The sequence below is a fragment of the Ancylothrix sp. D3o genome (assembly GCF_025370775.1).
Taxonomy (GTDB): domain Bacteria; phylum Cyanobacteriota; class Cyanobacteriia; order Cyanobacteriales; family Oscillatoriaceae; genus Ancylothrix.
Genome location: NZ_JAMXEX010000008.1, coordinates 57,672 through 235,196, shown reverse-complemented (window position 1 = coordinate 235,196; position 177,525 = coordinate 57,672). Strand labels below are relative to the sequence as shown.

136 protein-coding genes and 4 pseudogenes are annotated in these 177,525 nt (G+C 44.0%); 54 read left to right on the top strand and 86 right to left on the bottom strand.

The window, feature by feature from the left end; all coding sequences use genetic code 11:
* Positions 1-220: 220 nt before the first annotated feature.
* A complete protein-coding gene (locus NG798_RS15860) occupies positions 221-568 on the bottom strand; it encodes a PPC domain-containing protein (protein WP_261224644.1) in 348 nt (115 codons plus the stop codon).
* 403 nt (positions 569-971) lie between these two features.
* Here NG798_RS15860 and NG798_RS15855 point away from each other — a divergent pair, with 403 nt between their 5' ends.
* Positions 972-1,472 (top strand): hypothetical protein, encoded by a 501-nt coding sequence (locus NG798_RS15855; protein WP_261224643.1) that lies wholly within the window; start codon positions 972-974, stop codon positions 1,470-1,472.
* 251 nt (positions 1,473-1,723) lie between these two features.
* Here the strand turns inward: NG798_RS15855 and NG798_RS15850 are convergent, their stop codons facing one another.
* Positions 1,724-2,188: a hypothetical protein gene (locus tag NG798_RS15850; RefSeq protein ID WP_261224642.1), complete on the bottom strand. Its 465-nt coding sequence runs from the start codon at positions 2,186-2,188 to the stop codon at positions 1,724-1,726.
* 409 nt (positions 2,189-2,597) lie between these two features.
* Between NG798_RS15850 and arfB the strand changes: the two genes are divergently transcribed.
* Both arfB and NG798_RS15840 read left to right on the top strand, forming a co-directional pair.
* Positions 2,598-3,011 carry an alternative ribosome rescue aminoacyl-tRNA hydrolase ArfB gene (arfB, locus tag NG798_RS15845; protein WP_261224641.1) on the top strand — a complete coding sequence of 138 codons (414 nt, stop codon included), beginning with the start codon at positions 2,598-2,600 and terminating at the stop codon, positions 3,009-3,011.
* Positions 3,012-3,479: 468 nt separating this feature from the next.
* Positions 3,480-3,659, top strand: a complete 180-nt coding sequence (locus NG798_RS15840; protein ID WP_261224640.1) for a hypothetical protein — start codon at positions 3,480-3,482, stop codon at positions 3,657-3,659.
* Positions 3,660-4,715: 1,056 nt separating this feature from the next.
* Here NG798_RS15840 and NG798_RS15835 read toward each other — a convergent pair.
* Positions 4,716-4,931 carry a hypothetical protein gene (locus NG798_RS15835; protein WP_261224639.1) on the bottom strand — a complete coding sequence of 72 codons (216 nt, stop codon included), beginning with the start codon at positions 4,929-4,931 and terminating at the stop codon, positions 4,716-4,718.
* A gap of 330 nt (positions 4,932-5,261) precedes the next feature.
* Here NG798_RS15835 and NG798_RS15830 point away from each other — a divergent pair, with 330 nt between their 5' ends.
* The gene (locus tag NG798_RS15830) at positions 5,262-5,426 is read left to right on the top strand and encodes a hypothetical protein (protein ID WP_261224638.1); all 165 of its coding nucleotides are present in this window, start codon (positions 5,262-5,264) and stop codon (positions 5,424-5,426) included.
* Positions 5,427-5,550: 124 nt separating this feature from the next.
* Positions 5,551-6,837, top strand: coding sequence for a helicase C-terminal domain-containing protein (locus NG798_RS15825; protein ID WP_261224637.1), 1,287 nt, complete (start codon positions 5,551-5,553; stop codon positions 6,835-6,837).
* 69 nt (positions 6,838-6,906) lie between these two features.
* Here NG798_RS15825 and NG798_RS15820 read toward each other — a convergent pair whose 3' ends face one another.
* Positions 6,907-7,125: a hypothetical protein gene (locus NG798_RS15820; RefSeq protein ID WP_261224636.1), complete on the bottom strand. Its 219-nt coding sequence runs from the start codon at positions 7,123-7,125 to the stop codon at positions 6,907-6,909.
* Positions 7,126-7,788: 663 nt separating this feature from the next.
* A complete protein-coding gene (locus tag NG798_RS15815; RefSeq protein WP_261224635.1) occupies positions 7,789-9,129 on the bottom strand; it encodes an NB-ARC domain-containing protein in 1,341 nt (446 codons plus the stop codon).
* A 237-nt stretch (positions 9,130-9,366) separates the two neighbouring features.
* Between NG798_RS15815 and NG798_RS15810 the strand changes: the two genes are divergently transcribed.
* The 3 genes from NG798_RS15810 (at position 9,367) to NG798_RS15800 (ending at position 10,722) form a co-directional block, all read left to right on the top strand.
* Entirely contained in the window at positions 9,367-9,681 is a 315-nt protein-coding gene (locus NG798_RS15810; RefSeq protein WP_261224634.1) for a hypothetical protein, read from the top strand.
* A 207-nt stretch (positions 9,682-9,888) separates the two neighbouring features.
* A complete protein-coding gene (locus tag NG798_RS28025) occupies positions 9,889-10,131 on the top strand; it encodes an HNH endonuclease signature motif containing protein (RefSeq protein WP_317619603.1) in 243 nt (80 codons plus the stop codon).
* Between the two features lie 297 nt (positions 10,132-10,428).
* Positions 10,429-10,722 (top strand): hypothetical protein, encoded by a 294-nt coding sequence (locus NG798_RS15800; protein WP_261224632.1) that lies wholly within the window; start codon positions 10,429-10,431, stop codon positions 10,720-10,722.
* 188 nt (positions 10,723-10,910) lie between these two features.
* Here the strand turns inward: NG798_RS15800 and NG798_RS15795 are convergent, their stop codons facing one another.
* From NG798_RS15795 to NG798_RS15785, 3 genes are all read right to left on the bottom strand, one after another.
* A complete protein-coding gene (locus NG798_RS15795; RefSeq protein ID WP_261224631.1) occupies positions 10,911-11,900 on the bottom strand; it encodes a DNA polymerase III subunit delta' in 990 nt (329 codons plus the stop codon).
* A 43-nt stretch (positions 11,901-11,943) separates the two neighbouring features.
* Entirely contained in the window at positions 11,944-12,594 is a 651-nt protein-coding gene (gene tmk / locus NG798_RS15790) for a dTMP kinase (protein ID WP_261224630.1), read from the bottom strand.
* Positions 12,595-12,699: 105 nt separating this feature from the next.
* A complete protein-coding gene (locus tag NG798_RS15785) occupies positions 12,700-13,698 on the bottom strand; it encodes a calcium-binding protein (RefSeq protein WP_261224629.1) in 999 nt (332 codons plus the stop codon).
* A 331-nt stretch (positions 13,699-14,029) separates the two neighbouring features.
* On the opposite strand from NG798_RS15785, the gene NG798_RS15780 reads away from it, so the two are divergent.
* Together NG798_RS15780 and rdgB are read left to right on the top strand one after the other, a co-directional pair.
* Positions 14,030-15,493, top strand: coding sequence for a phosphoglucomutase/phosphomannomutase family protein (locus NG798_RS15780; RefSeq protein WP_261224628.1), 1,464 nt, complete (start codon positions 14,030-14,032; stop codon positions 15,491-15,493).
* A 132-nt stretch (positions 15,494-15,625) separates the two neighbouring features.
* Positions 15,626-16,210, top strand: coding sequence for an RdgB/HAM1 family non-canonical purine NTP pyrophosphatase (gene rdgB, locus NG798_RS15775; RefSeq protein WP_261224627.1), 585 nt, complete (start codon positions 15,626-15,628; stop codon positions 16,208-16,210).
* Between the two features lie 119 nt (positions 16,211-16,329).
* Here rdgB and NG798_RS15770 read toward each other — a convergent pair whose 3' ends face one another.
* A complete protein-coding gene (locus NG798_RS15770) occupies positions 16,330-16,668 on the bottom strand; it encodes a P-II family nitrogen regulator (RefSeq protein WP_261224626.1) in 339 nt (112 codons plus the stop codon).
* Between the two features lie 523 nt (positions 16,669-17,191).
* Here NG798_RS15770 and NG798_RS15765 point away from each other — a divergent pair.
* A complete protein-coding gene (locus NG798_RS15765) occupies positions 17,192-17,512 on the top strand; it encodes a hypothetical protein (RefSeq protein ID WP_261224625.1) in 321 nt (106 codons plus the stop codon).
* 59 nt (positions 17,513-17,571) lie between these two features.
* On the opposite strand, the gene NG798_RS15760 is transcribed toward NG798_RS15765, so the two are convergent.
* The 4 genes from NG798_RS15760 to urtE form a co-directional block, all read right to left on the bottom strand.
* Complete coding sequence (locus tag NG798_RS15760; RefSeq protein ID WP_261224624.1) at positions 17,572-19,194, bottom strand: protein kinase; 1,623 nt, start codon at positions 19,192-19,194, stop codon at positions 17,572-17,574.
* The gene (locus NG798_RS15755) at positions 19,191-20,822 is read right to left on the bottom strand and encodes an NB-ARC domain-containing protein (RefSeq protein ID WP_261224623.1); all 1,632 of its coding nucleotides are present in this window, start codon (positions 20,820-20,822) and stop codon (positions 19,191-19,193) included. The genes NG798_RS15760 and NG798_RS15755 overlap by 4 nt, the downstream gene beginning before the upstream one ends.
* 396 nt (positions 20,823-21,218) lie before the next feature.
* Positions 21,219-22,073 carry an urease accessory protein UreD gene (locus NG798_RS15750; protein ID WP_261224622.1) on the bottom strand — a complete coding sequence of 285 codons (855 nt, stop codon included), beginning with the start codon at positions 22,071-22,073 and terminating at the stop codon, positions 21,219-21,221.
* 32 nt (positions 22,074-22,105) lie between these two features.
* Positions 22,106-22,804, bottom strand: coding sequence for an urea ABC transporter ATP-binding subunit UrtE (gene urtE, locus NG798_RS15745; RefSeq protein WP_261224657.1), 699 nt, complete (start codon positions 22,802-22,804; stop codon positions 22,106-22,108).
* 345 nt (positions 22,805-23,149) lie between these two features.
* Between urtE and NG798_RS15740 the strand changes: the two genes are divergently transcribed.
* Both NG798_RS15740 and NG798_RS15735 read left to right on the top strand, forming a co-directional pair.
* The gene (locus NG798_RS15740) at positions 23,150-23,962 is read left to right on the top strand and encodes a hypothetical protein (RefSeq protein WP_261224621.1); all 813 of its coding nucleotides are present in this window, start codon (positions 23,150-23,152) and stop codon (positions 23,960-23,962) included.
* A gap of 29 nt (positions 23,963-23,991) precedes the next feature.
* Positions 23,992-24,984, top strand: coding sequence for a pentapeptide repeat-containing protein (locus tag NG798_RS15735; RefSeq protein WP_261224620.1), 993 nt, complete (start codon positions 23,992-23,994; stop codon positions 24,982-24,984).
* Between the two features lie 173 nt (positions 24,985-25,157).
* Here NG798_RS15735 and urtD read toward each other — a convergent pair whose 3' ends face one another.
* The 6 genes from urtD to ureE form a co-directional block, all read right to left on the bottom strand.
* The gene (gene urtD / locus NG798_RS15730; RefSeq protein WP_261224619.1) at positions 25,158-25,907 is read right to left on the bottom strand and encodes an urea ABC transporter ATP-binding protein UrtD; all 750 of its coding nucleotides are present in this window, start codon (positions 25,905-25,907) and stop codon (positions 25,158-25,160) included.
* A 133-nt stretch (positions 25,908-26,040) separates the two neighbouring features.
* A complete protein-coding gene (urtC, locus tag NG798_RS15725; RefSeq protein WP_261224618.1) occupies positions 26,041-27,186 on the bottom strand; it encodes an urea ABC transporter permease subunit UrtC in 1,146 nt (381 codons plus the stop codon).
* A gap of 38 nt (positions 27,187-27,224) precedes the next feature.
* Positions 27,225-28,382, bottom strand: a complete 1,158-nt coding sequence (locus NG798_RS15720; protein WP_263012995.1) for an urea ABC transporter permease subunit UrtB — start codon at positions 28,380-28,382, stop codon at positions 27,225-27,227.
* Between the two features lie 70 nt (positions 28,383-28,452).
* Positions 28,453-29,781, bottom strand: coding sequence for an urea ABC transporter substrate-binding protein (urtA, locus tag NG798_RS15715; protein ID WP_261224617.1), 1,329 nt, complete (start codon positions 29,779-29,781; stop codon positions 28,453-28,455).
* Positions 29,782-29,891: 110 nt separating this feature from the next.
* On the bottom strand, positions 29,892-30,521 hold the full coding sequence (gene ureG, locus NG798_RS15710; protein WP_261224616.1) for an urease accessory protein UreG: 630 nt from the start codon (positions 30,519-30,521) through the stop codon (positions 29,892-29,894).
* 276 nt (positions 30,522-30,797) lie between these two features.
* Positions 30,798-31,229 (bottom strand): urease accessory protein UreE, encoded by a 432-nt coding sequence (gene ureE, locus NG798_RS15705; protein ID WP_261224615.1) that lies wholly within the window; start codon positions 31,227-31,229, stop codon positions 30,798-30,800.
* A gap of 292 nt (positions 31,230-31,521) precedes the next feature.
* Between ureE and NG798_RS15700 the strand changes: the two genes are divergently transcribed.
* The 5 genes from NG798_RS15700 to ureC all read left to right on the top strand — a co-directional run bounded on the left by NG798_RS15700 (position 31,522) and on the right by ureC (position 35,440).
* Positions 31,522-31,737: a hypothetical protein gene (locus tag NG798_RS15700; RefSeq protein WP_261224614.1), complete on the top strand. Its 216-nt coding sequence runs from the start codon at positions 31,522-31,524 to the stop codon at positions 31,735-31,737.
* Positions 31,738-31,861: 124 nt separating this feature from the next.
* Positions 31,862-32,728: an Npun_R2479 family HD domain-containing metalloprotein gene (locus NG798_RS15695; RefSeq protein ID WP_261224613.1), complete on the top strand. Its 867-nt coding sequence runs from the start codon at positions 31,862-31,864 to the stop codon at positions 32,726-32,728.
* Between the two features lie 302 nt (positions 32,729-33,030).
* Complete coding sequence (gene ureA, locus NG798_RS15690) at positions 33,031-33,333, top strand: urease subunit gamma (protein WP_261224612.1); 303 nt, start codon at positions 33,031-33,033, stop codon at positions 33,331-33,333.
* Between the two features lie 29 nt (positions 33,334-33,362).
* Positions 33,363-33,671 (top strand): urease subunit beta, encoded by a 309-nt coding sequence (locus NG798_RS15685; RefSeq protein WP_261224611.1) that lies wholly within the window; start codon positions 33,363-33,365, stop codon positions 33,669-33,671.
* A gap of 56 nt (positions 33,672-33,727) precedes the next feature.
* Positions 33,728-35,440: an urease subunit alpha gene (gene ureC / locus NG798_RS15680; RefSeq protein ID WP_261224610.1), complete on the top strand. Its 1,713-nt coding sequence runs from the start codon at positions 33,728-33,730 to the stop codon at positions 35,438-35,440.
* A 47-nt stretch (positions 35,441-35,487) separates the two neighbouring features.
* Here ureC and NG798_RS15675 read toward each other — a convergent pair whose 3' ends face one another.
* The 3 genes from NG798_RS15675 to NG798_RS15665 all read right to left on the bottom strand — a co-directional run bounded on the left by NG798_RS15675 (position 35,488) and on the right by NG798_RS15665 (position 37,057).
* Positions 35,488-35,688 carry a hypothetical protein gene (locus NG798_RS15675; protein ID WP_261224609.1) on the bottom strand — a complete coding sequence of 67 codons (201 nt, stop codon included), beginning with the start codon at positions 35,686-35,688 and terminating at the stop codon, positions 35,488-35,490.
* A 369-nt stretch (positions 35,689-36,057) separates the two neighbouring features.
* Entirely contained in the window at positions 36,058-36,264 is a 207-nt protein-coding gene (locus NG798_RS15670) for a hypothetical protein (RefSeq protein ID WP_261224608.1), read from the bottom strand.
* A gap of 322 nt (positions 36,265-36,586) precedes the next feature.
* On the bottom strand, positions 36,587-37,057 hold the full coding sequence (locus NG798_RS15665) for a hypothetical protein (protein ID WP_261224607.1): 471 nt from the start codon (positions 37,055-37,057) through the stop codon (positions 36,587-36,589).
* Between the two features lie 314 nt (positions 37,058-37,371).
* Between NG798_RS15665 and NG798_RS15660 the strand changes: the two genes are divergently transcribed.
* Positions 37,372-37,869 carry a DinB family protein gene (locus NG798_RS15660; RefSeq protein WP_261224606.1) on the top strand — a complete coding sequence of 166 codons (498 nt, stop codon included), beginning with the start codon at positions 37,372-37,374 and terminating at the stop codon, positions 37,867-37,869.
* Positions 37,870-37,973: 104 nt separating this feature from the next.
* Here the strand turns inward: NG798_RS15660 and NG798_RS15655 are convergent, their stop codons facing one another.
* Together NG798_RS15655 and pyk are read right to left on the bottom strand one after the other, a co-directional pair.
* Positions 37,974-42,797 (bottom strand): PAS domain S-box protein, encoded by a 4,824-nt coding sequence (locus NG798_RS15655; RefSeq protein ID WP_261224605.1) that lies wholly within the window; start codon positions 42,795-42,797, stop codon positions 37,974-37,976.
* Between the two features lie 844 nt (positions 42,798-43,641).
* Positions 43,642-45,063, bottom strand: coding sequence for a pyruvate kinase (pyk, locus tag NG798_RS15650; RefSeq protein WP_261224604.1), 1,422 nt, complete (start codon positions 45,061-45,063; stop codon positions 43,642-43,644).
* Between the two features lie 828 nt (positions 45,064-45,891).
* Here pyk and NG798_RS15645 point away from each other — a divergent pair.
* The 3 genes from NG798_RS15645 (at position 45,892) to NG798_RS15635 (ending at position 53,877) form a co-directional block, all read left to right on the top strand.
* Positions 45,892-47,280 carry an N-acetylmuramoyl-L-alanine amidase gene (locus NG798_RS15645; protein WP_261224603.1) on the top strand — a complete coding sequence of 463 codons (1,389 nt, stop codon included), beginning with the start codon at positions 45,892-45,894 and terminating at the stop codon, positions 47,278-47,280.
* A gap of 639 nt (positions 47,281-47,919) precedes the next feature.
* Positions 47,920-53,034 carry a hypothetical protein gene (locus tag NG798_RS15640; RefSeq protein WP_261224602.1) on the top strand — a complete coding sequence of 1,705 codons (5,115 nt, stop codon included), beginning with the start codon at positions 47,920-47,922 and terminating at the stop codon, positions 53,032-53,034.
* Between the two features lie 540 nt (positions 53,035-53,574).
* Positions 53,575-53,877, top strand: coding sequence for a hypothetical protein (locus NG798_RS15635; RefSeq protein WP_261224601.1), 303 nt, complete (start codon positions 53,575-53,577; stop codon positions 53,875-53,877).
* 11 nt (positions 53,878-53,888) lie between these two features.
* Here NG798_RS15635 and NG798_RS15630 read toward each other — a convergent pair whose 3' ends face one another.
* On the bottom strand, positions 53,889-54,014 hold the full coding sequence (locus NG798_RS15630; RefSeq protein ID WP_261224600.1) for a hypothetical protein: 126 nt from the start codon (positions 54,012-54,014) through the stop codon (positions 53,889-53,891).
* A gap of 555 nt (positions 54,015-54,569) precedes the next feature.
* On the opposite strand from NG798_RS15630, the gene NG798_RS15625 reads away from it, so the two are divergent.
* From NG798_RS15625 to dnaG, 3 genes are all read left to right on the top strand, one after another.
* Positions 54,570-57,050, top strand: a complete 2,481-nt coding sequence (locus NG798_RS15625; protein WP_261224599.1) for a hypothetical protein — start codon at positions 54,570-54,572, stop codon at positions 57,048-57,050.
* A 406-nt stretch (positions 57,051-57,456) separates the two neighbouring features.
* Complete coding sequence (gene rodA, locus NG798_RS15620; protein ID WP_261224598.1) at positions 57,457-58,710, top strand: rod shape-determining protein RodA; 1,254 nt, start codon at positions 57,457-57,459, stop codon at positions 58,708-58,710.
* Positions 58,711-58,959: 249 nt separating this feature from the next.
* On the top strand, positions 58,960-60,966 hold the full coding sequence (gene dnaG / locus NG798_RS15615; protein WP_261224597.1) for a DNA primase: 2,007 nt from the start codon (positions 58,960-58,962) through the stop codon (positions 60,964-60,966).
* An 87-nt stretch (positions 60,967-61,053) separates the two neighbouring features.
* Here dnaG and NG798_RS15610 read toward each other — a convergent pair whose 3' ends face one another.
* Complete coding sequence (locus tag NG798_RS15610) at positions 61,054-61,590, bottom strand: pentapeptide repeat-containing protein (RefSeq protein ID WP_375338970.1); 537 nt, start codon at positions 61,588-61,590, stop codon at positions 61,054-61,056.
* A 141-nt stretch (positions 61,591-61,731) separates the two neighbouring features.
* On the opposite strand from NG798_RS15610, the gene NG798_RS15605 reads away from it, so the two are divergent.
* Positions 61,732-62,199, top strand: coding sequence for a YraN family protein (locus tag NG798_RS15605; protein WP_261224596.1), 468 nt, complete (start codon positions 61,732-61,734; stop codon positions 62,197-62,199).
* On the opposite strand, the gene NG798_RS15600 is transcribed toward NG798_RS15605, so the two are convergent.
* A complete protein-coding gene (locus NG798_RS15600) occupies positions 62,200-62,589 on the bottom strand; it encodes a hypothetical protein (RefSeq protein WP_261224595.1) in 390 nt (129 codons plus the stop codon).
* A 701-nt stretch (positions 62,590-63,290) separates the two neighbouring features.
* Here NG798_RS15600 and queA point away from each other — a divergent pair.
* Entirely contained in the window at positions 63,291-64,421 is a 1,131-nt protein-coding gene (gene queA, locus NG798_RS15595) for a tRNA preQ1(34) S-adenosylmethionine ribosyltransferase-isomerase QueA (protein ID WP_263012994.1), read from the top strand.
* Between the two features lie 166 nt (positions 64,422-64,587).
* Here queA and rpmF read toward each other — a convergent pair whose 3' ends face one another.
* The 5 genes from rpmF to NG798_RS15570 all read right to left on the bottom strand — a co-directional run bounded on the left by rpmF (position 64,588) and on the right by NG798_RS15570 (position 73,740).
* Positions 64,588-64,758 (bottom strand): 50S ribosomal protein L32, encoded by a 171-nt coding sequence (gene rpmF, locus NG798_RS15590; protein WP_261224594.1) that lies wholly within the window; start codon positions 64,756-64,758, stop codon positions 64,588-64,590.
* A 119-nt stretch (positions 64,759-64,877) separates the two neighbouring features.
* Positions 64,878-65,672, bottom strand: a complete 795-nt coding sequence (locus NG798_RS15585) for a hypothetical protein (protein WP_261224593.1) — start codon at positions 65,670-65,672, stop codon at positions 64,878-64,880.
* 76 nt (positions 65,673-65,748) lie between these two features.
* Entirely contained in the window at positions 65,749-67,893 is a 2,145-nt protein-coding gene (locus NG798_RS15580) for a GAF domain-containing sensor histidine kinase (RefSeq protein WP_261224592.1), read from the bottom strand.
* 638 nt (positions 67,894-68,531) lie between these two features.
* Positions 68,532-68,912: a response regulator gene (locus tag NG798_RS15575; protein ID WP_375338973.1), complete on the bottom strand. Its 381-nt coding sequence runs from the start codon at positions 68,910-68,912 to the stop codon at positions 68,532-68,534.
* A gap of 88 nt (positions 68,913-69,000) precedes the next feature.
* Positions 69,001-73,740 carry a PAS domain S-box protein gene (locus NG798_RS15570; protein WP_261224591.1) on the bottom strand — a complete coding sequence of 1,580 codons (4,740 nt, stop codon included), beginning with the start codon at positions 73,738-73,740 and terminating at the stop codon, positions 69,001-69,003.
* Between the two features lie 663 nt (positions 73,741-74,403).
* On the opposite strand from NG798_RS15570, the gene NG798_RS15565 reads away from it, so the two are divergent.
* Positions 74,404-75,606, top strand: coding sequence for an argininosuccinate synthase (locus NG798_RS15565; protein ID WP_261224590.1), 1,203 nt, complete (start codon positions 74,404-74,406; stop codon positions 75,604-75,606).
* Positions 75,607-75,708: 102 nt separating this feature from the next.
* On the opposite strand, the gene NG798_RS15560 is transcribed toward NG798_RS15565, so the two are convergent.
* A complete protein-coding gene (locus NG798_RS15560; RefSeq protein WP_261224589.1) occupies positions 75,709-76,335 on the bottom strand; it encodes a DedA family protein in 627 nt (208 codons plus the stop codon).
* A gap of 231 nt (positions 76,336-76,566) precedes the next feature.
* On the opposite strand from NG798_RS15560, the gene NG798_RS15555 reads away from it, so the two are divergent.
* The gene (locus NG798_RS15555) at positions 76,567-76,908 is read left to right on the top strand and encodes an STAS domain-containing protein (RefSeq protein WP_261224588.1); all 342 of its coding nucleotides are present in this window, start codon (positions 76,567-76,569) and stop codon (positions 76,906-76,908) included.
* Between the two features lie 101 nt (positions 76,909-77,009).
* Here NG798_RS15555 and NG798_RS15550 read toward each other — a convergent pair whose 3' ends face one another.
* The 6 genes from NG798_RS15550 to NG798_RS15525 all read right to left on the bottom strand — a co-directional run bounded on the left by NG798_RS15550 (position 77,010) and on the right by NG798_RS15525 (position 82,683).
* Positions 77,010-77,552 (bottom strand): Npun_F5560 family protein, encoded by a 543-nt coding sequence (locus NG798_RS15550; RefSeq protein WP_261224587.1) that lies wholly within the window; start codon positions 77,550-77,552, stop codon positions 77,010-77,012.
* 87 nt (positions 77,553-77,639) lie between these two features.
* Complete coding sequence (locus tag NG798_RS15545) at positions 77,640-77,885, bottom strand: UPF0175 family protein (protein ID WP_261224586.1); 246 nt, start codon at positions 77,883-77,885, stop codon at positions 77,640-77,642.
* A 166-nt stretch (positions 77,886-78,051) separates the two neighbouring features.
* Positions 78,052-79,722, bottom strand: coding sequence for an NAD+ synthase (locus NG798_RS15540; protein ID WP_261224585.1), 1,671 nt, complete (start codon positions 79,720-79,722; stop codon positions 78,052-78,054).
* A gap of 144 nt (positions 79,723-79,866) precedes the next feature.
* On the bottom strand, positions 79,867-80,613 hold the full coding sequence (locus NG798_RS15535) for an NUDIX hydrolase (RefSeq protein ID WP_261224584.1): 747 nt from the start codon (positions 80,611-80,613) through the stop codon (positions 79,867-79,869).
* Positions 80,610-81,176, bottom strand: a complete 567-nt coding sequence (locus NG798_RS15530) for a nicotinate-nucleotide adenylyltransferase (RefSeq protein ID WP_261224583.1) — start codon at positions 81,174-81,176, stop codon at positions 80,610-80,612. Before NG798_RS15530 ends, NG798_RS15535 begins: the two co-directional genes overlap by 4 nt.
* 103 nt (positions 81,177-81,279) lie before the next feature.
* On the bottom strand, positions 81,280-82,683 hold the full coding sequence (locus NG798_RS15525; RefSeq protein WP_261224582.1) for a nicotinate phosphoribosyltransferase: 1,404 nt from the start codon (positions 82,681-82,683) through the stop codon (positions 81,280-81,282).
* A 428-nt stretch (positions 82,684-83,111) separates the two neighbouring features.
* Here NG798_RS15525 and arsH point away from each other — a divergent pair, with 428 nt between their 5' ends.
* On the top strand, positions 83,112-83,780 hold the full coding sequence (gene arsH / locus NG798_RS15520) for an arsenical resistance protein ArsH (RefSeq protein WP_261224581.1): 669 nt from the start codon (positions 83,112-83,114) through the stop codon (positions 83,778-83,780).
* Between the two features lie 37 nt (positions 83,781-83,817).
* On the opposite strand, the gene NG798_RS15515 is transcribed toward arsH, so the two are convergent.
* On the bottom strand, positions 83,818-84,147 hold the full coding sequence (locus NG798_RS15515) for a hypothetical protein (RefSeq protein WP_261224580.1): 330 nt from the start codon (positions 84,145-84,147) through the stop codon (positions 83,818-83,820).
* Positions 84,148-84,346: 199 nt separating this feature from the next.
* On the opposite strand from NG798_RS15515, the gene egtC reads away from it, so the two are divergent.
* The 5 genes from egtC (at position 84,347) to NG798_RS15490 (ending at position 89,090) form a co-directional block, all read left to right on the top strand.
* A complete protein-coding gene (gene egtC / locus NG798_RS15510) occupies positions 84,347-85,129 on the top strand; it encodes an ergothioneine biosynthesis protein EgtC (RefSeq protein ID WP_261224579.1) in 783 nt (260 codons plus the stop codon).
* Positions 85,119-86,393, top strand: coding sequence for an ergothioneine biosynthesis protein EgtB (locus tag NG798_RS15505; RefSeq protein ID WP_261224578.1), 1,275 nt, complete (start codon positions 85,119-85,121; stop codon positions 86,391-86,393). Before egtC ends, NG798_RS15505 begins: the two co-directional genes overlap by 11 nt.
* 105 nt (positions 86,394-86,498) lie before the next feature.
* Positions 86,499-86,828, top strand: a complete 330-nt coding sequence (locus NG798_RS15500) for a hypothetical protein (protein ID WP_261224577.1) — start codon at positions 86,499-86,501, stop codon at positions 86,826-86,828.
* 118 nt (positions 86,829-86,946) lie between these two features.
* Positions 86,947-87,978: an L-histidine N(alpha)-methyltransferase gene (gene egtD, locus NG798_RS15495; protein ID WP_261224576.1), complete on the top strand. Its 1,032-nt coding sequence runs from the start codon at positions 86,947-86,949 to the stop codon at positions 87,976-87,978.
* Between the two features lie 371 nt (positions 87,979-88,349).
* The gene (locus NG798_RS15490; protein WP_261224575.1) at positions 88,350-89,090 is read left to right on the top strand and encodes a hypothetical protein; all 741 of its coding nucleotides are present in this window, start codon (positions 88,350-88,352) and stop codon (positions 89,088-89,090) included.
* A 73-nt stretch (positions 89,091-89,163) separates the two neighbouring features.
* On the opposite strand, the gene NG798_RS15485 is transcribed toward NG798_RS15490, so the two are convergent.
* The gene (locus NG798_RS15485; RefSeq protein ID WP_261224574.1) at positions 89,164-89,775 is read right to left on the bottom strand and encodes a hypothetical protein; all 612 of its coding nucleotides are present in this window, start codon (positions 89,773-89,775) and stop codon (positions 89,164-89,166) included.
* A gap of 134 nt (positions 89,776-89,909) precedes the next feature.
* Complete coding sequence (locus NG798_RS15480; protein WP_375338972.1) at positions 89,910-90,467, bottom strand: thylakoid membrane photosystem I accumulation factor; 558 nt, start codon at positions 90,465-90,467, stop codon at positions 89,910-89,912.
* A gap of 104 nt (positions 90,468-90,571) precedes the next feature.
* Here NG798_RS15480 and NG798_RS15475 point away from each other — a divergent pair, with 104 nt between their 5' ends.
* Both NG798_RS15475 and NG798_RS15470 read left to right on the top strand, forming a co-directional pair.
* Positions 90,572-91,447, top strand: coding sequence for a hypothetical protein (locus NG798_RS15475; RefSeq protein WP_261224572.1), 876 nt, complete (start codon positions 90,572-90,574; stop codon positions 91,445-91,447).
* Positions 91,448-91,962: 515 nt separating this feature from the next.
* The gene (locus NG798_RS15470; protein ID WP_261224571.1) at positions 91,963-93,897 is read left to right on the top strand and encodes a CHASE2 domain-containing protein; all 1,935 of its coding nucleotides are present in this window, start codon (positions 91,963-91,965) and stop codon (positions 93,895-93,897) included.
* A gap of 47 nt (positions 93,898-93,944) precedes the next feature.
* Here the strand turns inward: NG798_RS15470 and NG798_RS15465 are convergent, their stop codons facing one another.
* The 4 genes from NG798_RS15465 to gyrB all read right to left on the bottom strand — a co-directional run bounded on the left by NG798_RS15465 (position 93,945) and on the right by gyrB (position 99,670).
* Complete coding sequence (locus tag NG798_RS15465; protein WP_261224570.1) at positions 93,945-94,907, bottom strand: protochlorophyllide reductase; 963 nt, start codon at positions 94,905-94,907, stop codon at positions 93,945-93,947.
* Positions 94,908-95,160: 253 nt separating this feature from the next.
* The gene (locus tag NG798_RS15460) at positions 95,161-95,904 is read right to left on the bottom strand and encodes an HAD family hydrolase (protein ID WP_261224569.1); all 744 of its coding nucleotides are present in this window, start codon (positions 95,902-95,904) and stop codon (positions 95,161-95,163) included.
* Between the two features lie 236 nt (positions 95,905-96,140).
* On the bottom strand, positions 96,141-97,553 hold the full coding sequence (locus NG798_RS15455; protein ID WP_261224568.1) for a Rieske 2Fe-2S domain-containing protein: 1,413 nt from the start codon (positions 97,551-97,553) through the stop codon (positions 96,141-96,143).
* Positions 97,554-97,732: 179 nt separating this feature from the next.
* A complete protein-coding gene (gyrB, locus tag NG798_RS15450) occupies positions 97,733-99,670 on the bottom strand; it encodes a DNA topoisomerase (ATP-hydrolyzing) subunit B (RefSeq protein WP_261224567.1) in 1,938 nt (645 codons plus the stop codon).
* Between the two features lie 302 nt (positions 99,671-99,972).
* Between gyrB and miaA the strand changes: the two genes are divergently transcribed.
* Entirely contained in the window at positions 99,973-100,872 is a 900-nt protein-coding gene (gene miaA, locus NG798_RS15445; protein ID WP_261224566.1) for a tRNA (adenosine(37)-N6)-dimethylallyltransferase MiaA, read from the top strand.
* An 821-nt stretch (positions 100,873-101,693) separates the two neighbouring features.
* A complete protein-coding gene (locus NG798_RS15440; RefSeq protein ID WP_261224565.1) occupies positions 101,694-105,827 on the top strand; it encodes a response regulator in 4,134 nt (1,377 codons plus the stop codon).
* 76 nt (positions 105,828-105,903) lie between these two features.
* Here NG798_RS15440 and rpmB read toward each other — a convergent pair whose 3' ends face one another.
* From rpmB to NG798_RS15410, 6 genes and pseudogenes are all read right to left on the bottom strand, one after another.
* A complete protein-coding gene (rpmB, locus tag NG798_RS15435; RefSeq protein ID WP_261224564.1) occupies positions 105,904-106,140 on the bottom strand; it encodes a 50S ribosomal protein L28 in 237 nt (78 codons plus the stop codon).
* Positions 106,141-106,413: 273 nt separating this feature from the next.
* Positions 106,414-109,221, bottom strand: coding sequence for a helicase-related protein (locus NG798_RS15430; RefSeq protein ID WP_261224563.1), 2,808 nt, complete (start codon positions 109,219-109,221; stop codon positions 106,414-106,416).
* Positions 109,222-109,362: 141 nt separating this feature from the next.
* Positions 109,363-109,635: pseudogene (locus NG798_RS28175) on the bottom strand (pentapeptide repeat-containing protein); the annotation flags it as partial.
* 483 nt (positions 109,636-110,118) lie between these two features.
* Positions 110,119-111,195: pseudogene (locus tag NG798_RS15420) on the bottom strand (sigma-70 family RNA polymerase sigma factor); the annotation flags it as partial.
* A 902-nt stretch (positions 111,196-112,097) separates the two neighbouring features.
* On the bottom strand, positions 112,098-114,083 hold the full coding sequence (gene htpG, locus NG798_RS15415) for a molecular chaperone HtpG (RefSeq protein WP_261224562.1): 1,986 nt from the start codon (positions 114,081-114,083) through the stop codon (positions 112,098-112,100).
* A gap of 189 nt (positions 114,084-114,272) precedes the next feature.
* Positions 114,273-115,418, bottom strand: a complete 1,146-nt coding sequence (locus NG798_RS15410) for a DUF1972 domain-containing protein (RefSeq protein ID WP_261224561.1) — start codon at positions 115,416-115,418, stop codon at positions 114,273-114,275.
* A gap of 108 nt (positions 115,419-115,526) precedes the next feature.
* On the opposite strand from NG798_RS15410, the gene NG798_RS15405 reads away from it, so the two are divergent.
* Both NG798_RS15405 and NG798_RS15400 read left to right on the top strand, forming a co-directional pair.
* Entirely contained in the window at positions 115,527-115,853 is a 327-nt protein-coding gene (locus NG798_RS15405) for a hypothetical protein (RefSeq protein WP_261224560.1), read from the top strand.
* Positions 115,854-116,261: 408 nt separating this feature from the next.
* Positions 116,262-116,924: a TMEM165/GDT1 family protein gene (locus NG798_RS15400; RefSeq protein ID WP_261224559.1), complete on the top strand. Its 663-nt coding sequence runs from the start codon at positions 116,262-116,264 to the stop codon at positions 116,922-116,924.
* A 99-nt stretch (positions 116,925-117,023) separates the two neighbouring features.
* On the opposite strand, the gene NG798_RS15395 is transcribed toward NG798_RS15400, so the two are convergent.
* From NG798_RS15395 to NG798_RS15385, 3 genes are all read right to left on the bottom strand, one after another.
* A complete protein-coding gene (locus NG798_RS15395; protein ID WP_261224558.1) occupies positions 117,024-117,941 on the bottom strand; it encodes a tetratricopeptide repeat protein in 918 nt (305 codons plus the stop codon).
* Positions 117,942-118,048: 107 nt separating this feature from the next.
* Positions 118,049-119,359: a DUF2330 domain-containing protein gene (locus tag NG798_RS15390; protein WP_261224557.1), complete on the bottom strand. Its 1,311-nt coding sequence runs from the start codon at positions 119,357-119,359 to the stop codon at positions 118,049-118,051.
* A 9-nt stretch (positions 119,360-119,368) separates the two neighbouring features.
* Complete coding sequence (locus NG798_RS15385) at positions 119,369-120,298, bottom strand: RnfABCDGE type electron transport complex subunit D (RefSeq protein WP_317619602.1); 930 nt, start codon at positions 120,296-120,298, stop codon at positions 119,369-119,371.
* An 85-nt stretch (positions 120,299-120,383) separates the two neighbouring features.
* Between NG798_RS15385 and NG798_RS15380 the strand changes: the two genes are divergently transcribed.
* Positions 120,384-120,842: a VOC family protein gene (locus NG798_RS15380; protein ID WP_261224556.1), complete on the top strand. Its 459-nt coding sequence runs from the start codon at positions 120,384-120,386 to the stop codon at positions 120,840-120,842.
* Positions 120,843-121,083: 241 nt separating this feature from the next.
* Here the strand turns inward: NG798_RS15380 and NG798_RS15375 are convergent, their stop codons facing one another.
* Both NG798_RS15375 and NG798_RS15370 read right to left on the bottom strand, forming a co-directional pair.
* The gene (locus NG798_RS15375) at positions 121,084-122,427 is read right to left on the bottom strand and encodes a TldD/PmbA family protein (RefSeq protein WP_261224555.1); all 1,344 of its coding nucleotides are present in this window, start codon (positions 122,425-122,427) and stop codon (positions 121,084-121,086) included.
* Positions 122,428-122,531: 104 nt separating this feature from the next.
* A complete protein-coding gene (locus NG798_RS15370) occupies positions 122,532-124,004 on the bottom strand; it encodes a TldD/PmbA family protein (RefSeq protein ID WP_261224554.1) in 1,473 nt (490 codons plus the stop codon).
* Positions 124,005-124,586: 582 nt separating this feature from the next.
* Between NG798_RS15370 and NG798_RS15365 the strand changes: the two genes are divergently transcribed.
* The 3 genes from NG798_RS15365 to pgsA all read left to right on the top strand — a co-directional run bounded on the left by NG798_RS15365 (position 124,587) and on the right by pgsA (position 129,807).
* The gene (locus NG798_RS15365) at positions 124,587-127,181 is read left to right on the top strand and encodes a hypothetical protein (RefSeq protein ID WP_261224553.1); all 2,595 of its coding nucleotides are present in this window, start codon (positions 124,587-124,589) and stop codon (positions 127,179-127,181) included.
* Between the two features lie 83 nt (positions 127,182-127,264).
* The gene (locus NG798_RS15360; protein WP_261224552.1) at positions 127,265-129,091 is read left to right on the top strand and encodes a hypothetical protein; all 1,827 of its coding nucleotides are present in this window, start codon (positions 127,265-127,267) and stop codon (positions 129,089-129,091) included.
* 200 nt (positions 129,092-129,291) lie between these two features.
* Entirely contained in the window at positions 129,292-129,807 is a 516-nt protein-coding gene (gene pgsA / locus NG798_RS15355; protein WP_261224551.1) for a CDP-diacylglycerol--glycerol-3-phosphate 3-phosphatidyltransferase, read from the top strand.
* A 44-nt stretch (positions 129,808-129,851) separates the two neighbouring features.
* Here pgsA and NG798_RS15350 read toward each other — a convergent pair whose 3' ends face one another.
* Both NG798_RS15350 and surE read right to left on the bottom strand, forming a co-directional pair.
* Positions 129,852-130,787: an NAD-dependent epimerase/dehydratase family protein gene (locus NG798_RS15350; protein WP_261224550.1), complete on the bottom strand. Its 936-nt coding sequence runs from the start codon at positions 130,785-130,787 to the stop codon at positions 129,852-129,854.
* 84 nt (positions 130,788-130,871) lie between these two features.
* Positions 130,872-131,549, bottom strand: a complete 678-nt coding sequence (gene surE, locus NG798_RS15345; protein ID WP_261224549.1) for a 5'/3'-nucleotidase SurE — start codon at positions 131,547-131,549, stop codon at positions 130,872-130,874.
* Between the two features lie 225 nt (positions 131,550-131,774).
* Here surE and NG798_RS15340 point away from each other — a divergent pair, with 225 nt between their 5' ends.
* Together NG798_RS15340 and NG798_RS15335 are read left to right on the top strand one after the other, a co-directional pair.
* Positions 131,775-132,536, top strand: coding sequence for a Uma2 family endonuclease (locus tag NG798_RS15340; RefSeq protein WP_261224548.1), 762 nt, complete (start codon positions 131,775-131,777; stop codon positions 132,534-132,536).
* 508 nt (positions 132,537-133,044) lie between these two features.
* Positions 133,045-133,773, top strand: coding sequence for a DUF3386 domain-containing protein (locus NG798_RS15335; protein WP_261224547.1), 729 nt, complete (start codon positions 133,045-133,047; stop codon positions 133,771-133,773).
* 56 nt (positions 133,774-133,829) lie between these two features.
* On the opposite strand, the gene NG798_RS15330 is transcribed toward NG798_RS15335, so the two are convergent.
* From NG798_RS15330 to NG798_RS15315, 4 genes are all read right to left on the bottom strand, one after another.
* Positions 133,830-137,561: a sugar-binding domain-containing protein gene (locus NG798_RS15330; protein WP_261224546.1), complete on the bottom strand. Its 3,732-nt coding sequence runs from the start codon at positions 137,559-137,561 to the stop codon at positions 133,830-133,832.
* A gap of 124 nt (positions 137,562-137,685) precedes the next feature.
* Entirely contained in the window at positions 137,686-138,726 is a 1,041-nt protein-coding gene (locus tag NG798_RS15325; RefSeq protein WP_261224545.1) for an acyl-CoA dehydrogenase family protein, read from the bottom strand.
* Positions 138,727-138,750: 24 nt separating this feature from the next.
* Complete coding sequence (locus tag NG798_RS15320) at positions 138,751-139,074, bottom strand: nucleoside triphosphate pyrophosphohydrolase (RefSeq protein WP_261224544.1); 324 nt, start codon at positions 139,072-139,074, stop codon at positions 138,751-138,753.
* Between the two features lie 7 nt (positions 139,075-139,081).
* Complete coding sequence (locus NG798_RS15315; RefSeq protein WP_261224543.1) at positions 139,082-140,074, bottom strand: putative 2-dehydropantoate 2-reductase; 993 nt, start codon at positions 140,072-140,074, stop codon at positions 139,082-139,084.
* A gap of 364 nt (positions 140,075-140,438) precedes the next feature.
* Here NG798_RS15315 and NG798_RS15310 point away from each other — a divergent pair, with 364 nt between their 5' ends.
* Together NG798_RS15310 and NG798_RS15305 are read left to right on the top strand one after the other, a co-directional pair.
* The gene (locus NG798_RS15310; protein ID WP_317619601.1) at positions 140,439-140,645 is read left to right on the top strand and encodes a hypothetical protein; all 207 of its coding nucleotides are present in this window, start codon (positions 140,439-140,441) and stop codon (positions 140,643-140,645) included.
* Between the two features lie 226 nt (positions 140,646-140,871).
* Positions 140,872-141,639, top strand: a complete 768-nt coding sequence (locus tag NG798_RS15305) for a hypothetical protein (protein ID WP_261224542.1) — start codon at positions 140,872-140,874, stop codon at positions 141,637-141,639.
* Positions 141,640-142,064: 425 nt separating this feature from the next.
* Here NG798_RS15305 and NG798_RS15300 read toward each other — a convergent pair whose 3' ends face one another.
* Positions 142,065-147,749: a PAS domain S-box protein gene (locus NG798_RS15300; protein ID WP_261224541.1), complete on the bottom strand. Its 5,685-nt coding sequence runs from the start codon at positions 147,747-147,749 to the stop codon at positions 142,065-142,067.
* Positions 147,750-148,211: 462 nt separating this feature from the next.
* Between NG798_RS15300 and NG798_RS15295 the strand changes: the two genes are divergently transcribed.
* Positions 148,212-148,868, top strand: coding sequence for a COP23 domain-containing protein (locus tag NG798_RS15295; RefSeq protein ID WP_261224540.1), 657 nt, complete (start codon positions 148,212-148,214; stop codon positions 148,866-148,868).
* On the opposite strand, the gene ggt is transcribed toward NG798_RS15295, so the two are convergent.
* Both ggt and NG798_RS15285 read right to left on the bottom strand, forming a co-directional pair.
* Positions 148,813-150,375: a gamma-glutamyltransferase gene (gene ggt / locus NG798_RS15290; RefSeq protein WP_261224539.1), complete on the bottom strand. Its 1,563-nt coding sequence runs from the start codon at positions 150,373-150,375 to the stop codon at positions 148,813-148,815. The genes NG798_RS15295 and ggt overlap by 56 nt on opposite strands.
* 61 nt (positions 150,376-150,436) lie before the next feature.
* Positions 150,437-151,636 (bottom strand): NAD(P)/FAD-dependent oxidoreductase, encoded by a 1,200-nt coding sequence (locus tag NG798_RS15285; protein ID WP_261224538.1) that lies wholly within the window; start codon positions 151,634-151,636, stop codon positions 150,437-150,439.
* A 291-nt stretch (positions 151,637-151,927) separates the two neighbouring features.
* Here NG798_RS15285 and NG798_RS15280 point away from each other — a divergent pair, with 291 nt between their 5' ends.
* From NG798_RS15280 to NG798_RS15270, 3 genes are all read left to right on the top strand, one after another.
* A complete protein-coding gene (locus NG798_RS15280) occupies positions 151,928-152,143 on the top strand; it encodes a hypothetical protein (RefSeq protein WP_261224537.1) in 216 nt (71 codons plus the stop codon).
* 196 nt (positions 152,144-152,339) lie between these two features.
* The gene (locus NG798_RS15275) at positions 152,340-153,011 is read left to right on the top strand and encodes an HAD family hydrolase (protein ID WP_375338969.1); all 672 of its coding nucleotides are present in this window, start codon (positions 152,340-152,342) and stop codon (positions 153,009-153,011) included.
* 249 nt (positions 153,012-153,260) lie between these two features.
* Positions 153,261-153,482 (top strand): hypothetical protein, encoded by a 222-nt coding sequence (locus NG798_RS15270; protein WP_261224536.1) that lies wholly within the window; start codon positions 153,261-153,263, stop codon positions 153,480-153,482.
* Positions 153,483-153,815: 333 nt separating this feature from the next.
* Here the strand turns inward: NG798_RS15270 and NG798_RS15265 are convergent, their stop codons facing one another.
* Complete coding sequence (locus NG798_RS15265) at positions 153,816-154,775, bottom strand: ROK family protein (RefSeq protein WP_261224535.1); 960 nt, start codon at positions 154,773-154,775, stop codon at positions 153,816-153,818.
* A gap of 71 nt (positions 154,776-154,846) precedes the next feature.
* Between NG798_RS15265 and NG798_RS15260 the strand changes: the two genes are divergently transcribed.
* On the top strand, positions 154,847-155,632 hold the full coding sequence (locus NG798_RS15260; RefSeq protein WP_261224534.1) for a 5-formyltetrahydrofolate cyclo-ligase: 786 nt from the start codon (positions 154,847-154,849) through the stop codon (positions 155,630-155,632).
* Here NG798_RS15260 and NG798_RS15255 read toward each other — a convergent pair.
* The 19 genes and pseudogenes from NG798_RS15255 to NG798_RS15170 all read right to left on the bottom strand — a co-directional run bounded on the left by NG798_RS15255 (position 155,629) and on the right by NG798_RS15170 (position 177,330).
* Entirely contained in the window at positions 155,629-156,393 is a 765-nt protein-coding gene (locus NG798_RS15255) for a proteasome-type protease (protein ID WP_261224533.1), read from the bottom strand. The genes NG798_RS15260 and NG798_RS15255 overlap by 4 nt on opposite strands.
* Positions 156,394-156,544: 151 nt before the next feature.
* Positions 156,545-157,438: a C39 family peptidase gene (locus NG798_RS15250; protein WP_261224532.1), complete on the bottom strand. Its 894-nt coding sequence runs from the start codon at positions 157,436-157,438 to the stop codon at positions 156,545-156,547.
* Positions 157,439-157,619: 181 nt separating this feature from the next.
* A complete protein-coding gene (locus tag NG798_RS15245) occupies positions 157,620-158,741 on the bottom strand; it encodes a histidinol-phosphate transaminase (RefSeq protein WP_261224531.1) in 1,122 nt (373 codons plus the stop codon).
* A 21-nt stretch (positions 158,742-158,762) separates the two neighbouring features.
* Complete coding sequence (gene hisB, locus NG798_RS15240) at positions 158,763-159,404, bottom strand: imidazoleglycerol-phosphate dehydratase HisB (RefSeq protein ID WP_261224530.1); 642 nt, start codon at positions 159,402-159,404, stop codon at positions 158,763-158,765.
* 469 nt (positions 159,405-159,873) lie between these two features.
* The gene (locus tag NG798_RS15235; RefSeq protein WP_261224529.1) at positions 159,874-161,046 is read right to left on the bottom strand and encodes a patatin-like phospholipase family protein; all 1,173 of its coding nucleotides are present in this window, start codon (positions 161,044-161,046) and stop codon (positions 159,874-159,876) included.
* A gap of 489 nt (positions 161,047-161,535) precedes the next feature.
* The gene (locus NG798_RS15230; protein ID WP_261224528.1) at positions 161,536-161,685 is read right to left on the bottom strand and encodes a hypothetical protein; all 150 of its coding nucleotides are present in this window, start codon (positions 161,683-161,685) and stop codon (positions 161,536-161,538) included.
* Between the two features lie 379 nt (positions 161,686-162,064).
* On the bottom strand, positions 162,065-163,018 hold the full coding sequence (locus NG798_RS15225) for an N-acetylglucosamine kinase (RefSeq protein ID WP_261224527.1): 954 nt from the start codon (positions 163,016-163,018) through the stop codon (positions 162,065-162,067).
* Between the two features lie 10 nt (positions 163,019-163,028).
* Positions 163,029-163,328 carry a PEP-CTERM sorting domain-containing protein gene (locus NG798_RS15220; RefSeq protein WP_261224526.1) on the bottom strand — a complete coding sequence of 100 codons (300 nt, stop codon included), beginning with the start codon at positions 163,326-163,328 and terminating at the stop codon, positions 163,029-163,031.
* Between the two features lie 192 nt (positions 163,329-163,520).
* Positions 163,521-164,168 (bottom strand): YqiA/YcfP family alpha/beta fold hydrolase, encoded by a 648-nt coding sequence (locus NG798_RS15215; RefSeq protein WP_261224525.1) that lies wholly within the window; start codon positions 164,166-164,168, stop codon positions 163,521-163,523.
* 40 nt (positions 164,169-164,208) lie between these two features.
* Positions 164,209-164,664, bottom strand: coding sequence for a nitrate reductase associated protein (locus tag NG798_RS15210; RefSeq protein ID WP_261224524.1), 456 nt, complete (start codon positions 164,662-164,664; stop codon positions 164,209-164,211).
* A gap of 98 nt (positions 164,665-164,762) precedes the next feature.
* Entirely contained in the window at positions 164,763-166,949 is a 2,187-nt protein-coding gene (locus tag NG798_RS15205; protein WP_261224523.1) for a molybdopterin oxidoreductase family protein, read from the bottom strand.
* Between the two features lie 95 nt (positions 166,950-167,044).
* The gene (locus tag NG798_RS15200) at positions 167,045-168,568 is read right to left on the bottom strand and encodes a NarK family nitrate/nitrite MFS transporter (protein ID WP_261224522.1); all 1,524 of its coding nucleotides are present in this window, start codon (positions 168,566-168,568) and stop codon (positions 167,045-167,047) included.
* 1,296 nt (positions 168,569-169,864) lie between these two features.
* Positions 169,865-170,710 (bottom strand): annotated as a pseudogene (locus NG798_RS28020) (nitrate ABC transporter ATP-binding protein); the annotation flags it as partial.
* Between the two features lie 94 nt (positions 170,711-170,804).
* Positions 170,805-172,841: a nitrate ABC transporter ATP-binding protein gene (locus tag NG798_RS15190; protein ID WP_261224520.1), complete on the bottom strand. Its 2,037-nt coding sequence runs from the start codon at positions 172,839-172,841 to the stop codon at positions 170,805-170,807.
* 99 nt (positions 172,842-172,940) lie between these two features.
* On the bottom strand, positions 172,941-173,780 hold the full coding sequence (gene ntrB / locus NG798_RS15185; RefSeq protein WP_261224519.1) for a nitrate ABC transporter permease: 840 nt from the start codon (positions 173,778-173,780) through the stop codon (positions 172,941-172,943).
* Between the two features lie 93 nt (positions 173,781-173,873).
* Complete coding sequence (locus NG798_RS15180) at positions 173,874-175,205, bottom strand: CmpA/NrtA family ABC transporter substrate-binding protein (RefSeq protein WP_261224518.1); 1,332 nt, start codon at positions 175,203-175,205, stop codon at positions 173,874-173,876.
* A 57-nt stretch (positions 175,206-175,262) separates the two neighbouring features.
* Positions 175,263-175,517 carry a 2Fe-2S iron-sulfur cluster-binding protein gene (locus NG798_RS28015; RefSeq protein WP_375338971.1) on the bottom strand — a complete coding sequence of 85 codons (255 nt, stop codon included), beginning with the start codon at positions 175,515-175,517 and terminating at the stop codon, positions 175,263-175,265.
* A gap of 78 nt (positions 175,518-175,595) precedes the next feature.
* Positions 175,596-177,128: pseudogene (locus NG798_RS15175) on the bottom strand (ferredoxin--nitrite reductase); the annotation flags it as partial.
* Positions 177,129-177,192: 64 nt separating this feature from the next.
* Positions 177,193-177,330: a hypothetical protein gene (locus NG798_RS15170; RefSeq protein WP_261224516.1), complete on the bottom strand. Its 138-nt coding sequence runs from the start codon at positions 177,328-177,330 to the stop codon at positions 177,193-177,195.
* Between the last annotated feature and the right edge of the window lie 195 nt (positions 177,331-177,525).

Sequence of the window (177,525 nt, the reverse complement as noted above, 5' to 3'; positions counted from 1 at the left end):
ATATAATTAGTTGAACCCGGTGTGAATGCTTCCATGCCGGCCAAGTTAAATAAACCAAAATCGCCTGCAAATCTTCCACCATCATACAGATAATCTATACTCACAATGCCGGTTTCTCCTACTCGAAATATCCCTGTTTCAAAGTTGTAGAGACGTTCCGCCGGAACGTCTGTACTTGGCAGTTGGTTGTCGGTTAAAGGTAGGCCAGTTAATGGGTCTATTACAGGATTAATGTTTCTTGAATTTGAATGCCTAAAAGGTAGTCTGTAGCACCGGCACTCGATGTAATTTGTAGTGAATAGATGCCGGTGCTTAAATTTTGAAAACTTAGTGTTTCGGATGAATTTCCCGATGTAGAACTTTGGATGATTTGGTTATTGCTGTTTAATAAGAAAAGGTCTGCATTATCAGTTAAACCTGAAAGGGATACATTAAATGCACCACCAGTAGTCAAATTAAATTTATAAATGTCTGTCAGGTCTGTACTATGTCGGAGCTTTTTGCCTAAAAAAATGGCCGCAATAATTTTTATTTTTCCGCCCGAAAAATTATTAAGGGCGAAGGCCAAGAAAAAGCGAAGGATGTCAACCGTGTTTTTACTGAAAAGACAATTTAATAACCATATCTACAGGTTGTACTGAGTTGAAAGCCCCTAGCATTTTTCGGAGGATGGGAGGTGGTATCGTGTACTAAAGACGTAAGGCAGCAGTTCGTCTGTACCCGACAGCGTTCTTTTTAAAACCCACATTCCGCACTCTAAAGTTGCACACTCTTTTTTGGAAAACAATCGGGATTGTATTTATCAGCCCCCAATTTATTCTCGATACTTATTAACTATTGAGAATAAGGAGCGGGTAAAGGTATTTGCCCATAACAGTTTGAAACCTTTGCTTACTAGGCATTACAATTTCTTTATAATTGATGTGACAGTTGAGAGCGCGGAAAATGTTGAAACCAAAGACTTGAGAGCTATGACACTTAATAACGGACTGGTTATTATGCTTTTTATTTTAGTCGCCACTAATTTAGCTATTGGCTATGGCTTTTGTGTTAAAACTCAACGTCTCCCCTTTTCGGCAGAAATTGGATTTAGCGAACAGCAATGGTCATTTCTGATGTGGTGGGTCAAATTAGCCTTAGTTGCTGGGATTCTCTTACCAATTGTGTTGTGCGTTCAGGCATGGCAGAAACCTTCCTCGTTGGCATTCTGGGGGAGTTACCTACTGGTTGTTGCCGTGCAGCTAATCTCTGAACGCGCCTTCAGTCAGTGGTTAGTTTCTAGTGTCGTGGTGCCCATTGGCTTTTGCTACACCGCTTTTCGGTTGTGGCAATTACTAGATGGAATCCCACAACTATCATTTACCCGTTTGGGATGGGTGGGCTTTGGTTGCGTTGTGCTGTTTTGGTTTGCCAACCTATTGATGTTGATGACGGTAGCAATTCCAACAATTTATAAAAGGGCTGATAGTTAAAAGTTTTAATTTAACCCCTCTATAAATTGCAGGTACGACTAATCTTTGGGAAGCAAAGCGTAATTACTATATTCCCAGTTGGAAATCTAATTTGGTTCGGGCATTTTATTTTCCAATTTACTCTTGTAAAAAAAAGAAAGTTTTAGAACCGGCCACTAAAACGGCTCCAAATTGGCAGACAATTTACGCTTACTATTTTTTGGCGTTGCCGATGCGGAATACTGGGTAATTTAAATCACAAATGAGCACAATTAATTTGCTTCGTGTTCACTTTGGTTTAATTCCCTACATTTAGCTAAAGCCAAATCATAAGCATTTTGGTAATTGTTTCCCCCTAACATTAAATTTCCATAATATTCGTAAGGTTCTTTCCCATAAATCGGTAAGGGGTCATCTTCTGGGTAATCTTCTTTGGATTCTTCTATGATGGCGTTGAGTTCCTTCACGTTCAAATAATGAGCGGGGAAATAATGAAGCTCTTGAATACTTTTACCTAGATGATAAAAAGTAGGATCTATAATTTTATCGTCGAGTTCAATCCAACTATACTCAATAGGCTTGTACGGCGCTCCTGGTACCGCTAAAAAGCCTTGCACATAAATTGCTCCCTCAGTAGCTAAGGCTGCTTTATAAGCGTTGTCAAAGCAGCTTTTAGAATTACTTTTGATGCGTTTCCCTATCTCTCTTGAAAGCGCCTCATCTAATTGTTTGCTCATAATGGCATCTCCTCAATTACGTTACAACTATGTCCAAAATAAATCATAACAATATTGAGCCGTCATTGAGCTATTAAGTATTTAATTTATTTACAAATAAAGCCAACGGCTCCAACCAAAGCTCAACTTGATACATCGCTCTTAGGGGGGGAGAGAAGGTTCTGTAAGCACTCTAGCTGCATTTTGAACCGAAGCTACCCAGCCGCCACTAAAATCTCGGCCTTGAGCATCAAAATATCTTAACAGGGAAAAGCTTATAATATGGATAGCGCCTTATTTGATTCTGTAGGGGCCATTGAATAGCCGAATGAAGGTCTTGCTCTAGGATGTAATTGCTACTCGCTTTTATCATCTCATGTAAGAGCTTGTCCAAAATAACGATATACTGTTTTTATCTCAATTATAAATTATGCTACAAATTTCCGATACAGTCAGCATTTCAGAAAGCGAAATTGATATTAGTGCAATGCGTTCTCAAGGGGCCGGTGGCCAAAATGTAAATAAGGTAGCAACTGCCATCCATTTACGGTTTGATATCAAAGCATCTTCTTTACCTGACCGTTATAAAGAACGACTGTTAAATCTAAACGATAACCGCATTACCCAAGCTGGTGTTATTGTCATTAAGTCCCAAGAATACCGGAGTCAAGAACAAAATCGGGAAGTGGCTTTAACCCGCCTTCAAGAGCTAATCAAAAGTGCTGTTGTAGTTCCCAAAAAACGCTTCAAAAGCAAACCAACTCGCAGTTCTCAACGCAAGCGCCTGGATAGTAAGACCAAACGGGGCCAGGTTAAAGCTATGAGGCAGAAGATTACCGACTAATCGTACTTTGGAAAGTAAATTAAGGCAGCCTTGTTCGGCCATATTTTGACTATAAAAATTGCTGTTTTACACCAAGCCTAACTGATGCCGGCCAACATTGTCGCAAATATGAACGATATTTGTATTTAACAAAAGTAAAATTGGCGTTGCTTAATCAGGGTATGAAAAAAATAAGCCCGATAGCAAAGCGTGGAACGCCATAACTTGGTGGATATTGGTTTCTATGACTTGGATATTCAGCCTTTCCTACCGAAAATCACTAACGCCATCCTAAATACTATCGGCTGCGGGACGCCATCCGAGACTCTAAGCAAATGGCTTGGCTGATGACACGCTATGCTAACCAAATAATAGCAAAGGAATGGAGTATTGATTTGGCAGGCCGGCGGCATTTGATGAGGGGATGATGCCGGTGTTGTGAGAAGCGAGTATTCAGCCTAAGCCTGTGAGTTCTAAGACAAGTTTGGGATGTCATGGTGCCGGTGGATTTTTGAGGCCGGTGATTTTGTGAGCGCCGATGGAACTCGCTCGTGCCCTTGGATGGGGGTGGGACAGACGGATGTTTGGGGGCCGGTGAAGGTGTGGGGGCCGGTGAACCTAGAGAAGCTCTTGAAGGTAAACAGGCCGGTGTCACACTCGGAAATTTAAACTCTTATGGCCATTTTAGGCCGGTCATGAAAAAATACACATTATCGCTGCTCCTGGCGGACACAACAAAATCTCGTATCGCACCGGCATCCTAAGCAGACACTGGCCAATATCGTATCGCACCGACACTCATGGCCACTTCGGTAAACACCCATCACATCACTGGCGCCGTTCAGTTGATGAAATCAGGCCACTTAAGAATCAATTTAAAACCGATTTGATTCATGGGTATGTGGACGTCATAGAGTCCTTGGATGTTGAGAGACTACTAGATATTGAGGCACTGATTTCTGCGGTGATGCCCGTGAATTTTTTGTGGGCCGGTGGAGCGGGTTAAGTCAGAAAAGTCGGATTGTCAAGTCGGTAAAGTCGGATAGTTATTGCATCAGCACCTACTCTTATAGTCTTTAGCTTGTCTTTATAATTTTTTTTATAAACTTCATCTCAACTTCACCTACGGTTTCTAAAACCCTGTTATAAATAAAAAAGAGTCAAGGATTTTAACAATGAAAAAAACACTCTTAATCTTCACTGGATTGATGGCGCTTAGTCTTCCTGTTCATGCTGCTCAGGTCACCGAAGTTAACCAAGCTGGCCAAGTTGAAATGAATCAACAAGTTAAACCGATTCAAACTGAAACCGCGATGTGCATTAGAACACCTCGTGGCGTCTTATGCAGACCACGCTAGAATAGCTTATAGGGTCTATTGCCGTTAATTTCTAACAGCTATCCTTATCTGGATAATGTCATAATTTGAACTCCCCCACCTCAATCAAAAATTGTAGGTGGGAGTTGCGATTTTTTGTACGTTTGTCAAAAAAAGATGGCCCGGTTGAGTTAGGGCAATGCTCTCTCCATAACTTCTACGTTGTATTAATTCCACTTTTCTTAATATTTATTAATCACAACAGCCAAAATCTGCTATTTCAAACTCTGCCTCTAATAGTTTTATTAAAATCACCTTATCCCAGATACTACCAATTTTAGCAAAAAGTTTTTAGGTGAATTATAACTACTCTACCATTTTCCCCCATCTGAGGGAAATTAGTTCAACTTTATCCCACCCCCAATACCTTCTGAACCTCACCCATTAAACCCTCAAAAAGCGGATTACCCCAACTCATATACTGCAAACCCGGCCTCTCATCAAAGCACTCAGGATAAAACGTCACCTCATAGATTTGACCTTGATAACTCAACTGCCAACTAGGCGGTTTTACATTTTCAAAAACTATCTGTATCTGCTTAATAGCTAAAAAATAGGTGAGCAATTATTCTATTTTTTTTTTAATCAGCGCCGCTGTAATTGCTGAATTAATTCCTAATAACTCCGCTTCTGCATCCCTAGTTACCACCTCATTTAATGCCTGTCGTAACAATGACCTTATTACAGGGTTTTGCTGTATTATTTCAAGTAATTGCTAAACCGGCCAGATACTTTGCCTTGACAAAAAGTTTTAAGGATTGTCCAAGAAGCGAAGATTCCCTTACCCAATGTATCAAAACTCAAAATCCAAAGCGGCCCCCTTTCAAACTAGGAGGGGCAACTCAGTTATAATTAGCCCAAACAGCACAAAAGGTTATTATGCCGGTGAAAACGAGTGGCATATTGGTTATTTCAAGGGAATCCTAAATACTACCGGCTGTGGGACGCCATCCGAGACTCTAAGCAAATGGCTTGGCTGATGACACGCTATGCTAACCAAATAATAGCAAAGGAATGGAGTATTGATTTGGCAGGCCGGTGGCATTCGATGAGGGGATGATGCCGGCGTTGTGAGAAGCGAGTATTCAGCCTGAGCCTATGATTTTTTTACAGAAGTTTGGGATGTCATGGTGCCGGTGGATTTTTGAGGCCGGTGATTTTGTGAGCGCCGATGGAACTCGCTCGTGCCCTTGGATGGGGGTGGGACAGACGGATGTTTGGGGGCCGGTGAAGGTGTGGGGGCCGGTGAACCTAGAGAAGCTCTTGAAGGTAAACAGGCCGGTGTCTCGTTCGGAGATGTTTTATCTCCTAGGCATCAAGGTCTGCATAAAGAAATTAATGATATTTTTCAACTTGGTTCTAGCAAATCAGACATCATTGCTTTATGTTCTGATGCCATGTCCGAAGGTGTCAACCTTCAGCAAGCCTCCGCAGTTATTCAACTCGATATGCCTAGTGTAATCCGTCTAGCGGAGCAACGAATTGGCAGAATTGACCGCATGGACAGTCCCTTTTCGGAAATTGAAGCGTGGTGGCCACAAGATAGTGATGAGTTTGCTCTGAGGTCTTCCGAACAAAAATTTTTGCAACGCCATCAATTAGTTACAGATTTATTAGGCTCAAACTTACCATTACCCGAAGATTTTTCCCCCAGTATAGATATCGATTCATCTAAAGAGCCAGTAAAATTAGAAGAGATAATCAACCAAGTAGACAATGAAGATAAACAAGGCAATATCTGGCAATTAGGCGATGTTTTTGATCCAGTTCGCGCTCTTGTAGAAGGTAAAAGAAATCTGATTGCTCCAGAAGTTTATAAACAGGTAATTAGAAGCAAAAATCGTTCAGTATTAAGTGTGGTAAAAGCAGATTATCCTTGGGCGTTTTTTGCCATTGCAGGAACGGAATGGGGTGCGCCCCGTTGGGTGTATCTTGACGATGTAAACTATGTACACCCGATAACAGACTTGCAGAAAATTTGTGAAAATCTCCGAAAGCATCTCTATCCCCTTATAGAAGAAGAACCCTTAGAAACAGCACATCATTCTCTCCAAAATTTTATTAAAAACCTTATTCGCTCTGAAGAACAACTTTTGCCCAAAAAAAAGCAACGGGCTTTGCAAGAAATGAGAGAGGTACTTCAACAATATGAAAGTAAAGCCAAGAAAAATAACGATGGAATCCGCGAGGGTGTAGTTAAGACTATCCTTTCTCGGTTTGAGGAAAAAGAACCAAGGAAACAGAGTGTAGACTTGAGCCTTCTTGCTGAGTCTTGGCTAGATTTAATTCGTCCTTGGTGGTTGGCGCGTTTAAATGAACCCAAGCGCTCTGAGCCTTTACGCCTCAAAGATATTCGTCAGGATTTAATTGAAAACCCTCTTTCTACAGAACAACTTAATGAAATTCTTAAAGTTCCTGATGTGAAACCCCTTGATGAACGAATTGTTGCTGCCATTATCGGTATATCATAGCGCAACAGATTAGTAAAAAGTTGGGTTTAAGACATCATCCCTCAACCCAACTTTTTCTTCTCCCCTCAATCACTCATTTTCCTCATCCAGCAGCCCCGACATAGACCACATAATACCCACAGCCAAACCTTTCGCTATCGTCGTAATATCATCACTCTTGGATGCTTGATCCTTCCTCCGTCCCAAAGATTTATTTTTCGGCGGCTCCTCTTCATCCCAGGGAGACTTAATAATATTACTTTCCCTCTCCAACTCTCCCCCAGAATTTCGATTAACTTCTTGAGACATTGCCTTACAATTCCTTTAACTTTTAATGGACAATCAACCCCAATGTCACCCCGATTTTTCATCAATAAAAACCGTCAAACACCTCTCCCAAAAGTATTAACGGTTTTGCTTATAATCCTGAAAGCGGACGCGACCGGCTCTGATAAGACGACTTAACCAAAAAAACCGCCGCTTCTCAGTAGCGCAGTGCATCTTGCCTGCTGTATTTATAATGCCACACCCTTTCAACTACAGCCTCTTTTTATAATATTCCCGAAATGTAGCTAGTTTTTTTATATCTCGTCAAGGTTTTTGTAAAATTATTCTCTATTTCTCCCCTCACCGGCCCCAAAAAAAAGCAGGTGGGGGCTTGACTTTCTGGGAAATTCACTCTATATCATTAAATGATAGTAATCTTTGTTTAAATATAAGAGTTACTTATAACCCAATTATTTCAAATAACACCATAAATTTCCCAGCTAAGATAATAAGAATTGTCACAAAAAAATCGGCCTATCAGCAGTAGACTGCCTATAGCCGCCCGCCTAATTAACTAGCCGCTACACTATCTGCCAGCAAATTAACAAAAGGGCCATCCTCACGAATAACAGAAAAAACTTGTTTTGTGCTTCACCAAAGAAACCGGGTTTATCTGATAACTTTGATTTGAGCACAGAAATTTTGTTAAGAAAGCCGGTTTCTGAGTCCGATATACTGTCTCAATAGAGGTGAAATCATGTAAATATGGCCAGTTTTTTCTACCCAACAACGACGGTAAAGAGATTGTAGGCTATCGAGTAAATCTGAAGATGGCATCCGGGCAATTTCTAATAATTTAGCGAGTGCGAGCGGCTCATCTTCTTTAGCTAACAGAGATAAAAGTTGCTTTTCGCGTTCCGATAGCCAAGCCAACGGTTGCTCTAAAATATCTTGCAAATATTGAGGCAATAAAAAAGGCTGGCTTTGTAACATCTCAGTCACAGTTAAGCCTAATTCAGCCAGAAAATTCGCCACAGTTTTTAACCATAAAGGATTGCCTTGATAATAGTCAATGAATCCTAAGCAATTCTCGTCGCTTTCTAATCCTTGTTCTGCGATAATTTGGTGCGCTGATGCAGTGTCTAAGCCGATCAAAATTAAGTTAGGCGTATTTGGGTTTTTAATTTGAGAAATTTCTCGCGGTGCTTCCCAACCAATCAGCAGAAAACAACTTTGATGAGATCGCTCTTTAATTTGTTTAAAAAAACTGCGATAATCCTCATATCCCGGTTGATACTGGCCGGCCAATTCTCCCCGCCTAAACAGGTAATGGATATCATCTAAAATAATTAAACAGCGATGATTTTGTAAAGATTTCATCAGGGGTAGCGGTGAAGTTTGATTACCCGCCTCGGTAAAAAAATCGGTTAAATTGGTTTGCAATTGGGAGACGGTAGGGCAAGTTTCCAGGCTACGCCAAATCACATATTCAAATTCATGTTTAACGTCTTCTACAAGTTTTATCGCCACAGCGGTTTTGCCCATCCCTATCATGCCAGTAATGGTTAAAAGTTGTGCCTTTTCTGTGAGGATTGATGTTTTCAGGCTTTCCAGTTCACCAGTACGATTATAGAAGTTGCCTAACTTGGGCATTTCAGTTAAATCGTGATATAAATTTGGGGTTTGTTGGGGGTTAGATGTTTCTTTATTTTTCGGGTTTGGGTTGGGTGTATCTGGGGGTTGTCTGGCTTCTCCACAGATATTAACGTTGCTAATTTGGTTGTGATGCGGTTCTAAATGTGAAACTATCGAGATTTGCAGCCTCTCCATTGTCGAGCGAAAATTGGATTTAGTGAGTTTTTCTCCTAATTCTTTTGAAAGTGTCTCCCATAATTTTGCTCCAACATCCCGAACATAACTCTCATTACAGTGCTTTTCTTGTGCAATTTTGCTGTATTTTTCGCCTTGTAAAGTTCCGCGCAGAATTGCCTTTTGCAAATCATCAAGGTATTGGCCGGTTTTAGCAAAAACAAGAGCATCAGCCATTTTTAGCACTTCATCAAGATTCATGGAGTCGGGTAGAATTCGTGATTTTCCGTATTATACCCAACATTTCCTAACATTTTCCAACAAATTATGGCATTGTCCAACATTTTTGACTATCGGGAGTTGGAATGAACGACAAAATTGCCAACAAAATTATGTTTTTTACAAACTACTTCATAAAAATTAACTGGTAGTATCAATATAAATCAACTTTTCTTTATTTAGAAGGTTAACTACATGGAGCAAGCGATAGAGAAGCATATAGATCAACCTAAACTTTTTAATCTCGACAATAGCAAGCAGCAGCTAACCATAAAAATCCTTAAAGAAGGCGACCAAGTTTTGAATGTCTCATACATTGGCACCGAAATCCATATAGTGGTGAGGCAAAAAAACGAGGAAGTTTTAACTTACGCCGTCTATCTTGATGAGAATGGACAGCCTAAATTGTCTAAAAAACCAGTGATGATAATCACTCATGGAGATGGTGTAGTTGAAGCCTTGGCCATCGATCCAAAGAGTGGAGAGAAAATATTTTCTTTAAATGCTTAATGAGGTAAATAGTGAGTAAAAAGTCTCTTAAAATTACTGTCAACAATTTGGATGAGAATAACTACATAGATATCGCTAATAAGATAGCTAAGACAGTCAAGTCCGAAGCTCCCAATAGTGATATTTCTATTCTAGGGGCAAATCCAGAAGTCTTTGAAGGTTCCTCTAACAAGCAAAACAAAGGTTCCTCTAAGAAGCAAATAAAAGGTGAGTAATGTGGCCAGTCAAAAACGACCGAAAGAACACCAAAAAGCACAAAAATTAGTTAAACAGAGGGATGGGAACGAATGTGAAATTTGCGGTAAAATCGGAGAAGTCGCACATGGACATCATGTTATTGCTTACAGTGAGGGTGGACCAGCGGATTTAAAGAATATGATGACGCTTTGCCCAGACTGTCACAGAGCGTATCACAATGGTGAAATCAAAGTAGATATTTGGCGATTTTGACTAAAACTTGAAATTTTTCTGTAGTAATTTCATAGGACGTGATACTGTGGGGTAGACGGAAAAATTTTTAGGCATACAATTAATAATATTTCTATCCGCATAAGGTACCTTTATATTTGTAAATGGTGCATTATGCGGATTTTTAAATATCGGTAAAAATATTAAGTTTATTGCCGACTAACGCACCCTACCAAAAAGTTAAGTAACCAAACAAAAAAACCGGATTTCTATGCAGCTTTCTCCTGACACCAACTATTCCCAATCCAGCGAAACAATCATCCTAATTAAAGTAACTTTATGAGCGCTCATAAAATTTTTGCCGACTTTCATAATGCCGATGAACAAGGTCGGATTCGGCTTAATTCTGTTGGTACGATTTCTGATTTGAGTCGTCACAATATTAAGCTGCAAGAGGGTCAATTGCTGACCCTGTATAGTGAAGATTTAGAAGCAGATGGAGAAGTGCAATATTCTGAGGAGGAAAGTCTTTGGGTGGCCGTAATTGATTGGAATCAAATTAGAGAGGTTGAGGATCTTGTTCTCAGCAATTCTAGCTTGCCTGAAAGTGGTCTAACTTTACCAATCTCTTGAACCCGCATATTAGCAAGCATATTAGCAAAATAATATGCGCGTTCGCGAAGCGTCCCGGAGGGAATCGCCCCCCACATCAACCAAGCAAAGAAACCGGTTTACTGCGATAGCTTTTGTTGGCTGACAGAGATGATATTAAGAAACCGGTTTCTAAAATTATTTGTAAAATTATTCTCTATTTCTCCCCCTCACCGGCCCGCCACCGCACCTTGACAAATTGCCAACAACGTACACTCCCAAACCAAACGCGGCTGCGCGTAACACAAAAGATTTTTCCGCGCCTCCTCCAACTGTTTGATCACCAACTCACCAGAACCCCGCAACGATAACTTTTGCCAGTACCAATGCTGCAAATAATCCACCAACCATAACTGAGCCTCCGTATCCAAAACCTTATCAACCTCCTTCGCCATCTCAAGCGCATCGCGGGGACTTTTTGGCAATTCTGTAAGCTTTTGCAATAACTCTGCCGGAATTGTCTGCAATTGTTCCCAACAACGTATCGCCTCCCCCGGACTTCCCTGCGCCAATTCCAAAATCACCTTCTCACCCAAAATTTCCTCAAAACCGGCCTTCTTCAAAACCTCTTTCATCCCCCCCTTATTTAACCGTTGCAAAGGTATCCGCTGACAACGAGAAACCAAAGTTGGTAAAAGCGACTCCGCCGCCGGCGCAATTAAAATCAGCGTTGCATTTCCTGGTTCTTCCAAAGTCTTTAATAACCCATTTGCCGCACCCTCCGCCATCGTTTGAGCACCCTCAAGCACCACCACAGATCGAGACGCTTCTAAAGACGGCCGGCTCAAAAACTGCCCAATTTCTCGAATTTGTTCCAAACGAATTTGTGGCGGTGCCTTTCGCTTCACCCCCGCCTCCTCCGCCTCCGCAGCCGAAAGCCGTTTTCCTTGATGTAAATAAGTCGGTTCCACCCACAACAAATCCGGGTGATTACCCTGAAAAACCCGATTTTTAATATTACTTTGATCCTTACTTTCTGCCGCATCAAAACAAAAAAGCAACTGCACAAAACACCGCGCCGCCAAACTTCTCCCCACCCCCTCCGGGCCCACAAAAAGATAAGCCGGTGCAATTCGATTTTGGCGCACCACCTGCACCAACAACTCCACCGCTTGAGTTTGACCCACTAACAACTCAAAAAAACCCTCTTCCTTACTCATCCCCAAACAATAATCCTATTCAAATCTGGTTAAAACTCATTCCTTAATCCCCCAAAAAACCCCACTTCAAAAAATACCCACTCAAAATTTTTTTAACTTCCCCAAAAACCTCATCCACAGATCCACCGGCATCCACCCGCACAATCCGCTTTTGATGAATTTTTGCCAACTCAGTATAACCGTTTTGGACACTGCGGTGAAACTCCAAATCAGCCTGCTCAATCCGGTCAGCCACACCCCGCTTTTTCGCCCTCCCTAAACCCACCGCCACATCCACATCTAACCACACCGTTAAATCACTTTCTAACCCATTTGTTGCCAGCCGGTTTAACACCTCAATAGTCTCCAAATTCAACTGCCGGCCATACCCTTGATAAGCCACCGTTGAATCCGTATATCTATCACACAAAACAATCGCCCCCGCCGCTAAATTCGGCTCAATAAACCCCTCAACGTGCTGAGCCCTATCAGCCGCATATAACAACAACTCAGCCCGATTTTGAATCACCACACCAGGCCCAGGATTCAACAAAAGCCGGCGTAACTGCACCCCCAACTCAGTCCCCCCCGGTTGTCTCGTCACCACAACCGGCCTACCATTCAAAAGTTCTGCCAACCACCCCTGCACCTTCTGCAATTGAGTTGTTTTGCCACAACCTTCCACCCCTTCAAAAACAATAAACTTGCCGCGCATAAAAATAAATAATCAGCCCAAATCAATCATCACTAAAAGGGCTGGGATGGTGCAAAAATCCTTTGCAAAAATCATTGCCAATCCCAAGCGCAAACCTTGCCAAAATTAAGAACTCGTTCCACCAGGTAAAGTAGAAGCACCCCCAGACGTACCGGTTGAACCTAGTCCCGTATCCGCAACCAAAATAAAATCATCCTCAGTCAGCAAACTAGGAGACGGAAGACTTGCCACAATTGCCAATAATTTCCCACCAGGGCCATTAATCACAGTAAACCTACTCAAAACATTTTCAGCCACCAAATTAATCCCCTCTCTAATTTCCAAATCCGCAAAAGTCACACCATCACCCAAACCAATAAAATCATCCGAATCCAAATAATCAGCAATAAACTCAGGCCCAGCACCGGCAGAAATCACAAACACATCAGTGCCCGTTCCGCCGGTGAGAGTATCAGCCCCAAAATCACCAAAAATCGAATCATTACCCTCATCGCCAAACAAAGAATCATCCCCGCGACCTCCCCGGATAGTATCATCACCTTCGCCACCAAAAGCCACATCATTAGCACTATTGCCACTGATAATATCGTTACCAAATTCACCATAAAGCACATCATTATCATTACCACCGCTAAGCGAGTCATCATCCCGACCCCCACGCAGAGTATCCTTACCATCCTCGCCGACCATTAAATCAGCACCGGCATTGCCAAAAAATAAATCATCGCCTAAATCACCATAGGCATAATCAGCACCGATATCTCCCACAAACGTATCATTGCCCTGACCGCCCCACAGCGTATCATCATCAGCGCCACCATACAAAAAATCATCCCCGCTATTGGCAAACAGCAAATCATTTCCTAAATCGCCAAATCCAATATCATTGCCATCGCCGCCAAACAGCGTATCATCATCGGCACCACCGCGCACCGTATCATTACCGGCCTCTCCGTAGACAACATCTTTACCGGCATTCCCATTTAACAAATCTTCCAACTCTCGACCAAACAGCGTATCATCTCCTGCTAAACCGCTGATTTGATCTGCCTGTGCGGTTCCGATAATTTGGTTATTTAGTTCATCTCCTATTAAAATGGCCATATTTTACTTTTTGCTCCTCTTGCAACAACACCTTCGGGACGCGCCCAACCAATATATCAAGATTTAGGGAATCATTGCCAAAACTCGATTTTTATTAATAATGAGGGAGGTATGACTGGTCTGTTGTACGAGTGTCATTTGTCAGTAGAGACGAACTGCTGCGAACGTCTGTACTTTGTAGGAGTGTCATTAGTATTTTGTTGTACTGTACTGCTTGACCACCCCCCTTAACCCCCCCTTTGAAAGGGGGGAGGACAATTGACTCTTGACTCTTGACCAATGACTAATTACCAATGACCCGCCTATTTTCAACAGCAAGGCAGATTTAATTATGGTTGAACTTTTAACTGTACCGGCCGGTAATACTCCGATTAAGTTTGGTACCGATGGCTGGCGTGGTGTAATTGGCGCCGATTTTACCTTTGAAAGGGTCGCTCTTGTTGCACCAATTGCCGCCCAAGTTTTGGCAGAACTTTATGGCACGATCACCCACAGCAACACCATCATTGTTGGTTATGACCGGCGTTTCTTGGCAGAAGATTTTGCCGCCACCGCAGCAAATTCTATTCAAAAAGCCGGTTTTGATGTTTTGCTTTCTGAATGTTATGCTCCCACACCGGCTTTTAGTTGGGCCGCTAAACAAAAAAACGCCCTCGGTGCCATTGTTCTCACCGCTAGTCACAACCCCGCCGCATATTTAGGTTTAAAAGTCAAGGGTTATTTTGGCGGTTCTGTCTCCCCAGAAGTCACAAAAAAAATTGAGGAAAAATTAAATGCGCCACCGGCACCGCCTTCTCCCACCCCAGGCAAATTAGACAAATTCAATCCCTGGCCTTCTTATTGTGAAGGATTGCAGGCTAAAGTAAATTTGCCGCAAATTCACGCCGCAATGGAAAGCAAAAAATTAACAGTTTTTGCAGATGTGATGCACGGAGCAGCAGCGGGGGGATTGGCTCAAATTTTGGGAATGCCGATACAAGAAGTTAATAGCGACCGCGATCCGCTGTTTGGTGGCGGTGCCCCGGAACCTTTACCCCGCTATTTGTCGCAACTTTTTCGGAAAATGCGAACCCACCAGCGCACTCATCCCGATACTTTGGCCGTTGGATTTGTCTTTGATGGCGACTCAGACCGCATTGCCGCCGTTGATGGACACGGTAATTTTTTGAGTTCGCAGGTGTTAATTCCGATTTTGATTGAACATTTGGCAAAGCGCAAAGGTTGGAAAGGGGAAGTCGTTAAAACGGTGAGTGGGTCAGATTTGATGCCAAAAACCGCTGAGTTATATGGGTTGCCGGTGTTTGAAACGCCAATTGGTTATAAGTATATTGGCGACCGAATGTTAGAGGTAGCGGTGTTGGTGGGGGGTGAAGAGTCGGGAGGAATTGGTTACGGAACTCATATTCCCGAACGCGATGCCCTACTGTCGGCGCTTTATTTGCTAGAGGCGGTGGTTGAGTCTAATAAAGATTTGGGTGAATTGTATAGTGGTTTGCAACAGCAGACCGGCTTTTTTGCGGCTTATGATCGCATTGATTTGCCGCTGGCGAGTATGGAAGTGCGGGCTAAGTTGTTAGAACAATTGCAAAATCAACCTTTAAAAGAAATTGCCGGTCAGCCGGTGATTGATTGTAATCCGGTGGATGGTTACAAGTTTCGTTTGGGCGATAACCGGTGGTTGTTGATTCGTTTTAGTGGCACTGAGCCGGTGTTGCGTTTATATTGTGAAGCCGCCACCCTTAAAGACGTTCATCAAACCTTAAACTGGGCCAAAGATTGGGCAAATCAGTTTTAGTTATTAGTCATTGGTCATTGGTCATTAGTCATTGGTCATTAGTAGAGCACAACAAAAGACAAAGCACAAAGGACTCTTGACAAACGACAAAGGACAAATGACAAATGACTAATGACTATGGACAAAGGACAAATGACTAAATTATTAGTTGTTGCCACCGGCAACCCAGGCAAGTTAAAGGAAATGCAGGCTTATTTAGCCGATTTGGGTTTTGAGTTGCGCTTGAAGCCGGATGAGTTAGACGTGGAGGAAACCGGCACGACGTTTATTGAAAATGCTTGTTTGAAGGCTGCCGAGGTTGCTAAAGCCACAAATCAGTGGGCTATTGCCGATGATTCGGGTTTAGCGGTGGATGCCCTTGGTGGGGCACCGGGGGTGTATTCGGCACGCTATGGCCAAAGCGATGCCGAAAGAATTTCTCGGCTGCTGCGGGAGTTGGGTGAGGAGACGAACCGGCAGGCTGAGTTTGTCTGTGCTGTGGCTGTGGCGCGTCCCGATGGTTCGATAGCGCTGTGTTTGGAAGGAGTTTGTCGGGGTGAGATTTTGCACAACTCCAGGGGGAGTGGTGGTTTTGGTTATGACCCGATTTTTTATGTTCCTCAACAGCAATTAACCTTTGCGGAAATGACACCGCAGTTAAAGCGCCAGTTTAGCCATCGCGGTAAGGCGTTTGAGGCTTTAATCCCGCAGCTATCGATTTTAGATTTAGGATTTTAGATTTGGGATTTTAGATTTTCGATAGGCTTACTCGTTGGGGCAATTCCGCAAGAAAATCTAAAATCTTGTTAGGTGGGCTTTGCCCACCCTCCAAAAATCTAATCTAAAATCTAAAATCCCTAGATGGCTTCGAGGTTCTTTTCGCCGGTGCGGATGCGGATGATTTGCTCGACGGGGGAGATGAAGATTTTACCGTCGCCAATTTCGCCGGTGCGGGAGGCGGCGATGATTTTGTCTACAACCATGTCCACTTGATCGTCGTTGATAACGATTTCGACTTTTAGTTTTTGCAGAAATTCGACGGTGTACTCTGAACCACGATAGCGTTCAGTTTGGCCTTTTTGCCGGCCAAAACCTCTGACTTCCGAAACCGTCATGCCAACGATGCCGGCGTTGACGAGAGCGATTTTCACTTCGTCTAATTTAAAGGGGCGGATAATCGCTTCTACCTTTTTCAAGGGGATGACTCCTTATGTTTATGGGTTTAGCAGATAACTAGCACGCTCATTGTACTACCACCGCTTACCCTGAGTCTTATGTAGCGTTTGATACCTTATTCCATAAGATTTGCTGTTGGGGTTCTGCCGCCGGTTCGCAGTCGTTTCTGTATTTGTCTGGAGGTAGGGGTCTGAGGGTTATATGAATATACTAAAAAACTCAGTATAAATTTTTATATATTTTAACTAAAGATTGATTTTTTGCTTTATTATATAAGTCAAGCTTTAGTGAGAATAAATTGAGGTAGCAAAGTAAATACAGATGTCTACTACATTCAGTGGGGCAACAAGGGTGCAAAGTTCGACAAAGCGCTCCAGTGGCATCTTTAAAATCTTCTGGGCAGAGAAAAATCGATATTCGCTGTTTCTCTGCTGCTATAGGAAAGTGTGGGAGAATCTCACAAAATTCTCGCTTGCGTTTAGCTTCTTGAATCTAGTCTGGGCCAACTTTAGTGTGTGAGTTAAACAAAATGGAGGGTGTGATATGAGAACTCAAGTATCAGGTTTGTTGCGTTTAGGGAAAGGGCCGGTGAGAAGAGTTGCGCTGAAAAAGCCAAAATCTCAACTGAGTTGGTGGAAAAGGTACGACCGGCTAGATTTTTGGGTTAACGGTTCAGGGTCAGAAAATAACAGAAAGCCAAACCAGGCGGGGTTTAGCGGGGAGCAAATTTTAACGCCAACTGGTTTGGAGGCTGGTATAGTTGAGCCGATAGAGGAGGAGGAAAAATTAGAGGTTTTTGAAATACCAGAAGAAGATGAGCCAGAAAATGAGAATGAGATGAGGTTTGTGGCCGGTTGGGTTTAAAGAAACTTATACCCTTGGGAAAAAAGTATTCCACAAGGGTGTTTTTCCCACTTCTGGGTCTATTTTTGTTTTGCTGATTTATTTAAGCGTTGGTAGGCTTCTACTCGCCAGGTTTGTTCTTCGATTCTGTTTGGGAGATGGGCGTATTTTAAACAGTAATCCCATTGTAAGAGAGCGGCTGGTTTTTTGCCTTGTTCTTCTAAAACTTTTGCCAGTAAACAATGGGGGGCTGACCAGTTTTTATATTCGGGGTTTTCGTCTTTTAATTTTATGGCTTTTTGCAGGTGGGTTTCTGCTTGGCTAGAGTTGCCTTTGGCATATTCTGCCCAACCCAGATTTTTGTATAAGGCGGCTTTAATTCTGGGGTGGTTGGAACGCTCTAAATTAGGTGTGAGTAAGTTAATTGCTGTGTCAATGTTTCTGTTTAAAATTTCAATGCGGCTGAGGTTACTGATGGCTGATGCTGCTGAATGTTGCTCGTCAGATTTACTTGCAGCCAGGTATTTATTGCGAGCGCATTCTAGGTTTTTTTGATCTTCGCAAATAAGCCCAATGCTATATAAATTTGGGCCAAAATTGGGGTTTATTTTTTCTGCTAAACTGTAGTAAATTTTAGCGCCTTGAAGATCGCCTTCAAGATATTTGTCGGTGCCGATGCGGCGAAATAAGTCATTTAATGTAGGAAAGACAAACGGTATAGAGATGATGCCGGCGACAATTAACCCGGCAGTTATGGCTAGTTTTTGATAACGAAATTTAACAGGATTTTCGAGGGCTTTTTCGATGACTTGGATGCGTTTGAGGATGGCGCGAGTATTGCGGGGGCGTTTTTCGTAGGCCGGCTGCATTAAGTCATCAAGTAAACCGGCAAATAATAAATCTGCTGGTTGTTTGAAATTTAAAGTTTTAGCTTTTTCTCGCCAAAAAATTTTGCCGGTTTTTTCATCGCTGGGAAAATCCATCGGAGAAAGGCCGGTGATTAATTCAACAAAAGTACGTCCCAAGGCAAAAAAATCTGATCGTAAAACGGCTTTACCAATGATTTGTTCGCTGGGTGCATAGCCGGTGGTGCCGACGCAAGTTTCGCCCCAATTATCGACACCGGCGATGCCAAAATCGATGATGCTTAAATTGCCATTGGGACGGACAACAATGTTAGAGGGTTTGATGTCTCGGTGGGCGAGGTTTTGTTCGTGGAGTTTGTCAATAAGTTGGGTGAGTTCTTTGAGCCATTCGAGGGCGTTTTCTAAGTTTATGGGGCCGTTTTCTTGCAGCCAGGTGGTTAGGTTTTCTCCTTCGATTTTCTCCATTACTAAACAATGGAGTTTTTGAGTAGTTTTTTTGGGAGAAAAGGTAAAGTAGCCCTCTGGTTGAACGCTGGGGAAGCCCGAATCGCGGAGGAACATGAGGACGCGGGCTTCTTGTTGAAAGTGACGAACTAAGTCTGAGTTGTTGTTGTATTTTAAAACTTTCAGGACTTTGATCGCTCCCCAGTCTTCATCAACCCCGCCCCAATCTTTGACCTCGTAAATATCGGTTGGATACGTTGGGTTAAGGGGTCGCAACGGTTTAACAACGCGGTAGCGGTCGTTAATGAGTAGGCTGGAACCGCAGTGGTGACAGGCATCCAAGTCGTTTGGGTTTTCTCGATTAGAGCATTTGGGGTTGATGCAGTAAATCACGAGTTTAGGTCTTCCTTGAGTACGGTGATTAAAGTGTTGAGGTTGTCCTCGGCATATTGGATTTCGAGACGGGATTTGCCGTCAAGTTTGCCGACTATTTGAGTGAGGATGTTTAGGGGTTCTTCTACGGAGGTTGGGTTGCTAAACATTTTGGATTGGAGGAGTTTGTCTTTGATGGCTTTGAGGATGGGGGGGATGTTTTTTGGTTTGACTTCGACTCCTTGGGTGATGTCGTGGGTACGCAGTAGTTGGAGGTTGTCGAGTTTTTGGGTTTTGACGAGTTCGCGGATTTCTTCGCAAACTTGTTCGATGAATCGCCCGCGAATGTATTTCATAATCAGGGGCTGGAGGCTAAAGAGGGTTTCGCCGCTAAGAGAAGTTTTTTCGATGAGGCTGCGCCGGTCGAGGGATGCGAGGGTTTTGAGGAGTTCGGATTGGGAGATTGGGAGTACGAGTTCGTCGCGGAAGGTGGCGAGGGACATGGGTTCGCCTTCGAGGGCAAGCCAGTACATGATTTCGGTTTCTGACTCACTGAGGCGTCCAAATTGGGCACCGAGTAGGTCGTTGAGGCTGTCTGCAAAGTAGGAGGTTGTGTCTTTGGTAAATTCGGTAACGTGGCCTTGAAAGACTTCGGTGATGGTGGCGGAGATGATTTTGATGGCGAGGGGGTTTGCGCCGTAGCGATCAATAAGGGTGGGCCATGCTTTTTCGCCGGTGAAGTTTTTTTCTTTGAGGATTTCTCGGCAAACTTCTTCGGAACCGCTGAGGGTGAGGGTGCGTACTTTGTCGCTTTGGAGTAGGGCGAGGTCTGCGGGTTTTTCGCTGGAGATGAGCATTAGGCAACTGTTGTGGTTGGCTTCGGCGATGCGTTTGAGTAGTTCGCGGTAGCCTTCGTATTCTTTGCGGTATTGACCGGCCAGTTCTTCGCTTTTGAGGATGCTTTCAAAGTCATCAAAGACGATGAGGCTGTCGTTTTTGCGGAGGTATTCGATGAGTCGAGAAATGCGGCTGTTGAGGTCGGGTGGGATGTCGAGTTTTTTCTGGTTGGAGAAGGTTTGGAGGAGTTGGGTAAGGAGGTCTTGGATGGGGGGGGCGTTTCGCAAACTGCGCCAGATGACGTAATCAAATTCGTCTTCGCTGCGTTTGGCGAGTTGTACGGAGAGGGTGGTTTTGCCGGTGCCTCCAAGTCCAAGGACTCCGACTAACCGGCAGCTATCTTGCAAAACCCATTGATCGAGTTCTTTGAGTTCTTGGCTGCGTCCGTAGAAGTTGGAGACGTCGGGGGCTTCGGTTAGGTCTTTGCGGCGGGGGGGGCTGCTGAGGGGGGCTGCTGTGGTGGTTCTTTCGGGGGGGTTAAAGACGGCTTGGGTGGGCCCGCCTTGATACATGGATAGGACGATGTGCCGCAGTTCGGCGAGTTTGCCTGGGCCTCTGCCGATGATGTTAAATTTTCTGTACACTTCGCCGAGGCGTTTGCGAACTGCGATGTTGCTGATGCCAAGTTGGCCGGCTATTTCGGCGGTGGATTGTCCGTCTAGGGCCATGAGTAGGGCTTCTAGTTCGGCGTCGGATACGCCGCGTTCGCTGGTTACGCTTTGTAGGTAGTCTACGGGAATTTGAAGAATCAAGGCTGTGGTCTCTCTTTTACGAAATATTCATTTTCTATTATATTGTGTGACTTGGTTTTTCCAATAGGTGTGAGTTCCCCTCTCTGGGAGATGTTGCAGGGGGGTAGGCGATGGAACGCTTGGGAGATATTATTGACCGGCACCGGTAGTGCTGGTTTGTGATGTGTGACGAGGGGGTGTCACTGTTTGGGTTGGATCAATTAGGCAGGAGTGCCGCCGGCTTTTGTGGCCTCTCTCTTTATATTTTTAAGTGAGAAGTGAGGCGGTTTACCGGCTGCTTTTTGGTGTTTTGGCGGGCCGGTTGGTTGCCAGCCTGTTTTGCCTTTTTCTTTTCATACTAAGTGAGAGCAAAAAAGTTGTCAAGTATAGGGGAGCAGGTTTTTTCCAAGATGGCAATTACACCGGCCAAACTCGCGGCGGACAACTGGGCCGGTTTTGGTAGGTTTGTCGCAGGATGTCCCAGATGTTGATCAACCAGGTTCTTGCTTCTGGGGTGGAGTGGCCGCGATACCGGCAGATTAAGCCGTTGCTGAGGCGGGTGGTGCCGGTTTGGGTTTGATCGGGGTTGTGTTGGCTGAGTTGGCGAATTTTTTGGAGGGTTTCTGTTGAGATTGGGTTGCCTATATAGGTGAGGGTGGCGGTGAGGGGAAAACCGGCTAGGGTGTGTTGGCTGTTGATGGTTTGGGGGCTGCCGATGAGTTGTTGCCGGTCGATCCAAATTGGGTGATTTTGTTGCCAAATTTCGATGTTTGAACGCCAGTGGCCGGTGGTGAAGGTTTCGCCGCTGGCTGTGCGTCCAAAGCGGTTAATTTCCCATAGGAGGAGGGTTGATTTTGGCTGGAGTTCTATTTTGATGTCTTGGCGAAATTTGGCGTTTTTAAAGATGATTGTTTCTTGGGGTAGCCATTCTAAATGTGCGTCGCTATCGAGTTTTATGTTGATGGTTTGCTGGGCGGTTTTTTCGGGGCTACGATAGATTTTGCTGGCGCTGGTAGTGGTGATGAGGGCGCGGGAGTTTGGTTGCAGATGGATGTTATAGGAAAGTTGATCGCCGCCAACGATACCGCCGGCTGTGTGGAGGATAACGCTGTGACAAATTTCTGTGCCTTCGGGATAAAAGGGCTGTTGAATTTTTAGGGGGGCTTGGGTGTGGTTGTGGGTGATTTTTGTGGTGTTGTTTTGGTTGGCATAGATGAGGTTAATTTTGCCATGCCATGAGTTTGATTGGGTTTGATAAGAGGTGGAGGACACTGATAAGGTATGGAGGTTTGAAGGTGATTTTTTTATACTGCCAAAAATCTTTGGATGACTTCTTGGGAGAGTTCGCTGGTGTTTCCAGAGGCAACAATTCCGCCTTTTTGCATGGCATAATACCAGTCGGCTTGGCGGACAAAATGCAGGTGTTGTTCAACTAATAAGACTGAGATGCCGGTGGTTTCAATGATGCGGCGGACTGCATTTTCTATTTCTAAAATAATTGAGGGTTGGATGCCTTCGGTGGGTTCGTCTAATAGCAAAAGTTGGGGTTTTCCCATCAGGGCGCGGGCGATGGCTAGTTGTTGTTGTTGACCGCCGCTGAGGTCGCCTCCCATGCGGGAAAGCATGGTTTTTAAGACGGGGAATAACTCGAATATTTCATCAGGAATCGTGGGATTTTTGACAGTTTGGGGACGGGCTTCTAAACCGAGTAATAAGTTTTCTTTGACGGTTAATCGGGGTATTACTTCTCTTCCTTGGGGGACGTATCCTAATCCTAATCTTGCTCTTTTGTCGGTGGGTAATGTGTTGAGGTTTTGATCGGCAAAGGTGAGGGTGCCGCTGCGGGGTTTGAGTAAGCCCATGATGGTTTTTAAAAGGGTGGTTTTGCCGACTCCGTTGCGTCCGATCAAACACACCATTTTTCCTCTGGGTACGCTTAAATCGACATCTCGCAGAATGTGACTTTCGCCGTAGTAAACGTTTAACCCCGATACTTTCAGCATGGTTTGGGTTGGCAAGGAGGGTTCTGTGGGACTAAAGACTGGGTTGGCTGGTATCATTTTGGCTTTTTGAAAGGAGATTTTTTGTTGACTTTAGTAGATTATGGCGCTAAATGGGTATAATATCAACATCCTTCTATGGCGGTTTTCATAGAACTGGGTACGGCCAAAACCCGGTTTTTATAGAGAAGGGTTTAAAGAACTCCCAAACTGTACCAAGATCACTGAAAAACGTTATAAATAAACCGGCTATTTTGTTTGGGGAGAAAATTACTTGAGTTTGGGCAAACTGCCTGCTACTATATTTTGGCCTCCTAAATAGCCGATGCTTTGAACCAAAATACACCAATGGAAAGCCCCTCTATTATCAACCAAGTTGTTAATAATTTACAGCAGCATCCTGAGTCGGTTCGCATTAAAAAAATAATTTTTTTGGCGGCAAAAAAAGTTTGGATACAGGATATAAATAAGCTGGAAGAATTAAATTTTTCAGGAGTTTTTCAGGAATTAATTTCGGCTAATAGAACGCGAGAAAGTTTGAGGGAAGTTTTGTATCGCGCCGCCGGCACGTTGAATAAAAAAGCCGAATATGTTGGTATTTCTAATACGATTTTGAGTTTGGTAGGGCCGGTTTTTACGGAGGCTGTGACTGCTAATCAATCGCCTACAGTGTCTCAAGATGGTGTGCCAAAGCCGGCCTCTATTCCTCCCAAAATTTCTAGTTTCCCCAAAGATAAAAATGATTTGTTTGACATCAAACTAGATATTTTGCGTTATACAAATCCTTTAAGAGCTAAAATTCTTATTTTTTCAACATTATATCATCAATTCCGCTATACGGAGGATGAATTATCTTTACTAAAACGGCACGAAATCGATGATTTAATTATTAGGTTATACCGCGCTTGTCCGACGTTGCCTCAGCTTAAAAATAAGCTGGATAAGACTGCCAAAAGCCTGCCAAGTTCTTCGGAAAATATCCAAGCGGCTGAGACGATTTTTATGGCGCTGCGAGGTTACTATACGGAGGTGAAAGAGGAGGACTTGAAAGAAACGGAATCCTCGGCATCTCAACCAAATAGTAGCAACAACCAGGCGACTAATTGGGTGGGAGAGGATGATGACGATGAGGATGAAACTTGTCAGTTGACCACTTCGTGAAAACAATTTATTTTTAACTTGAGGGATTGATGAACGTTACGGAACTTTTGCTGAAATATGCAGATGGAATAAAAAATTTTAAAGGTGCTTCTTTAGTGGGCGTAAATTTAGTAAGTGCTGACTTAATTGGAATTATTTTAGCAGAAGCAGACCTTCAAGGAGCAAATTTGATGTTTGCATACCTTAATCGCGCCAATTTAATGAAAGCAAATCTGATAGCTACAAAATTGAGCGGCGCTAATTTAAATCAGGCAAATTTGAGTCGGGCTAATTTACACGATGCAGACTTACACGGTGCAAGTTTACAAGGGGCAAATTTAAGTTTGGTAAATTTTACGTTGGCAAATTTAATGGATGCTAATTTAATTGAAGTAGATTTGCGGGGGGCAGATTTACGGGGGGCAAATTTAACCGGTGCTTGTTTGGTGGGGGCAAATTTACGCGAGGAAAAACGACTTTATACTGCAAATTTACGCGGCGCTTGTTTGCGGAAAGCTGACTTACGGGGAACGAATTTAACGGGGGCGAATTTGACAAAAGTTAACCTAAGTGGCGCGAATTTAGCGGATGTAACGCTGCGGAATGCAGAGATGAGTAATGTTAATTTAAGCGAGGCAAATATAGTTCGCGGTTTTTTGGCAGAAGCTAATTTAGCGGGGGCAAATATGCGGTTTGCTAATTTAATGGGGGCAAATTTAACGCGGGCAAAGTTGCCGGCGGCGGATTTAAGCAATGCAGTTTTGCAGGGGGCGCTTATTTCTGATGCAAATTTGAGTGAAGTTAATTTAAACCGGGCAAATTTGCAGAGTGCTAAGTTAACGAATTCTGATTTAAGCAGAGTGAATTTGCGCCATGCAAATTTATCCAATGCTGAGTTAACGGATGCTTATTTAGCAAGGGCTGATTTAACGGGTGCTAATTTAACAAAGGCGAATCTTGCTCGCGCTGAATTAAGCAGTGCTATTTTGGCTGGGGCTAATTTGCAAGGGGCTATTTTACCGGATGGAAAGGTTTATAAGTAGTTATTTGTCATACCAAATTTTATACTCAAGAAATAACCTATTTGCGTTTATATGCGTTCATCGGCGGTTATAAAAATACCCCCACTATAGAGCTTTTTAACCGCAGATAAACGCAGATGAACGCAGATGAACGCAGATGAATGCGGATGAATGTTGTGGGATGTATTTGTGTATTAATGTTCTGTTTCTTGCCCTAAATAGACTTCGATAACGCGGGGGTCGTTTTGTACTTCTTGAATTGTACCTTCGCATAAAACAGTTCCTTCGTGTAAAACTGTGACTTGGCGGGCAATTTGACGCACAAATTCCATGTCATGCTCAATGACTATAATTGAATGGCTTTCTGCGAGGGAAATTAATAAGTTGCCGGTTAATTCGGTTTCTTCATCGGTTAAGCCAGCCACCGGCTCATCTACTAACAATAAATCGGGGGATTGCGCTACTAACATTCCAATTTCTAACCATTGTTTTTCGCCATGAGAAAGCAAGCCGGCGGAAATATCGGCTTTGGCAACTAAGCCAATGGTTTCTAATAGTCCAGCTATGGTTTTTTTCTCATAAATGGAAGGGCGACCAAATAAGGTAGCTAGGACATTTTTATTGGGATTGCAAGAAATTTCTAAATTTTCTCTAACGGTTAAATTTAGATAAACTCGCGGTGTTTGAAATTTGCGCCCTACGCCCAATCGGGCAATTTCATGTTCGGAATAGGAGCGGATATTTCGCCCTTTAAAACGCACTTCTCCCTGGGTGGGTTTAACTTTGCCGGTGATGGAATCTAAAAAAGTTGTTTTACCGGCACCATTGGGGCCAATAATAACTCGTAATTCGCCGGTATCCATGCTGAAAGTTAAATTTTTCAGGGCTTTAAATCCGTCAAAACTAACAGTTAAATCGTCAATTTCTAATATTTTGCTGCTCATAGTTTGGGGTGGAGTTGAAGTTTTTGTGGGGAGGATCGGAGGATGCCGGCCAGAGAGGCTATGGGCCGGTAGCTGCCTATATACACTTTATTCCGCAACTAGCACGATATCACTTAGTTGCTCACTTTATAACTTATCCTCCTAAGTCGTCGCGCTCTCTTTGAACTTCTGTATCTAACTCCAAACTGGGGTAAGTGGCGACGGAGGGGCGCTTTCCAAACACCGCGCGAAAGGTATCCATGCCTTGTTGACGGAACCAGCCGACTAAACCATTCGGCAATACCATCACCACAATTAAAAACAAGGCGCCTTGAAAAAATAACCAAACTTCGGGGAATTGTTCGCTGAGAAGACTTTTTGCAAAATTAACGACGAGGGCTCCCAAAACTGCACCGACTAAACTTGCTCGTCCGCCAACGGCAACCCAAATTACCATTTCTATCGAAAAAGCTATATCCATTGCTTTCGGTGAAATGATGCCACTTTGGAGGGTAAATAATGCACCGGCAACACCGGCAAGGGCAGCAGAAATTGCAAAAACTACGACCTTATAACCTGTAGGATCATAACCCGAAAAACGCACCCTACTTTCATCATCTCGAATGGCAATTAATAAGCGTCCAAACCTGCCACTTGTCAGCCACCGGCAAAGGGCATAAGCAGCAGCTAAACACAAAATTGTCACGCAATAAATCCCAAATTGAGTTGGGGCTGAATTGACCGGCATTCCCAAAATTGTTTGAAAATCAGTTAACCCATTAGTGCCATTAATTAACTGTTGCTGACCGTTAAAAAAGTTAAAGAAAACAATTGTGGCTGCCTGAGTCAAAATCGAAAAATAAACGCCGCGAATTCGGTTACGAAATACTAAATAACCCAACAGCGCCCCCAAAATTGCCGGTATCAAAATCAACGCCACTAAGGAAAATCCAAAGGAGCGAAACGGTTGCCAAATAGCCGGCAATTCTGTTACGCCATAAAGCGTCATAAATTCTGGCAGTTGAATACTTGCATCGGGGGGAATTTGTAATTTTAAGTGCATGGCTAAGGCATATCCACCCAAGGCAAATAAAACGCCATGCCCCAAACTCAACATCCCCGTATAACCCCAAATTAAATCAATTCCTAGAGCCACAATTGCCAAAGATAAAAATCGGCCTAATAAACTGAGGCGGAATTCTGGCAAGAAGGCCGGCATTACAAAGATTAAAATTAAGGCAATAGCAGCAACAATTCCTGCCTCAGTGATTAGTTTTTGCTTGTTTTCAGATTTGTGCATTTTTTATTTCTCCTGTATGCTTTTGCCACCCTGGTACGCTACGCATCAACGGTGCGGCCTTTTTGCGGAAACATTCCTGCCGGTCGTACTTGCAAAAAGGCAATAATGAGGGCAAAAACCATAACTTTTGCCATACTAATTGTTGCAAAATAGCTAAACAAATCTCCCAGCAAAGGTACGGGTTTTAATAAACTTGCTACCACCCCTGCACCGATTAAATAATTGGCTGTACCAATTGCCAAGGCTGCTACAACTGTTCCTATCAATTTACCGACACCTCCAACCACCACAACCATGAAGGCATCAACGATATAATTTTGGCCGGTGTTTGGCCCCACAGAACCCAATAAACTAATTGCACAACCGGCCACTCCAGCTAACCCAGAACCCAGGGCAAATGTCAGGGCATCAACTTTTTCGGTCGGGATTCCTAAACAGGCACTCATCTGGCGATTTTGGGTGACAGAGCGAATTTTTAACCCCCATGTTGAACGATTTAAAAACAAGTAAATTGCTGCCATACATAGAATAGTCAAGGCAATAATAAAAAGTCGGGCATAAGGCAGTTGGAAATTGCCAATTGGGAAGCCGCCGCGTAACCAACTCGGTGCCGTGACATCGACGTTTTGAGCGCCAAACCAAGGTTTAGTGGCTGCTAAACCATAAGTTTGTCCTAAAAATGCGCCGGTTGCTAAAGCAATTCCTAAAGAAAGAGGTAACATTAAACCGATTGCCCAGTTACGAATTTTCTCCCAATCATTGCGGCGCGAAATGACTGCCATTGCCCCAAAAAATAGCAGGCAAAATATAGAAATTCCTATCACCAACATCCAACTCACACTGCGGGCAAATTGCTGCAAAATTAAACTTACCCCCCAAGTTGCCAGGAGAGTTTCCAGAGGCCGGCCATAGAGATAACGTATCACTCCTTTTTCTAGGATAAAGCCGGCGATTCCTGCCACAATAAACGCGGCTATTAAGGCAAAAAAGATATAGATTTCAAACCACTGGCCGCCCAGCATTTTGAAACCATTTTGCACCACAAAAGTTGTGTAGGCTCCTAGCATCATTAATTCACCATGAGCCATATTAATAACGCCCATTAAGCCAAAAATAATCGCCAACCCAAGGGCTGCAATAAGCAGAACTGCGCCGATACTAATTCCGTTAAATAACCCGTCTACAATTTGAATCAATTTAGCCTCCCTCGCCGTAATTTTAAATTAATTTCTGTAGGGGCCGGCCCCCGTGCCGGCCCTTCCGCTTTTAAGCGCTCTTAAACTTGCCACCTTTGGCCGGATCAGACCAATCACAAGAAAAGCCTTTTGTATCCTTAACAAATTGATTCCAGGGAAGCGGAGAAACAGCTTTTGGAGTCGAATAAACAATCTCAAATAAGCCATCATCTCGAACTTGTCCCAGACGAACAATTTTTGCTAAATGATGGTTATTTTCGAGAGTAACATTACCGCCTGGGGCATCAAATGTTTGACCTAAAGCAGCGGCCCGGACTTTTTCTAAATCGTCCGCTGTTTTGGCTTTTTCTACCGCTTGTTTCCACAAATACACCATGATATAAGCGGCTTCCATAGGGTCATTAGTTACCCGATCTTTGCCGTATTTTTCTTTAAACCCATCAACGAATTTTTTATTAGCTGGAGAGTCTACGGTCATAAAATAATTCCAGGCTGCATAATGACCTTTGAGGTATTCTACGCCAATAGCTTTAACTTCTTCTTCGGCAATACTCACAGACATTGTGGGATATTTATCTGGGCCCAAACCGGCACCTTGCATTTGTTTAAAAAATGCCACATTACTATCACCATTCAGGGTATTAAAAATAACTCCGCCATTGGGCAAAGCTTCTTTAATTTTGCTGATCAGTGCTGTAACTTCTGTACTACCCAAAGCTAAATAATCTTCGCCGACAGTTTTGCCGCCTTTGGCTTCAAGTTGGGCTTTAATAATGGTATTAGCTGTACGGGGAAAAACGTAATCGGAACCAACTAAGAAAAATTCTTTGCCCTTATTTTCTAATAGCCAATCTACCGCCGGCTCGATTTGTTGGTTTGGTGCGGCGCCGGTGTAGAAAACATTTTTAGAGCATTCTTGACCCTCGTATTGTACCGGATACCAAAGCTGATGATTTTTTTGCTCAAAAACCGGCAAAACTGCTTTACGAGAAGCAGAAGTCCAGCAGCCAAAAACGGTAACAACTTTATCTTGATCGATTAATTTTCTGGCTTTTTCTGCAAAAGTCGGCCACTCAGAAGCACCATCTTCGACAATGGCTTGAATTTGCTTTCCTAAAACCCCACCGGCTTTATTAATTTCATCAATTGCCAGCATTTCGGCATCGACAACGCTTTTTTCACTAATCGACATCGTGCCAGACAGAGAGTGTAAAATTCCTACTTTTATAGTATCTCCACTGGCGGCAGAGGGGCTGCTTGTGCCTGCCGCTGAAGATCCTGGCGTAGTTGTGTTATTGGCTTGCTGTGCCGTTTGGTTACAAGCTTTTAAAAAAATGCTACTCCCCAACGCCGCAGATCCATAGAAAAGAAACTTGCGCCGACCAAATCTTCCTGCCATACTTTTTTTCCCTACTTCATATTTCATGCGATTGTGATATTAATCTTATCATTGAACCCAATATTGTAATCTATGATACAATCCCACATATTTAATTAATGGTTAATACTTTATTCTTCATCATTTGCCGTCTCCAATTCCACATCTCCTAAATGCCAGCGAATAAAATCTATCACCACCGGCAACCCTTCACGAGTTTTTAAATTTGTAAACACAAAAGGTTTTTCACCACGCATTTTTTTTGCATCTCGTTCCATAACTTCCAAAGAAGCCCCAACATAGGGCGCTAAATCAATTTTATTAATCACCAACAAATCAGATTTCGTAATACCAGGCCCACCTTTGCGGGGAATTTTATCACCGGCAGCTACATCAATCACATAAATAGTCAAATCCACCAATTCCGGGCTAAAAGTAGATGCCAAATTATCGCCACCGCTTTCTACAAATAACAAATTTAGCTCCGTAAATTGCCTTTCTAACTGCTCAATTGCCACCAAATTAATTGAGGCATCTTCCCGAATTGCCGTATGAGGACAACCCCCCGTTTCTACCCCAACAATTCGCTCACGTTCCAGCGCTTGAGAACGCACTAAAAACTGTGCATCTTCTTGAGTATAAATATCATTTGTGACCACAGCAATGTTATACTGATCGCGCAGCGCTTTACACAAGGCATCCACCAAAGCTGTTTTTCCTGAGCCAACAGGGCCGGCAATTCCTACCCGAAAACCACTCATAAGGATTTTAGATTTGAGATTTAAGACTTTCGATTGTAAACTGTTTTACCCTGCCGGTGCAAGTAAGTAGTAGCGCTGTCCAACGCCAGGATTTAGCGCATAGGTATCCTTTCCTAGTAACCCTCAATCGCCCTCTTAGAAAAAGCGAGCAGCCCAACTACATCTAACAAGAAATAATTGGGGGTTTTGCAGATTGAAAACTGGTCGGGTGTTGTTGTCATAACTTATTAACAAAACCGTATCAAAATTTATGCAGCCCACCAAACCAATTTATTTTTAATGATGATCGTAAGCACCCCCTTCTGGCTCAAACGGTGCGATTTCTGGGCATACTTCCAGCCCCAAATGTTCCAGCATTGATTGCAAAACCGGATCAGGAGATAAACGCAGATAACTGGCAGTAATTTCTAAAGGTATATGCCTGTTTCCCAGGTGATAAGCTGCTCTCAACAAATCTAAAAAACTTTTTGCAGTTACAGTTAAAACCGGCTCTGGTTCCGCTACAATTTGAACAGTATAATCCCCCGCCTCCGTTTGCAATAAATCGCCATTTTGTAACACAGTCCCGCGTGGAAGTTGAATCATAATCGAGCCAAAAGGAGTTTGGTGCCGGTGGCGGGTTTTTGTTCGTTCCACCGCCGTTAGAGAAATTATTAAATTGGCACTCAGCGAAGAATTTGGCGGCATTTTTCGAGTTAAAATCAGCATATAAATTATTCTATTTTTGAATCTTAATCAGCCTTATAAGGCCACTACCACAAGCTCTTATCGGCTCAATCATTTTCTCACCGGCCAAACAAGGAGTCTGTGACACACATCACCCGCCCGGATTGTCTCTATCACAGACATAGCCCTACTTAAATCACTAAAAAATTCCGAAAAATTCACCAACCTTTAGAGACAAGGATCACAAAAACCCCAAGATTAAATCACAACCCTTGGCAGATTATTGAGACATAATAAAAAATATAAACAACTGAAAGCGTTTTTAGAAAAACCTATGCTAAACCTACAATCTACAAACATCCTGCCCAAATTTTTACTATCACAAATTTGTTTGGAAGTGTGGCAAACCGGCCAAATTAACAAACTCCACAGACAGCAAATAAAAACAGCCCTACTGGCAGATTCACTCAACCACCAAGATTACCGATTAATAGACCGGCTGCTATATGCAGTGCGGCGCGGATGGTTAGAGTTAGGAGATGAAATGTAAAAAATAAACTTTTTTTTTATTCTGGCAAAGGTGTCAGACCCCGTACTTATAGCCGCACCAATTTATTAAAATAAATATATACTGTCTTACATACAGTGGTAAAACTCCGATTGGGGATCTAGCGATGTTTAATGCCACCGAACTCCTGATTGACGTCTTCGTTCAACAGCTAAAAGATGCCTACCACCGCACCTACGGCGGATATAACCCTCATTATGCCGATATTATCGCCTGGGCCGGCAACATGGCCCTAGAGAATATCGCCAACAGCGACGCCCTCTATCACAACGTCGAGCATACAATCTTAGTGACCCTCGTAGGTCAGGAGATATTGCGGGGCAAGCACATCCGAGAAGGGGGTGTATCTTGCGAAGACTGGCTGCATTTTACGATTTCATTGTTATGCCATGACATAGGATATGTCAAAGGCGTATGCCGGCAAGATAGAGACGATCAAGGATTATATGCCACCGGCATCGAAGGAAAACTTTATCGTCTAGCACCAGGCTCAAGTGATGCCGGTTTAACCCCCTATCATGTTGACAGAGGCAAACTATTTATTAACGAACGATTTGGCGGACACCGGCTTATAGATGCAGAAGTGATCAAACGTAATATTGAACTAACTCGTTTCCCCGTACCAAAAGACGACGATCACCAAGATACAATCAACTATCCGGGGTTAGTTCGTGCCGCCGATCTCATTGGACAACTTAGCGATCCACGTTACCTGCAAAAAATCAGTGCGCTATTTTACGAATTTGAAGAAACCGGCGCCAACAAAGCCTTAAATTATAAAAATCCGGGCGACCTACGCAAAAACTACGCCAAGTTTTATTGGTTTGGAGTATTCCCCTATATCCCCGATGCACTGCGTTATTTGGGATTAACACAAGAAGGCAAACAAATCATTGCCAACCTCTACGCAAATGTGTTCCGCGTCGAACACGAATCTGCCGCCAAAGAAGAAAAACAAGCTCTTGCTGCTTAATAAAAAGGCCCATCACCTGCTTTAAAATCAGCAAATATTAACATCAACCCGCTTTCTAAAAAACAAGCGGGTTTTTAACTTAAAAAACTATTTATGTCAATAAAAGCACAAAAAAATTAATAAAAATTTGTAAAAGTTTTATCCCAAACAAAATAAACAAACCCATTGACGAAAACCCCACACTACCGCAATATCATAACAGCCGGCATATTGGTCTTGCATCAAATCCCAATTTAATTTGTATTTAAAAGAAACCGGCACCCAGCCAAACCCAACCCAAACCCCCACTCTAAAAAGCCTATATGCAACTCACCCCCCAAGAAAAAGATAAACTGCTTATTTTCACCGCCGGCCTAGTAGCAGAACGCCGCAAACAAAAAGGCATAAAACTAAACTATCCCGAAGCAGTCGCCTACATATCCGCCGGCCTCCTCGAAGCAGCCAGAGAAGGCCAAAGCGTAGCCGACCTAATGACCTACGGCACCACCCTTTTAACCCGAAATGATGTCATGGAAGGCATACCCGAAATGATCAAAGAAGTCCAAATCGAAGCCACCTTTCCCGACGGCACAAAACTCGTCACCGTCCATAACCCAATCCGCTAACTCTTAACAAAAAACCCTTAACAAATATTATGATCCCAGGCGAAATTATCACCCCAGCCGGAGAAATTGAACTCAACAGCGCACTACCTACCCTGCGGTTGCGCGTCGCCAACACCGGCGACCGGCCCATACAAATAGGTTCCCACTATCACTTTTATGAAGCCAACGAAGCCCTAGAATTTGACCGCCAACAAACCATCGGAATGCGATTAGACATCCCCGCCGGCACCTCCGTTAGATTTGAACCCGGAGACGAAAAAGAAGTACAACTCATCCCCTACACCGGCAGCCGAGAAATCTACGGATTCAACGCCAAAATTAACGGCAAATTAACCTAAACTAAAGCCTCTAAACCCTAAAAAAAACTACATTAATTCAACCAACAACCAAAAACATGAGCTACAGAATGGATCGCCGCGCCTACGCAGAAACCTACGGCCCAACCGTAGGAGATCGCGTCAGATTAGCAGATACAGAACTTTTTATCGAAGTTGAACAAGACCTAACAACCTACGGCTCAGAAGTGAAATTTGGTGGCGGAAAAGTCATCCGCGATGGCATGGGACAATCCCCCATTTCTAACGCCGATGGAGCCGTAGATGCCGTAATTACCAACGCCTTAATAATAGATTGGTGGGGAATTATAAAAGCAGATATTGGCATTAAAGACGGCAAAATATTTAAAATAGGCAAAGCCGGCAATCCCTACATCCAAGACAACGTTGATATTATCATCGGCCCCGGCACCGAAGCCATCGCCGGCGAAGGCATGATCTTAACCGCCGGCGGAATAGACAGCCACATTCACTTTATTTGTCCCCAACAAATTGAAACCGCCATTGCATCAGGAATAACCACCATGATCGGCGGTGGAACCGGCCCAGCCACCGGCACCAACGCCACCACCTGCACCCCCGGCCCTTGGAATATGTATCGAATGCTACAAGCAGCCGATGCTTTCCCTGTCAATCTGGGATTTTTAGGCAAAGGCAATAGCAGTCAACCACAGGGTTTAACCGAGCAAATATTGGCCGGTGCCATTGGTTTAAAACTACACGAAGACTGGGGAACCACCCCCGCCACCATCGACACCTGCTTAACTGTGGCCGATGAGTATGACGTCCAAGTTGCTATTCACACAGACACCTTAAATGAAGCCGGTTTTGTAGAAACCACCATCGCCGCCTTCAAAAACCGCACTATCCACACCTACCACACCGAGGGGGCCGGTGGCGGACACGCGCCCGATATTATCAAAGTTTGCTCTTTGGCAAATGTTTTACCCTCTTCCACAAACCCCACCAGACCTTACACCGTCAACACCTTAGAAGAGCATCTGGATATGCTAATGGTGTGCCACCACCTCGACCGCAGCATCCCCGAAGATGTGGCCTTTGCCGAGTCACGCATCCGCCGCGAAACCATTGCCGCTGAAGATATTTTGCACGACTTAGGCGCATTTAGCATTATTTCTTCCGATTCTCAGGCAATGGGAAGAGTCGGAGAAGTCATTATTCGGACTTGGCAAACGGCCCACAAAATGAAAATCCAACGCGGTGTTTTGTCTGGCGAAGAAACAACAGCGGCAGATAATTTTCGCGTTAAACGTTATGTAGCAAAATACACGATTAACCCGGCAATTACACACGGAATTTCTGAGTATGTGGGGTCAGTAGAAGCCGGAAAATTAGCAGATTTGTGTTTGTGGCGACCGGAGTTTTTTGGAGTCAAACCAGAGATAGTTATTAAAGGCGGAATGATTGCTTGGTCACAGATGGGCGATGCTAATGCAAGTATTCCAACGCCGCAGCCGGTTTATATGCGTCCGATGTTTGGTAGTTTTGCCGGTGCTTTGCACGCCACATCTTTAACGTTTGTTTCTAAAGCCGGTTTAGATTTAGGAATTCCTGAGCAATTAAATTTACAAAAAAAAGCTGTAGCGGTTTCGGGATGCCGGCACATTAACAAGCGCGATCTGAAGTTAAACGACGCTTTGCCACAAATTGAAGTTGATCCAGAAACCTATCAAGTGCGAGCGGACGGGGAATTACTGACTTGCGAACCGGCAACTATTTTGCCTTTAGCGCAGCGATACTTTTTATTTTAAATTTAGCCAACGGAAGGAAAAAAAGTTACAAAGAAATAGACCAATGCCTAATCCATAATTTTTACCCAACCGCGATGGACAGCGTGCAAGAGGCGTTTAACGGATTGTTTTTCGTCGCCGCTCATTTCGCTGTCTATTAAAGCGGCTACTAACTGCTGGCGGTCAGAACGGGAAAGGTAGCCGGTGTTCCAAACTGAGCCAAAAAGTTCTGCTATCGCGGTTTGATTTATAAAGCTATTGGATGTCATGGGGGGGTATTGAACTCTACCATTAGAGTATCGAGCATTAAGAGTCATGTGCAAGTGATGAACATCTGTGTCGGTTTGTGATCATTTGTTTCTTTTGTGGTGATGGCAAACACAATAAGAATGTGATTTTTATCCGCATTCTCTAAGATCACTCAAGCCCTGATCTAGCCACACCGGCCACAACAACAAAGAAGCGAACGCGACAGCCTATTTACCCCTCTATTGCTATTCGAGGTTTTATCCTTAATGGATATGAAAATTAGATGATACAGGCCGGTTGCACAGAGCAAGCATTTGCGTGGTTTGTTTACAACATCCGGCCTTTGTTCACCCAGAATTGTTTTAGAGTTGCGCTTTCTAACTCCAGCTTTAACCGAGTCGCATCATAAAAGCAATTTGGAAAACATCGGCATTGGCATCCTCGCAGCCAATTTCCTGGTTAAACCAAGACAAATTTTTTGCCAATTTCGGGAAAAATACTTCTTCCACCGGCTCAGATTCAATATTCGGGAAAAACACTTGTTCCACCGGCTCAGACTCGATCTCAAAGCTCATTTCCATACAGGTAAAAAACATTTGGCTTAACCTCAATTCAGTAGTTGCACTGTAAACACAATAAAAACAATGCTTGTGACGGTAGACAGTTTTTGTGCCACTATCTCAATCGCCAGCACAACCAAACTCTGCAAACTTCCTTACCTCAAAAACCTCAAAACGGCTGCTTCAAGCAACCCACACCGCTTTTGTGGCGGCTGCGGGCAAAACGCGCCAACTCTCAACGCCTTGTCAAATACAGCCAATGCAGCAACTGGCTCCTCAAAAACCAAGGCAAAAACCGACCCGATAGGCCGGCTCGATTGTATAAAAATCGTAAATTTCGTTGTTTTCTCTCAACTGTTTATGCCTCTAAGCGTCCACTGCCCCGGTGTGCCTCTTTATTGTTATCTTGTGATGGCGATTCGGCGATGATTTGTGAATTGCTACTATTTTGATTGTTATCTTTTTCGTCCTCAAGCCGGCCACTACCACGATGCGCTCTGCGAGCATCACCGCCTGGTTGGTCTTTATCAGCGTCGCTTTTTTCTGCTAAGAATAAATCAATTTGATTGCTGTAAAATTGCGAATCTATACTAGTGGTTGAGGGGCTTTTTGGTGGTTCCGGTTCAACTCTTCCACTGCCACGATGTACTATTTGCTTGGGTTTGGCCTTGTTTGGGCATGGTTTTTGTTTATTTGTCTTCCCAGCAACTAAAACTTGTTTATTTTCTTTTTGAGAAAATTCGGATTCTGTAATATTAGCGAGTTGGGTGCTAACAGAACTGCCAATAACTAAAAGAGTAGAAAAAGCGAAACTGTAGATGCTCATCATGGTTTTTCGTTCCTTAACTTTCTACTCCCTGATTCCGAAAAACCTCAATTAAATCAGGAGAAATCAGTTTAAAAGCAGCCAGTTTACGATCTGTCTACTTGTTGTTATGAGAATTTGGGCTTTGCAAATCTGCTGGCCGGTGGCGATTAAACAACTGTCTTTTTTTGCTTCCAGAAATGGTATTTGTGGCCGGTATTTGCTGCTTGCTTTGGGGAGGAATGCTTTTTTGTTAGGTTTGCTTTGATTGATTTGACAAAAATCAAAAAATATGCTATTTATGTCTGATCATTAACTTTTTCAGGTTTGACGGCTCAATGATTATGTTGCGGGAGCATTTTCAATTACTGGCCCGATACAACAGCCTAGCGAATGAGAAACTTTATGAAGTTTGCTCGCTTTTAAGCGATGAAGAGCGCAAACAGCCACGACCGGCTTTTTTTAAAAGCATTCACGGGACGTTGAATCATATTATGGTCGGCGATAGAATTTGGATGGGGCGATTTGAAGGTCAAGAAGTAGCATCCACCGGCCTGGATGCCATTCTTTACGAAAACTTTGAGGAACTGTGGGCCGTGCGCCGGCTTGAAGATAAACGCATAGAAAGCTTTGTAGCCGGTTTAACCGAAGAGTTTTTCACAAAAACGATTCGCTATATCAATAATGCCGGCAAAGTTTATACAGACCCTGTAACGTTATTAATAGCGCATTTTTTTAACCATCAAACACACCACCGGGGACAAGTCCACGATTTATTAATGCAGACAAAAATTCGTCCGCCGGCGTTGGATATGCACCGGCTCATCCGAGCTTAGAATATAAATTTTTCGACCCCAACGGCGCTTTTTTTGTAATGTAGATACCGGTTTGAAACTTAACCGGCAGCTTGTTTTTGACAACGAAAAAAGCGAGAGGTTGATCAACGGGACAAAATATGACGGCAAACAAGAGTAACCGCCTTAGCTAACTCGTCTGGTTCCACCGGCTTACTGACGTGCATTTGAAAACCGGCAATATGAGCTTTTTTGCGATCTTCTTCCCGCGCAAAAGCCGTCAAAGCAATAGCCGGTATGGAACCCCCAGAACTTTCCTTGCGGTGTCGAATTTCGCGGATTAAATCATAACCGCTTTTTTCTGGCATTCCGATATCACTGACAAGCACATCCGGCACCCGACGATCAAGCATGGAAAGTGCCTCATCGGCAGAAGAAACCGCACTAACTTCTGCACCATATTGCTCTAAAACCGTTGCAATTAATTCACAAGTATCGGCATCATCATCAACAACCAAAACATTTAAACCAGAGAGTTGTTCGCCCTCTTTAACTTCTGGGGAAGAAAACGAAAAACTGTTAGCCACAGACTCAGCAGAGACATTGTTTTTTTGCAAAGAAGGCAGTTTAACAATAAACATAGCGCCTTGATTTTTCCCATCGCTGAAAGCCTCCACCGTACCGCCGTGCAATTCAACCAAATAATACACAATAGTTAAGCCCAAACCCAAACCGCCGTGAGAGCGAGTAGTAGAACTATCGGCTTGACGGAAGCCCTCAAAAACATGAGGTAAAAACTCAGGATGAATGCCAATGCCGGTATCCGAAACAGAAACTTGAACTTGTTTACCATTTTGGCTAACATTTACTTCAATTCGTCCGTTTTCCGGAGTAAACTTAATAGCATTAGATAGCAAATTGCTAATAATTTGCCGCAGGCGGTCTGGATCGCCGTTAATTTGGGCAATATTGCTATTGATATCCAAGGCCAAATCGATATTTTTAGTAGTAGCAGAAACAGAAAAATTTTCCACACAATCTCTAACAAGTTCTGCCAAATTCACCGGCACAAGAGTCAGGCGAAATTTGCCGCGAATAATCCGAGAAACATCCAAAATATCATCAATAACTTTAACTTGTTGTTTGGCATTGCGTTCAATGGTTTCGAGGGCTCTGAGCGTAGTATTAGCATCTAACTTGCGAATACGCAGCATTTGTGCCCAGCCCAAAATCGAGTTTAAGGGAGTTCGCAACTCATGGGAAACAATCGCTAAAAACTCATCCTTGAGCCGGTTAGCGTTTTCGGCGGCGGTGCGGGCTTTTTGCTCGGCTTCGTAGAGGTTGGCGCGGTCGATAGCCCAAGCCAGACGAGCAGCAACCAATTCCAGCAGATACATATCATCTCTACTAAAGTCGCGCACCTGGAGGCTACCGACGTGAACCACTCCCAAGAGTTTATTTTCTAACAGCAAAGGCACACCCATAAGGGTTTGAATTTGTTTGTCTTTAAAAAACTGGCCGTGAGCAATTTGGTAAGCGTTCTCAGAGATCAGCAGCGCCTTTTGCTGCTTGGCTATGCTACCGGCAATACCTTCACCGATAGGAATGCGAAAAGAGTCAATAATTTGGGTGTCTAATCCCAAAGCTGCTTTGACAACCAGAGTGTTGCTGTTACCCTCTCTAAGGAAAATGACAGCCGTATCGGTGTTCAGCACTTGGGAAATGCGAGTTAGCGATTCGTTGAGAAGATCATCAAGGTTCAAGGCTGTAATCGTGGCATCCGTGACAGCTTGGAGGCGCTGTACTCGGTCGGTGGCCGTTTCAGCGAGGGCACGGGCGGTTTGTTCGCGTTCTAGGAGTTTAGCGCGTTCTTCTTCGGCGCGTTTGCGGTCGTCGATATCGGTGTTGGTACCAAACCATTTAATGATCTTGCCTTCGCTGTCTCGCATAGCTAGGGCTTGCCCCAAATACCAGCGATATTGTCCGTCGGTGTTTTTGATGCGAACTTCAATTTGATAATTTTGGCCGGTTTGCAGACACTGAGTCCAGGTTTGAGCACACCGGCCCAAGTCATCGGGATGCACCATTGATGCCCATCCGTCTTCGAGCAGTTGAGAGGGGGGAACTCCAAGATAATCAAACCACCGCTGACTGTAATAATCCACTTCTCCATCTGGGTTAGCTGTCCATACCATTTGGGGCAGCGATTCGGCCAAAAAGCGGTAGTATTCTTGGCTGGCTTCTGCTTGTTTTCGGGCGGTTTGTTCGCGTTCTAAAAGCTTTGCCCGTTCCTCTTCTGAGTGCTTGCGGTTGTGGGCTTCGGCGAGGATATTGGCGGCTGATTGGCAAAAATGCAGGTCTTCTCTGGAGAGGGTTTGGTCGCTGTGGGTTTCGATGCGGATAAAACCGAAAAGCCCCTTCACGCCGCTGATGTGCAGGGTATATTGCGAGCCTGGTTGGGAATTTTCTGCACTGGGGGTTGGGGTAAAGCCGGAGGCAATTTCACCGGCCCGCTCGATCAGTTGACCGTCTTGTGGCGAAAATTCTAGGATTTGGCAGCGTTTGAGGTTGAGGGTGCCTCTGAGGACACTGGCGGTTTCTTGCATAAGCGTAGAAAGCTGGACGCTTTCGAGGGCTCGTTGTCCGAGTTGGGCAATGGCAGCGCTTGTACGGGTGCGGGTTTTCAGTTCGTCTTCGGCAATTTTTCGGTCGGTGATGTCGGTAGCAGAGCCAATGTGGCCGGCAAAGTTGCCGTCGCTGGTGTAGCGGGGTGTTGCGTTGTCAAAGACCCAGCGATATTGACCATCGGCGTGTAGCAGTCGGTATTCTAGCTGGAAGCTTTGGCGGTTTTTGAGGGCCACAGAGTAGGTATCGAGGCAGAGTTCTCGGTCGTCTGGGTGCAGGCTTTCTGCCCATCTGTCGCCGAGTTCTTGTTCGAGGCGGCGACCGGTAAAGTTCTGCCAAGATTTGTTGACAAAGGTGCAGTTTCCTTGACTGTCTGTGATCCACAATAACACCGGCGAGTTGTCTGCCATGTTGCGGAATCTTTCTTCGCTTTCGCGGCGGGCTTCTTCTGCAATTTTTCTGGCTGTGATGTCTTGAAAATAAATTGATAAGCCTTGTTCGTCTGGGTAGGCATGGATGTCTAGCCAGAGGTTGAGCGGTTCATAACAGGCTTCAAAATGTACGGCATTTTGTTGTTCTTTGCAGAGCCGATATTGAGTTTCAAAAATAGTATTGATAGTACCCGGAAATGCTTCCCACATTGTTTTTCCCAGCAGGTTTTCTCTGCTGTTTGTGTAGCCGTATTTTTCCAACATAGGAATCACTTGTTGGTTAACATAAATGAGTGTCCATTCGTTGTCTACGGCAAAAAAACCATCGGTAATTCGGTTGAAGATGTTGGCGATTTGTTTTTGGGTACTTTCGGCATCTCTGCGGGCGTTTCGTTCGCTTTCTAGCAAGATTTCTCGCTCTTTTTGCGCTTTAATTACGGGGGTGATGTCTTGATTCACTGCTATGGCTGCTACAATTTCTTGCTGCTTGTTGCGTATGGGCACGGCTGCGTTGCGAATGATTTTACGGATGCCATCAAAGGCTTCGATTTCGATGATTTCATCCAGACAGGTTTCTCCGTTGCGTAGGGCGCGCGCCAGTCCCCATTCTTCTGCTTGAATTTTCAGGCCGGTTTGATACCACCACCCTTTATATTCTCCATAGCCAGAAATATCTAAATATTGGGAGCCTCCCCAGATTTTTTGTGCTTCTGGGTTGAATATTATTATTTTTCCGTCTTGATCAGCTACAGATACTCCGACGGGTAAGGTTTCTAATACTTTTTTTAATAGTTCTTCGCTGGCTTGGAGGGCGACTTGGGCTTTTTTTCGTTCGGTGATGTCGCTGCGAATGGCTAAATATTCTTTGGGTTTTCCTTGTTCGTCTTTGAGGGGGACTATGGTTGTGTCTACCCAGTAATAGGTTCCGTCTTTGGCTTGGTTTTGGATTTCTCCTCGCCAAATTTCTCCGCTGCTTATGGTTTGCCAAAGTTCGGCAAAAAATTCTGGGGGGTGATAGCCGGAGTTGATGATTTTATGGGTTTTTCCTAGCAGTTCTTCTGAGGAATATTGAGAAATTTCACAAAATTTATTATTAACGTATTTAATGATGCCCTTGGCGTCGGTTTTAGCGACAATGGCCGATTCATCTAAGGCTATTTTTAGGTCGGTTAGTTCTTTGAGGGTGGCGTAGAGTTCTTGTTCTGATTGTTTGGCGGCGGTGATGTTGCGGGTGATTTTTGAATATCCTCGCAGTTTGCCGGTGTTGTCTCTCAAGGCGGTGATAACAATATCTGCCCAAAATTTTCTGCCGTCTTTGCAGACTCGCCAGCCTTGTTCTTCAAGACGGCCTTCTTTTGTTGCTTTTCCTAACAGTTGATTCGGTTTATCTATGGCGATGTCTTCTGGGGTGTAAAATCGGGAAAAATGCTGCCCTATCATTTCGTAAGGTTTATAGCCTTTGATAAGTTCTGCTCCTTGATTCCAACTGGTTATATAGCCGTTTATATCAAGGCCCAAAATTGCGTAGTCTTTGATTGCTTCGACTAATAAACGATAGTTTTCTTCGCTTTGTTGAAGATTTTTTTCCGCTTTCTGGCGGCTCTCGTTTATGGCGCTAATGAAAACGGAGATTCCCACAAATATTCCTAACAGCAGAAGGTCGTTTAGGGCGATTAATCTGGGTGCAAAGCCCATGTCTTGGAATAAATACCCCAAGCATACGCCTGACAAACCTGTGGCCAACAAACCCGGACCCAAACCGCCATAGGACGAGCTGATCATTACGGCTGTAAAGAAGAAGGGTGTGGGGGTGTATTGCAGGATGGGTTTCAATGCTATGGTTAGCACTAGGGCTAGAGTCACTGTTAAGAGAGCCATTCCATAGCGATGCCAGTGAGAACGCGGGTTTTTCATTTACTCACTCTAGTCGGTTCTTAAGAAAATTTATCGTTTTTTGGGCGAGCAAAGCCACAGTCGTGTGGTTTTGGAGTGTTTATTTGATGGTAGCGAATTCTATGATGTGTTGTCTCTCCTCTACAGAAGTATTTTCAACGTGCTTGATGGATGCGTTGGTTTTGCCTTCTCTAGCAATTGAGGGATTTTTTAAGGAAAATTTTAATTTTTTAGCGTTAAATTTTGGCCCTTAGTTGAAGAATTTTTCCCCCAAAGGGTCGCCTTTGCGCGGCGGCGATGGTTAAAGATGGGTGGGCGGTTTCTCGCGGTAGTGCTAGTCTTTCTTTTGCTAGGTCATATAATTAGGCATCTTGTAGTTTTTTCAAGGGTTAATGGGCTTTTTAAGGCAGTTTTAATGCGGTTTTGTTTGGGCTGATTTAGTGAGGTTTTTTATTGAGGTTTTTACTTTATTTCTAGCGGTTTTTAGTTACCTGGGGGACGGAAAAAACCGGCTTTCTCAAAGCAAACCTGTTGTTAGAAGCCCCTGGGGTATCTTATCGCCCAAAAACTATATAGCATTTCTGATTTCCCTAAAATTAATTGCTATCTCGCTATCGTAATTAAAGGCCAGATGGTTAGGTTTTAATTTGGCCGGCACAAACTATATAAACCGCCCTGGCTCTGACAATTTTCTCGTTTGATAATGAAACAACCCTGCCTTAATAAGGGGGGATACAAACGTACCCCAGGCAGGGAAAAACTGCTATATTCCAACAGTTCAGGAAAAGAAAAGCCTTACCATTTTGGATTTTAAAAGTTTCAGTTTCAAACCAAAAATCCAAAATGGTAATCAGTGTTTGTGGTTTTAAACAGCACCCATTTCGCCAATGCGGTGAACTTTAATTAAATTAGTGATGCCGGTGAAAGGCAAAGGCAAACCGGCAGTAATAACCACCACATCATTTTTAGCCACTAAGCCGTATTGTAAGGCTGCTTTTTCCACCAAAGCAATCATTTCATCCGTGCTAGAAGCCTTGGGAATTAAAAGAGACTGAACCCCCCAATAAAGAGCCAACCGGCGCTGAACCGCTGCGGATGGAGTCACAGCAATAACAGGAATAGGCTGGCGGTATTTTGATAAAATGCGAGCCGTAAAACCATGCTCAGTAAAACAAATAATTGCCTTAGCTTTTAAATCTTGTCCAAGTTGGCAAGCCGCATGACCCACAGAATTTGAAATGGCGTGTTCACCGGCTCCCTCCAGATATGTTGAAGACGAAATTAATTGCGCTTCTACAGTTTCCGCAATGCGAGCCATCGTCCTCACGGCGTCAACAGCAAACTCACCAACGGCGGTTTCTCCTGATAGCATGATCGCATCAGTTCCATCAATAATTGCATTAGCAATATCAGAAACTTCTGCACGAGTAGGCCGGGGATTTTTAATCATCGATTCCAACATTTGAGTAGCAGTAATTACCGGCTTGATATGAGTCCGGCAATCTTTGATAATCGATTTCTGAATAATCGGCACCTGATCTAAAGGCATTTCTACACCCAAATCTCCCCGCGCTACCATAATCACATCGGCGACTTTGACAATATGCTCAAAATCTTCTACGGCTTCGTGGCGTTCAATTTTGGCAACAACATGAGTATCTTTTTCTTTGCGTCGGATTGAGCCTTTCACTTCTTTAATATCCGAAGGTTCTCTCACAAACGAAAGGGCAACGTAGTCAATTTCTTGAGTTAGACCAAATTCTAAATCATTAATGTCTTTTTGAGTTAAAGCCGGCGTAGAAATTGAAGAATTAGCCAGATTAATTCCTTTGTGACTTTTTAGTTGCCCCCCATGAATCACTGTCCCTAAAATTTCCGAACCGGCCACCTTATCGACGTGAATATGAATTAATCCATCATCGATTAAAATGCTATCGCCGTCGCGGACATCCTCCGCCAATCCCTTGTAGGAAGAACTAAATCTTGTCGGGGTTCCCAAAACTTCACTCATAGTGATAATCGTTTTTTGACCATCTTCTAAGATCGAACCCTCTTTCATTTCTCCGACGCGAATTTTCGGCCCTTGCAAATCTTGTAAAATTGCGATGGGCCGGTTTAATTCTGCCGAAACTTCTTGCAAGATTTTAATATTTTTTTCGTGGGTGGAGTATTCACCGTGCGAAAAATTAAGCCTAGCAACATCCATGCCGGCCTCGACCATTGCCTTTATGGTTTCGTAATCGGAACTAGCCGGGCCAAGAGTGCAAATTATTTTTGTTTTACGCATGATGTTTTGTGGGGAATTGTAACGAGTGAAACTTTTAAACATACAGCCAACTAAATCGATAAGCTTATCACAATAATTTCAGTTCGCCCAGTCTCCTGTCTGCAATGTAATCTGCTTTACATTATTTACTTATCTCCCTTAAGGAGGTTGTCGGGACAAAAAATCATCACTAGCCATAAAAATTAATCTAAGCCCTGATCTAGCCCTAATAGGTAAAGCCGAGAAATTCTCAACAAAAATCACAACCCCCTGCTGATAATAAAAATTTATTATCGCCAGGGTTAGCCAGAGGTAGAGACTCTGCTGCGGGGAGAAGTGAGAGAAGAAGGAGAGCAACTGAGAAAGGTTGAAATTTACTGTAGAGCCTAGCCTTGGTTTTCTGCATCTACCACTTTGCTAACCAAGAACTTACCCTTCCAGTTGCTCTTTGTGTTTTTATTTAACACTAAAACTCGCGGGCGCGGAAAATTTTTACACAAAAGTTTTGAATTTAATAAAAACCGTTGTGTTTTGCAACAAAACTTCGTAAAAGCAGGCCGGCCACCGGCAATACTCACCCCAGAACCGCAAAAAAATCCTACTACAGACCGAAGCCGCTGCAAACAAGCCTGTTAAAGGGTTTCACCGCTAAAATCGTCAGCGTTAATCCCCGAAATCTAAAATAGCCTTTTCAAAAATTAAAAATAGCCTTTTCAAAAATCCCTTTAGCAAAAATCCCCTATCTAAAATCGCTTCATGCCTTTTTGCTAACCGGCTAAGGCAGCCAAGACCAGAATCGATTATCGTAAATGCTTGAGATAAAATGCTTGACAAAGGAACCACTTAAAAATGGGACGAATTTTTCTTTCCGCCGGTCATGGCGGGTTTGAAGCAGGAGTCATAGACACCGGCACCGTAGCCGGCGGTACAACAGAAGCCAGAGAAATGATCTTACTGCGCGATCTTGTCGCCGTAGAATTGCGAGGCAGAAACCTAGAAGTTTTAGCCGTCCCCGACGAACTCAGCCTCAGACAAAGCCTCAACTGGATCAACGACCGACAAAGACCGGGTGATGTGGCCCTCGAAATTCACGCCGATGCCTTTTCCAACCCCCTAGCGCGGGGTGCAAGCGTCTATTACATCGCCAATAACGATGAACGCAAAGCCAACGCCGAACTCGTTTTACTGGGATTATTGCGAAGAGTCCCACAACTGCCAAGCCGAGGCGTCCAACCAGATACCGCCACCGCCACCGGCAGCCTACTGTTTTGCCGGGGACTGGTGGTGCCCTCAATGGTAATGCAAGTTGGCTTTCTTACCAACCCAGACGACCGTTATCTATTGCAAAACCGGCGCAAAGACTTTGCTTTGGGAATAGCAGACTCTCTTGCAGCTTGGGTACGAGGAAGTGCCCTTCCCTCCCCCACCCCCACGCCAACACCGCAACCACAACCAACCCCCACTCCAACCCCGACAACTTATCCAAATTGCAATATCAATATCAATAACCAAATTCACGGCGAACAAGGTATCATCGTCAACGGCAATGCCTTTATCCCTATCGATCTCGTAGACAGCCTTGGTTTAAACGTGACCAAGTTGGTACAAATTCGCCGGCTGACGTTCAGAAATATTGTCTTTATCCGAGCCATTGAACTGAGAGATTTCAATATTTCTATAGGCTGGGATAACCCCTCGCGCACCGTAAAATTGCGCTCAATTTTAAATGTTTGTGCCGGTCAACTTGACCGAATTATGAGTCATGGCAACACCACAGAAGTGCAGTTAATGATGTTTCTTAAGGCCAACAACGAAGCAGCGCTGACCCAATTTCCTGACTTGCCGAAACTTTTCCGCGAAGAAGCCAGCATTGAGGGAGTAAATTACGATATGGCTTTTTGTCAAATGTGTTTAGAAACCGGCTTTTTGCGTTTTCCGGGCGATGTCAAAGCCACCCAAAACAATTTTGCCAGTTTAGGCGGCGTCGGCGCTGCCAGCAATGGGGCCTCTTTTCCCAGCGCCCGCATTGGTGTCAGAGCCCAAATTCAGCACTTAAAAGCTTATGCCACTACCGAGCCCATTGTCCAAGAAATTGTTGATCCTCGCTTTCGGTTTGTAACGCGGGGAATTGCGCCTTTGGTGGAGCAGTTAAGCGGACGCTGGTCGGCAGATTTGGAATATGGCCAAAAAATTATGGCTTTGCTTCGCCGGCTTTATGAGTCAGCTAATTTATTGTAAATTGCCTACAAAGCTGCTGTGTTCAGAGTTCATAGCTGTTTGGTTTTCGGATTTTAATGAACTCTGAACTCTATTTTTTTGAGAAAGAAGATTTTATTAAAATTTAACCCGTGCTGGGTTTAAAGGGATAAAAGCCACTACTTTGTTAGTCACATCTAACAAAAAGTCTTATTTTCTACCTGCCAGTGTACTTTGGTTTGCTAATAAGTTTTTGGATAAATTATTCTAGCTTAATTTTCGTAATAAATCTCAAAAACTTCTGGCTAATTATTAATTTTTGTAAAAAAATACACAATAAAAAGTTTTTTCCTTGAGGAAATAAAAAAAATTATTAGAATTTAACAAAAAAAAATATAAACGTCAAGGCTGAAATAACTAAAAATTTGACATTTTGGCCAGATAGCGATTATGGGTAGAGAGGCTATTCTTTGACAAGGGGAAGTTTTGCTCTCTATTCTCTAGGGCCCGCGAAGCGTTTTCCAGATAGATACTGTAAGTGGCAAAATGGCAACCCCCACCAGACAGAAGCATTTTCATGCCTAGGAAGGATAAAATGCAAGCCTAAGACAAAATGGGCTGCAAAGACCAAAAACATATTTTTTTCAAAAAAAAGAAGACTAAGGAGCGTTTTAATCCCCGATGCTTCGTACCTATGCAGGGATTTTGAAGCTGGAGTTAAAATGCACTCCCAAAGCGATTGGGGATGTTGTTAAAGATTATAAAGACGCAACTGTAGAAGCAGTTATTAATGGAAATATGTTTTCTTACTTGGAATTGCAAAATCCTTCCCCCATGACTGACCGGCTGCCACTGGACTATGTAAGCGCATACAATAAGCGTTCTTTAAAAATTTTGGCACGGGCACTTACCCTAGCGATGGGTCAATTTTCTTTGATTTTAGTCCGCTGTAATTATGGATCACTTCAGCCAAAAATTTTACAGCAATTAAGTGATTTAATCGGTGCCGAAGCGCAAAGTAACGGAAAAAATTCTTTCCAGCCAGTAAATTTACATAAAATCGTTGTATCCAGCCCCATCACTTCACTTTATGACTGCATGAAACAGGGTCTAGCAAACCGGCCCTCCGCCTTGATAATTTCTGGGTTTGAATCAGTCAATGACCTAGACCGGTTGCTTAAATCGACCAACCAACTGCGGGAAGAAATAAAACAAAACTTCTCCTTGCCGGTGGTGTTGTGGTTGAGCGATGAAGTAATGCAAAAGTTCGTTCGCTTTGCGCCCGATTTCAAAAGTTGGGCGGCTTGCTCAATCAAATTTGAAATTAATACACCAGATTTAATCAAAATTTTGCGGGCACCGGCCTCGGAACTGTTGGCGAGATGTTTAAACCCCAACGACAATACAGCAGACCCGCTGACCAATAATTCTCAGGAACTCTTAGCCGCGCTGCGAGACTGCCAAAAACGAGAAATCCGCCTCGAACCGGCAACCCTTGCGGGAGTAGAATTTGCCCTGGGAGTAGAAGCCAGCAGCAGCGATAAACTCGAAATCGCGCTCAAGCATTACCAAAACAGCGCCGCTGTGTGGAAACAAGCGATCAGCGAGGGGCAAACTTCAGAAAACCAGAACCTCGACCAACATCTGCTTTGGTTTGCGGTGATCCTTTATCATTTGGGATTGGCTTATGCCCAAAAAGCCGACCGGCACCCCTTGCAAAGCAGTGATTATTTAATCATGGCCCGATCTAGCTTGCAGGAGTGCTTGCAAAAGTTTGAGACTGCCGACCGGCCAGACTTGCTGGCAAAATTTAGCGATGCTTTAGGAGAAGTGCTGCGGCGCTTGCAGGCATGGGATGAACTGCTGGCGGTCGCCCAAAAGGCCGTACTTTTGGCCCATACCCACGCCATGATGCCCCAACTGGCCAGGTATTACGGGTTTTTGGCAGAAGTCTGCCTGGTAAGAAGTCAGTGGGAGGAGGCCGAGTGGGCCGCACAGCAAGCCCTGGAAATTTCCAACGCTCTGCCGGCAAACGATCAGACCCATCATGCCCTCTATTTATTTTTACTCGCCAAAGCCCTACGCGGCAGCTTGGATAGTGTTGGCAACACAAAAAGGAGAAAACAGGGTTTTTCTTTGTCGGTGCCGCAATTATTCTTGCCGTCTTCCTATAAAAAAAGCACCGGCATCAGCCAAGCCATTGCTTATCTCGAAGAAGCCAAGGCAGCCACCACCCCCGGCCACGACCCCGAACTTTATATCAACATTTTGCAAGAATTGTGGTTTCATTATTTTGAAATCGGGAAATTCGCGGAGGCTTTTCGTTGCAAACAACAACTGCGAACTGTCGAACATCAGTATGGCAGAAGAGCTTTTATTGGGGCCGGTCAATTACAACCTGTTAGCGCCGCCTCGCCCTTGGCCATACAACAGCGGCTACACCCTACCTTAAAAAACGGCCTCAATTCACCGGCTTGCCGCTGTGAAATTGAAGTTTCTTGTCGCAGCCAAGATGTCAAACGTTTGCTGCAACGCCTTGCTAGAAATGATTGCAAACTAACAATTATTTACGGAAAATCTGGGGTCGGTAAGTCTTCGCTGGTCAATGCTGGTTTGGTGCCGGCGTTGCAAGGGCGAGTAATTGGCGACCGGGTAGCGGTGCCGGTGGTGTTAAGAGTTTATACCGATTGGAGCCGCGCTCTTGGTCAACAGTTGGGAGTTGCGCTGTCAGAAATTAGGCACTTTTCCGGCGAACGGTTGCCGTTAGATACCCTCGATTCCGTGATTGAACAATTGCGAAAAAATGCTGCTCAAAATTTGTTAACGGTGCTGGTTTTTGATCAATTTGAAGAATTTTTCTTTGTTTGCAATCAAGCCAGCCAAGAGCCGGTTGATGAAGAATTACGGCCTTTTTTTGATTTCCTGCGCGAGTGTTTAAATATTCCTTTTGTCAAGGTAATTTTGTCGATGCGGGAAGATTATTTGCATTATTTGCTGGACTGGGAGCGTTTAGGCTCTTTAGATGCAGTGAATAATAATATTTTGGATAAAGATATTCGCTATCATGTCGGATATTTTTCGGCCCAAGATACCAAAGATGTGATCCTCGCTTTAACCCAGCGTTCTCGCGTTTTTTTAGAAGAAGCTTTGATTGATGCTTTGGTGGAAGATTTGGCCGGTTCTTCTGGAAAAGTTAGACCGATTGAATTGCAAGTTGTTGGCGCTCAACTGCAAGAAGAAAAAATTACTACCGAAGAACAATATAGAAAAAAAGGGCCGAAAATAAAACTTGTCGAGCGCTGGTTACAGCAAGTAATTGCTGATTGCGGAAAAGAAAATGAAAATGCGGCTTGGGAAGTGCTGGCTTTGCTGACGGGCTCTAAAGATAGCGCTTTGGTGGAGGAGCGAAATATTCGTCCCCTGAAAACGAAAAGCGAGTTAGCGGCAAATTTGACATTTGGGGCAAAGAAATTAAACTTGATTTTAGAGATATTGGTTGGATCTGGGTTGTTATTTTTACACCGGGAAAAACCGGCTGATCGCTACCAATTAGTTCACGATTATCTGGTTCACTTTATTCGAGCTTCACAGGAGAGCCGCGTTAAGTTGCAGCAAAGAGAGCAGCTAAAACGAAGTGAAAAGCAAAAACTACTCTTGGCGGGAGTTGGTGGTTTTTTTTTGTTGCTGACTTTTTTAACCGGCGGTTTTTGGCTTCGGGCGGAGGCGCTTAAGCAAAAGGCAGAAGATATTAGAAAACAAGCAGAGATTGCGGAAATTGATGCGAATATCCGGGCGAAAGTGGCTTATTCAGAGTTGCTTTATGTTTCGCATCAAGAGTTAGAGGCGCTGCTGGAAAGTTTGCGAGCTCAGAAAGCTCTGATGCCGGTGAAAGATTCTCAGCCAGATAATCGAATTCGGGTGCTTACTGCGCTGCAACAAGCGGTTTATGGGGTGCGCGAACGCAACCGGCTTGAAGGTCATCAAGATAGTATTTGGGCGGTATCTTTTTCGGGCGATGGAGAGTTGATTGCGTCTGGAGGAAATGATAAAACTGTGAAAGTTTGGCGTCGGGATGGCTCGGTGCTGGCGACGTTGGAGGGTCATACCGAAAGTGTGACTCGTGTTGTTTGGGGTCATAATACTAAGATTTTGGCATCTGCAAGTCGGGATACAACGGTGAAGTTGTGGGATTTAAAATCTGGGTTTCCAGTATTGCAAAAAACTCTGAAGGGTCACAAGGATTTTGTGTTTGGGGTGGCGTTTAGTCCTGATGAGAAGTTGATAGCAACGGCGAGTAAAGATAAGACGGTGAAGTTATGGGATAAGCAGGGTTTGCCGGTGTTGACTTTGCAAGGTCATAAAGATGCGGTAAATTTTGTCCAGTTTTCGCCGGATGGAAAATTAATTGCTTCTGCAAGTAATGATGGGACGGTGAAGTTGTGGCAGCGAGATGGTAAGTTGGTAAGGACTTGGCGGGGTCATAATAATTGGATTTTGGGGGTGTCTTTTAGTCCTAATGGTAATGTAATTGCAACGGCGGGGCGGGATAATTTGGTGAAGTTGTGGACGAAAGAAGGCCGTTTGATTAAAAGTTTGTCTGCCCATGAAAGTGCTGTTTATGCAGTATCTTGGCGGGCTGATGGGAAAATGTTTGCGACGGCAAGTGATGATCAAACGGTGAAAATTTGGTCGGTTTCTGGGGAGTTATTAAAAACTTTGAATGGCCATAGTGGTCGGGTGACGGGGGTATCTTGGAGCCCTGATGGGACGTTAATTGCTTCGGGGAGTTTGGATAAAACGGTGAAGTTGTGGGGGAGTGAGCAATTGCAAGTGCCGGTGATTGCTGCTCATGGAGATCGGCTGACGAGTCTGAAGTTTTCACCGGATGGCCGGTTTTTTGTGACGGCGAGTAGAGATAAAAGTTTGAAACTTTGGAGTCGGGAGGGGGTGTTGTTAAAAACTATGGCCGGTCATACGGATCGGGTGACGTCGGTTGTTTGGAGTCCCGATGGCAACTTAATTGCTTCTGGGAGTATGGATAAAACGGTGAAGTTTTGGTCAAAAGACGGCGAATTATTGAGGACTTTTGCGGGTCATAGTAATTCTATTTATGCGGTAAAATTTAGTCCTGATGGTCGTTTTTTGGCAACGGGAAGTAAGGATAAAACGGTGAAACTTTGGACGCTGGGGGGAGAGTTAATCAGGACTTTCTCAGGCCATGCAAATCGTATTTATGGGGTGACTTTTAGCCCGGATGGTAGTAAGATTGCTTCCGCTTCTGATGATACGACTGTGAAAATTTGGAGTCTGGATGGGACGTTATTACGGACGTTGGCGGGGGAGGATGGACACCGTTCTTATGTGACGAGTGTTTCTTGGAGCCCTGATGGGAATTTGTTGGCGACGGGGAGTTGGGATAATACTGTGAAGTTGTGGCCGGTGGCGGGGGGAAAACCGAAAACTTTGTTGAAGGGATATAGCGATAGTGTTACGAGTGTGGAGTTTTCGCCAGATGGGAAAACTTTGGCGAGTGGGAGTTGGGATGGTCGGGTGAAGTTGTGGAGTTTGGAGGGGTTTTTGTTGAAGGAGTTAAAGTGGTCGGATGGGGGAGTTTTGGATATTGATTTTAGTTTTGATGGCAAGTTTTTGGCGGCGGCGACTGCGGAGGGTAAGGTGATTTTATGGAGTTTGGATTGGGATAATTTGGTGGATCGTGCTTGTGTGTGGTTGGGGGATTATTTGCAGACAAATCCTAATGTTAATCCGGCGGATCGCTTGTTGTGTTCTGAGGAATGATTTGGTGGAATGGTGATAAAAATTTGCCCCTTTTTGACAGCGGTGGTGATGATAAGTTGAGGTTCGTTGACCTACTATAATAAATTGAATTTTTCCGCTAGTGTCTGCCATCCAAATCCAGATAGGGGCGTTATCAGTAATTGTCCGCAAAGTTTGTTTTTGTTATCTCTAGTATTTTAAGATTCCAGGTTAACCCAGAAACCAAAAAAGCCGACGCTTTACGGGTGCCGGTTTTGTAGGTTTTTGTTTGGGTGTCAGGGTAGGGTGAAAAATTAGTTTTTATTACTCCTTATACATAAGGGTTATTTTTTGCTTCGCAAATGTCAAGTTTTGATTTTTTTGGGACGGGCTAAACTAAAGATACAAAGGGGGTATGAGTGGCTGGCTGTTAATAGCTGAGAGTCGAAAGCTTTAAAATAGCGAGTTGAGCAAATATCAAGGCTTGGCACATCAAACAGACAGCTTTAGGGATTCCCTTGTTTGCCGGTGGAGGTAAAATACAAACAATGCAATTACCCGCGCCAAAGGAACCGGCAACCCTTGAAAACCCTAAAAGTTGTAATTTTTCTGCTCATCCTCTGCCTAACACTGACTGTGACACTGCCGGCACAAGCGAATTTTTGCCGGCAAATCAAAGACCAAAAAATCTGTATTCTCACCATTAAACGCAGTGCAAAAAACCATTGGGAATACAGAGCCAGCGTCAGCATCAACGGCAAAGAAACACCCGTAGAAGTTTATAATTGCCGAAAAGAAATCAAAATAAAACAAGATAATACCATCGAATTTTTTGAGCCTAACGGAGCCGGTGAATTAATTTGTACGATTTTAGAAAAAAGATAAAATTTATCCTTTTATTTAATTTTAGTTGGGATGTCTTGATTAGTTTTTACTGCTGCTACGAGGGCTAAAATTTCTTGGGGCAGTTTTGTTATACCAATTCTTAAAAGTCTGGCTACCATATTTATGTTCGGTTTCATTGTCGTACCACGCCGTGATACCAAATCAGAACCCCAAAAAATACCCTATCTTTGGGGCTGGCATAGAGGAGAAATCCAGAAAAAGACCCTGCGTAAATCGAATCTGCTAGGAACTACTTATAACTTAATCTACTTAATAAAAGTGGGGGCTAATTTTTTGGATAATTGGGGGAATTTGTAACCTTTGGAATTTAGAATTTTAGATTTTAGATGTTTTTAAAGACATCGTGATCTTATCATTTAAGCATTTATTACGTTATTTTAAATCTACCTTAAGAAAGATTACATTTCCAGCCCTAGCCCGCTTAAAACAGTATATAAATCTACCATTTAGCGAAAAATTCCCTTTCTTTACCGGCTCATACCGAATCGCAATTTATTGGAAAAATAGTGTCGCGTGCGGTGGAAAAAGGCCAAATTGTAAAGATTGACTTTGTAATTTTGAGCAGTGGAACTTTTTCTTAAAAAGATCGTCATCTCTGCGAATTTGCACAGGGCTGGCTAGGTTTTGTTTGGAAAAAAAAATAAAAACTTTGTTGAAAGGTACCCCCCAAAATGTTAGGCATTGCTTCGTTGTTTAATGAAACTTATTACTTGGCTGCTAACCCCGATGTAGCGGCTGCCGTGAGAAGCGGAAATTTTCTTAGCGGCTTTGATCACTATATACTTAACGGACAGTTAGAAGCGCGAAAACCGAGCGGATTTTTTGACGAAAGCTTTTATCTAGCAACTAACGCAGATGTGGCAATTGCCGTAAGAAACGGTGTATTTGTAAACGGCCTAGCTCACTTCATAGAAAGAGGTCAATTCGAGGGGCGAAATCCCATTAGTTTCTTTGATACCAATTACTATTTAACTCAAAATACAGACGTTAAAAATGCAGTTGGCATAGATTCTCTCACCGGCATTCAGCACTTTATTGAAAATGGGCAATTTGAAGGCCGTAACCCCAGCGCAGATTTCGATAACAGCTATTATCTGAGCGCCAACCCCGATGTAGCAGCAGCAGTTCGAGGCGGAATTTTCAAGAGCGGTTTTGAACACTATGTTAATTTCGGCATGGCAGAAAACCGCATGGGTAAACCAAGCAGTGTAAATATTTATGTCTCAAATAACGGCCCCACAAACGTCGGAGAAATTGATAAACTCACCGGAACTTTCGGAGGCCAAAAACGCTTTTTTGCCGGCAACAATGAAGGCGTAGAATTTGATAATGTTGGCAATCTTTATCAAGCCGGTGATGTAATCGTAGGTGCCGGCAGCATTCGGATTATTTCAAAAATTGGCAACCGACTTGATGGAGAAGCCTTTGCGCCGAACAGAGACCGAGAAATTGCCGGCCCGCTAACAGGATTAAATGCCCCCAAAGGCTTCGCCATTGCCCAAACAAGAGGCTTTATTATTGTTGCCGATAATGGTGCCGGCGACTTAAAAGTTTTTGGGACATCTGCGGGTGGCAATATTCCGCCGGTGGCTGTTACAAACTTGCCGGCAAAACCTTGGGATGTTGCCTATGATGAAGCCAACGACCGCTTGTATGCAGCATTAGTAGATGGCACTGTTTCTGTGTTTGATAACTACTTTGGAAATATCAATAATTTTGGCACCGCCACTATTTCCCGTAGTCTAACTATTGTTAACAGTCTCGGCGCAAAAATTTCTACTAATTTGCATGGCATTGTTTATGAACCAACGCGGAATCAATTAGTTGTAACAGATGTGGGAGCCGCTACTGCTGCACAAAGCGCCACTTTCAACACAGACGGACGTATTTACGTTCTCGATAATGTTAGCAGTGCTAATGGGGCGGTGGTACCATCCCGCACTATTGAAGGGCCGGCTACTCAAATGGGAAATCCGGTGGATTTAATTTTAAATGGCACCGATGCTTTAGTTGCAGAAAAAGCTAAAGACCAGTTATTAATTTTCCGCAACATTTTTAATGGGCCCAGCGGAAATATAGCCCCGGATTTAAGCGTGGCCGAAACTAAACCAGAAGCTTTGGCTGCTGAACGGATGCAAGCGTTAATGTATCCTGATGTTACTGATGTTGAATCGGCAACAATTCCTATTAGTTCCATTGCCACCACCAGTAACCCGCCCGCAACAGGAGCAACAGATTTTGTGGCGCGTCTGTCTACAAATTTGCAACAGCAAACAGCATTTAATACTTCTAATGCAGTTGCCAGTTTGGAAAATATTACCTACGATCTCACAGGTGATGCTTTTATTACTTTTGATAATGGCAACGATACCAATGGTGGGATTTTAATTGTTAACCGTTTGGCAGAAAGCCGTAATAACGGTGGATTTAATGCCTCACGCGACCGAATTATTGCCGGTGCAAACACCGGCCTGGTTAGCCCCAAAGGTTTAGAAGTTGCTGATGGTGCCGGTGTTGTTTTTGTCGCAGAAAATAATGCTACAACCCCAGCCATTATTGTGTTTAATACTCAAGCTCAAGGCGATGTTGCGCCATTGTTTAAAACAACAAATCTGGCCGGTCGCCGACCTTGGGATGTAGATTATTCGCCATCAAAAGATCAGCTATTTGTAGCCGCAACTGATGGAACAGTTCTGGTTTATGATAGTTATCTTGCCACTTTGGGCGCAAACGGCCCGACGCGGATTATTACTCCATTTGACCCCAGTGGAGTAAATAAAATTTCTGTGAATTTGCACGGAATTATTTATGTCGAATCTTCTGATACATTGCTGATTTCTGATGTGGGCAGTGCTCAAAGTGCAACCGATGGTCAATTGTTTGTAATTAACAATGCCGGTGCTGCCAATGGAAACACAGCGGTGCGGGCTCAAATTGTCGGCTCTAATACATTTTTAGGCAATCCGGTTGATATTACTTTTGACGGTAATAACCTTTACGTTGCCGAGAAATCTAATAATGCCATCTTCCGTTTTGATAACATTCAAAACCAGTCTGGTGTTCTCAATATTAACCCCAATTTAGGAGTAACAAGAAATCGCCCTGAATCCGTCGCTTTGGCTCCCGCTTACCTCTCAGATACTTTAGCTTAAGTAAGAAATTGAGAGGTTGGTGATATTTTTAATTAAGGGTAAATAAGCTTAAAAAAAAGACTATTTACTCTTGATTTATCAAAGCAACCTAACTTTGTTCTAGCTCCAAGCAATCTGACTTTGCTTTAAAAAAGCCCAGCAAATAAGAAAACTAAACCCCCATCAAGACGAGGTTTTGGTTTCAAAACATACCAAAGGCCGGTTTGGGGACGTTTTTGGCGAATCCGGAGTTAACGTTTTGAAGCGCAATCTCCCCCTCAATACCGCCTCCGCCGCTCCCTCAAGAAAACCAGAGAAAAATTTTCACCCCCCACCGGCATTATCATCAACCTCTGCCCGATACTTGGGATATTAGAGAGGAGATAGTAAGATACCTGTATCGACTAATCTCTATTTACCCTCAAATATGTGGCAAAACGTACTGCTGAGAATAGGTCGCCAACCGGCGCTCGCTCCTTGGCAACACATCGACTGGATCTTATTAAGCCTCGTAGTCGGGCTAACGGCGCTCGGTGGCGTGATGATTCGCAGTGTAGAATTACACTTAGGTCACACCGACTGGTGGCAACACTGGATTACAGGCGGCATCGGTTTAACCATTGCGATGTTAATTGCTCGCAACCATTATGAGGCTTTAATTCAGTGGAAATGGTTTATCTATGGCTTTATTAATATCGCCCTAATTTCGGTGCGATTTATTGGTACCCAAGCCCTCGGAGCACAGCGGTGGATTAACGTTTTTGGCTTCCACGTTCAGCCCTCGGAATTTGCAAAAGTTGGCGTCATTATTACCCTAGCTGCACTTCTCCACAATCGCGGTGCAACAACGATTCCAAATATGCTCAAAATTTTAGCCGTTACTGCTGTACCTTGGGCGCTGGTTTTTTCCGAGCCAAATTTAGGAACTTCCCTTGTTTTTGGAGCGATTACAATGGGGATGCTTTATTGGGGGGGAGCTAACCCTGGTTGGCTCATTCTCATGCTTTCTCCGGTTATTTCTGCCATTGTTTTCAACATTTATTTTCCGGGGTGGGTTGTTTGGTCAATTGCAATGGGAATTATTGGCTGGCGTACCCTCCCTTGGCAGGCGTTTGGCTCGATAGCATCTCTGGTAATTAATGTAGCTTCTGGATGGTTAGGACATATTTTTTGGGGCTTACTCAAAGATTATCAAAAAGAGCGAATTATTTTGTTTTTAGACCCTAATAAAGACCCCCTTGGTGGCGGTTATCACCTCATCCAATCTCGGATCGCCATCGGGGCCGGTCAAATTTGGGGCAAAGGTCTAACTCAAGGCACTCAAACACAACTCAATTTTATTCCAGAACAGCATACAGATTTTATCTTTTCTGCGATAGGCGAAGAGTTAGGTTTTATTGGTTGTCTAGTAGTGTTTATCGCCTTTTGGTTACTTTGTTTACGCCTGGTTCTAATTGCCCAAAATGCCAAAGATAATTTTGGATCTTTAATCGCCATTGGCGTACTTTCCATGATTATCTTTCAGGTAGTTATTAATATTGGGATGAACATTGGTTTAGCCCCAGTAACCGGCGTTCCCTTGCCTTTGCTGAGTTATGGGCGTTCTGCTTTGCTGAGTAATTTTATCGCCATAGGTTTAGTAGAATCTGTCGCCAATTTCCGACCTCGAAAGAAATATTAACCTCTTGGTTTTTTCCTTGTCTTTTTCTCGTTCCCTAGTTGCACTAGGGAACGCAATTTTTTAAGATTAGGCTTCAGGTTTTTTGATTATTTTCCTTAGTTCCCTGCTTCTACCTAAAAATGCAATTTAAGAGGCTGATTTTTCACCCCACCGGCGAAACCAAAAGATATAATTTCCTAAAATCCTAACCGATAATATAACTTTAGCTATCATTATGTATGTGGGCAGAGTCCCACCCTCTAAAAAACTATGGAAATTCCCCGTCTACATCCCGACACCATCGAAGAAGTTAAACAAAGACTCGATATTTACGATATCGTTTCTGAACAAGTTTCCCTCAGAAAAAGTGGCAAAGATTACACCGGCTTATGCCCTTTTCACGACGAAAAAACCCCCAGCTTTACCGTCAGCCCCAGCAAACAAATGTATTATTGTTTTGGCTGCGGTGCCGGTGGTGGGGCTATCAATTTTCTCATGGAAGTTGGCAAACGTCCCTTTAACGAAGTCGTCTTTGATTTAGCCAAACGATATCAAATTCCTATCCGTACCCTCGAACCCGAAAAACGCCAAGAACTTCAACGCCAAATCACCCTCCGAGAGCAACTTTATGAAATTCTCGCCATCACCACCAATTTCTATCAACACGCCCTTTATCAACCCGGTGGAAATATTGCCTTAGAATATCTCCAAACAGAACGCAAACTTAGCCCAGAAATTATCCAACAATTCCAACTTGGCTACGCCCCCGCCGGTTGGGAAACGCTTTATCATTATCTTTTAGAAACCAAAAATTTCCCCGTTCAACTCATCGAAGCTGCCGGTTTAATTGTTAACAGAAAATCCGGAACCGGCTATTATGATCGCTTCCGAGATCGTTTAATGATTCCTATCTGCGATTCTCAAGGCAGAGTCATCGGTTTTGGTGGCAGAACTCTCACCGATGAAATGCCAAAATACCTCAACTCTCCCGAAACAGAATTGTTTGAAAAAGGCAAAACTCTCTTCGCCCTCGACAAAGCCAAAACCGCCATCAGCAAACAAGATAAAGCCATCGTTGTTGAGGGATATTTTGATGCAATTGCCCTTCATGCTGCCGGTATTACCAACGCCGTCGCCTCCCTGGGAACTGCCCTGAGTTTAACCCAAGTGCGGCAACTTTTACGCTATACAGAATCAAAGCAAATTATCCTCAATTTTGATGCCGACAAAGCCGGTACAAATGCCGCCGAAAGAGCAATTGGTGAAATTGCATCCCTTGCCTATCGCGGTGATGTCAATTTGAGGATTCTTACCCTCCCTAACGGCAAAGATGCTGATGAATATCTCAAAACTTATTCAGCCGAAGATTATCAAATTTTGCTAGAAAGTGCCTCTTTATGGTTAACCTGGCAAATTGACCAACTTTTACAAACCAAGGACCTAAAACAACCGGATCAATATCAGCAAATAGCAACAGAAATGGTGAAGTTATTATCCAACATCACCAATGACAATCAGCTTACTTATTATGTCGATTATTGTGCAGAAATTCTTTCTTTGCGGGACTCGCGGCGCACTCCCATAATTAGGGAAAATTTGCTAAATCAAATAACAAGCCGGTGTGCAGAACTTTTGAGAATTGATGAGTCTTGCATTGTTGCACCTTTGATTGAAAACAAGCTCAAAATCAGCAGCCGGCCTCCTCTAAGACACAACGTTTCTACCCCAGAAAAATCTAAACCTGAAATGCCGGTTTCTGGAGAAACCAACCTCTTAAAAAAAGCCGAAGCTTTTCTATTACAATCTTACATTCATTATCCTGAATATCGCAGTGCCGTCATAGAAGTTTTAGCAGAAAGAAAATTAGAATTTACTCTTGAACCCCACAAGAAATTATGGCAATTTATCACAGAATTAAATGATTTGCAGGCTGAACCCCTTAAACTTATTTCCGCTTTACAAGATTGTTATTTAGCAGAAAATAGCGGCGAAGTTTCCCAAATATCTTACCTGTTTCATCTCGATGAAAAAACCCAACTTGATACAGTTCGCACTCCTTTAGTCATTCGCGCCGCCGCCGCATCAATTGACCGCGTAATTTGCGAAAATAAAATCCGCGAAGCCTTACAAGAGTTGCACAAAATCGACTTATTAACGAATCTCGAATTAGGGCAATTTTATCAACAACAACTGCTTACCCAAAAAGCTCGAATCAAGGAATTAGAAAAAGAACGTTATACAACTTTTAAAGATTTAGTCAGCGTTCCTTGGTTGTAAAAATAATTTTTGTTCGCTTATATCCCCCCTTTTTAAGGCACTAGGGGGGATATTGGAGTGTGGGTTTCTGAAAATTGTTAGATTTCTTCAATCACAATACAAAGTTTCTTTTGTCTCGCGTCCCGTCACAGGATTAGTACCTGTGGCAATTTTACAAAGTGCTTTTTGCATATCTTGACGCAACAAAACATCTGTAAAATCAGCCCCATCAATAGTAGAACCATCAAACTTAGCATTAAAAGCAAACGCCCCTTCTAACACAGCATTGGTAAGATTTGCCTTGAAAAAACGAGCAGTATCTAAAGTGGCACCTCGTAGATCAGCCCCTTCTAAATTTACCCGTTCCAAAGTCGCCCCAAACAAACTTACACCGGCCAACTTAGTATTACTCAAATTACTGTTGCGGAGGACAGCTTTTGTAAAGCTAGAATCCGTCAAATCTCGCCCCGAAAAATCCACACCCACCAAAGTTTCTTTGTTATAATCATTGGCAAAAGCCGGCATGACAATTACCAAACTTGCTGTTAGGAACAGCACCACCGAAAACACAACCGATAATACAATTGCAGGAATACGTTTAGAAACTCTATCGCCCATTTTGTTGAAGTTTAAAGAAAATCGCATTAAGGGTTTAACTGTTGGAGAAAAGGTTAATAGTAGCAATCGCTACAGGAGTATCCTATCTCGGAAGTGTCCCCACAAGCAATTGCACTCATCGCAATGTTAAAATCCTTTGCCAAACCTCAAAAATAATCAAACCAGCCGATGCCAAAAACTCCAACCCACACCGGCACTTTAGGAGAAAACTTAGTCGCACAGTGGTTACAGCAGCAAGGATGGGAAATCTTAGCACAGCGCTGGAAGTGCCGGTGGGGAGAACTGGACATTATCGCTTACTCTCAACCCACAGGGCAATTAATCTTTGTAGAGGTCAAAACTCGCAGTCGCCATTCTTGGGACACCGGGGGGATTTTTGCCATCACCCCCCAAAAACAAGCTAAACTGGGCCAAGCCGCCGCGCTTTTTTTGGCCGATCACCCAGTTCTCGCTAACGTAGCCTGTCGATTTGATGTAGCCCTCGTCAGTTGCCAACAAATGCCCTATAAACAGCACCGGCATCGAGAGGCGACATCGCTTAATGTGTCGGTCAATCCGGGTGAACCCGTTTTGAATGAAAATTTTCACCTAACCCTTGTTGAGTATATCGAGTCTGCCTTCTGTCCACCCAACTAACTAAGCAAGGGTTTCTGGGCAATATCCTAAGCCTTTAACAAACTGCTTGCGAAACTCTTCAATTTCGCCGCGATCTGGATGACCGTGAGAAACCACAGCCACCTGATAACGCCGCATCACATCCACCGGCGATTGTCCATTCTCTAAACTCCATAAAGCCATTTGTAACCGAATTCCTGGCGAGTAGGGAATCCCTAACTCATTCATAAACGCTCGGAAATCCCCGCTTTTTTGCAAATTCAGGGGGTTTCTCATTTTCACACGAACGACCCATCCATCTATTTGATGAATAACGCTCATAAAACTAACCGGAAGATGAGGGCTGGTGTGCAGGTACTCTGCAATTCTCAGCGTGAGACTGGCATTAGCAACGAAATAAAGGTATTCCATCGGGAAAGAGTTCTGCAAAGGCTACATTTTTATTGTCTAAGATTATGGCGCAAATGAATACGGGAAAAACCCCTTTCTTTATTGGGTAATATTCCCCAATTTCCCTTTTTTTTTTCTTTACTCTCTTTAATAGAGAGCCAAAAAATATTGACATCTATCTTAAGATAGAAACTATCTCTGTTTAAATTTAACCAGCCGGCCTAGAAAGCGCAGCCCTTGAGGAGAGAGAGATTTCCGCTTGATTCCAGCATAGCTTAACCCCAATAACTCCATAGCCGTCTCCTATTCCATCAGACAGACTCACCTGATAGTAGCAGGTATTCGCCTATTAACCAAACCCTGAACCTCAAAAGAAATTACCCGATAAAGTTGCAGCCCATACCAAAGCACTCAAGTTATTTTTTCACTTGCCAACAACAGGATAAAATACTTAGTCTCAGTCTATATTTTTAGATAATCTTTAAGCCACTCATTCCCCATGCCTTCCCTCTAAAAATTGACCAAAAAGCCCAAAAAAAAATCAAGCCCTTTAAAAACCGGCCTCTTTTTGATGTAGAAGGCAAAAACCATGCAGCCGGTATGACATTACAAATTAATATTCCTCACAACCTCAACATCTGCTAAATTTAACAACCATAGGAAATAAACATTACCAACTTCCTTAACGACCACACCCTAAGAACGAAATTACCCCAGAAACCTTGGACGAGCCTCAAACCAAACCAAACCCAGCCATAACCGACAGCGATCAGTCCCTAGACAACTACAACTACGAACTGCCGAGCGGTAGCATTGCCCAAAACCCAGCAGTTCCCAGAGACAGTTCTCGCCTGCTCGTTGTTAATTCCCCTCACCAACACAGCCACCATATTTTTCGGGAATTACCCCAACTGCTGCAAAAAGGCGACTTGCTGGTAATGAACAACACCCGCGTTATTCCCGCCCGACTGTATGGCTACAAAACCACCGGCGCGCCGGTAGAAATTTTATTACTCGAAGAAATCGAACATAACCACTGGTTAGCCTTAGTCAAACCAGGAAAACGCCTTAAAATCGGTGTCAAAATCCTCTTTAACTCCAAAGAAAACCCCACCCACTCGAATTTAAGCGCCACAGTTGTCGCCACCGACGAAGCCACAGGCGGGCGGATTTTGCAATTTGACTTACCAAAAGAACAGTCTCTTATCCAATATTTAGAAGACTATGGGCACATTCCCCTCCCCCCCTACATCACAGAAAGCAGCGCCGCACCGGCACAATATCAAACCGTCTACGCCGAACAAGACGGCTCAGTAGCAGCCCCCACCGCCGGCCTCCACTTCACTGAAGAATTGCTACAAAAACTTGCTTTTGCCGGCATCGAAACCGCTTTTGTGACATTAAACGTAGGCGTTGGAACCTTTCGCCCTGTGGAAACCCAAAACGTGACCGAACACAAAATGCACTCAGAATGGGTACAAGTGCCGGCCACCACCGTCGAAAAAATCCAGCAAACCAAGGAACGCGGCGGTAGAATTATTGCCGTTGGTACCACCGTTGTACGTTCCCTAGAAGGGGCTGCGGCGGCGTTTGAAGGCCGGTTACAGCCTTTTTGTGGCAAAACAAACCTATTTATTTACCCTGGCTATCAATGGCGAGTGGTTGAAGGATTAATCACCAATTTTCACTTACCGAAATCCAGTTTACTGATGTTGGTGAGTGCCTTGATAGGCCGGGAACGCTTGCTTAATTTATATCAAGAAGCAATTGCCAAAGATTACCGTTTTTACTCGTTTGGCGATGCCATGTTGATTTTACCCGCAGCAAATATATCGCTTTTCTCCAATCTGTGAGATATCAAAAAACCGGTTTCTCAGCCTCATCCTGTAAAAACCGCTATAAACAAACCGGAGACAAAGGGATCATAAAACCCCATCTTTCTCCGGCTTGCTTTAACGTTGTTGTGTTTGGGCTTGTAAAAATAACGCCACCGGCAGCTTTTAGAATGCCGGCAAACTTTTATTCTTCATCTTCTTCTTCATTGCCGGGATATACAAACGTCGAGCGCTTGGTTAAAATCGACTTACCCAAGCTCAGCGCTCTCTGCGCTTGCAGAGCGGCCTTATTTTTCCAAGTAGCCTTGCGCTTATCCCGCTTAGATTTCGAGGTTTTCTTCTTAGGAACCGCCATGGTCGTAAAGGGTGCTAATTAGTCACAATCTTACAAGTATAAACCATAACCACCGACTTTCAACGCTGTTTTTTGCGCCCTTAGTTTGTAAGCGTTTATTTTGGATGGGTGAAACACCTTTAAGGACTCGGCAAAATTAAACCAGGCTGCACAGAACTCGGCTGCACAGAACTCGGTTGCACCATTGCCGGTTGAACAATAGTCGGCTCAACGGTTGTGGGTTGAGTCGAGACAGGCTCGGTTGCCGTCCCCTCGGCCGGCAGTTGCGGACTCATCCCCGGTAGCAAATTATCAGGAAGCTGATCTAAGCGAACCGGCTCCCCACCTGCGGGCACCCCCGGAATCACTTGCGGAGTAACCGGCCGGCCTGGAATTAAATCCACCGGCACCGGCTGCACAGGCACCGGCCCAGAAACCGTAGGCTGTTTTGGTAAGACCGGCTGCACCGGCCCAGAAACCGGGGGTTGCATAGGCTGTTGTGCCGGTGGCGTTGTCGGCGGTAGCCCAGAACCAAAACCCAAAAGCATTTTAGAACTGGGGTAAAAAGTAGCCCACTGTCTGGTTTCTGACTGAGTTTGCCACTGAGTGCGACTGACTTGGAGCCTTAAAAGCGGAGCAATGGTGCCTTGATGTTGACCGCTGATCGAAATCAAAACCATCTCTCGTTGCAGGTCAGCCGCAAAAGCTTTTTCAACGGCAGTTTTTGCCACCTGCACAGCCCGCTCAACCAAATTCTCATAGGTTTCGCCGTTTTGAGCCTGCACAGAAAGCTGCAACAGCGCCTCCGAAGCGCTCAACAATTGGGGATTAAGCATTTGCCAACCAAAAACAGCCAGCAGCAGCACCAAAGCGCTGCTATCCCTAAAAATTTTCCCCAAGAAACGGCCATTGGTTCGAGAAAGCAATTTTGCCATTTTTCTTTGCACACACTCACTCACGGATTGATTTTAGCAAGGCTTTAAAACGCTGCAAAATTGATCTTAAAAACTGTTACTCAACCTTCCCCAATTTGACCGGCAACTCTAGCCTAAAACAAGTCACATCGGCCTCGCTGCTAACTTCCAACTTTCCTCCCATACGTTCTGTGAGTTTTTGCACCACCGCCAAACCCAAACCAGTCCCCCCTTGTTGCCAGCGGTCAGCCTTGGGAATGCGGTAAAACTTATGAAAAATTTGGTTTAACTCGTTTTGGGGAATTTCAATGCCGGTATTTGCCACCTTTAATAACAGCCGGTCGTGGCACACTTCAACGGTGAGACTAATTTCTTCACCAGAGGGAGTGTATTTACAAGCATTAGTCAGCAACTCGGTAAGAACTCGCTCCACTACTACCGGATCTCCGACTAACTGCGGTAACTGTGCCGGCCTTTCAACGCGAAATTTTTGCTGATGTTGTAAAGCTTTTTGTTGGAAAGTTTTAGTGAGTTGATCGAGGATGCGCTCGATTTGAATAATTGCCGGTGCCCAGGCTGTGGAATTGGTATCTAGTTGCTGCAATTCCAGCAAATCTTCTATCAAAGAAATTTCTCGCTCACACTCATTGCGAACAATTTGATAATAGCGAGCGACTTTGCTTTTTTCTTGCTCTGGCTTAGCCAAATCTGCAAAAAATGACCGCTCTTGATTTAAAGCAATGGCTAACATTTGGATTGCCATTTTCATGTTAGATAAAGGAGTTCGCAATTCGTGGGAAACTGTACTCAAAAAATCATCTTTGAGGGCGTTTAGTTTTTCTAATTCAGCAACTTGTTTTTGCGCCGCTTGATAAAGGCGTACTTGGCTGATGGCAATGGCGCAGTGATTGGCTACTAACTGCGCTAAACGAATTTCGACTTCGCTAAAGGAGTGTTGGAGGTCTTTAAATAACCACAAATCACCGAGGATTGCGCCGCCGTGAACAATCGGACAAGCTAAAATTGCTTTGGGTGTTGTGGGTGCTACCGGCTTGAGGTTGTCGGAAGTCAAGGAACGGTTAAGAGAGGAGCGTGTGGAGTCTAACTTGCAAAATTGCAATGGTTCGCCTGTTAGCAATTGCGAATAAATTTCTTTAAATTCTGCTATTTCCACCGGCAGCCCCACGCAAGAGTCTGAGTCGTTGTTGTATTGATAGAGAATGGTGGCTGTTGTGTGGTCATCATTGTAGAGCGCACTGTGGCTGTCTTCTACGTCAAGTAATAAACTTAGTTCGCGCACGGCAGTTTGCAGGATTTGAGTTTCACCCTGACTGTCTTTTACTTGATCGGTGATGCGTTTGAGGACGCTTTCTGTTTGGAGGGTTTTTTCTAGTTGAGCGTTGCGTTTTTGGGTGTGGGTGATTAATTGGTTGTTGACTAGACGTACTTGTTCTTGCAGCCGCGATTGCCGCACTGCTATTTCTAACTGGGCTGTGAGGGAGGAAATAAATTCAATTTCAAAAGAATTCCATTGTCTGGTTTGATCGCACTGGTGGGCAATTAATAATCCCCAGATGTTATTTTTTGTTTCTCCTGAGAGGTGGGGCTGATTTTCATCTACATTATTTTCTAAAATAGGTGCAATCAGCATAGATTTGATGTTAAAGAATTCCAGCAGTTTGATGTAGGATGGGTCGAAACCGGCGTTTTGAATATCTTCTATGGCCTCAATTTGCGATAAGTTAACAGGATGCTCTTGAGGTTTTGTGCTGTTGGTGGTGAGGCTAAAATTGGGTTCTTGGATGCTAAATCCCAGCATTGGGGAGCAATTTTGCCGGTGGGATTCGGTGATAACTTTGGCTGTCCCGTTGTGTGAAAATCGGTAAATAACTGTTCGGTCTGCTTGTAAGAATTGCCGCGAGAGTTCGACGCTGGTGTTTAAAATTTCCCGCAAACTTACACCCTCTCGGATCTGTTGGGAAATCATTCGGATGCTGCGCCCTTCTTCGATGCACTGGCGCAGTAATGTGTCTAAGGTTGGTTGTTGGTTGCTGCTGGGGTTGTTTGGCCGGTGGGCTACTTGAACGAATTCCATATAGTCGCCGCCTGCACTTTCTGGCCGGTTGCCTGGATGCTTTCCGTCGCCATAGGTTTGCCCATCGAAGAGGTGGTCTTCTTCTACTGTAAGGATTTTCTGTTGGGTGAACTGCTGATGAATTTCTCTACCATTTTGCTTAGACATTGCGGAATATTTCCCTTTAATAATTTGACGCGGGCGGGGGTATTTGGTGAAATTTTATGCTTAGGACAAATTAATTTGTTTTTGATGTGGCTCAACTTTGGGTAGATGGGCAAAACTAAATATTGAGAACGTTTTATTAAGGAAAATTGCCGCTTTAGTACAAAGCGCCACTCTCTTGCTTAATATTGTTATTTTTTTGGAGATTTTGCACTCCCCCTTGGGGAAGATTAACCCTGTTAATTATTGGTGTTTGGAGAAAAGGAGGTTATTTTTATATGTTTTTCCCCTTAATTTTTGTTAAAAAAAGTTGATAAAAACGGGGAAAGTTTTTGAAAAACAAGAGATTTTTATCGTGCCATGAAATGACCCTACCGTTAATAGTTATAGGATCAAGCGGCATTTGCCCCAATTCTCAGGAATGGGGGGGTTTTTCCAGGGGTGGGGTAGGTTGAGTGGTTGAATAGGTGAAAACAAGCTGGCGTGTTTAAGCTTGGTCTACCTATATCTTAAAGCGTACTCGTATTATGTGAAGAAGTTGTGAAGGAAGCCTAAAAGTTTTATAAAGTTATGCGCTTAGGCAGATGGGAGGGGCGCTTGGTTAAGGGTTGCCAGCCATCGCCGCCAAGCGATAATTTGGCTTAAAATTTCCAGCCAAGCAACTGCGAGACTTGACTGGCAAGCATGAGCGGTTCAAAGGGTTTAGCGATCACTCCTTTTACTCCCAACTCGGCAAACCGGCGGCGGTCATTGGGCTGTACTTTGGCGGTTAATAAAATTACGGGAATATGTTGGGTAGCGCTTCCTAACTGCATTTGCTTGTAGGTTGCGGGGCCATCCATATCGGGCATCATTACATCTAGCAAGATTGCATCAGGTTGGTGGCTTTCTGCTTTGGCGATGCCTTCACTACCGGAAGCGGCTGTGAAAACTTCCCAACCGGCAACCATTTCTAGGCTCAGTTGAGCCACTTCTCGAATATCGTCTTCATCGTCAATCACTAAGATGCGCTTTAATGCCACCATCATCCTCTGAGTTATTGTTGTTTGCTGGCCTTCACTATTTTGTTTGCAATGAACAGTTTTCAGCAACACCGGCTTGATTTTATTTTTAACAATTTGCCGAAGTGTTTGGGTTGTTGGCTTGATCCACCGGCAAGCTAAAACAAAAGCAACTTCCTTCACCCAGGGTGCTTTCTGCCCAAATGCGTCCCTCGTGTTGCTGGACAATGCTGCGGCAAATGGCCAATCCCAAGCCGGTGCCGCCTTTTTGGCGAGAGTCTGAGGCGTCTACTTGTTGAAAGCGCTCAAAAATCATTTCTAACTTTTCTCTGGGAATTCCCCGCCCTTGATCTCGCACACAGATCGTTACTTGTCCTTGACTGGGTGGAGTGCCGGTTAGCCACACGGTAGAACCGGCTGGCGAAAATTTTATAGCATTACTCAGTAAATTTGTCAAGGTCTGAACTATGCGATCTGAATCGGCCCACAATTGCACCGGCAGCGGGTCAACCTCAAGGGTGACACCGGCCTTTTGAGCCATCAGTTGCAAATCTTCTGCCGCTTCTCGCATAAGATCGCCAGCGTTGCAGATTTGTTTTTGAATATTAATTTTACCGGATTCAATGCGCTCAAGATCCAAAATATCATTAATTAAGCGCACGAGTCGGTCAGTATTAGAAACAGCAATTTGCAGCATTCGTTGAGCTTTTTCGGGTTGAGCAATTAAAATTCCTGATGCCAATAAACCCATCGAGCCGCGAATAGAAGTTAAAGGAGTGCGTAACTCGTGACTAACCATTGAAATAAACTCATCTTTCATGCGTTCCATTGCCAGCCGCTCAGTGATATCTTTAAAAGTGATAACAGCGCCGGTAATTTGATTTCGTTCGCGGATAGGAGTGCTGACATATTCCACCGGAAAATAGCGGCCACTTTTATGACAAAACATTTCATCGGTAACATGATGTACAGAACCATCTTCGAGTGAAGCAAAAATGCGGCAACGTCGTTCATAAGTTTGAGTAAATTGTAATAAAATATGGACGGATTGGCCGAGAAGTTCTTTACTTTCATAACCCAGCATTCGGGAAGCGGCGGGGTTAACAAAAGCAATATTTCCCAAAGCATCTAAACCACAAATGCCTTCACCGGCAGAAGCTAAAATCAACTCATTTTGATGGCGCAAGCGTTCTAATGCAGTTTCAATCCGCTTTTGTTGAGTAATATCACGGGCAATGCGAGATATGCCGGTAATTTTACCTTGCTCGTCAAAAATGGGAGAAATTGTTAAAGACACATTAATCGGTTGACCGTCTTTTTTGATGCGGGTAGTTTCATAGTGTTGAAGTCTATCACCGGCGTTGATTCGTTCAAGAATCTGCTGCATTTCTTGGGGGTAGTCTGGTTGAGCCAAAATCGAGCAATTGCGTCCTTTCACTTCCGCCGCTGAATAGCCATAAATTTCCTCTGCGCCGGCATTCCAACTAAGAATAATGCCCTCTGGAGAAGTGCCAATAATGGCATCATCAGAAGACTCAACAATCGATGCGAGGCGGCCTAATTCTTCTTGAGCGCGTTGCAATTGTGTAATATCGCGTCCTAAGACGACTAAGCCTTTACGAGTGCCGTCAGATTCAAACAAAGGTACTTTAATCACATCATAAATTTGTGTTTCACCCTTGGAAGTGGGGATGGCTTCAAAAGCGCGAGATAACTTTTTGTAATTCCAGGCTGCCTCATCGGTTTGATCGCAGAGTAGAAAACAATCGTGGTAAAAGTTTGATAATTTGGCGAGTTCGGTATCTTTTTTGCCGATAAGCTCAGAAATTCCTAACTCAAATAATTGGGAAATTGCCTCGTTAGCTAATAACCAGCGACCGTTAGCGTCTTTAAAACAAATTATATCGGGAGTTGAATTAATCAGTGTCCGTAACTGTTCTTCGGAGGCTCGCAAAGCAGTTTCAACGCGAGAGCGTTCTGCTATTTCGGCGTTGAGTTGTTCCATTGCGGCGGTTAATTCTTGGGTGCGTTCTGCCACAAGTTCTTCAAGTTGTTCTCGATATTGTTTTAATTCTCGTTCGGTGCATTTACGTTCGGTAATATCGCGGATAACGAAAAGATGCCGGCCTGGTAAAAAGTTAGCAACTGCTGAATAATCGACATCTTTAAGAGTGCCATTCTGACAGCAAATCCGCATTTCGCCGGTGATGCGTCCTTGGGCTTTAAAATTTTCCCAAATCTGATCAAAATTAAACTCTTGTTCCCCAAGAAAATCAGCGATATGGTGGCCGATAATTTGTGGTGTTGGGGCATTGAAGAGGGCACCGGCGGCGGGGTTTACGGTGACATAATGGCCGGTGTCATTGACAATTAACATGGCATCAAGGGCGGCTTCAAATATTGCCTGTAACTGGTGAGCGCTTTCGACGAGAGCTTCTCGTGCTTGTTTACGCTCGGTGATGTCCTGAAAATAAACTGCGAGTCCTTCTTCCCCCGGATAAGCGTGGACTTCAAACCAGCGATTTAACGGTTTATAAAACCCTTCAAAATTCTCAGCTTTAGAGGTGTTGATAGTTTGGAGACATTTTTTTAAGAAAATGGAATCTACGGCATCTGGAAAAACATCACAAAGCGTTTTTCCTAAAAGTTCTGCGCGGGTTTTTTGCAATAAGTATTCGCCATGACTGTTGACAAAAGAAACGCGCTTTTGATGGTCGAGGGCAAAAAATCCATCGGTGATGCTTTCTAAAATTTTAGCAATGCGCCGGTTTGATTCAAAGAGGGCTTCTTGAATTTGTCTGAGTTCGGTAATATCTTGATTAACGCTTAGGGCTCCTAAAATTTCGCCGTTGGGTTTGCGTAAAGGCAAAGCGGAATTTAATACTGTTTTGTGCTTGCCGTCAAAGGTTTCGATATTGATGACTTCATTAAGTGAGGTTTCTCCTAATAAAACGGCTCTGCTAAGCGGCCATTCGTCCTGGGTAATTGGCTGGCCGGTGGAAGCCCACCAAGCTTTATATTCTCCGTATTCTTCGGGCGCAACATATCTGACTCCTCCCCAAATTTCTCTGCCGGCGCGGTTGACTTGGCATATTTTGCCTTGTGGATCGCTAAACCAAACTCCCACCGGCAGGCTTTCTAACATTTGAGTGAGTAATTCTTCATTTTCTTTAAGGGCTACTCTGGCTTGTTTATAATCGCTGATATCCCGACAGGTATAAAGCACTGTGCCGGTACCGATGGCAACTTGTTTGACGCTGACTAAAAGGGTGCGATTTTTTCCGCTGGGAGTTGTAATTTCTCGTTCGATGTTATGATTATCTGAAGTTTCTAAGGCGTTTTCTGTTAAGAAATTTTCTCCTAACAAATGGCGAATGTTTCCCTGTTTTAGCAGTTGCTCATGGGCGGTTTCAAAAATATGATCGATGTTGGGGGAAATATAGGTGAGATTTCCCGCTTTGTCGGCAATTAATACGGCTTCGGAAATATTGCTTAAGGTGAGCCGGTACAGTTCTTCAGACTGCCTGAGTGCGGCTTCCATTTGTTTGCGTTCGCTTAAGTCGCGGCTGACTACAAGTAAGCCTTGTCCAGAACCACCTAAAGAAATACCGGCAGATTCAACAAAGACTTCACTGCCATCAAGCCGCACTAATTTTTCTTCAATAAATGGTGATTCTTTGCAGGTTTCCTGACAAGTTTGGATGCGCTGCTTGGCGGTTTCTTGAGAGTCTAAAGCAACGAAATTAAGGACAGGTTGACCTAGTAGTTGGGCGGGGGTTTTGGCTCCAAAAAGTTTGAGGCCGGCGGGATTAATAAAAGAAATTCGTCCTGCTTCTTGAACCATCACTGATTCTGGCAATAATTCGACCAAATATCGGTAGCGTTCTTCGCTTTGCCGCAAGGCGGTTTCTGTGGCTTTGAGAAACTCACGGGAACGCAAAGCCATGATGCCGTAGGCTAAATCGTCTGCGAGTTCTTTGAGAAGCTGGATTTCTTGGGGGTCAAATGCGGTTAGGAGGGTGCTATAAATGGTGATGACACCAAAAACGGTGTTAGTTTCGTTTTTATGGGTTTCTAAGCTGTCTGAAGGCTTTTTTGTTAAGGGTAAAACGATGGCTGACCCTAATTTAAATGTTATCGGTGTGCCTGGGTTTTGAGGGATGCTGTTTCGGACAATGCCAGGGGCGCCGGTGCCCAGAGCAACGCTGATTAATTGGGGTAATTCTTGTAAGTTTTCGGCTTGTTTTAAAATTACTTGGTTGCCGGCTTTGGCTGCGGTTTGTAAATATTTTTCGTGGTCTAATGAGAGCAGTTCTACGCTACAAGCGCTATATTTACCAGTTTCGACGATTAGGCGACAAATGTCTGTTAAAAGTTCGGATTCTTTTTTGGCTCGCACTAAGGCTTGATTACAATCGCAAAGTAATCGCAAAAAGCGGTTAGCGTGACAGAGTTCTTCTTCTATTAGTTTGCGTTCGGTTAAGTCGTGGACGATGACAGAAAATCCGATTACTGAATCCTCTTCTTTTAAACTGGTGATGAGTACAGATGCCCAAAACGGAGAGCCGTCTTGACGAATGCGGACGCCTTCATCTTCACAGGAACCGACTAAACTGGCGAGTTGTAGTTCTTGGTGGGGTTTGCCGCTGTCGGTATCTTGTTGTAAATAAAATTGCGATAAGTTTTTTCCTAAGATTGTGTTCGCTTGATATCCCATGATGCGCTCTGCACCGGCATTCCAGCTTACAATGTTGCCGGTGGTATCGAGCATGAAGATAGCATAGTCTCTCACGCCTTCTACTAATAGGCGAAAGCTTTCTTCGCTTTGCCAGGTGGTGTTGTTGAGCATGGAAAATGGGGGTTGGGTAGAGTTTGTTTACTGGGGGATACCAAGTTTGGATTTTAGATTTTAACAAGCCAGCCGGTAAAGGTATTTTAGGGGGTGATCTCTATTATCCTTTGTACAAAATGGCATCAGTAACGGTCAATATCAAAATTCATATCTTGCAGAAATAATCGCCTGCCCTATAGTATTTCGATTTTGACCTTGTTGGCAGCAATGATGAAGAATCGGGCGAATGCCCCGCACGCTTCTTTTTTTTTGCTCTTGATATTACCGTAGCGCGTTTGGCTGATTTTGAAGTTATATTTTTTTGAAGTTCAGTAATTACCGATAGGGGAGGGTGGCGTTAGCCATTGGGTTTTTTTTTCTTAAAGAAATATTAAGTTTCTAGGAGTCTGTGGGCGGGCAATATTGCGTTTAAGAGTTTTTTTGGGGGTTTTTTAAGAATTTTCAAAGATTTTCCGCCGATTTCTTGTGAAGAGTTTAGGCAATTAAGAAGTGGATTCCCTGGGATTACCTAGAGGCTTGTTAGGGGGAAGAGCAGATGGAGAAACATTGTGAGAGGCGCTTGTTAAAAGTACATAACTTTAGGGTGTCAATACGTCTAGGAATTTCGCACCATTGCTTGCATAATGGAGTTTCAGTAAATTTTATGAGACCGAGTTATCAATGGGACGCGCTACCAAAGTTGTGCTGGCATATTCGGGCGGGGTCGATACCTCTGTCTGTATCCCTTATCTGAAAGAGGAGTGGGGAGTTGAGGAAGTTATTACGCTGGCTGCGGATTTAGGCCAGGGAGAGGAACTAGGGCCCATTAAGGAAAAGGCTTTGAAATCAGGCGCAAGTGTGTCTCTGGTGGAAAATGCCCAAGAAAGTTTTGTCAAAGATTACGCTTTTGCGGCAATTCGTGCCAATGCGCTTTATGAAAATCGCTATCCGCTTTCTACGGCGTTGGCTCGTCCGTTGATTGCGAAGTTGTTGGTGGAGGCGGCTGAAAAATATGGTGCGGATGCGGTGGCGCATGGTTGCACCGGCAAGGGTAATGATCAGGTGCGTTTTGATGTGTCTATTGCGGCGTTGAATCCTAATATAAAGGTTCTTGCACCGGCCCGCGAATGGGGGATGAGTCGTGAGGAAACGATTGCTTATGGTGAGCGTTTTGGCATCCCGACGCCGGTGAAAAAGTCTTCGCCGTTTAGTATTGACCGCAATTTGCTCGGACGCAGTATTGAGGCCGGCCCGTTGGAAGACCCCTGGACTGAACCCCCAGAAGAAATTTATGCGATGACTAAGGCTATTGCGGATACTCCGAATGAGCCGGATTATGTAGAGATTGGTTTTGAAAAGGGTAATCCGGTAAGTTTGAATGGTCAAACTTTATCGGGGATTGAGTTAATTACCCAGTTGAATGAAGTGGTGGGTAAGCACGGTGTCGGTCGCATTGACATGGTGGAAAACCGGCTGGTGGGTATTAAATCCCGCGAAATTTATGAGGTGCCGGCGTTGTTGGTGCTAATTCAAGCACACCGGGATATTGAAAGTTTGTGTTTGACTGCGGATGTGAGCCACTATAAGCGGGGTATTGAGGAAACTTACGCAAAGTTGATTTATAACGGCTTGTGGTACAGTCCGCTAAAAGCTGCTTTGGATGGGTTTATTGATCAGACTCAGGAACGGGTGAGCGGTACGGTTCGCTTGAAGTTGTTTAAGGGCAATGCGACGATTGTAGGCCGCCAGTCGGATAATTCGCTTTATACGCCTGATTTGGCAACCTATGGGGCTGAGGATAAGTTTGATCACAAGGCTGCGGAAGGCTTTATTTATGTTTGGGGTCTTCCTACTCGTGTTTGGTCTGAAAAAACTCGCGGCTAGGTGAGAAAAAGCTGGGGACTGTTCCCCTGTAGCGCAGGCTTCCCGCCTGCGCCAATCGCCAATCGCAGGCGGGACAAATGTGCCGGCCCTTGTTTGGGATATTTATTCTTCTTCACCGGCAGCAGCGCGAGATTCTAACCAGAGAGGAACTACGATCCAGGCGACGACGAGGAGGAGGGCAGCAACGCCAAATTTTGCGGCCCAGGAGACAAGTTGCTCAAGGGGGACGACACGACCGGCAAAAAATGAAATAGAGACCATTACACTTGCCCAAGCGGCGGCACCGGCCAAGTTATAAGCCATAAATTTGAGAAAAGGCATTCCGGCGATGCCGGCAAGAGGACTGGCAACGATGCGTAAGAGGGCGAGAAAGCGTCCGACGAATACGGTTTTGCCGGCGTTTTCGCTGAATTTTTCTTTGAGTTCTAGCAGTTTCTTTTCTTTGATGCGGAAGAGTTTGCCAAAGGCGAGGAGTAAGGGCCAACCACCGTATCTACCAAGCCCATATCCAATGCTACCGCCGATGGAGGCACCGAGGATCGCTGAGCCGAGTACAAACCAGTAGTTGAGTTCGCCGCTGCCGGCCAGGAAGCCACCGGCTAGGGTGATAGTTTCGCCGGGGAGGGGTAAGCCCAGGTTTTCGAGGAGAATTCCCAGAAATACTGCGAAATATCCGTAATGATGGGCGATTTCTTGGATTTTTTCGAGGGAGATAAATTCAAAGGACATTGACTGGAGCCTTCATATTTAGTTAGATTTTTTATTATTTTGTAACATATTGCCACCGCTGTAAGCTGCTTTGATAGGTGAAGGGCTGGCTTGTGATGGAAATCACGGGTTTGCTGTGATGAGGGGCAATAGTTTCGGGCGCAATTTATTAGATGTTAGTAATATCAGGGTTGATATTCTATTTTGAATTTTTGGCTGTTTAAAAGTAACCTATCTTTAGGGGTAAAAAGTATGCTATCCACCCATGTAAATAATGCTGTTATTTTGGAACCTCCGCCCCGTCTTGATGCTATAACTGGCCTGCTTTTTTATGAAACAATAGCGGCGCTTGTGTCGCGGTCTGAGGGTGTTTGGTTGGTGGATATGACGGATGTGGTTTTTGTTGATAGTCGAGGGTTGTTGTCTTTGGTGAGGGGGTTGCGTTTAGCGCGGCAGGGAAGTTGCCGGTTGGTTTTGTGTAATGTGAAGCCCACAGTACGCTTGATTTTTGAAATTACTCAGCTTGACCGGGTTTTTGAGATTTTTGAGGGCCGGGAATGGGTGGAAAATCCGCCGATTTTGGTGGGAGCGTAGAAAGGATATTTTTATAGCAGATGTGGGTAAATTTGTCAAGTATATTTTGGGAGAATGCCGGGGGTTATACCGGCATTTCGCATTTTCGGGAGATAGAAAAATTAGGCGTTGCCAAAGGAGGGAAGATCGAGGTTGCCGTTGCCGGTGAGTTTGGGGAGGTCTAGTTTGCCTCCTACTTTGCGGTTACGGACAGCAAGCCGGTAGCTGACGCTTTGCAGTTCGGCGTGGAGTTGGCGGTTTTCTTTTTGGAGGGCTTCGACTTTTTCTTTAACCGGCGCCATGCGTTCGGCAAATTTGTCGCGGTAGACGTTGGGGAGTTCTTGGACGACTTGCTCTAACATTCTGGCACGGTCTGTTAGTTCGGTGACAGAATGACGCAGGCTATAAATTTCTGAGTCGCGTTGAGAAATTTGTTCTTGATAGAAGGTAACTTGTTGTTCTAAGCCTTCGATTTGTTCACGCAGACTATTGAGTTGGGCTTTGTGTTGTTCGGTAAATTCGGGTTGGGGGATGAATTGCGGTTTGCCTTTGACGAGGCGAAACAGTTCTTGAGAAAGTTGTTGCACGAGTTGCTCGCGCATTTGCAGTTCTTCTTTGAGTTGGGCGTTTTCTGCTTGTAGGGCTTGGATGTCGGTTTGGCTCACGGTCTGTTAGCTCCTTTGATTCTTGTTTTTTATGATAGTGGTGCGTGGGGCCGGTTGCCGAGGGTTAGTTATAAATTTACAATTGGTTTACCATTGGCCGAGTCTCCGCAGAGTTTCAATATCGGCTTGCCGGTCTTCTGGTTCATAGTCTAGGTTAATTCCCCGGTTGGCAAGTTCTTTTTGAAATTGTAAAACGTTGATTCCTGCAAAAAGGCGAGCTTTGGCGATGCTGATTTTTTTTTGTTGATAAAGCAGAATAGCTATTTCGAGTTTTAATTCTTCTTCGGTGATTTTGGCTGCTTGCAAGAAGTCATCGGGGATGGTGAGAGACATAGCTAATTTTCGTGGGGTTGATTTGGATTTTAGCTGGCCGGTGGAGTCCTCGCCTTTTTTGACAAAAGTTTAAGAAACCGGGTTTCTAATTTGTAGAGACGTTCCGGCGGAACGTCTGTACTGTACGTCTATTTTTTCGGGTTTAAGAAACTCGGTTTCTTGGCTACTAACACCCCCGCCGACTCGCCACCGGCATCCGCCAACCGGTACCAAAAGCGCGATCTGTAACCTTTAATCCTGGTGGTGCTTGCCGGCGTTTAAACTCCGCAATTTTCACCAACCTTGCCACCCTTTCCACCGTCGCAGCATCATGTCCCGCTGCTACAATTTGAGTGGGTGATTCATGGTTGTGAATCAAGCGATTTAAAATGTCATCTAAAACCTCATATTCGGGCAAAGAGTCTTGATCTTTCTGCCCTGGTTTTAACTCAGCACTAGGCGCTTTTGTAATCACATTTTCGGGAATAATTTCCCGTCCCTGAAAGTCATTTAACCACCGGCAAATTTTATAAACTCGTGTTTTTGGCACATCTGCTATCGCTGCCAAACCGCCATTCATATCACCGTAAAGCGTGCAATATCCCACTGCCATTTCTGATTTGTTGCCGGTGGATAACAGCAAATGCCCAAACTTATTAGACACCGCCATTAACAAATTTCCGCGAATTCGAGATTGGATATTTTCTTCAGCAAGTCCGAAAGCAGTGCCGGTAAACATTTCTGCCAAAGTTTTATCATAATCTTGCATTAAATCGCCAATCGGCAAAGTTTGGGTTTTCATTCCTAAACTTTCCGCAAGTTTAAGGGCATCTGTAATAGAATGATCTGAACTATAAGGAGAAGGCATTAACACGCCTAAGACATTTTCTGCACCTAAAGCTTCCGCCGCAATGGCTGCAACTAAAGATGAATCAATCCCACCACTTAACCCCAAAACAACTTTTTTGAAACCGCATTTTTTGGCATAATCTCGCACACCCAAAACCAGCGCCGAAAACATTTCCTCGTTTTCATTATTAGCGATGCTGGCGATGTTGGCTTTTAATAAATCTTTTTGTTGTTCTTCAAATTCTATTTCCGCTAAATCTTCTTCAAATGCTGCACCACGAAACACCATTTCCCCAGCACGATTATAGGCTACACTACAGCCATCAAAAATTAAGTCATCATTACCGCCGATTTGATTGGCATAAATAATCGGAATTTGAAATCTTGTGGCGCAGTGGTGCAGCATTTCTTGGCGCACTTTATGCTTATTTACGCTGTAGGGTGAGGCGGATAAATTTACGATTAAATCAACAGCAATTTCGGCTAAGTCGGCGATGGGGTTTGCTGTGTAACTGCGCTTACCCCAAAATTGCTCATCGTTCCATAAATCCTCACAAATTGTTACGCCTATTTTGAGGTTATCGAGGTTAAAAAAGTTGCTTTCTCCGCCTGGTTCAAAATAGCGGTGTTCGTCGAAAACATCGTAAGTCGGGAGTAGTCTTTTGTGGAATATTTGCTTGATTTGATTGTTGTCAAGTAAGGCGATGCTGTTAAAGAGGGTTTTGCCGCCGGTGATGCTGGCTTTGCTGTTGAGGTCAACGGTTCCTACGAGTACGGCTATATTTGGGGGAAGTTCGGCGGCAAGTTGTTGTAGATGGCTTTGCATTGTTTCTACAAAGCAGGGGTCTAATAATAAATCTCTGGGGGGATATCCGCTGAGGGATAGTTCGGGGGTGAGAAGGAGACGGCTGCCGGTTTTGGCGGCGTTTTTTGCGGCGGTTAATATTTTTTCGGTGTTGCCGGTAATGTCGCCTATGATGGGGTTGAGTTGGGCTATTGTTATTTTCATGGTTTGTTTTTCAAGGGTTTTTTAGCTGGTTTTTTGAACTTACAAAAAGAAACCGGGTTTCTCATAAAAATCAAAGATTATCAAAGAGAAATCCACGAAAAAACCGGGTTTCTGACTTCAACGTGGGTATGTGCTGTGGGGGTTTTATATGAATACTAGGGGTTTGTCTTTTAAAGGTGCAAAGGCTTGGGCATCAAAGCGGTAGAGACTGGCCGGCCTGCCTGCGCCTCTGCTGACTTTTACGCCGGTGTCTGATAAAAAGCCTAGCTTTAAAAGTCGGCTTCTAAAATTAGAGTAGTCTGAGAAGTTTTCTCCTAAAATGATTGTGTACAGTTGATAGATATCTCCCAAAGTGAATACTTCGGGTAATACTTCAAAGGCTATTGGGCTATATTCTAGTTTATTTCGCAAACGGCGGTAGCCATATTGTAGGATTTGGTTGTGATCAAAGGCTAAAGTTGGTATGTGTTCAAGGGGATACCATGCTATGCCGGTTAGTCCGTTTGCGATCAGTTCGGCTTCTTCAAATCTTACTAGGGCAAAATAACTCACGGCTAAGTATCTTTGCCCAAATGATTCGGGTGATTCTCTGGGATCTCTTCCTGGCCCTCCAAAGGTGTAAAGTTGTTCTAAATAGAGATTTTTAACGCGAATTTTTTCGGCTAAAATTCGGTAGGCTGCGTCTTCTAATGATTCTCCTTGTCGTACTAATGTACCTGGTAAGCACCATTGTCCTAAATAGGGTTCATCGGGGCGCATTACTAATAGCACTAGCAGCCGGTTTTGGGCGGTATCGACGGAGAATATAACGTTATCTACGCCTACTTTAAAGTCGGCGAGGAGTTGTCTTTTTACCGGCACCGGCATTTTTTTAAGTTCGCGTCCCGTCATACATACAATTTTTGTTTATGGATATAGTCTTCCACCGGCGCCGTTAAGACTTCCGATGCACCTTTTTCTCGATACTCTGTTGATGATACTGCCAAACCTTTTATGCTGGCTATCTCAAATTTTGCTTTCTTTTCTCTAAGTTCCTGCAATCGGGAAAAGTCGTCAATTGCATATCCTGGGCGTGGGATTATTAATAGCTTAACTTGCTGCAATAAATCTTCGGCACGATACCAGCGTGGCAATTGATTTAATAAGTCTGATCCGATGACTAAAGTAAATTCGGCTTGGGGCCATTTTTGTTTGGCTTGTTCAACGGTTATTATGGTTCGAGAATGGCTTAGGTCTGGATATAAGGTGATATTTTCTGGTTTTGGGGTGATATGTTCTATTAGTAACCACAGCATTGTTTGCCGGTGTTCTAGGGGGGTTTGATGGGCTTTAAATGGGTTGTCGGATGCCCATACTGCTACACTGTCAAAGTGTTGCGAAAGCCAAGTTAGGATTTTTTGGTGGCCGGTTGTTGGCGGATCGGCGCTGGTTCCAAATAAGGCGATTTTAGTCATAAGTAATTGGTTATTTGTCGTTTTTCAAGGTCTACATATATCTGCGCCAAAGAGTGGCACCGGCCCTAAATTGGTTATCATGTCATTTGTTCTTGGTTAAGGACTAAGGACTTATTTGAGCGATTAAATCTTGCAAACCGGCTGATAATTTTACTTCTATACTTGCCGGTTTTTTTAATCGGCGAATTAGGGGGGGTAGGCTGGCGACAGAGTTAGCTGTACGTTGGGCTATTAGTTCTAGGGGTTCTGTTGGTTCTAGGCGTTTTCCTTCTTTGAAAACTAATTGTAATAAGCCGCTTTCTTCTGTTGGCGATTTTTCGCTTATTAAACCTAATTCTTCAGCAACAATTTGGCCGTTTTCATAATGGCGGTAAATTTGTTTGCGGCCAGGATAACTGCCTTTGCCTTGGGATTTTTTCATAACAGGTATTCCTTCGATTTCGACTAATTTGTACACGCCATTAACGGGGGGGCCGGTGACTAATTTTGTGCCTAGTCCATAGCCGTTTATTTTGGCACCGGCACTTTGCAATCTAGCAATTTCCCATTCATCAAGATCGCCGCTGGCAAATATAGGAATTCCAGGTAATAAGGTTCTGACTTTTTGGGAAATTGTGACTAAATCTCCTGAGTCTATTCTGACTCCCCGGAGTTCAATTTCTCCGGCTTGCAGTTTTTGGGCTAGGATGCGGGCGGCTTCGATGGTGTCGTAGGTGTCGATCAGTAGGGGGGCGCCGGGGAAGTAGTGATGAAAGGCGCTAAAGGCTTGCCCTTCGGTGCCTTGGGTGGCGGTGAGGGCCATAATTAGGGAGTGGGCCATTGTGCCGGCGGGCTTGCGGCCTAGTTTGAGGGCGGCGAGGACGTTTGAGGTGTTGTCTATTCCTGCGGCTAAGGCGGCTCTGGCGGCCCACAGGGAGCCTTGGGGGCTGAAGGCTCGCCGGGTACCAAATTCATATAAAGTGGCTCCAGGGCCGGCTACGTCGCGCAATCGTGCGGCTTTTGTGGCGATCAGGGTTTGGTAGTTGAGGGTGTTGAGCAGGTAGGTTTCGACGAGTTGGGCTTGCCAGAGGGGGGCTTCGACTCGCAAAATGGGTTCGTAGGGAAAAATTGCTGTGCCTTCGGGTACTGCCCATATATCGCCTGTGAACCGGCCTTCGGCTAAGATTGTCCAAAAGCGATCTGGGGCGTCGCTGAAGATGCCGGTGGCTTGCAGGGCTGCGATTTGTTCGCCGGTAAAGTGCAGTTGTTCGAGGTAGTCTAGGGCTTGGGCCAGTCCCATTGCAATTAGGTAGCCGAAGTTTTCGGGTAGCCGGCGCGCAAAAAGTTCAAAGCTGGCTCTTCTTTGGTCTATGCCTTCTCCGATGTAGCAGGCTGTCATTGTCAACTGGTACAGGTCGGTGAGCAGGCTGTAGTCTTCGGGGTAAAGGTTGAGGTCTGGGTTGTCTTTTTTACCGGCTTGCGGTCTTGGTTCGGCCAGGGGGCCGGTGGGATCGGTCGCTATGCTCATGGCGGGGTTCCGTCAGGCGGTCTGTTTTTTTTAATTATAGTACATATTACCATAAATGTTATCTTTAATTTTTGATTAAGTTCGGCTTTTCGAGCTTTTGGGTTGGTATTTTGCCTTAATTAATCGTGATATGAGTAATTCTGCTTAAGCTGATATAGTTTTTTTTACCATAATAAGGAGGTGCGGATCAATCGCCTGGCAATCACCGGCCTAACGAGGTGATTAAAACCTAAGCTGGCTTTTCAGCTATCAATTTTTCTTGATTTTTAGCTTTGTTTCTTTAGGTGATTGTACTTGACAAATCAATGTTTTTTGAAATGATATAATTAGGGCCGCCCTGCGAAAGCAAGAGTTATGCTTGTCAGAAACAATGTCAGGTTAGGCCAGCTTGAGGGTAAAAATTTTTGGTGATTGCGATTAAGAAAATTATGGCAGACTTTACTCACAAACCCAGAATTCTTTTTTTGTATGGTTCTTTGCGCGAGCGTTCTTATAGTCGTTTATTGGCTGAAGAAGCATCTCGAATTATTGAGGATTTTGGTGCGGAAGTTAGATTTTTTGACCCGCGAGATTTGCCGATTTTTGGTAGCGTACCTGATAGCCATCCCAAGGTTCAAGAATTGCGGGAGTTGAGTATTTGGTCAGAGGGTCAAGTGTGGTCTAGTCCAGAAATTCACGGCAATATTACGGGGATTTTAAAGAATCAAATTGATTGGATTCCTCTTAGTGTGGGGGCTGTTAGACCAACTCAAGGTAGAACTTTGGCGGTGATGCAAGTTAGCGGGGGTTCGCAGTCTTTTAATGCTGTTAATTCGCTGCGGATTTTGGGCCGGTGGATGCGGATGTTTACGATTCCAAATCAGTCTTCGGTGGCTAAGGCTTATCAGGAATTTAACGAAGATGGAACAATGAAAGATTCACCTTATCGAGATAGGGTTGTGGATGTTATGGAGGAACTTTATAAGTTTACTGTTTTGTTGCGAGATAAGGTTGATTATCTTACGGATCGCTATAGTGAACGTAAGGAAAAGACGGCTAAGGAGACAATTGTTGTGGCAAATCGTGCCCTTGAAAAAAATGCGGCTAAGCCTGTCTAAAGTTTAAAGGTTTTCCACCCACAAAAAGCGAGATTTTTTAATTTTGTGGGTTGGAATTACACTCTCTAGGACAGGGGTTTTTTGGAAATAATTTAACGGGTTGGTGGGTTGGGGTTTCGTCAGTAATTTTTAAGAGGTTTTCGGGAATGTCTAGGCGTTTTTTTTGCCAGGTTTGAAGTTCTTTTTCAAATTGCTGTCTTCCTTGGCTGAAAAATTGCTGTGAGCCGGTGGGATAATATAATCCGTTGAGTACGCTGTGGGGAATTTCTATTGCTGATGCTGGTTTTGTTAGGCCGGCAATGGTTGCTAGAGCTAGGGTGGTCGGTGTGATTTTATTGAGGATTTGGTGTTGGCTGAGGTTTAGCATTTTTGTTTGTTTGGTTAATTTTAAAGGGGTCTGCTTATATTATAAAATACCAGGCTAAATTGGGATGACAAATTGCTTGGCAAGACACGGATAATATTTATGCCCGGATGCTGAAAAGTCGAAATTGTGATAAATACAAACTCTGGGTTTAAAAAAGTATGTGTTAAGATAAAAGTGAAAATTGCCAAGCAAAAATCAAATGTGCCGACTTCTTGGGTATCTTGGTTCACCAATTCTGCTAGACTATATTCTCAACAAACCTGAACATTCGTTAATTGTTCAAAGTTACCAACCCCGTGAAATGACAGCCGGCCTCTTAAATGCGGATGGTTTTGGCATTGGTTGGTATCACCCAACGCGAGAAACAGAAGCGTTTGTTTATAAGCAAACGATGCCAATTTGGAATGATATTAATCTACAACAATTAAGCCGGTATATTGAATCTGGCTGTGTGGTGGCAAATGTCCGCAGTGCAACAAACGGTCAGTCGGTGGATTTAAATAATTGCCATCCTTTTAAGTACGAAAATCTGCTTTTTACCCACAACGGATTTATCGAAAATTTCCGCAAAAGCCTTTATAAACCAATTCGTTCTCGTTTAAATGATGAGGCGTATTTGCATATTCAAGGCAATACGGATTCTGAGCATATTTTTGCTTTGTTTCTCACGGAATGGCAAAATGGTAATGTGCCGATTGATGTGGCTTTTTATAAGACTATCCAAATTATAAAAGAGTTGGCGGATGAGTATCAAATTTCGGTTTCTGCAAATATGATCCTCAGCGATGGAAAACAACTTGTTGCAAGTCGGTTTGCTCATCGAACTTCTGTTCCTTCTTTATACTGGGTAAGGGATGATCTGCAATTTCCCCAAGCGGTTATGATTGCATCAGAACCGATGTTTGCGGGAAACTGGCATACTTGTGCAGAAAATAGCATACTGATTGCAAATAATGACGATATTCAGGTCTATGAGTTGTAGAAATCATATTCGCAAAGCTTTGGAAGAATGCCGCACCGGCACATTGAAAATGTTTGAAAATATGGATGCGCTGATGTTTTGTAAACAAGTGCATCCAGAATTTAGTCCGCCTGGTTGGCATTTGGGGCATATTGCTTATACGGAGGCACTTTGGGTTTTGCAGCGGATGGGGGGATATGAGCCGGTTTTTCCGCAATATCATCAACTTTTTGCTGCGGATGGTTTGCCAAAACATAAGCGTCAGGAATTACCGGGTTTTGCGGAGATTTGTGATTATTTAACAACGGTGCGCGAGAAGGTTTTGTTTTATTTGGAAACGGCGCCGGTGGAGGCACAAGAAAGGCTATGGTGGTTTCTGATTCAGCATGAATGTCAGCATTGTGAAACAATTGCTTTTGTGACTTTTTTAGCTAATTGGCAAGCGGAATCTCTCGCTTCTTTCCCCCTAACTCAATCCCCCTTAGCGGGTGAAACCCAGGGAAATTTCCCCTCCAAAGAAGCGAGTTTATCAGAGATGATAAAAATTAGCGCCGGCAGTTTTGAAATGGGGAGTAATGCAATTGATGCGCTTGATAATGAACGCCCTCAGCATTCTGTTTTTTTAGATACTTATTGGATAGATCGCTATCCCGTGACTTGTGGCGAATATGCAAAGTTTATTGAAGCTGGGGGTTATCAAAAAGCGGAATTTTGGTCAGAAAAAGGCTGGAAGTGGCTGCAAGAAAATCCTGTTTCTCAACCGCTTTACTGGAACCCCATTTCAGGTAATGAAAATCACCCTGTTTGTGGGGTAAGTTGGTATGAGGCGGATGCTTATGCAAGATTTGCAAACAAGCGTTTGCCGACAGAGGCGGAATGGGAAAAGGCTGCTTGTTGGGATTCAAAAATGGCAAAGTCTCGCATCTATCCTTGGGGCGATATTTTTGATGATCAACAGCGATGTAATCTTTCTTTCTGCGACAATTCTGGTCAAGAAAATCTTACCCCCATAGGTAATTTTAGGGCGGGGACTAGCTTCTGGGGCTGTGAGGATATGCTGGGAAATGTTTGGGAGTGGACGAGTAGCTGGTTTGATGGCTATGAGGGCTTTGAGTGGTACCCTTATCCTGGTTATTCCCAAGTTTATTTTGATGGTTTGCATAGAGTCCTTAAAGGGGGAAGTTGGGCCACTCGTCCTCTGGCAATTCGATGCAGTTTTCGCAATTGGTATCATCCCGGAATGCGCTGCATTTTGGCCGGGTTTCGCTGTGCGAAAAGTGAATAATTTTTAGGGAATTTAGTTTTGTTTCTTTTTCTCCCTCTTTGAGGATATTTAATGCTATAATGACGCACAAAACTGTGTATTTATTGAAAACAGGGAGTCAAAAAAATGACTTTTAGACTTTTGATAACCGCAGTCTTGTGTGTCATTTCTTTGTTTCTAATGTTGGTGGCGGTTGCTTTTGCTTCAATGCTTGGATTGTCGGATCGTGAAAATGGGAAAAGCCAAGAAGCAAACAGGCTTTTTTTATTTCTGCTGGGATGGGGAATTTTGCAGGCCGGCAGTTCTATTTTACCTTTATTTCTGATTGGCGATATTTTGGAAACTTCCCAGATTTTCTATTCTTTGAAAATTTACCTTACTGTTACCGTGATTGGGGCTGGGGGTTATGGATTTTTGGCCCGCAAGGAAATTCAACAGTTTTTTAGAAATGACTGAGAGGGCAAAAATATTTCGCGGGAGGGTATTAAATTTTCCGGGGTTGCGCTATAGTTTGCAACATCGGTTTTTTGCCGATGTTTTTTTTACATTTTAGTGTTGTTAACCAAAAAAAAGCATGAAATTTTCCAACCCCACTCAACTCACTTCCGCAGAAGATCGCTTGCAATTAGAATGGTTGATTGATGCTGAGAACTCGCCTGAAGACAACACCGGCAGTGATGTGATTGCCGGTTTATCTCAAAATCCCAAATCTTTGCCCCCTCGTTATTTTTATGATGATTTGGGTTCCCAATTTTTTGAACAAATTTGTCAGCTACCTGAATATTATCTGACGCGAACAGAAACACAAATTCTCGAAAAATATAGCCTCGATATTGCCAAAATTACCGGCCCCTGTGAACTGGTAGAACTTGGTAGCGGCAGTTCAACAAAAACCCGCCTTTTGTTAGAGTCTTATGCGGAAATTGCCGCCGGTTTACGCTATTTACCCATTGATGTAAGTGCCGGCATTTTGGAAACCAGTGCACGGGAACTTTTGACTGATTATGCTTGGCTTAACGTTCGGGCTTTGGTTAGTACCTATGAGGTGGCTTTAGGGCAACTTGCTAGTTATCCTCGGTTGGTAAATTATAAGCGCATGATTTGTTTTTTGGGCAGCACTTTGGGTAATCTTTCTCCGGCAGAGTGTGATTTGTTTTTTTCCCAAGTTTCAGGGGCTTTGCAAGGGGGCGATTATTTCCTTTTGGGGGTTGATTTACATAAATCTAAAGAGATTTTAGAACCGGCTTACGATGATTCCCAAGGTGTGACAGCAAAGTTTAATCTCAATATGTTGCAACATCTCAATTGGCGGTTTGAAGGAAATTTTGATTTGAGCAATTTTGCCCATTATTCGCTTTACAATGAAGATTTGCACCAAATTGAAATGTATCTCAAAAGTTTGAAAACCCAAAAAGTTAAGTTGAAAAAACTTGATTTAAATGTTGAGTTTGAGGCGGGGGAGATGATGTTAACTGAGATTTCTCGCAAGTTTGATTTATCAGAAATTAAGCAAGAGTTGCAAAAGCGGGGGTTGATGCCGGTGCAGTCTTGGAGTGATTCTAAAAACTGGTTTGGTTTGTTGTTGTGCCGGTTGCAGCAAGTTTAACTGCTGGCAATACAAATAACTCCTATAGACAGAGTTGAGATCATGTCTGCATCGTAGGTGTTACTCAAAACAACCCGGTTTCTACAAAATCTTGACTTTGGCGACAAAGCAGCTATTCAGAAACCGGGGTTTTTGTTTGTTCTTCCTTTGGGATGAGGAAAACTCTTGCCAATTTAGCCATACTTTGAGTAAAATCCTAACATGATCAAGCGATTTCTCTAGCCTTGGATAGCCGGCATAATTGCCCTAGGCCAAGGAAAATTTTATAAAACGCAAAGTTAAATGGGTTTTTTGGTAAATTTTTCATAAAATTCTCTTCCCCAAACAAGTTTTTCTGTTTTCCTAAAGTAATGGAGGTGCAATATCTCACCATGTTGAAACATTTACGTTGGTTTTGTGCAATTCCTAGTCTGTTTTTGCTTTGGCCGGTAGTGGGTACGAATGCTCAAGAATACCCTGGTTGCTTTTTGGTGAATTCTAACGGGCGTGTGATCCGTTTAAATGATATGTGTCCGCAGCCAACAAATGACCTGACACCGGCAACTCAAGCTGCCGGTACTCCCCCACCGCCACCAAGTCCAAACAATGCCACACCGGCCAATCCCAACACAACAACAATCCCCGGAAATAGGACTAATCAAACGCCAACCGGCAATAACCAACCGGCCCCAAATAATCAAAATGGCGGTACGAGAAATAATCAACCGGCCCCAAATAATCAAAATGGCGGTACTCAGAATAATCAACCGGCCCCAAATAATCAAAATGGCGGTACTCAAAATAACCAACCGGCCCCAAATAATCAAAATGGCGGTACTCAGAATAATCAACCGGCCCAAAATAATCAAAATGGCGGTACTCAGAATAACCAACCGGCCCAAAACAATCAAAATGGCGGTACTCAGAATAATTCAACAGGAGATAGAACAAATCAAACGCCATCTGGAGTCAATCAACCAGGGCCAAGTAGCACACCCGATGTAACACAGCCAGCAGTTCCAGGTAACAGAAATACGCCGACGACACCCAACCCAACCAACAATCAGAGTGGGCCATCAACCACAACCATACCAAACACATTCAACGATCCCAATTCAACAATAATTAGGTAAAAAATTGGCAGTTGAATGATAGGAAAAAACCCGATTTCCAAAAGAAACCGGGTTTTTAGAAACGAAAAAACAATTAACAAATAGGCTGGCAGCCCTGAATAACAGCATGAATATAATCACTGCCGGCATCCGGCCAACCGCGTCGATAGGAAGCCTCCTCTGGTTTTCCCCAGCTTAATTGCAAAACCATTTCTAAAAAATTCGGATTTTCCCACTTACATAAACCGGCCCATTCGGTGCGATTAGCAATCTTCGCTACATCGTCCTTAGTAATTTTTTGGTAATCCTTGCTACTGCGAAAACTGAGATATAAATCCATTCCCACAGTCACCTCATCCCAAAAGTTTAAGATCGAACTTTTAGCACTTTTAAGAATGTCCAAATCGCCGGGAATAGCAATAAGCTGGTCATTAACCTCTGGAAAAGATAACGTTTTGCCTCGGACTGTAACCTGATTCCAAACAATACCAGAAACTTGATGTTCGCGTTGGTAGCGGTGGACAGCGGCCTTAAAATCTTGATAAGCAGTAAATTTTTGCACCGCTTCCGATTTAAGGTATTTATCAATTAAGGGGTTAACCCCAGAAGTTTTGACAGTCAGACTTAAACGCTGGCCATTCAGGCAAGCGCGGCGCTCTGATGCCAAAATTGAAATTAACTCCTCTGTGCTGTAGAGGTGGGACATAAAGTTACATCTAAAAGCATTTTCACCTAGTTTAACGTGAGCCGGCCTTTTGAGTGGGGGAAAACCGGAAAGAGAAAAGAAAAAAGTATATTTTGTAACATTTTTCCATAAGGTGGGCGTAGCCCACCCTACATTTACTGACTTAATTCGCTGTTAAACTCATTAAATGAACGGCGCTTAAGTTCCTTTGATTCTGTGCGAGGAACCAAATCAAAAACCTTGCGGAAAGCATCATCAATTCTCTCAAAAGGTACTTGACCTTTGGCATCCAAAACAACATTACCAGAACCATCAATAATCACCGATTCTGGGACAACGCCGCCGTAATAATAACCTGGTTCTGTGGGTTCATAACTAGATTTTACGGGAATCGTATCAACATTAATCGGCATAATATCAGCAGCCCGTCCATAAAACGCTTGAACACCAGAGACAACCGTAGCAAATTGCTTGCAATCACTGCTGTCATCCACAAAAAACACCAAGATAGCCGGTTTTTTACGGTTGAAAGAATCCTTTAGCGTGACGCGGGGAGGAACTAAGGCACCATTACCAGCATAAAGCGCATAAATGTTGCCATCAAAACCATCATCATTGATGCCGGCCAACGCGGGAGAAGGTGCAAGCAACAAGCAAAACAAAGCGACCAGAAGCAAACGATAGCAGCGGCGAAAAATTGCCCAATTGCCCATTTTAAACTCAAAGAAATTCAAAATCATACCTTAGCAGTAGTGAAAACCGGATAATGGTTTTATAGTGTGTAAAGTGGCGTTAGCCCTTCTTCATTTTTGCTTATATGAACGCCTTTCTCACCCGACTTTTGCGATTAGGCTTGTTGTTAATTTTCGGTATTGCGATTTTTGCTCTTGCCCCTGCTGTGGCCCAAAACGCTGAAACGCTAACCGGCACAACTGATCGCAGCATCCAAATTCGCCAAATAACCGGTAATGTCAGCGTTGGCGGAAAACCGGCCAAAGTTGGCGAGCAATTGCGCGAAGGTGAAAAAATCATCACAGACAGCAATTCCAGCGCCACTTTAGTTGTAGAAGATGGTATCGCAACCTTGCAGCTATCGGAGTCTACGCAAATGCAGGTGCAAAATTTAGACACCACCACCAACAATGGCAAAGTTACGCGGGTTTTTGCCAGCAGAGGTCAAGTTACCGCCTTTACGCGCAAATTAATTAACCCAGAATCACGTTTTGAAATTGCCTTTCGCGGCGACGATGAGGAAACAGAAGGGGGTATTGCCGGTTCACGGGGTACAGTGTACGGCGTGGCTGTTGGGCCCAATGGCAAAACGGGTATTTCTACCAAAGAAGGCGAAGTGGCTGTCACCGCAGAAGAAAAAACTGTCCTCCTGGGTGCGGGTACTTCTTCTTTGGTGTTTCCGGGAAAACCGCCTACCCTCCCTCGCACCACCAGCGAAAATATATTGTTGAAAGTTAAACTTTTATCTCCTAGCGCTAATCAAAAAGTGCGGGTACAAGCTGAGGTTGATCCGCTTAATTTGGTGTTTCTAAACGGCCAAGCTGTTGAAATTGGCTCGGATGGTAAATTTGATACAGTGATTGCTTTGAGTAATAATCGCAGCCTCTCGATTGTAGTGCGGACTCCCCTCGGACAGCAGCAAGTTTATGAATTAGAAGCGGCTGGGGTAAATCAACCTTGATGTTGATTAGTAATTAAAGATACCAGCCTTGTTGTCAACCTTTCTTTAGATAGAGTTCACTGCAAACTAAACTAGCATTGTGCCGCCTTTTCCCTGTTGAAAAGCTATGCTTAAAGCTCATCCATTAGAGAGATGTACAACGGGTTTTTTTGTGCGTAAATATATATTACAAGTGGGGAGAAAATAGAGGGTCAAACCACTTGAACCTGGGTGCAAACATTAGATACCCTGCTCTTAGCGAGCGTGGGTGCTGGGGTTTTATCCATCAGGGTCATCTTCATTTTTTTTAGAAAATAAAATTTTTTAAATTTGCTTTTTTTCCCGGTTCCCCAGTCACCGGCAACTAATTGGGGCGCGGCCTAAAAAGGTGCTTTCTCAAAAATTTAAGCACGGATGGTGTATTTGAAATGGCTTTAAGTTCAATCGCTGATTCCCAAAGCCCTTGTAAAAAAAGCCCGGATGGTTGCTTAAAAGAAGGTGGAAAATGCGATTGCGGGCTTAAAGGTTTCAGGGGTTTGTCTTCTAGTTTAATTGCTAAACTTTCAAAAATCCAGAGTTCTTTAACCGGCCTCCAAAGTTTAATTCCGGGTGTGGTGGCGGCTTCTGTTTCGGTTGGAATGTGGGGAGTTGGGGCGTGGCAACCTTTGGAACAAGTTGGCTATAATACGTTGTTTGAAATGCGAAATGCTGGGGTTTTGCCCCATAGCGGCTGGAATGAAAACATCGTTGTTATTGCAATTGATAATTCTAGTTTAGAAAAATATGGGCAGTTTCCCTGGAAACGCAGCCGTTATGCTGAACTTTTAAAAGCTTTGAAATCGTCCCAGCCGCAGGCGATTGGATTTGATATTTTATTTGCGGAAAAAAGCGACCAAGATGGGGAATTTGTCGAGGAAATAAGAAAGAGTGGCAAGGTGGTTTTAGCGACGGCTTGGGACGGAAAAGGTAAAGCAATTAAAGTGATACCTGAATTTGAAAAAGCTGCTGCTGGGATTGGTCAAATTTGGCATAATCCTGATGAGGATGGCATCAGCCGAAGAGCGGCAATTTTTGTTAAGGAGGTTCCCAGTTTGGCGGTGGCTATGTTGCAAGTTGAAAATCAAAAAGTTAGGCTTGCCGGTGCGCTGGATTGGGAAAGTAGGACGACAAGTTTTCAGTTACAGTGTAGCTTAAATGAGAAAGAGCTTGCAGCCAAAATTCCTCAAGCAATTAAGGGGAAAAAAAGAGAAATTATTTGGTTAAATTGGCCGGAAAAAGCGGAAAAATTACCGACATATTCCTTTAAAGATGTGGTGGAAGGAAAGGTATCGCCGGCAGTTTTTCAGGATAAGTTTGTTTTGGTGGGAATGACGGCTACTGGTTTTGATCCGGTGCGTTCTCCTTTGAATCGTAAACCGCCTATAAATGGGGTTTATCTTCATGCGGTGGTGATTGATAATTTGCTGGGTTCTAAAGAGCTTAAGCCGCTGGATGAAGTGAAGATAATTATATTATTGGTGGCCATTGCTTTGCTGACAAGTTGGGTTTGGTACCGGCGCGGTTTGAAAGCTCGTTTGGCGATGGCGGTGGGGGTGCCGGTGTTGTGGTTGGCAATGGCTTTATCTGCTTTTTGTTGTTCTAATATTTGGGTGCCGGTGGCTGCGCCGATGGGCAGTTTGTTAATGGCAGGTTTTGGCGTGCAAGTACGAGATTATTATGAAAGATTGCGAGAACGCCATGAAAAAGAATTGTTAATGACTTTGTTTGAAAAGTATCTTGCTCCTGAGACGGCTAATATGATTTGGGAGCGAAAAAGTGAGTTATTTGAAGAGGGAATGCTGAAGGCTCAGGAACAAATAGCAACAGTTTTGTTTATGGATATTCGAGGTTTTACTTCGATTTCGGAAAAAATGAAACCAAAGGAGTTATTTATTTGGTTGAATCGTTATTTGGAGGCGATGAGTGGTTGTATTATGGATCATGGGGGTGTGGTAGATAAGTATATTGGGGATGCAATTATGGCGGTGTTTGGGGTTCCTTTTGCGCGGACGACACAGGAGGAAATTCGCCAAGATGCTTTGAATGCAATGGCGGCTTGTTTTGCGATGAATAAAAAGCTTAAAGAGTTAAATAAAAGTTTGCGAAAACAGCAAAAACCGGAGATAAAAATTGGCATTGGTATTCATACGGGTGCGGTGATGGCGGGGAGTTTAGGGGGTGAGAGGCGGTTAAATTATTCGGTGGTTGGGGATACGGTGAATGTGGCGGCGCGTTTGGAGGCTTTTAATAAGGAGGTGACAGCGGATAATCCTTATCAATTGTTGGTGAGTGGGAAAACTTTTCGTTATGTTCGTAATTTTTATGTGGGCAAGCCGGTGGGGGTTACGCAGTTGCGGGGAAGGAAACAAGAGACGGTGATTTATTCGATTTTGGGAAGGAATAAAAAAAGTATTTCCCCCCAGCCTTCTTAATAGCAAGAGGAGGGGGGAAAGGTTAATGGGAGTATGGGGAAATAAGGTTAGGCAAGCCCAACTAATTTGAGGCTTAAGTCCCACATTTTTTCGCCTTTTTCGTCATCGCGGGCTTGGGGTGAGACTTTTTGAACGAAGGATTGCCGGTTTTTCTTTTGCCGGTTTCCCCAACTCCAATAGGCGCCGGATTGTTTATATTCGGGATCGGCTACGACGTCAGCAACTCTTTCGCCTGCTAATTCTTGGGAGACATAACCGCCGGTGATGTTTTTTTGGAAGAGGGGAAAGAGTTTTTGGAAGAGGGGGTAATGGTTGCGGAATAGGGGGGTGTCTGCGACGCAACCAGGATATAAAGAGGTGAAGGTGATGCCGGTGCTTTCGTGATAGCGCCGGTGGAGTTCTCGCATTGTTAAGACGTTGCAAACTTTGCTGTCTTTGTAGGCTTTTACCGGCTCAAATTTTTTGCCATCAATCATTGAAATGGGGGCTTGAAATCCTTCGGCAAATCCGTCAAGTTGGCCTAAGTCTGGGCGGGGTGGAATTTTGCCGCCGAGTTCATCGGGGTTGTGGGTTACGGTTCCTAAGATGACCATTCTGCGGTCAGGATAGGGGGATCTTTTCATGTCTTCTAACATGATATTGCACATCAGAAAATGTCCGAGGTGGTTTGTTGTAACTGTTAGTTCATATCCTTCTGGACTGCGTAATGGTTCTTTTATTAAGGGCATATAAATCGCAGCGTTGCATAGTAGGGCGTCGAGGCTTCTGTTAAGGCTTCGGAAGCTGCTAATAAATTGGCGAACGCTGTCTAAAGAACCGAGATCGATGTGTAGAAGGGTGTAGTTTTCTTTGGGGATGTTGAGGCTTTGGGCGGCGTTTTCGGCTTTTGTGAGATCGCGGCAAGCCATGACGACGTGCCAACCGCGTTTTGCGAGGGCTTTGGCGCTGTATAAGCCTACTCCTGATGAGGCGCCGGTGATAACGACTGTGGGTGTTTGTTGTTGTGTCATTTGGCTTTGATCTGTTTGCTCTCTGATTGGTATGAGTAGGATTTTACAGCATTGTGTTACCGCTAGAGCATTGATAATATCCCCCCTACCGGCTTTTAGAAGGGGGGGTTTTTGGCGGGGGTTTGTTGCGAATTGTTGGCCGGTTTGGGGTTGTTATTTGGTTTTGATGGGTTGTTCTAAGGGTTGTCAGGGGTTGGGGAAATTGGGGATTTATTCTTTTTGATTAAGAAGTTTTTGCTGTTATAGGATGGAGTTAAAAATTCTCCAAAAACTCTAAATTCACATAATCAAAACCTCTACTATCCCCAGCCAAAACCTCAAAAGGCCGGTCAGGTTCACCCAAACAATCAACTACCAAAGCAGCGCCGGAAAAATCCTGAGTTTTCGTATAATTATTTACAGTTACAATTGTTTTCAAGCCCGCCGCTTTAGCAGCAACCAAACCCTGATAAGAATCCTCAAAAACCAAACACTCCTCAGCCTTTAATCCCAACTTTTCCAACACATAAAAATAAATATCAGGTGCGGGCTTTTTCTGTTCCACAACATCCCCTGCTGCAATCACCTCGAACCAACTTTTATCAATTGTGCTCACCAACAAAGCCTCAACATTTGGCAAAGCGCTTGTAGTAGAAATTGCCAAACGTAAATTTTTTTCCCGCGCCTCAGAAAGCAACCTTTTTACCCCAACCCGCAAAGGAATTACCCCCTGAGAAAGCAAAGCAGTATAATGTTTGATTTTAAGCTTGTGCAACTCTAAGACAAAATCATCCCTGTCTTTTTCTGGCACGAAATCGGGTAAATATTCATTTAAAAAAAACTCAATTCTCTCTTTACCTCCAGTAACCTCAATCAATTTTCCATACAAGTCTTCATCCCAAAACCAATCAAAACCGGCTTCCTTAAACGCTGCGTTAAAAGCCACCCGGTGGCCGTCCCGTTCGGTATCCGCTAAAGTGCCATCTACATCAAAAATTAAGGCTTTTAATTGTGTCATTGTTTTGGATAAGTGCGTAAATATTCTAAAGATTATACCAGTTAAGAAAGCCGGTTTATGCTAGATTGGGTTTTGATGGTATGAAGATTTTTTTAACCGCAGATGTTAGGCAGGCAGGATGCCTGCCCCACTACAGATTAACGCAGATAAATGCAGATGTAGAGACGTTCCGCGCTTTACGTCTTTGCGCTGGAACGTACAGACTAACTGCTGCGAACGTCTCTACCGGTGGTTTTTTAACTCTTCACCGGCCTATTTCGACTCGGTAATTCTTCTCCCTCATAAAACCGCTTTTCTAGCTTACTTAAATACAGCCACAAACCCCCACCGGCCAAAATTACGAAACTCAAACCCCACGTCACAAAACCGGCTGCTAAAGGGGTCATTCCCAACGCTAAAATTAACACCACAATACAGGCTAATTTTAACTTCTCAATCATCTTCAAAGCCGCAGAACAACTCGCACAGTTTATCGTATGAGAATGATAGCGGTCGAGTAATTGTTCTTTTGTCAAAGCCGGTGGCAAAGTTTCCCCAGGGAAAGGATCAGCTTTATATTGCTGCATCCAAGAACGCATTTCTGCAACATAACTATCCGCTGCTGTGGGTAAATAATACGCTTTGGCAAAGTTATTGCGGTTTTGAGATTGTTCGAGATAACGTTCTTGCAAATGCAAGAAAATTTGGTCATCTTCCAAAATCGTATTCTGACCTAAATGTGAATACCAACGCGGCGTTAATTTAATGAAAAACCCCGGAATTTTTGAGGGAAATTTAAACGGAAAACGTGCAAAAAGCCGGCATTCTCCCTTGCGAGTAGGCGTTGCATAAACCACCGTTAAAGTGCGGCCAAACTTCTTAGAAGTTAAATCATGCCACATCAAACAAGGTGCAATAAAAGTGGTATCTTGCCGGCCTAAAGAGCCCTTTCGCGGCCCATCTTGCCACACACCCTTAAACCCTTGCTTGCTCGATTCTACCACCTCTAACTGCACCGGCCCCGCATAACCCCGATTTCCCACCGTCCCATGATGTGTATAAGGAACATGACTGGCATCTATCACATTTTCTAACAAAGTGATAGCATCATAAGGCAAATCTCGAAACGTATTTATACAAACCCACTCCGGCGAACCATCCTCTAACGGGTCAACAACAGGAACCGCCGTTTTAGCAGCATTTTCAGGGTTCCCCGGATAGACAAACAACAACCCTTGACGCACTGTAGCCGGCAGATAATTTGCACAAGCACGTTTTGATTGTTCAGCCGTGTGATCTTCCCCTTGTTGCGGGATAAACTCACAATTTCCTGAACCCGAAAAAGCCCAACCATGATAAGGGCATTCTAACAACCCCTCCTCATTAATTCTCCCTTCCGAAAGCGGCACAAGCCGATGGGGACACTTATCCTCAAAAACACTCCAAAATTCCCCTTTCTTATCCCACCAAATCACAATATCTTTGCCTAAAAGCGTAAACTTATTAGGCTTAGATTTAGTCAAATCTTCCACATAATGAACGGGATACCAAACTTCTTTGCAATCAAAGAAATTTGCATCACTACCACCGGCCGGTAAAGTGCCAGTCTCTTCCCTTTCAACGTTTAAATTTTGGGAAGTCACGCTAACAGGAGTTGCAGTTGTATTCATTCGTTTTCTGCGGTTTTGCTGTTATTTTTAGGAGTTCGTTTAATTGATGTGACTCCCTTTTTTCAAACTATAACAAATCTCCAATAAAAAAGCCCGCCAAAGCGAGCTTGGTTTTGATGTTTTCCAGCTTTTAAAATCGAGGGGCCAGTGCAGAAGTGCCGGCCCACCCCTACAAATACCTAAATATCCAAATCCATCAAATTCAATTTAGGGCCATAAGTTTCGATGAATTCACGACGAGGGCCAACTCGATCACCCATCAAAATTGTAAACACCCGATCAGCTTCCGCCGCATCCTCAATTTCCACCCGTTTCAAAGAACGAGTTTCAGGGTTCATCGTAGTAGTCCACAACTGTTCAGGCATCATTTCACCCAACCCTTTAAAACGCTGGATTGTGTAATTTGCATTCGCCGGCAAGGTATTAATATAGTCATGCAACTGCCGGTCACTGTAACAATATTGATGGTTCTTTCCGCGTTCAATTTTATACAGCGGAGGACAGGCAATATAAATGAAACCTTGCTCAACTAATGCTCGTTGATAGCGGTAGAAGAAAGTTAGCAACAAAGTACGAATGTGAGCGCCATCTACATCAGCATCAGTCATAATAATAATATTATGATAACGCAATTGTGAAGAATCAAATTCCTCTCCCTTCACCCCCAAACCCAAGGCCGTAATCAACGCTTGAATTTCGGTATTTTTGTAGATTTTGGCATCATCGGTTTTCTCGATATTCAAAATCTTACCGCGCAAAGGCAAAATCGCCTGGGTGCGCCGGTCACGTCCTTGTTTCGCTGAACCACCCGCCGAATCACCTTCTACAATGTAAATCTCACTTTCAGAAGGATCTTTAGAGCTACAATCAGCTAACTTACCGGGTAAAGGTGAAGACTCCAAAACCGACTTGCGGCGTACCAATTCCCGCGCATGGCGCGCTGCTTCCGCCGCTTTAAACGCCTGAATAGCCTTCTCTAAAATCGCATCGGCAACATTGGGGCGAAAATCTAAATACTCTGTGAGATGTTCCCCAACCAGAGAATCAACTATACCCCGCACTTCCGTATTACCTAACTTGGTTTTGGTTTGCCCTTCAAATTCAGGATCAGGCACCTTTACAGAAATCACAGCGGTTAAGCCTTCCCGCACGTTCTCACCGCCGAGGTTGGCCTCGTGTTCTTTCAGTTTATTGCGTTTGCGAGCAACCGCATTCATAGTACGAGTTAAAACCGCTTTCAACCCCTCTAAATGCGTTCCACCATCAATGGTACGGATATTATTTGCAAACCCTAAAACGTTATCTGAGTAAGCATCTACGCACCACTGAAGCGCTACTTCAATTTGAATGTTACTGCGTTCTCCTTGGATAAAAATAATTTCTTCATGGAGTGCTTGTTTATCCGCATTCATATAAGCAATATACTCGCGGATACCGCCTTCATAACAGTAAGTTTCAATGCGAGGTTCATGGTTTTTCAACAACTCTAGGCGGTGATCGCTAAAGGTGATTTTTACCCCCGCATTCAAATACGCTAACTCGCGCAACCGGCTTGACAGAGTTGTATAATCAAACTCAATGCTATTCGTGAAAATCTCGATATCCGGCATAAAACAAACCCGCGTGCCGGTGCGATTTTCGTTATTCGGTTTCGATGCCAATTCAGTTTTGGGGTTTCCTCGTTCGTAGCGTTGGGTATGAACTTTATTATCCCGCCAGACTGTTACTTCTACCCATTCTGACAGCGCATTCACCACCGAAACCCCTACCCCGTGTAACCCCCCAGAAACTTTGTAGCCGCCACCGCCAAACTTACCACCGGCGTGTAGTACAGTTAGCACGGTTTCCAAAGCAGACTTGCCGGTTTTGGAGTGAGTGTCTACTGGAATACCCCGGCCATCATCGGTTACAGTAACAGAACCATCGGAATTAATGTCAACTTCAATGTGCGTGCAATAACCCGCCAGCGCTTCATCGATGGAGTTGTCCACAACCTCGTACACTAGATGATGGAGTCCTCGCGGGCCGGTTGTACCAATATACATCCCCGGTCGCTTGCGAACCGCCTCCAGACCTTCCAAAACCTGAATCTGATCGGCGCTGTAACTGCTGGTCATATAAAACTAGCTCCTGTAATGGCCTTGAAGCCCCCTCGGACTTCAAAAAGAGAAAACATAACAAAATTGTAGCACAAAAGCCTTACAGACGCATTAAGCCCCATTTCCTGAAAATTTTATTTGAGGGATGTAGTAAGAGTATTTTAGATTTTAGATTTAGTCGTGCCAATCAAACAAATTATAGATTTTAGATTTTATCGCGCTGCTTAATTGCCTGCCTGTCCCCAGTTTCCCACTAGGGGCTAATTCTTTTAAATTTATCCTTAAGACACCGATCCTTTATCCACCGGCCCCTACTCCAGATGTCACCCAAGCTGATCGTTATTTGTGGTTCAACCGCCACCGGCAAAACAGAAACCGCAATCTCACTAGCAAAACAACTCAACTCTGTGATCCTCAGTGCCGATTCCCGCTGCGTGTATAAAGAGTTTAACATTGGCACGGCCAAACCCAACGCCATCGACCGGCAAATTGTCCCCCACCACCTCATCGATATCTGCCACCCCACCGAAACCCTCACCGTAGCAGATTACCAACAACAAGCCCAAACTCTGATCTCCGACTACCACCAGCAAGGCATAATTCCCTTATTAGTCGGCGGCACCGGCCTCTACATCAAAGCCATAGTACGCGGTTTAAAAATTCCCAGAGTTTCACCACATCCAGAATTACGCCAGCAACTACAATCTTTAGGCCAAAATCAACTTTACGCTATGTTGCAACAAATCGATAGCCATGCTGCCCAAAAAATACATCCTAATGATCCTGTTAGAACTTTGCGAGCACTAGAAGTATTTTATGTCACCGGCCGGCCAATTTCCCAACAGCAAGGCGAAAATCCTCCTCCTTATCCAATTTTACAAATAGGTTTAGATTGTCAGCCCGAAATTTTGCAACAACGCATCGAACAGCGCACCGAAAAAATGTTAGCTGCCGGTTGGTTAGATGAAATCAAATATTTAGCCGAAAAATATGGCTGGGATCTTCCCTTACTTGCTACCCTAGGTTATCAAGAACTCAAGCAATATTTAACCGGCCAAGTTTCTTTTCAAGAAGCGAAAGATTTAATCGTTCTCCATACCCGCCAATTTGCCAAACGTCAGCGGACATGGTTTCGGGCGATTCCAGAAATTCAATGGCTAGATGCCGGTGCCTCAGATTTCCATGAAAAAATAGCTCTATTAACCGACAATATTTTTTAGAGACACCCGGATTTATCGACGCAGGAAATATCCCGACAGTTCGGATAAAAAGCCCCAATTCCTGAAAATATAATTTAGGGTAATTCTCGTAATATACAATTCTAGGGATAGTTATAATTAGCCAATTAATTATTATATCAAAATGAAGTTGATCTAGGAAAGAGATGTAAGATTAGCTGATGCCTTCGTCAGGAAAGAGCAGAGGGGGAGAGAAGAAAGTTAAAGGCAAGCAACACAAACAAAAATCGCAGGCCAGAGCAGAAAATCATCGATTATAGACAAACCGGCATTGTCCCAGAAATGAACGACCAAAAACAGAGAACAAAATACAGAGAATAAAAAACCTCAGCCCTTGAAATAAATGTTTAGAAAACCACCCATAAAAATAAAAGATGAAATGATATAGTTGAGAAAATAAATCGAATTACCAGTAGCGTCTTTGAGAGCGAATAAAAGCTTGTTTGGCCTCGCCAAAATAAACAAAAGCGCGTTGACTGGGAATAATCAGAGATTCGGGGTGCATCAAAAGCCTGGGGGAAACAGACCGGCAATAGCAGTAGAGAGGCGATCAAGCATTAAGGCAGAGATTGGCTGATTTGCAGCAGAGTGAATGGGCCGGTGTCCCACAAAAGACAAGAGTTTGGGCGTAGGAGAATGGCGATAAACAAAGACCCAACCGACAAAAAAAGCAACCCCGACACCTGTGGGCCAAAAACCGGAGGGAAAAAAAATACGTTAAAAAAACAGCCATTAAAAAATCTGGAAAAAAACGAACATAACCATAAAAAAGTGGCCGGTGTAAAAATAAAGGGGCATTAACAATGAAACTTCGGATAAAAACCTTATTAATCGTAGGAGCAGCCCTAGTCACCCTAAACGTCGTGCTATCTGCGACCGCCTCAACAATTTTATTGAGAGACTTTCAAAAACTTGAAGGCCAGGGAGTAAGAAAAGACCTAGCCAGAGCCCTGGATGCCATAAACGACGACCTGTCAAACCTAGATACCCTAGCCCAAGACCAAGCCCAATGGGATGACACCTACAACTTTATCAGCCAAGCCAAAGCAAAAAGCCCAGCCGCCCAAGAATTTATCCGCTCAAATTTTGGTGATACAACCTTCAACCAACTGAGACTAAACGCATTGCTATTGCTAGATCGCAAAGGAGAAATCCGGTATAGCAAAGGCTACAATCTCAACAAACAAGCAGCAGTACCCGTTTCCGAGAGTTTACAAAAACACCTGACAGCAAAAAGTCCCCTGCTGGTAAAGCCGCAGTCAAATAGCCAAATAGCAGGCATCGTCATGTTACCAGAAGGGCCGATCCTCATAGCCTCCCAACCGATCCTCCCCAGTGAAGGCACCGGCCCCAGTCGCGGTACCCTGATCATGGGCAGGTACTTAGACAGCGAAGAAGTGAAACGCCTGGCCGACATCACCCAACTATCGCTAAGCCTACACCCGAACAGCGATAGCGACCCAGACATCAAAGCCGCCACAGCCGCAATAAAAGAGCTAAAACCAGAAACCTTAGCCCTATCGAGCAAACGCCCGCTCAACCTTAACAAAGATCCCAAAATTTTAGTTAGACCCACCTCTCGCATAGCCGGAGAAAAAAGCGAAAGAATTGCCGGTTACGCACTACTGCGAGACATTTACGGCCAACCGGCCCTAATGTTGAGAGTACACTTTAACAGAGACATCTACCAACAAGGCAAAGCCAGCGTTCGTTATTTCACCGTTTCTTTGCTCGCCGTTGGCTTAGTATTTAGCACAATCACCCTATTGCTGGTAGAAAAATTAGTCCTCTCCAGACTAGCCCGCCTCAGCACCAGCGTCAGCCGCATCGCAGACCGGCGCGACCTTTCCTTGCGAGTTCGCCTCGTAGGACAAGACGAACTCTCTAAACTGGCAGAAACAATAAACGCCATGCTTGCTGCCATTGAAACCGCCCAACAAGAAAGAGAAGCCAGCGAAAAACGCTACCGGCTGATGGCCGAAAACTCCACCGACTTGATCGCCCGCCTCAGCCCCGATGGCATTTGTTTGTATGCTTCACCGGCCTGCAAAAGCTTACTAGGCTACACAAGCGCCGAACTGATCGGACGTTCTATCTTTGAATTTTTTCATCCCCACGACAGCAAAAACATTCATAAAGCCATCGCCATTTTACGCGACCGAGCCGTTAGCTACACAGTCAGCTACCGCATTCGCCGCAAAGATGGCGATTACATTTGGTTTGAAACCACGTCCCGCACCGTCCGAGATCCCGAAACCGGCACAGTTCAAGAACTCGTATCTGTCTCCCGCGATATCACAACACGCAAACGAACCGAACAAGAACTACGCGAAAGTGAAGCCTATATACGCGGATTATATAAAGTGACCTCTGCTCGAAAATTGACGTTTCAGCAGCGTTTACAGGGGCTTGTGACGATGGGCCGGCACCGCTTTGAACTGGAATATGGGGTTTTATCTCACATAGAGAGCGACCGTTACGAAGTCGTGGCTGCCCAATCTCCCGATCAGTCGGTGCATCCAGGGGATGTATTTGATTTGCAACAAACCTATTGCCGAGAAACGGTTTTGCAGCGCGAACCGCTTTATTTTGAGTCTGTGATGGTATCTCGCTGGCAATATCAACCAATAAAAGCTCCGTTTAGACAAGAAGCTTATATTGGCACCCCCATCGTCGTCGGCGGCAAGGTGTACGGTACCCTCAGCTTTTTTAGCAGTAAACCCCTCAACCGGCCTTTCCGACCCGTCGATAAAGAACTACTTAAACTGATGGCTCAATGGATAGGGCGAGAACTAGAACGCCAACAAGATGCCGAAGATTTGGCCCGCGCCCGCGACCGAGCGATGGAAGCGACGCGAGCAAAAAGTGAATTTTTGGCAACGATGAGCCACGAAATTCGCACGCCGATGAATGCTGTTATTGGCATGACCGGTTTGTTATTAGACACTTCTCTTTCACCAGAACAACGGGATTTTGTGGAAACAATCCGCACATCTGGGGAATCTTTACTGACAATTATTAATGATATTCTGGATTTTTCTAAAATAGAATCGGGCAAATTAGATTTAGAAGAACATCCCTTTAATTTGCGCTCTTGCATTGAAGAATCCCTAGATTTACTTGCCTCCAGAGCCGGTGAAAAAGACATCGAAATGGCCTACATAATTGCCCCCGGAACTCCTGAAAAAATTATCGGAGACGTAACGCGATTAAGGCAAGTTTTGGTAAATTTGCTCTCGAATGCTGTTAAGTTTACTCACTCTGGTGAAGTCGTGGTCAGCATCTCTTCTACAGCCATAGAGGCGGCTGATCAAAGTCCCTGTTATCAAATTTTATTTGCCGTCAAAGATAGCGGAATTGGCATTCCTACCGACCGTATGGAACGGTTGTTTAAATCCTTTAGTCAAATTGATTCTTCGGTGAGCCGGCAGTATGGGGGGACAGGACTGGGACTGGTAATTAGTAAGCGTCTCAGCGAAATGATGGGCGGAAGGATGTGGGTAGAAAGTATGGGGGCAATTGGTGGCAATCCCCCAGAAACATTTAAGAATGGGCAATCGGAAATGGGAGGGGATAATTTCACAGAAAAAATCAAGCAATCTCCCCAAGCCGGCTCGACATTTTATTTTACGGTGATAGCGCGGTCGGTTGAAGATTATGGGCGAGTCGATTTGGCAGAGTGGCAACCGGCATTAGCAGGAAAACGCTTATTAATTGTTGAGGATGGGGAAACAACCCGTTGCGGCTTGACAAAACAAGCAGAATCCTGGGGAATGGTGGCTGTGGGGGTGAGTTTGGCGAAGGTTGCTCTGGCTATTTTAAACCGTGAGCCGGCGTTTGATTTGATATTGGTAGATATGCACTTGCCCGACTTGTCGGGTGTGGAGTTGATCGAAGAAATTCGCAGTTTGGAAAAGGGGCGATATTTGCCGGTGGTGATGTTGAGTAGTTTAAGAAATGCCGAAAATCGAGTTACGCCAGAACACAGTTTAGAGTTTACGGTTTTGAGTAAGCCGGTGAAACAGTCTCAATTTTATAATGTGCTGATGGGGGTGTTTGGCGGTCAGCGTTTGGAAAATAAGCCAGCTTTGGGCCCTGTTAATGCTCAAATGGGGGAAATGTTGCCTTTGCGAATTTTGCTGGCAGAAGATAATCCTGTTAATCAAAAGGTGGCTTTATTGACTTTAGAGCGCATTGGCTATCGTGCGGAGGTGGCGGGAAATGGGTTAGAGGTGCTTGACGCTCTCCACCGGCAGCCCTATGATGTGGTGCTAATGGATGTTCAGATGCCAGAAATGGATGGCTTGGCGGCGGCTCGTCAAATTTGCCAATTATTGCCGGCTTCATCGCGTCCTCGGATTATTGCGATGACTGCAAATGCGATGCAGGGCGACCGTGAGGAGTGTATTGAGGCGGGAATGGATGATTATATTACTAAGCCTATCCGCATGGATGAGTTGGTTAAAGCTTTGGGTGAGTGTAAGCCGCTTTCAAGAGCTCACGAGGTTTCTGACTCCAAAGCAGGGATTTTTGAAGCTCAGGGGGATAGTGATATGTCAAGTCAGAATAGTTCAATTAATAATCTCTCGGAGCCTGTTTCGGAGGTTCCTTTGCTAGATCAGAAGATGTTGGCATCTTTGCGGGATCTCGAAGCTTTGGAGGAGGTGATTGAGATTTATTTGGAGAATGTACCGCAGTTGTTTGCGAATATTTACGCGGCAATTGAAGCGGGGGATGGACGGGCTCTACAAACGGCGGCTCATTCTTTGAAGTCTACCAGCGGGACGGTGGGTGCTCCTTCGATGTTTGAGTTATGCCAGCATTTGGAAACGATGGGAAAAAAGGGAATTATACCTGATTCTACTGAACCTGTCAAGCTTATTGAGGCGGAATTTGAAAGAGTGAAGGCGGCGCTGTTGGCGGAGGTTGGGGGGTAGGGGTGTTTCGCTGGTTTGGGGCAGTAGGGGGGCGAGCACGGGGGTGTCGCCCCTAGGAGGGGTGTTTAGAGTTGCCTTAAAATTTGTTTAAATCAATACCCGCTTCTTTTGCGAAGGCTTGAATGCCTTTGAGGTTCAGGGTTTTGATGGCTTTGGTGGAAATATGGAGTTTGACGAAGCGGTTGCCTTGAGGCCACCAGATGCGTTTCCATTGAAGGTTAACTTCTTGTAGGCGGTGTGTGCGCCGGTGGGAGTGGGATACGGCAAATCCGTTATTGGCTTTTTTGCCGGTGAGTTGACATTGGCGTGCCATGATTGTCTCCTGGTTTGCTTTTTGCTTTTTTGGGTGCAATCTCTTATTTTACCTTGAGGTGGGGGTTTGGGTAAAGGGGTTGCGGTTGTAGTGGGGGCCGGTTGATTATTTGTGGTTTTTGGTTGGGATTTTTAGGTTTTTTTTCACACCACTAGGTACAGGAGGAAAACACAGCCAGGTAGAAGAGGGTATTGATGATTTTCTGGCTTTGTTTGAGGTTATTGAGGTTTTTTGTTGGTAGTGGGTTTAAAATGAGGCGGGCTGAGGAGGTTGTTATTTTGGTTTAAACCACTGGTAACAAATTAATTCGATATCTTCTTTTTCAAAAAATTCTAATAAGCTTACATCGTCTTGATTGGAAATTTGACTATAAAGTTCTCGTTCGCAAAATAAATCATCTAATTCTGACAGCAATGTATTTAACTCTCGAAGTTTCACATATTTATCCCAAATAAATTGTATTTCTCGCTGATAATTCCGCAAATGTGGAAAAGTCGTAATAACTTTATGCACTCGCTGCTTTTCTGAGGCTTCCACTTCTGATATTTGACTCAAAGCGTAGTCAATTTTCTGCAACCATTTCGGCAATTTTTGCGGCAGTTGGGCGCTTACTTTTTGCGGGTTGAGTTCGTTTAACAAATTTTGTACAGCAGCTTCTAAAACCTCAAAAATAGTGCTATCAAATGCCACCGGCTTTATTTCGTCTGAGTTCAAAAACTCCTCTGGTTTGCATTTTAGCCAATTGAAAATTTTTCGTTTGTCAGTAATGCAGTTTTGGGCAAGGGTAGAGATAGTGCCATTAAGGCGGGGGTAAAACTGCCAGAAGTGCCGGTTTTTCACACGAAAAGCGATAAAAACACCATCAATATTCTGGATGTTTTTGCGAGTGCTGAAAATTCCATCAGGTAAATTCTCCGCTGCTTTTTTGCCTTTTTCTTGCAGAAATTCAACTAAGGGAAATCGCATTTCATTCAAAGAAACAAAATCGGTTGCTTGTTCCAATTCTGCAAGAATAGCAGCTTTTTCTTCCTCGGTTTTTGCTAGTTTAAGCCGGCGTAGTTCATTGAGAGATTTTTCGGAAATTGTTTCTCCTAAAATGCTGCCATCTAAACCAACAGTTTCGTTTATAGAGCTAATTTTTTGCTGTAATTTTTTCACTAATCCCAGCAATTTTTCTAAGCCTTCTTCGGGAAAACAATTGTAAATAAACAACGATTGATACTCGCTTCCTAAACGATCAATTCGACCGGCCCGCTGTATCATTCGCACAGGATTCCAATGCAAATCATAATTAACAATAGTACCGGCATCTTGCAAGTTTTGCCCTTCCGATAACACATCAGTACAAATCAAAATATCGATTTCTTGGCGGCGGTAATTTTGCAATTCTTCTTCGTCTTTACAATTGGCTTTTGGCGCAAAACTTTTTACCTTTTCTTGGCGCTGTTTACTGTTTGTTTCTCCCGTAATGCAGTCAATAACAAGGGTGCGGTTATTAATTTGCATGAGTTTTAACCAATTTGAATCTTTCACCAATTCTTCGTGCAAATAGTTGGCAGTATCTTGAAAATAGCTGAAAACTAAAATCTTTTGTCCTTTGAGATGAGTGAGCAGGAATTGTTTAAAAGCGGCTAATTTCCGGTCATAATCTTGTTTTGTTGCGACAGCTAGTTTAATTAGTTTAAGTTTTTTCAAAATGTCTTTGAGGGTTTCCAAGTCTGAAAAAATTGCCTGTTGCAGTTCATCTTTACGGTAATCTTTGGGGTCAATTTCTTGTAATGATGAAAGAAAATCCGCAACTTCTGTTTTTTCTGCTTCATCAATTTCGGCAGCGACAATTTTGCGAAAAACTTTAGTTTCTAAAAGTTGCCCTTGATTGAGATATTCATCAAATCGTTTCTGAAACTGCATTTGATAGTTGATGCTATTTTCAAAAGCAATGAGGGAACTTTCCAGCCGTTTTAAATAAAGAGTTTTCATCAAAGCAACAAGGGCTTCATTTCGCTTAACTTGAGCTTGATCTTCTTTATCTTTATTCTTTTTAAACGCCCTAATATTATACGGTGCTAACTGCATTTGGTCAATTTGATCGGCAATACCGGCATAAAGCCCCTGAAAGCTTGCTTCAAAGTTATAGGTTAATTTATGCTCATCTAATTTGCGTTTTGGAAAATGTATTTCTTGACCGGCAATCTCAATTTTCTCACCGGCTTGCTGTCGAATAATCACATCTTGCCGGCTACGCTTTACCATTGTCTGCAAAAGCAGTTCGCTGATATCTGATTTGCCGTTTTCTACAGCTTTAAAATAGCTTTTAAGATTGCGGATTCCCCAATTGCGATAGTAAGTTTCGCTATGGCGAGTTAACAACAATATCTGATGATACAAATCATAAATGCTGTTATTAATCGGTGTAGCTGTCAGCAAAACGATTTGTTTATGGGCTTTGCCGCTACTCATTAATTTTTGTAAGTTTCGATAGCGATTTGTGCCAGAATTGCGGAAATTGTGCGATTCATCGACAATGACTAAATCATGCTTTATATAACGGCGAATATCAAAATTAACGCGGCTGATTTCTTCTTGAGAAAGAATATCGGCTTCAAAGCCAAATTCATCTAATTTTTTTCGCCACATTAAATCCCGCAGTTGAGCAGGACAAACAATTAAGATGCGAGGAATATGACCGGCAATTTTGTTATTGAGCCGGTGTTCAATTAGCCGCAGAGCAATATAAGTTTTTCCTAAACCTACTGAGTCTGCTACCATTACTCCTTGATGTCTTTCTAACAGTTTTACCGCTTGTTGATAGCCTTGTTGTTGGAAACTGGCGAGATCAAGAGCGCTATTTTTTCCTTCTTTGGTTTCCGTTGCAGTTTCTTCCTTAAAGAATTCATAAAGGGCTTTAATAAATACCTGATACGGCGTGTAAGGTGAACTGCAAAGTTTTAAATTTTCTCGCTTATTCATTAGCTGAATTTTCTCGGCAATATCAACACTATCATCATTCCACAATTTTTCAAAAATGCCAAAAAAGTCGGTGGCGCTTTCCAACTTCGTGAGATAGTTCGGCAACATCATTTCTTGCAAAAATGCTTTGTTCGGTTATTTGCTGTTTAATCGGGAAAATTCCTCTTTTTATTGTTTAAATATTACTAGGGATTTTATTGGTAATCACCACAATAAACCCCTGGCAATAGGATATTTAAAACTCTCATATTTTCAGAGTTCAAACCCGCGAGGAAATTGGGTTTTATCGCTATAAATCACTTCAGATAAATTCGCAGCATCCAAGTCAGCACCCCAGAGGTAAGACTCGGTTAAATCAGCAAAATAAAAATTAGCGCCCCTGAGATTAGCTCCCCGAAGATCGGCTCCCCTGAGATTAGCTCCGCTGAAATTAACATTGCTCAAATTGGCTTTGGCAAGCTTCGCTCCTTCTAGGTTTGCTCCACTCAAATTTGCATTGCTTAAATTTGCTCCTTTCAAGTTTATTCGTCTAAAATCCCTTTTGCCGGCGGCATAGTGGCTGATAATATCCGGTGAGTTTATGCTAAAAGAAGCCAAAAAAGGAGGCTCAGAAAGAGTTAAATTTACAGGAAAATATCGCGGCTTAGTTGAGGAGAGTTCTAGCAATGACGAGACAACGGGGCTAACCTTGCTGGGTTCGGGTTTGCTTGGTTGTTTATCACTTTTATAATTGCTAGATTTTGCTTTTGGTTGGGGTGGCCAAAATAACAAACGCCTTGTTTTCATGCTATCGTCTTGCGGTTTGGTGGCTTTTTCTTTCGGTTTAGACTGGGTATATTTTGCTGGCTTTTTCGTTGGTAAATTAGTCTCATCAAGGCTATCTTTTTTCGGGTAGTTTGTGCTGGAATTGGGCGCGCTCACCATATTGGAAGTGTTAGCAGATAGCAAAAATGGCTCTTGAATATCGTTGTTTATCGTAGCCTTTTGCCACTCTTGCGGACAAAGCTCCTCAGTGAGAAAATAGCGGCGCTGAGGATGGCGTAATTTATTCATCGCTTTCGTCTCAATTTGGCGAATTCTCTCACGGCTAATATTAAAGTGTTGAGCAATATCGTCTAATGTTTTGAGCTTGCCATCATCCAAACTGTAACGCATTCGGATAACATCCCGCTGCCGGGGGCTGAGGGTGTCTAAAACTCTTTCCAGATTTTCGAGCCGCAAAAGATTTATAGCGTATTCTTCTGGGGTTTCATAGCCAGATTCAAAAGCATCATCTAGCGTTTCTAAAGAAAAAGGTGTCAGAGAGGCTGTAGTAATAAATTGCAGCTTTTCAACGGGAATTTCTAAGCGTGTTGCTATTTCCCCTTCAGTCGGTTGGCGACCCAATTCTTGCGTTAAAATTTGAATAGTGTTTTTAATTCGAGAAATTTTCTCTATGAGATGAATCGGCAGGCGGATCAGTCGGGATTTATCGTAAATTGCTCTGGTAATAGACTGGCGAATCCACCAATAAGCATAAGTAGAAAATTTATAACCTTTTTCTCCTTCAAACTTTTCTACTGCTCGAATTAAGCCCATATTTCCTTCTTGAATTAAGTCCGAGAAATCTAACCCCCGATTTTGATATTTTTTGGCAATCGACACAACTAAGCGCAAATTGGAAACGATCATTTTTTCTTTGGCTTTTTGACCTTGGTGAAGCCGTTTACGAAACTCAAAAACCTGCATATTTAGGGCAGAAGCCCATTCACTCTCATCCGGCTTTCTTCCAAGTTGCTTAGACAAAGTTTTTCCCACTTCTTCCAATCTCAATAAATCGGCAATTTGCTGAGCCAGGGCAATTTCTTCGGAATCCCGCAGCAAAGGAAACCGGCCAATTTCTTGCAGATAAAGCCCTAGAGAATCTTTCGTCTGTGAGCCTCTATTTTTCTTGTTTTGGAGTAAATTAAAAGCTTGATATTGTAGCTCGTAAATTTCCTGCGGTTTGAGGTTATGAGCAGCAATTGATTCGAGCCTATGCCGGTCATAATTACTCGGATAGCAGAGGTCAATTTGCCAGGGTTGGATGCTCAGGCGCAGATTCATTTGCTCATCCAAACTCAGGCGCGGATTAACTAAAATTAACTGTTTATAGTCCTTAGTACCAAGCAAAAGAAATTGAAAATTAGAACCCCGACTGCAAAGACTACTGGCAATAGCTTTCATCCTTTTCTTGGCATCTAATTCTGAAGTACACTCCTGCTCTTGCAACTGAAACAGCCACACTTGTAGCGTATAAACAGCGCTTTTTTCCTCAGCAATTAGGTGAACTTTTTTAATAGCTTTGGCGGTGCGAGCCGGTAGTTCTAAACCTTCCACATCTGATTGCTGAGGTGCAGCGTTGTAGCCCAATTTTTGAAAAATAAGGGCAATTTTTTCCGGGCTATCGGCGTTTTCTAGATCATTTTGGCTTAAGTATCTTTGTAGCATTCCAACACCCGCGACAATTCTAGGTTTTGAGCAATTTTCCTAAGTCAAATTGGCTTCCGCCTCTGTCTGCTGGGCAGAAGATGGGGTTAGACATTGATTAGGATGTTCGCTTGAATATCTTATTATTCCCATCGCCCCTGACGCTGTAACACTTACTACGCGCAAAAATACCGGCTGCTGAATAAAAACCAATAGAACCCGCCCCCTCCTCTATTTTACGGCCTAATATAACCAGCCAGAAACTTTAATTGCTCTCTCATTTCTTCCGCTGATTTTATACTCCTTAAATAAAGCAATCCCCGCAACTGAAACCCTACATAAAAGCTTTAAAAAAATAACTTTTTGAGAAATCCAAAAAAAGGCCCTCTGTAAATCGGATCTGGTATTATCGGGAGCATCTGGCAACCGAAAAAACCTAACCCCCATCCCACCTTCCCTATCAGAAAAAAGCACAAAAAATCCCCCTCGCCCTTAAAAAAACAGGGAAGGGGGAACTGGCGGAAAATTTATCTAACTAACTATTTGGCCGCCTTTTCTGTTAACTGAGTCAGCACCTTATTTGAACGCTCAACAAACGCTTTCATACCCTCAGCATCAAAGCCTTTTTGAGCCATCAAAGCCAAATCATAAACATGATGACAAATCATCTCAGCCAACTCCGCAGAAGGCGATTTTCCTTCACCTTGAATAATCGAACCTTGACTCAAAGATGCCAAATTTTGAATCAACGGGTGCGACGTATTTACCACCAAAATATGCTCATCGGGGAACTGCCCTAAATCCTGCTGTTGCAAAATAGCATTCATATCACGCAACCGGCGCAAAAACTCAGGCAATAACACCATTGCCGGCGGCGTTGCAGCAGCATCATCCGATTTCAAAGCCTCCGTGCGTACCGTCAATTTTGGCTTATTCAGCGCGGTTTTAAACAAGTCCGCAATCTCTTCGCTGCGAGTTTTATTGGTACTTGGATCGACAATTTCAGAGGTTTTATCTTTGTCAATCAAAGTATCATCAAGTTCTGAATCAACGCGAGAAAACTTCACATCTTTAAACTCGCGTTCCAAGAAACTGATAAAGTGCGGGTCAATGAAAGAATCCATAAATAGGACTTCTAACCCTTGACTTTTATGCAGTTGTATGTAAGTCGCCTGCGTCACTTCATCGGTGCAATAAAATACGCGATTTTCATGGCCTTCTTTATTGCGTTCCAAATATTCCTTAATTGTGGTAAAGGAAGGGCCACCGGCAGTCCCACCTTCCGGTTTAACTTGTTGCCAAATGTCCCCATCTTCCGATTGCACTTCAACAGCAGGAGTGTCAGTTTTAGCAGCACTTAACTCAGCACTTGTGCGGTAAATGATGATATCTTCAACTTGCTTTTTGAACTTTTCATCATTCAGCGCCCCAAACTTAACAAACGTGCCCAGGTCTTTCCAACTGCTGATATAATTTTCCCGGTCTTCTCGATACAATTCTTTGAGCCGGTCGCCAACTTTTTTGGCAATAAAATCAGCAATTTTCCGCACGGTGCGATCCATTTGCAAGGCACTGCGGGAAACGTTCAAGGGAATATCAGGACTGTCAATTACCCCGCGCATCGGTAACAAAAATTTCGGAACAATTTCTTCACAGTGTTCGCTGACAAATACCTGATTACAGAATAGTTTAATCTGGCCCTTGGTGACATCAACATCAGGTTTAAGTTTCGGGAAATATAAAATCCCATTCACCAAAAAAGGATAATCGGTATTCAGGTGTACCCACAGCAGCGGGTCTTCTTGGAAAGGATACAAATAACGGTAAAATTCTAGGTAATCTTCTTTGCTTAGGCTGCTGGGAGATTGCCGCCAAATCGCTTTTTGCCGGTTGATTTGTTCGCCATCCATTTTGATAGCAACCGGCATAAAATCACAATAGGTTTTCACCAATTGGCGGATGCGAGAAGCCTCCACATATTCGGCCTCTTCTTCTTGCAGCGTCAGGGTGATGGTGGTGCCGCGTGTGTCGCGCGTCGAGTCGGTAAGTTCAAACGTAGGAGAACCGTCACAAGACCAGTGAACAGCTTGGGCACCTTCTTTGTAAGAAAGGGTGTCAATTTCTACTTTTGTTGCCACCATAAAAGATGAGTAGAAACCGAGGCCAAAGTGACCAATAATTTGCTGGTCATCTGCGGCTTTATATTTTTGGATAAATTCTTCGGCGCTGGAAAATGCCACTTGGTTAATATATTTTTTAACCTCTTCGGCAGTCATCCCAATACCGTTGTCAGAAATGGCGAGGGTTTTATTATCTTTGTCGATGGTGAGAGTAATTTCGGGTTCGCCTACTTCTCCAGAAAATTCGCCGGCCAAAGAAACCATTTTCATTTTCTGGATGGCATCGACGGCGTTAGAAATTAATTCCCGCAAGAAAATTTCGTGGTCAGAATAAAGAGACTTCTTGATAATGGGAAAAATATTCTCGGTATGTATAGTAATCGTGCCTTGTTCCAGAATTGTCATAGCTTTTGTCTCGCTTACGTTATAAAGGCGGTGGCTTGAGAAAACATGATAGAGTTGAGGCGCTCAAATTTTGGCTGTATGCCGGTTGAGCGCTTTGGCTGATTTTGATCCTAGATCGATCTGGCCGATGAAAAGCAGTTTTTGCGTCCGAAATTGCCTCACCTTTTATGATTCGGTTTTCCTCACTTGTTAGGGAACTTGCTGCTTATCCAGCGATAGATCAACCTCAGTCTCTCGTTTGCCGAGTTGCTGGAAAAACAATTTCTCATAAGCTTTAACATCACTGTCTTCTGCAAATTCTTCGTTGTAACGTTTGAGGCTGCCTTGTCTCATTTTGTTGAGTTCTTCTTCACTATCGAGAAGCCAGTCGAGTTGTTGAGCACATTCTTCCTCCGTAGAAAAATAATGAGCGTCTACGCCAGCAACCCAGCGGTTAAATTTATTATCGTGAGCAAGAATTGGAGAACTGGCGCTCATGGCTTCAACGAGGGAAGGATTTGTACCGCCCACAGTGTGCCCATGAATATAAAGCCTTGCATAATATCTTAAGGCATTCACGGCTTCTTTTTCATAAATTGCCCCAGGAAATATCACTTCCTCACTCGCCGCTTTTTTAACTTCTTGATGATAGGCTACGTCGTCATAATATTTTCCTAAAACCAACATTTTATAGCCTTTTTTTTGTCTGGAAAATGCCGAAACAACTTCTAAAATAGAGTTTTCAGGTTCAGGTCTGGCAATGACGATTACATATTGATATGCTTCCAAATTGTAATGGTTGAGAACCTCAATTTTTGGGGCCACAACTCGGTCAGCGCCGTAGGGAATAACAGTTACTTTTTCTGCCGGCACTCTTGTGATTAAATGAGTTTTTATTTCTGGGTGGTCGGCAATTAAATGATTTCCAAACCAACATCCTAACAGTTCATTAATATATAACCAGGCTTTTTCTACATGGTTCCATTTTTGCCGTTTCCATTCCAGCCCATCCATATTGATGATGTTGGTTAAACCTTTTAAACGCAACAACCCGCAGAAAATGGCTGTGTTATAACCCAAGGTTAAAAATAAACCTTCCTGGCGTGCTGCGTGGAGGGTTGCTTTCCAGTCAAAAACTATTGTCCCTGTTGCTTTTTTATACGGGATAGGAATGTGAATCAATTTTACCCCGTTCCAATAGTCCTCCCAAATTTCTGTGCCGTGATCTTCTTGGCAATAAACCGCTACTTTCCAGTTTTGTGAAATAAGGTAAAGTGCCAAACGTTCAGCGAAAGTTTCAAAACCGCCGTGTTTTGCCGGTAGGCCGCGAATTCCAAGAATGTATAATGTACGCATCTTCCTGATTGATAGCGACAGGGTAGTTGTGGTGCTTTAGCACTTCCTTTGAGAGAAGCATAAAGCTGTTTGGATCATAGCCTAACGTTGTTAAACTTTTCGTAAATTATGCGAGTCTGGGGTAAAGAAACGGTAATTTCTGCTGCAAAAGCCGCCATGCCAGCCTTGCTACCTACAGAGGAGGCTTCGGCAAAATCAATGATAACCATCAATTACTCACTGATTTTTGATGCCGGTGCTGTCCAAAGCAAGCATCCCTGTTTATCTCAGTTTTTTTGGGTGAAAACCCAGCCTTTTGCGCTGTGGCTGAAAATAGGGGTTGAATACGCTCTTAATTTAATTTTTCAAGATGACGAGCATAAAATTAAGGCTGAGGTTAAACTTTTTCTATTGGTAACTAACCACACGGATTTTTACAGCAAACTAGGTTATTGATAACTCTTAGAATGTTTTTATTTTGAAAAATCCTCTCTTGGCATATATCGAAAATCTAAAGGTTTCATCTTTTGCTATCCCATCTAAAATCCTAAGCTTTTTTGCCCAACAATCCCGCCTCTCAAATTTTTAAGCGGGGGGCTTGCATCTGCCACAAGGTAGATGTATAATTGCTGAGAAACGAAGGGGAGTAGCTACCGGCACCCAAAACGCCGGCCCGTCTGAATCAACATACTGGTGATAAACCTGGTTCAGACGACAAGAATTTGAGGCAAAGCGTCAAAGAATGCGTCAAACACTTGGGAGCGAGACCTTCACTAAGTCTACATCTGATGTGGGCTTGGTGAAGTCTAGCGACCCACATCAAGCTCACTCAGGTTATCTACAAATTCTGAGGAGATCAACAAAGTGTTAACAGCATTTACCAAAGGTTTATTACTAATTACGGTTTCTGAATTAGGCGACAAAACGTTTTTTATTGCCGCAATTTTAGCGATGCGCCACAACCGGCGTTTGGTATTTATTGGAGTGGTTGCAGCGTTGGCAGCGATGACTATTCTCTCGGTTTTAATTGGTAAAGCGGCCTCATTTTTACGCCAAGAATATATTGATTTTGCCGAAATTGCCTTGTTTTTGGGCTTTGGCTTAAAGCTGCTTTATGATGCCAGCAAAATGCCGGCCACATCAAATGGTGATGAACTTGAAGAAGCCGCTGCGGTAGTGGAAAAAGCCGAGATAAATTTACCCGACAATGCTGTTAAAAAAAGCGGCAATTTAGCCTTAGCTTTGCAGTCGCCACAATTGGCAATTGTTATGCAATCTTTTGCCCTGACTTTTGTTGCCGAATGGGGAGATCGCACCCAAATTACAACCATTGCTTTAGCTGCAAGTAACGACGCCTGGGGAGTGACATTGGGTGCTATTTTAGGCCATAGCATCTGCGCGTTAATTGCAGTCATGGCCGGTCGCTTAATAGCAGGTCGCATTTCAGAACGAACGGTTACAGCAATAGGCGGTGGACTGTTTCTTATTTTTGGTTTTATTGCTTTGATAGAAAACTTTCCTAAATGACACTGGAACCTCTTCCAGCCGTCGGGGAAGCAAAGTAAAATTCGGCAATAAAATTGAACTTTTTTCCCCTCCCTTTCTAGGGAAGGGGGGGTTAAGTTTCTAAGGAGTTGGGGAAGCAGGCGGCGAAGTTGGCGGCGAGGCTGGCGGCGAAGTTTGCGAAGCTGGCGGCGAAGTTTGCGAGGCTGCCGGCTTGTTATCGGTTGCCATTTGTTGAATTTGATCCTTATATTGTGCCGGTGCGAGGGCGCTTGCTCGATTAAACAAAGCCTTTCCTTCCTCAACTTTTCCTTGAGTTTTTAAGACAATTGCTTTGCCTAAAATCGGCCTAAAATCATCGGGTTTTGTTTTGCTCAACTCATCATAAACAATAATCGCTTGATCATATCGGTTTTGTTGAGCATACGCTTGACCTAAAATTAGCTGAACAGCCACCACATCCACACTACCAGGTTGTGCTTTATTGAGGTTTGGGGCATTTTTAATCGTATCTTGTAACAACCCTAGCGCAGCTTCAGGCCGGTTTTGTTGTAATAACAAATTCACCATTCCTTGCAATGCGTCAATATTCCCTGGTTTACTATTCAAAATTGAACGATAAGCCGCACCGGCACCTTCAACATCTCCAGTTTGTTGTTTTGCCTGCGCCAACAATACTGTATAGCTTGGTTCATTTGCATTTAATGCTGCCAATTTTTCCAGCGGCGCAATCACACCTTTAACATCATTTAACTGTAATCTCGTGCGGATCAACCCCTCCAGAGCCGCCTTATTTTCTGGTTCTTTTTGCAAAACCAATTCATAACCCCGCGCCTGCGCTTCTAAGTCGGCCTGCTTGTTTAGCTGGCCAGACGGTTGCTGCGATGCTGATGTCGGTGTCGGTGTAGCAGCCTGTTGAGGCACTTGCTTTGCTTTGGGAACGGTAGTGAGAATCGGAAGCAGGGAAAACCCCACAAAGGCGGTGAGTGCTAATATCATCACCGTTTGAATAATCCAGCGATTGCGTTTTTGGGACACCATACTGCTTTGAACTCTACTGATATTATCAACTAAAAAGGCAAAATCCCACAAGAAAATTGCTTTTTCTTAGAGAGCCGACACAACAGCCGGCCTCTTTTGTCTGCCATTTACGGCCAAATACTCCGCCAAAATGGAGTTTGTTGACTTTGAAGTTGCTTCATTTTATTACGAATTTCCTGCATATTCCACCCCGTTAATTTTGCCAGAGTTTGCGCTTCTTGCTCAAAGCGTGCCGGCAGAGATTTTTGATATTGTTTGCCGGCTTCACAACTTACAGCACCCTTAAACGGATGGCGCAAAACATAACGCCCCTGAAAAGATTGTTGATTAGAAGTTTCTTGAAACATCAAATCTTCGGGGAATTTATCACGGCTATAACGAACGTGCAAACGAGTAACAAACACATTATTATTGCCGTTTGGCGTTAACCAAAACACCCCCGCTTTCTTCAACTCTTCCTGATTTAAAGGATCAGCCGAACAGGGATCACAACCAGCCATATTCCAGGCATATTCCAAAAACGCAACTTTCTTGCCTTCTCGATTGTAAGAAGTATTAAACATCGCCTTATAAAAATCAGCAAACTGTGCCTTGACAAAAACAGGAATTTCTGCATTAGAAGGCACATTTACCGTGCGGTAGTTAGTAATTTCTGCTTGACCTTTGGGAGACAAAACATAAACAATCAAATCTTGTTCGCCGGTGCTATTAATCATCCCCAAACGTATCGGCAACATAAACTTAGGAGACTCATAAGCAATCATCAAAGGCCGCAGAAAACTATAACCCCCTTTCTCAAATTCTGCCAAATTAACTTTCGCCACAAAAAATTTCATGTTTTGGCGAATATAGGGACGTAAAAGCGGACTTGCACCAGAGGGAATTTGATAACCATTTTGGTTTAGCCATGTTTCTAAACCATCCGATTCTTTAGCACTGAGAACCACAATATCATATTCCCCGACGCTAAATTTTGCTTCAACTGTTACGCCTAAACTATCTTCTTGATAGGGCGCTGGGGCCATTGCAGGAATAGGGCCGCGTGAAGCACCGGGAGCCGGCATCGGTCGCAAAACCTCACAAGGGTCTTCATCAAAATATTCTACCAAACGAGGCGCACTAAAACTATCGAGACGTTCAATAATTTGCGCGTCGCCAATGCGGACTTGTTCTTGTTGCAAAACCACCGGCACCGGCACCACAAGGGCAAAATCTTTAATAGCACCTTGATAGTCATTCGCCATTGTTAAAATCGTGCGGTTTCCGTCTTTAGCAATCACTACTTGCGACGCTTGGTTATACAATTTGCTGTCAGCTTTTGCCACATAAAACCCGCAAAAAGCTTGGGCTGCCGGTACGCATAAAAGCAGCAACAAAACAGCCACTAACGCACTTTTTAAAACTTGCCAAATTTTCATAAACCCTCCTTATATCGTATGCTGGGCTATCCCCAGCGGTTCCTCATCTTTCGCAACGCTTAAACTTTCTAAATTTGTTGTTTGCAACCAGGAAAAATCGCTGGCCGGCCAGATGAAATTTAGCAAAATTGTCAGAGGTGCAACAGCAAACAAAGCCCAAAAAACCGCCTCAGAAACAAAAAACTGATTTCGCAGAATAAAAGTGAAAATGGCGATTAATGCTGCCCAAATTAGCCGGCTAACTCTAGCATTTGGAATCGAACGCGGATCTGTAATCATAAACAAAGCAAACAACAACAAAGAACCACTCATCAGCCGGTGCAAAAATACATCCCAAGTCCAACCAAGCCAAACATTACGAACAGCCTCCAAACAACTATAAGTTAATAAAAACGCCACAGTTGTATCCCACCGGCCTACTTTTTTTAAAATTAAACTTCCACCTCCAAAAAACAATAAACCATACCACCAATCATCCCCCCATTGCCCCGGAGAAACCCAAGCATCCGGCCTTAAAATCAGCGCAGAAATAATGCCGAAATTAGCAGGATTAAAGAAATGCTTGCCCTGAAATTTAATAAAAAACTTACTTAAAATTGCCAAGTTTGCCGCAATTAGCATCGTAAAATAAGAATCTGCCCGCAACAGCAAACAAAGACTCAAAGACGTAATGACAGCACTTTTTAAAGAAGCAAAAATTTCAGAATAGCTGGGGTTTGAGGGCCGGTGAAAATACCAAGTTGCTAAAGCTTGAGTTAGCAAACAAGTAAAAAATACAACCGCCATCAAATCAAATTGCAACGTCCAATCTCGCGTAGCAATTCCCAAAATCAAAAACCCAGACAAAAACAAAATTTGATAATCTCGCGCATCTTGCAGCATAGCATAGCAAAAAAAAAGCGAATGCTTGCTAGTATGGCTAAAAAATTCGGCTGACACCGCTTTGTTTCATAAAATGTAACAGATGCCAGCAATGTATGAGTTAACATAAATCTAAAATTAAAATAAAGGGAAATCAGCAAATATGCTCTCAACTGAAACCACGCCCCAAACCAGTCTAAACACCGGCACCCTGCGGCGAGTACATCACATCGCCTTAAATGTGCAAAATATGGACGTTTCCCGCAATTTTTACGGCAAAATACTCGGACTGCATGAACTTGCCGGCGAAGAAGTTCCCAGCACTCTTAAAGAGTTAGTTTCCCAAGGAAAAGTAGCGAATTTTATCACTCCAGATGGAACGGTATTAGATTTATTTTGGGAACCGGAACTTAGCCCACCTCATAGCGATCCTACTCAACAATTTACGCGGGCTAATCACTTAGCTTTTGATATTGATAAAAGTTTATTTGATGAGGCGGTGGAAGTTTTAAAAAATAACAATGTTCGCATCGATAGCGGGCCGGTTACTCGCCCGACTGGACGGGGAATTTATTTCTATGATCCTGATGGATTTTTAATCGAAATTCGCTGTGATCCCTAATGAATTTTAACTTGCCACTTCCAAAAATTAACCTCATTAACCCCGTAGGGGTTTTATTCATGTAGCGGTGGGTTTTAACCCGCCGCTTTAACCCGCCGCTTTAAATTTCGACTGACAAACTAACAAATTAACCTTCTTAACCCCGTAGGGGTTTTATTCATGTAGCGGTGGGTTTTAACCCAGCGCGTTAACCCGTCGCGTTAACCCACCGCTTTAACTCACCACTTTAAACAAGGTGGAGTTATTCACCAGTAACAGATAACCCCTCAACCCAAACACGAGGGCACAAACCACCAGGTGTTAACTCAGCCTCACTTTCCACAAAAATAATCGACTTCAACAACTCCAGAAAATCACCGGCGACAGTAGCAGACTCAATACTGGTTTTAACACCTTTATTAACAATCCAACCATCAAACGGCAAAGAAAAGGAACCTTGTAAAGATTTGACACCCGCATGAAGCGCCTGCAAATCATCAATTAAAATCACATTTTCTGCCGTTTCCAGACTGTATTCGGCAGCAGCCGGCTTACCAGCAAAAACATGATAAAAATGCGGACTAACCGTTACCTTCGCCCCCGTATTGGCATGGCCGGTGGGAGAAGCATTCATGCGTTTTGCCGTTCCTGAACTATGCAAAAAGCTGCTCAAAATTCCATCCTTAATAACCTCAACCCGACGAGTCGGTGTACCTTCCCCATCAAAAGTTTCGGCCCCAATATTTGCCGGATGAAGCGCATCATCACATACACAAAGCAAAGGAGAAGCAACTTCCGTACCCAAAGAATCAGGAGTAGAAAGACTTTGCTTATCCAAAATACTTTGAGCATTAAACAAATTAGAAAACGCCCCCAACAAACTTAAAAAAGCCTCCGGCGAAAACACAACCCGATATTTGCCGGTTTTAACCTTTTCATAGTTTAAATGGCTAATCGTTTTCTCAACCGCCTCCTTTAGACAACCCTCAGTATCAAGACCCTCCAAACCCCGACTTATTTTAAAAGCACCGGCACTGCGAGGTTTCTTACCTTCCTCCTCAGTTTTAGTGTACAAATAAATCGAAGCCGTCGAGCGAGCCTCCGTCCGCAAAGCCCCCTCACTATTCAGATAAAAACGATCCATATCCCGCTGCGCCAAACCATTATAAGGCACACCTTTAATAGCAGGATGAGCCTCTAAAAGCTCCTTTTCAACTCCTATCAAAGTCTGTATTAATTCAGAAACTGGCGCTTGTTGTGACTTCTCATTTGGAATCTCAGCCGCCAAAGGAGCCGTCGCTTCAGGACTAAAATCAGGAGCGTATTCCTTCACCCCAAAAAAACTAGCCTCATAAGCCATCTTTAACGCCAATTCCAAACCCTTTGGATCAACATCCGTCGTGCTAGTGATGCCCATTGTTTGCTCATCATTCCAAACCCGAACCGTCACACTAGAACGATTAGAAGCCTTAACCTGCTTAGGCTCACCCCGGTCTACCTGGACACTCGTATCATCCACAATAGCCCCATAGATATCATACTTCTTGATACCCAACTTCTTCGCAGAATCCTCAGCGTAACTTGCAATCTCATTAATATTCGGCATACTCAACCTAAACCCTAAAAAAACTAACTACAACAAAAGTGGGGCAGGCATCTTGCCTGCCATTTATCTGCGTTTATCTGCGTTTATCTGCGGTTCAAAAAAACCTACCGGCCACCAATAGTAATCGAATCAACCTTCAAATGAGGCTGACCAACAGTAGTATAAATACTGCCACTAACCGAACCACAAAAACCGGCAGCCAGACCCAAATCTTGAGAACACATAGAAATTTTATTCATAATTTCCTGTGCATCCCCAATCAAAGTAGCCCCTTTCAAAGGCTTAGTAACCTTCCCATTTTCAATTAAATAAGCCTCTTCCACACCAAAATTAAATTGGCCGGTAGCCCCGACACTACCCCCGCCCATTTTCTTGCAATAAATGCCCTTATCAATAGACGCAAACAAATCATCAATACTGTAATCCCCAGGTGCAATATAAGTATTTCGCATCCGAGAAGCAGCAGCATAGGAATAATTTTGGCGGCGTCCACTGCCGGTGCGAGGATGACCAGTACGCAAAGAACCGGCCCGATCAGCCAAGAAATTTTTCAGCACACCTTTTTCGATTAAAAGAGTACGTTGAGCCGGCATACCCTCATCATCCATATCAATAGTACCGAACGCATTATCAGTGCGTCCCTCATCCCAAGCAGTCAAACTTTCGTGAGCAATTTTTTCGCCTTTCTTATCAGCAAAAGGAGTAGTTTTGCGTTCAATTTGAGTAGTTTCCAACAAGTGCCCACAAGCCTCGTGAAAAATCACACCCCCAAACTCATTAGCCATAATAATCGGGTAATTTCCCGACTCCACATAATCGGCATATAACATCTTGCCGGCAGACTCCGCCACCTCAGCAGCATCCTCCTCATAATTCCAAACTCGTAAAAAGCTTGGATCACTTGTATTACCGGCCCGTTTAGCTATCGAAGAACGATGGGCACCATCAGCGCACAACAAATTAAAACCAGCCGACTGAGTAAGGCGAATATCGCGGGCAAAAGTGCCATCCGAAGCAGCCACCAAAACCTCTTGCCAATCACGGAAATAACTTGCCCGGCGTGATTGAACATGACTAGCCTTGAGATTTAACTTAGCATTACCGGCCAGCAAAACCTCACCCATTTCGCGCATCGAACTGCAATTCGATAACCACGAATCCTTGCCTTTTTTCGTTGCATAATCGCGCAACAACTCTAAATGAATTTCTGGAATAAAAGCATTAGCCGAAGGCAACTGTAAACCCAAAATAGAAAGACCTTTTTCTAAAGCAGCTTTTAGGCCCGAAAAAGATAAATCATTCGTGCTGACATAACAATCAGCCGTTCCCCGAAACACCCGCACCCCGGCGCCCGTTGACAGACGAGGAGAAATACTGGTAATCGTGTCATCTTCTGCCAAACAACTGATATAATTAACTCGTTCAAGGAAAAATTCGACGAAATCAGCACCCGCAGCGCGTCCTAAACCTAAAAGGACAGAAAGTGGAGCTTCCCAAGTTTCATCAAATCGCTCGGTTGTCGAGTCATATTGTAGTGCCGGCAGTTCTCGTGATAAAAGTAGGGTACTGGGACTCATGCTTGACCTCTCATGCTGGAATCGTCGGTGCAGAAAGTATTTTTCTGGCGTTGTCTCAGTGTAGCAAATAAAAGACTAGAAAGGGGGTGAAAGACTGGGGGATCAAAAAAAAATAGGCAAAGTCTAGGCTAGGAAAGTCGGGGGAAAACCTATAAAAGGAGAGCCGAGAATTCATCGTAAATAAGGGTAAATTTTTTTTATAAAATTGGCCATATTTCCGCCAAAACCGTCACTTATAACCGGCATCCAGACATTCTTTCACCAGCAGCAAAAAAACAAAATTAGCCACACAAGAAAAACCCAAATATTGAGAGCAAAAATCCTCAAAAAATGCCAAAAAAGTGATATAAGACAAGTATGTAATAGCGAAGCTCGCGGCCAAGGCTCCTAAGAGGCGAAAAAATGGCCCATAATTGGAGGTAGCGAGCAGGGGAGCAAACCCAAGAGCAAAGAAAGAACCGGCCTAAAAACAAAAAAAATCAAAAAACCGGCCATAAAATCAAAGAAAATAAAAAATAACAGCCGGTGTGGCTAAACTAAAAACGCGGATCTCAAAAACGTTCAAGACAGGGTAATAAACTCGTGAATTCTCATCAAGCTCGGATACACACACTCATTGCTGAGATAGACAGCGTATTACAGATGCCGGTGCCCCGCCTTCCCTGGATGGGAGAGACGGTCAAAGACTATCGGCGAGTCTTAGAGCGAACCCGCAGCTATCTAGGAGAAATCCAACCCTTACTAGGCGAACCGCAACAGTCCGCCAACATCATCCAAGCAGAAGAAAGCGGCAACAGTCCGCAAGCAGTCGAGCAAATGCTGCAAAACGTGATTGCAGAAATGACCGGCCTGAGATCAAACCTCATGCAGCCCTTACAAAACGACCTAGAAACCCTACAAAAAGAACGAGACAGCCTGCTCAAAGAAATCAGGCAACTAGAGAGACAGCACAGCATCTACAGCACAGAGCAAGCAAACCAGCAACAGCAACTCATTGCCGAATTCTTGCAAATCTTAAGCAGCCGGTTGCAAGAAACCCTCAGCCAGCAAATCAGCCAAAGCCTAAGCAAAATAGAAGACCAACTGCTCTCCGGTGGAGCCCAGAGCCTAGAAGGCGAAATTACCCCCGAATTACCCGGCATCTGGGAACCCTCAGCGCTTTATGGACAACCCAGCGCCGCACCCTTGCACCCCCAACAACGCCTTGCCAACCTGCTGCACCTGCAACGACAAACAGACCAACTGCTAGTAAGCCTAGACACCACCCTCAGCGTCGTCTTTGAAGCCCTGCTCAGGAACGTGCACGGCTATGAAGAATCGCTGTCCAAAGGGCTAGACAAAATGTACAGCCTCGGACAGCAGGGCGAAATCATGTTCACCCACCTAGTCAACCATCTCGCTCAAACCCTCGGCCAAGAAGCAGCCGGCTTATTGCAAAACTCCATCACCAAAGGCAACCTAGAACCAACCAGCCAACCAAGCCAAACCGAAACGGAAAAAACAATCGCCCCCGCCAAAACCAACACCACCGCAGCCAAAAAGAAACCCAAACCAAGCGACCAAACGCAAGCAAAAGCCCCAACAACCACAAACAGCCAAAAACAACCAAGCCAAAACATCCAAGAACCAAAAACCCAAACCTCCCCCACAGAAGGCGATAACACTAGCATCGCCTTACCGATCATAGACGACCTGCAAGAACTACTGAGCGCCCTAGAACTATCAACACCAGAACCGGCCCAAGAACCAGAACAAGAAAACACCTGGCTGGATCTATTCAACACCACAGAAACCAACCAAACAGCCCCAATCGAAACAGCCAGCAACCAAATTGCAGAAACCGGCTCTCTCACAGAACCGCAACTTGAGAGCCTCTATGCCGAATTATTTGGCTTGACAGAACCCGTAGAAATCAACACCGAACCAGCAAAACAAAACATTAGCGAAACCGAATCCATCGGCATAGACTTATTTGAAGAAGCCCTATTTGGCAAACAAACCGAACCAGACCAAACCAACAGCCAACCAGAACCAGAAGACTTTTTATTTTTTGAACAGCAAACAACCAACACAAACCCCTTAAACCCCGAAACCGTCAGCAGCGAAAACGACTCACTCGACATTTTTAACGAACTCTTTCCAGAAGAACAGGTCTCCCTCGAAGCCACCGGCACCACCGACTTCAGCACCCCAAGCGATGAAGAACCTCAAACCATCACCGAAGAACCAGACCCCCTGGTGTTGGCCGACGAGTGGACAGCCGACAACTTCATCCCCGCCTCACCCGAAGAAAATTTATTACCCGCTTCCGAAGAACTCAACACAAGCGCCCAAACACCAAACCGGCCCGGCAGCAGCTTCGCCCTAGAAAACCCCAACCTCTTAGAACAACTCCAAGACGATCTTTCCTTACTAGCAACCGACACCCCCTCACTCCCCCCTCAAACAACAGAAAATTTCGACAGCCCCAACGAATGGACATCCCTGGGGCCACTAACTACAGACAGCAGCGATGAGGATAACCCAACCTTCGGAGAATGGGTATCGGATATGGGCCTTTCTAGCACACCGGCACCGAGCAGTAACCTTTTAGAGCCGGCAACAGAAATGGATGACACCCTCGAAGAAGAACCACTCTTAACCAGCATGGAAGAATGGCTGACCCAACTCACCCAAACTCAACTCAGCAATGTTGCAGCCCCCTCCAGCAACCCCGAACCAGGGCCGGTGATCAAAGAAACCCCCAACATGACCCTCGATGAAGCCTTTGCCAGCTTAGGAGCAGCCACCGCTTCCTCGACTTTTTCCCAACCGGAAACCCTAGAAACAGCCGATTTATTTGAAAGCGAAAATTTAACCCCACCCCCCGGCCCAGCATCCAACCCCGAACCCCAATCCCTCGATGATCTCTTTGCCACCTTGAACGACTCTCCGCCAAGCAGCGAGGAAAATGTCAGAGATTTATTCGCCTCAGACCCCACCTGGGACACCACAGGCACCACCTCTAAAGCCAGCCTCGACGACTTGGGAAACCTCAGTTTGGACGATTTCTTTGCCAGTTTAGAGGATGATTCCCAAAGCGGTAATGCCGGCAGCAACGACGATGATTTATTCTCGTTTGGCGCCCAGTTTTCTGACTCTAGCGACTCATCCCAATCTGGTAAAAAAAAACCTTAAATAAACCCCCACTCAGTGATTCCCAAAACTCCCAACAATGGTATCTGGGAATTGATTTCGGCACCACCGGTTTTTCTGCTGTTTTGCTTAACCGGCAATCTGGTCTTGGCTCAGCCGGTGGAGGCGAGGTTTATCCGATTTATTGGAAACAACAATCACAGCCGCCGGTGGCCCCTCCCCAACGTCTTTATCAATTCCCCTGCGCCGCTTATTTGGAATGGCTGGGAACACTCACCCCCACCGAAAATACCCTTTCTCTCTCAAAAATTGTAGCCCAGCCAGTAAAAAATCTTGACCCGGACAGCGAATCAGCGGTTCAAAATTCGCCTCTATCAGGCTTGTTGGTGAGTAATTTTAAACCCTATCTAAAAGCTGGTTTAAACACCAATCAACAAACAAAAGAGTTGCAACCTATATGCAAATGGTCTGAAAATGTTTCCCTTCCTTTAGAATGGTTTGAGGAAATATTAAAAGTCTTGTTTGCAAGTTTAAAACCTGGAACTTTCCAACCGAGCCAGAATTTTAATTATAAAACTTATGCCACCGGCCTCGAAAGAAAACAATTTAAAATGGCCTCTTCAGAACTGGCGGCTGTGATTTTGAGTTTTCCCGCTTCTTGGCCGGATAGCTATTGTTTTAATCTGCGGGAAGCGGTTTTAGAAGCCGGTTTAGTTTCTCGTGCCGAGCAAGTGGTTTTTGTGCCGGAAACTACCGCAACTTTGCTATCAATTTTACCGGGTGGAGGGGGTGAAAATTTGGTAGTAAAAGGCGACAAAGAACCGCGAATTTTTGCCGGAAATCAAAAACAAAGTTTATATAATTCCGGCTGCTTGGGTTATACGCTGATTTTGAATAGCGGCGCATCGATGACAGAATTGGCGTTAGTTAATGTGCCGGCTAATTTGGGCGAACTGAAGGCAGAGGATTTTAAAGTTTTAAATTTTTCCTATGCCGGTGATGCTATTGATCTGGATATTGTTTGCCAGTTACTTCTCAAAGGCAAAGGTATTTTTTCTCCTGGGAGTTATCATCTTTCGCCTGGAGATGATTTTCCCACGCCGGGGGAACCGGAACTCGAAAAACGCTACCGCTTGCTGCAAAAATTAAGAGCTTTTCCCCAGGGAGAGTTATTGCTAGAAGCGGCAAGTCAGTTAAAAGTGATTTTGCAACATCAAGATCAGTTTATTTTAGAACTGGGAGAAGAGCGAAAACGCTGTTTGCGGCGAGATTTGGAAACGCGGGTTTTTGTGCCTTTTGTTCAACAACTTAACCGGGAATTAAATGCTCTTTTGAGTCAAACTGGGGTGCCGGTGGTGGCTATCGAGCGGGCAATTTGTACGGGGGGGAGTGCTGCTTTGGAAGGGATAGGCCGGTGGTTGCGTTCTAAGTTGCCTAATGCCAGCATTATTCAAGATACACAGACTCCCACACCGGCATCGGCTTGTAGTAGGGTGGCTTATGGGTTGGCGGCGTTACCGCTACATCCTTTGGTGGTTAACTGGCAACGACATCAATATAGTGATTATTTTTTGCTGTTGGAATTGTTGACGGTGGGGGCTGGTGTGGCGGGTAGTCTTGCGGATATTTTGCAATTTTTGGAGTTTCGGGGCATTAATACTCGTATTTGTGCTGAGCGAATTCGGGCGTTTTTGGATGGTGAGTTGCCGGTGCCTTTTTGCCTTGAGCCGGCGGATGCTGTTTTGTTGGATCGCCAGTTTCGGGAGAGTCCTGAGTTTTTGGCTTTGCAAAAGGCTGCATTGTTTTATAAACAAGAGGATGGCTCTTATCGTTTGAATGTCGAACAGTCTCAGCGATTGCGTCATTTTTTGAATTTGCTGGCTGCCGGTTCTCAGCAAAAGTTTGATGAACCTTTGGGGCTGGATCTGGAACGAGGTTTGCCAACAGTTTAGAATTTAGAAGCATAAAGCCGGTTTTTCTCGCTCACCGGCTTTCTATTACTTAGATAAAGATTTTGAAGAGATTGTGCTTCTGGATGTGAATTGTCATAAAAAAGGAAGGGATGATTGGGGACTGGTTAGAGAATTTTAGATTTTCTAAATTCCGCGCATCGGTTATGCTGAGAGTCGGTTGCTTTTAAAGATTTGAATTAATGACGCTTGCAAGTTGGATTACTGTTTCTCGTTTGTTGGGTGTGCCGTTTTTGCTTTATTTTCTGCATAACCCAACACCGGCGGATTACTGGATTGCGCTGTCTATTTTTTTGGTGGCGGCGCTAACGGATTGGCTGGATGGTTATGTGGCGCGGACTTTTAATCAAATTACGGATCTGGGAAAGTTTCTTGATCCTTTGGTTGATAAGTTGTTAGTTTTGGCTCCGCTTTTGGCGTTTGTGGAGTTGGGAAAGGTGCCGGCTTGGGGTGTGTTTTTGATTTTGTTTCGGGAGTTGGCTATTGCGGGTTGGCGGGTGAATAAAACGACAATTACGGGGGCGAATATTTGGGGGAAGTTGAAGACGGTTTGCCAAATTTTGGCGATTGCGCTTTTGTTGGTTCCGCTGCCTGGGTTTTGGGGGCCGGTTGCTTTGGTTGTTTTTTGGGTTTCTGTGGGTTTGACTTTGGTTTCTGGGCTGATTTATTTGTTGCCAGAAAAGCAAGATGTAGTTTAAATAAGATTAACCCGGTTTTTTTTGATAAACCGGGTTTTTTAGAATTAACCGGCTGCTAAAATTTCGTCATCACAAGAAAAGTCGATTTCTGCTTGGTCGCGTTTGGAAAGCAGATAGTCGTTTTGGAATGAGTCTTTTAAGCCTGAAACTAAATCGTATTGGGGTTGCCAATTTAACTCTTTTTTGGCTTTTTCGATGCTGGCAAAGAAGTGTTGAACGCGCATCGGGAAGGCTTTACGTTTGCCGAAGTCAAATTTTTTGGGGTCATAATGAACGATTTTGATGCTGTCTGGTGATTTGCCGCAGGCTTCGGCGCAGGCTTTGGCTAATCCATCAAAGGTAACGTATCTTTCGCCTGAGATGTTATAGGTTTGGCCGATGGCTTTTTGGTTGCCTAAAACGGCTGCCATTGCTGTTGCTAAATCTTGGCAGTGTCCGAATTGGGTAAAGTTGTTGCCGGTGCCGGGAATTGGTACGGGCCGGTCGCGCACAATGCGGTCAAAAAACCAGGCTTCGAGGTCGTTATAATTTTGGGGGCCGTAGATATAAGTGGGGCGGATGGAGGTGTAGGGTAATGCTTGTTCTGCTAGGTAGTTTTCGGTGTCGTTTTTGCCTTTATGCCGGCTTTTTGGATCGATGGGGTCGCCTTCGATGTGGGGCATTTGATCGGATTTTAAATAAACGCCGGCAGAACTCATGTAAACAAAGTGTTGAATGCGTCCTTTAAAGAGGTCTGCGAGGGGTTGGGTGTCGCTTAGTTCGCGTCCGTTGTTGTCAAAAACTGCATCAAATTCTTGGCCGGCAAGTTTGTCTTTTATTTGAGTGGCATCGGTTCTGTCGCCGTGTATTTGTTTGCTGTTTTCAACGGGGGCCGGTTTTTTGCCGCGATTAAATAGGGTGATGTCGTGGCCTTGTTGGGCTAATATTTTGGTGAGATAAACTCCGATAAATCGGGTTCCGCCCATGATTAAAATACGCATTTTTTTTGTGTTCCTCTTTGAGTAAGTGCAGTGATTTTTGTGATTTTGTTTTCAGATTATAGCTTAGATGGGTGCAGGTTTTTTTTAAAGTCGTATTTGGGTGATGGCGATTTTTCCTGAAAAGCAAATGTCTACGTCGGTGCCGGGGGTTCGTGTTCGTTTGCCGTATTCTCCGCAGTAAGAAAATTTGTTTCCTTCGAGGTGATATTTGACGGGTAAGGGGTCTATGGAGGGTTGACAAAAGACGATTTCTGGTTCTGGGGTTCCTGGTTCTATGTGGGGTAGATTGACGTTCCAAAAGGTGCCGGTTTCTATGGGAATTGTGAAGAGTTTTGATAATACGTCTGCTGTCCATTTTGCGGCTAATTCCCAATCGATGATCAGGGGTTTTTTTATCCAATGGGAGATGGCAATGGCGGGGATTTTGTGCATGGCGGCTTCGCGGACGGCGGCGCAGGTTCCTGATATATAAACGTCGGTTCCCATGTTGCCACCGGCGTTAATTCCTGCGAGTACCCATTTGACTTGTGGACAGATGTGTGTAATTGCTATTCGGGTGCAGTCGGCGGGGGTGCCGGTGATGGCATATTCGTTTTGAGAGCGTTGATATATTTCGATGGGTTCGGTGGTGGTGACGCGGTGCCCGCATCCTGACCATTCTGTTGTGGGGGCGACAATAATTGCTTGTTGGTTGACTGCTTTTTGTAGGGCTTTGATGCCTGGGGCGTCTATGCCGTCGTCGTTGGTTAATATTAGGGTCATAAATGGGGGTTTTGGGAAATTTTACTTTTATAAAGTTAACGCAATTTAAGACTTATTTTTGTAGGAGGGGTGCAGGGGTGCCGGTTGATAAGGTAAAAAGAAAGCAGATGGGGGTTAAAAAGCCCGTTTTTGGGTCTATTTATCGGCTTTTTGTGATAAATCAAGTAATTTTTAAAATATGCTAGGCTGTGGTTTATAAGGTTTCGTTGGAGTTTACCTAATTTTATGTCAGAAGTGTTGACGACTGAGGTAGGACTGGCACCAGATATTACTCACCTTATTACGGAAGATGATACGCCTGTGGATAATTTTGGTTCAGAAAAACAACAGCGTTTATTAACTACAGTTCTTTACAGTACGCCGCAGATTTTGGGGGCGGAAATAAAGTTTTTAGCAGCGGCAAATGTGGGGGTTTTTTGGGCTGTGGGTTCGCCGCCGGTGGTGCCGGATATGTTTTTGAGTTTGGATGTGCAAATTCCTGACAATTGGTGGGAGAAAAAAAATCGCTCTTATTTGGTTTGGGAGTTTGGCAAAGTACCGGAGGTTGTGATTGAAATTGTTTCTAATAAAGAGGGCAATGAGTTAGGAAGTAAGTTGTTAACTTATGAGCGGATGCGGGTTAGTTATTATGTGGTTTTTGATCCGAGTCGGCAGTTGGGAAATGAGGTTTTACAAATTTTTGAGTTGCAGGGTTTTCGCTATGTTCCGTTGAGTGGAACTTGGCTGAGACAAGTGGGTTTGGGTTTGATTTTGTGGGAAGGTGTTTTTGAAGATAAGGAGGAGGTTTGGTTACGTTGGTGTGATGCTGATGGAAATGTGCTGCCAACGGGTGCTGAAAGAGCGGCTTTTGCTGAGGATCAGTTGCGAGAAACCCAAGGGTTATTAGAGGAGGAAAAACGGCAGAAAGAATTGGCTCAACGTCGGGCTGAGCTTTTGGCTGAACAGTTGCGACAGTTGGGTGTTGATCCTGATTTGTTGAATGGATAAATAGTGGCTTGCCGGCTTTTTTTTAATGTTATGAACCCTAGAAATAGCTCACACCGGCGGGCTATTTTTTTATAGCTTTTTTCACTTTGCGCGGCTAAAAACCAGATTTCTAAGATAAGCCTGGTTTTTAGAAGTATGAGTTTTTTAACCGCATCCTATAGCAGATAAACGCAGATTGTTATCGGCTTGTTTGTTGGCTTTGCATAACTTTCCTGTTAAATAGCAGCTTGTGTTGCTGGAATCTCAATTTATTGCGTCTTTTGATTGCGCTCATGCTGATTTGGTTGCGGAACATTCCGAACTTATGAATATGCAGGGTTTAGAATAACAATAACTTTTGAAAACTCTCTGTTAAGCACTGCAATGGAATTTGGCAAAAAACATGACTCTGGGAGGCAAAAAGGTAAAAATTGCGCGTTTTCCCGGCTCACTTTGATAAATAATTGTAATAGCAGTGAACCTATCCCCCAGCCTATAGGGGGAATTTTGCGCCAATTCTTTAGAAATCATGCAAAAACTACTCAAACAGTTAATTGTTATTTTGCTGGTGATAGTTGCGGGCTGGGGGTTGAATTCCCCGGCTTTCGCTCAAACCGGCACGGCGGCTGATCCAGCCGCTTTTGATGTTTTCCGCAACGCCTATAACAGTCGCTATACTTGGGACAATAAATTTCCGGGCTACACGGCGACGGTTGAAATCAAAGAAAAGCAGGAAGTCTATCAAGCCCAAACTCGCATTAATCCAGATTTAAGCATAGAATTGACGGGCATTGAAAATCCAAAATTCCAGGCTACAGTCAGCGATCAATTGCGGATGCTTATTACTCACCGGCGCACGCTTCCGTTTAAAATTGCCCACAAAGAACACACTTTTACTTTTGGCAAAACTTCCACGAATGAGACGATAGAAATTGACCAACATGGCAAAGGTAGTCCGTCTTATTATCAACTCAAAGACGGAAAAATTATTCAGGTAAATCGCATTATGGGGCCGGTGGCTGTGCGGGTTGATTTATTGGACTGGCAAGATACACCGGCCGGCTATTTGGGTAAGCGCTATCGTGCGGCTTTTCATTATGTACAAACGGGAGATGAACTCGAACAAATAGAATACCAAGATACTTACAAAAAAGTGGGAGATTATTATATTCCCACTCATCAAACAATTCGTCATTTCCAAGCCGGTCAAGAAACCACCACCGATATTAATTTTACCGACATCAAATTGTTGTCATAGCGTCAGTTTTAATCGCTTCCTAAAAGTAGGGTGGGCTAGGCCCACCTTATCAAGGATTACCAACGGTAATAACGATAGGGATCATCGCCTAAATCAAAATCGGTACGATAGTCTGGGTGGTAATAATTAACAGATGAGACGTTGCCATTTAAGCTTTTTAAAACTGCTTGATCCGTCTTAAAATTTGCCCCCATATTGGCAATAATTTGAGCGGTAGTGCGGGTTTGTCGCCAGCGGGTATAGCGCAAATAGGTATTCACATCTGCCTGTAAATCTTCGGGATTCATTTGCGAGAAAAGGGCGATGCCTTTGCCAACCGTAAACCGGCTAAATAAACCCTCTGCGCCAACTTCTCCACCTGACTGAATCAAGTTTGTATTATAAGCTGCTCTTGAGCGTAAATCAGCCACATCTAAACCGCGAAATTCCGGCCAGTTGGGAGGGGAAACAATGCCAGAAAAATTGTTAACTTCTTTTAACCGCACTCCCAAAGCATCCAAAGGAAATTTACGGGGCATAAAAAAGACTTTGCCGCCATTATTTAGATAGGGCTGTAAAAACTGATCTTTGACATTTCCATCGGTGCCCATAATTACTAAACCTGCCTCTGTTGGTAAAGAATCTGAGCGTGTATAAAGGACTCCCAAAGTATCTAATTTTTTGGCATCTTCATCACTGCCAATTAAAGTAATTTTGTCTCCTGTTAAGGGCAAATTTGCAGTTTTGGCATAATTAATTAACTGGTTTGTGAGTTTCACCGGCACCGGATCAAGGGCATAATGATCTTCTAAATCCAAGGTTGTTAAAATAAGCCGGCCCTTACCATAATCCAATTCCATCAATGGCGTATAAGCCAAATCAAACTCTGATTGTAAAATCGCTCGCCATCCGCTATTGTGGGGTTTTTCGATAGGAACACTGCTAATAGCACCGCGATTTCCCCAATGCCAACCATACCAAGGTGTGCCGTGCGGATTTTTTTTCGTGCCGCCATTAAGCGTATTTGGATAAGCTTCGGTGAGGGTACTTTCTCCTGTCCAGTCGCGCAAATCTTCTTGATCTAAACCTTTAATAACCGGATGCTCTTTATCAATAGGAAAAACACGCCGGCTTAAATGCGGTGAAGTGCGAAAACCCATATTTTTTTGCAGCCATTCGGGGTTTTGGGTAAACATAATTGCTTTACCACCGCTGCTGATAAAACTTTCTAAACTCCCTGGTAGTTTTTGGTTGCTCGATAAGCTTTCTCGGCCAATGATTAAAAGATTAGTGTTTGCTTTGCCATCCCAAGGTTCAAGTTTATAACCCAATTTTTGCAGCATTTGGCTGGTTTTACCGACGGGATCAAACACTGTTAAAGTTTCATTTTTGGCCGATTGGTTTTTCTGGGCATCAAAAACACGGAAGCCAAAACGATCTTGATGTTTGCTGTTGCCAATTGTGGCTTTTAAAATTATTTCTCCCTCGACTTTTTCGCCGTTGAGAGTTTTGGGTAAGGTTGCTTCAATGGGGATAAATAAAGTTTGGGCCGGCTCAATATTTCCCTTTTTTTGACCGTTGCTGACATTTTCACCGGCCACTCTTATCTCCCAATCAACAGAAAAATCTTGTTTGTTGCGGGTATCATTCAGCAAGGCGGCTTGTTTTTGTAGTTTTTGTCCGGGGATAAAGTTGTGGTTTTTTTCTGTAAAAGCTGTGGCAGATCCAGCAATCCAAGCTAAGGTAGGGCCGTTATTTTCTAAAAGGGCAATTCCGCCCGGTTGAATTTTATTTGCCTCCGTCTCATATTTATAGATAAACCGTTTCGGAACTAGGGGATAATAAACGCCTCTTTGACCGGCTTTAAAAGGTTCTAAAGTTTGTTTTTCTTTCCCCGCTTCGGAAACTTGCCATCCGTGCCCATCATTCCAAGGAATCATCCCGCCGGTGATGCCCATTGTTCGCCAACTTCGCCAAGTATTTGTGCTAAATAATTGCAGCAGTTTTTGAAATGCCGGTGCAAAATCTAATTCCGGGTTAAAATGCCAGCTTTTATATTCTTGATCTTTGACAAATAACTCGCGGATTTTATTTCGGTAGGCCGGTGTTTCCAACTCATAAGCTTGCTTTCCTAAATAAATTGCGCTAAATTCTGTCATTAAAGGTTCGCTGACAATAACATTTCTAAACCCACTTCTTGCCCGCATCATTGTGGCGTGTAAGGGCGTTCCAAATTCCACCACCATATAGGGCATATCGCCATTTTTTGCCCACTCAGAAAGCCATTCTTCCCGCTCTTGTAAAGGAATCATGTTTAAATAAGAATTGAGCGCGTAAATATCGCCTACTGTCGCACCTTGGTGAAACATAACCGGCCTTGTGGGGTCATATTTTTTAATTTCTTTGGCTGCTTCTTCTCCCAGGGGTATAATTTGGCTTAAACGCTTATCTTCAACGTCTCCCAGCGTTCCTTCAATATTTTTTTTGCCAATTCGGCGGGGGTTTTGGTCATCGGTATGTCCAAAATAATTAGCATTGGTTGCCCAAAATAAAATTGACGGGTGATTGCGATACCGGCGTAAGTCTGTGAGCATTTTTTGCTCCCATTCTTGCTTAATTTCAGGGGATTTCCATTGATTATTTCGCAAGAAATCTGTCATATTTAAAGCCGTTCCCATTAAGGGAAAACCTTTGCGATCTGCACATTCGGCAAAAATTTCTCGAAAATGCCATTTTCCTCTTTCATCGTGGTTCCAAGGCCATAACTCAGCAATATTAAATCCAGCCCAAATATAACTATCAATCAGCCGGTTTGCTACTTCAGGAATTCCACTCGCCCAAGTGTCATAATACATAGTTGGTCGCCAGCGAATTTCTGTACCGTTTAAATAAAACTTTCTCCCTTCTATCCAAAACTCTCTAAACCCAAATTCTTGATCGTATTGATCCTCAATTCCGTTGCCTTTGACTTGCAACTGCATCGTGTATAAATTAGCTTTTCCTACATCCCACAAACGCGGCTTTTCCCAATTCCAACTTGCTTTAATAATTTGTTTGTCTTGTGCGATTAGGTTGGCTGTTGCTTTAAATTCTTTTTCAGTTTCCCCTTTTTCATTTAACATTTTAGCGATAAGTTCCACCGCCCCTGCCGACTGAAACCCGCTAATTTCTACATCTAATTTAACTTGTTTATTGCGCGTAGAAGGCTGAATAAATACATCACTAATATACGGGCCGGTGGGCAAACTTAATAAACGAACTTCCCCGATTAATCCCCGCGAAGCCAGCTTTGCTTCGGTTTTATAAATTTCATTTGGCCCCATAATAACGGTGGTTTCTTTTTCATCTTGAGCCGCCGTTACTAATAAACTCAAAACCACATCTTTACCGGCTTTGGCAACTGTGGAAATATCCACCGCACCATAGGGCCAATTAACAGCCCCACACTGAATACCATTCACAAAAACAAGGGCATTTGTACTGAGTCTTCTTACATCTAATAAAATGCGGCGATTTTGCCAATTTTGGGGGATATTAATTGTTTGTTGATACCAGGCTTTTGATAATTGTTGTCCATCAAAATTATCCCAAGCAATGCCGGTGCCACGCTTCAGCACTCCGGGGGTAGAGTCGTGATTTTCTCGGCGCCAATCTCCCGGCACCCGAATGGTTCCCCAACCGTCCGCCGGCGGTTGTTGCGCCTCCCCGATGGCCGGTTCAAATTGCCACACTCCATTTAAATAAATTTCCCCTCGTTTATTATTGCTAATTTTGCCAACTTCTGCTATCGTATTTGTTGAAATCTGCATAGCTGGACAGTCTACAGTTTTACCTTCTTGCACTTTTGTATTAAATCCAAAAAATACAAGAATAGTTAATAAAAATATTCCCAAAAATTTAGCTGACTTTTTAATCACTTTCTCTCCACTTTTCTTAACGAACTAACCGGCCCAAAGTTGCCTCCATCACCGCTGTTGTTTGGCCAGAAACCGTAAAGACAAGCGCCTCTCGATAAACCCGTTGTGCGGCGTGGTGTTTGTAGTTTGCCGCTCCACCGGCAACCGTGACGGCAGCAGTGGCACACCGGCTTGCTAAATCAATTGCCCACGCCCTCAATTGTAAGGCATTGTGTGCCCTCTCATTAAAAATTTCCGTGCGGCAGGTATTTAATTCTCTCTCCAGTGCCATCAGCGCTTCCCAAATAACAGGCAATTCTTTAATTTTTGCCGTATTTTCTATAATATCAAGCGCCGCTCTCGCACAACCCAAAGCAAAAAAACTGTGATGTAAAACATTCTGTTTATCTTGGGCATGAATCCAGCCAGCCGGTTTCACAAACAACACCTTATTTTCTGCTAAAAACCAATTACTAATTTCTGCTGTCACCGTATTTGTCGATGCCATTGCCGCCAATTCCATCGGCTGACTTAAAACAAGTTTTCCCCCCGTTTTTTGCTGACTATTTTTCAACGGCATCAGCCCAAAAACAGACCGCCCATCTTCTAACATTGCCCCAGCAATAAACTCTCCAAAAAAATCAAATCCAGTAATCCAAGGAATAAACCCATTTAACTCATATCCCCCAGCCAATGGCACCGCTTTTAACACCGGCTCACCTAAACGCCGCAACTGCGAAAAACCGACCCCAATTAAACGATTTCCCGTAGCTAAAAACGGCAAAACTTCCTGTTTCAACTCTTGATTTTCACTCTTAACAATCATCCCGCCGGCAGACTGATGTTGTGTTTGCAAAAAAGCCAACGCCCCCGAATATCTCGCCGCCATTTCTTGAAATCGGCGAAACTTTATCTCACTCATTCCCCCCACCCGCAACGCCAACAAACCTCGCTCACCTAAATTTTTTAACCCCTCCAAAAGTGCCGCTGGTTGACTATCCATTAAATTTGCCTTGGGGGCAATTTCTTCGCGGAAATAACCCTCAGCAATTTCTAACAATTTTTGCTCCTCATCCATGCCAAAAATTCCTGCCAAAGCTTCCTAATCTACCCAAATTAACTGTGTGCGATTTTCAAAACCACCGCGTTCGGTTCGTCGCTTTTTTTGTTCAGCTAAAACCACTTCTTTTGATATCCCACTTTCTTGTATAATTGCCTCAATCACCTCAGACAAATCTGCCAACTCTTTAATCAAATCTTCCTGATTTAAAGCCCCCCTCACTTCCTGCGCTTCCTCAATTAGTTTATCGCGCAAAGCCAAGCGGTATTGAGTTTCTGAAAGCGTTTCTATTTCGCAATCGCGCCCCGCTTCTCGGATAATTTCAGGAATGCGATCTCTGACTAATTTTTTATACTCTTTTTTCATAAAAACTTCACCCCTTTTGTATATTATCTTTCCCAGAAAAGCGATTTTGCCGGTCAAGAAATTTTAACTGCCGGTAAAGCATTGAAATCTTTGGCAACTCAACCCCAGCCTCCTCAGCTTTTCGTAAAGGCGTGCCAAAAATTGCCTCAACTTCCAGCGGTCGTTTTTCATCATAATCTATTTTCATGCTTGTGCGGTAGGGTGTCATTTTGGCGGTATGATCCAGCATTTTTTCCATAAAACTTTCTGGAATAATCCGCTGATAGGCTTTAGCTCCTGCAACAACTTCCTGCATCAATTCTTCTGTTAAAAATCGGATATCTGGATCGTTCATCATTTCATCCGTGCGAGCATCCAAAACTACAGAAAGACCATTATAAGGAATATTCCAAACTAACTTTTTCCACCGCGCCAACAGCAAATCTTCCGATAACTCTATGGGTATGCCCGCCGCTTCAAAATCTGCGGCAATTTCTTTCATGTTTGGCGTAATTCCTGCCGGTTGATAATTGGGGGCATATTCTCCTAGGCTAATCATACTATAATCTAAATGGCGGATATAACCGGCCCCAATTTTATTAGAACAAATAAAACACATTCCCCCAATTACCTTTGCATTGCCGCTAATTTTACTAATTTCTTCCTCCACACCAAAACCATTTTGCAACAGCAACACTACGCCGTTATCTTTTAATAAAAATGGCAATATTTCTGGCAAAATATGATTGCGTGTTGTCTTCAGCGCCACCATAACTACATCACATTTCGGCATATCTTTCGCATTTTGATAAGCCTTAACTTGGGGTAAAATAATATTTCCTTGAGGCGACTCTACTACTAACCCATGCCGGCGTACATAATCATAATCACTATGTAGCAAAAAATGCACATCTAACCCCGACTGTTGCAATTTTGCCCCATAAAAACCACCAATGGCGCCGGTGCCAACAATTGCATAACATTTATCAGCCTTGGGCATAACTTCTAAAAATTCTCCCATTTTCAAATTCTCCATTTTTACACTTATTTCTATCTCTGGCGGGACAACCACAGCCACAGCTTACCTACAATTACCCCATCCCAAAAACAAATTGAAATAGGGCAAATTGTGTTTATTAATATAACGCCTAAATGCACCCAAAACTTTTTTGAACCCCCTTTCACCCCCTGCCATCAAATCCTCCTTAAGTGAGACAAATGGGGAATATTTATTTAACTTATATTTAATTAAACATCAAGTAGCACTTATGCTAACCTAGCCTCATTTAACAGTGATCACAATCACACCTCACCGTAGATATGGATCGCACCGGCCCAAGGATTCAAGTGACTAAAATAAAAGTGTAAGTAGAGACAGAAAAGCTATGATGGAAGCTCAAGCGCCTTTAAGTCCAGATCCTCTCGATCAAGTCATTGAGAGAATTTTTAGCTCTCACCGCATCACCCGCGCCGATCAACGCCGGTTTATGTCTGCGCTGCTTTCTCAAACTTGCATCAGCCTCGAAGATCAAATGAAAATTAATCGCGTTTTTGATGCCTTGCAACGCGGCTTACTCAGAGTTGTTGACTAAAACCGGCTAGCCGGCTCTGCCTGGTTTTAAAGATTTTATACTCTGTAGTTAAATTTATATATATTCAGCGAAAAACGCGGTTAAATATAGTCAAACTTTTTGGGCAGAGGGCATGGCGGGGCCGGTGAAAAGTCAGCCCGCTGCACAACATTTTCTTCCACGAGATACAGGCGTACACCCTCGCTTTCTCGCTACGCTAAAAGTACAACAGTAGAGGAAGCGAAACATGGTAAATTCACAGCCAAACACATTTGAAAAAACCGAACCGGCCTCAAACAACAACCCCCAAGGAGGGCCGGTTTGCGAATTAAGTGCCAAAGCCTTAGAAGAACTAAGCAAAATGATAGCAGCCGGTGCCAACTCAGCCGCCGCCAATGCAGAAACCGCCAGCCAACAAGCGCGAGAAATATTTGAGAAAAGCACAGAAGAAACCGGTCGCGTTCTGCACCTCATTGGCGAAAATCCTTTGCTCAAAAACAGCCTTAAATTATTCCGCGCCGAGTGGTTGTTGGGTTTAATAGGGCAAATTGATGTCTCAAAAGCTGAAGCCGCCGTCAACAAACTAAGGCAAGAAAACCCCACCGAAACCCCCAATCAAATCGCCGGCAGAATTATTAGCGAAAAAGCCCTACAAGCCGGTGGCATTGGTTTACTAAGCAGCCTCGTCCCAGGCATCGCCTTAGCACTTTTAGCCATTGATCTTGCAGCCACCACGCAACTGCAAGCCGAAATGATTTATCAAATCGCCGCCGCTTACGGAATGGACTTACAAGCAGCCTCTCGCAAAGGCGAAGTCTTAGCAATTTTTGGTTTAGGTTTAGGCGGTTCCGAAGCCCTCAAACTTGGTTTAGGAGTATTGCGAAATGTGCCGGTTGCCGGTGCTGCTATTGGGGCCGGTAGCAATGCTGCTATATTTTACACCTTGGGTTATGCAGCGCAGCGTTTTTATGAAACAAAAGTGCAAGAAACTGCCATCCCAAAAGCCACCCTTTAACAACAAACTTTCACTCAACAAGACAAGGGGAGTTTGTCTAAAAAAACACTATGAAAAAATTCCCCTGTCTTTTTTGTTGACTCTGGTGAGCCTAAATTGAATTTAAACAGGGTCTTTTTTTGAATTTTCTGGATTTTTAGCTTAAGGGTTGATTTTTTTAAACCGCAGATGTACAGCAGGCAAGATGCCCGCCCCAGAGATTAACGCCGATAAGTAAGTCAACTTAATTAAACTCTGGATGTATTGTAGGTTGGGTAGAGGAACGAAACCCAACAGAGGCGTTGATGGGTTTTGCTTACGCTCTACCCATCCTACAAATAATTAAGTGCTTCTACTTATGACTTTTGCTTGTTTTTTGGGTAATGGTTTGTTTTTTGGTATAAAAAATCCGGATTTTATAGGTAATAAATCTTGAATTTTTCCGTCTACAAATCCCCAGAGCGCCCGCTTAAACCGGCCACCACCCTAACCAACTCATCAGGCTGCACCGGCTTAGCAAGATGCTGTTGGAAACCGGCCTCCAGCGCCCTGCGGCGGTCATCATCCGTTGCATAAGCCGTCAGCGCCACCGCCGGAATATTCCCCCGCCATCCAGCCTCCAGCGCTCTCACACGGCGAATAAAAGTATAACCATCTTGCCCAGGCATTCCTATATCACTAACCAGCACATCCGGTTTCACCCGACAAAGCGAAATTATAGCCGCATCCACATCGGCAGCCGTCTGGACCACCGCACCGGCCTCCTCAAGCACCGCCGTGATATAATCCCGCGAATCCGTATCATCATCTAGCACCAACACTTGCAGGCCGGTCAGCAAAGCACCAGAAGGACTGGTATTTTCATCCCGCAACTCTTCTGAAAAAGTACCGCTTTTTTTGGTAGGGAGCAACGGCAACCACACCGTAAACGTTGACCCCTCACCTTCTCCCTTGCTGTCTGCCTTCACCGTTCCGCCATGTAATTCTACCAAGTGCCGCACAATCGCTAATCCCAACCCCAAACCCCCGTGCGCCCGCGTACTGGAGCTATCGGCCTGACGGAAGTATTCAAACACAAACGGCAAAAACTCAACAGAAATCCCTTTGCCGGTATCAATCACTTGAATTTGGGCAAAATTCGTCATCGGTAATCGAAACTTAGGAACCACCAGGGCGACATCTTGACCTTCGTTTGTCTGGTTCCCATTAATCCTGACTTTCGACACACGAATTTCCATCCGCCCACCATCAGGAGTAAACTTAATCGCATTAGAAAGTAAATTCCAAAACACTTGCTGCAACCGGCCCGCATCCCCCGCCACCAAACCCACATTAGGCTCAATAAACCGGTCAATTTCAATTGATTTTGCCGCTGCCGATAAGCGAACCGTATCCACAGCCGCCTCAATCACACTTGCCACATTCACCGGCGTAACCGACAGCGAAACTTTGCCCCGCAAAATCCGTGAAACATCCAACAAATCCTCAATTAATTGACTTTGTAAACGAGCATTGCGCTCAATAGTCTCCAGCGCCTTACTCGTCATTGCTTCATTACACTTGCGCGAACGAAGCATCTGTGCCCAGCCTAAAATTGCATTCAAAGGTGAACGCAATTCGTGAGAAAGAACCGCCAAAAACTCATCCTTAACTCGGTTAGCTTTTTCAGCTTGTTCGCGGGCAGCTTGTTCGCGGATCAAAAGTTGATTTCGTTCAGCTTCCAGGCGTTTGCCCTCAGTAATATCCGCAATAATTGACAAGCAACTCATATTATGATTTGCATCCACCAGCCGCGCCCCCCAAATTGCCACATCCACCACTTTGCCACTTTTGTGAAGACGTTTTGCCTCTTGTGCAGCCACTTCACCTTCTTTTTTTATCACCTCCAGATTTTCCAAAAATTCCTTTAATTTTTCCTGTGAAACAGAAGGAAGAAACTGGCCAATAGCTTCTGAGGCACTCCAGCCAAAAATCCTTTCAGCGGCTGGGTTCCACATTTTTACAATCCCCGTTTCCATGTCAAAAACTGTAATTGCTAACGGGCAAGATTGAATCAAACGATTGAGAGTTAAATTTGTTTCATAAAGTCTTTCTTCGGCTTCCCGGCGTTCGGTAATATCAATTCCTGAGCCAATGTAACCGCTAAAACTACCATCCGGTGCATAGAGTGGCACGCCGGTGTCAAATATCCAGCGATATTGTCCGTCGGCGCGTTTTTGCCGGTATTCCATTTCCACACTTTCACGAGCATTAAAAGCTTTCCAATAAAGCTCCATGCAACGCGGAATATCCGCAGGGTGCATTCTATCTAACCAGCCTTTTTGCAAAGATTCTTCCAGCGTCGCATAACCATTAAATTCCAACCAAGGACGATTAAAATAAGTGCAGTGACCATCGAGGTCAGCCATCCAAATAAAAGCCGGTGAATTATCTGCCATTGTCCGAAACCGAGTTTCGCTTTCTCGCAGGGCTTGTTCTGCTTTTTTGCGTTCGCTGAGATCCAATACAAAAAAGACCCCACTTTCTTGAGAGTTTTCAAAAAGCGCAGCCCCACTTAAAATCGGCACAAGCGATCCATCTTTGCAGATATATTCTTTTTCATAGGGCGTACAAATGCCTTTTTCTAAACATTCTTCAATTCCCTCTCTGTCGAGTAATTGGTATTTAGGCGGCGTTATTTCTTGCCAACTTAGCTTTGCTGATAACAAATCTTCACGAGTGTAACCGATTAAATCTAGGAAAGCATCATTGGCTTCGATAATGCCGCCGGATACATTCCAAAATCCCATGCCAATCATGTTAGAAGAAAACACCCGACGGAAGCGTTCTTGACTTTGGCGTAGGGCGATTTCGGCGTGTTTGAGGTCGCTAATGTCGGCAATGGCGCAGCCAACGCCCATGATTTCGCCGTTGGTGGCACACACGGGATAATAGTTGACGACCATGTGGACTAATTCTTCGGGATTGGATACTTTCGGGCCGCTGAGTTCCAGGTTTAACAGGGGCTGGCCGGTTTCTAGCACTTGCTGCATTCGGGTCTTTATCCACTCAGCTTGTTCTGCTGGCATCACATCATCAAGTAAGCGTCCGATATGAAGTTCGGCAGGTAGTCCGTTGAGGGAGGCGAGGAAGTTGTTTATGCGGACAAAACGAAGATTTTTGTCAAAAAAGGCAAGGCCCACCGGCGCTCCTTCGAGTAAGGCGTTGAGCAGGGCGAGGGATTCGTCTTTGCGGCGTTCGGCTTCTTGGGTTTGTTGATAAAGCTGGGCGTTGTCGATGGCGACGGCGATGCGGCGGGCGATATCAAGCGCCCATGTCAGGTCTGTTTCGTTATACCGGCATCCTTCTGTGGTGCTGGCAAAGTGGATGGCTCCCAACAGGCGCTCGCGGGCAATCAATGGCAGGCTCATCAAAGATTTTATGCCTAATTGTTGCAGGATTTCTAGGTGTTCCGAGTCAGCGGCGCACTCTTGGAGGTGTTCGGGGGTAATTTCGGAGACTAGGTAGGGTTGGCCGGTTTGCCAGACTTGCGAGAGCCGGTGTCTTGGGCTGCGCTGGTTGGGGAAATGTTCTTGAATTTGGCTCAAAAGCTGTTCGAGGTTGGCATTGGTGCTGGCGGCTATCCGACACAAGCTGCCATCGCTTTGCTGTTGGTCGATGGCACAATAGTCAGCAAAGGTGGGTAAGGCAAGGTTGACTAGGGATTGAAGGGCTGTTTCGATGTTGGGGGAGTTTGCCAGGAGGGCGCTTACTTCGCTGCGGAATTGGGCTTTTTCGGTGGTGATTTTTTGGTCGTGGATATCGGTGCAGCTTCCAAACCAGCCTTGGATGTTGCCGGAAGCATCGGGTATCGCTTCGGCTCGTCCGATGTGCCAGCGATATTGTCCGTCTGAATATTGCCGTAGCCGAAATTCAATTTCGTAGGGTTGGCCGGTTTGTATGCTGTGTCCCCAGCGTTTGAGGGTGGTTGGCAGGTCTTCGGGATGCACGACGGTTTGCCACTCCCAGCCCTCCATGTTTTCTCGGTTTAGGCCGGTGTATGAGGAGCCGCGTTGGTTAATGTAGTCTATGGCTCCGTCTGGTTTGGCGCACCAGACAATCAGGGGCATGAATTCTGCGAGTTGGCGAAATTTTGCTTCGCTTTTTTGCAGGGCTTGTTCGAGTTGTTTGCGCTCTGTGATGTTTTCTACGGCTAACCCGACGCTGTTGTTGGGGAGGGGAAAGATTTTGAGTGAGTAATAACCGGCGATGGGATGTTGGTCTGGATAATAAATTTCTGGGATGTTTTTGATGATGCCGGTGCGGACGACTTCGGCATATTGTTCAGGTAATCCGGTTTGCAGGGTGGCGGGAAAACTTTCGGCTATGGTTGTGCCGATATAGTTTTGGAGGTTGATTTTTGTTGCTTGGTTTGCTGCGGCGTTACAGGCTTTGAGGCGAAATGATCCGGGGTCGTTGTTGTTTTCTAGTTGCCAAACGCTTAGGGAGACGGGTACGTTTTTAACGAGATCGCTATAAAGCCGTAAATTTTCTTGGGAGCGTTTTTGTTCGCTGATGTCGTAAAAGCTAACGACTCCGGCTATGATGGCTCCTTGCTGATCGCGGATGGGGGAAGCGCTGACTAAGGTGGTGATTTGGTTGCCATCGGGTAGCTGAAGCTCTATTTCTTCGTCTATGATAATTTCGCCGGTTGTGATGGCTCGCACGAGGGGCAGTTGTTCTATGGTGTAGGGTTGCCCGTCTGGATAAAATGCTTTTAAGTTTTCGGTGGGATAGTCTTCGAGTTTTTCTGCTTGGGGGTACTCCCCGTGCATGATTTTTTTGACTTGTTGGTTCATTAATACGAGTTTGCCAGAAGGAGCTAGGGCTACCATGATGCCGGCTGGCATTTGTTGGAGTAGGGCTTCGTAGAGACGTTCCGGCGGAACGTCTGTACTTGTTTGTTGGGCTTTTTTGAGGGGGGTGATGTCGTAGCAGATTCCTAATAGGCTTTCGACTTCGCCTTGTTGGTCTATTTCGGGGATAATTTGACAGGAAAAATAATTAATTTCTCCGGTTGAGGAAATCCATTCTAGTTCGTTTCTTTGGGGTTGTTTGGAGATTAAGGCTTGTTGATATTTTTGCACCCACTGCTGATAGCTTTCTGGCAAACAGCAGCTTATTTCTTGAGGTGTTTTTCCGATAAAGTTTTCTGGGGTTAGGCCGGTGGCTTTGGTAATGGCGGTGTTTATATATAAATAACGAAGTTGTTTATCAAGGCGGGCTATAATGACGGGGACGTTATCGAGAATTTGGTTTAATTCTGTTTGGTAGCGTTGTAGTTTTTGGTAGAGACGTTCCGCTGGAACGTCTGGAACGTCTGTAGGTTTGCGTTCTGTGATGTTTCTCCAGGTGACTACTATGCCGTCTCCTGATTTGGCGGCGCGAAGATCGTAGGCTCCGCTTAGGTGTTGTTGGTGGTTATGGGCTTCATAAATTAGGGATTCTTTGATCAGGGGTTGGCCGGTTTCTACGACTTGACAGTATTCTTGAAAAAGGCCGTTGGTGAGGTGATCTGGAAATAGTTCGCAGAGGCTTTTTCCGATGTGTTGTTCTTGGCTTAGTTGGCTGTTGGCGCAACCGGCTGGGTTGATATATTCAAATTTAAAGTCTATAATTTGGCCGCTTTCGTTGCGGATAGTTCGGAGGATGGCAAAACCGTCAAGCAGGTTGTCTAGGCTGGTGTAAAAGAGTTCTTGGGTTGGTTGAGTTTGGGTTTGGATTTGTTGTTTGATTTCGGAAATTTCTACGGTGAAGCCGGCGAGTTTTTCAATTTGGCCGGTTTGATTTTTAATTGCTTTGACGCGATCTCTTAAGCAAATAATGTTGCCGGTGGCGTCGAAAATTCTGTATTCAATTTCTTGGGCTTTTTCGCTGTTGGCAAGTTTGTGATAAAATTCAAAAACTCGCGGGGTATCTTCTGGGTGGATGTGGTTGGCAATAAAGTTTTTTTCTGTTAACCACCGGCTGATGGGATAGCCAAAGATAAATTCGGCGGGCCGGTTTATCTCGATAAATTCCAGGGTTGCTGGATCTTTTTCCCAGACGATGGCATCTAAGGTTTCTATTAAGTGGTGAACATTGGATTTCATTATCTTGTTCTGAATATAGGCCATCGGTTTATGAGTCTGGCTGGTTGGGATAAATTTTTCCAGCCAGAGGGTTTTGTTTGAGTTCTTTTGCCTTGCCAGAGGAGAATTATCTAGCTAAGGGGCAAGCGGCCTGAAGAAATCGAAAAGTTTGTTGTTAGTTGTTAGGAGGGATCGCGGCAAATGCCGGTTCTGTCTGGTTAAAGTTTATCACAAAATGTAAACAAAACTGGCCTTGATGGGGGGTTTAGCCATCGGCTGCTTTGTTTTTTGCCAGACGTCTTTGTTATGAAGCCAAGAAATATTATACCGGCTTTTTCTCAGGGCGGTTGCTGGTTGTGGTGGTGAAATCATGGGCTGTTGATGCGGGCTGGTGCGGGCGGAACTCTAGGATTTTTTTAACGACTAATAGTTTAACCCTTTGTTTGGGATAACTTTGGTTTTATTTTAATGATTTTTAAGTTTTTGGCTAATTTTTTTGCAGCAACGCTAACTTTATATGTGTCAGGGACATATAAAGCTGCTGCTCAATCTTTTGTGCCGCCGGTTAGGGTGCTAGAAATCGAATATCAATCTACGGTTTTTAAGTGTCTACCTTATGGCACAGATTTTTTTATTACGGTTGCTCAAAAAGGTGAAAGAGAAGCGGCTTTGTTTATGTGGCATCGAAACAATTTCCCGCCGAATATCCCGCCTGGTTTTGCTTGTAACCTTTTTTCTGAGCGTTTAACAAATGTGGTGGCCCAAAATAACGGCAGTTTAAATAATTTGCTTTTGACTGTGGGAAGAGTCAAGGGAAATACGGTGCTTTGTTTTGTTAACAATTCCCAAAAAGGTTGTAATGTGTCTAATGTTTTGTTTACGCTGACTCCGGAGGATGCAAGCCAGTATAATTCCCAGCCTTATCAATTTTTAGAAAAGTTAACTAATTTCCAATTTAAACAGTTAGATCCGACTATTTTACAGCTTGCCGGTCATGCGCTTAATGATATTAACCCCCAGCCTTATTTTAGTTTACAAGCTTGGGAAAGGGAATATTTAAAAGCTGATAAAGATGATTATAAATTCACTCGTGAACCTTTCTCACAGCCCCGGCGCGTCTGGGATCTCCGGCTCCGCTGATCAGTTCTGGTGTTGAGAGGATGGTATGAACGCCGCCAAAAAACATATTTTTTTCCTGCCATAAAACTAAGTTTGTATTTTCACTAAAACGGGTAGTTTTAATCGCTTCAGTATCAAATCCTGGCTCTAGGTGAAAGGTGTCGTTTTCCCAATGGGTTCGCGGACTGTTGACGGCTTCTGCGACGGGCATTTTAAAGTCAATTATATTAGAAATCACTTGAAATATTGCGGTTCTAATTCTGTTTGATCCACCGGAACCTAAAACGATTTCTGGCAAGTTATCTTTTAAAACCAAGGTGGGAGCCATCATGGAAGAAATGCGGACATTTTCGGGCCATTGATGGAAGCCTTGGGGGTTTAAATCTTCTTCACCTAACATATTATTAACCATGATAGCAGTGCCGGGTATCATATAACCGGAACCTTCGCCGTTAGATGTGGTGACGCTGGCAGCATTTCCAAATTTATCTACGATGCTGATATGGGTGGTGCTTCCCCATTTATTGACTGTTTGTTTTAAGGCTTGTTCGTAGGGGGTTAGGTTGGCAGGATCTATAAATTTTTGGGCAATGTTTTCTTGATAAAGATTGCCGTCAAGGTTGGCTTTTCTGGCTTGATTTGTCAGGCGCATTACTTCTGCTAAAATCTGTAAATGCCGGCTGCTGCCAAATTCAACTGTGGTTAAATCAAGTTGGGATAAAAGTTCTAAGGCAAAGGCTATGAGGGCGCCGCCGGAACTTGGGGGAGGGTTGGTTAAAAAGCTGTTGCCGCGATAGTTAATTAAGAGGGGGTTTCTTTCAATAACTTGGTAATTTTTTAAGTCTTCTAGGGTTAGGTGTCCGCCTTGTTGTTGACAGTCTTTGATGAGTTGATGGGCGATTTCTCCTTCGTAAAATTCTCTGTCGCCTTTTTCGGCTAAATAAGTTAAAGTTGCTGCTAAATCTTTCATTATTAATTTGTCGCCGGTTTGCAATAAGTTGCCTTTTGGGGCAAAGACTTTTGCTGCTTCTGGGGTGGCGATCATTATGGGTTTGAGTAGGGTGTTTAAACAATAGGCTTGAAAGGGTTCCATTTCTATGCCATTTTGGGCGTAGTGAATGGCCGGTTCAGCAAGAGTTTTAAAGGGTAAGGTTGCTAATCTTTTGTGAATATGAAAAAGGCCGGCTAAGTTTCCGGGGACTGCCATTGATCCTAAGCCGATATGAAATTCTTGGAGGGTTGTACCAAAGTTGGCATAAATGGGATAAAAATTAAGTTCGGAAATGAGTTTTTTGTGGCGCGGTGTTTGGGTGAAAAAGTCAAAGAGAATATTTTGGTTTTTGTGGGTATGTGCTAAAAGAAACCCGCCTCCCGCGACGGAGGTTAACATGGGTTCGGCGACAAAGGAGGCTAATATTGCGGCGATGGCTGCATCAAAGGCGTTGCCTCCTTGTTTTAAGATTTCTTGGCCGGCTTCTGCTGTTTTTGGGTGGCCGGTGGCGATGACTCCACAAGATTTATTTGTCATATTTTTGGGTTATTTAAAATTAGGAATTGGGGGGCCGGTGGGCAAAACCCACCCTAACAAATTAACCAATCATGGCTTTACCAATTCTTCCCATAAACCGGCCTGTCATATCATTAAAATCAAGTTCGTCCATCAAGAGGCGTGCAGCAATACGGGTTGCATTGGGGCGTTTAACGCCGTATTGGTAACATAAATGCGGCATTTTGTAAAAGAAACTCGCTAATTTTGAGGCCGGCTCAAATTTTGGTGCAAACTCAGAATTGATGCGCTGGCTATAATTTTTGACGTCGTTTTGAGCGACGCATTCAGCAGCTATTAAACCGCTTTTGATGGCGTGTAAAATGCCGTCGCCAAAGAGGGGGTTAATTAAGCCTGCTGCATCTCCTGCTAATAAGATTCTTTCATCGGGGGTGTGGCGTTGTTCTTTGCCTTGCCAAAGCGGTAAGGGATGGCCATGAAATTTCATTTTTTCGGGTTGGTAGGCAATGCCAAATAAGTCTAGGTAATTGAAAATAGCTTTTTCTAAATCGGCCCTTATTTCAATATTAGAGCGAGATTTCCACATACCTTGATGGAATAAACCGGCCCCGATATTTAAGTGATCTGCTTTGGGAAATATCCAGGCATAACCGTTTTTTATTGCTCCATATTCTAAATGGATAATTTCTGGCGTGACATCGGGATGGTTATTTTTCCAGTCGTAGGGATGTTCAATTTCGATAGCGATTGCCATTGCTTTTTTGCGGCGTAAGTTGGCAATTTTTGCTGTGATGCCGCTGGCACCATCGGCACCGATGATGTGTTTGGCTTTGGCTTCAAAATTGGTGCCGGTTTTCATGGATGAGGCTCGCACGATGGCGCCGTCTGGTTCAATTTCGATGCTTTTTACTGCTAAATTATCTCGTAATTCTGCACCGGCTTTTACTGCTCTTTGTGCGAGTGCGTTATCAAAAATTGACCGCTGTACCATCCATAAACAAATATCGGGAGAGGTGCCGGGGGGATTGATATCTGCTAAGTAGGCTTCATTAAACATCCATGTGTGGCGCATATAGCGCACTTGTGACTCCACAAAAGCATCGGGTGCAATGTTTTTGAGTACGTCTCCGACTACCATAGGCATTCCGCCGCCGCAGGTTTTGTGACGCGGTAGGGGTTGTTTTTCAAGGAGGGCGACTTTTAAGCCTTGACTGGCTGCTGCTGCTGCTGCGCTTGCACCGGCTGGCCCTGCTCCGCAGACGATGACATCGTAATTTAACATTCTGCCTCGATTGTCGATGATTTCACGCTTGTTTAGACGTTACCAGACTCAGGGGGTTTTCGGTTAAAAAAATAGCTTCTCCAGTTTTGCAAAAAAAATGATAGATATCAAAAGCCTGAAATCCTTTATCCGACTGGTTTGTTTTCATCTAAAATCTAAAATCTAAAATCCAAATTTCTCTTAATCCTTTCTATCGGCATAGTTAAAAATAGCCAAAAATAAGCATTTTGGGGGAAGGAGGTTTTTTAAAAATTTGTTTTCTTTATAAAAAGGTGAGTTTATTTAAGGGTAATGATGATGACAGAAAATACCATTAAGAGACATAATTTAATTCAGAGTTTGATTACGGGTGTGATTTTGGGCGCGCTGATTTTGGGTGCTCCGCTGGGGTGGTTTGCTCATCGCTTTTATTCGGAGCAACGTTTGGCTAAGGTTTTGATTTGTAGGGAAAAAAATCAAGATAAGCCGGCGTCTGTTGTTGATTCTATGTGTGGGACTTGGTTTTAAGGTTTTTCTGATCCCCCTAGAATTGTTGCCAAAAGGTACACAGAGTATTTTTTTCTCTGTGTATTTTTGTATTTAAAATGAGTAGATAGCCAGGGATGCAAAAAGGCTTTTTTTTAAGGTTTTGCTGGTTATATGGTGCCGAGGGTATTGTTTTTTTTTGAGGAAACAGGAACAATGAACGATGCACTAGGTAAGGATGAGTTATATGTTAAAGGCTGCTCTTTTTGATTTGGATGGGACTTTGGCGAATACTGACCCGATCCATTTTTTGACTTGGCAAGAGTTTTTGCGAAATTATGGGTTAGAAATTGATGATGAGTTTTATAAGGCTAAAATTAGTGGCCGGCTTAATCCTGTGATTGTTGCTGATATTTTACCTCAACTTTCTGCGGCAGAAGGTCAACGGGTGGCTGATGAAAAGGAGGCTTATTTTCGCCGTATTGCTCTTGATCTTCAACCGATTTCTGGTTTGATGGAGTTGTTGCAATGGGTGGAAGATTCAGGGTTAAAAGTGGCTTTGGTGACGAATGCTCCGCGCGAAAATGTTGAGTTTATGTTGGGGGTTTTGAAGGTTGAGGATAAGTTTGAGCCGGTGATTTTGGCTTCGGAGTTGCCGGTGGGGAAGCCTGATCCGGCTCCTTATTTATTGGCTTTGAAACAGTTAGGTGTTTCTGCTTCTGAGGCTATTGCTTTTGAGGATTCGCCTTCTGGTATTCGCTCGGCTGCCGGGGCTGGAATTTTTACGGTGGGGGTGACTTCTAGCCATGAGCCGGCTCTTTTGATTGAGGCCGGTGCTTCTATAACTATTCCTGATTTTACTGATCAGCAATTGTGGGAAATCTTGGGAAGTGGAAATTTTGTGATCTAAATGATGGGGCCGGCTTTTTGTGCTTCTGGCTGAATAGCCGGCTTTTAAATAAAATTCCCTGAAGCTATCGGCAGGTTTCTAGTGAATGAGATCGCTATGAAAATGTGACGGGGATCACTAATTTTTGGCTAAATCTTAAATTACATAATTTTTTAATATTTGACGGCCCGAAATGATACCTAAACTACCAACCAACCGACGGAGAACGTTCATACTGTAATACAAACCTTCTCATCTGTAAAAAATTTTATGAATAACCGCATAAGTTTGGCTTCGACTTGCCGCCACTGCCGATTTTATGGCATTGAAGGGCGCCGGGGTGGCTATTGTCAGCAACTTGATGTGCAGGTGCAAGGAAGCTGGAAAGCTTGTTCTTTGGCGGTTTCTCCTTTTAGTTCAACTTGGGAAGATGTGGAAGAAGTTGTTAATTTATCCCCTCAATCAGAAGCCGTACCGGCCGGTGTTTCCTAACTTCCCCTGTCCAAAATGCCATCAAATCAAAAAAACAAGGATTTTATATTATTAACTTGTTAAAAATCTCAATTTTTTACGCCCCTCTGTTGGCAACGCGAGGGGCAATTTTTTTTGCTAATATCTTTTCTCCCAAATCCGATATCCTTACCTCTGGGGGGTTGACATTTTGCCTGCGTTATAACAAAGCCGATTTTAATAGGCTCTTTTTGTTGGGGTTTTTTTAACCGCATCCTATAGCAGATAAACGCAGATGTAGAGACGTTCCTCGCTTTACGTCTTTCCGCGCTTTACGTCTTTCCGGCTTTGTGTAAATCGGATCTGGTATTCTAACTATTCGCTGCTTTTATTTAATAAATCTTCTGCCATAGCAACTGCACCCCACAGCGGCGCTTCATCACCCAAGGCGGCGCTTACAATTTCAAACTCAACTTCTGGTAAAGCAATTTGTCTGGCGACTTGCTGCACAGTTTCCCAAAAATGCGGGCCGGCTTTTGTGACTCCGCCTCCTAAAATAAAGCGTTGAGGGTTGATTAAATTGGCTGCGTTGCCAATGCCAACTCCCAAAGCCCAACCGGCTTTTTTTAAGATTTCAATAGCAATTTTATCGCCGTTTTCTGCGGCTTGATTTATTAGTAATCCTGTAATATTTTCTGGTTGGTATTGGCAGATTCTTCGCAGAATATGCCCACAATTCAAATCGATTTGTAAGCGGGTTCTGGCTTCTTGGGCCATGTAAGGGCCAGATGCTAATCGCTCGACACATCCGCGTTTTCCACAAAGGCAAAGGGGGCCCGAAGGATCAACAACTGTATGGCCAATTTCACCGGCCATTCCTCCACTACCTCGCCAAGGTTTGCTGTTAAGTATCCAACCGCCTCCTACTCCTGTGCTGACGGTGATATAACAGAGGCTTTCGTAATTGATACCGGCCCCATAACGGTGTTCGCCAAGGGCGGCAACATTGGCATCATTATCAACGCTGGCGGGGGCTTGAAATTCATTTTCAAGGATTTGTTTGAGGGGGGTGTTTTCCCAACCGTCAACGTGATGGGAAAGGCGAACGGTGCCGGTTTTAAAATCCACCGGCCCACCAAAACTAACGCCAATGGCTGCCGGTTTCTCGCCGTTTAATAATTCCAGGGCCAATGAGCGCATAATTTGAATATCTGTGCTGCTGTTGGCTTTGGGAGGTGAGAGGGTGCGCTGGTAGGATTGAAAGTGCCGGTCGCCTTTTTTTACAACGGCTGCGGCAAGTTTTGTGCCGCCAAAATCAAGGGCTAAAATTAACACGGTGGGGACTCCTTATTGTTATGAGTTCAGAGTTTTGTTAATATTTTATTGCACTTTTACTTTCCCGAAAAATGTTTATACCTCCCAGTAATAAATGGCAAGGACGACACCAACAAAAAGACCGTTTAAGGGCAGAAATTTGGTCATTGCTTTACAAAGAGAATATTTGTCTGCGGAATCCACAGGGCCATATTCCTAATTTTAAAGGCTGCGAAAAGGCTGCGGAAAAGCTGGCCGGTTTATCTATTTGGCAGGAAGCAAATGTGATTAAATGTAATCCCGATTCTCCCTGTATGCCGATTCGTTTGCGTGCTTTGCAAGATGGAAAGCGCTTATATATGGCGGTTCCGCAGTTAACAACGCGCCGGTGTTTTGTTGAGTTAACAGCAGAAAATTTGCAGCAAAGGAATATTTCTTTGGAGGAAGCTGCTATTGCTAAAAAAGCGTTGAGTTATGGAAGATTGGTAAGTTTTGAAGAAATGCTGCCGGTTGATTTAGTAACCGTTGGATGTGTTGCGGTGACGCGAAATGGTGGAAGAACCGGCAAAGGTGCAGGGTTTGCTGATTTAGAGTTAGCAATGTTAGCAGAATTTGGCTTAATTACAGAAAAAACACCGATTGTAACTGCGGTTCACCGTTTACAAATTGTGGAAAATTCCCGTTTACCTATCGAGGATCACGACTGGCCTTTAAATTGGATTATTACGCCGTTTGATATTATTGAAACCAAGACAACTTACCCGCGTCCCCAAGGTTTAAACAGGGAAATGATCCGCCCAGAACAATACGAAAATATCCCGATTTTACGAGAGTGGAAAGAGGCTGGCTGGGTTATGAAACCCAACCTATATTTTTAATCAATCATTTGATCCGGCTGGCTTTGTTCTTCATGTTGCCAATCAATATTAGGCATATCATCAAAAGCTGTTTTTAGGTGTTCTTCCCAAAGCTTGCGAATTTTGGCGAGATAAGGATCTCCGAGACGCAATTGTAGCTGGTGGCGAATGGCAAAACTATCTGTTTCATACATCATTAAATTAATCGGCGGGCCGACAGAAATGTTTGATTTCATGGTTGAATCTATGGAAAGCAAAGCACATTTTGCCGCCGCTTCTAAAGAGGTATTAAAACTTAAGGTACGGTCTAATATTGGTTTACCATATTTGGTTTCACCAATTTGTAAAAACGGTGTTTCTTTGGAGGCGTGAATGCAGTTTCCCTGAGTATAAATCATGTAGAGTTCAGGGTCTTCGCCTTTAATTTGACCGCCGAGAAGCATACTCGCTTGGGCGTTAATTCCGTCTTGTTTTAACCAAGGTTTATCCTGTTCGATGATTTGCCGACTTTTGCTGCCAATATAGCGAGCTACTTCATACATACTTTGCAAGCTGTGCAAATTTATTTCTTCTTGCACTCGCAAGTCTTTTCGCAGCATGGTAATAACGGCTTGGGTAATAGATAAGTTGCCAGAGGTACAAATCATCAAAACTCGCTCACCGGGATTAGAAAAATCAAACATTTTTTGATATGTAGAAATGTAATCTACACCGGCATTTGTGCGAGAGTCTGCCGCCATTACTAAACCAAAACGAGACAGAATACCGAGGCAATAAGTCATCTGCAATTGTTGAGTTTTAATTTTCGTCTGGGTGCTAATTTTACCTTTTTTTGGTCATTTGTCCTTAGTCCTTAGTCCTTCGTCAAATGACCCCCCTTGACCCCCCCTAACCCCCCTTTTTAAGGGGGGAGGAAAAATGACAAATGACAAATTACCGAGATATATAATGTACCCAGAACTCGCCATCGGGGATGCAGGTACGGCGAATTAAGCGGTAGGAATAGTGCAAATAGGCTCCGCTGAGGTCGGTGCGGTAGCCGTCGGGGAACCATTCACCGTAAGGATCGTGGACGATGAAGCCGTCGTCATCATAGCCAACAACGACGATGATGTGTCCGAAAGAGGTAAAGTAACCATGTATAACGGCAGGGTTGCCACCGGCCAGCCAATCTTTGACGCCTTCAATAGTGCCGGCTCTGGTATATTTGTCTCTGCGGCCATAATCTCTGACAATCTTAGCTAAATCCGGCCCCTCCCATCGGCTATATCCTTTATTGATAGCATATTGATATAACTCATCTTCAAATTGTCCTGAAGTCTTGCGGCGCGGTGTTTTCAGGTATTCTAAACACATCGCTATCGAGGTAACATTACAGGAGCCGGTGGGGTTATACCAGTTATCAAGTTGCGATTTATAGGGTACTGGTAAGCGGACGGACGCCGGTCTGGGTTTTGGCTGAATAACGGTGGGTTTGGGTTTTGGCTCAACGACGGCGGTTTGATTGCCCCCCCCAGTTGGATTGCCCCCCGTAGTTGGATTGCCCCCCGTAGTTGGATTGCCCCCCCCAGTTGGATTGCCCCCCCCAGTTTTATTGCTCACCTCAGTAATTTGAACGTGCTGGGTAAAAGCATACCAAGTGTTAAAACCTTTGAGCGAATCTTTGGCAAGGGCAAAGCGAATATGATTGCGAACGATGGTATAGGAGTGCAATTCAAATTCTTGGCCGGCGTTTACAATCAGTTTTTCGGTGTCGGGAAGATCCGCTGACTGAAGCGGTTTCTGCTTAAAAAATGTCTCTCGGACGGTTTTGATGACCTTTGGCATAAGGGAAAACCTGGATTAAATTGTTATTACTTAGGCAAATTCAAGCACTCTCATTTTATTCTGTTCGTGCCGATTGTCTATCAGGATTTTTTGATGGGGGAGCAAAATTTGGGGGTGAGGGAGACACTCAAAATGCCTATTTTACCCTAACCCCCCCGCCGGTTGGCATTTTGACTTTTTCTCAATTTTGCAAAACCGCTTGCAAATGTTCGAGGCTGCGGGTATTTTCTTCTGGTGTGCCAACGGTGAGACGAATTCCGCCGCCGGTGTGCCGCACGAGGGTTCCTTGTTTTTTCAGTTCTGCGGTTAGTTTGGTAAGGCTTTTTTCTTGCTCTTCTGCGTCTTTGATTCGCAGGTAAATAAAGTTAGCATCACTAGGCCAAATTTGCAGCTTTTGCAGTTGCGAAAGTTCCGGAATTAATCGGTTTTTTTCGCTAATAATTTCGGGAATGACGGATAACAAAATCTGCCGATTTGCTAGGCAAATTTGGGCGGCGGTTTGAGTGAAACTAGGTAAATTATAGGGCAAGCGGACTTTTTCTAAAATGCCGATTATTTCGGGGTTTGCTATGGCATAGCCGATGCGGTGTGCTGCGAGGCGAAATGCTTTAGAAAATGTCCGTAAAATAATCCAGTTTGGATGTTGGGGAAGTTCTTTAACTAGGCTAATTTGGCTGAATTCAAAGTAGGCTTCATCAATGACGACTAAGATATTTTGGGGTAGGTTTTTCAGCCAGTTTATTTCATTTTCGCTTAAGGCGTTGGCGGTGGGGGAGTTGGGATGTACAACAAAGACGACTCGCACCGGCAGGTTTTGGGATGTTTCTATTGCTTGCTGGGCGGCTTGCAAGTCTATTTCAAAATTTGATTCATTTCGCCCAACGGAAATAACCGGCACGCCCAAGGTTTGCGCTAAAATTCCATACATTGAAAAGGTTGGATTGGCTACTAAAATTGAGCCTTCACCGCCGACACAGGTGGCAATTAAGATTGAGCGAATTAATTCGTCGGAACCGTTTCCTATGGAAATGTTAGCTGAGTTGGTGTTAGCACCGGCCTCATTTACATATTCGGAAATTGCTTGTTTAAGGGTGGCGTGTCCGCCGTCGGGATAGCGGTTTGATTCGATAGCTTGCTCAAAGTTAAAGGCGAGTTTTTGTTTGATTTCTTCTGGTAAGTCGTAGGGGCATTCGTTGGTATCAAGCCGGTCAATTATTGCCGCTACCGGCTCGCCATCTTTGCCTCCTGGGTGGGGGGTGTAGGCGCGAAGTTGATTTAAGTCTGAACGAATGAAAGAGAGCATGATTTTTTGTTGATTTTTTATTTACAAAACGCCTTTGGAACTGGGGATGGTGCCGGCGCGGCGGGGGTCAATTTCGACGGCCATTCGCATTGCTCGTGCAAAGGCTTTGAAGGTGGCTTCGATGATATGATGTGAGTTGATGCCGTCGAGTTGGCGTATGTGTAATGTCATTTGTGAGTGGTTAACGACGGCTACAAAAAACTCACGCACAAGTTGAGTATCGTAAGTACCTACGCGGTGGGTGGGAATTTGTAAGCCGTAGCTGAGGTGTGGGCGCCCAGAAAAGTCGAGGGCAACTTGGATGAGGCTTTCATCGAGGGGGGCGACAAAATGCCCGAAACGGACGATGCCTTTGCGGTCTCCAAGGGCTTTGGTGAGGGCTTGGCCGAGGGTGATGCCGACGTCTTCGTTGGTGTGGTGGTCGTCTATGTGAGTGTCGCCGGTGGCTCGCACGTCGATGTCGATTAATCCATGTGAGGCGATTTGATGGATCATGTGGTCGAGGAAGGGGATGCCGGTTTGGGAGTGACAGGTGCCGGTGCCGTCGAGGTTGATGGATACTTGGACGTCGGTTTCGCCGGTGGTGCGGCTGACTGTGGCGGTACGGGCCGGTGTTTGTTCTGGAGTGGTTAGGTTTTGAATGTTGCGGTCGCGTGTCTGCATGGCTTCGGCTATGTAAGGGCATCTTTTTCTATTATCGCCTTTGCGGTGCTTTCTGATAAATTTTGGTTTTTTGTCAAATCTCAACAAATTGTTAAATTTTATAGGACAAAGGCATTTAACTTTCTTTCTTAAGATAATTGAACCGTCAAAAAAAATGGAATAATTTTTACAAAAATAGTGGGAAGATTTAGCTAATAATAAATGCGGTTTAAAATCTATCTATTTCGGCATCCTTCTACTTCAACTTTCAACTTTCAACATTTGTAAAGCAGCCAGGATGCCTGCTTAACATCTGCCAAAACGAACAAAAAACCCTATATAAATCGGATTTAGTATAAAAATTTGATAAATATTTAATATTTCCTGTTGCTGTACCTAAAAAAATTTTAACCTTCTCTCTAAGATTAGAGGAAGGTTACAATGGAGAAATTCAACCAACGTTAGATGCTGCCAAATTGGACTTGCATAGTTATCTGTTGACTTCAATAAATTTCTCAATTGACTTATCTATTGAACACTTGACGCCATCAAACGTACAATAATCCTCCTTTGGATAATTTAAATACGCAGTAGCGGTTTTAATTAAATTATCTAAATGTGGTACATCAGCCCGATCCATTGCTTCATCTAAGTATTCATTAGTGTAGGCATTAACTTGTTCATCTTTGGGCAAACGAACGGTTTTTCCTCCTTCTTTCAACTTATATTGCTTGTTGAGTGGAAACTGAAGTCGCAAATATCCATTGGGATTTACAGAGCAAATTAACTGAGCGCAAAGATCGGCTGTAATTTGAAACTGCCCACCCATAAATACATCGGGAATATGTGAAGCCCAACCTAAAGCGCCCCAACTATTAACTTTTTCAAATTCTAAGGGTTCGGTGGTTCTTCCGGTGCCGATTGAAAGCAAGGCAATATCTTCTAGTTTTATCTTTTGTCCATCTATTTTTTCAATGTCTAGTGTATGTACTAAGGCTGCTAAAGATGGATTATTTGCTGCAACTCCACCATCGACAAAGGTATATTCTGCTGGGCCGTCCGTGCTAAAGTTTGCTGAGAAATCTTGCGATAAGTTAAATTTATACGGAGGAAAAAACGTGGGAGCGGAGGCTGAAACTAAGCAAACTTCCCATAATTTCGCACCTTTATACCAAGGATTTTCATCTACGAATGGGCTTAGAAAAAAACTGGTATATCGCTGACTGGTACTATAGGCTAGGATGAGTAATCTTGCCTTGGGATTGGGATTAGAATTAGGAAAATGTTGCTTCGACCATATCTTTGACTCTTCTCTTAAATTTTCCAACAAAATCTCGCCAAAGTAGTCTTTTAAAATTTTTTTAAGGCCGTCGTTGGAATATTTAGGTTGATTCAGCCAGTAACTGAATTTTTGTCTAAAAAAACTGGAGCTAAAAATTTCTTTTCCTCGATCTCGATATATCTTAATTAGTTCTTCTGGAGGGATACCGAGTACCAGACCTGCGGCTAAAATGGAGCCGGTGGAGGTACCAGCAATTAAGTCAAAATATTCATTTAAAGGTTTTCCAATTTTTTCTTGCACTCTTTCTAAGATTTTGGCAGTAATAACTCCCCGAATACCGCCGCCATCAAGGGCTAAGATTCTAAACTTTCGCTCTGCCATAATAGTTGTCCTCTAATTGTAGATACTGGGATTTATGTTTTCAATGGTAGCTGTGGCTACTGATCTAGCTTTTTGCTGAGTAAGGGTTATGGGATATTGCAAAATCAGCTAGGTAACGAACGCAACTAATTTAACACGCCTCTGAGGAAGAATGTCAAGAAAAAGTATTCTCTTTGAGGTAAAGAATCACGAAGTTTTATGAAGAATAATAAATGTAAAATACAATTTTGTAACCTGCCCTCTATGCCATTTTAAGAATTTTCAACCGCCCCAAATTTCTCTTTTTTCTGAACGACGCGAAGAACGCACCTACACTGACTAAGCCACTGGTATTAGGGGCTTTAATAAAAAATGGGGCATAATAAAATTGGCTTTGATAAGATTTTAAACTTGCCCCATTTCTCCGCTCATTAAGCATAAACAGGCCAGAAATTTCTATAATTTGTAACTTTGTAATTTCTTGCTTTTTATCAAACAGAAATTAAACTTCTATCTTTGAAACCGAGGCGTTTTGGTTTGCAGCTTTTCGTTCTGCCATGCGCCGGTGTAAAGCACAAGGGCGCACTGTGCATGATATTGCTCCTCTAAACGCTCATTGATGGCATCTAAATCGGCAATATGGCGATCCCATCCGCTCACAAAGTTCTTTAAGTTTGGCAATATGCCGCGATGGGTGTCTCTGCATCTACGGGAATTTTAGGCTTATTACTCATAGCAAATTAAAATCCCTCCTTATTTTTCGGACTGTGCCTCCTATGAATTTTGAATTTTGAATTTTGAATTGGTATTACTGGCAGCCGCAAATGCCGCGAAAAACATACTCTATAAATCCTATGTGATATAACTAAAGGCAAGAAACCCGGTTTCTTTAAGTAGATATACTACCTTGAGTAGCACAGGCATCCCTGGCACCGGAAGGGTGCCCGCGATTACCCAGCCATCAGTGGCGCGGGCATCTTGCCCGCGATTATCCATTATCCTAATTGCTGTGATTGCCCACCCCCCATACCGGCCCCAACTATCCCCGAATAGCCAACAAACCGGCCCCAAAAGCAGGCTCATTTTTCGCCCAAATTACCCTCGCATTAGGCATAATTTCTGCCAACTTTCCCACAAAATTCTCCCGCAAATCAGCCATCCCTCGCCACACTCCCCCCACCGTCACCACATCAAAACTTTCTGGCTCTAAAAACAACTTCTCACCAACCACTTTAACCGCCAAAACTAACTCCTCCACCACATCATTAATAATCTCATTCGCCACCACATCACCTTCCGCCGCCGCTTCCCCCACTACCACCGCCAAACCGGCAATTTCCCTCACACCCCAACCGCGCCGGTACACCACCTCAATTAAACTTTCAACACTCTTTAAATCCAACTTTTTTATTAACTTCTCCATTAAAATTGTCGGTTTTTCCCGTCCATCATAACTGCGAACCACCGCCTTTAAACCCCTAAGCGCAATATCATAACCACCACCCTCATCTCCCAAAATATAACCCCATCCACTCGCTCTTTGTGTAACACCTTTTCTATTACGTCCATAACAAATAGCACCAGTCCCCGCAATCGCCACAACCCCCACCGGCTCACCCACACCCCCCGTCAAAGCAATCTCACAATCATTACAAATAATCGTAGAACTTTCCTTTAAATTCCAAACAACCGGCAACTCTTTTTTTTCTTGTAAATCTCTCAATAAACATTGCAAAATTTCCACATCTTCAGGCCGGCCAGCCCCCGCCAAACCTAAACAAATTCCATCAATTTCAACTGCATTTAAATTCCCATTAAAACTTGCTAAAGCTTGATAAATAGAATCATAAATAGACAAACCGGCCCTCTCTAAACCAACAGATTGATAATTAGAAGCACCGGCCTCTCCACGTCCCAGAACATTAGCCGTGCGATCCATCAAAACACACACGGTTTTTGTGCCGCCACCATCTATCCCCAAAAAATAGCCCATCTTAACTTGCTCAACTTAGCTTTTTGTTGCCACTTCGTGATGATATGCGCTTTTTTTTGCACGCCAACATCACTCCACCCACAGTCATAATTCCCAAAACTAAACTTGGTTCAGGAATAGACTTGTGTGCCGAAGTTGTAGCAAAATTTGCCCCCATATAAGTGCGAGTGCAAGTGCCGGTGCTACAATCAAGCGTCCAGCCACTCGAAGATGAGGCATTTTGGGCAATTGCCGACGGTACCCCCGACAGCAAACAAACATTGATGGCACCTACGGCAAACATTAACAGCAGTAACTTTGTTTTTAACATTGAGATTTTGGAAGACCAAAGCGATCTGATCTACGGTGATAATTGCATAATTGCATGATTTTGTAAATTCTACGCTAAACCGTCTCACCTGCTGCCTGTCTTTTTTAGGGGGTGTTATGTGACGAAAATTACATTTTTCTTTACGAAAGTAAAAAATTTTTGCTCCCACTTCGCCTCACCCCCAGATATCGCTTAACTTTCCGCCTCTAATTCACAAAACCGGCCTATTTCCTGCCAAATTTGGGGTACTACATCCCCAAGCGGATGATCACTCTTTAATTCCACCACTTCCACCCAATTACGGGATTTTGCATAGTCGCGGCTGGATTGAATTGGAATCACATCATCATCAATTCCATGCAAAATTAAAGTAGGCACTTTTCGCCCTAAGCCGCCCTCCGCATACCCCGCGCAATCTTTGAAGAATTCATATTTCAACGGCAACATTTGCTTTTTGCCATAATGATAAACCGGCAAAACACCTTCCCTTTCCCATTCTTCTAATTTTTCTTTACCAAGTTTCGCCCTCCAATGATTCAAAAACCCAAAAGCCGGTGCCAATAAAATAATACGTTCAACTTGGGGGTATTTTTCCGCCAGCCAAGCCGCCGTTAAACCGCCAAAACTTGAACCAATAATAACAGTAGGTAGGGGTGGGGATGAAAATTCTGCCGCCACTTGTTGAAGTTGCCGGCTTAAAGTTAACCCAGAAAAATCATTTTGATTGAGATCAGGAACCTTTAAATCAATCCCCCGCTTAGCAAAACGTTGTTTAATATCAACTGCTTTTGCTGACAAGGGACTAGAGGCGAAGCCGTGTAGATATATATAATGCGTCATTTGTCAAGAATCATTTACCAACAATAACCCCAACACAATTTTAAACCACCAAACCAAACTCTTTAAGTGCCGGTAAAAAATTATTATTTTCGTGACCAGAACGGCTCAACTTAATCAAAGCAAAGCGTTGTAAAGCACTCAACTTTTGCCATTTTTCCAAGGTCAAATTTAACCCAAACTCTGCCGCTTTTTCTACAACAGAAACCGGCACCTCTTCTTCATTTAACCAAGCCGGATTTTCATCAATAGGCAACTCACTTGCCACTGTTGCCGTTCTTTCCAAAACCAAATTATGCAAAAACCGGCGATAATTTTCTACATCTTCATCCGACAGACAAGGCATCTCTACCAACGCCTGCCGGTCTGCTTCACTAAACTTATTCCACTGCGGCAATTTTAACTTTATGCCACAACTATCTAACTTTAACCGCACTCCCATCGGAATGCAGCGCAAAGAATCCACAAAATCAGCTTCAAAGGCAAAAAAGTTTGTCATTTGTTATTGGTCATTTGTCATTTGTAAGAGGGGGGACGGGGCTTAAGAAGCAGTTTTTCTTAACCAGTATTTCGGAGAACCCGCCCCTCCAAAAATGTTTAGCTAATCGAAGAAAATACTGCTTGCTCTACAGTTTCCATCACTTCTGCCCCAACACGCACCACCCGTACCGCACAAGCTTTTAACTCAGGCTGTTTCGAGTCGGGACACGCCTCTGGATGAGTCAGAGCATTTGCTTCGGCATTTTCAGCCCACAACGCCCCCCAGTGCATAGGGACAAACACCGTCCCAGGCGAAATTGCTGAGGTCACTTTTGCCTGAAATTTCGCCCAACCGCGCCGCGAACGTACTGCCACCCAATCATCCTCCTGAATGGCCAATTTTTGAGCATCACGCGGGTGAATTTCTAAAAACGGTTGTGGGTGCATTTGGCAAATTTTTTCAATTCTGCCGGTGCGGGTTTGCGTGTGCCAATGGCCGTAAAGCCGGCCCACTGTCAACACCAACGGATACTCAGGATCGGGCGGTTCCGCTAAACCCCGCGAATGATACGCCCCAAACCTGGCCCGTCCATCCGGTGTATGAAAGTGAAAATCTGTGTAAAGTCGCGCCGAGTCTTTCCGCCGAATTCCTGCCGGAAAAGGCCAATGCTGCGCGCCTTCTTGTTTGAGCAATTCGTGAGACAAGCCAGCCATATCACAAGGTCTGCCTTTTGTCAAGCCCACAAATTCGGCATAAACTTCAGCGGAAGTGGTAAAGGTAAACTTATCGGCAAAACCAAGCCGGCGACCAACTTCTGCAAAAATTGCCCAATCTGGACGAGCTTGCCCCACCGGCTCCCGAAATGCAGAACATAAAGTAACGCGGCGTTCAGAATTCGTCATAATGCCGGTTTTTTCACCCCACTGAGCAGCCGGTAATAAAACATGAGCATAAGCTGCGGTTTCGGTGGGATAATAAGCATCTTGATAAACAGTAAACGGAGATTTTTTTAAGGCGGCTTTTGTGCGTTCTAAATCGGGCATACTGACGGCGGGATTTGTGGCTGCAATCCACAAGAAACCCACATTCCCTGTTTCTAAACCTTGGATCATTTCCCAAACAGTTAAGCCAATTTCTGGGGAAATTTGACCGGCTTTTAAACCCCAAAATTGCTCAACTTCGGCGCGATGTTCGGGATTTTTTACTAAACGATATCCGGGTAAAAGATTGGCTAAACCACCGGCTTCTCTACCACCCATTGCATTTGGTTGGCCGGTTAAAGAAAACGGGCCGCTACCGGGTTTACCTATTTGGCCGGTCATCAGGTGTAAATTAATAATATTGCGAACTTTTGCCGTCCCTTCGCTCGACTGATTAACACCCATCGACCACATTGATAAAACCCGCTTCGACTCGCCCCAATAACGGGCAGCCAGTTCCAAATCATCCATACGGATGCCACATTTGCGAGCCACCAATTCCGGCGGATAATGACGAATTACCTCAGCAAAAGCCGGGAAATTGGCGGTACATTCATCAATAAAAGCCGAATCAAACATTCCCCAACGCATCAAAAGAAAAGCAATGCCGTTGAGTAAATCAATGTCTGTGCCCGGACGAATAGCTAAATGCAGATCCGCATCTTCTGCTGTGGTCGTGCGACGCGGATCAACCACAATCATTTTGACATTTTTATTCTTTTTATGATGTTTGCGGAGCCGGTTATAAATAATCGGGTGACATTCTGCCGTATTCGTGCCAATTAAGAACGCACAATCGGTTAATTCCAAATCATCATAACAACAAGGCGGGCCATCCGAGCCAAAACTTTGAATATAACCGGCCACTGCACTTGACATACATAAACGAGAATTGGCATCAAAATTATTTGTGCCCAGACAGCCTTTGATTAACTTTTGGGCAACATAATAATCTTCGGTTTGAAATTGCCCAGAACCATACATACAAATTGCATCAGGGCCAGAAGTCAAGCGGACAGTTTGAATGCGGTTAACAATGGCATTTAAGGCTTCTTCCCAAGTTACCCGACGGAATTCTTCATCAAGAGAATTTCGCATCATCGGGTATAATAACCGGCTTTTATCAATAGCCTCAGCAATAGTTGCACCCTTGACGCAAACCATGCCTTGACTCGAAGGGTGAGAACGATCACCCCGAACTTTCCAGATGGGATTGCCTTTAGCATCTCGATTCGTCGGCTTGCCTAATTCAGCCGGCGGCGACACTTCCAAGCCACAGCCAACACCACAGTAAGGACAGAGAGTTTTCGTTGAGTCAGTCATAGTTTGAAGGATACTGCTTTAATAAAATCATAAATTATAAAACCTTGAAATTAAAACATTGGATTAATTTTAATTTCAAGACTTCTTGATTAAAATTACTTGACGATGGGGTTATTTTCGCCCATCTGAGGCGAAATCTCGAAATTTGCCACCGGCCCCACGATTTCTTCATCAAAATGGGCTGCAAAAGAGCCTTGAGGTTCTTTGAGGAAAAACGCACACAAAGCGGCGCAAATCAGAGCGCAGACGGCCATTGTTTGAAACAAAGTAGCAGCATTGGTTAAGCTAAACAAGGTTAGATAAACCACGCCGCCAAAGTTGCCATAGGCGCCAACATTTCCTGAAATTTGGCCTGTGATTTCTTTTTTAATCAAGGGGACAATACCGTAGGTGGCACCACAGCCGGCCTGAGCAAAATAAGCCGAGAACATGGTAGCAGCAATCGCGGCAGGAATTGACCAGGAAGAGTTAATACTAAATGCTAGGAGATAACCGGCGCCAATGCCGACACAAAGCAGTGTCATTGTCCATTTGCGGCTGCCGAGTTTATCAGAAATTAATCCCCCACTTGGGCGAGAAATTAAGTTCATAAACGGATAAGTAGCGGCAATGGTAGCTGCGGTTACATGATCAAGATTAAAGGTGTTTTCAAAGAAACCGGGGAGCATAGATACTGCTGCTAATTCGCTGCCAAAACTGACAACATAGCACAATTCCAGCAGTCCGACTTGGCGAAATTGAAAGCGCTCAGCAGGGGTGTAAGTTTTTCTGCCTTCGAGCATTTCTTTGTTAATTTGCCAAGCTTTGAAGGTTTGGAAACCAAACAGCCCTCCTAACAGCAACCAAACCACAAACATTTGCTCGGTATTAATAAAACCGATGTTTGGTTGAGCTAAACGCCACGTTAATAAACCCAGGGCAAAGATTAAGCCAAAATTGCTTAAAATCATTGCATAAAAGCTTTTGGGGCTGGTTACTTCCATTCCGCCGCTGCGTTTTGGCCGGCGGTAAGTTTTGCCTTCTGGTGTATCGAGGGCGTTGCGGAAATATATTAAGCCATAAACAGCGGAAATGATGCCGGTGAGGGCAATGGTTAAGCGCCAATTTGTTTGCCCACCGCCAATAAATGCGGTAGCAAGGGCAAGCATAGGGAGAGCAAATTCGGCCCCAAAGGCTCCAAAATTGCCCCAGCCTCCATAAATTCCTTCGGCAATTCCGATTTCTTTGGGGGGGAACCATTCAGACACCATCCGAATGCCAACAACAAAACCGGCCCCGACAATTCCCATTAGTAAACGAGCAATGACTAATTGGCCAAAGTTTTGGGAAACAGCGGTGGCAAAACAAGGAACAATTGAAAAAATCAGCAGTGCAGAAAAGGTGATTTTGGGGCCAAATTTATCGAGCAGCATCCCGATAATAATGCGGGCGGGAATGGTGAGGGCGAGGTTGCAAATTAAGAGGGTTTTGATTTGCGGATCGCTGAGGTTTAGTTCTTTGCCGATGGTGGAGGCAAAGGGAGAGAAGTTAAACCAATCGACAAAGGTGAGGAAAAACGCAAACCAAGTTAGGTGTAGGATGCGATATCGGCCTTGAAATGAAAGTAAGCCTTTTAACATTGAAGCTGTTTCCAAAACTAAGATTTGTAGTGGGGCGGGGAAGAAAAGTTTTAGCTTTTAAAGGTTATTTTTTCTTTGATAACGGCTTCAATTCAAAAAGCTGGAACTTTCATTTTCTCTAAAATTTCTGTTTAGATTTCCCCGTCTTTGATTTTGTTTGTCTGAGACTTTTTGCAGTGGAGTTTGCCTGTAGGGTTGGTTTTGGCGATGGTTTTAAAGTTGGGCATGAAATGTCTTTATTTGTTGATAAAATCGTCCCTACATTTAAATATTTTTCATCGTCGGCAGCCAATTGTTTTGGCGTTGTGTTTTGCCGTTAGGTTTTGTCTGTGTTCATTGATGACCTCAAATGAGGTTTATTTTTGCTTGTGGTTTAAAGGTAGTTTGATTAAGACCGGCAATTGGTATAAGTTTTTACAAAATTTTTAGAAAAATGAGCCTATTGCATTTTGGGAATGTCATTTTTACATGATTTTATAGAGCAATTTAACCTCTTTGCCTAGCCCGCCTTTCCTCAAGCGAGCAGAACTTTGAGAGAAAAATTACCCCTTCTCTTATAGGGAAGGGGGTTAGGAGGTGCCGGTTTTTTTATTTGACTTCTAGGGTTCCAGCGGGAGAGAAAACAACTTGAAACTCAGCCACCGGCCCTTTTTCAAGATTTGCGCCAGACTTGACCAAACTTTGGAGAGGTGTTTCTTTGACAAAATCTTTGGCAGTTTGGGAAGTTCCTTCAAATGCGCCAAGGGTGCCATCTTCCATCACTTTGACGCGATAAACCAAGTTTTCGGCAAAAGTGGGGCTGGTTTGCCAGGTTTTATCAATGCTGTCAAAGAGTTTTTGTTTTAATTCGCTCAGTTTTGCAGGATCGGTAATTTTTTCGGCTTTTTGCTCTTGTCCCGCAGGGGTGGTTTCTGCCGATGTCAGCGTCGATGTGGCTGCCGCAGGGGTGGTTTCTGCCGGTGTTGGGCTAGAAATGGCTGCCGGTGTTGGGCTAGAAACCGCTGCCGGTGTTGGGCTAGGTGTGGCCACAGTTTCGGCGACAGCCGGTGTGGAGGCCATTTTCTGAGCGCCGGTTAACTGAGACAAACCATGAAACGCACCGCCCAAAGCAAAAAGAGCAGCCGTTGCAGCCGTGACGATCATGGCATCCCTGTGGCCCGCGTGTTTTTCTTGAGTGGACATAGGTTTTGGCGTAGGAGTAGTATTGGTGTGCACCACCGGCACAGTAGAAGGCACCCCGGAAGGCACAACAGAAGGCACCGCTGCTTTAACAGGCTTAGTCTCTTCTTCGGGCACTTCATCGTGGGCAAACCGGCGGAAGAGGAAATCTAAAGCATAGTTCCGCAATTCATAATACCGGGGATCTTCCATCACTTGCGAACGAACACGCGGACGGGCAAAAGGAATTTCCAACACTTCGCCGATTTTCGCATGGGGGCCATTGGTCATCATCACCAGCCGGTCGGCTAAAAACAGCGCTTCATCAATATCATGGGTGATCATTAAGACCGTAACGCGGTACTCGCGCCAAATTTGCAGTAATTCTTCTTGCAATTCTTCTTTGGTGATCGCATCCAAAGCGCCGAAGGGTTCATCTAAAATCAACATTTTCGGACGAATGGAAAGAGCCCTAGCAATGGCGACTCGTTGTTTCATCCCCCCGGAAATTTGGGTGGGGCGTTTATTAGCGGCTTCTGTGAGGCCCACCATTTCCAGATGTTCGCGGGTGATGCTGTCTTTTTCTTCTTTAGATTTTTGGGGAAAAGCGGTTTTTACTGCCAGATAGACATTTTCATAAACGGTTTTCCAAGGCAAAAGGGCATAGTTTTGGAAAACCATCATCCGATCTGGGCCGGGTTTAGTGATCAGTTTGCCTTCGAGGGTAACTTCGCCGGTGGTGGGGGTATTGAAACCAGACACCATATTCAGCAAGGTTGATTTGCCACACCCAGAGTGACCAATCACACAAATAAATTCTCCCTCCTTGGCGGTGAAGTTGACATCTTCCAGTACGGTGTAGGGCCCTTTGGGGGTGGGGTACACTTTGGAAACGTTGTTAATGACGAGGAAAGATTCTTTGTTTACAGCGGGTTCTTGCTGTAGGCCGGTGGGGTTGGTTACGAGTGTGGGTTTTGTTTGCATAGGTCTGGGTGTGAGTGGGGATGAGTGGATAATTGGCTATGAAAATGTCTTTTCTGAGAGAGTGGTCACTGACCACCCAAGAATCGCAAAAAACTTAGGCGGCTGACTTTTGCTTCACTTCACCTGCAACATCGTCAATGATGATTTCTTCGATGCGGATGTCGCGGTGTATGCTGAGGCGTTGTAAGTAGCCTATAGGATCATCTGGATTAAACACCATGTGATCGAATAACTCGAAACACTGGCGATCTGGTTCATTATCCGGCCATCCTAATTGCCGCGCTGCTTCGCCATACAAGTCTACGCGCCGGACTCGTTCAAGGATTTCTAACCAGTTTTTCGGGAATGGTGTTACACCCCAGCGGGCTAGTTGGGTTAATATCCATAATCCCTCAACTCGTCCGGGGCAGTTGGTTTGTTCAAAATGGAATTGGTTAAAGCGTTGTAAGATTTGGGGACTTTCGCCGGTGCCATAGTCATAAGGTGCGGCAAAACCAGGTCGGGTGTAAATTCGGTCTGATCCGACATACTCAGGTTTGCATAGCAAATTGACAATTTCTTCGCGGTGGCGCACATCGTCGCAATATTCGCAGGCTTCCAAAAGTGCTTTAACTAAAGCAATATGAGTTTCTGGGTATTGATTGACCCATTCTTCGCGCACACCAAGAACTTTTTCGGGGTGTCCGGGCCAGATATCAAGGTCGGTGGCAATTACAAAGCCTAAATCTTCATGCACAGCGCGAGAGTTCCAAGGTTCTCCGACACAATAACCATCAATATTACCTGCTTTTAAATTTGCCACCATTTGGGCCGGTGGAATCACTGTTAAATTTACATCAATATCAGGATCAATTCCCCCTGATGCTAACCAATAGCGCAGCATCAAATTGTGCATTGAGGCGGGGTGTACCATCCCGAAAGTGTGACGCTTTTCTGGGGATTGATTGATATATTTTTTCAGGTCGCTTAAATTGCGAACGCCTTTTTCAAATAAAGATTTGCTGAGGGTAATGGCATTGCCGTTGCGACTTAAAACCATTGCTGTAACCACCGGCGACGGCTTTTCCATTCCTAATCCCAAGGTCATTGATAACGGCATCCCCGCTACCATTTGAGCCCCATCTAACCGGCCGGTTGCGACTCCTTCGGAAATGGCTTTCCAGCTTGGTTCTCGGCAAAGATTTACTTCTTCGAGGCCATGTTTTTTGAAGAATCCTTTTTCTTTTGCTACTACTAACGGCGCACAGTCTGTGAGGGGAATAAACCCTAATTCGAGATTAACTTTTTCTAAGCCGTTGGCAGAAATAATGGCCGGTGCCGATACGGTTTTTTGTTTGGCTTTGCGGCGTTTATCCCGTTTTTGCTGGTTAAGAAAATAAATCATCTCATTTCGCAGGGCATAATAACTGGGATGATTTACTACTTCTAACCGGTGCCGGGGTCTAGGAATATTCACTTCTAAAATTTGCCCGATGTGCGATTCCGGGCCATTGGTTAACATCACAATTCTGTCTGATAACAACAGCGCTTCATCGACATCATGCGTCACCATAATTGCTGTTACATGACTTTCTTCGCAGATTTGCATTAATTTTTCTTGCAAACCTCCCCGTGTTAAAGCATCTAATGCGCCAAAGGGTTCATCTAATAATAATACTTTCGGACGAATGGACAATGCCCGTGCAATTGCTACCCGTTGTTTCATCCCCCCGGATAATTCCCCTGGGCGTTTATCGGCGGCGTGACGCAATCCCACCATATCAATATGATGCTCAATAATTCCTCTGCGTTCACCTTTGGGTAAGTCTTTTAAAACGCGATTCACTGCTAAGGAAATATTTTCTCGGACTGTCAACCAAGGCAATAGGGAGTAATTTTGAAATACTACCATTCGATCTGGGCCCGGCCCTTTGATGCAGCGGCCTTCTAAAATCACGCCGCCTTTTGTTGGCATATCTAAACCGGCCACCATATTTAAGAGTGTCGATTTTCCACAGCCAGAGTGTCCAATTAAGGAAATAAATTCGCCTTGTTTAATTTTTAGTTCAATGTTTTTCAGGGCAACATAGGTATTGCCATTCTGAAGAGGAAAAACTTTATCGATGTGGTCTACTTCTAAAAATGTACTCATTTATCCTTTATCCTTTGTTTTTTGTTCTTTGTCATTGGTATGGAATGGGGGGTAATTTGCCGTTCTTCAAGACAAATGACCCCGGACAAATGACATTTATTACTTTTGTTCTTGGGGTACGACTATTGAAGCGATGAAGGCTACGAAGCGGTCAAGTAATAAACCAACTACACCAACATAAACCAAGGCGATAATAATTTGACTAATGAGTGAGTTGTTGTAAGCATCCCAGATAAAGAACCCGATACCAACTCCACCCACTAACATTTCGGCTGCAACAATTGCCAGCCAAGATAAACCGATGCCAATTCTCAGGCCGGTGAAAATGTAAGGAACGGTGGCCGGAAAGACGATGTTTGTGAAGTATTCAGGGCCGGATAATTGCAGAACTTTGGCGACGTTTTGATAATCTTTTGGCAGGTTTTGTACGCCTACTGTTGTGTTAATAATAATCGGCCAAATTGAAGTAATGAAAATTACGAAAATTGCTGAGGGATTGCTTTGTTGAAAGGCTGCAAGAGAAATCGGCAGCCAAGCTAGGGGGGGAATGGTACGCAATACTTGGAAAATTGGGTCTACGGATTCGTACACTACTTTATTAATGCCGACTGCAATTCCTAATGCAATGCCAACTATGGCTGAAAGTGAAAATCCAATGGCGACCCGTTGTAGGGATGCGGAAATTTGTAAGGCTAAGCCTTTATCAGTTCCGCCGTTATCAAATAATGGGTTAATAATATAGGGGTCCCAAGTATCTTGAATCACTTGGAGAGGGCCGGGTAATCCTTTGGAACCGGGGGGACAAAGCAATTCCCAAATAACCAGTATCACGAAAAGAGCGGCCAATGGGCGGATCAGTTGATTGCCGTATTTTTTGATGATTTTGGCAATGGGCGCCGGCCAGATTGTTTTGTTTGTTTTGCGGTTGATAGCTGTCATGGTGATTTGTAGGAGTGTAGGAGTGTTGTTTGTAGGAGTGTTCTTTGTCCTTGGTTATTTGACTATTGACAAATGACCAAGGACAAATGACAATTAAACTTTTTTGATTTTGAGGTTTGTGAGGTATTCTTCGGGTTTTTCTGGGTCAAATTTTACGCCGTCAAAGAATGTTTCTACGCCGCGTGAGGAAGAGGTGGGAATTTGAGCAGCAGCGACACCAATGGTTTTAGCTGCTTCTTTCCAAATGTCCTCCCGGTTAACTTTATCGACCAATTCTTTTGTGTTGGTATCGGCGGGAATATAACCCCAGCGGATGTTTTCTGTGAGGAACCAGAGATCGTGACTCTTGTAGGGATAAGAAGCGTTATCTGCCCAGAATTTCATCAATAATGGTGAATTTTGTTGAGTGCGGCCATCGCCATAATCGATGTTTCCTTTGGAACGTTCTATGATGTCTTTTGCCGGCACTTTAAACCATTTTGATTGCGAGATAATTTGGCACATTTCTTCTTTGTTTTCTGGCTTATCACACCATTGTTGTGCCTCTTGAACTGCCATTGTTAAAGCTTTGGCGGCTTTGGGGTTTTTGTCTACCCAATCTGATCGCATGGCAAAGGCTTTTTCGGGGTGATCTTTCCACAATTCACCGGTTACAAAGGCTGTATAACCGGCCCCTTGATTCACTAATTGTGCGTTCCAAGGTTCGCCTACACAAAATGCTTCCATGTTGCCGGTTTTCATGTTTGCTACCATTTGCGGCGGCGGAACAGGAATTACTGATAAATCTTCATCGGGAATAATACCACCGGCTGCCAACCAATAACGCATCCACATATCATGGGTACCCCCCGGCAAGGTAATTGCAGCTTTCAATTCTTTGCCTTCGGCTTTGGCTTTTGCGAATGCTTCTTTGAGAGGTGTGCTGTCTAGTCCAACTTTCAACTCTTTGTAGGTATTACCCAAAGAAATTGCTTGTCCGTTGGTATTCAACCGCGCCAAAATATACATCGGCACCGGCTGTTTTGTTTTGGTTTGTCCGAGGGTCATTAAATAGGGCATCGGGGTCAAAATATGCGCCCCATCAATGCCGCCGCCACCGGAACCAATTTCTAAATTATCCCGTGTCACCGGCCAAGATGCTTGTTTCTCTACTTTGACATCGGTCATGCCATATTTGGCAAACAAACCTTTTTCTTGAGCAACAATTAAAGGTGCAGAATCAGTGAGGGCAATAAATCCGAGTTTAGCTGTATTAACTTCTGGTGCATCTGCCGGATTTATGTTTGCTGCCGGTGTTGTTGCTGCCGGACTAGACGCTGTTTTTGCACTATTGGTGGGGCCGGTGCTACAACCATGTGCTAACAGTGTGCCGGTGGTGGCAGCCGCTGCGGTAAACAAAAATTTACGACGAGACAGTTTACTCATTTTTTGTGTTTTTCCTTGAGGTTTGTGCGGTTTTTTGGGGTATTTTAGCGCCTTTTTTTAGGCATCAATGACAACTTTTCCAACGGGACGAGCGCTGCAAGCAAGGATAATTCCTTGTTGACGTTCGCTGACCGAAAGGGCCGGTAATTCTGAGTCATATTCGACATTGCCTTCGAGCAATTGTTGTTTGCAAGTTCCGCAATTTCCACCGCGACAACTGCTGGGGAGTTCAACACCGGCCCGCTCAACAAGCTCTAAGATAGATTCTCCACTATTTCCTGCAATTTCTTTACCTGATTTTGCTAAAACAATGGTAGCAGGTTTTGCTTTAATTTCAGCTTTATTTTCTGAGTTGTTATCTTTTTGGTCGTTATCAATTACAACGCCTTCTTTGAGTTTAGCTCCAAAGTTTTCAATTAAAAGGTTCCGCAAAAATGGCTTGAGGTCTTCACAAGGAATGCCTTTTGTGACACAGGTTCCCAAGTGAGCATCTTTGCCAACTTTGCCACCCAAATAAATATCTACGCCTTCGACAGCTTTGCCATTTTTGCGTGCTTTGGTTCCCATTAAACCAATATCTGCAACTTGAGGCTGTCCGCAAGAATTGGGGCAACCAGTCCAATGAATTCGCACCGGCTTTGTGAGGCTGACTTCTGTTTCTAATTCTTTAATCATTTCCACAGCGCGATTTTTGGTTTCAATTAAAGCAAAGTTGCAGAATTGAGCGCCGGTGCAAGAAATCAAAGCTCTAGTCAAGGGTTCAGGTTTGATAGAAAATCGCTCTAAAATCGGCTCTTTTAAAAATGCCTCCAAGTGAGAATCGGCAATATTGGGAATCAGGATATTTTGCTCGACAGTCAGACGAATTTCGCCATTACCATACACTTCTGCAAGACGAGCAATTTCAAACATATCATCAGCAAACAACCGGCCTACGGGAACGTGCAACCCCGCAAAATTGAACCCGGCTTGTTTTTGTTGAAAAACTCCAATATGGTCGCGTTTTTCCCAGTCAATTGCATCTTTTTCGGCGCTGGTTGCGAGGGGTCTTCCATAAGCCGCTTCGACTTCGCTGCGGAATTTTTCAATCCCCCATTCATCAATCAACCACATGAGGCGAGCTTTTTGCCGGTTGGAGCGTAAACCATTATCCCGATATACAATTAAGATGGCGCGGCATAAGTCTACAACGTCCTGATTAGAACGCACCCAAGCATTAAGCGGAATTGCTGCTTCGCAACGTTTGGCTGAGAAGAAACCGCCAACAACGACGTTAAAACCTAATTCGCCATCTTTGTAAGCCGGGACAAAAGCAATGTCATTAATTTCGGCGTGAACTGAGTTGTCGCGTCCGCCTTCAATGGCGATATTAAATTTGCGGGGAAGGTTACTAAATTCTGGGTTCCCTTCCCCTTTATTTGTAATCATGTCTTGTACTTGTTGTACAAGTTCGCGGGTGTCGATGAGTTCGTTTGCATCGAGGTCAGCAACTGGACTGCCGGTGATGTTACGAACATTATCCATGCCCGATTGAATACTGGTTAAGCCGACTGCTTTCATTTTGTTGAAAATGTCGGGGATATCTTCAATGCGGATACCGCGAAGTTGGAGGTTTTGACGGGTGGTAATGTCTGCATTTCCGTCTGAACCATAGCGCTGCACAATGTCGCCAAGAACGCGCATTTGGGGGCTAGTAATGATGCCGTTTGGCAAGCGCAAACGCATCATAAATTTGCCGGGAGTGACGGGACGGAAAAAGATGCCTAGCCATTTTAGCCGGTGTTCTCGATCTGTTGCATCCATTGCTTCCCAGCCAATGCTGGCAAAATAATCGAGTTCATGTTTAACGGATAATCCGTCTTTTTCGGCTTTGAATTTTTCAAATTTGTTGAGGGTGGCTGTGGGAGTTTCTGCGACTGTCATAGGTTTGGCGGTTGTTTAATGTTTGGGGAACGATTTGTTTATCTACTGTTTGGTTGGCTGCTTTTTAATTGGCTGTTACTGCTTCTTTATATCGCTGTTGGCCATCAGATTTTGTATAGGTTTTAACTAAAGGTTGTGATTGGGTTTGTTTTAGGCCGGTTTTTTTGCTTGGGTAGTTTTGTTTGATTGTTTCTTGCAGCATCAGACTTGCTGATTTGTAACCGGTTGTTCCTAAAGTTAGAGGCTAAAATCGTCTGCGTTCGTATAGTTTGTTACAAAGTATTGCGATTTATGGTTCACCTGCATATCGGTAATGCGCTTTTTACATTTCGTTACGAAAAATTTTTTGCTTGGTTTTTAGTTGACTTTTTGCGCTAATTCTGGTAAAGGAGGTTTG

Bases quoted from the DNA above. Each gene is read 5' to 3' on its own strand.
- NG798_RS15855 (WP_261224643.1), top strand. From the start codon at position 972: ATGACACTTAATAACGGACTGGTTATTATGCTTTTTATTTTAGTCGCC.
- NG798_RS15850 (WP_261224642.1), bottom strand. From the start codon at position 2,188: ATGAGCAAACAATTAGATGAGGCGCTTTCAAGAGAGATAGGGAAACGC.
- arfB (WP_261224641.1), top strand. From the start codon at position 2,598: ATGCTACAAATTTCCGATACAGTCAGCATTTCAGAAAGCGAAATTGAT.
- NG798_RS15840 (WP_261224640.1), top strand. From the start codon at position 3,480: ATGTCATGGTGCCGGTGGATTTTTGAGGCCGGTGATTTTGTGAGCGCC.
- NG798_RS15820 (WP_261224636.1), bottom strand. From the start codon at position 7,125: ATGTCTCAAGAAGTTAATCGAAATTCTGGGGGAGAGTTGGAGAGGGAA.
- NG798_RS15815 (WP_261224635.1), bottom strand. From the start codon at position 9,129: ATGGCTGATGCTCTTGTTTTTGCTAAAACCGGCCAATACCTTGATGAT.
- NG798_RS15810 (WP_261224634.1), top strand. From the start codon at position 9,367: ATGGAGCAAGCGATAGAGAAGCATATAGATCAACCTAAACTTTTTAAT.
- NG798_RS15800 (WP_261224632.1), top strand. From the start codon at position 10,429: ATGAGCGCTCATAAAATTTTTGCCGACTTTCATAATGCCGATGAACAA.
- NG798_RS15795 (WP_261224631.1), bottom strand. From the start codon at position 11,900: ATGAGTAAGGAAGAGGGTTTTTTTGAGTTGTTAGTGGGTCAAACTCAA.
- tmk (WP_261224630.1), bottom strand. From the start codon at position 12,594: ATGCGCGGCAAGTTTATTGTTTTTGAAGGGGTGGAAGGTTGTGGCAAA.
- NG798_RS15785 (WP_261224629.1), bottom strand. From the start codon at position 13,698: ATGGCCATTTTAATAGGAGATGAACTAAATAACCAAATTATCGGAACC.
- NG798_RS15780 (WP_261224628.1), top strand. From the start codon at position 14,030: ATGGTTGAACTTTTAACTGTACCGGCCGGTAATACTCCGATTAAGTTT.
- rdgB (WP_261224627.1), top strand. From the start codon at position 15,626: ATGACTAAATTATTAGTTGTTGCCACCGGCAACCCAGGCAAGTTAAAG.
- NG798_RS15765 (WP_261224625.1), top strand. From the start codon at position 17,192: ATGAGAACTCAAGTATCAGGTTTGTTGCGTTTAGGGAAAGGGCCGGTG.
- urtE (WP_261224657.1), bottom strand. From the start codon at position 22,804: ATGCTGAAAGTATCGGGGTTAAACGTTTACTACGGCGAAAGTCACATT.
- NG798_RS15740 (WP_261224621.1), top strand. From the start codon at position 23,150: ATGGAAAGCCCCTCTATTATCAACCAAGTTGTTAATAATTTACAGCAG.
- NG798_RS15735 (WP_261224620.1), top strand. From the start codon at position 23,992: ATGAACGTTACGGAACTTTTGCTGAAATATGCAGATGGAATAAAAAAT.
- urtD (WP_261224619.1), bottom strand. From the start codon at position 25,907: ATGAGCAGCAAAATATTAGAAATTGACGATTTAACTGTTAGTTTTGAC.
- urtC (WP_261224618.1), bottom strand. From the start codon at position 27,186: ATGCACAAATCTGAAAACAAGCAAAAACTAATCACTGAGGCAGGAATT.
- urtA (WP_261224617.1), bottom strand. From the start codon at position 29,781: ATGGCAGGAAGATTTGGTCGGCGCAAGTTTCTTTTCTATGGATCTGCG.
- ureG (WP_261224616.1), bottom strand. From the start codon at position 30,521: ATGAGTGGTTTTCGGGTAGGAATTGCCGGCCCTGTTGGCTCAGGAAAA.
- ureE (WP_261224615.1), bottom strand. From the start codon at position 31,229: ATGCTGATTTTAACTCGAAAAATGCCGCCAAATTCTTCGCTGAGTGCC.
- NG798_RS15700 (WP_261224614.1), top strand. From the start codon at position 31,522: ATGCTAAACCTACAATCTACAAACATCCTGCCCAAATTTTTACTATCA.
- NG798_RS15695 (WP_261224613.1), top strand. From the start codon at position 31,862: ATGTTTAATGCCACCGAACTCCTGATTGACGTCTTCGTTCAACAGCTA.
- ureA (WP_261224612.1), top strand. From the start codon at position 33,031: ATGCAACTCACCCCCCAAGAAAAAGATAAACTGCTTATTTTCACCGCC.
- NG798_RS15685 (WP_261224611.1), top strand. From the start codon at position 33,363: ATGATCCCAGGCGAAATTATCACCCCAGCCGGAGAAATTGAACTCAAC.
- ureC (WP_261224610.1), top strand. From the start codon at position 33,728: ATGAGCTACAGAATGGATCGCCGCGCCTACGCAGAAACCTACGGCCCA.
- NG798_RS15675 (WP_261224609.1), bottom strand. From the start codon at position 35,688: ATGACATCCAATAGCTTTATAAATCAAACCGCGATAGCAGAACTTTTT.
- NG798_RS15670 (WP_261224608.1), bottom strand. From the start codon at position 36,264: ATGTTTTTTACCTGTATGGAAATGAGCTTTGAGATCGAGTCTGAGCCG.
- NG798_RS15665 (WP_261224607.1), bottom strand. From the start codon at position 37,057: ATGATGAGCATCTACAGTTTCGCTTTTTCTACTCTTTTAGTTATTGGC.
- NG798_RS15660 (WP_261224606.1), top strand. From the start codon at position 37,372: ATGATTATGTTGCGGGAGCATTTTCAATTACTGGCCCGATACAACAGC.
- NG798_RS15655 (WP_261224605.1), bottom strand. From the start codon at position 42,797: ATGAAAAACCCGCGTTCTCACTGGCATCGCTATGGAATGGCTCTCTTA.
- pyk (WP_261224604.1), bottom strand. From the start codon at position 45,063: ATGCGTAAAACAAAAATAATTTGCACTCTTGGCCCGGCTAGTTCCGAT.
- NG798_RS15645 (WP_261224603.1), top strand. From the start codon at position 45,892: ATGGGACGAATTTTTCTTTCCGCCGGTCATGGCGGGTTTGAAGCAGGA.
- NG798_RS15640 (WP_261224602.1), top strand. From the start codon at position 47,920: ATGCTTCGTACCTATGCAGGGATTTTGAAGCTGGAGTTAAAATGCACT.
- NG798_RS15630 (WP_261224600.1), bottom strand. From the start codon at position 54,014: ATGAAACCGAACATAAATATGGTAGCCAGACTTTTAAGAATTGGTATA.
- NG798_RS15625 (WP_261224599.1), top strand. From the start codon at position 54,570: ATGTTAGGCATTGCTTCGTTGTTTAATGAAACTTATTACTTGGCTGCT.
- rodA (WP_261224598.1), top strand. From the start codon at position 57,457: ATGTGGCAAAACGTACTGCTGAGAATAGGTCGCCAACCGGCGCTCGCT.
- dnaG (WP_261224597.1), top strand. From the start codon at position 58,960: ATGGAAATTCCCCGTCTACATCCCGACACCATCGAAGAAGTTAAACAA.
- NG798_RS15610 (WP_375338970.1), bottom strand. From the start codon at position 61,590: ATGCGATTTTCTTTAAACTTCAACAAAATGGGCGATAGAGTTTCTAAA.
- NG798_RS15605 (WP_261224596.1), top strand. From the start codon at position 61,732: ATGCCAAAAACTCCAACCCACACCGGCACTTTAGGAGAAAACTTAGTC.
- NG798_RS15600 (WP_261224595.1), bottom strand. From the start codon at position 62,589: ATGGAATACCTTTATTTCGTTGCTAATGCCAGTCTCACGCTGAGAATT.
- rpmF (WP_261224594.1), bottom strand. From the start codon at position 64,758: ATGGCGGTTCCTAAGAAGAAAACCTCGAAATCTAAGCGGGATAAGCGC.
- NG798_RS15585 (WP_261224593.1), bottom strand. From the start codon at position 65,672: ATGGCAAAATTGCTTTCTCGAACCAATGGCCGTTTCTTGGGGAAAATT.
- NG798_RS15580 (WP_261224592.1), bottom strand. From the start codon at position 67,893: ATGTCTAAGCAAAATGGTAGAGAAATTCATCAGCAGTTCACCCAACAG.
- NG798_RS15570 (WP_261224591.1), bottom strand. From the start codon at position 73,740: ATGCTCAACAACACCACCTGGCAAAGCGAAGAAAGCTTTCGCCTATTA.
- NG798_RS15565 (WP_261224590.1), top strand. From the start codon at position 74,404: ATGGGACGCGCTACCAAAGTTGTGCTGGCATATTCGGGCGGGGTCGAT.
- NG798_RS15560 (WP_261224589.1), bottom strand. From the start codon at position 76,335: ATGTCCTTTGAATTTATCTCCCTCGAAAAAATCCAAGAAATCGCCCAT.
- NG798_RS15555 (WP_261224588.1), top strand. From the start codon at position 76,567: ATGCTATCCACCCATGTAAATAATGCTGTTATTTTGGAACCTCCGCCC.
- NG798_RS15545 (WP_261224586.1), bottom strand. From the start codon at position 77,885: ATGTCTCTCACCATCCCCGATGACTTCTTGCAAGCAGCCAAAATCACC.
- NG798_RS15540 (WP_261224585.1), bottom strand. From the start codon at position 79,722: ATGAAAATAACAATAGCCCAACTCAACCCCATCATAGGCGACATTACC.
- NG798_RS15535 (WP_261224584.1), bottom strand. From the start codon at position 80,613: ATGACGGGACGCGAACTTAAAAAAATGCCGGTGCCGGTAAAAAGACAA.
- NG798_RS15530 (WP_261224583.1), bottom strand. From the start codon at position 81,176: ATGACTAAAATCGCCTTATTTGGAACCAGCGCCGATCCGCCAACAACC.
- NG798_RS15525 (WP_261224582.1), bottom strand. From the start codon at position 82,683: ATGAGCATAGCGACCGATCCCACCGGCCCCCTGGCCGAACCAAGACCG.
- arsH (WP_261224581.1), top strand. From the start codon at position 83,112: ATGGCAGACTTTACTCACAAACCCAGAATTCTTTTTTTGTATGGTTCT.
- NG798_RS15515 (WP_261224580.1), bottom strand. From the start codon at position 84,147: ATGCTAAACCTCAGCCAACACCAAATCCTCAATAAAATCACACCGACC.
- egtC (WP_261224579.1), top strand. From the start codon at position 84,347: ATGTGCCGACTTCTTGGGTATCTTGGTTCACCAATTCTGCTAGACTAT.
- NG798_RS15505 (WP_261224578.1), top strand. From the start codon at position 85,119: ATGAGTTGTAGAAATCATATTCGCAAAGCTTTGGAAGAATGCCGCACC.
- NG798_RS15500 (WP_261224577.1), top strand. From the start codon at position 86,499: ATGACTTTTAGACTTTTGATAACCGCAGTCTTGTGTGTCATTTCTTTG.
- egtD (WP_261224576.1), top strand. From the start codon at position 86,947: ATGAAATTTTCCAACCCCACTCAACTCACTTCCGCAGAAGATCGCTTG.
- NG798_RS15490 (WP_261224575.1), top strand. From the start codon at position 88,350: ATGTTGAAACATTTACGTTGGTTTTGTGCAATTCCTAGTCTGTTTTTG.
- NG798_RS15485 (WP_261224574.1), bottom strand. From the start codon at position 89,775: ATGTCCCACCTCTACAGCACAGAGGAGTTAATTTCAATTTTGGCATCA.
- NG798_RS15480 (WP_375338972.1), bottom strand. From the start codon at position 90,467: ATGGGCAATTGGGCAATTTTTCGCCGCTGCTATCGTTTGCTTCTGGTC.
- NG798_RS15475 (WP_261224572.1), top strand. From the start codon at position 90,572: ATGAACGCCTTTCTCACCCGACTTTTGCGATTAGGCTTGTTGTTAATT.
- NG798_RS15465 (WP_261224570.1), bottom strand. From the start codon at position 94,907: ATGACACAACAACAAACACCCACAGTCGTTATCACCGGCGCCTCATCA.
- NG798_RS15460 (WP_261224569.1), bottom strand. From the start codon at position 95,904: ATGACACAATTAAAAGCCTTAATTTTTGATGTAGATGGCACTTTAGCG.
- NG798_RS15455 (WP_261224568.1), bottom strand. From the start codon at position 97,553: ATGAATACAACTGCAACTCCTGTTAGCGTGACTTCCCAAAATTTAAAC.
- gyrB (WP_261224567.1), bottom strand. From the start codon at position 99,670: ATGACCAGCAGTTACAGCGCCGATCAGATTCAGGTTTTGGAAGGTCTG.
- miaA (WP_261224566.1), top strand. From the start codon at position 99,973: ATGTCACCCAAGCTGATCGTTATTTGTGGTTCAACCGCCACCGGCAAA.
- NG798_RS15440 (WP_261224565.1), top strand. From the start codon at position 101,694: ATGAAACTTCGGATAAAAACCTTATTAATCGTAGGAGCAGCCCTAGTC.
- rpmB (WP_261224564.1), bottom strand. From the start codon at position 106,140: ATGGCACGCCAATGTCAACTCACCGGCAAAAAAGCCAATAACGGATTT.
- NG798_RS15430 (WP_261224563.1), bottom strand. From the start codon at position 109,221: ATGATGTTGCCGAACTATCTCACGAAGTTGGAAAGCGCCACCGACTTT.
- htpG (WP_261224562.1), bottom strand. From the start codon at position 114,083: ATGACAATTCTGGAACAAGGCACGATTACTATACATACCGAGAATATT.
- NG798_RS15410 (WP_261224561.1), bottom strand. From the start codon at position 115,418: ATGCGTACATTATACATTCTTGGAATTCGCGGCCTACCGGCAAAACAC.
- NG798_RS15405 (WP_261224560.1), top strand. From the start codon at position 115,527: ATGCGAGTCTGGGGTAAAGAAACGGTAATTTCTGCTGCAAAAGCCGCC.
- NG798_RS15395 (WP_261224558.1), bottom strand. From the start codon at position 117,941: ATGGTGTCCCAAAAACGCAATCGCTGGATTATTCAAACGGTGATGATA.
- NG798_RS15390 (WP_261224557.1), bottom strand. From the start codon at position 119,359: ATGAAAATTTGGCAAGTTTTAAAAAGTGCGTTAGTGGCTGTTTTGTTG.
- NG798_RS15380 (WP_261224556.1), top strand. From the start codon at position 120,384: ATGCTCTCAACTGAAACCACGCCCCAAACCAGTCTAAACACCGGCACC.
- NG798_RS15375 (WP_261224555.1), bottom strand. From the start codon at position 122,427: ATGCCGAATATTAATGAGATTGCAAGTTACGCTGAGGATTCTGCGAAG.
- NG798_RS15370 (WP_261224554.1), bottom strand. From the start codon at position 124,004: ATGAGTCCCAGTACCCTACTTTTATCACGAGAACTGCCGGCACTACAA.
- pgsA (WP_261224551.1), top strand. From the start codon at position 129,292: ATGACGCTTGCAAGTTGGATTACTGTTTCTCGTTTGTTGGGTGTGCCG.
- NG798_RS15350 (WP_261224550.1), bottom strand. From the start codon at position 130,787: ATGCGTATTTTAATCATGGGCGGAACCCGATTTATCGGAGTTTATCTC.
- surE (WP_261224549.1), bottom strand. From the start codon at position 131,549: ATGACCCTAATATTAACCAACGACGACGGCATAGACGCCCCAGGCATC.
- NG798_RS15340 (WP_261224548.1), top strand. From the start codon at position 131,775: ATGTCAGAAGTGTTGACGACTGAGGTAGGACTGGCACCAGATATTACT.
- NG798_RS15335 (WP_261224547.1), top strand. From the start codon at position 133,045: ATGCAAAAACTACTCAAACAGTTAATTGTTATTTTGCTGGTGATAGTT.
- NG798_RS15330 (WP_261224546.1), bottom strand. From the start codon at position 137,561: ATGCAGATTTCAACAAATACGATAGCAGAAGTTGGCAAAATTAGCAAT.
- NG798_RS15325 (WP_261224545.1), bottom strand. From the start codon at position 138,726: ATGGATGAGGAGCAAAAATTGTTAGAAATTGCTGAGGGTTATTTCCGC.
- NG798_RS15320 (WP_261224544.1), bottom strand. From the start codon at position 139,074: ATGAAAAAAGAGTATAAAAAATTAGTCAGAGATCGCATTCCTGAAATT.
- NG798_RS15315 (WP_261224543.1), bottom strand. From the start codon at position 140,074: ATGGGAGAATTTTTAGAAGTTATGCCCAAGGCTGATAAATGTTATGCA.
- NG798_RS15310 (WP_317619601.1), top strand. From the start codon at position 140,439: ATGATGGAAGCTCAAGCGCCTTTAAGTCCAGATCCTCTCGATCAAGTC.
- NG798_RS15305 (WP_261224542.1), top strand. From the start codon at position 140,872: ATGGTAAATTCACAGCCAAACACATTTGAAAAAACCGAACCGGCCTCA.
- NG798_RS15300 (WP_261224541.1), bottom strand. From the start codon at position 147,749: ATGAAATCCAATGTTCACCACTTAATAGAAACCTTAGATGCCATCGTC.
- ggt (WP_261224539.1), bottom strand. From the start codon at position 150,375: ATGACAAATAAATCTTGTGGAGTCATCGCCACCGGCCACCCAAAAACA.
- NG798_RS15285 (WP_261224538.1), bottom strand. From the start codon at position 151,636: ATGTTAAATTACGATGTCATCGTCTGCGGAGCAGGGCCAGCCGGTGCA.
- NG798_RS15280 (WP_261224537.1), top strand. From the start codon at position 151,928: ATGATGATGACAGAAAATACCATTAAGAGACATAATTTAATTCAGAGT.
- NG798_RS15275 (WP_375338969.1), top strand. From the start codon at position 152,340: ATGAGTTATATGTTAAAGGCTGCTCTTTTTGATTTGGATGGGACTTTG.
- NG798_RS15270 (WP_261224536.1), top strand. From the start codon at position 153,261: ATGAATAACCGCATAAGTTTGGCTTCGACTTGCCGCCACTGCCGATTT.
- NG798_RS15260 (WP_261224534.1), top strand. From the start codon at position 154,847: ATGTTTATACCTCCCAGTAATAAATGGCAAGGACGACACCAACAAAAA.
- NG798_RS15255 (WP_261224533.1), bottom strand. From the start codon at position 156,393: ATGACTTATTGCCTCGGTATTCTGTCTCGTTTTGGTTTAGTAATGGCG.
- NG798_RS15250 (WP_261224532.1), bottom strand. From the start codon at position 157,438: ATGCCAAAGGTCATCAAAACCGTCCGAGAGACATTTTTTAAGCAGAAA.
- NG798_RS15245 (WP_261224531.1), bottom strand. From the start codon at position 158,741: ATGCTCTCTTTCATTCGTTCAGACTTAAATCAACTTCGCGCCTACACC.
- hisB (WP_261224530.1), bottom strand. From the start codon at position 159,404: ATGCAGACACGCGACCGCAACATTCAAAACCTAACCACTCCAGAACAA.
- NG798_RS15235 (WP_261224529.1), bottom strand. From the start codon at position 161,046: ATGGCAGAGCGAAAGTTTAGAATCTTAGCCCTTGATGGCGGCGGTATT.
- NG798_RS15225 (WP_261224527.1), bottom strand. From the start codon at position 163,018: ATGGGCTATTTTTTGGGGATAGATGGTGGCGGCACAAAAACCGTGTGT.
- NG798_RS15220 (WP_261224526.1), bottom strand. From the start codon at position 163,328: ATGTTAAAAACAAAGTTACTGCTGTTAATGTTTGCCGTAGGTGCCATC.
- NG798_RS15215 (WP_261224525.1), bottom strand. From the start codon at position 164,168: ATGACGCATTATATATATCTACACGGCTTCGCCTCTAGTCCCTTGTCA.
- NG798_RS15210 (WP_261224524.1), bottom strand. From the start codon at position 164,664: ATGACAAACTTTTTTGCCTTTGAAGCTGATTTTGTGGATTCTTTGCGC.
- NG798_RS15205 (WP_261224523.1), bottom strand. From the start codon at position 166,949: ATGACTGACTCAACGAAAACTCTCTGTCCTTACTGTGGTGTTGGCTGT.
- NG798_RS15200 (WP_261224522.1), bottom strand. From the start codon at position 168,568: ATGTTAAAAGGCTTACTTTCATTTCAAGGCCGATATCGCATCCTACAC.
- NG798_RS15190 (WP_261224520.1), bottom strand. From the start codon at position 172,841: ATGAGTACATTTTTAGAAGTAGACCACATCGATAAAGTTTTTCCTCTT.
- ntrB (WP_261224519.1), bottom strand. From the start codon at position 173,780: ATGACAGCTATCAACCGCAAAACAAACAAAACAATCTGGCCGGCGCCC.
- NG798_RS15180 (WP_261224518.1), bottom strand. From the start codon at position 175,205: ATGAGTAAACTGTCTCGTCGTAAATTTTTGTTTACCGCAGCGGCTGCC.
- NG798_RS15170 (WP_261224516.1), bottom strand. From the start codon at position 177,330: ATGCTGCAAGAAACAATCAAACAAAACTACCCAAGCAAAAAAACCGGC.